Source organism: Phyllobacterium chamaecytisi (assembly GCF_020164455.1).
Classification (GTDB): domain Bacteria; phylum Pseudomonadota; class Alphaproteobacteria; order Rhizobiales; family Rhizobiaceae; genus Phyllobacterium; species Phyllobacterium chamaecytisi.
The window spans coordinates 1-230,686 of sequence record NZ_JAIQWW010000008.1 but is presented as its reverse complement, the minus strand read 5'-3'; the positions used below and the strand labels follow the sequence as shown (position 1 = coordinate 230,686).

Here is a 230,686-nt window from a genome sequence, read left to right as displayed (position 1 = left end):
ATATCAATACCTAATATAGTCATCCTGAAAGCCACGAAAGGAAATCACTATTGTCCGGCCGCGAAGGCAAGCGCATCCTTTCCAATGCAGCCGGGCCCATCACGTGGATTCCCCCGGGGCGCGCAATTTCCACCCTCCGAAACGGCCCTCCATCCTGCGCATCAGCCGTATCAATGCCTGCGCCAGGACGAAGTAGGTGAGCAGAACGACGAGCAGTACCGGAACCGGCTGGTAGGTGCTGACGATGACCGAATGGGCCTGCTCCGTCAGGTCCGCCAGCCCAATCAGCGATACCACCGATGTGCCTTTAAGAAGCATCACAAACTCGTTGCCCATCAACGGCAGCAAGGCGACCAGGGCCTGGGGAAGCACGACGTATTGCAGCCGCTGGAGACTGGTCATTCCCAACGCCACAGCGGCCTCGTGCTGGCTGGCGGGAATAGAAAGGACCGCAGCCCTGATATATTCCGAGGAATAGGCCGCATGCGTGAGGGCGCAGCCTATGACGGACGCTTGCCAGACACTCAGGCGCAAACCCAGAAACGGCGCGGCAAAATAGAGCCAGAACAAGGTGACATAAAGGGAAACACCTCGAAACAGTTCGACGAAGGCCGAAGCGGAGTAGCGAACGAGGCGCAATCGAGACAAGCGCGCAAGACCGATGACGATGCCCAAACTGAAGCCGAGCGCCAGGACAATCACAAACAATAGCAGTGTTTGCAAAAGCCCTTCCAGCAGCAGCGGGACCCACGCAAGCAGGTCACGCATGTGCGGAAACCGCGACCGGAACCTTGAGCCTTCCAGGCTGATGGAAAAACGCGAGGTGCAACACCCTACTCCTTGCAGATGTCGGCGAGCTTCACATCCGGCGATGGGATATCCGCTGCTGTGATCGCGTATTTTGCTAGGATCGCGTCATATTCCGGCGTGCCTTTAATAGACCGCAACGCATCATTGAATTGAGCAACGAGATCCTGATCATCCGGACGGAAACCAAAACCGAGATAGTTGATTGAAGGCTTGCCATCAAAGACCGGCAGCGTGAACGGCGCAGCTCGCTCCACTGACGTTCCGCCATCGGCCGCGACTGTTTCATTCGCCGCAAAGATGGTCGACGTCGTCAGATCCACCCGACCCGATTTCAATGCGAAGAAGACTTCGGGAAAATCCTGGAAACTAACGAGCTGGCTCTCGGGGATGCCCAGCCGTTCGAAATCCTTCCTCGAAGCCGATCCCTGCTGCGTTCCGATTTTGATGTCCGGATTTTTGAGAACGTCGTCATAGCTATGGATGTTTTTTGGATTTCCCTTGCGAACCGTGACGGCGTCGGCAATCTGAATATGCGGTTCGGCAAAGGCGATTTCGGCGCATCGCGACGGACGGATGAAAAGTCCTGCGGCGATTGCATCGAAATGCCCTGCCTTGAGGCCGGGGATCAACGCACTGAATTTCACGGCGACACCTTCGACCTTTGGCACACCGAGCTTGGCGAAAGCGGCACGCGCCAGTTCGTAATCAACACCGGCAAGACTGCCGTCGGGTTGCTTGAAGCTGTAAGGCTTCTCATTGGCAAACCCAACCTGCACGACGCCATCCCGCTTTATACGCTCTAAAGTCGTTTCCGCCGCAGCAGAGGAAACAGCCAGGCCCGACAAAAAAGCGGCGGCGACCGATGCCCACAGAATTCGTTTAAACATGCCCTACCCCAACCCCCGTCTACGTTAAGTTCACAGCTTCAATATAAAGGCCAAAACCGGATTGTTAACAATATTGTTTTCATTTATGCGGCTCGGCGGCGAATGTTTTGCCAGTGATGATCTTGCGGTTAGAAGCCGCTCCTGTCTCGGTTGGTTTGTCTGCCAGCAGGATTTGACACGGCCGCTTACGGACTATCGGCAAGGTTCAGTGAGCAAGACGCGAAGCGTTTATTGCGTGGGAGCGTCCTTTTCCGAACAGCGTCTCGCGAAACGTTGACCGGCGCTCCGCGATACGTCCCCGGTTGCGCAGTTCCGGAATGACCTGGTCGACGAATTCGAAAATCGTAGTGGGCGTGACGATGGAGTTTAGATTGAACCCGTCCAGACCGGTTTCATCTACGATCGATTCCAACCGGTCCGCGATGTCGATTGGGGTGCCGACCAGAATACCGCTTCCGAAACGCCCGACATCGTCAATGACCTCCCATACCCGGAAAGACCGGTCGGACTGGGTCGTATACTGTGCAGCGCGCGACTGGTTCGCTTCCGTCGGGGTGTAGGTCAGGATAGCATCCGGATCGAGGGCGGACAGATCGTAGCCGGACGAGCCGCAGTATTGCGCAAGCGCCGATTCCGGGGAGCGGTATCGTGCATAATCCTCGAATTGCTCGCGCGCTTCTGCTCGCGTGGGTGCAACGATGGCAGTCTGCTGGTGGAAGATCAGGATATCCTGCGGAGCACGACCAAAATCAACGGCGCGCCTGCGGATGGCGGCGACATTCTCCTTGACCGCGGCCAGTGTTCGGCCTTGCACAAAGACACATTCCGCGTGCCGGGCGGCAAAGTCGCGTCCGGCTTTCGAGCTTCCAGCCTGAAAGATCACAGGCGTACGCTGCGGTGATGGCTCACACACATGCGGACCGGCAACTTTAAAGACATCGCCCTGATGGTTGATGTCGTGAACCCGCGCGGGGTCGATATGGATGTTGTTTGCCACGTCGAACTTGACCGCGCCATCCTCCCAGCTCGCTTCCCACAGTTTATAGCAAACCGACAGAAACTCATCGGCGATGGCGTATCTGCGGTCGTGCGCGATCGGCTCGCTCAGCCCGAAATAGCGGGCGGCACTGGCAATATAAGACGTCACGACGTTGAGGCCGATGCGGCCGTTTGTCAGATGATCGAGGGTGGAGAGCCGCCGGGCAACATGGAAGGGATGTTCGTAGGTCGTCGAAATCGTGGTCACAAAACCGAGGCTTGTCGTGGCCTGAGCCATGGATGGAATGAGCAGTGATGGATCATTGGAGGGAAATTGCATGGCATGGCGGATCGTTGTCTCTGACGAGCCTTTGTAAACGTCAGACGCACCGAAGAAATCGCCGAGAAAAAGTGCGGTGAAACCTCCCTCTTCGATCTTGCGCGCGATTGTCACCCAGAAGTTGATATCATTGTACTCATGGTGCCGGCTGTCGGGGTGTCTCCACAGACCGTGAGTATCGCCTGTGCGATTGTTCATTTCAAACAGATTGAAGAAAATCGGTTTCTTGAGCATTTGGCCTTCAGCTATCTCTACGTTCGAGTTCCGGGTCTCTTGTTTAATCGCGGCGGTAGCGGCTGTGGGGACGCGGTATTTGGAGATTGTCGCGCAGCGTCACCCCTTCATACGTGTCGTGGTAAAGACCCCTGCGCTGGAGTTCCGGAACGACCAGATCGACAAAATCGTCAAGATCGCCCGGCAGATAAGAAAACCGCACATTGAAGCCATCGGCAGCGCCGTTTCTGAACCAATGTTCGAAATGGTCCGCGATGTCCGCCGGCGTTCCAACCACCGTGTTATAACCGGAGGCGAGCCATCGATAGAGATCGCGGATGCTCTTTCCGGTTTGTCTGGCATGAGCCACCAGCAGTTCCTGCCGTGTCTTGTCACCCTCCGTCGGGGGCACGTCTGGCAAAGGACCGTCGATCGAGTATTTCGACAGGTCCGCTCCCGCCGCGCCAGAAAGCATTGCGACACCGGCTACAGGATGAATAAGATCCTGCAACTGTGCGTACTTGTCCTCCGCTTCGCTCCGCGTCGGGGCGACGACCGGAGTCACTCCTGGCAGAATTGCCACATGGTCGGGGTCGCGACCGGCGGCCGACGTTCGCGCCCGGACATCGTCATAAAATGCAATCGCGCCCGCCAAGTCCGATTGTGCGGTAAAGATAACGTCAGCGAAACTGGCCGCTGCGTTTCGTCCCGCATCGGAGGACCCGGCTTGCACGATCACCGGATGTCCCTGGGGCGGGCGGGCGACGCCGAGCGGACCCCGTATATTGAACTGCGCGCTTTGATGATTGAGAACATGCATTTTTTCAGGAATAAAAAACTTGCCGCCTGCCTTGTCGAACAGAAAAGCGTCGTCATCCCAGCTATCCCATAAACCCTTGACGATCTCGACGAATTCCCTCGCCCGAACATAACGAAGCGAATGCAACGGATGTTCGCGTTTGCCGTAGTTGAAAGCCTCTGCAGAATTGGAAGAAGTCACCACGTTCCATCCCGCTCGGCCCTTGCTTAGGTAATCGAGCGACGCCAACTGACGCGCAACGCTGTATGGTTCATGATAGGTGGTGGTTACCGTGCCGACCAGGCCAATCCGGTTCGTTGCAACGGCCAAAGCCGAAAGCAGCGTTATCGGCTCGAAATCGACGACCCTTGCACTGTAGCTGAGCGTCTCATCATTGAGATTGACCGGAAAAGGAAGCGTATCGGCGATGAAGATCGCGTGAAACAGTCCTCGTTCAGCCGTCCTGGCGAAGGCAATCTGCGCGTCAATGTCAAGACTTGCTTCGGCGTTCGCCCGTGGATATCGCCAGCCTGCCGTGTGCTGGCCTGGAGTCTGAAGAAATGCACCGAGTATGAGCTTGTTTCGCCGTGCCATGCTGTTCTCGTGGATTGCGGAAATGTCGAAGGAAAGCGATGCCGGGACTAGCCCGGCATGCCTGCGAGATCAGCTCTTGCTGGTGCGCCAGTAGGCTGGCGTATCCCAGCTGGGGCCGGGCACAAACCCCTTCACATTTGCCCGCACCGGCACTTGTCCAAGCTGCTGGTAAATGACGATGAATGGCGAGTTGTCGCGCACCTCTTTCTGGAGATCGAGGTAGATTGTGGAACGCTTTGCGGCATTGGCCTCGGTCAGGCCCGACAACGTTTTTTTGGTCAGCTCCGGGACAAGCCAGTGATCGCGCCAGGCCGCGTTCTTGTTAATGGAGTTTTCGCTGTCGTCATCGTTGATCGTAAAGAATGACGCGCTGGCGTGGACGTCAAGGTAATCAGGCGACCATCCAAAGAACACGGCATCGTGCTGACGTCCACGAAACCTTGTCTGCAGCTGCGCGCGGTCGAGCGTGTTCAACTCCACGGTGACACCTGCCAAACCGAAGGTGGACTGCAGTGACTGGCTGACTTCTCTGTCGGGCGAGCGACTGGATACGTCGAGCTTGAGCTTGAAGCCGTCCTTATAGCCTGCTGCCTCGAGCAGCGCCTTTGCTTTCGCAATGTCAAGCGTGTAGGGCGTTTCGTCCAGGGAGCCGCCCGAGCCGCTTCCCCAAAAACTCTGATGAACAGTTGCCTGCCCCTTGAGGATGTTCTTGGTTATACCGTCATAGTCGATCGCCCACCGCAAGGCTTGCTGTACTTTGGCATCGCCCAGCGGCTCTACCCCCTGATTGAGCGCGATATAGTTCACGTCTGTCTTGGGTGTCGAGATGATCGTTATATCTGCGTTCGTCGAAAGCGCCTGTATTTGGTCAGCGCTAAGATTGCGGGCGATATCCACATCACCCTTCTCGAGCAAAAGACGCTGGGTTGCCGCTTCCGGAATATGGCGCAGGACGACATTCTTCAGCGGCACGCTTTCGCGCTTGAAATGCGGGTTAGCCGCAAGAACAACGGCCTCATTTGGGGTCCACCCGGCAAGCTGATACGGCCCGGAACCCGCTGTGTTTTTCTTTAGCCAGCCGTAACCCAGATCACCATCGCTCTGATGCTTCAGGACTTCCTGCTTGTCTACGACTGACGAAACCGTAGATGAAAGAACCTTCAGGAACAGGTCCGGGGCGTAAGGCTTGTCGAGCTTGAGGACGAGCGTTTTCTCGTCAAGCTGGCTAACGTGGTGATCTATGTTGTCCTTCGACCATCCGAACTGCGTCAGGTAGAAAACCGGAGTCTTGCCGAGGCGCAGCACACGTTGCAGCGAAAAGGCGGCATCTTCCGCGGTCAGGCTGCGTCCGGAAGAAAAATATAAACCGTCGCGTATCTTGAACGTAAATGTAAGACCGTCATCGGAAATCGTCCATGACTCAGCTGCTCCGCCTATTGGCTTTGTAAAGTCCGATGGATCGAACGTTATCAAACGCTCATAAACGTTATTGACCACCTCCCCCCCGGTTGCTTCATAAACTTCCGCAGGATCCAGCGTGATCAGATCACTGATATATTTTGCCACAACGAGAGTACCGGAAGGGGTCTGGGCAACTGCCTGGGACGCGCTCAAAGTGAGAGGCGCACCAACTATGCATAGAAATCCAAGTGCTGTGGATTTCAGGAAGTAACCTGCGCGGGCCATTAATGACGCTTTGGCGCGATATGAACTTGCTTGAAAATATGGATGCATTTTGAGTCTCCTGAGTTGCACTCGACGTAGCCTCGGGAGTCAAAACAAGCATCGTTCGTCCCGCCTATCCCCCGTTCCGCGCTTCAGTGAGAAGCATGGCAGGCCAAGCGTAGATTTTTGAGAGCAAGATTGATAACATTTTTGATCTCATTTTCCAGCTGACTGAGAAAGTTCATGCCAATTTCGGCAGCATTGTCACATCATTTTACAAGAGCCCCTCTTCCGCACGCGCTGAAGCCGCCGCATGCGATCGACGTGATCGGAAACGATCATGCTGGTGTACTCGTTGACCTAAAACGCGAGTAATCTTGCGTTCCGACGAGCGATGATTGGGCCTTTTGATAAAGCCGACTCGAGAGCACGTGCGGCAGAGCTGATGTTCTGAACCAATGCAGACCCCGCCTGCGTTGCTATTGTGCATCACAGATGCAGCATACCGCGCAACACCACGACACCTGAGCCAGAAAGTTCGGGGTCAGGGTCAAGTCGCACCTGCAGAAAACTTTTCCGCCCCATGCGGGTGCCCTGTTCGATCAACAGGTTGTTTCCGTTTGTCAGCAAACCGATCGATCCCAAATATGCGCACAAAGGCCCCGCCGCCGTTCCGGTTGCCGAGTCTTCCCAAAGTCCCATCGCGGGGTTGAAGAAGCGAGCGTAAGCGGTCGTCGGAGAGGCGGCATCAAATGCATAAAGATAGCACCCCTGCGCGCCTGCAAGACCGAGCACCTGGATCAGCTTTGCTGCCGAAGGTTCGGCGCGATCGACGCATTGCCGATCGCGCGCCCGGACCATGAGATGGGCAGCGCCAGTATCAGCGGCGCGTGGCGCTGGATCCGAGAAAAGGTCGGCAGTTTTCAACCCAAGTGCCTCCCCCAGAGCATCCAATGAGCTCAGCGGAGGTAACACCCTCAGGGGCGCTTGCTTCATCCGGCCATGGATGCGGCCCTCGCGCGCTTCGATCGTGATGGGCAATATTTCGTCGCCGATCTCCTGCCGGAATGTTTTCGGTGTCGTCAGCTCACCGAGCTGACCGTCGTATCCAAGCCATAACCAGGCGCCCAGAGCGTTGTGGCCGGCTCCGAAAACCTCTGCTCCACTGGCGGTGAATGACCTGAGCCTCCAGTCCGCACGGTCACTTTGCAAGACAAAGGTTGTTTCCGACTGATTGAATTCGCGCGCGATGCGGCGCAGAACGTCATCCTCGAGGTGGTCGGCTCCTTCGACCACGGCGAGAGGATTGCCGTTCAGCGGCGTGTCGGCAAAAACGTCGACCAGTCCTGCGGTGAGATTGACCATAATTTGTCCTTGTGAGATGAGTGGAAGTCGCTTGTGTCGCACAGGATATGCTGGTGACAGCGAGGTTTCAAAATCGCTTTTCTCATGTCTAAGATGAAATGGATTCATCATGACAGGATCAGACATGCCGCCCCTGACGGCTCTTCGCGCTTTCGAAGCCACCGCTCGCCTCAGCAGTTTCAAAGCGGCGGCGGCGGAACTGTTCGTCACGCCCACGGCCATTAGTCATCAGATCCGCCAGCTTGAAGAATATCTTGGAGTGCGCGTGCTCGATCGAACACCGCGCAGCGTAAGTCTCACATCCAAGGGCAAGGAGCTCTATGAGGCGACAGTGTCCGGCTTCGCCGACATCCGCCGATCAGTCGCCCGTCTTCGCGAAATCGATAACCGAAAAGCTTTGACGCTTTCCGCGACCACGGCTTTTCTTAGCCATTGGCTCGTTCCGCGCCTGGCCGAAATCCGCCATGTTCTGCCGGAACTCGATCTGCGCCTGCACGCTTCCGAAACGATCGTGAAATTGCAGCCGGGCGAGATTGACGTGGCGATACGTTATGGCAAGGGGCCATTCGCAGGTGTCGAAGCAACCTCTCTCAGGATCGACACATTCGCCCCGGTGTGCAGTCCTCGATTGAATATTGTTGATCTTGAAGACATCCGTCGGGTCGCGCTCATTCATGTCGATGGCCGCACCGCACCGCGGCCACTGCCGGACTGGCCGCGCTGGTGCGCGGGAGCTGGTATCAGTGGCGTGAACACCACCGCCGGTCTGCACTTTTCCAACGGCTTGCACGCCATGCAGGCGGCCATCGCCGGACAGGGTGTGGCGATTGTCAGTTTGGTACTGGCGGCGGACACCCTCGCCTCGGGCCTGCTGGTTCAGCCTTTCCACCACGTCCTGCCCGGCGACATCTACCATTTCGTCTGCGCGCCTGCCGTCAGCAGCCGCTCCGACGTCGAAGCGCTACGCCAATGGATGAGGATCGAGCTGGACGCCCCGCGTTCTTAGACCTCAACGCAACGTCAGTTTGGCAAACGTCGCCACCGGACTACTTTATGAATTCGCAGTGAACTCGATCGCAAAGAAGTTTTAGGCAACGGTCGAACATTGAAAGTATATTTCTGGTCACAATCCTGTTGGTCACGAATGATAGGCATCAGGCTTAATGGTGGTGATCGCAACAGGAACCGACCGTGCATATGAACGACCTCTCCGAGTATGACGATCTGGATGATGACGACGAAGCAGCGTGGTCTTGCCACTCGTGTCCCATCAAATATCTGAGCGTATTGGCCAGAGGAGTTGCGTTCGCGGTTTTGGTCGCCAAGATGCTTTAAGAACGGCGCTCTAAGCCCCGACGCCGGATAATCAACCACCGCAAAAGGGGACATATGCCCCCCGGTGACGACGTCACCGGGGGCATACTTTTCAGCTGACACCGTGCTGCTATACCGCCGGCGACAAGTTCCTTAAGTCGCTGCAGTGCAGTGGGGATGCCACGTGCCGCCCCATAGTCCTCGCCCGCGTCATTCTCGACCACTTCGAGGACGCCGTCGCCGCCGGCGAGCAGTCGGCACGGCAATGCCCTTGACTTTACTTCACCTGAGTTCAAGGTCGTTATGAATCGGTTCGTGTCCGCAAGAGCAGCGCTCGATTTCAACTGCGATTGACAGGATCACGTGCTTCGTGTGCCAGGGTTTCGCGATGCCCAAGAACTCAATGGGTCAGGGATTTGAGAACTCGCGTCGCCATGTTGCGAAGAATAGATACGCGGCAAGTGGCAAAATCCAGTTGAGCATCCAGAATCATCCTTCGCGTGGAATGCAAGCGTCCGGTCAGCCGATACTTCCGTCTTGCGCCCGATACCATGGCTACGGCTGATGAAGATCTGCAAAAAGCTCGGGTTCGCTTTCTGGCATTATCTTAGCGACGGGTTTGGAAGCCACATCGCTTCTTTCCGCCCCCATGTTACGCGATCCTCAAAGCTGGTGCGATCGCAGGCCTGTTGCCGCAGCCAACTGACCATCGCCTCATTTATGCCGCCCGCTAAGCAAGCTGAAAGTCCGGATCGTTCCAAGACGACCCGGTTGGTTCCGCTTTTTCCGCCATGTATGCTTCGATGGCGCTGATCGATCCCTGTATTCCACTGAGTGCAATAAGCGATTTGTCATTCTCTCCGCTCTTTAACATCGCAGTTATTGCGGTAGACCGTCTGACCTTAAGCCTGGCTAGCAGTTCGCTGTTGTCCATTTCTTTCCCTCCATTGGGTTTGTTCCCGCGGCAAGCGGGTCATTCTCAGGAGTTCCCATAAGCACTAAGCAAACGCGCCGGCAAGCTCACTAGCGTCGGCACATCGCCCATCTTCACAATCATTGAATTGAAGCTCGACAAAATAGCCTGGGTCGCCGACAGCAGTGTCTTGCCTTCCGCCTCATTGTGGCGCTGCAGGAGATCGGTACAGAATGACGCGCCCGGTTGGAATGATCTGGAAAAGATAGTCGAAATTCCGGAAGTTGCCGGTAAGCACACTCGCACCCAATTGCCGCGCCTGCAGGAAAACTAGCCCAGGCGAATGCTCCGGACTTCCAGGCCTTTCTTGCCCTGCCCGCATTCAACAACAACCTTCTGTCCCTCCACCAACAGGCTGAGCCCTGAGCCGGTCAGCGCTGTGGCATGGACGAAGACGTCTTTCTCACCGTTATCGGGAGCAATGAAGCCGAAGCCCTTCTCGGGATCGTACCACTTGACGGTGCCCGCGCTCTCCAGCTGGTCACCTGTCTCGGCAGTGGCCTCGCCCGCGCGGTGCGTATGTGCCGGCGTTTTAGCAATCGGTTGGCCGATTTCCAGGACTTGCACGACCTGATGGCCTCTTTGACTTTCTTCGACCGTGACCTTGAGACGCGTCCCCTCGGAAACACCGCGGCTTCCGGCTGCCTCCAACTGTCGGATGTGCAGATAGGCCTCCGTGCTATCCGACAGTTTGACGAAGCCAAAACCCTTGCTGGCGTTGAACCATATCACCTCCGCCTCGACAGGATCTGTGGTCATAGTCGGCGAACGCTGAAAGTAGCTTGGCTCGGACGTCCGTTCCAAAAAGGAAATGAGGTTATCGTCATGCCGATGCCGGCGTGGCTCGCGATGGTCTCGATATTTGCCCATGATCATCTCGATTGGCATGGAGGGCACACTGCGCTTCCGTGAGGATAATATCCTTATCGGACGACGCGGTCGTGTCAAACGCAAATATGGCCCATGTCTCGCTTTCGCAATGAGATCCCGACGTCGCGACAGGCTCAGAATATCGGCTGCACGTACATGGTTGCAACGACTTCCAAAAGCCTGACTCACCGGTTTACGAAACTTCTCGCAAATGGACGTTTCTATTTTAACTCCCGCTGAAAAGCATGACTCAACCGCGAACTTTAGGCCGAAAGGCGGACATACGGTCAGATTCGTGTACGCGCGCTATCTTTCACATGCGATAGATAGGGGCGCGGATCTATCCAGCAGATTATGTCCCTTCCAAGTCAATCGATAGCCCTCCAATGGTGGTGAATTATCCAGAAAACCTTCGCTAGGGAGAAGCCGAACGTGGGCAACAACGACTTTCTGATCGAATCCTTCAACAATGGTGTCTTATCCCAAGAGCAGTCTGCCAGCGGGAACAACCTCAAAAGCACCGCCGCTTTACAAGTTGCCATCATTCCGGCTTTTCTTTAGTGGCTGAAGGTGCGGCAAAACGTTTGGGGAATGAAACGATGTCGATTGACTGGATCCCAAGACTTCGAGGACACGCGGATCTTGTAAAACGGCTGGTGGAGGAGGTGCCTCAGGCTCTCGACCGACCTGGGCTAAGTCTCGATCACGCCAAACGTTTGCGCGCAGTCATTCAAAAAGGGCAGCGTGATTTTAACGAAGTTCTTGAGCTGATGAATGAACAGGATGTCGACGAGACATACCGCAATGCCGCAGACAACCTTGCAAAGATATGGTGCCATTTCGTTCATGCCGCTGCCGATAAAATTCAGATGCTGGAGGACGAGGTATCTGCCGAAACGGATCATGAGGATGAACAGACTGGAACCGCTGAACCTGGCCGGTCAGCGCGATAAAGCCGCGTTGCACCAGTTGCGAGCGCTGGCTCAAACGACCTCGATGCTATGATGGCCTCGACGTCCCGCCAATCCCTGTAGAACGGCGCTCGCCCGCTTTCTCCCCTCCTCGCGGACAGGGATATACGTTTCGTCTCACGTTCGATGTGCTCGATACGCTACGTCTTGTGTGATCAGGATATCGACCAAGGTAAACAGCCGTCGGGCAGTTCCCTGATCCATATCGACCTTGGATTTGAGGCGCTTTCTCAGCAATTCGGAGGCTTCGTCGTGGATGGCCCGGCGTCCCATATCGATAGCTTCAAGCCTCTCTGGGACCTTGCGCACCACGGCGTCGGAGTAGCTGTCGCAAACTAGTCTGTAATCCTTGAGCAGCCGTCGGAACGGAGTGAGCGACAAATGGTGACAAAGGATGGGCACGTCTTTCTCAGTGGTGACGGTCAAGACAAGGCGCCCATCCATCAATGTGAGGCCCAGGCGGTAGGGGCCACCGCCATGGCCAACTGGAACAAAGGTGTTGTTTTCTAGCAGGTCGAAAATCGCGACAGCCTGTTCGCGCTTTCGTTCTGAATCCCTCTGACTCCTGAAAGAGGCATCGAGCGAGACAGCGCAAAGCCGAAAGCTCGACAAGGACATGGTCGCGACTGTCATCTGACAACCCGTTTCGGTGCACAGGTTGCTCTAGCCGCTTCGCCGAACCGTCTTGTAATGCAGCGAGAAGTGGCTGCCGTCGAAACGGGTCCGACGACAGCCACGTTGCCTTGGGAGGCTAAACGGGTGGAAAATCTCTTTGAAATAGGCGCTGACCGACTGCACGAGCCGCTATCGCTTCCCGTTGCGTCGTAGCTAAGACTGTCGCCGTGATAACTGTTATCGCCGGCACGCCGCGCGATTCTTGCCATTTTCGTCCTGTTGAATCTGCACATATGAAACGCCAATTGCGGCTCCAAGGTTTTGCTGGGTCATGCCAACGAGTAACAGGACTCTCAAAGCCTCTCGCCGTTTTTCCTATTGACGTCTTCGGAGTTTGGTCTGCAAGCCAACTCGGCCCTTCTTCCGTTCGTGCTTTGGTGTCCAGTGAACCAACACCATTTAGTCCGCCTGTCGAACCAAATCCAAAAGGCGATCGCGATTATCATTACGAAGACAATCAAATATGGCCAAACTGATGTGAAATACGGCCCCTCGTCAAACTCTGGTCCGTCGTCATCTGGTCGCATATATCCGCTCTTGGCTTATAGTAACTCGGGGTATTCCTCCTGGTATGCGCTAATCGGCAATCAGCCGAAGCTATTCGATCGGCCACGTTGAACGTCCCAGTATAGGGGGCAGGCGATCGGGCCTGCTTGGGCTACAACGCACATTGACTTGGGTGGTGAGGAACTAAGGCATTGATAAGGGCGCGCGTTGCCGATTGGCAACAGATGATCCAATTGAGCTTTGTGCCGCTTTTCCGCCCCCCTTCTCCCCACGTTGACGATCTGCCGTCCCTCAGCCCCGCCTCAGCGGTTGCCTCATCCTCTGTCAGCATCGCCACTGCGACCTGCAAATGGAAGTGCCAGCCGTGTTTCTTGGACCATGTTACGTCGGGGACGGTCCAGTCGCCGACGACGGCAATCGTTTCGTTCCAGCTACGTGCGGCTTGAACAGCCGGGGGACGCCTGAAGGGAGGGATGTTACTACCGCCCCTATTCTGGTGCGTCAGGATGAAGACATAGCTTCGCAACGTCCTGGTCGACCCCGAGAAGGGATCGAAATCCCTCAGATATCCGAGGCGTGTCGGCGATCAAATATGGCGCTCCATGGCTGACCTTACCTATCTTGCCCCCTCCCCTGACGAACGCCGAGCCATTTCAGAAGATCACCGCGTATGCGCGCAAATCCCAGGCCGCCGTCAACGAGGGGACATCAAACGTCACACCATCATCGGCAACCGGCTGCGCACAGATGGCCCGGAAGGTTTTGGCAATGGCTTCCGCGTCGCAGCCTAATCCTTTCTGGTTTATTGTGGCAGATCAGGGATCGTGCTCTCTTAGTCAAGTTCATTTGGTTCTGAATGGTTCGACGTCATCCGCTATAGTTCTTGCAGATTCCAGGGGGAGGAATCATGCGACACAATCTCGACGCGCGCGAATATAAGCTGCTGTTGAATCCCAGCTGGTTCGCAGAGCCCAGAGCAAACACGTTCTGGCGCGACCGGATAATGCCCATTATCGAGTGCCGGCTGAAGAAGCGCGAGAATGGTGAGTCCCGCGCCGTGGGATCGTTTGGCACCCCGAAAGAGCGTATCATCCGCTTTTGGGATACGCCGAACTGCACTTTGACCGGCTCCGACTTCGCCTTGCGCACCCGAGCCCAAGCGAAATCCGGGGTACCTGAGATAACCCTTAAGCTACGAACGGAAGATTATTTCGTGGTCGCGTCGACGCCACTACCGGGCGCGGCCGGTCAAGGCGAGATAAAGTTCGAGGAGGACATTGCTCCGCTTGAGGTCATTCCATCCGTTCCGGGCACGCCGGTTGTGTTTCCGTCGAAGCATTCCATTCGCAGCCGCTTTTCGCTGTCGACCACGCTAGTTCATGCTTGGCAGGAAATGGACCGGACAACGGCGGTGTTACGGGCGCTTTTCCCAACCCTTGCCGAAAACCTCAAGGCGCCGAATACACTCGCAAGAGAGAGTTCATTGATCGGCGGTCCCGTCATTCATGAATATGTCAGCAAAGGCGCACAAGTCAGGCTCAGTGAGAATGTCACCGGGGATTTCACGCTGACGCTCTGGTACTTCGAGACGACTGATTTCCCGCCTGCTGTCGCAGAGATTTCATTTAAATGTGCAACCATCGCCGGCGGAATGCCTGGAAAGGCGGCCCGCAGGGCACTTGATCTGTTTATTGGCCTCCAAATCGATCTTGGTGATTATGTGAATACCGACCATGCAAGCAAGACGGCGATGGCGCTGCCGAGCGGCTGTGCTGGCCGCAGGTAGCGACAGCACCCCCTCGCCTTCTGAACATGTGCCGACAATCGTCGGATAGAAATATCTCGTAAGAATTGACACGGAGGATATCATGCCACTCGACAACTACGCTGTGCTCAAGGGCCGACCGATCAATAATCGTCTGGCATCCGGCGCAAGTCCGCATTACCAGGTCCTCGTGTCGGAAAATGGCACCCTGCACCGCATCGCGATCAATGTCCGTTCGCAGGATGGCAGCGAAGTCGAGTTCCTCGTCCGGTCGCGATTCGAGCATCCGATCACCGATCTCCTTGTGGAGTTGTCTGAGGGGCTGCACAAGACGCCGAGCCAGCCGGGAGGCGTCGCGCTGGATTTCATCCGCGGTAACCTGATGCAACCTTGGGAACTTGTGCCGTTGCCGCTCTCGGCAGTTGGTCCTGACAATGACCTCAATGAGAAGATCGATGCCTATGTCCAGCGTGCCATGTCAGACGAGGACGCGATGATCTACGCCTTCGGCGAGACGTGGGGACCGGAGCAAGACAAGGCCGACAAGTACTTCGGGTTCAAGCCCGGACGGGGCATTCACGATATTCATTTCAACCAGGGCAACCCTCCCGGAAGGTTTGCCTCGCAGAACGGGCCATGGCAGGATGGCGGACTGATCTTCGAGTTTCCCCGCGAGCAGCAATGGGTCGGCGTCTTCCTGAAATTTCAAACGCAGGCCTGGCACTCGGACGATGGAAACGGATCGCTCATCATTCCCCAGCAAGGCGATCACCCGGGCAGGCCGCATGCGCCAGTCGATCGCGACCGCATCCCCGATTTCGAGGTGCCAGACGGGTTGGTGCGCATCATCGCCGCCTATGTCAATGACGTGAAGACACCTGAACATGAAACGGTGACACTGCTGAATACTGCGGATGTATCCATTGACCTCACCGGGTGGCAGATCAAGGACAAGCAGAAGAATGCGATGGACCTTGGTGGATCGATTGCTGCCGGCGCGACCCAGGTTGTCGAGGTGAAAGCTCCGGTGGCACTTTCCAACAAGGGCGGGCTCATTACCTTGATCAATGCGCAGGGCATCAAGGTTCATGGGGTCTCTTACACGAAAGAACAGGCACGGCAGCCAGGTCGGACCATTCCGTTTCAGAGCTAGAGTCTGCGTTGCACAACCAAATCCGTGTTTGGCCGAAAGCAGCGGCAGATTTCAAAAAATAATGGAGAAGATAAAGAGTGGGAACGTTCAAATTGACAGTGGTCGCGTTGATCTCCATGTCCTGGGCAAACGGTGCCTTGGCCTGGGGACCTGACGGGCATTCCATCGTTGCCGAACTTGCCCAAAGGAGGTTGACGCCCAAGGCTCAGTCCTCGATTGCAGCGCTGCTGGGCTCCGGCGTTTCGCTCGCGTCGATTTCAAGTTGGGCTGATGACTACAAGTTTGTCTTCGGCGGCGAAAAGACACGCCGCTGGCACTTCGTCGACATCGACATTGCGCAAGACGGTGGGGGTACGCCGGCCAACTGCGAGAAGCAGGCTGAAGGTGATTGTATCACTGCCGCGCTCACTCGCGAGGTTAACGTCCTTACCGATGCTAGCGCCTCGATGAGCGCGCGCGAGAGCGCTCTGAAATTCGTTGTCCATCTCATCGGTGATATTCATCAGCCGCTTCATTGCGCCGAACGCAACAACGATGGCGGCGGCAACGGCTTGGCCGTCACCTTTCAGGGCAAGGGCCCCGACGGGAAACCGCTCAATGATGAGATCAGTTTCCACAAGCTCTGGGACGAAACCCTGATCGAGGCGCACACTTTCAGTTGGGGGGCGTACGCTGATGAACTGGAAACGTCCGTGATGCCCGGCCTGAGCCCTGACACGAGATTAGATCACATCAGTAACTGGACAGAGGAATGCCACAAGGCGGGTCAGCAAGCCTACGCCCTGCTCCCGACCCCGGTGGACGGTTCTTCGAGACTGGTTATTGATCAGACATACCAGCAGCGCGTGCAGCCGCTGCTAGACCGTGAGCTGACGCTCGCCGCGCTTCGCCTTGCGGCAGTGCTCAACCAGATCCTCGACCGATAGCGACGTGCGGGACATGGAATTTCATCCGCGCATTTCACTCGCCTGATTCATCCGTGCAGAAAATTAATGGGGGCTGTCGTGGCACATATCGATGAAACGCCGGAATCAACAAATCCGCTTGAACTTGCAACTGCCGCCAAGGAAGCGATCAAGCAGCAGAAAAATCTCGATAAGACCAAAGAGGGTCTGACAGCTGACGCAGCCGCTGCTGCGAAGATGTTGAGTAATGAGTCTCCTGAGCGTATTGCCGTCCGGTTTGATCGTATCAACCGCAAGGATCCGAACGCTATTGAGCGCCTGCTCGGTAAGCGTGACATCGTAAGCACCAACTTCTTCGAGCGCGGGCTCGAAGTGGCAAAAGCCGTATGTCGCATCAAGACCCTCGGCATGCCAGCAACCCCTCCAGACTATGCCACAGGATTTCTTGTAACATCGAGCTTGCTGGTGACGAACAACCATGTCCTGCCTGATCCTGAAACCGCAAGCCGCAGTCTCGCCGAATTCGGCTATGAACTGGACAGGAACTTTGTTGAACGCCGCGGCCGCATCTTCCCTTTCGCGCCGATCGAAGCCTTTTACACCAGCGCCGAACTCGACTTCACCGTCGTAGCGATCTCCCCTATGGCCCACGACGGAACACCGATTACCGATTTCGGCGTGCTTCCGCTGATCCCGATGAGCGGCAAAGGGCTCGCCGGTGAGCATGTCTCGATTATCCAGCATCCCGGTGGCGGTACCAAGCAAGTCGTTGTGCGGGAAAACCGCATCATCGTCCTTGATGAAAAGAAATTTCCGAACATCAATCCGGCGTTCATTCATTATACGGCCGATACCGAATTGGGATCTTCGGGCTCACCAATTTTTAACGATCAATGGGATCTCGTTGCCGTCCACCATCTCGCCGTTGTTGACCTCGACAGATACGGCAATCCCCTCAACCGAAATGACAAAATCTGGACCGAAGCGGACGGTGAGGATGCAAAGAAATGGATCGCTAACGAGGGCATTCGCATCAGCGCGATCTGGGCGCATTTGCAGCGCGCGGCCCCTTTCAATGCGGACGCGGCAAGGATTATGGCAATGCTTGCCCATGAACCGCGCGTCACGTATCAGCCCCATTCTGCCAGGATCGACGCAACCCCACAGAAGTGGGAGACTCTACCCAATGTGCCCGAGGCTCCGGCCTTCGAGAGCACCCGGTTTTCGGATCCGGCTTTTGCTGAATTCATGGGCTACAAACCGGATTTCCTGGGGCAGGATCTGGTCGTTCCCCTGCCGAAACCCAAACGCGAGTTCAGGGGAACGCTTGCCATCAACGAGGATACCGGCGCCAAGGTTTTTAACTACACGCATTTCAGTCTTGCCATGAACGTCGAGCGTCGTCTTGCGGCGTGGACCGCAGTCAACATCAACGGCAAAGAGCTAAAGTCTGCCGCGTCACCCAGTTGGCGGCGCGACAGCCGGTTGCCAGCAAACCAACAGACGTTGGCCGAAGTCTACGGAATTGTTCCCGGCAAAGGTATCCAGATCGATCGGGGTCATCTTGTGAGGCGACTTGATCCGGTCTGGGGGCCGCAGTCCGTAGCGGACAGGGCCGGGAGCGATACGTTTCATTATACCAATTCGGCACCGCAGGAGCATGTCTACAACAGCGAGGTTTGGGGCAATCTCGAAGATTTTGTATTGGCGCGCGCCGAAGAGCGCGATCACAAGGTCAGTGTCATGACCGGACCCATTCTTCGGCCAGATGACGATTTCTACGGTGAAGGCTTAATGGGTGGCCCCTGGCAGATACTCTGGTCCTTCTGGAAGATCGCTGTCTTCAAGCGGCCAGACGACAGCGCCTCGGTGACGGGTTTCGTTATTGAGCAATCGAGGAACATTGCCCCGTTGTTTGAGAGCACAAGATACAATCCTTACACCGTGGATGAAGCCCGCGTCTTCCAACGTCCGATATCACTCATCGAGGATTTGACGGGCCTGGATTTCGGCGATCTGAAAACGATGGACAGAATGGGAAGCGTAGAAACAACCGCGATGGCATCGGCAAGGCCCATTCGCGGTCCGGAAGATATAGCCTTCTGAAGGCCGGGAATAGCAACTGAAGGAAGGCGCAATTTTCAGCGCGTCGGATTTTTTTAAGTCGGGGAGAGCTAGGCATGCGGTTCAAATCAGAAAAGATTGGCGGCTATCAGATCTTCGCCGTGACCGGCACCAACACCGTCTCGTTTGCGATCGACTTCGACAGCGCCGACACAGCTCATCTTCTTGGCTTCGCCATTGAACGCATTGATCTGGAAGAGAACGAGCGCTATTTCCTTTATGGTTTCAAAGTGTTCGAAGAAATCGTTCCCATTCCAGATGAGACCACTTTGGTTACAACGTTCAACCACCCGGTGCAGAGCTTCGTTCACGACGATTTCACGGCCAAACCCGGCCGCGCCTATGAATACCTGTTCTATCCGCTGAAAGGTAAACCCAAGAATATCGATCGCACCGAACCGCCAATCCCGATCGCGGTTCGCACCGAACTCCTCTTCTCCAAGCTCGAACACGATGTGTTCTTCAACCGTGGAGTTGCCAGCAGCCAAGCCTACAAGCGGGAATTCGGCAACCGCCGACCCGACGATCTTGAAGAACCAAAGCGGCAACAAGCTCTCGATTGGTTAAGCCGCGATCTCGATGAGGCGCTCTTAAAATTCATCGGCCAGGCGAAACGCGGCGACACCCTGCTTTGTTGCTTCTACGAGTTCCGTTACGAGCCGGTCGCCGTGGCCCTGAAAAAGGCGATTGATGACCAAGTCAAGGTACGCATCATCATCGATGCAAAGAAGAACGAGATACGCGACAAGATCACCGGCGAGATAATCAAACAAAGCTTTCCGCGGACCGAAAACCTGGAACTCGTTCAGAGGCAAGGCTTTCCTGACGATGCAATTATCCTTCGGGAGGCCCAGCCTAGCAATATTCAACACAACAAGTTCATGGTCTGGCTGGAGGGCAATGGCGACGACGCAAAACCCAACGCCGTGTGGACGGGATCTACCAATCTTTCCATCGGCGGTATCCACGGGCAGACCAATGTCGGTCACTGGTTACGCAACCCCGACATTGCCACTGCCTTTCGTGACTACTGGCGACTTCTCGCTTATGATCCCGGGAGCAAAGGCAAGGATGACCCGGACAGTGCCAGGAAGACGGCCGAGCTGCGCCGAAGTGTGGGCGGGATTAATAAAACACCAGCTACGATCAGCGACATCCCCCTCGGCGTGACACCGGTCTTCAGTCCCCGCGCTGGCACGGGCATGCTGGAGCTGTACGCTCAATTGCTCGACAGCGCCGAACGTCTTGCCTGTATCACGCTTGCGTTCGGGATCAGCAAAGTTTTCAAGGAGCGCCTGGCTGACAACAGCGTAAGCAGCCATCTGGCATTCTTCTTGCTCGAAAAGGAAGACAGACCAAATTCAAGCAGCACGACACCCTTCGTGGCGCTCAATTCGCGTAACAATGTATATGAAGCTTGGGGCAGCTTTCTCCGCGAACCGCTGCATCGCTGGGCAAAGGAGACGTCTGCGGGCCGTCTCGGCTTGAACCAGCATGTGAGCTTCATTCACTCAAAGTTTCTGTTAAGAGATCCGCTCAGCGCCGATCCCATTGTAGTTACGGGCTCAGCTAATTTCAGTGAGCCCTCGACGACCAGTAATGATGAAAACATGTTGATCATCCGCGGTGACCTCCGGACGGCGGATATTTATTTCACCGAGTTCAACAGACTTTTCTTTCACTATTATTTTCGTTCGGTGCAGGAAGTGATGAGCCGCCATCCTGGTCGGGGGGATACGTCAAAGACGGGCTTCAGCGCATTCCTTACGCCCGATGATTCGTGGCTCAAGAAATACACTGTTGGCAGTCTGCGGAGGAAGCGGGTCGAGGTGTTTGCACACATGGCCGGATTCGAAAAAACTGAATAGCTCATCAGGCGAGGAAGAGGATTAAGTACAGCCTGAGTTTGAGGGTACTATGGCCATCAACGGGGCCGCAAACTCAGCGGGTATCAGATTGGGGAGGGAATTGGCATGGGGGATAAGAGCGAGCCGGAAGCCGGAGAAAGCAAAGGCGCAACTCAACAACCGGGCAGCAAACGAGGCGCATTCATGTCTTCTTTGATTGTGCCACTATTTGCACTTCTCGGCGTGCTCGCCACTGGCGTTCTGACGTTTACATCAACTGTTTTCAAAGACAATACGCCCCCTTCGGTCGGAATTCGCGTTTTCGTTGGCAACGGCGTTATCTTTTCGGCTGCAGGTGCACCAAATGGTATGAATGCACCTCCGGGGGTCACCGCTACTATTCCGGTAGGCGAGAAGCTTGTGTTCTTCGCCGATCAAACCTTCGATCCTGATGGGGTCAGTGAGAAGCTGGCGCTCAGATGGTCCGCAGTTTCAGATGCCGAGGCCGATCCCTGCGCCACAGGCGGCCCGACTTGCGCGGGTCGGCAGTGGGCGTGGAAAGCCCCGACGCAAGGGTTTTATCTCATACAACTTGCAGCAACAGATGATGCTGACTGCCCTTACTGGCGGAAACTGGTTTTTGGCGAGGCGGGCTGCAACAAGACGGCGATCGCCAGTGTGCTTCTACAGGCCTTGGCGCCTACCGCCCCGGAAATTTTTATACAGCCGCACCCGACGACACTCGTGTCCGGCGCAGCCATTAAGCTTGATGCCAGCCAGTCTGTTACCTTCGACAAACAGCTCCCCAACTTGGTTTGGACTGTTGATGGAGTGCGCGCGAGCGTTGACAAGACCTTGGATGTTACAGCTCCATTGGCCGGACTTGATAATCAGGTTTTGAATATCGCCCTCACAGCGACCGACAAGTTCGGACACTTCAAACAAGAGAAAATCCCCATCCGTATCACCCAACCGGAATTGGTGACGGCAACAGGAAGTGCTGCCCCAAAAGAACGTACCGAACTGCTATCGGCCGATCAGATTTGCCGGGGCGGCGAACTCTTCAAGCTCACAGCACCTATTACGGTCAAAAGCGGCCCGGTATCGTGCAGACTGCCTGCCAGAATAGTCACCAATGGGTTTGGTCTGGCCATCGAAGCAGCCGAAATCGAAAGTGCCAATACGCACATTGTCAGCTTTGACGAGGGTGGTGGCATCGCCCCGCCGGTTGCCAACGGAAGCAATGGCGCCGACGGTGACAATGGTCGTGGAGAAGGACAAAGCGGCGAAGGCGGCGCAACGGGAGGGGACGGAGCGACTGGAATGCCGGGTCGATCGGCCGGGGAAATCTCCTTGCAAGCGAAAGTTTTCCGCGGCCAGATGGTGGTTGACAATCTTGGGCAGAACGGCGGCCGGGGCGGTGATGGAGGCACTGGTGGCCGTGGCGGTGATGGATCCAAAGGCGCGTCCGCGGTCACGGGAATTTTCGACTGCCGCCGCGGTCCGGGGCGCGGCGGTGACGGAGGAAGCGGCGGTAAGGGCGGTAACGGAGGAAATGCCGGATCCGGCGGCATGGCGGGCACCGTCAGGCTGGAATTCGATCAGTCAGATCCAGCAGCAACCGTAGAGGTCAAATCGCTGGGGGGAAGTCAGGGAGCGCCAGGCCTTGGCGGGTCCGGAGGCAATGGTGGTCGGCCAGGGGCAGAAGGAAACACATCGGGATTCTGCGGTTCGGCGGGCCGTTCCGGTCAGCCTGGGGCAAATGGCTCGCCAGGGTCTTCAGGGGGGTCGGCCACAGCGGGCGCGGCAGCAACAATTCGAGGCAAGTTTGGACAATCCGAGGTTGATCAGGTCGGGGCAGTATCACTGTCGGCGAAATGAACTCCTACCGCCCTGCACCGTGCAGCAGGTTAGCGGATCATTGATGCAATTGTTTGGGGGAATAATATGTCAGAGCAGAAAAAGTTCAAGGATAACGATTGGACGACATTGCGCGCAGCATTCGTACGCGAAGAACTGCGTCGATATCGCATCGCGTCATATGCGCTCCTGAGTATTGCCACGCTAACGTTCAGTTTTCTCGTTCTTCTCGTCACTCGGGATTTTCGGGAGCCCACCTGGCAATTCATTGCGCTATTGGGTTTCGCCAGCGTTTGCGTCGCGCTGCCTCTCTTGAGCAAAGTCAATTTTTCCAAGGACGGGGGCAGCGTAGAGGTTTCCAACCCGATCGAACTCATCGACCAGATGGAAACGAGGGCCCAAGCCGCCCGGAGCGAAAGCTTCGAACAAACGCGAAAACAGATTGGCGCGCTGTCCGTACAGATTTCCGAACTCCTCGCCAAGTTGGAAAATGGCCCTGTTTCGCCAGGAGCACCGAGCGAGCCCGGCTCCAAAGACGCTCTAGAGAAAATTGAACCATCCATGCACGAGATCCGGGCATTGCTTCCGGCACCCACCATTGTCGATGACCCGCAAAAGGGGCGGTTTGGCGGGCAGGAATCCAATCCGTCCAGGGCACTCTCTGCCAAGGTTTCGCCGTCGGATTTGAATCCTCGTTGGCAAAAGGTGATTTTTACACTCAAGGCCACCGACAGAAGGCCCCTGAAAGGCGCTTATGCTTATTTTTTCCTTCACGACACATTCGAACCGAACGCTTATCGCGTTAAAATTCGCCCAGGGTCGTTTTCCGTGTCGTTCGAAGCAACCGCCGTGGGCGCATTCACGGTGGGCGTCATCGCAGACGACGGCGACACCAAGCTTGAACTGGATCTCGCCTCTGCAAATATCGATGCTCCGAAGGACTGGAAGGAGCGCTAATCAAGCCGTCACTGTAGATGCGGCCATCAAAACTGAATCGCAATTTTCTCATCAGAAACGAATGGCCGCTGTTGAGGCCCTTTCGCGGATGGTGTGTGCAGCCGGAGGGCCGATTTCTCAGGCGACGACACTTGGGCATATTCCTGCAAAACGGGCTGATCGCCGCTTGGAGCCGAGTGTGGTTCCATTCGCGGCAGCAGACGATCTGTCAGTGCTGCACTCTGGTCCAGCTTGAACGGAGGCTGCGCTTCGCGACAGCCTGTAGAGCGGTCAACTAACGCTCAACTGATCAGCCGACATTTTGCCAGTTCTTTTGTCCTGCACGATTTCGTAGCTGATCTTCTGTCCGTCGTTGAGTCCGCGCAATCCTGCGCGCTCAACTGCGGAGATATGTACGAACACATCTGCATCGCCGCTATCGGGCTGAATAAATCCGAAACCCTTTTGCGAATTGAACCATTTGACTGTTCCAGTAGCCATTTTAAAGTCCTTCTGTTGGAAATGACAGCGTATCGACGGTGCGAGACAGGATCAAGCCGTGGTTTTGCCGAGGGACGGGATGCCCCAACCGCCAAGCCTTCCAAAGATAAGCATGCTGACCGAAGACCTGACGTGAAGTGGTCAACGCGTATCTGAAACCGTGCGCCGCGGGTTGATGCAACTGATACCGACCGATTAAGTCGGATTACCTAGTTGATCGCACCATCCGACCCGATATGCTGGCAGTGCTGGCGGTCTTGCCGGTGGTCATTTCCCGGTTTCAGATACGCCTTTACGGGACAATGGCCCTTCTATCCCTCCCAAGAAGAGACCCGCTGAGGGTTTGAGGTCTGGCGGAAGCCCGCGCTTCTTTTCACACGCCAGACCTCTTTGGGTTGCAACGCGGTTGGGAACCAATGCCAATATTGCGCCCGACACTTTTTCGGTCGCCGGACCTGGGTTTAAACAAATGTGCTCAATTGCGGTCTATTGATGATCATCGCTTAATATTACGGTACTGAGCGACATGAGGTAGGGGAAAAATGCAACCTGATCCGCTAGATACGAGAGATTTGCTGATAATTACAGCTCTGGTCGCAGTTGCAATTCTTGTATTCAGCACAGCTGTATCCGCCATTAGCGAAGCCAAGCCCAAATTCGTTGCACCTCCGGCGGTTGCCCGCAGGTGAGTCATACTGCCAATGAAGTGCACGCCAGGCGGACAAATCTTTGCTTTTTTGATCCCGTTTGTCAGCCATACTCATGTTCGCCGTTCTGACTCCGGTGGTGCCCGCCATGGCCGCCTTTGCAGGTTTTTGCGGAATTATCTACCAAATACCACGAAATATCATCTAAGCTATTGATGGAATTCAACAAATTACTCGCTGAGAAGGCGATTAATCACATCTATTCAGGCATAATCTGGCATCTAATCGGATAGAATTGGCGCGCTGGATACGACCGCGCCTGAGCGTCTGAAGGTATTGCGAATGATCGCGACCATCGAAAGCATTGGCTCTTGGCATCGCACAGATGGAAGCAAGCTATCCGACCAAGAAGTCGAGCGCCTTCTGGCCAACCTTGAGATCAAGCGATTTCACAAATCGCGACGAGCAGGAGGTTGATTGCGCCGAGGCAATGGAAACCGTTGCCTGTTATTCGCGACCAGTTCAAGTATTTGACATCAGCAATTGTTGAAAAAACTAAAATTCGATTCGAATGATCCAGAGTTGCCATTTTCCCCGCTCACCGTTTCAAGGGTTCCATGAAAGCTGCAAAACCATTCATTATAGAAATCAAGTGCAACGGACGTCGCGCTGTTATTAAAGACAAGGCAACGCTCTGAGACGCAGAACAGCTGAAATTAGCGGCAGCCGAAGATACTGAGAACTTATTGAACGAGCCGTCTGCCCCCACACAATCAAAATGAGCTTGCCACAGCCCCACTATGGCGATCGTCCCCCGCCATGCATGCCCGAGCGACGTCGTCATCAAGGTCTTGTTGAGCACATGACCGAGCTGAGGCGTGCTCGCGGGGTCTATTTTTTTAAGGCAGCCTCGATCATTTCTTTAGCCTTTTTCACGCTCTCCCTTACGGCAAGGAACAATTTCGGAGAAAACTTCAATACAGATTTTGCCTTCTCGTGCGAAATTGCGGGGTTGCTTTTCTCGACGTCGGTTACCTTCTTCACATTGGCGATCATTTTTATTTCGGCGTTTGGCGGGGTGAATTCGACCATCTTGGACCCTCCCCCTTCCAGTTTTTCAACAAGTTCATCGAGGGTGTCGATAGAGTATAGTCTATCATCTCCAAGACGAACAAGCCTGGCTCCTTTCCACTCAAAGTCAAAAGCTTCACGAATCCATAAAACGTCGTCCGCGTCGATGTATTCGATATCGCCTGCCGGCATTCTAATAGCAATTAACATGAACTTTCCCTCCCGTTTGATACGGCGGCTTACCCTCTCGCCGGTTTTTCCATTCGAACTCTAGCTACGTACATTTAGTCAACCACTGCCGCCGCTAGTGAATGCGTCAGTATTCTTGGATCGGTCGACAACACCAGACTCATGAGGTTGTCGTTGGCTGTTGGGTTTGCGAGCGGTGTGTTGCGAGTTGCGGGTCTGGTAGGTCTGCTGTTTCACCCCGCGGATCCGTATCGACAAGCGGCCTTAGGCGCATATGCATTTTTGGACGCGGCGATCGTCCCAACGGTGCTGAATTGTCGAACGTTGCGTCCGGCATGGCGCGTGTCCGGTCAGCCATCTGACACGCGAGTTTCTCCAATTTGTTGGTAAATGTCTTATAGAAGCGCCGCGCGGCGGGAGACGCGTCATAACCGACGCCATTTGTGGGCCGGGCGATCAGGCCACTTAGCTTCGTCTCTCTGCGGAGGTCTGCTGCCTTATCGGAGGCGTCCCGCGACGTTACAAATCGGCGAGACAGGTCCTCGAACGCCGCCATGAAATTGCGGAACCTTATCCATCTATGACTGGTGAATACTCTCGGGTTATCCAGTTGACCGGTCTCTGGATCAGTCATTTCAAACGGATCAAACCTCGCGGCGATCAACATTCCCGCAGCCCTTCCGCGGAAATCGAGCTCCAAAATCGTCTGCGCGGGCATGTCGAGGTTTACCCCACCCTCATTCTCGCGAAGCGCGATGTTTACAACACGTTCCCGAACCCCAGGGGCAACAAGCATCTGATTGTCGCTCCAGCAACGCGACGTGTTGAAAAGAGTCTTGAAGAAGGCGACAAGGGGCATCCCGCGGGATTTCTCAAACGCGGTGAAGGGCGCGACGGGCATCTCGTCGCCCTTGTTCATTGTGACAAATCCCCACACGTCATCATGCGGCTTCGGGTCACCAGGGCTGACTTGAAGAGGATGGGCGGCCATGCGTTCCTGGGACTGCGATCGAGCAATGGGTTTCGCTTCCTCTTTGGCACTATGCGCCAGATCAGCTCCGCTCTGGTTTGCCTCTTCAGCGGAAAGAGCTCGAACCCTGGACGCTTCGGCGTCGAAATCAATCAAATTCAGACAAAAAGTGGGCCGTGATGGGATCGGGCTGTCAAAGAAATGGATTGGAAAGTTTGACGTCAATCCCCCGTCTGAGAACCATACCTTGCGCAACTTAAACTTGCCCTCGTTGTCCTTCGTGGCGAAGTCTGGGGTGTGTAACGGTACCGCGGACAGGAGAAATGGAAAGCTAAGCGACAAGCGTGCGCCAAAGACAACGGGCAGTTCGCCCGGCTTGGGCAATCGGATAAAATTGGGATGAAGCCTCGCAACCTCCTTTTCGTAGTCACCCTGGTGCTCCTCCATCCATCGCACGATCTCGCCTGGGAAAAAGTCTTTCAATATGGCGAGATCTGCATAAAGCGCCGATGGGCTCTCCAGAAAGGGAATCTGTGCGGTTCGGTTACGGCTGATGTCGCTGGCGATCATCGCGAGTTCGATCGACCGCGGGCTGGAGTCTCCAGCCGAGGTTGAAGGTGCACCCCCCGTGGGCAAAGGAGCGCGCCAAAGGTCACCAAACGTTAGCGGGCCATCCAATTTACCAGATGCGTCTTGTATGACGCGATGCATCCAAGGAGTCAGGCCATCAAAGGTTGCCCCAGCGCCGCCAAGTGCGGGGTTGGTGTTGCCGGTACACACGCCATAGTAGTTGCTTTGCCAAGCCACCAGCCAGTGTCTCACTAGCATGTAAGCTACGGTCAGCAGCCAGACTACGATCATTGCCAATCCCGAAATAGGAAGGGCGATGAAAAACGGCAGGACGGCATTCGCAAGTAGAAGTGCGCTGAGTAAGTAGAGACCTGCGAGGGCAACGATGATGAGTGGCAAGCAGAATTGCCAAGCGGTCAATGTTAGGCTCATAACATCGGCGAGTTTTTTCCATACATTCCCGTCGCCAACGATCGGGGTCGCCAAGGCCATGAGCGGCCTCGTTGATTTTTCCGGGGTGAATAAATGAAAGAGGCGCGAGTGATTTCCGGAGCGCTCAGCAAGGGTTTTAGAGATCTTGCCAATTTGCCTGAATGTTTCTTGTTCAGTCCTGCCGTTCCGCCGTCCAAACTCGGCCGCAGCAGTCACCGCTGCGGCTATTGCGCCGACAGACGTCCCACCGATGCTTCGAAAAGAATAACGCCGTGCAATCATCTCGACAGCACCGGGATAGATGATCCCGCTTGTCACACCTCCCGCCATCACGATGTCGCATTCTAGTCTTGCCGCCGAACCGGCGTTGACAGTTTCAGTACTTTCTCGATCTCTCTCAAACTGTCCAGGATCGTTCATAGCCCCTCCCCCCTTATCAGAACTGCAAGCCAATCGAATTACGCGTCAAAAGACGCGACCAATGTGTCTGCGTAATTCGTCCAAATCTGTCGTGCCGCCTTTAGCCGACTGCAACGCCATGACGGCCGTAGCCACGGCCCTCGGGCGCGACGTTGTACCGATGGCGCGAATGCGTTCATGATTGCCGCCCATCTAACGGGGGCAGTTCAGGAGTTTGTATGCGACGGTAGACCTGAGCAATTTCAACGACGGCGGCTCAGGTTCAAGTTCTTCCCCACAGTCCATAGTACAGCGGATAGAACAAAACAAAAATAATCCAATCAGGTTAGCTCCATGTTTGATTGACGCAGCTTGCCAAAGCCTTCCGCAGGTGAGAGCATCCGAACTTATGACAAAAGCTCTACCCGCGAGGCAACCGCGGGAATGCGGATTCATTGGGGGAATTCACATGGACTTGTCGAATGCCAGCCAGTTGGAACTCACCATCTCTTCAATCTTCAACGAGGAAGCCAGCAAGGTTTCTGCAGGTCTGGGACCTATTGCGCGAGACGCGGCACAGCCACTTATCGCACCTGGCCGGACATGGCCGAATGACGAACTAAGGAACGTCGATGTTGAGATGCTCCGAAAAGCAATCCGCAGCGTCGTCGAGGAACTCCAAAGCCCGTCGAGGCCGTCACAATCGGTAAATAGCTTTACCGTACAGGAGGCACTCCTGAAGTCGACATGTCACTATCTCTGGTTTTGCTAAGGAGATGGGAATATGCCCGACAAGGAAGGTCTGGTCACGGCCATCGAGTTCACCAAATTCGTTCTGACATTGGACGGTGCTCTTATCGCTTTTTTGACTGGCACGTCGTTTCTTGCGCAAATTGATCCTGGATGGGAGAGAACTGCCCTCATCGTCGCCCTCATATTGTTGGGGAGTAGTCTCGCCGCGGGTGTCCTTGTTTACATGCGTGGCGCGACAATGTTGAGCGATCAAAACTATGACCTTGCCGACCGCGGTCTTAAGATCCCGGGTATGATAAACGTTATTGGTTTTGCCTCTGGCGCTGTTGCTGTGGCTGTGCTTGCGATTGTAGCGCTTGTGTTCCAGCCCCCGGAGGCCGCCAAGAGCAATCCGCTGCCATTGGTGTGCATCATGTGCCGAATGTAGAAATGTACGAGGGATCGATGCTGGCCCAGGATTGGTTGAATCAAAGGAAACAAAGCCTTGAACTGATGGAGTGGCTCCTGGCTTTCCAGCCGAAGGAACTTCCGCCAGACCTGAAAGAACAACTGGTTCGTATCGGCATCAAATCACTCTCCCCGGCCGAAGCTTATTCTGCTCTCATGGGGATGGATTGGGCACTTAGCGAGTTTAAGACCCTGTTGCCGGCACTCGCCCCTGAAATCCAAGAATGCTTGAAATTGTCGGACCGGCTGGCCGTGGGGTCAGTTCATGATACGGAATTCAACGGGTTCGCTATAAACTTGAAGGATGATCAGGGTATCGCTATTGTTTTTTTCTCGGGGGCATTTTTTACACTCAACATGGCCGCGGGGTTGTTATGCCTTGCCGCTGAGCCTCAGTTTCAAACAAGAATATGTGACGCCGGCTCGCTCACCTTTGGCATTCCAAATTCGGAATCGATACGCCTGATGCGGGAGGCGCAGCTGCGATATTGGTGGGATTCGCTAAAACCTTCGCCGATCGAGTTTGTCTCCTGGAACCTGCCTCACTTTGTGAGAAGATATTGTGATCTTGGCGTAAGCGACACACCGGATGCGTTGCGCCCGTTCGAGCCACTGCCCCTGCCCGGGGATCCGAAGCGCTATGGACATCCTTTGGAGGCCTCCAGCTATCTGGCTGCTTACGGGAGACGGTTCCTGTTGTTGCACGAATGCGGGCATGTTGCACTTAATCATCTGACCGCAGATGAGAAACCGGTAAAACCGATAGCCGAACGGGAGTATGAGGCCGATCGGTGGGCCTTTGAAAACTTGATATACGCCCATAAGACCGAACAGGAAAAGGCCGTTTCCCTCTTGGGCGCTTGGATGGTCCTGACAACATTGAAATGGTTCGAAGAATATGCGCCTATTGAAGCAGGTAGCCATCCTCCTGCGGCAAGTCGGCTCGATCGATTGATCGTCTTCGTAGAGGATGAAGCCGACACAAGAGCGGAGTTTCGGGATGACGCCAGCAGATTGCTGCGTCAAACGGCCAAGCTCGCAGACGATATGCATCAGGCGTCGGAGCAGATGAGATCTGACCTGGCACAGATCGGCGACAGCCTTTGGTCTTGCATCGAGCTTTGCAGTCTGGAAGGCGATACCACGGCCTTTCGAGATCAGTTTCCAAGGTGGCTCCTCCAGGGTGTGCCTGACAAACTTTCAAGGGCATTTGCGAATGCCAGGAGGCGGGTCGCGGAGGAAACTGCCTCAGCCGCAGAGATAAATCCGCAACTGGCGCTTAAGCAAGAAATGCTCGATTGGGCTCTCCGGGCGGCCACGCATTCCAATTCACAGAGGCTGGCTGCATTTATCAGGGCAACAGACTACTACGCGGACCGAGCGACCTAGCGCGCAACGGCATCTGCAATACTAGGCGAATTTCTGGCATACCAACTAGGCGAACTACCGCCAGTTTTCAGGAAACCCACCCTTCCTGATGTTCGACTACCGAGAAGCTGGCAAACCTCAACGCCGAATCATATTTCCTTGGGCCACCCCGTCGGATTTGTAAAAGATTGATGATTGTTGTCGAGCATCAGAATGCGCGCGTCTGCGAAACGTAAACCTTTGTCGAGGTAGCTTTTTTGACAAGCAAAAGAACTCCAATCCCATTGATTTGGCTTCATCATGTTGATTGACAGCATCAACCACGCGATCGTCGTCCAACCCAAGATGATGTTGATGCTGTCAACTTGTCGACTGCCCGCGCCGAACCAGTCATTGATCTAACCGTCGGGGAGCAGTTGAGATGCCCCGTCAGGGGTCGTATTGACCCGGACTGCCAGGATTGGAAGCACTCTCATTCTACTGAGACGGATGAGGAAGGATATCGCAGCGATTAGCGCGTCCAGTGGGCTGTGCAATTGCTGGAGGCTCAGGATGGAGCCTTAACCCAAGATTGCTGCGCATTTCGCGCGGACTTTGATAGCGTCAACCTCCGAGTGCGGGCAAAGCAATTCCTGTTGACGCTATGCGTAGCCATCCGCTGTCATCGCTTTTTCGTCGATCTTACAGCGAGCACATTACGAATAGAAAAGCTGGAATGGATCCGCAACACCCCAGGTAACGTCGACAGGATCTCCTTATGAATGCGCTCGAATTCCCCGGCGTTTTCTACTTCCACCCGCAGCAGGTAATCAGATCCACCGGTCATCAGAAAACACTCCCTGATCTCAGGATGTTTGCGTACAGCCGCCTCGAACCGGTCGAGGTAATCCTCGGTCTGCCTTTCAAGGGTGATATTAATAATCACCGCGATCGTCGCATCCGTATTTGCAGTATCCACCAGCGCCATGTAGCCACGGATCACTCCGGCCTGTTCCATAATTTTGATGCGGCGCAAACAGGCGGATGGTGACAAGCCAACTTCGGACGCAAGCTTGGTATTGCTCATGCGCGCATCAAGGCGCAGCAGTCTGAGAATATTCCGATCGATTGTATCGAGGCCGGCCATGAGCGATTACTCCAAAATTTCGCGGTTTCTTCTAAGAAACATAGAATTTTGAAATTATCAATTACGAATTAATGGGAAATTCGATGATCATTTCAATATGCTCATAGAGGTCTAGAGTTAAGAGAAACCACAGATGCGAACCGCAAGACTGGAACATGCAAACTATTACGGGTCGGTTTTGGAAGGTTCTTCCGGCTATCTAACAATCGATCTTGGGGCGCTTGGCCGCAACTACGAAAAGCTCTCCTTCATGCTGACGCCCTCCCGTGCTGCGGCCGTTGTCAAGGCGGATGCTTACGGGCTCGGTGCCGAACGGGTCGCAAAGACTCTCTACGGCAAGGGGTGCCGGCATTTCTTCGTCGCCCAGTTCGTTGAGGCTGTCCGACTTCGCCCTGCCCTCGCCTGCGATGCCAAGATTTTCGTGCTTAACGGCTTACAACCGGGCAACGAGATCGCCTGTGCTGAAAGCGGCGTCATCCCGGTTCTCAATTCGCTGGAACAGTGGCGGCGATGGTCTGCCGCCGCCGCCAGCGTCAAGCGCACCCTCCCGGCGGTGCTGCAGTTCGACACCGGCATGTCCCGGCTCGGTTTTCCGCCGGAAGAAACGGTAGATCTGGCGTTGGCCGTCAAGGACAGCGGCAATGTCGAGATACAGTTCATCATGAGCCATCTCGCCTCGGCCGACGAATTGGACAGCGATCAGAACGGCGAGCAGCTTGCCGAGATGACCCGCATCGCCGATGCGTTCCCAGGCTTTGATATTTCCGTGGCCAATTCCGGCGGCATTTTCCTGGGCAGTGACTATCACCGTGTCCTCGCCCGTCCCGGTATCGCGCTCTATGGCGGCGCGCTGACGGCTGGAGAGCCGAACCCGATGGAGCTCGTCATCAGTCTCGATGTCGCAGTCGTCCAGACCCGCATCGTGCCGGCCGGCACCAAGGTCGGTTACGGCGGCGCGTACGTTACGCAGGGTGAAACGCGCCTGGCAACCATCGCCGCCGGCTATGCCGACGGCCTCCCGCGTAGCCTGAGCGACCGCGGCGCGGTCTACCATAATGGCGTACGCCTGCCGATCGTCGGTCGCGTGTCGATGGACAGCATGACTGTCGACATTTCCGCACTAGCCGCGGGCACGCTGACGATAGGCAGCCTCGTTGAAGTCCTTGGTCTGAATCAAACGCTTGAGGACCTCGCCCACGACGCCGGCACCATATCCTACGAAATCCTGACCGGTCTCGGTGACCGCTATCATCGGCAATATCGCTGACATCAGCTGCTGCATCATTGGGGAAAACATGAAAGTCATCGTTCTCGGAGCCGGCATCATCGGCGTGACCACTGCCTATCAGCTCGCCAAAGCCGACCATGAGGTCACTGTCATCGACCGGCAGCAGGGGCCGGCACTTGAGACGAGCTTTGCCAACGCCGGCCAAGTTTCCTTCGGCTATTGCTCGCCATGGGCGGCGCCCGGCATTCCCATGAAGGCGTTGAAATGGCTGTTCATGCAGCACGCCCCACTGATCCTGCGACCGAAGTTCGACCCCGCCATGTTATCGTGGCTGGTGAAGATGCTGGCGAATTGTACGTCCGAGCGCTATGCAATCAACAAGGGCCGCATGCTTCGCCTGGCAGATTATAGTCGAATTGCGTTAGCCGAGGTGCGCGCGGAAACCGGTATCGCCTATTACAAGGGCATGCAGGGCACGCTGCAGCTTTTTCGGACACAGCAACAACTCGATGCGTCGGCGAAAGACGTCAAGGCTTTGGCGGCCGACGGTATCCCTTACGAAGCTTTGGACCGCGATGGCTGCGTCCGTTCTGAGCCGGCGCTTGTTCATGTCCGCGACAAGATCGTTGGCGGTCTCTTAACGCCGAGGGACGAAACAGGCGACTGTTTCAAGTTCACCAATGCACTGGCCGCGTCAGCAGATCGCATGGGTGTCCGCTTCCTCTACAACACGGTCGTCAAACGGCTTGATGTCGAGGGAGGACGGCGCGTGCGCGGGGTTGCGACCGATCGCGAACGGATGATAAGCGCAGATGCGGTCGTGGTGGCATTCGGCAGCCATTCGCCACTCTTCTTGAAACCCTACGGCATCAAACTGCCGGTCTACCCGGTCAAGGGCTATTCATTGACAATCCCTATCACCGATGCGTCGCGGGCGCCGGAATCGACAGTGATGGACGAGACCTACAAGATCGCGATTACCCGGCTCGGAGACCGTATCCGCGTCGGCGGTATGGCGGAAATCTCCGGCTATACCAACGACCTCGGCCAGGCCCGCCGCCGCACGCTGGAACACTCCGTTACAGATCTCTTCCCCGGCGGCGACGTTTCCAGGGCGACCTTCTGGTCCGGCCTGCGACCGATGACCCCGGATGGAACGCCTGTCATCGGCCCGACGAAGATCGCCGGCCTCTTCCTCAATACTGGCCACGGCACGCTCGGCTGGACGATGAGCACCGGTTCGGCTCGCGTCGTCAGCGATCTTGTCGGCGGCCGTAAGACTGAGATCGACGCCACCGATCTGGCGATCCTCCGGTATGCCTAAAACAACAGTCGAAGAACTTCCATCAAGGATTAGAACATGCTGACAGAAATCAAGACGAATGGCGCACCCGCAGCGGTTGGCCCCTATTCCCAGGCGATCAAAGTCGGACAGCTGCTTTACGTATCGGGCCAGCTTCCTATCGACCCTGCCACTGGTGAGTTCAACTCCGATGATCCGGTAAAGCAAGCAGACCAATGCCTGCAAAATATTCGGGCGATCGCAGTTTGCGGCTGGCACCGACCTGTCCAAGACAATCAAGACCACGGTGCTCCTGACCGATCTCGGCCAGTTCGCAGATATCAATCGCGTCTACGCCGGATTTTTCGGCCATCCTTTTCCGGCTCGCGCGTGCTATGAGGTCAGCGCACTTCCCAAAGGTGCAAAGGTCGAGATCGAAGCAATAATCGGGGTGGAATAAACGGCAAGACCTCCGCTTGCCCAAAATTGTAGAGTGCTAGTATGTTGAAGATGCCGAACGCTCTGACACGACGTCTTAAAGATCCAGGAGTATTCGGCATGCTTGATCGCGTGTCGGCACTGGGCAATGTCGTCACCAAGCGCACCTTTCAGGTTTTCAATCCGTCGACCGGTGAGTTGCTCGCCGAACTGCCTGATATGGGCATCGAGGAAACGCAGGCGGCGATCGAGCGGGCTTATGTGGCGCAAGCCGGATGGGCGGCACTCACCGCGCGCGAGCGCTCCGACGCGCTCTGGCGCTGGCACCAACTGATTGTCACCCATACAGACGATCTCGCCGCCGTCCTGACGGCCGAAATGGGAAAGCCGTTTGCCGAGGCGAAGTCCGAAGTCTCGCACGCCGCCGCCTATCTGAAGTGGTATGCCGAGGAGGCAAACCGCATCTATGGCGAGACGATTTCAGCCCCCTCGACCGACCGACGCATGCTTGTGATCAAGCAGCCGATTGGCGTAGTCGGCGCGATCACGCCGTGGAATTTCCCGGCCTCCATGGTGGCGCGCAAGATTTCCCCGGCGCTCGCCGCCGGATGCACGATCGTGCTCAAGCCCGCCGAACAGACGCCGCTCGTGGCAGGCGCAATGTTCGCGCTCGCTCATCAGGCTGGTTTGCCTGAAGGCGTGGTCAATCTGATCTACGCATCGGAAGGTGACGCCGTTGGCCGAGAACTCTGTTCCAACCCAAAAGTCCGCAAGGTCAGTTTCACCGGCTCGACTGAGGTGGGGCGGCAGCTGATGCGGCAATGCTCGGACCAGATCAAGAAAGTCAGCCTCGAACTCGGCGGCAATGCGCCCTTTATCGTCTTTGACGACGCCGATGTCGATGCGGCCGTCGACGGTGCTATCCAAGCAAAGTTTCGCAATGCCGGGCAAACCTGCGTTTCAGCGAACCGGATCTATGTACAGGCTGGCGTGCACGACGAATTTGCGGACAAACTCACCGAGCGGGTGCGCACGCTTGTGGTCGGCGACGGATTCGATCCCGACGTTTCGATCGGCCCGCTGATTGATACGAGGGCCCTTACAAAGATCCAAGGTCATATTACTGATGCGCTGGAGAAAGGCGGTGTTATTCGCTGTGGCGGCCGACAGGTCGGCGGCGGAGGCACCTTTTTCCAGCCCACAGTTCTGACCGGAATAACCGGGAATATGCTGCTCGCCCAGGAAGAGACCTTCGGCCCGCTGGCACCGATCATCCGTTTCGAGGATCCCGAGCAGGTGGTGCGCCAAGCCAACGACACGATCTACGGCCTCGCCGCTTATTTCTATGCCTCCAGTCTCAAGCGTGTCTGGCGTGTGGCCGAAGCACTCGAATACGGCATGGTTGGTATCAATACCGGCCGCATGTCGTCGGAAGCGGCGCCCTTCGGCGGCATGAAACAATCCGGAATCGGTCGTGAAGGGTCCCGTCACGGCCTGGAGGACTACCTCGAGATGAAATATCTTTGCATGGGTGGCATGTAGTCGCCCAGCACGGGAACACGGACATGCAAAAAGATTGGTAAAGGACGCGAGGCGGCATTTTCCAAAGTCATGAAAGGACTCGCGCCGTTGATCTTCAGCGCGCAGGTGACATATAAAATTTTCGTTGGGTCGACATGGCCCAACCGGCACTTCAATCTCCACCAGATTGCATTTGGAGTTTCCATAGTTAAGGAGTGCGAGCGCTTGATAACGTTCGACGGCTGTGGCCACCGACCGCTGACGGAGGTTTCCCGGCCCCTCCCTCCCGCGCCAATCCCGTGAGCTAAAAACATAAAAAAACGGTGAGCTTTGCAGCTCACCGTTCTGTGAGAATGTGGACTGGAGATCGATCCCATCTTCACATTTTGGTACTGCAGTCCTTCTACAGCACCAAACTCAATTTGATTGTCGTTGTTTAGATGGGTGCGGGGGCATGCGCCCCCGGACCTTGCAGAATCGGGCCTAGAAATTACGCTGGAAGCGGATCATTCCACCGAATGCATCGTCGTTGCCGCCATTTGCTTCAGAGTTTACCTGACGAGCACCATCAAACTTGGTGTAGTTGATTTCTGGCGTGATCACGAAGCCAGGAACCAGTTCGTAACGTACGTGGCGTTTATCAACCAAAGACAGCAATATCGTTGTATCTCGTTGATTAATATGCGATTCTTCGACTGAATACCAAGGGAGAGCGCTATGACCCAATCGATACTTGATGTGCTTGCCAACATTCGGACAGTGGATGAAATGGTTGCTGCTTTCCGGGATGAAAGACGATGTCGCAGGTTGCTGGAAAGCATGGTGTGGCCGGACGGCAGAATTTGCCCGTCGTGTGGCTATCGACACTCGATAGCGATTGCCGGGCGCAGTACGAATAAACGGCGGGCTCGCCCAGGTCTTTATCAATGCTCGAGTGGGGAATGTCGTTTTCAGTTCACGGTGACAACGCACACGCCACTGCATTCGACCAAACTGCCTTTGCGTGTCTGGTTGCGGGCCATGTGGTTGTTGCTTCAGTCGGACAAGGGCATGTCGTCGGTACGGCTAGCTGAGACCCTCGGGGTCAGCCAGCCGACAGCCTGGCGGATGGGACATGCATTGCGCCTCATGGTGGCACGGGAGCATATGCTTGATGGCACCGTAGAGATCGACCATTTTTATCTCGGCGGACGTGCGAGAAAGGAGAAAGACGCTCCTCCTCCAGGTCGGGGCCGAAAGGGTCAGGTAAAGACAGAGAAAATGCCAGTTTTGGCGATGGTGCAGCGTCCGGCGGGCAGATCACCCGGTACTGCGGCTGGTGATGCAAGGGCCACAATTGTGACAGGTCTTTCATTGCGCGCGGCAGAACGCGTGATTGAAACGCAAGTTGGGTCCGACACCCATTTGATGAGCGATGAGGCAAAGGCCTTTATCGCGATCGGCGAAAGCTTTGCCGGACATGAGACCGTGAAACATGCCAGTGGCGAATATGCCCGTGGTAGTGTCCATGTCAATTCGACCGAGGGGTTCAACTCTCGTGTCCGACGGACCATTGCCGGTGTTTTCCATCACATCAGCCCGCAGCATGCTGATCTGTATTTCCATGAAATCGGCTTCCGCTGGGCCCAGCGCGTCGTAACCGGCAGCGTTGTTCGCAAGACCCGGCATGGCCGAGAAATGGTAAGAACTCTATGGTCGCGAGTCCCGCCGGCGCTGCAACTGCCGAATGTTTTTCGCGCTGCTACAGGACGTCAGATGCGCAGAAGTCCAGATGGCGGGATCATCCTTAAATCAACCGTAGCTGTCTTTGGTTGATAAAGGCGACGTACGTTAAGAGCGAAAGCGTAGGTGCCTTCGGATTCGTAAGCAGCCTGCGCGTTAATGGTTGCCTTGTCAGTAACCTTGGCTGACAAACCGCCCCAAGCAGCCCAATCACCTTCCCAAGCACCGAAGAAGTTACGGTTGTTCAGATTAACGACGGCTCTGCCGGTAACTGGACTAATCGTATAGCTGTCGTCGTAATCGGACTGATAGCCGCCCATGATGAAGGCGGAGATCGTATCGGAGAACTTCACATCCAAACGCAACTTCGCAGCAACGTCTTCAACGTTGGAGTCATAACCAACAACACCGGAGATCGCGCCCCAGCCCTGTTCGAACTTCGCACCAGCAATAACGTGTGGCATGTAGTCTTCGATGACATAGTTGCCACCGAGGGCGCTGTCGCCGTCCTGTCCCTGTTCAGCAGCGATGATCGCCGAGAAGCCATTGCCGCCCTTGAATGTGTAGCTGACCTGGTTGCTCGTGCCCGACTGGTAGTTGATCACGTCATCGTTGATGACGTTGCCAGCATAACCGGTCCATGAACCGAAGATTTCGTCGGCAACACCGATGCGGAAGCCGCCGAGTTCAATGAAGGCCTGCGGAAGCGAACCGCCGTTATCAATGCCGTTGGTGAACTGGAAACGGCCCTGGATGTAAGAGCGCAGAGTCCCGAGTTCGGTTTCCGAACGGGCGTCGAAACGGACTTCGGCGCGGGTACGCTTGTACCAGGTCTCATTGCCTTTGGCGCCAACGTTTCCGCCGCTATAAACGTTGTCGCCGCCCTTGGCATCATAACGGACATAGCCGCTGACCTTCAAGCAGGTCTCGGTCCCCGGAATGTAGAAGAAGCCTGCGCCGTAAGCGTCGCAAACCCTAACGTATTCGACGGGCTCTGGTTCAGCAACAACGACTGCGTCCGCAGCACGTGCGCCGGTAACTGCAACGATGGTCGCAGCGGAGCCAAGTAGAAGGCTCTTGATATCCATGAATTACTCCTTGTTTAAGTTTGCGTAGTCTGGGTGACGATAATGAGCAGTATTCAACTCCGCTTGGGCTACAGTACAAGCCGGTTTGGGTGGTGAAGAACTGACGCAATGACGAAGTTCCAGTGTTGCGGATTGGCAACAATTTTCCACGAGCTTCGGGAGAAACGGTTAGTCAGGGGTCTCACAGCGCGAACAAAGGGTCTTGTCTGTCGCCGGCGGCCGATAATTTGCTTTTTAATTCTCGCGACATTGTTCGGCATTGGAAGAGGTGGGGGATCGCCCGAAAATTGATACAGTTTTAAGACGGGTGAATCGGAGATGACTATGGATGAGGAAATAATGGCTGGTCGGAGCGCCTTGCGGAATTGAAGCAAACCGATGATCACGCGAGTCGACAACTACTACACGCTACGCGGGCATGCTGTCTGCACTTGGCAGACTATCGATCCGGTGCCGCTCCACAACCGCACCGATTCAAAATCCGCTGATGGGCTGTAGCTTCGAGCAAGCGGGAAAAGCAAAAATTCGTGGCGTCAACGACCGGTGGTCGGCCAGTAACGATGTTTGCCATCAGCCGTCCCGTGGCCAGCCCGATACCGAAGCCGTGGCCGAATAACCCGGTTGCGATATGAAAACCAGGAACGGCACCGATGGCGGAGATGGCCGGCACGGTGTCAGGCGTTACGTCGATATAGCCTGCCCAGCGCTGAGCGATTTCGGCTTTGTTGAAGACGGGGCAAGACTCCCTAAACCTTGTTGGACATGTCGAGCGACGGCTTAGGATCGAGGACGCGGTTGTATTCGAACGAACCCGCCTCATCCAGCGTCCAGCGCGTCGGGATCCGGATCTCGTCTAAAAACCGCCTACCCAAACGAAACGTCAGCGATCCCCATTCTATGCGCAGCGCCGGCAGGAACTTGGGTAGCGTATCTGAATGTTTTCGAAACGATGTCCACGATGTTTTCATGATCCGAGGCAATCCTTGCGCTTGCGAATGGCAAAGTCCTTGGACCGCAGATTCCGGCCCACCCCCGGGCGGCTTCGTGCGCAGAACCGTGTTCATGACCTTGAACTGCGGCAGATCGATGCCATTATTGCCACAAGAGGTTCGACCAGGCACCTCCGGCTAGAACGACTGCGTCACAGCTTATCCGGCCACGCTCCGTTGCGGCCCCGGACACCTTGCGCGCAGTTGTCTCGATACCGCGCGCGGCGCGTTGGGCCAAAAATCGCAGCACCTTTTTCTCCCGCCGCCTCGGCGATAGCGGGAGCGGCGGCCTTCTTCGGTTCGGCACGACCATCGGCGAGCGTGTGCGAGACGTCAGGTTTGGTCTCAGCTGCAAGATTGGTCAGATCAACCTTTGCGTAGATGGCAGAGCTATTGAAGCTTCAACGCCACAAAACGTCCGAGAGCGGGTGAAGATGGCATTAGCATTCGCAGCTCATTCTGCGATCGCAGTGCCATTGGCACAAAGGTGGGTTGGAAAACATCAGTTGCGCACCCCTGTTTATTCAAGTTGTACCAACCTTGCCGCCAGCCGCGAAAGGGCCTGGCTACTGAAGTCCGGTCTTATATTGCGATCACCAGATCGAATGCCTTTCATACGAACACTTGCGTTGGGTCTCCAAACCTGCCCGCCGGCTTGCGGTTTCGCCCTCTATGAGCAACTTGTAGTCTTGCCCTCGACATCGACGGCTTTAGACAGGCGCAGAATTTCCACAACAAGATGGAAAAAAATGCAGCAATACGTAGCTACATCTCTCAATTCAGCAGCCTGTCTGCATACCGAGTCGTTAGTCTTGGTTCATCAACAACCCGCAGAGGTGTAAGTCGGATTGCTGGGCTTTTATGGGTCTCGCTGACGGTCGTCTACTCGGTTTGCGCGAAGAAGATTATGAGCGGCAAACATTGTTTCGTGTTTTTTCAGCCTCCCAAGGCACTAGGCTGCCGGCAAAAGAAATTCGCCGGCAGCCACTTTCTGTTTGCAGTATCTGGATAGGCCAGAATGGAATCTGCGTGACATAACTGCCCCTGCCGCAAGTGCGAAAAGATAAACCATTTGATATGTTATATCATTATAATTCATAACGAGGCCCCACCGACAATACAGCGTCGCTATCCAAGCGGCCTAAGCTCGGAAGCTCGTGATTGGAGTAGAAGCGATGCCTTCATCTCATTTCCGCCTTTGCCATGTGTCTGTTGACAACTCTTTGAGCAGCCACAACGCGCATATTGAGCGCGAACGCGCAATCGCTATCTATGAGTTGCTCGAAAAGAACACCTTTGTTCCAGTCGGCCATGGTGGCGGCCCCTATCGTCTCAAGCTTTCGTTGGCGGAGGGGCGCCTGGCGTTTCATATAGCCACCGAGGCGGGAGCCGCCATCGTCTGCCATTATTTGTCACTCGCTCCCTTCCGAAGGCTGCTTAAGGACTACATGCTCACCTGCGAGAGCTTCTACGATGCCTTGCCGAACGCAAATTCAGCCAGGTTCGAAACGATCGATATGGGCCGCCGCGCCCTCCACAACGACGCCGCGGAACTGCTGCTCAAGCTGCTCGCACCCAAGGTCGCCGTCGACAACAACACTGCCCGGCGCCTGTTCACCCTGCTTTACGTACTGCTTATGCGAAGACCAACAGCGCTTTTCGCCTTCCAGGAAGCCTAATGGATGAGCAAGCTCGAAACGGTCATTTTCATTGATCGCGGCCAGGGGGGCATTGATGACCGCTGAAAAATTTGATTTCCGGAGAGTGCATTTTTTTTCGCCCGCTCAATCCGACCGTCCATGGATAGACCGGTATTGTGAGGAACATCGCCGTCAACTCTACGACCTAGATATCGTTCCGCACGCCGATGCGCCATTCCGCTTTGAGAGCATCATCCGCGCCTTGCCTAACGTTGCGATCGCCCACAGCACCTGTTCGCCCATGCGCACGGCGCATGCTGCCAAGGATGGCGATCTTTGCATGCTGATACCCCTCGAGGGTATCCTTTCACTGCAGGCGGACAACACAGAGTATGAACTTGCTGCCGGCATGGGTGCGATCGGAGAGTATGGCACCACGGCAACGATTAATGCCCCGGCTGGCATGCGGCTCTTGGGTCTACGCCTGAGTCGTCAATTGCTGCTGCCGCTCATTCAGCGCCATTCGGATTTACAAGGGATCGCCGTCGTACGTGACAGACAAGCGATGTGTCTGTTGCGTGGCTATATCGCAGCTCTCGATATAGAAGAAGCGATCGCAACGCCGGAGGCGCGCCAGGTGCTTGCCGTGCATATTCATGATCTCGTCGCGCTTGCCTGCGGCGAATCGCTTGATGCGCACGACCTCATAGAAAGACGCGGCAAACGCGCGGCACGATTCGCAGCGGTCAAAGCCGACATTGTCATCAACATCACCAATCGCGGCCTTAGCATCGAAGGCTTGGCGGCCCGCCACGGAATTACGCCTCGTTACATTGGTGCTTTGTTCGCAAGTGCCGGTATAACCTTCACTAGTTTTGTCCTCGAGCAGCGCCTGGCTTACGCTCACCGCCTTGTGGCGGACGCGCGTTTTCTCCATCGGAATATCAGCAGTATCGCCTTTGAATCCGGGTTCGGGGACCTGTCATACTTCAATCACGCCTTTCGCCGGCGCTACGGCGCCACACCGTCTGATGTGCGCAGAATGCCACTGAATGAAAGTTGACTGGGCGGAATCGTCGTCGAGAACAACCCCACTGCAGGTTAAGGGATCGGAAGAGGAAATGAAGGTAACGAAATATGTAAGATCACTAAGCCTCCCCAATATTGCGGCGAGAAAAGTGACCTACAACCCTGGTCCATCTAATTCCCTCCACCCAGTTCGCGCAGATCATCGATTCGATGCTGCGACGTGTCCTTGGGATCACGACATCGGACCGTCTTTTCGGTGTTCCAATCTTAAACTATCGGCTCGCGTTGAAGGTCGCCTCTCTAAAGAACGTCCGATCTGAGGGGCGGCGGCTCAAGAAAGTGCCCATGCGTTAAGTTACGGATAATTCCATGCATCACAATGATAAGTCGGCAATTTTCAAATCGACATTTGCAGCAATCCAGGCGGCCTCCACAGTCGTCGAGGCAATTGAGGTCTTTCGAACCAATTATGGCATTGACTTCATAATTTACCCTCTCTGTCAGACGCCTGGCGATGCTGTAGACACACCATTCGTCAGAACCACCTACCCCGATAGACTTCAGGAAGGCCTTAACCGAATGTTGCCTTTTCATTGGCGAGAAGTTGAAGTGTCCGAGGCGGCATATGAGTTTTGCGCCGACGTGAACCGACATGGTCTGGGCGATAACTTCTACTCCCTCCCGATTAACGCAAAATCTCGACGCGCGCTCCTTTCGCTCAATTCAAGCAAACGGGACCGCGAATGGAGCACGATCGTGTCCAGCCTGAGAAGCGAGTGGACCGAGCTTGCCTTTTTCATTCATGAAAAGGCGACGTTCGAGCTTCACGGCGGTCGCGGCGCAATACAGCTTCTCGGCGGCCGCGAAGTCGAGTGCCCTCCTTGGAGCGTCCTTGGCAAAGCCATTAAGGATATCGGTATTGTTCTTGAACTTTCAGATCATACGGTCCGCTCGTATCTGAAGTCGGCCGGTTCAAGCTCAGCCGCAATAGCGCAAGCGGCGCATCTGCGACTTATTCCCTATGGCAGCACCGCGGGCTGACGAAACGAAGAAACGAGTAAACCAGATGCCCAACGCGGCCACAGAAGATATGGCGCTTTTTGCCCCCCTGAAGAATCCTACCTTCCGTTCCATTTTCTTCGCGTCGCAGCTATCGAGCCTAGGGTGGTTAATGCAGACCGTGGCGCTCAGCTGGCTGATGGTCACGATCTCCACGTCGGACACGATGGTTGCCCTGGTTCAGGCAGCGTCGACCTTGCCCGCGTTCTTTCTGGCGATCTTCGTTGGGGCAATTGCCGATAACTACAACCGGCGCATGGTCATGATTATTGGTCGAAGCCTCATGATGGCGGCCTCCGCGATACTGACGATCCTCATGGCGCTTGGCATCACTAATCCGTGGTTAATCCTCGCTTTCAGCTTTTTGGATGGTTGCGGTATCGCCCTCAGCGACCCATCCTGGCGTGCGTCCCTTGGCGATATGCTGGAGCGTCGCCATCTCCCGGCCGCGGTCACACTTCTCAATGTCGGATTCAACACGGTCCGCAGTATCGGCCCAGCCCTTGGTGGTATTATCGTCGCCGCTTTCGGGCCTCTGGTTACATTCGCGCTCACGACCTTTGGATTTGTGGCCCCTCTCACTGCTTTATGGCGAAATAATTGGAAGGTGCAACAATCAACCCTTCCCCGCGAAGCGCTGATGACAGCCATCTATGACGGCCTACGCTTCACGGCCATATCCTCGGAGATCAAATCGACGATCATGCGCGGGACTTTGTTCGGGCTCGCGAGCGCCTCCATTTTGGCGCTTCTCCCCCTCGTTGCGCGTGACGAGTTGAAGGTCGGTCCGGTCGGCTACGGCATCTTGATGGCGGGCTTCGGCGCCGGCGCACTTTTGGCGGGGCTCGCCAATCCGCACCTCCGGCGAACCTTCAGCCAGGAACGCATGCTCGTCATTGCAAGCGTTGGATGTGCTGCATGTGCGTTCTCACTTGCCCTTGCCTCTTCCCTTGCCGTCGCGGCACTCTCACTCTCTATTGGTGGCGCCGGCTGGGTCACCGCTTGGTCGGGACTGGGCGTCAATGTGCAGCTTGCAAGCCCGCGGTGGGTGGTTGGTCGGACCATCTCTGTCTATAACGCCTTTACGTATGGCGGTATCGCTGGCGGCAGCTGGCTATGGGGCGTGGTAGCGGAAAACTATTCGCTGACGGTAGCATTGGCGGGCTCCGCGGGAGCGACGCTTCTGGTTGCCGCGCTGGGCCTGAAACTACCGATCAGCAATCGGTCTGACTCGGAACTTGAGCCCTCAGGCAGCTTTAGCGCACCCGATGTTTCCCTCGATCTGAAGCCGAGAAGCGGACCTATCCTCGTTACGACAGAATATTCGATACCGGAGGAAAATGCCGATGTCTTTCTCGACATTATGCGAGACCGCCGCCTCATTCAAACGCGGGTTGGCGCCCGGCAATGGACACTCACACGCGATGTTCAGGCGCCGTCACGGTGGCTGGAAATCTACCGCACCCCGACATGGACGGACTACCAACGCCTTCATCATCGCCTGACTGCAGCTGATAAGCAGCTGGACCAGGAGCTCGAGAAACTGAGCAATCAAAGAACGCCCCCGCGAAAGTTGATCTTGGTCGAGCGCCCGGCTGGAACTGCCCGCAGGTCTTCTACACCGGTGCCGTATGTTTCGCAGAAGTAGGGCGCAGGAGCTGTGCGGTTTTCTTCCGCTGAGAGCGGACATACATTCGCTGAAATTGGCTTTTTCCCCGAGGATCAGCGCCACCGAAATTGATGTTGCGTTGCCCCGAAAAAGAGAGGGCGCGAAGTGTAAGCCTTGGCGAAGCTTCGCAGGTCTAAAGTGCGCTGCAAGATGCCTGCAACGCTCGCGTATCGGAGTTCGCAAACTGCCGCCGTTTTTCGCGCGAAGAGGCATGCAAACAACGCTGCGGTCTCCTGCCATGTAGCCACAATTATTCATTTCGCAAGTCCTGTACGCGCCGCGATGCCAAATGAAAATGTCGCAGGCGTGGCGGGGTCGATTGTGCCGCCTGCGTCGTTGATCGAAGCTGGCGCGAGCTGGCGGCTGTGGCGGTACGGTTAGGTATTGCCGTGCCGTCGGCAGTTAAGTGGTCGCATCGTATCGTTTCGCGCCGGGCACGATGGGCGGCCATCGCAAGCGTGTCCGGGCGCCGTGCCGGGTGCTCATCGTGGAACGATCGACGAGAAACCACATCTATCATTGCACAGATTAAAGGGAGTTCCCCGCACGGGGGCAAGGAACACGCAATACCTGTGGCAATTCCTGCGGCGCGAGGATCTGTGGTCTAAAAACCTGTTCGCCCTTGAGTCAGGGCGGGCCCGCCCTTCACTCGATCGTTGTTTCGGTTTAGGCGAGCCAGCCCGCTAGCTGACGGTCGTTTTTGAAGCAGATTTTATAGCCGACGGCGGCGATCAAGGCGGTTGGAGTCACGGGACCCTTACCCTCGATCATTCTAAGCCGCAGGCACTGCTCGCTGGTGAGGCGGATCTCGCGTGTCCGCCGGTCATAGATCGCAGAGTGATCGTCGAGTTCGGCCATTTATTCCTGCAATGCCTCATGAGTAACCGGACTATTCGGTGAAACCCTCAGGTGATTCCCGATGACGTCGGCAACTGTCCGTCGACGGGAATGCAAGAGGTTTCGGCAACGAAGTTCAACCGTGCGATCAAGTGAAATCGTGTGTCATAAGTTGTGGGCTTTTGCACGCCGCGGACCTTTAGGGAGATGCGTGGATCAGGTCCAAATCGGCCTGGTCCGTTCAAGGCTCCCGACGCTGTCGGAAGATCGCGTCTCAAGCTACTGCCACCGCCACATCGAGATAATTCTTCTTCTTCGTCATCAACATTGATGCCACCATCAGAATTCGAAGGTTTAGCTCGTGCCAGCTATGATCGCCTCAGCGTATTATCCGCATTTGAACGGTTTGCTTGCCCGATCCACTCACATATTCTGATAGACCGGTCCTTCGCCGCCCTGTGGTGGCACCCAGTTAATGTTCTGATTGGGGTCCTTGATATCGCATGTCTTGCAGTGGACGCAGTTCTGCGCGTTGATCACGAACTTCGGCCCGGTTGCCTCCTCGACCCACTCATAGACACCGGCCGGGCAGTAACGTGCCGACGGTCCCGCGTAGATTTCGAGTTCAGAGCTTTTCTGCAGGTCCATATCTTTGACAATCAGGTGAACCGGCTCGTTTTCCTCATGATTGGTGTTCGACAGAAATACCGAGGACAGGCGGTCGAAGGTCAGGACACCATCGGGCTTTGGATAGGCGATTGGAGCGTATTTGCTCGCAGGTTCGAGTGAGGCCGCATCGGACTTGCCATGTTTCCACGTGCCGAAGGGCGACCAGCCGCCAAAGACCGTGTTGAGCCACATATCGAGGCCGCCAAGCATGACCCCACCGATTGTGCCTAGCTTCGACCACATAGGCTTGACGTTACGCACACGCTTCAAATCCTTGCCGATCTCACTTGAGCGCCAGGCATTCTCGTAGGCAATGAGCTCGTCATTGGCACGCCCGGCGGCGATCGCTTCCGCCACATGTTCGGCGGCCAGCATGCCGGAGAGCATGGCATTGTGCGAACCCTTGATACGCGGCACATTGACGAAGCCGGCCGAGCAGCCGAGCAGCGCGCCTCCGGGGAAGGACAGCTTCGGTACCGACTGCCAACCGCCTTCAGTGATCGCGCGCGCACCATAGCCGAGGCGCTTGCCGCCCTCGAAGGCGCCACGAATGGACGGATGGGTCTTGAAGCGCTGGAACTCCTCGAATGGCGCAAGGTAAGGATTCTTGTAGTTGAGGTGCATGACGAAGCCGACAGCGACCGTGTTGTCCTCGAGGTGGTAGAGGAATGACCCTCCGCCCGTCTTCATGTCCAGCGGCCAGCCGAACGAATGCTGCACGAGGCCCAGCTTGTGCTTTGCCGGATCGATCTGCCACAATTCCTTCAATCCGATACCGAATTTCGCCGGCTCCTTACCTTCATCGAGCTTGAATTTGTCGATCAATTGCTTGGCGAGCGAACCACGCGCGCCTTCCGCGATCAGGATATACTTTCCAAGCAGCGCCATGCCCCGCGTGTAGGCTGATCCGGGACTGCCATCCTTCTCGATACCCATGTCACCGGTGGCAACGCCGATAACAGCGCCGTTGTCGTCGTAAAGCACTTCGGAGCCGGCAAAGCCCGGGTAGATTTCTACGCCCAGCTCTTCTGCCTTGGTGCCGAGCCAGCGGCAGACATTGCCGAGCGAGACGATGAAATTGCCATGATTGTTCATCAAGGGCGGCATGGCGAAATTCGGGAGACGCACCGAGCCGGAATGTCCGAGAACCAGAAAATGATCGGCCGTAACTGGCGTCTTGAAGGGATGTCCTTCCTCGTCGCGCCAGCCGGGCAGGAGCTTGTCGACGCCGATCGGGTCGACCACGGCGCCCGAAAGGATGTGCGCACCGACTTCGCCGCCCTTTTCCAGGACCACAACCGAACATTCCGGATTGATCTGCTTGAGCTTGATCGCAGCAGATAGACCAGCCGGCCCTCCTCCAACTATGACGACATCAAACTCCATGCTCTCGCGCTCTGGAAGTTCTGGTGTCTCGCTCTCTTTTTGATACACTTGGTGTCTCTTCTTCTAGCGTGGCGTGCGGTTCCTGCAGAGTCGCGTAAAGTAGCGCCAGGTGCAGTCATGATTTTTACCCGCGATTAATGCAAACCACCTTGGGTTGAGTCATCTCCTCATAGGCGAAACGGACCCCTTCCCTTCCCATGCTGCCGTATTTGAAGCCTCCGAAGGGCATGGCATCAAACCGGTAATCAGAGGAATCGTTGATCATCACGCCGCCGGCATCGATCTTGCCTGCCGCCTCAAGCGCATAAGCCAGATTGTTAGTAAAAATGCCCGCATGTAGGCTGTATTCGGGATCATTGGCCATCACGATCGCCTCGTCGAGCGTATCGAACGGGGCGAGCATGACCACAGGTGCAAACGCCTCCTCGTGCCAGAGACGGCAGGTGGGTGGCGTTCCCTCGAGCACCGTCGGATGATACAGAGATCCTTCACGACGATGTCCGCACAATATCCTTGCACCAGCCACGATGGCTTCATTGACCGCCGCTTCGGTTCCCTCCGCCGCCTGTTTCGAGATCATTGGACCGACGTGGGTATCTTCGCGAGACGGATCCCCGGCCTTCAGCTTCTTGGTCGCGTCGACAAAGGCATCGCGAAAACGATCGTAGAGCTCGGCTTGCACTAGGATGCGCTGGGCGCCTATGCAATTCTGGCCAGCAGCCCAATAGGCGCCAGAAACGCAACCATCTACCGCTTTGTCAAAATCGCAGTCGTTCATTACGATGACTGGAGCGTTGCCGCCGAGCTCCATTGCGAGCTTCTTGAGCCCGGCTGACCGGCTGATTGCCTCTCCCGTCGCAAATCCGCCGGTGAAAGACACCATCCGAACGTCGCTTGCAGACACCAGAGCCGTGACTAGCTCCCTTCCACCATGCACGATCGTAATAATCTCCGGAGGTAGGCCGGCCTCCAGAAATACATCCACAAGATTGATCGCCGAAAAGGGTGTCAGCTTCGAAGGCTTCAGCAACACAGCATTGCCACCAGCAATCGCGGGGCCGAGCTTGTGGGCCACAAGGTTCAGGGGATCGTTGTAAGGTGTGATTGCGGTGATAATGCCAAGCGGTTCGCGCGTGAACCAACCCTGACGCATTTCCGATCCCGCAAAGGAATCGAAGGGCACGACCTCACCAGCGTTGCGCTTTGATTCCTCTGCCGACAGCTTCAGCGTGTTGATGCAGCGAAGCACCTCCTTTCGGGCCTGCACTATTGTCTTCCCCGCTTCGAACACGATCATCCTTGCAAATGCATCGTGGCGGCTTTCGATAATCTGAGCTGCCGTTTCGAGTATACTTGAACGACGGTGTCTTGGAAGATTGCGCGATAGCACGGCGCCGCGACGGCCGCGTGCGATAAGTTCGTTGATCTGGGCTGCGTCGGTCACATCGACTGAGCCAACGAGAGACCCGTCATATGGACTAAACACGGACATGGCGTCCGGCCCCTTGTCGACGTGGAGTTTGGCAGCGGTCATTCAGAAGCTTCCTCTTAGTTCGTTTCTGCGCCGTCAGGTGTGCAGCGGCTACGTGTTGTTCAAGAAAGGCGCCCCTCTTAGGCGCGCCTCCTTCCTTCGGTTCGGCCCCGCTTGTCGTTATGGAAAGCAAAGAGAACATTTGGGTGCGGCCGGGGTCCAGTTGACCGCTGAGCACTCAGGCTTTATGGCCATCGCGCACAAGTTCATCGATGACGGAGCGAACCGCACTTTCGGCGATGGATACAATTTCATCAACTTCGGCCTTCGTCGTGACAAGCGGGGGAGCAAAGCCGAGAATGTCGCCATGCGGCATTGCCCGGGCAATCAGTCCACGATCGCGCGCAGCCTTCGAGACACGGGCTCCTACCTTGAGCGACGGATCGAAACGCTTCTTGCTATCGCGGTCACCAACGAACTCGATTGCACCCATCAGCCCGACGCCGCGCACCTCGCCAACGATTGGCAGTTGCGCGAACTTCTCCTTAAGTTGCGTCTGGAAATAGGCACCGACCTCGCGGGCATTTCCCGGCAAGTTCTCCTTCTCGACGATATCGAGGACGGCATTTGCCGCGGCGGCGCCAATCGGATGGCCGGAATAGGTGTAGCCGTGGGAAAATGCTCCGACCCGGTCAGCACCTTCCGCCATAACCTCAAAGACCTTCTGGCCGATGATGGCGGCCGACAGCGGGAAGTATGCCGAGGTAAGGCCTTTCGCGACCGTGATCAGATCCGGTTCGATACCGTAACGCTCAGATCCGAACATCGAGCCTGTGCGGCCGAAGCCGGTGATCACTTCGTCGGCGATCAGCAGAACGTCATGCTTCCTGAGCACCGCCTGGATCGCTTCCCAATAGCCTTCCGGCGGAGGGGTGATGCCGCCCGTGCCAAGAACCGGCTCGGCAATGAAAGCGCCGACATTGTCCGGACCAAGGCGCTCGATCAACTGCTCAAGTTCAGTCGCGCGGCGTGATGAAAATTCATGTTCAGTTTCACCTGGATTAGCGCCCCAGTAATGATGGGGAACGCCGGTATGAACAATCTGCGATAACGGCAGGTCCATATGGTCGTGATAGAAGCTCATCCCCGTCATGGAGCCTGAGACGACGCTGCAGCCGTGGTAGCCACGCTCGCGCGAGATGATCTTCTTCTTGTTCGGCTTGCCTCGCAAATTGTTGTAGTACCAGACGAGCTTGGCCTGGGTCTCATTGGCGTCCGAACCGGACATGCCGTAGAAGACCTTGCTCATCTTGCCTGGCGCCATTTTCACGAGGCGATCAGAAAGGATGGCGAGCTCATCCGTCGTATGAGCGGCGTACGAGTGGTAGTAGGCCAGACGGTGAGCCTGGCGCGAGATCGCATCGGCGACTTCAGTGCGGCCATAACCAACATTCACGCAATAAAGGCCGGCGAAGCCGTCGATCAGCTGATTGCCGTGGGCATCCTGAATGCGGATCCCCTTCCCTGTCTCAACGATCGTCGGCTCACCAAGTTTGCCGCTTGCGAAATCCTTCAGTTGCGTGAACGGATGCAGGACAGATGCTCTGTCCTTTTCGCTAATCTCTTCAATCTTGATAGTCATCAACGTCACCTCTTAAGCGGCATATTCCTAAACGGACATGTTTAGGCTCCATAATATTCGGACAAAGTTGCTTGCCCCCTTCGCCAGGATGGCTTCCACCCGTCGAAGGAAATCGGTACCAAGTGGGCTCATGACGCGCCCGACCAAAGGGTTATCCGGCCACTCGCGACACTGCGCAACTCGGCGGCTTGGTCTCTTTAAGTGCGGATGGGGCACCACCTTCATGTGCGGCTCGCGTCTCCTTAGTCAAGGGATAGACTAGGACCGACGAGCGATCCGTTTTGAGCTGAATACGCACCCGATAGGCTTTTATCCTTCAATCATTCGCGTTTTGCGCAGGACTTCCTCAAAGACGATTTTGTAGATTTTCAGATCAAATTCCCGTGCAAAAGCCATTTCAAGCTGAATTGGATAGCTCTGGTTTGAAGGCACCAAGATAATTTCACAAAAGGCCAGTCTGCGCGTAACGCGGCAGAGTTGGACACGGTTTGGCTGACCTGTGAACTGGCTTGCGGGCGCGCTCTTGACCCCACACGCGGTTTTGTCGAGGCTAATCTGGTTTCTCATTCCGGCCCATACGCGAAAGGCGCCTTCTCGCAAACCTTGGTGGTGACCGATATTGCCAGGGGTTAGACGGAATGCGCGGCCGCTCCTGGTCCGCGAGCAAACGGTGTTGATTGCGGCGCTGACTGAGCTGCGCAAGTTGCTGCCATTTCCGCTCCTCGGGTTTGACACGGACAACGACTTCATAGCGTTCAAGAATATTGTTTGGACAATAAGATTGAATTTATCCGTTGTCGGCCATATCGCAAGAATCATCAGGCCTTCGTTGAACAGAAGAACGGGGCGAGATCGTCGGATACCGTCCAGGATTATGCGGCGACCTACGCCCGGAGAAGCAGTGCAATGCGTTCGTCAAATACGCCATGGAGAATGCGCTGCCCGTATCCGTCGCCGATCTCCGCCTCTGGCGCGCCGCGAGGTCGGCGCCTGCAGCGCCGACCCAAGATAATCGTCAGCTTTTTCGGCACGCAGGCCAGTTTCGTGAAGATCATTAGAGCTCGAAAATCTTACGGGGTACCTTCGTCAGTACCTCGACGCCTGACTCGGCCACCCGAAAAGTCTCACTGAGCACGTAGCCGAAATCCTCGTCGATCCAGTTTCCCAGCATCAGATGGAAGGTCATGTTGGGCCTGAGCACCGTCACGTCCCCTTCCTTGAGGCTAGTCACCGCTTCGTTCCAGTCAATGCCGATGCCATAGCCGCACCTGGAGTCTTTCTGGAAACCATGCCTCTCAAGCGTACGATTGAACGCCTCGGCCACGTCGCTACAAGTTGCTCCTGGCCGAACCTTCTCCAAGGCAGCCTCCAGACCAGCCACCTCGGCTTCATGTAGTCGACTCAGCCGGTCAGAGGGCTTCCCAATTGTAAAGGTGCGCATGAGCCCAGCCGTGTAGGTATGACGCACCCCGCCCAGTTCCAGGTTGATTTGCGAACCTTGCCTGAACGTATCATCGCTCCAATTAATGTGACACGTACCCGTACGTGGTGACGAGCACATATAGATATTAGCAATCCCGGTGCCGTGCTTGCCATTCGCGCCTTGCGCAAGGGTTTTAATGATCTCAGCAATCGCGTCCGACTCGTGCACGCCCGGACGGATGACCTCCGACGCACGGACTATACCTGCGTCGGCAATAGCGGCCGCCTCCCGCATGAGGGCGACTTCATAGTCGGACTTGACGGTTCGAATCCAGGTCACGACATGGGTGCAATCAACGATGCTTGCCTGCGGTATCCGCGTTCGGAACTTCTCTGCTGATCGCGCAGGCAATTGACCCAACTCGAGTCCTATGCCGTCATTGACGAGGTCGGCTTCAAGTAGAAAATCGATGACAGCGTCGTATCCGTCCTTCTCTGTGTTGCCGATCAGCGCTTCCGGATATCCAATAATGCTACTCCGCTCCAGAAAGGTTAGGTGAAAACCTGCCGGCGCATCCTGGCGCCGCAGGATAAGCGTCGGCTCCTCGTTCTTTATCGATACAACGAGTCCCTGTGGAACATAGGCCGACCTCGCGGTGTAGCCAGTAAGATAGTTGATGTTGCGGTCGAAGGTCACCACAAGCGCTTCGACGTTCCGCTGCCGCATTTCTGATTTCACCGCGTCAAGTCTGCGCAGGTACTCTGTCCGCGGAAATACCTGTGGGCCCTTAGGAATAGTCATCGTCTTAGCTCCATTGCTGCTATATTAGCGAAGTAAAAAACCGAGCCTCCTGGTAGGCTCGACTGCTTAAGGTCTCGGGCAGGCTCTCCAGTAAGACCGCACTTAAATTTGAGCAGTCCATGAAAAGGAACGATTTCTATGATATCGGCGCCGAGTCCAGCCAAGGCATCGAGCGAGCAGGCGTAGACCTCCAATACATGGTCGGCCACACCACCGCGCTCAGCTGCCGGCTTGCGGCCCAGACGAAGACCGCACGCCCCGCCTGAGCGTCGGCATCGGATCGGCCGGCAGCGCACCGCGCGCGACAGTCTCTCGGCAGCGATGTCTTGCCCAAGAACGGCTGCAGAAAGTAGAGATGGATCGCAAGCGGAGCGACTGAGGTCGTTCATCTGAGCCCAACTCCTTGGCAGATTTCTGTTTCAGCTCTAAGGCGGTAGGAATCTAGCCGTAAGGCGGGCAGCCATCCCCACCCGTTGCGTATGCTCTCGACCCATGCACCGTCGATTCTGCCTGTCACCATTTCGTCGCCAAATGCCTTCGCCTGCGCAATGAAGTCGCCTTCGGCGCCCTACCGCAAAGATTAGATCAGGTCATGTCGCCCGGCCCGTAATCATGGATCGCCTTTATCTCCAAGTACTCATGGAAGGCGTAGTCGCCGCATTCACGGCCGTTGCCGCTCTTTTTGTAGCCGCCAAATGGGGCATTCGCGTCATAGCCGCCGTTGATCGAAACATAGCCCGCCCGGATCTGGCGGGCAATCTTGCGCGCCATCTCGAGATCTGCGCCGTTCACGAAACCGGCGAGCCCGTACTCCGTGTCATTGCCGATCTTGATCGCTTGGTCGAGACTCTCGTAACCCAAGATCGAGAGCACTGGACCGAAGATTTCCTCACGAGCAATAGTCATATCGTTTGCGACGTTTCCAAAAACGGTCGGCTTGACGTAGTAGCCCTTCTCCAAGCCTTGGGGGCGGCCTGTACCGCCGCAGACCAGCGTCGCACCCTCATAGATCCCCTTTTGAATTAGGCTTTGAATCTTGTTCCACTGGAGCCCTGAGACAACCGGCCCGAGCATGGTGTTGCCATTGGGGTCACCCACCGTGATCTGCTCGGCGGCCTCCCTTGCGACAGCTATCGCCTCGGCCATCCTCTTGTGCGGGACGAGCATACGGGTGGGTGCGCTGCAGGTCTGTCCTGAGTTGCTCATCACATACCGAACGCCGCGCGCCACGCTTTCGACGAATTTATCGTCGTCAAGGATGATGTTGGGGCTCTTGCCCCCGAGTTCTTGGTGGACCCGCTTGACGCTGGGGGCGGAGTTCTTCGCCACCTCAATGCCAGCGCGAGTTGAGCCAGTGAAGGAAATCATGTCTATATCCGGATGGACTGAGAGCGCCACGCCCACGTTGGGACCATCGCCGTGCACCAAGTTGAACACACCTGCCGGCACCCCAGCAGCATGCATGATCTCCGCAAAGATGTGCCCTGAAAATGGCGACACTTCCGACGGTTTCAGCACCATTGTGCATCCGGTTGCGATAGCCGGCGCCACCTTGCAGGCGATCTGGTTGAGCGGCCAATTCCAGGGGGTAATGAAGCCGCAAACACCGATCGGCTCCTTCATGACAATCGTCTGCCCACGGTCTTCCTCAAACTTGAAGTCCTTAAGGATCTCGGCAGCACTTGCGAGAAGTGCCAAGCCAGACGGCACCTGGGCGCTCAAGGCGAAAGACGCAGGCGCGCCCATCTCTTCGGTCACAGCAGTGGCGAGGTCGCCGAACCGCTTCTCGTATTCGGCGACGATCCGCTGCAGGACGTCGATGCGGTCCTCACGGCTGGTCAGCGACCAACTCTCGAACGCCTTCTTCGCAGCCTCAACCGCCTTGTCAACGTCGGCGGCGGAGCCAAGTGAAATGTGGCCGCAAACTTCTTCAGTCGCCGGGTTGATGACATCGAGCGTCTTTACCTCGACTGGGTCGACCCATTGACCGTCGATATAGAATTTCAAGTACTCACGCATGGATATCCTCCTCGCCTTGATTCCTGCCCACCGGCACCGCACTCCGACCGCTGAACGGCCCTTTGAGGGACCGCGCGGCAATCTCGTCGCTGCGTCTTGTCGTTAGGTCTGTGCACATGCGCCTCCCGCAGAGGCACATTCGATAATCTACAGGCGGAGCTGATGGGCATGGCTTGTCTCTCGGCTTCACCCCAGCAGCGCCCCACCCTTTTCTGCCGTATGCGCAGCCGATATCCTGTATTTCTTCAGCAGGAAAGCCACCACCTCCTCGACGAACACGTCTTGAATGCCGACCATCCCGTCCCATGTAGAAACCCCAGCCAGAGCGATCGGTGGCGCCGCTCACCGTTCATCTGTACGACCTAGCGCCATAGCCTCGTTGCCGTTGCCTCAAGTTAGGCCACGGGCGTGTTCCTTCGGGTCATCTCAGATTCCTTTTCTTCAAACCTACACCCCAGTAGAAGCAACTGCAGATATAACCGGCGTTCGACGCACGAGGTCTGCAAAGACGGGCCCGAACCCGCAGGAACACTGCACGATAATGCACATCTATCCGGATTTCGACGCTGCGGCACGGAAGACGCAGTTGGGCGACCGCGTGGAAAGCTGCTCCGCCTCAAAAGTGCCGATGTGCTCCAATTTTCCTGTCCCGCCATGAGTAGCCCACGTTAAATGCGAGCGACAAAGGGCACAATATAGACCGCTTTGCGAACCGGTCTGTCGCTCAAGTGAAAGTTTTAACTGGGAGGCTCCTTCCCGCATGCAGAGCTCGAAGGCAATCGTGCAGGTCCTTGTCGGCTAGAGTGAATCGGTCGTTCAGGCGAAGGTAATCCGTCTAGGTCGGCGTGTGGAAAGTCTCGGTCCAAGACTCTTGAAGGGTTCCCTCAACAGTACAATGGGGGGCCGCCTGGCCGCCAAGCCCATGCGCAGCAACACCCGCTTCAAGCCGCCCGACTCCAGACGCTTTGCCTCGAGCCCTCAAGGTCGTCACTGCCGCCAGGGAGGTTTCGCATCCAGCCAGTCAGGTATCAGTTTGCTGCTCGTCAGTGCTTGGGCAACGGAGGTCCCTGATGCTATTCAGCAATCTATCCTTCAGCTTAGAAAGCTTCATGACAGCACTATATCATCACTTCAACCAAATATGGTCCCGATGTTCTAAGCCCCCGTGCCACCTCGACATTGAACTGTTCCATGGTTGTCACCTTTGCGCCCGGCACGCCCATAGCCCTTGCCAATCCTACGAAATCTATGTCAGGACGACTGAGATCGAGCATATCCAGAGCCTTGCGCCCGACGTTTTGCGCACCAACGTTGGCCAGTTCTTGTCGCAGGCAGGCGTAGGCCTTGTTATTGAAGAGCACCGTCGTGATATTGAGTCCTTCGCGAGCCTGAGTCCATAGTGACTGGATCGAGTACATCGCGCTACCATCTGCCTGAAGGTTGAGTACCGGTCGGGTGGGACACGCGATGGCGGCCCCCGTCGCCATTGGCATTCCAAGCCCGATCGACCCGCCCATATTCTGGAGCCAAGTGTGAGGTTGGGAGTTCCACGTTGCCGCGAAGAAGCCGGCCCCTGTCGAGAGCGCTTCCTCGACGACAATCGCGTTTTCCGGAATCAGCGCACCCAGTGACTGCGATAGCGCCGCATCACAGATAGCTCCCCCGGCCAAGGACGGCGGCGCTAGTTGAGCTGCTTGAGTCGGTACAGAGAGAGCTCCTAACTCGTCCGCGAGCCTCTCGAGCGCATCCAATATGTCGTCTTCAGTGCGCGCAAGCGTCAGCAGTTCAGTGCCCTCTGATGCCAGAAGGCTCGGCTTGTTGGGATAGGCGAAGAAGGCTACTGGCACGCGGGTACCTACGAGAATAATGTGCTCCAGACCCGCAAGAGTGGCGCGGGCCTGGTCGATCGCATAGGGAAGGCGCTCGATAGGCACACGGCCGGCACCGCGATCAAGCCGGCCTACAAAAGTCTGTGCCATGATTTTCGCTCCGGTCTTGGCACCGATGCGCCCCGCCAACTCTAGACCGCGCTCTCGCAACGCCAGCCCCCCAAGCAGCAGCATTGTCGGCTTTCCAGAACTTAGCGCCCGAACAGCGTCGCTGACGCACTTTTGAGAGACTTGCTTTCGTTCTAGTGGCTCCGAAATCAAAGCTGGACCTTCGGCCTCACTCCAAGCTGTGTCGGCCGGAAGAATTAGAGTTGCCACCTGCCCCGGCGGAGTTCCTGCTGCCGCGATTGCCGCCACACCATCGGCCGCAACGCTTTTTGCATTCCCCGAAGTGCGGACCCAGGCAGAGAATGGCTTCGCCGCGCCTGCAATATCGGAAGTAAGCGGTGCATCAAAGTTGCGATGATAGGTTGCGTGATCTCCGACAATGTTAATCATTGGTGAAAACGCCTTGCCGGCATTGTGCATGTTGGCGAGACCGTTGGCCAAACCGGGCCCGAGATGCAAGAGAGTGGCGGCCGGCTTGTCGGCCATGCGGGCATAACCGTCGGCAGCGCCAGTCGCTATTCCTTCGAAAAGAACCAACACACAGCGCATGCCTTCCGTGTGGTCTAGTGCCGCGACGAAGTGCATCTCGGACGTCCCAGGATTTGCAAAGCACGTGTCCACTCCGCCAGCGACCAGTGTTCGAACTAGGCTTTCCGCGCCGTTCATTGATTAGACCCCTTGTTATTGCTCACCACCGTTGAAGTACATCAGCAAGTCGCCAGGGCTTTAGTTATCCGGGATCCTGCGCGCACTTGTGGCCGACGGCTATGGAAAAGTTATTGAGTCAGTCATGATAGTCTAGCTCAGCTGCGCTAGACTCTCATGACGATGCTACCAACCTTCTACGCCGCATTCTTCCAACGTTCGTGCATTGAAAGCGGCAAGTCTGCGCAAGAGCCGGGATGGCGAAGTTTTCCTGCGATCACGTGTGGCTGCTCTTGCAGTCATCTCGAACCGGTGCGCAGTACCGGCACGCATTGAGCCCCTCGGACTCGATAATCAACATCTTTAGACGCCTAGTCTAGTGAGGTCATCATCTTAAGATCTAGGCGCATAGTTGCCTTATGATCGTTGTGGTTGGCTGAGGGCAAAAATTTCTTTACTTCCATACTTAAGGAAGAGGCGCGCGGCAACCCGATTGACACGTACGGTACGTTCTCGTGCAAGCCAACACTCTCCCGGCCCGGATCGAGATTCTAACAAGAACTCCCAGGAGATTGGCGATTGCTTCTAGGAACTGACATTTTCGCTGAGATAAGTAATAGCGGCTTCCGTCCCCCCTTTGCCATGGGGGATTTGCAGAGCTTTGAGAGCAGTCTCAACCACGCCCAGTGTGCCAAGAATCATCGGCGCATTAACGTGGCCCATATGAGCGATCCGGAATGCTTTGCCCTGAAGTTTATTAATGCCGATGCCGAGTATCACGCCGCACTTCTCGCTACTGTAACGCTGCAATTTCGTCGGGTCATATTCATCGCCAACTAACACGGTCGTAACCACATTGGATCGCTCACAGGCATCATCAATGTTGAAGCCGAGCGCCTTACCCTCGCTCCATACCGTCACCGCGCGCCTTACGGCCTCGGCGAGAAGCTGATGCCGACGGAAAACGTTTAACAACCCCTCCGCAAGGAGGAGATCGAATGCTTGCCTCAATGCAAAGAGAAGGTGTATTGGCGGTGTCCCAGCATATCTGCAGTAATGTTCAACACCGTCTCGCTCGGTCCAGTCCCAGTAAGGGGCTCGCATGTTGGACGTCTTATGTACGGCACGCGCGCCTTCGCCGACAGCAACGAAGGCAAGCCCTGGTGGCGTCATCAGACCTTTTTGAGAACCCGACAGCGCTACATCAACGCCCCATTTATCCATCTCGAATGGCATGCAGCCAAGCGAAGCCACGGCATCAACTAGGAACAGCGAGGGATGTTGAGCGGCGCGGATCGCTTGGCCAATCGCCTTGATGTCGTTCACCACACCCGATGCGGTATCAACTTGTACGACGAGAACAGCCTTGATCGCGTGGTTCTTGTCAGCGCGCAAGTGGGCCTCAACTTCGCTGGCGCGAACGGCGCGGGACCAATCCCCTTTCAGTACTTCAACCTCGGCGCCCATGGCGCGTGCGGCATTGCCCCACCCGAGCGCAAAGCTGCCACTCTCTAAAACAAGTACTTTATCGCCGCGCGACAGCACGTTCGACAGTACCGCTTCCCAGGCGCCATGACCGTTGGCGATGTAGATGTAGGATCTGCCCGTGGTCGCGAACAACATCGATAGATCGCGCAAAAGTCCATCAGTAAGGTCAATCATTTCCTTTGAATAAATATCGAGGGCCGGCCGATGCATAGCCCTTAGCACCTCGTCGGGTATCGTTGTAGGTCCTGGGATGGCTAGAAACTCCCGGCCAGAGCGAACGGTCATGGTAAGTACGATCTCCTTAGCTGAATGTCTTCTTTTAATTGAAAAACTCATCAAACCCGCATAAGAGGCGGAACGTGCAGAAATTGTGCGTTTCCCCCTTGTTTTGTGGATTTATATGCGCCGGGGCGTTCTGAGCACCGATCCAAGCTAATGCGTTGCCCGGTATCGTCCTACGTTTCCGCTAACGTCGCTAGAAAGAAATATCTTGAGTAGGTCCTTCGTCGCGGAACGCTGGGGTTCTGGCCCATTAATCTCGGGATAACTACGTTCTTTATCCCGCCCGCCAAGCAAGCCAACGCTCCTGGATGTAATCGGCGTTGGTCTTGCCGTCTCGGCGTTTTGCCACGAGTGAGGTATAGTCCTCGATGATGGTCTTGGAAGCGTTCTCGGGATTTACACTGAGCAGCGACCCTAAATCGGCCGGCAGGCGTTTGAGCTGATTTATGTTCGGTCCAGGATAGCCGGTACCCTGCGTCCACCCGGCGGCAATCTGCGCTCGATTCAAGAAGGCGATCAGCTTCTGCGCGTTCGCTGTATTGGGGCCACCGTTCAAAATCGCTGCGTAGGTGGGGCTCAGGTAGGCACCGTCCCAAGTAAATTTAATCGGCATGTCTCTGCGGACCGCAGCGACCGCACGTCCGTCAAAAATGCTGGTCACTACACATTCTTGGTTGAGCAGAAGTTGAAGAGCTTCTCCTCCGGCCGTCCACCATTTGACAATGTGCGGCTTGATTTCATCGAGCTTGTTGAACGCACGATCGAGTTTTTCATCGGTGAGCGGCCAAATATCCTTAGGTGCTACACCGTCAGCGATGAGCGCAAACAGGATGTTAAACTTGCCAGGGGATGCGGAGAGCCCCCGCGGACCTGGATATTTCTTGATGTCCCAGAAATCCACCCAGTTCTTCGGGCCGCCTTCAGGAAAAGCTCGCTGGTCGTAAGCGAGGACTTGGGCGTCCAGTTCCACTACGACCGCGTCTTTGAGACGCGAGTGCGGGGGTGTCCCGTCGAGGGACTCTTGCTCCCAGAGGCTGTAATCGATCGGCACGAACATTCCGGTTTCGTGCATTTCTGGATAGTGCATTGGCGCCACATAGGCGATGTCCCAATCGATGCGGCCAGCCCGACGCATCGCCTTAACCTGAGGTTCAGCGAAATCGGCTGTCACATCAACGACGTTTATTCCCGTTGCGTTGGTAAAAGGCTCGTAGACAAATCGCCTAACTCCGTCGGTAAAAGCACCGCCCCAACTGAAAGCTACGACCTCGCCAGTGCCCGCAAGCCTCTCCTGCGCCCACGCATAAGTGGCTTTAGTGACCATGGGAACGGTCAATGCCGCTGCTGCTAATTGCAATAACGATCGGCGACTGACCCTCAAGGACGAATGGTTTGGGAAATCCCGCTTGTTCATGACATTACTCCTCCCGCAAAGTTAGTTTGTTCTCAGACTAAAACTCCCGCCAGGAATATAGTCCCCAAGCCGTGCACAAAAACCGCAGGCGCACCCTAATTAAGTTAGAATTACTGCAAGATTCAGACGGTTTGGGCTCGAAAGATTGGCAGGCCCTAATGTCGGTTGTTGCAAGACGCCCTAAGGCCTTTACAACCTTCGACCAGCCTGGGAGCCGGGAAATGATGCGCTCGCTGTCGAGAATTCTGATGCCAGGACTGATCCGCCTTGGCTTCACGGCAAAGAAGCTGTCAAGTTCTCTAGTTTCAAAATCTATGCGAGTCGTAACACAATGATTTGAGCCCGCTTACAATTAGACAGTTTCCCATTGCCATGGACCTGGCCATCGTGACGGCTGCTCGCGCTAACTGCTGTTGGTAATCGGATGATTACTAATGCGCACCAGGGGCGGCCAGCTGTAAACGCGAGCTCGCTGCTCGCCGAATACACCGGCCTACCCGCACTTAGCATCATCCCGGCGGAGATCAGATGGCACCAATATCATCATAACAGTTGCTCACACCATGCTGTAACGTCTCAATGGTAGTTTCGGCTCAGAATCGCGTCAAACGGCCGTGCGCGTGATTTAAATCTGAATCCCCGACGAGAAAGCCGAATTTCTGCACGGACCATTGGTCGATGGCGAAAATACCCGCCGTAAGCTGGGATAAGTTTTGGATAAATGATTTTCTGTTGCAGTGCGGTGTGGTCCGCACGGGGTAGCCGAATGTTTTTGAAGGGAGGCGGAGGGCGGTTGGATTTCAGTCGCTGATTCCGTTAGCGAACATAATATGCCTGCAGTGCCCGGGCTTTCACGCCGCGCCATCGCCATCATCTTCTGCGTCTCTATGGCCACAGCGATAGGAAACACTGGGTTACAGTCAGTGCTTCCCTCAATTGGCCGCTCCATTGGCATCGCTGACGCGATGGTTGCTGCCATCTTCTCACTCTCTTCCCTCCTGTGGGCTGTGTCTTCGCCGTTCTGGGCTCGTCAATCGGATCGGCTGGGTCGTAAGCCGCTCATGATTGTGGGCCTCGCAGGATTTGCCGTTTCGATGGTGCTGTGTGGACTTGTCGTAAGCGCCGGTCTCGCCCAACTGGAGACGCCTGTCGTCATCTTCGGACTTTTCTTAGTCTGCCGTGCGATCTTTGGCCTCTTTGGCGCTGCCAGTGGCCCAGCTATCCAAGCTTATATCGCCGAGCGCACTTCTGCCGCTGAACGTACACGTTGGATATCGAACGTCGCTGGGGCATCCAGCCTCGGCACAATAATCGGTCCGGTGATCGCGCCGTTCTTCATCATCGGCATTTTTGGGTTCGCAGGACCGCTCTACGCTTTTGCCCTGATCGCGGCGGCGATGCTGTTCATCGTCGCGCGCTTTTTAGAGGAGGCGCCGACCTCGTCGCTGAAGCCACTGTTCCTGATTGAAAAGGAGGCGCATACGCCACTGTGGCGCAGCACCAATCTCGCGCCTTTCATAGCTTATGGCTTCCTGCTCTCAGTTTGCCAAAATGCACAGGCACAAACCTTGGGTTTCCTGATCATTGACAAGGCACACAAGGCCCTGCCTATGCTCGACCCTCCTGCCCTCCTGCGCATCGCCCAAAGCCATATTGGCATCGCTATGGTCAGCGGCGCGATTGCCAGCCTGCTTGCACTCTGGGTCTTCATCCCACTATTTCGCATGACGCCCAAGTGCCTTTTGCGATGGGGCGCGGGGCTAGCAGCGCTTGGCAACGTCTTGGTTGCCTTCTCGCCAGACTATCTCACGGCAACCGCCGGATACGCGCTTTCGTGTCTAGGGTTCTCCTTCGCCAAGCCTGGTTTCGTTGCCGGTGCCTCCGTCTCGGTTTCGATGAAACAGCAGGCCAGCGCCGCAGGCGCTATCGGCGCGATCAATGGCGCAAACGTCCTCCTCGCGCCCTTCGCGGTGAGTTTCTACGGGATCTTCGCTCCCGGTCCGTTTCTCTTGGCGTCGGTCGTGCTTGTCGGCTTGCTCGCTTATACCTTTCTAAATCCATCCCTGCGCCATGCCGGCAGTGCCGTCCGAGATCACAACGATACTTCCGAATAGACGTCTGAGTTTGTAGACCCATGCGGGGGCCTATCCAAGAAACTAGGCCGTCTTTAACTCGGATTCCTGCATCGAATTCCGTATGGTGGGTATGTTGTCGGCAACAACACGGGTCCACTAAGATGATGGCCCCATCCACGACAGACTATAGGTGTTCCCGTGCCTCCAACGTTGAAACCGCCGCTTGAGGGGCGCCCGGCAACCTAATCAAACTCCTCTTGCATCGCGGTCTCGGCATGTTGCCTCGCGCCAAAGCTTGGAGTTTTGTCGTTCCATCTGGCCGCCGCCGGCCGGCGGGGAGGTAGGAAGCGACATCTTATTGCAGACATTCTGCAATAAAAGGTCATTTTCACGGACTTTCTGCGCCGGCATACCGCGATACTGGCCGTAAGAAACATCCCGCCTGCGATCCTCGTTGCCTGTGTCACCTCGTGGGCCGCGAGCGACGCAACCATTCTGAGGAACTGGAAAACCATGGCTGTCGAAAGCGCAGTGCTTACCATCGTCATCAACGACCCTGCCGCCGAAGACTATGCCCGACTGTTAGGAGAGCGTTTCCCGCAGGTTCGCGCCATTGCCGCACCGGATCCCGAGAGGTTGGAGCGGCACATCGCCGACGCGGACGTGCTGCTTGGGTTTCGCTTCCCTGTCGACGTGTTCGACCAGGCGAAGAAGCTGCGTTGGTTCCAATGCAGCGGTGCCGGCGTGGATGCCTTACTCCCGATCCGCGACAGGGCGGATCACATCACGGTGACCAACGCACGCGGCCTCCATGGCGATATCATCACCGACTTCGTCATGGCGGGCGTGACGATGCTGCACTGGGATTTTCCCCAGTTTCTGCGCGATCAGGCGGAGCGGAAATGGAATGCGCGCGATGTGGCTCCATTGGCTGACAGAACGCTTGGCATTGTCGGGCTGGGCTCCATTGGCACAACCATCGCCCGGCGCGCGAAGAGCGCGGGGATGACGGTCATCGGCTCGAAGCGCGACATATCCGTTCCGGTCGACGGCGTCGACAGGCTGTTCGCCTTCGATGCGCTTGACGATCTGCTGCCTCTCTGCGATTTCGTAGTGCTCGCGCTGCCGGCGACGGCAGAGACTGTAGGGCTCATAGGGGCAACCGAGATCGCGCGCATGCGGCGCGATGCCTTTCTGATCAACATTGCCCGGGGCAACGTCGTCGTGGAGGCCGATCTGATCAAAGCCTTGCAGGCAGGCGCAATTGCCGGTGCATTGCTGGATGTGTTTGAGCGAGAACCGCTGCCGCAAGACAGCCCATTGTGGGGCATGTCAAACGTGATTTTGACGCCGCACGCGGCGGGAAATGCCACAAACTATAGGCAGTGGCTATTCTCACTCTTCGTCGAGAATATCGAGCGATTCCTGAATGGGCAGGCGCTCAAGAATCTGGTGGATCTGCGACGCGGCTATTGACCGCGGCAACGCACGAAATACCTCGTGCATCGGGTATTCAGCCTCTTCGCCGCCAAAGATACAAACGTTGTCTTCCGCGGATCCGCGCTTCCAAATGCGTAAGCACTCGCGGGATCTGACACAAGCCGAAGTAGCCGTGTCATCCGCTAAGGCGCTTTCGGCGTGTCATGTCCCGGAACACAGGGCCTTTATTTTACCGATGGCCTGTAAGACGCTGAACAGATATCGCAGCCTCGCACTTCCCTATTCAGATGCAGAATCTCGGCGATATGACGGCCTCTTTTAGCGACATTCAGCTCTGGGCGCTGATAATATCATGCAGCGGTTCGACAATTCAGCCCAAGGTCGACTTTTTCCATTACACGCTCGAGGCGAGGATACCAATGTGTAACAACGTTTCCCAGGAATGGGGCATTCGCTGCGATCTGGCTGCGGCCTATCGCCTGATCGCCAATTTCGGTATGGACGATCTGATCTCCACTCATCTATCGGCGCGCCTGCCTGGAAAGGAGCATCGTTTCCTCCTCAATCCGTACGGCATGATGTTCGACGAGATCACGGCCTCCAGCCTCGTCGTTGTCGACATCGAGGGGCATACCATTGTGGACGGAGAAAAGTCTAAGATAAATAACGCAGGCTTCACGATCCATTCCGCCGTGCACATGAGTCGTGAAGACGCCCAATGCGTAATGCACACGCACACTCTGGCTGGAATGGCAGTGGCTGCGCAGGAACAGGGGCTGCTGCCGTTGAATCAAAAGTCGATGTGCTTCTACGGTGGCGTCGCCTATCACGGCTATGAAGGCATCGCGCTCGATCTCGACGAGCGCGAACGGATAGTGGGGGATCTCGGCGATAAGGATGTGATGATTTTGAAGCACCACGGCTTGCTCACGGTGGGGCGCACCGTCGCTGAAGCGTTCCTCAATATGTACCTCTTGGAGCAATCCTGTCGCATTCAGCTCGCGGCTACGCAAGGCGGGCAAAAGATCAGCCTACCGTCGCGCGGTGTCGCCGCTCATACGGCGGCGCAGTTCAACTATCATGGGTACAACAGAAGTCCGCTCCCATGGGAAGCGCTCAAACGCCGCCTCGATCGCATTAGCCCGGACTACGCGACGTGATAGTTTGCCAGTCCGCCCAGCGGCTGAGGCAACAACTCATTCTCAGGGAGCAGTACAGGCGAGGCAATGCCTGATCGTCGCCCTATAGACCAAGGAGCGCAAATCGCTTGAGAGTGGTTGTCAGGTATTGTTCTCGGCCCAGGTCAACAGCGCAAACAGCAGATGGGCGGTGTGCCTTTGCAGCTGGCCAAGATGGCGCGTGATCACCCGAAACGGGCGCTCCACCCTGGCTCGAATGTTTGCCTTGCGATGGTCTGCCTTCTGTTGTGCACCCGCGTTAGGAAATCTGCGTCTGGTTCGTAGTTCGCCCGGCCAAACAATCATCAGCCGCTCAAACATCGCGTCGTCGCGGCCATCGACCTCCCGTGCCCCCCGCAGTCCGGTTCTCAACACCAGCATGCCAGCCGCAAGCGTGAATCATGGGTTCGGCCTCATGGGCCGAGGTTCGACTGCTGACGCGGGCCCTGTGCAACTGTATTCTCCGCGGACTTTAGGATCCGTTGCATAGATCCAGTGGATCGCGGTGAAATCACCGTGTGAGGTAAGACCCACCGCACCGGTCGCGCTCAGTTCGCACAGCTTCGCCGATTGATGCGCCCGCTCGTCGCGCCTTCTATCACGGCGACAGCCGACGGCATCGGCAACGCCGAAGCACCTTCCAAAGGGCAAATTCGCGCCCGTAGCAGCGGGATCTGATCCTCCGCCGGGACGGCAAGATCACACATCCCTCGAGCCAAAGTATAGCGAGCACAGGATTTGATGGCGACGTCCAGCACCGCCATCGCCGTCGCCAGTCAGATGGCGCACATCGACCAGTGTCGCCGACGGGACTGACATCCCAGTCGGGCCTCCGCGATTTCCCCTGGCCGCTGCGTCGCAGTGGTCGACGAAAAATTTAAATCGATGGCGGTGGATTGCCGGTGCGCCGGTCTGCCCCTACGACGAGCGGAACCCGTGCCTCGGCTACAAGCGCTCGCTTACAGCGGATATTGCAGCAGCCCTTCGGCGCGTAGCGCCTGGTCGACAGCCGGCCGAGCGCGCAGGCGCTGCATGTAATTGCCGAGCACGGGCCAGGGCGAGAGATCGATCCCGCCCGGTCGCGCCCAGTTCAGGGTCGTGAAGAGATAGGCGTCGGCGATCGTGAAGTGATCGCCGAGGATAAAGTCGTGCTGCTCGAGGCGATTGGCGGTCCACAAGAAGCTCTGGCCAACCCTGGTTCTGGCCTTGGCGTTCTCTTCGTCGCCGCCGCCATGGAAGATCGGCCAATAGGCCTTGTGAATCTCGGTCGCGATGAAGTTCAGCATCTCGACCATCCTGAACCTGGCCAGCGGATCGCTGTTCAAGGACTCGCCAGCGCGGCCGCGGTGAGCAATGTACTGCAAGATGGCGGCCACCTCCGTGAGGCGCTGGCCGTCTTCGAGTTCAAGCACCGGCACCAGGCCCTTTTTGTTGACGCTCTCCAGGTCGGCGCCGCCGTCGAGCTTACGGGTCCGCATGTCGAAACGCACCAAACTGAAAGGCAAATCGAATTCCCGCAGGGCGATGTGTGTCGCGAGCGAGCAGGTTCCCTTGGCGTAGTAGAGCTTCATGCAATTTCCTCTATGGATACCCAATCACACCCTTCTATCTATCGAGAATAGGTATCTTGCGATGTCGAGTTGCGGACTCATAGGCGTACGCGTACGCTAGCAGTTCAGCCTCACTCCACATGCGACCCACGAAAATCAAGCCGAACGGTGAGCCCGAAGCGTAACAACCCGCAGGAACGGTAACCGCCGGTAGGCCGGCGATATTGATTTCATCGACCGTTGTCGCACGAATGGGCTCCTTCCCGTGCAGCGGCGGCAGCTCCTGAAACATCTGGGGAAAAACACAGGCATCGAGGTCATAGCGCGCGAATACCTCATCGAATATCATGAGGTACTGCTCCTTGACAGCAATGAACTCGCTGATGTTCGGCGGTTGTGACGGGTTTGCCAGAATCGCCGCGAACTGTGGCAAATTGGGTAGGTAGTTCAGTAAGCCCGCCCGACCGAATAGGTTTTCGCTGTCAATCGCCTTCGCAAACTCTGCGAATGTGGTTAGTGTGGCCCCAGGCCCCAGCCGCTCGAGATATTTGTGAAGGTCATAAGGAGCGGATTCCAAGCCACGCCCGTCCCAATCTGTAAACGGAGGAGTCGGCCTTCGGAGGTCAGCAAAACCCGAGGCAGCGAAGGGATCTTCGACCAGAACCGCTCCGAGCCCTTCAATCTCGCCTAATGCTCTGTCGTAGAGTCGCCGCGCCTCCATCGAAAGAGACTGATTGCGCCATCCGCTCCCGTAAAGAGCAAGCCGTTTGCCCTTAAGCGCATTCGCGCTCAGCTTTGACGAGTAGTCTCCCTTTGGCTTCTTGCCGACACCTGCGAGGGTCTTCGGATCCTCTGAAGTGTAGCCAGCAAGGACATCCAGGCAGATGGCCGCGTCACGCACACATCGCGCGAGGGGACCGACGACGTCGCGATTTCCCGATGCGGGCAGAACTCCCGCGTTGGGGACCAGTCCGATAGTGTGCAGTTCCTTATAGTCCCCGATTGTGTAAAAGCCACGTCCAACCGACTTCGGACTAAGTGGAGCAAGGTCCGTCTTTGCCGTGCTGCGAAGCTCGACCATCCCGCTTCCAACGAATTTCTGCCACTTACCTACCGCGTCACCCTCATAGCTCACTAGTTGCTTGATAGCCGCGCCCGGCCCATCCGCACGTGGAATAACCTTGAGATTGTAAAGGGGTAGTGCGGAGAGCAGATCCGTCTCCCCAGCAATCCGATCGAATGTCGTAGAGATGCGCATGAGAAGCGCCCCTTCCTTGACCACTTCACACACGCGCACGTTTTCATAGTCTTGAAAGTTGATCGTCGCGAACTCTTTTGCGCAGCCCCGCCGCTCGCGCCCGCCGCAAATGGCTGCAACATTGTCAAGATACAAATGCGAATTGTAGAGGACCGGCTCATTATTGTGGGTGCAACGAAGCAAGATTCCCGCTTCGTTGAAAGGTCCATATGACGAGAGGCTGACTTTAAAGGAGGCAATCAGGGGCACCGCCATCCGGATCGGCCACCAGTGGTTCCGGAAGATGGGTCTGCGCTACAGCTGGGTCTACTGTGATTTCAACTTTCTGCGATTAAATCCCCCGGTAGAACACTGGGATTTCTGCATAGGTCGAGCGATGAGCGGGTAGAACTTCCCCCTCGCCAAATGCAAGTGGCTTGTAGGCACCGAGAATTCGCGTCATTCCATTCCCTCCCTCGTTTGTCGTAGCGTTCGCGATGTATACGCGCATTTACGATGGCTACGTTAGGATGGAAAGGTCACCGAGTTACTGCGTTGTGCACCCCCAGCGTAAGGAAATCTGCGTCTGGTCCGTAGTTCACGCCGCCAAACAAACAGTAGCCGCTCAAAGGTCGCATCAGCTGGCGACCTGCCGCTGGATTGCTCACGGCGACACGGCGCTATTCCTCGGGCCCCCGGTGCGGGCATGACGCATCTTGCTGTGAGTCTGGGCCGCGAGGCGATCCGACAGAACTACAACGAGCAGTTCGTCGCGGCGGCCACGCTGGCGGCGATGCTGGCCCACAACGATGGCTCGCTCGACAAACAGTTGACGATCTTGTCCCGGCCGAACTTGCTCATCATCGACGAGTTGGGCAATCTGCCTTTCGAGGGGGTCAAATCTCCGTTTCGCCCAAGGGGTCATTTGCTCGCTTCGCTTGACAGATCTGACTGACAATCTCGGTCCCAACGTTCCGGTCACGGTGGTCTCCGCCAGCTTATCGGAAGTGCGAGACGACCCGCTCAGCTAACTAGAGGGGCGGAGGCAGCGAACCGCGACCTGGCCAACTGGATGGTGCCCGGACAAGTCCGGCGCGCCCAAGCTGGCGGCCGCCCGCTCGCTGCCGCTCACTGAGCAGGCGGTGGTAGACGTAGTAATCACCGACCTAGGCATCTTCCGCCTCGACCGGACACGCAAAGTGGTACCGCAGGTCCACGTGTGTAAAGCGCGGCGGGGACCGAGTCTTCATTCGGAAGCTTTCAGTTCAGCTCGGCTGCCCGAAGGCGCAATGCAAGAGGCGGCGAGAACGATGCAATCCATTCGGACGTGAACAGCCATCGTCGCCATCGACTCTCTTCCCTTTCTCTCTTTCTCAAATCGTCATTCGAGGAGAACGAGGAGGACGGATGCCCTCGCCCCCGTTCCTTGTTACTGCGCCAGCCAGGCGTTGAAGCGCTGTCTCAGCTCATCGCCCTTCTCTGCCCAGAAGGGTATGTCGACCTCCAGAGCAAGCGCCAGATGATCATGCGAGTTCGCAAAGTGGGGCAGGATCGCTGGATCGACAAGCTGCATGGCATCTTTGTTGGCCGGCCCATAGGGGAAATAGTGTGTTAAGTTGGCCTGAGCCGCAGGCGAAGCTGCGAACGCGATAAACTTGTAGGCATCGCCCCGCCGTGGGGAGCCTTTAGGAATCACCCAGTAGCTCCAGCCCGCCACTGCGGCGTCCCACACGATTTCGAAATGCTTACCGGAGTTCTTGACAGCATCGTAGATACGCCCGTTGAAGGCTGCGGTCATGATGACCTGGCCGTCAGCCAGCAACTGCGCTGGTTGGGCGCCAGCGGACCACCAGACGATGTCCTTCTTGATCGTGTCAAGCTTCTTGAAGGCTCGATCGACGCCCCCCGGCTCGCTGAGGACCTTATAAACGTCCTTGATCGGCACGCCGTCGGCGATCAGTGCCCATTCGATATTGCCTACGGGGCTCTTCCACAATCCCCGTTTGCCGGCGAATTTCTTCGTGTCGAACAGATCGGCGATGGCCTTCGGGCCATTCGGCAGCTTATCCTTGTCATAGGCGAGGATCGTTGCATTGGTTTGCGTCGGCACCCCGCATTCCTGCCCGTCGGTACCCATGAACTTCGCCCGATCGAGGCCCAACTTCTTCCAGTCGATTGTCTCGATGAGGCCCTCCTCGCACATTTGAAAGACCATCGACCCGTAAGGTTCGACCACGTCCCAGTTCACCGTCCTCGTTTCGACCATGGCACGAATCTTTGCCATCTCGAAGCTCCACTCATCCTCGGTGAGTTTGATCCCGGTCGCCTTGACAAACGGCTCGAAAATCGCCTTGCGCTGCGCCTCCTGATAGGCCCCACCAGAACTGGTGACCGTCAGCTGATCGCCCGCAAAGGCGGTTTCCGCTGTCGCCAGCATACCGGCCAGACCGATCACCGCTAAGGCTCCAGCGTTCATTGAAGTCATCCTCATCGACTGCTTCCTCCCTTGTTATGCGATCCCCAGGATAGGGACGGCATGGCCAAAAAGCCCAACTACCGCAGCGGCGCACCGGGCCATCGTCATGACACATCGAGCGCCCGACAATCCTCAGTCTTCCAGCCGATGGTGATCGCGGTGCCCGGATCGAGCTGCACCACGCCTTCCGAATTCGGCAGCTTGATCACAAAGTCGTCATGGCCGCAGACCGACACCCGAATGCGCACGTGGTCGCCCAGATAGATGAGGGGTATGAGATTGACTAATGAAAATTTCCCATGTCGGACTCCGCGACTTTGTCGTCAGAGACTTGTTATCGTTGTCAAAAAATACCGGGTTCTGGAGACGAATTTCACCGATTTCGATTGACCGGTTGCCAGATTCCTGCATCAACGCGGCAGACGGCGACGACTAATACGCGAGGCGCGCCCGTCGGCTGACGTGATCGACAGCCAGTCGTCAAGACGACCGAAAGCGGCGGCTTTGATGCGGCAAGTCGATCAAGGGCGCCAGCGCCACATCGTCATCGCTACATAGGGCATCTCGTCGGACTGCGCGTTTACACCGCCGACATTCAGGACCGCGGTGGTGAGGTGGAGGTGCTGACCTCAATCCGGGCGTTCTATCCGCGGCTGCCCTCTTTGCCGATGACGGCTATGCGGGAGACAAGCTGCGCGACACCCTCGCGGCACTTTGGCATCGGACCATCGAGATCATCAAGCCTCCCGACGGTGCCAAAGGCTTTACGGTGCTCAGGCGTCGCTGGATTTTGCAAGTTTTCTACGCAATAGGCAAAAAGGGACGTGCTCACTCGCAAGGCTGGTGGCCAGCACCAGCGGATATCGAGCTCGTGTTCGTGACGCATGCCAGTCAACAGCAACAGCACAAGCGTCATTATCTCAGGGCGCAGAGCCTCGACGTGTGACAGCGCATGTGAGCGGGGCGAACGTCCGTGCTAAGCAGGAACGTACGGCTTCGCGTCATCGACAACAATCATGCCTAAACCGCTGCCCGTCAGGTCAGGATGACGCCGGCGTTACTGTCACGAATGCGCTCATTCACTCGCCGTAGAGATCGACATTGTGTGTACCGACGCCGGTGTTGGGATCGCGGACCATGCTTGGCCGCCTCGATACCTGCTTAGGCAATTGCCTTCGGGAGCGCCGGAATAGACGGGTGATTCGTCTTGGATACGTCACCCGCACCGCACATGTGATAGAAACATCAATGCTCATCTTGTTCCATTGTATAGTGATCCCGTTGTTTGTGTGCCGGCGTAGGCAATTGTCGAGAGCTGGTCTTCCGTGCTTACGCTTCAGGTTTAATGCGGCGTGCCTTAAGGATACGAAGGATGTTCTCGTCTCGCCATTCTTCAAGTTTTTCCATCGAGACGCTTGCGCGAATTTCTGCACGGTCGCGCGCAGGTCTTCCTGCGCCTCGCGCGTGCCCTTCCAACCGAACAGCTTGAAGCAGTGTTCGATACCACCCAGGCCGCCACCAAGATTGTAGTATTGGCTTAGGCCCATGAAAGCCATTCGAACGCCGAAGCCGTTAACGATGACTTCATCGACGTCTTGGTAAGTGCAGTAACCCTCCTCGACTAGGCGGCGTGCTTCGTCGACGTAGGCTTTCTGAAGGCGGTTTCCGATGTAACCGTTAATTTCTTTTTTCAGCATAACTGGCTTTTTCCCAACAGCGATGAGGAACTCCCTTGCCCACTGTACCGCTCCGTCCGACTTGCCGGGAATAGCGAGAAGCTCGACCAGCGGAATGAGGTAAGTGGGAGCGAACGGATGTGCTACGATTACCCGCTCCGGAAATTGGCAGTTGGACGCTAGGTCGGATGGAATAAACTGAGACGAAGATGTCGCCAGGACAACATCCGCCGATGTCTTTGCATCAAGCTCGGCGAATAGGGCAGACTTGAGTGCTTTATCCTCGATGATGCTCTCCTGGACATAGCTCACACCGTCGAGCGCCTCTTCGATTGTCTCGCAGATCACGAGCCTATCGATGCTAGCGCTCTGGGCGAGATCGAGCTGTGCCAGGCGGGGCCAGATTGCTTCGATATTTGCTCGAAGCCGCACTCTCTGTTGCGGCGCCGGGTCGAATGCTCGCACGTTGAGCCCTTGCGACAGGAAATAGGCCGTCCAGCCACCTCCGATCGTGCCGGTGCCGATGCAGGCGACGGACTCAATTGAGCGTGGATCGTGAACAGGGATGTAACCAGACACTTCAGGTTCCTTCCAGTTTGGCTTGCGCTTTACAACGACGGCGAGCGCGCTTTCTCGCACATGCTCGGAGTTTGTGATCTTTTCGAAGCCGGGATGCTGTTGGGGTCCTTACGCAAGTATCAACAGCAAGCGCCTGCACGTTGCCCGCGTCGGGTACTTCCACCTTGCAGATCGTGCCATTCCTGGCCAGGACGGTGCCCTGCAGCCTATTGTTCTCGCCGATGAACTGAGCAACGAAAGCGTTCTGCGGTCGCTCGTATAGCTCGGCGGGCGCGGCGAGTTGCTGAATGGCCCCGTCGTTGAACACCGCAATGCGATCCGACATGGTCAGCCCTTCGCTCTGATCGTGCGTCACATAGACCACGGTGACACCAAGTTCCTGATGGATATGCTTGATCTCAAGCTGCATCTGCTTGTCCAGCGCGCCGAGCGGCTCATCCATGAGCACGAGCTTAGGATCGAAGACAAGGGCGCGGGCAAGCGCGACGCGTTGCTGCTGACGGCCTTGAGGCCGGTGCTCTGTCACAGTGGCTGCATGCCGGCCTTGTGTGGGCCGAGTTCGCGGTCGTTCTGCTGGATGCGCGCAGCATCCCCCAGCTGCTCATGGCCTGCAAGCAGCTGCAGGCCATGATGCGGGTTGTCAGCCTTCGTGGGCCGTTGCTTGGCGTCAGGCTGAAGATCGGCGAGGCTATGCTGCGCGCCAGAGACGCGCTGCAAACGGAGTTTGCCAGGTTGCATCCCGCCCTGCTGACATGGCGCGAGGTGACTAGGTCTGTCGACGACTAATGAGCGTGCCGGGAGTTTGGCATGCGCGCATTTGCGCGATCACTTCGTCGGTGCTGATGCCCTTTCTTGCTGCCGCACGTTCCAGTTGACCGCGCGACATCCTGGTGTGTGATGAACCTCAAAGTCAAACCCTCTCCAGTGAAATGCCTCCCACCACACAGAAATCCACTGCAGCTGAATCGGTTTGTGGAAGAGGCACGGCGTGCTTGCCCACGCAGCGGGATCGGCAATGACATCGGCGACGCAATCGAGAGCCCAGCACTTCGTGCCGAAGTGTCGTTGCAGGAACGGTACTCCGCCGATTGGTCGTCTATATGTGCGTTGGAACGGCAATTTTTGCCCCGACCTTCTGCACATTGGGCGTTTCCCCAGCACTGATCCCTGTGATGATGGGTATGTATAGCCCAGTCCACTCGCTCGACACCGATCGTGGCAAGATGCTGTGTAACAGCGGCGGTCCCTGTGTCGATTGGTAGGCATTCCGTCCACTTTCAGCCCAAAGATTTTCGGATCGCTGAATCAAAGACATTTCATTTTCTTCTTAAGGACAAAATCATGTTTTCCCGTCCACTCGGTCCGTGTTTCAGAGAACCTTTCGTGGCCGATCTGTGTGAGGCCGTTGTCCGTCATCTCACACCGGGTCGCGGTCAGAATCTTTAGGCGACTTGCGCGCGGCTCCGGTCCCGTATGTCAAACGCTCTTGGCTCGAAATACCTATACATGCGGTCAACAGAAACGGCTGGCCATATCCCGCTCCTGGGCCGTTTTGCTGAAATGAGATAGGTTGGCGGAGTCATTTTCTCCCTTGACGATGGGCATTGCGATATTGCCTCGCATGGTGCTGGCCTCGCGGCGCGCAAGACGCTCGATTTGGTGTGTCTTTTGCCCGTCGAAGACGTCCTCGACGTTGTTCGCTCCGTGTTCTTGCAGAAGCACGACCCAGGCTGTGGTGCGTGCCAACGCCGAGATCCAGAACGGCACCACGACCATGATCATCAAGAGATTGCTGGTCTGGGGCGGCAAGGTCGCCAGGAGATAGGCAACCGGGAAGCCCAGCAGCAAGGTCGCGGCGGTCACGCCGATGCTGATCCCCAGCGTGCGCAGAAATACGTCGCGAAAGACCGAGTACTGTGGTGGCGAGGCAACGATCTGGCTGTCGGGACCATACTGGTAATCGACCGAACGCAGCAGGTAATAGGCTGTATAAGCTGAGCGGCCGCGGTTGAGCAGGCTCCAGACGTCGTGCTGACCCCAGAGGGGATTGATTTCTATCAGCGCCGCCTTGTAGGGGCCGGCGGAAGCGTGCTCGTCTTGGATGCACCACTTAAGCGACCATGACACCATCACCCGGTCGGCTATCAACCATCATGTTGTCATTGGCCCTTTTGGAAGAAGCGAAGTGCGTTACCGCGCATGATCCGCTCGATGAGGGCGGGGATTTCCTCGTGGGCGATCCAGCCTTGACCGACCAGTTCCGAGAGCGCCTGTGCGATGCCACGGCGAGCAACGCAGGCGTGGCCATAGATCGGCTCCACCGCGACGTAGTCGCCGCCGAAGGTGAAGATCTTGTCGGCGGGAACCGCCAGCAAAAAATCCTTCAGAAAACGGATGCTCGCCGCGGGGTTGAGAACCCATGCCCAGCACATATCGATCCACGCGTTCGGATAGTGTTTGGCCAGCGCGATAAATTCCTGCTCGTAAGGATACCCGATGTGCATCAGGACGAAACGGGTATCAGGAAAATCCAACAATAGGCGACACAGATCGGCGGCGTTGTTGCGAGTGTGGGCGAGTTGCAACATTCCATGACCGCCCACAATACCAGTGTGCAGTTTAACAGGCAGATCGCACTCGGTAGCTTTGCCGACACAGTAGCGGAAAAGAAAATCCTGCATCGACTTGAGATCCTCGGAACCTAGGTCGTGGCGCATCTTGCCGATGTGGTGCAGAAATAGCCTCGCCGCGTGTGCCTTGGCGACCGGTGCGAAATCAAGCGAACGCGAATAGGCAATTTGACATTTCACCGCCACGGCCTTCGGACCGTACGTAGCGAAATAGAAGTCGATGATCTCCAGCCAATCATCCAGCGTTGTCGGTTGTTTGCCTGTTTCAGCATGCACGCGGGCGATGTCCGCAGCGCTGCACCGGGAAAATTCGAGGATGCTTAAATCCTGCGCCAGTAGCGCTGGCTGCTCGGTCTCCATGAAGATGCGCTGCAGAGAATTGACTTGGCAGTTCTCGATGTTCGCACGACGCAAAATGGCAGCGTAAAAGCCGGGCTGAATGGTCTCGCGGTATTTTTCGGCGATGCGAGGCACACTCTCGGCAGTCAGGTCGTCCTCACCATAGAGGCCGCGAAGCGTATGGCGCACGGCCTGAGCATAGCCGGTGTGGCGGATGCGATCCCAGTAAGGTGCGACCAGCTGGTATTTAACCACGCTCGAAAGATCCGGCCCAAGGAAGCTTTGCAGCTCGGTTTTCGGCATTCCCGCAACCGCCAAATCGTTGGCAACGTAGTCCCTGACTGCATAGGTCCAGTCGTCGCAAGGCAGCCACCGACCGATTACGCCGGACACGCGCTGGCTTTCCTCGATCAGATGCTCGTGGGTGTCCACGAACGGCGTCTGCTGAACCCATTGTGTGATCTGTGGGTCGGACTTCATCATTTTCCCCTTTTTACCTCGGTCGTCACTGCGAAATGGGTGGAACGGCCGAGACGTGGTCAGTCGGCTCCGATTTGGCAAATGAACAACATACGACAAATAAAGCCAGTCTACGATCGGCGCTCTTGTCTCGAAAGTCGCCCCCAGGATCCCCAGAGGCTCTCTTCTTGCTCGATGGCCGTTTCAAGTAGGCAAATACTCGTGACTCCAACTCTCGCTTATGTTGCCCGCGGCGATTAGCGCGTCTATGTCCGCTTCGGTATATTGAAAGGACCGCAGAAGTCGCCGGGTTGACGCGCCGTATTTCTCGGCGGGGGATAATGCATAGACCTTCCCGGCCTCCGAGCGAATGGCGTAGGGATCGAGCTGAGTTACGGTATGTCCACTCGGATGATCACGATATATTGAGAAGGAATAGCTGCCCCGGTCGGTCCCTGGCGTACCGTCCGCAGGCCTGGAATTTGCGGAACGTATCGCATCTATGTTCTCGCAGATTGCTGCGCCGATATCGGCTGCAGTCAATCTCGACAACCAATCCTCAGCGCTTGCCTTCTCCATAGCCGTAGAAAGGAAGGTGGCTCGGTCCTCGGCTGGCACGTCACCAAGTCCTTCAAGCCCCTCGACTTGCGCAAGGCGAGGCAAGTCGCTCTCAACGGCGTTGAGCATGAGGGTGCGGCCGGAAGCCGTTCTGTAAAGGCGGGCCAAGGCGTTGTAGCCCTTGGCATCTGGCCCGGCGGGTTCATCGAAGGGGTCGCGTCCTGCATAGTCGTAGCAGAAGGGAACTTGCAGAAGACCGGAAAGCGCCGACAGCGACGTCCGCGGCCGCCCCACGTGACCGGTTCTTCCTTTCTGGTACAACGCGGCGGCAATACCAAGAGCCGCGCTGTACGCGCCTAAAGCGTCGATTGTACCGTAGTGTGCATGCTCCTCGGGTGACTCCGGGGAACCGCCAAATCTGAGCATAATGCCAGTCGCCGCTTGAGCAATGTCGTCATAGCCGGGATCATCGCTACGTGGGCCACCGCGCACACCGCTGAAGCAATCGACTTGGCAGAAGATCACGTCCGGATTGAGCGCTTTCAGACCCTCCAGATGGAGCCCCTTACGCTTGACCTCCTGGTCAGTCGCATTCCAGACGATAACATCAACTGACTTCACCAACCGTTCGAAGACCTTCCGGCCGCCTGGCGAGGCAATATCCACTAACGCCGAGTGCTTGCCGCACATATTGACCATTCCCATGGACACTGTCCAGGAGCAGTTGTATAGGGGGAGGGCCGGGTCGATCTTGATTACCTCCGCACCGAAACGGGCGAGATAATATGCCGTATGCGGACCAGCGATCACATTGGACAGGTCGAGAACCCGTACGCCATCGAGCCATCCAGACGACGCCCGTGCAGGACGCGCCGGCGGCCGCCTAACAGGAATCGCCGAAAGTGCCGCGATCGCCTCATCGAAGGCGACCCATTTACGAGGCGCCGGGTTCAACATCATTTCACCAGTTTCCTCCAACCAAGCCATAGGTCCCGGCTGAGTCATTCGTCCAAACACCGGGTCGTCGACCTCCACCACGACGCCCGCAGCGGTAGCATGTTCGTTGCTCATCCATTCCTTCAAGGAGCGCTGCGGCGAACCCGCGATCCGGCTTTCTCTGAAGATGCGCTCCCACTCCTCTGAGGTTCGGGTCAAGAAAACAGCTTTCATTCGCGTGGTAATCTCATCATGCCAATACTTTGGCAAGGGGAGAGCAAGATAGTGATCCATTTGCTCTACAAGCCCTTCGGACACGAGCTCATCGTATAGTCCGAGAGCCTGCAAGCAGCGCTTGATATGAACTTTGTGGCCGGCGCATGCGATGGAGAACATGCGTCCATCTTTACACATATAACCCGAATTCCGATAAAAAGGGTCGTGAAGGTCTTGTACAGACTGGTAAGAGAGATTCAGCGGCAAGTTTGCCTCGCGCCTTTGGGCGATCTCGCGACTACGATGACCAGTGTAGCGAGGCGGAAAGTTCTCAACTAAGCACGCGTTGTATGCGAGGGCCTCCATGACCGCGCATACAAGAGGCGCCTCAATGTGGTCGCCGATCCCGCTGCGCTCCCGTGCTTGAAGCGCCAGTACCGCTGCCGATGCAGCAAGCATCGTGCCATAGGCAGATGCCAGAGGCAGCGGCGAGAAGTAGGGAATGACACCCATCAAGACGCGGTCAAGCCCCATGTCGGTGAACACACCTGAGGATGCCGCGATGACCGCCTCGAAGGCGCGCCACTCGCGACGAAGTTGATCGTTCGAGGCAAAGCCTGGAATAGATACTGTGATGAGCTCCGGCCGGACCTTGCGCAGCGCCGTGAAGTCGATTCCGAGGCGGCTAAGCACACCCGGTCGGAAATTTTCCACCACGATGTCCGCTTCCGCGACTAGGGCTTGCGCTTGCGAAAGGCCCTCCTCAGTCTTCAAGTCGATCTCGACAATCAATTTGTTCCGATTGAGCGTTGCATTGGCCGGGCTGTCCCAGAGGGGTCCGGAGGGTGGGTCGATATGCACGACTATGGCGCCAAGATCGGCGAGGACCATCGCCACCGCCGGACCAGCGATATACTGACCAAAATCGACAACTTTGACGCCTGAAAGAGGAAGGGAAGGACGTTTCATGCCTGTCTCCTGGTCGCTTTGGCCGAGAGCGTTGCTGTCGAGCCGGTAATGTACTTGATTTATCTGCGGGTCGGATTTCGTCATTTTCCCCTGCCTCTTGATTGGTGGGAAGCTGCCGGGACGGGCCGGACGTTCTCCGTCGATTGTGCTGCATGAACAACATGCGAAGGAACCGTCAGGTATCGCGGATCCCGCGTAACCGCTGCGAGCGTCGGCGCAGCAGTTCGACCAGCGCCAGCATGGCGACGTGGAGTTCGTCGATCTCCGGGAACTGAGACGAGGGCTTCACAAACAGGTCCCTGCGATACACCGTCGATTAAAATCTCGGCGGTCATGAGCCTTCGCCGCGGATCGACTTGAGACGGCGCAGTCGCCTCAAGCATGATATCGCCTTGCTCCCCCGGCTGAAGCGTGATGGTTCCCGCCTCACCATGGGACGCCCAACCGAATGCCGGTAGGAGGCGAGCGCTGTAGACAGCGGTGCGCTCCAAGTTATTGCGAATCCTAACCGTGTATGTGACCTCGCAGTTCGGGCGGGCTTCTGAAAGATATGGCAGCATTCGCGCCCAGAATAGATCGATGAAATAGTTTGCGGGCTCGCCTACGATATCACGGAAGGCTGCTTCCTTCCGTTCGATGTAGTCTGTGTACTCGGCGATCCTCGAGTAATCCATAGTGATCAGCTCTCCGTGTCCGGGGCATACGAGATCAGGCTTCGTCGCGCGTATCACATCCGCGCAGGCGCGATGCATCTCCAACTGGAAACTGTTGCGCATGACCGTAGACTGGACGGCGATCTCGCGCTCAATCCCTCTGGCTTCAGGATTGAAGAGAAACAAGTTGTCTCCCCCGAAGACGATCCGCTTGCCGTCGATATGACCTAAGACAATCGCATGGTATTCGGTTTGGCCTGGTGCGTGATGAATCTCGAAGTCAAAGCCTCTCCAGTGAAACGCCTCCCCATCACACAGAATCCGCTGCACCTGAATGGGTTTGTGGAAGCAGCACGGCGTGCTTGCCCACGCAGCGGGATCGGCAATGACATCAGCAACGCAATCGAGAGCCCAGCACTGCGTGCCGTAATGTCGTTGCAGGAACGGTATCCCACAGACATGGTCGTCATGAATGTGCGTTGGAAGGACGAGTTCGATGTGCCGCACTCCATAATCGTCGCGAAGTTGATCGATATGATGCTGAACGAAGCGCACTGCGTGCACACTATCGTGATTGGACCCTGCATGGAGATGGCCCACGGAGGCCATACCGTAGTCAATTAGCATCGCGTGGCCGCTTCCACTAAGCACAATGTAGAAATTGGAGCAGGTATAAGGTCCGGCCCACAGTAGATGTTCCGAAATTGACTGCAGCCTGCTTTCGCGGATAGTCTGCACGTCGTTGAAATCGCTGCCCCGGCCCGACGTATAAAGCCTGCCTATACTCGCGAGTGTCTCGAGCCTTGTTTCAAGCTTTCCTATATCCGCCTTAACCTCCCAGATCGGCAGTCCATGCGATGGATAGGCGGTCTCGACGTCCTCCTTTTTTAAGGCGAGGATTGATTGCATTGTAAATTCAATGCCAAGAAGGTCGCCGTAGTTATACTCCAGTGCATGAAGTTGATAGAGCTTTCCACCCGCTGTCATCAGATCGCCTGTAAACGCGATCTTCTTGCCATCCACCTCTACGATTAGGCTGACCATGCCGTATGTATGACCCTTTGCCGGCAGGACGCGGAACTCGTACTCCTTCCATACAAAGGTGCCGTAGTCCTCGAGAACGGCATCGACCGGAAGATTTTCCGCTAATGAGAAAAATGTATTGCTGTCGTTATAGTTGTCATAGATACGCCGAGCCTGCCAATAGGCCTCGACATTGTCGAAGAGGTGGCGTTCGTATTCCGGCACGGCAATTTTTGCCCCGACCTTTTGCACATTGGGTGTTCCCCAGCACTGATCCCTGTGATGATGGGTATGTAGAACCCAGTCGACTCGCTCGACACCGATCGTAGCAAGATGCTGTATAACAGCGCCGGATCCTGCGTCGATTAGTAGGCACTCCGTGCCACTCTTCAGAACGTAAACGTTACAAGCATCCTGAAATTCCCAAAGATTTTCGGAGCGCTGGATCAAAGACATTTCATTTCCTTCTCAATGACAAGACGATCTTGTCCCCACCCGTGTGGTCCGTGCTTCGGAAAACCTTTCGTGGCCGATCTGTTTGAGGCCGTCAGGCGTCATCTCACCTCGGGTCGCGGCTCTCAGAATCTTCAGGCGACCTGCGTGTGGGCGCCCGTCCCGTATGTCAAACACTCTTGGCGCGGCATAGCAACCCATGCGGGGCAATAGAAGCGGGTGGCCATATCTTGCTCCTGTGCCGCTTCGCTGAATTGAGATGGGTTTGGCAGAGTCATTGTCTTTTCCGCCCCTTGGAGAAGGGCGTCCCTATACCGCCTCCCATAGTGCCGGCCCCGATGAGCGCCGGACGCTCGACTTGGTGTGGCTTTGCCGTCGGAGACGCCTTCGACATTGTTCGCAACGCGCTCGGCGGAGAAGGCATAGCACTTCGCCTTAGACTGGTCGCTGGCGACGAATTGGACAAAAGGGTTGACGACATTGAACAAAGGAGCTCCGAGAGGGCGTAGGACGTCTCGCAACATGTGCGAGGGCAAGGTCAGGTATCGCGGATCCCGCGTAAACGTTCCGAGCGTCGGCGCAGTAGTTCGACCACCGCCAGCACCACGACGGAGAACAGAGTCAGTACTGTGGCGCCGGCGATAATAGTCGGATTGATCTGTTCGCGGATGCCGGAAAACATGACCCTTGGCAAAGTGCGCTGCTCGGCGCTGGCGATGAAAAGGGCTACGATCACCTCATCGAAGGAGGTGAGGAAGGCGAAGAGCGAACCCGCAATCATACCCGGTAAAATAAGCGGTAGGATGACCTTGAAGAAGACTGTGATCGGCGGCGCGCCGAGGCCGGCGGCGGCGCGGGTGAGCGAGTGGTCGAAACCCGCGAGGGTCGCGGTCACGGCGATGACGACAAAAGGGGTGGCCAGTGTAGTATGCGCCACGATCAGTCCGGTATAGCTGTTGAGCAGCCCGATATCGGCATAGAAGAAATATACTGCCACTGCGGTGATGATGCCCGGGACGATCATGGGCGATATCAGCAGGCCCATCACCGCCGTGCGCCATGGGAAAGTGGGGCGACTGAGCCCGAGCGCGGCTAACGTGCCGAGCGCGGTTGACAGTAGCGTTGCAGACACTGCGACGAGGATCGAGTTGTACAGCGCGCCCTGCCAACGGTCTGTTAGGAAGAACTCTTCATACCAGCGCAGCGACCACCCTGACATAGGATAGGTGAAGAAGGGTACAGAATTGAAGGATAGCGGGATGATCGCAAGGATTGGTGCAATCAGATATAGCAACACCACCCCACAGAACAGCCGGTGCAGATAGTACCAGCCCTTTTCAACTGGAGAGGCATACATGTGACGGGCCATTGTTTCACCCCATCTTGAGCTGGTCGACGCCGACCAGTCTATTATAGATATAGTATAGGAGCAGCGTAGCCGTGAGCAGAATGGCGCCTAGGGCCGAGGCCATGCCCCAATTGAGATCCTCGTTCGTGTAGTGGGCGACGAAGTAGCTGACCATCTGGTCGTTCGCCCCTCCGACGAGCGCGGGGGTCAAGTAGTAGCCCAGGCAAAGAATGAAGCTCAGAAGACAGCCGGCGGCGACCCCCGGCAGGGTTTGCGGGAAGTAGACCTTCCAGAAGGCGTAGAATGGGCCGGCGCCGAGCGAGCGGGCAGCGCGGACATAGTTGGGCGAGATCGTCTTCATCACGCTATAGATCGGCAGCAGCGTGAAGGGCAGCTGAATATGCGTCATGGCCAGCACGGTGCCGACCCGGTTGTAGACGAGTTCAGCGGGCTGCGATATCACATGCAGTGCCATCAAAACGTCGTTGACAACTCCGTGTTCTTGCAGAAGCACGACCCAGGCTGTGGTGCGTGCCAACGCCGAGATCCAGAACGGCACCACGACCATGATCATCAAGAGATTGCTGGTCTGGGGCGGCAAGGTCGCCAGGAGATAGGCAACCGGGAAGCCCAGCAGCAAGGTCGCGGCGGTCACGCCGATGCTGATCCCCAGCGTGCGCAGAAATACGTCGCGAAAGACCGAGTACTGTGGTGGCGAGGCAACGATCTGGCTGTCGGGACCATACTGGTAATCGACCGAACGCAGCAGGTAATAGGCTGTATAAGCTGAGCGGCCGCGGTTGAGCAGGCTCCAGACGTCGTGCTGACCCCAGAGGGGATTGATTTCTATCAGCGCCGCCTTGTAGGGGCCGGCGGAAAGCGTGCTCAACTTGCGCGCGCTCGACGTGACCTGGCTGCCGGCGCCGGCCAGTTCATAATTAACCCGCTTGGCGATCACGCCCGTGGTCTTGTGGGCCCAGGCCTGCTTGAGATCCTCGGCGAGAGCGGCATAGGCGCGCTCGTCGGGCAGATCCTTGCCGTCCCAAGCGCTTAAGGCTGCGGTGGTTCGCGGCATGAGCGTCAACAGCGTATCGTCATGGATCGCGCTGAACATCATGCGGCCGATTGGAAAGACAAAGGTGATCAGGACGAACAGCACAAGCGGCAGAACGAGGACGAAAGCCTTGAACTTATGCCGGCGCTCGACCCGCTGCAGCTTCATACGTAAAGACATCCCGTTTGAACTGCGCGCGCTTTGGACCGCTATAATCGCCATCATACCTCTCTCACTCTCTCTGATCTCCGTTCAAAGCGGCGGGGAGAACGGAAAGTCCCCTCGCCGTTGTTTGTTCTTACTGCGCGAGCCAGGCGGTGAAGCGCTGAGCCAATTCATCGCCCTTCTCAATTTTGAAAAGGTAGTCGGGTTGAAGCGCAATGGCGTCTCGCTCCGGCGTGTTTGGAAGATCAGTCAGCACCGCCGGATCAAGAAGCGGCATCGCATCCTGGTTGCCCGGCCCAAAGGGGAAGTAGCGCGTAAGGTCGGCCTGCGGTTCGGGTGAGCCGCCGAAGGCTAGGAACTTGTAGGCGTCCTTCTTGATCGTGTCGAGTTTCGTGAAGGCGCGATCGACGCCCTCCGGCGTGCCCAGAACCTTATATACCTCCTTGGTCGGCACGCCGTCAGCGATCAGTGCCCATTCGAGGTTGGGAGAGTAACTCTTCCACAGGCCGCGCTTGCCGAGGAATTTCTTCGTGTCGAACAGATCGGCGATGGCCTTCGGGCCGTTCGGCAGCTTGTCCTTGTCATAGTATACAATTGTAGGGTTGGTTTGAAACGGTACCCCGCAGTCGAATTTGCCGGCTTCACCGAACTTGGCTCGGTCGAGGCCCAACCTCTTCCAGTCGATCACCTCGAGAAGGCCCTCGGCACACATCATCCATGCACCCGACCCGCTGGCGTCGACCACGTCCCAGCTGACGGACTTTGATTCGACCATGGCACGGATCTTGGCGATCTCACCGCTCCACTCATCCTCGGTGAGTTTGATCCCGGTCGCCTTTGTGAAGGGCTCAAAAAAGACCTTGCCCAGGGCCTTCTCATAGGCTCCACCCCAGGAGACGACCGTCAGTTGGTCGCCCGCAAAGGCGGTTTCCGCTGTCGCCAGCATACCGGCCAGACCGATCACCGCTAATGCTCCAGCGTTCATTGAAGTCATCCTCATCCACTGCTTCCTCCCTTGTTATGCGACCCCCAGGATAGGGACGGCATGGCCAAAAAGCCCAACTACCGCAGCAGCGCACCGGGCCATCGTCATGACGCATCGAGCGCCCGACAATCCTCAGTCTTCCAGCCGATGGTGATCGCGGTGCCCGGATCGAGCTGCACCACGCCTTCCGAATTCGGCAGCTTGATCACAAAGTCGTCATGGCCGCAGACCGACACCCGAATGCGCACGTGGTCGCCCAGATAGATGACCTCCGCAACCTGCGCCTTGAAGATATTGGGCAGAGAGCCCGGTGGGGGGTTCAGTTTCACCCGCTCCGGCCGCAACGACAGCACGGTCGGTCGTCCGACCACCTCGACATTGACAGCAAGCGCCTGCACGTTGCCCGCGTTGGGTACTTCCACCTTGCAGGTCGTGCCATTCCTGGCCAGGACGGTGCCCTGCAGCCTATTGTTCTCGCCGATGAACTGAGCAACGAAAGCGTTCTGCGGTCGCTCGTATAGCTCGGCGGGCGCGGCGAGTTGCTGAATGGCCCCGTCGTTGAACACCGCAATGCGATCCGACATGGTCAGCGCTTCGCTCTGATCGTGCGTCACATAGACCACGGTGACACCAAGTTCCTGATGGATATGCTTGATCTCAAGCTGCATCTGCTCGCGCAGCTGCTTGTCCAGCGCGCCGAGCGGCTCATCCATGAGCACGAGCTTAGGATCGAAGACAAGGGCACGGGCAACCGCGACGCGTTGCTGCTGACCGCCGGAAAGCTGGGCGGGGCGGCGCTTGCCATGAGCGCCGAGCCGGACCATGTCGAGCGCCCGCTTGACCCTGGCCTCGATCTCGGCCTTGCCGAGCTTCCGGACCTTCAGCGGAAAGGCGAGGTTCTCCTCCACCGTCATATGCGGAAACAGCGCGTAGTTCTGGAACACCATGCCAATGTCGCGTTTGTGCGGAGGCATGTTGTCAATTGAGCGCCCCTCCAGAAGGATGGAACCTTGTGTCGGCGCCTCAAAGCCGGCGAGCATCATGAGAGTGGTCGTCTTGCCGGAGCCAGAGGGGCCCAGCATGGTCAAGAACTCACCCCGAGCGATGTCCAAGTTGAGATTCTTAACAACCAGCGCATTGCCGTCGTAGGTCTTCTGGATATTGGCGAACTTCACAACGGTGTTGTTACTGTCTGGCATCGGCCCCTTTCCGTCCGATTTTGAGCTGTCCCACCGCACTCGATTGCAGCCTTTATGGGATCTCACTTTTTCGAACTTCGCTTTAGATTGCAGGACAGACCTGCATGAGTGTCTGAGGTCAGCCAGCGGCCAACTTCCCCGCGTTGACTCCGCGAAATAAAATCGTCGAAGATCTTTATTGTTGCCGAAGAAAGTACCGAGTTCTGGAGAAGAATTTCACCGATATGGCGATCTTAAGCGCAACAATCCTGCACTAAATTAGCAGAATGCGAAAATTACGCGCTTACAAGCACGTTGGTGGCGGCCGGCATAACCCGGCACGATACAGTATTCCGTCGCTGGTTGCAGTGAGATACCGGAATGATGCCTGCCAATCGAGCAATCTCTGATACGCTCGCATTCGGCTCAAGGCAGGCCGCGACTAGCCGTTAGTTGTCCTGCCGAGACCAGCGCCGACGGCGTTGGACCGACGTGATCACCTCAATCTGCTGCTTCGTCATGGGGCTATCTCTAGTGCTACCATAGGACTTGCCGTCTTCAGCCTGCCTCCGCAAGGCGGCTCTCACCGTGGGGATATGATCCATGCCCAGCACATGTCGATCCACGCGTTCGCGTAGTGTGTGACCAGGGTGATAAATTCCTGCCCGTATGCATCAGCACGAATCTCGTCTCGGGAGAACCCTGCAGGAGAAGGCAGTGATAGGAAGCGTTGTCGCGAACCCAGCAAGTGGTATCAAGCCGGTACTTCCGAGATAGCCGGTGCGCAGCTTGACTGGCAGCCCGGACTCACCCGCATTTCCGACACAGTAATGAAACAAATAATCCTGCAGTGCCTGGAGGTCCTTGGTACCCAGGTCATACCGGACCCTTCCGACGCGTTGCCGCAACGCGTGCGTCTTTGCGACCGGCGCAAAATCAAGCGGGCGCGAATAGGCGATCTGGCATTTCACCGCTACGGCTCTGGGACCATATGTGGCGAAACAGAAGTCGAAAAATACTTACAACTCCAGCTCTCGCTTATGTTGCCGCGGCGATCAGCGCGTTTATCCTCGTTTCGGTATATTCAAAGCTCTGCAGAAGTCGCCCTCTGTCCGGCCGCCTATCGATACGTTCGCTTCATCGGCTGCTAAGGATCTAAAACCTTTGTTAACTATTATCGATCGAATCCCTCAGACTCTCCGTTCCACGCGGCGAGAAGAACGAACCCTTCTCGCCGTTGTTGTACCTACTTCGCGAGCCAAGCTGTGAAGCGTTGGCGCAGCTCATCGTCCTTGTCAACCCAGAACGAATAATCGGTATGCAGCGCAATTGCGGTACGCTCCGCCGTATTTGGAAGATCTGGCAACAGTGCCGGATCAACAAGCGCCATCGCATCTTGGTTGAGGGGGCCGTAAGGGATATGGCGCGTTAGGCTCGCCTGATTCGCTGGTGAGCCGGCGAAGGTGAGAAACTTGTAAGCCTCCTCCAGATGCGCACTACCTTTGGGAATGGTAAACCAACCTGTGCCCGCCTGCGCGGCATCCCACATTATCTCGAAATGTCGACCGGACTCTTTCGCGGCACTATAGATCCGCCCATGATAGGCCGCGGTCATGACGACCTGTCCGTCGGCCAACAGCTGTGGCGCCTGGGCCCCGGCTGTCCACCAGATGATGTCCTTTTTGATCGTGTCGAGTTTCTTGAAGGCGCGATCGACACCTTCAGGCGTGTTCAGGACTTTATAGACATCGGCAATCGGCACGCCGTCAGCGATCAGCGACCATTCTAGAGTGGGGTAGGGACTCTTCCACAGTCCGCGCTTGCCTGGAAACTTCTTTAAGTCGAAAAGGTCAGCGATGGTCTTCGGCCCGTTCGGCAACTTGTCCTTGTCATAAGCGACGATCGTGGAGTTAGTTTGGATTGGCACCCCACAGTCAAATTTGCCGGCATTGCCGAACTTGGCGCGGTCAAGCCCAAGCCTCGTCCAATCGATGGTCTCGAGGAGGCCCTGTGTACACATTATCCAGCCAATCGATCCGGGAGCATCAAGCACATCCCAGCTCACAGTATTGGAATCGACCATAGCACGGAGCTTTGCTACCTCCCCATTGTATTCGTCTTCGGTGATTTTGACGCCGGTCGCCTCCGTAAAGGGCTCGAAGAAGGCCTTGCGCAAGGCCGTTTGATAGGCGCCGCCCCAAGAAACGATCGTCAGCTGGTCGCTTGCCAAAGCGTGTTTCGTTGCCGGAAGGTTCGCCACTGCCAAGCCGATTATGGCCAAAGCACCAGCTTTTATCAGTATTCTATTCATAGAATGCTCCTTTCTTAGTTATGCGCCTAGGATGGGGAACGGTAGCTAAGCAGTTGCCCCGAGATCGATGGGTAGGCACACACCATTGATCGCGGAAGCGCCAGGGCTCGCAAGAAAACCGATGGTTGCTGCAACCTCGCGAACGTCGACGAAACGATCACCTGGCTGCCACGCGCGCATTTGCGCGATGACTTCGTCGGTGCTGATGCCTTTTCTTGCTGCCGCACCTTCCAGTTGACCGCGCAACATTCCGGTGTCCATCCAGCCCGGAGCGACGGCGTTGACAGTCAGACCATGCGCAGCGCCCTCACGCGCTGCAACACGCACCAGCCCCAGAACACCGTGCTTCGCAGCTGTGTACGCAGCTTTTTGGACTGCGGCCGTGAAGCTCGAGACGGATGCCGTGACCACGACGCGGCCGCCGGGCGATTTCGTCAGTTCCCGCCATGCCGCCTTAAGAGCAAAGAAGGGGCCGTCCAGGGCCACAGATCGAACACGTTCCCATTCGGCGTCCGGAAACTCATGGAGCGGGGCGACGAATTGGCATCCAGCATTCAACACCAGTATATCAAGGCGTCCGGCCGTCTCAATGACTTGGGACACCATGCGTCGATTCCCTTCCGCAGTGGAGAGGTCCGCGTGAAAGATGGCATCCCCGGCAATATCCACACCATACACGTCCGCCCCACGTTCACGCAGCTCGGTCACGATAGCCTTTCCAAGCCCCCCGGTGGCGCCAGTCACCAGCGCAACTCGCCCCTCAAGCGACCAGCCACCTACGTGGGGCTGCTGCTCGTGGCGCTCGGCACTTTTCCGAAATTCGGGGCCCGACGTTTTAGTCATGATCGTTCCATTCCCTTTCTGCGATGAGGACCATTTAGCGATGACGAAGCATGAGCACTTATTCGCACGCCCGTGTGCGCGACATGCGGATGCTTGCGCCCGCCTGCTCCGGACGGGGTAGCTTCGCATGCAGCCGCGCAAGTTCTAGCATTCGCTCGCGCAGAGGCCCCTGCACCGGTGCACTGCGTCTGCTTTTAGCGTCCACGTGAATCAGCATCTGCTCGCCCATCGCAGCTGGCTTGTCGCAACCCTCGCGCTTGATTACGTGGAAGAGGTGCAATCTCTTGTCGTCGGCGCCGAGAACCTGCGTAAATATCTCGACGCGGTCGCCGGCGTGAAGTTCATCCATATGCGATAGGTGCGTCTCGACCGTGTAATAAGTCCCCCTGTTTTCCGGGTCCGTGCCACTCTCGCGGATGTAGCGCCCTACGGTGCTGGTGGCGTCACTGCAGAGCTGAAGATAAGTGCTCTCAGCGGCGTGTCCGTTACCGTCTATCCAATTAGACGGGATTTCTCGCAACGTCCGCAACGGGCCAGAATCCTGAGCGGGCAGGTGAGCGCGAGCGCGGAGCCCCTGCTCCCATCGCGCGAGCGTCTCGCCCGGTCCGTAGCCCTGGGAGCGCAGCCCGTGCAGCAATGCCACGAGAAGGTCATCTCGTTTATGTTCGGTGGATACGGGCAAGGGGTCGGCCGTCGCCAGCGCGTCTGCCTGCGTAGCCACTTTGTCCAGGAAGGTTGAGTCAATTTCGGGCTTATCGGTGAGCCTCGACCACGGCCACTTGAATGCCCATTGCTCGATGCTCTGGCGCATGCCGGCTCCACCATTGGCCATGCGATAGGATCCGATGGCCGCTCGGCGCAATGCCCAGGAGTAGCGAACGGCATCATCGATCTCTTCCAGCGTTGCCAAATCGTCGTGCACCAGCCACAACGCCTCGCGCGACACCGCGTCCTGCAACCGGTTCGCTATAAACCCGTCCACCTCTTTACGCACCACAAGAGGATGCATCCCGATTGCCCGGTAAATCGCCGCCGCTCGCTCCAACGCCTCTGGCACCGTTTGTTCCCCAGCGCACAATTCAACAAGCGGAAGCAGATACACAGGTTGAAAGGGGTGCGCGACGAGCAGACATTCTGGTCGTTCCATCTTTGCCTGCAGCAATGACGGTCGAAAACCGGAGGTTGAGGAACATATCAGGGTCCCGGGCGCTGCCGCGCGACTGGCGTCCGCGAGCAAGGACTGCTTTAGCTCCAGGCGTTCTGGCGCGGACTCCTGCACCAGATCCACGCTTTGGACGGCATCCGCCACTGAATCTGCTATCGTTAACGACCCTTCCGGAGGAAGGGGGACCAGTGTTAGTTGGCCATATGCCCGTCGGGCGTTCGTCAGCACGTTTTGCACATGCTCGACCGCGTTCGGGGCCGGATCGTATAGTCGCACGTCGATTCCATTTAGAATGAAACGCGCCGCCCACCCGCCGCCGATCACACCGCCCCCGAGAAGCCCGACTTCGCGTGGCCGCTTCTCGGTAAACTTCGATTTATCAAGCATCGCCTTTCAACTCCTCAGGCATGAACTTTTAATTTGAGCGTCTCGCGCACCTCATTCGGCCCAAGCACACGGACCCCGAGCCGATCGAGGATCTCGACTGCCCGCTGTACGAGTTCGGCATTGGTTGCCAGCCGCCCGCGGGAGAGGTAAAGGTTGTCCTCCAGTCCGACCCGCACGTTTGCGCCGATCATTGGCGCCAACGCCGCGTACGGAAGCTGCATCGACCCAACCGAGAAGGTGGAATAAACAGCATCCGGCGGGAGCTGATGCACCAGCGTCGTCAGCGTGGTCAAATCCGCCGGTGCACCATAGCCGACGCCCATGCACAACTGGATCAACGGCACATCGTCAATTAGTCCCTCTTTGACGAGATCTTTCACCATCTTCAGATGGCCGGTATCGAATACTTCAAGCTCAGGCTTCACTCCGAGCTCTTGCAAACGTGCCGCCATCGCGCGTAGGGTCCCAATGGTGTTGATCATGGCACCCTCACTCGTGCCCCTAGCGCTCATCGAGCCGCAATCCAGCGTGCAGATCTCCGGACGCAACTCTTCAATGTGCACAAGCCGCTCGAGGGCGCCAAGCATGTCCGTCTCCGCTGAAAGCGGCAGCGGAGAGTTCGAGCTGCCCAAAACAATGTAGCAACCCTCTCCCGTAGTGAGGTTGATCACCGGATTCGCATCGGATTCCCGTATGCGCTGCACAGTCTCCCTGTACAGCCCAAGATCCAGTACGCCCTGGCCGGTCTTGAGATCACGCACGTGAAGGTGCACCACCGCCGCCCCGGCCCGCGCCGCCTCGATCGCCGAGTCAGCGATCTCCCGTGGGGTGACTGGCACATTCTTTTGCTTCGGCGCGCCGCCGCCTCCTGTCACCGCACAGGTGATGAACACTTCAGAAATCATCCCAACTGCTCCTTGCTCAAAATCTGACCCGGTTCAATCCGGGCCATAAGTATCTTTTCAAGTAAATGTAATGGGCTCACTCGGCTGTATTTAAGCGATCTCGCCAGTCGTAGAGCAGTAATTCTGCGGCTAAGCAGCAGGAAGCGAAGCTTTCCAGTTATCCTGTTAAGACAACCGCGACTCGCCTGGCTTTTGTCACGTGACCCAACGTAAGCCGTTCCCGTTGCCGCATTGACGGAAACCAAGTCATGTGGCGTTTGCGTCCGCCAAGGCGGTGCTCAAGTTGATTGAACTTCAAGAGAAGTTAATCTCTCTGGGAGAGAGGCTCGCTGAAAGTGGTACGGTTTAAGCGTTAGCATTTCTGTTGCGTTGGGCTTGAAAGGAGTACCGAATCGCGCGGAAGGGTTATACGGAAGGCAGATCTTGGGGTGTTGCGGGAGGCGGAGATTCGGCTTTCGCACGGCAACAAGGCCGCGGCAATCTGCCGAGCGTTTGGGATACCAGAGCAGATCTACTACCGTTGGCGTTGTGCTATGGCAGCCTGAAGGTGACGGAGGCGGCTTAACCTCCGATGCTTGTCTTATGGTTTTCCCGTATTGATCGAGCAAGATGACGATACCGCCACCGCATCGCGAGCTCGCTGATAGCGGGACGGGTCGTACCTATGGAGACCGATGCGCGTCAAGCTAGAGTCAGTCCGCCGCCTCTCTTTTCCTCGTGGCCTGAACGGGTACGCGGGCCTTATGGCCCGGATGACAAGCCAAGGACGCGGAAAAGATGCATCATTCTCTACAACAAATCGCCGGTATCGACGTTGCTAGATCAGCTCAAAGTTTGTCTCGCGGTCTCCTCGGAACAGTCGCATCGCATGCTTGCGATGAAAGCCCGTGAGCGCCACGAACTCTTCAAACTCCTCGCCTTCTCGGCCCGCCCGCCCGCCTGACTCATAGCGCCAACTGAACGCCGCCACCAATTCGCTTACGTTCCTCATCACAGCTCCCGAGGTTCATTCGTCGGGAGCAATTTAGATGAGGCAACAACTCATTCTCAGGGAGCAGTACAGGCGAGGCAATGCGCGTCTCACCTTGTCGCGCTGCAACAGGCCCTGCAAGGACCACTCCTCCGCTCTCAACCGGCAGAAGATCGTGCACTCTCCTGTGTTGCAGCGCGAGCTCGAACGGCGACTGCGCCAGATTGCCCACCACTTGGCTGCGGTAGACGCCCGGCTTCAGAGCCGGTGTCAAGGGATGCGGATCTCGTCCCACGCCTTGCGATCCTCGTAAGCATTCCGGCATTGCTCAAGCCACTGCCGCGAGCCTGCTCTAGAGATGCTTGAACGCCGCGGCCTCGATCAGAGCCAACTGGTTAGCCTCGCCGGCCTGGCTCCGGTCGCGCGCGACAGCGGGGCCTTCCGCGGGTGTCGCACGATCCGGGGCGGCCGCGCCCTTCCGCGTCAGGCGCTGTACATGCCCGCCCCAGTAGCGGCTCACTTCAACCGTTCTCAAAACCAAATAACCAGGCCCTGCTCGCGGCGGGAAAACCAGCCCTGACGGCCCATCATGCCATCATCATGGCCGATGCGTTCTTGCGAGATCAGCGAAAATGGTCCTCAAAACCCCCTTGATCAATACGGATGCTCTGGTTTTTTGGATTCCGGCGCAGCATTTCTGCAGTCCACCCGGGAATATTGCTCGAAAACTAGCCCCCGCTTACGATATTAGTTTTTGGACGCGGAATTTGGCTGGCCGCTCAGGCATAGACCGCAAAGCCTACGGCGCAAGAAGAAGATAGAAGGCACAAAAATGTACCGCTTGCGGCTGAACATATCACAAAATGACTATGCGCCTCGCCCCATATTCAAAAAGCGCCTCCACCGCCCGATGATCTTCCTTGATTACGTCGTTGTGGAAGGATCGGAGTTTTGAAGAAAGTGTTGAGAAACCTGCTTAATCAACTTGCTCTCGAACCCATTGGCGAAGACGCGTACCGCGGACAAAGTCAGGACTTAGGATGGGGCCGGGTGTACGGTGGGCAAATACTCGGCCAAGCCATAGTCGCTGCAACGAATACAGTCACTGACCGCGCCATCCATTCGCTCCATGCTCATTTCCTAAGAGCCGGCGATACCGAGGCCCCTATCGACTACCGGGTTGAGCGCGTGCGCGACGGCACTAGCTTCAGCACGCGCCGCGTGGTGGCATTGCAGTTCGACAAACCAATCTTCATGCTGGCTGCGTCGTTCCAGGTCCGTGAACAGGGGTTCGAGCATCAATGTCAAATGCCTCGGGTCCCTGGACCAGAAAACCTGCACTCCGAGATCGAAACGACTCGCTCTATGAAAGACAGGACCTCAAAGCAATCCCACGAAAACTTGCCTTACGACCGCCCCATCGAATATCGCCGGGTCGAGCCTCTGGTCGGCATGAACCCACCGAAACAGCCACCAGTTACACACACTTGGATCAAGACCGTCGCGGAAATGCCCGACGATCCGACAATCCACAAGTGCCTCCTAGCTTACGCTTCAGACTGGGGGATGGTCGACACCAGCCTCCAGCCACATGGAGTAAATACTAATTCGAAGAGCTTGCAGGAGTCGAGCCTCGACCACGCCATGTGGTTTCATCGCGATTTCCGGATAGACGAATGGCTCCTCTACGCCACGGACAGCCCTAGCGCCTCCCATGCTCGCGGTTTCACCCGCGGCAACTTCTTCACCCGCGACGGCCTCCTCGTTGCCTCGGTGGCTCAGGAGGTGCTGATCCGGTGGCGTGAGTAATTACGAGACCTCGACCCTTTAGCCTTTGGTGATACATAGGGCGGCTGGACATGAGGGAGCGGTCTCATAGCACCCCGTCAGATTGGACAGGAAGTCTTGGCGCGACGCAAACCGGTCATAGTCATCACTTCGATAAAGACGACTGTTAAATGTTGCGGGAATAGCTTGAGCGCTTTTTCGGGCCGAAAGTGTCGCATCTGTTCTGTTTGACGCAGTATTCAGGCGTTATGAGAGTAAATTTCGAAGAATCTCTGTCAGGGAGTGCTCATAAAGTCTCTCGCCTATTCGCACGTTGATCGACCTCCGTCCGGCACGCGTGCGGCCCAGTTAGCTTGTCGAGTCGGCAACAAACGGGTCCCGTAGGTCACGACGATTTGTCTGAATTGGAGCGATGTTAGCGATGCAACGGTCAACCCTTCCTCTCTCCGGCGTCAAGGTCGTCGATTTTGGTCAGTACATTGCCGGCCCGGCAGTGGCTATGATTCTTGGCGATCTGGGCGCCACTGTCGTACATGTCGACCCGCCGTCCGGCCCCATTCTGGGACAGCCCAGCCAATGCGACCCTCAATCGAAACAAGTTGATCGTGCAAATCGACCTGAAGACAGAGACCGGCCTTGCGCAGGCACTGGCCCTCATCGCTGAAGCAGACATCGTCGTAGAGAACTTCCGGCCGGGCGTACTCGCGCGTCTAGGTATCGACTTTCCGACCCTGCGCGAGGAACGACCGGAGCTGATCACCGTGTCCGTTCCAGGCTTTGCTTCCAACGATCACCTGCGTCGTGAATGGCGCGCATTCGAGTCAGTTATCGCGGCGGCTTCAGGCCAATTCACCGATATGGGAGTGAACCGCGTTCTGATGGGTAAGAACCCATTTTTTTCGCCGCTGCCATTGGCGTCCGCCTATGGCACGTTGTATGCGGCATCGGCCGCCGCCTTGGCGCTCCAGGTGCGGGAGCGGAGCGGCATTGGTGATCAGATTGAGGTGCCTCTAGCTTGCGCAGTGATGGAGGGCCTTGCGTACAACTCATGCCAGATTGAGGATCTTCCGATCCGCTACAAATCGGCGCGCGACATCGAGATCGTCCGCCGGCGCGAAGCGAGTTTGCCGATGGACCGGCCGTGCACAAACTCACCGACCCGTTTTACCGCAACTATGAGTGCAAAGACGGACGCGGGTTCTTTGTAGTATGCACGGGCCACAAGCTTCATACGAAGCGCGTGTTGCAATTACTTGGGCTATACGACCAACTGGTGGCTGAGGGACTCTTGGAAGGCAACGCTTGGCTGCCCATGAGCGCATGGCCTTCGAAGCAGCGACTCGGTGCTTGGCCGGAAGGTTGGCGCGAAAAGATCGTCGAGCGGATGCAAGCAGTGTTCCTGACCCGCACTGCCAAGGAGTGGGAACGCATCTTCGGCGAATGGCGAGTCGCCGGCGCTGCTCAGTGGCTGCAGGAGTGGCTCAAGGATGACCACACCAGAAGTGCGGGCCTCGTAATCGAGGTTGACGATCGGGTGTATGGGCGGATGATCCAGCCCGGAGCTTTTGCTTGGCTGGAGGAGAGCGCGAGGCAATGCTTGCGCCCACCCCGCGGAAATCGGTTTCCTTCGACGATGCGCTCACCACGCTCTCAGCCACACCTTTCGCGGAGTGGGTTTCATTACCGCCCAAAACCTCGGGCGGATGGCTCGACGGAATACGAATTCTCGACCTTTCGAATGTCCTAGCTGGCCCGCATTCGACATCATATCTCGCCCGTTTCGGTGCGGAGGTCATCAAACTCGACCCGGTAAAGCCCACTTTATGGCCCATGGATGGTCACCTCGGGCATGATCTGTCCGCGCGGCAAGCAATCGACCCTCGTGGATATCACCACGCCTGATGGTCGTGACATTTTAGACAGGCTCGTGAAGTCCGTTGATGTGGTGGTCTGGAATGGGACCGATCGGCAAGTTCACAACATGGGGCTTGATCCGAATGGCCTGAAAGTGCTGAACCCCCATGCGATCTTCTGCAAGCTCGATTGCTTCGGGGGTATCCGTCGCGGCCCCCTCACCGATCAGCTAGGCTACGATGACCTCGTCCAGGTTACGAGCGGCATCATGTTACGGTTCGGCGGTTCCATGGAAACACCCGAGGAGCATGCGCATGTCGGCACCATTGACCTGCTTGGCGGGTGCGCGGCAGCGCTGGGCATCGCCGCTGCGTTGTACCAGAAGGCGAGAACCGGCCGTGCGGGAAGACCCCGGACTTCGCTGTCCGCAGTCTCCGGCCTCTTGCAGGTCCCGTTATGGTACGACTATGAAGGGCGAGGTCCGTTCGACGAGCCTGCGGGACCAAGCGCGAAGGGCTATGGCGCTCTGACGCATCTCTATAAGGCGGCCTGCGGCCGGACCTTGATGCTCAGCGCAGAAGAGCGCGATCTGCCTCGCCTTGTCGGAGTCGCGGGACTTGATGGGCTTGGTGATGTGCCGAGAGACGACCGGACCTCCTTTCTCGCCACCACTTTTCGAAAGGCTTCCGCCGAGGAATGGTTGTCGAGGCTCCACGCGTCCGATATCGGTGCCGCAATCTGCGACACGCTCGAATCGGTACGATCGGCAAATACGAGACTTGCGGATGGTGCTCCGGGAATCGAACAGAGCAGCTACTCCTTTTCGACCGTGTTCAACCATCCTAGTGGCGTGACCCACGTTGATCAATATGCCGTACGCCCAGCGGTCGGAAACGTCTACACACTTCCTCCCTCCGAAAAATTCGGCGCGTCAACACGGGAGGTCCTAGGCAGCTTGGGTTACACCGAGGCCGACATAGATGCATTGATCGTCGCGGGTGCAATAAGCGAAAGCTGGAGTCCCGAGTTTTTGCCGAGCTGACCAGAAAGATAACGGGAGCGAAACAAACCTGGGGTAAAGATTCCGTCTGATCATGAACGCTTTTACGGCAGGACCGGGAGAGCGCACGCTGACAGCAGCTGAGCGGACGATTTGTCTCGCTACGCAGCAGCCCTCTTGCTGCAGCGGCTGATGAACTTCTACCAGACACCGTTCACGAACAAAAGCCTGCGGACGGTGCAAATAGCGTGAAAGCCTGGCATAAGGAGGCGGCTATTGAGATCATCGATGACGATCTCCCCGGTGCTAACATCCGCCAAATCGTTGGGTAACATTCTTTGACGAGTCAACAGGGGGCAGTTTTTCATTTCGCCCGACACCGCGCACAAATTATAGCAAAATGGCGACGTTTGCGCAGGATTCCAACCTTAGTATCTTGCGTTTTGGCAAAATTGATCGCCGGGCGTGACTAAACTCGAAACCACAATCTGCAAACGGTTGAAGCTGCGCTATCGCCCCTGCTCAGATCATTTCATCCATCAACGCCGTGCGATGTAAAAGACTGGAGTGCCTTTTTGGTAACCTCACATAATCTGCGCGGCGCGTTAATGATGATCGGCGGCACGGCTGCATTTGCTGGAGTTGACGCCTTTACGAAATTGGTTATCGGCCCAATTAACTTGGGACAGGTAATGATCGTCCGCGGCGTCTTTGCGACGCTCTTGATTATGTTTCTCGCGTGGCGCCTCGGTACGTTGAGTCAATTGCGTCGTGTGCTGAGTCCTCACGTAATGCTGCGGGTGGCGGCTGAAGCAGTATCCACTACTTTGTATTTGTTTGCTCTTATCCATCTGCCGCTTGCCCATGCCTGGGCCATAATGCTGGCAACGCCATTGATCGCCACTATTCCGGCCACGATTTTTCTCGACGAGCCCGTTGGTCTGGGTCGGTGGACTGCGGTCGTCGTGGGATTCCTGGGTGTTCTCATCATTACTAGACCGGGCATCGAAGGGTTCAGTTCCGCCTCCCTTTTTGTATTGGCTGCTGCCTGTTTGGCTACTGTCCGTGACCTTGCCACCAAACAGATCGAACAAGAGGTACCGTCTCTGCTCGTGGCGTTGCTCACCGCTTTTGCTGTCACTCTCATAGGTGTCGTTTTGGTGGGACTGCTGGGGGGGGTGGTCTGCGATGACCGTCGGCAGCGTAGGATCGCTTGCCGTCGCCGCGGTGCTCCTGGTCTTTGCTTATCACTGTATCATCGACGCCTTCCGATATGGCGATATCTCATTTATCGCCCCTTTCCGTTATACGGCTATGCTATGGGCCATTGCACTTGGTTACCTTTTATTCGGCGATACGCCAGATCTAGGCACGTTGTTTGGCACTGGAATTGTGATTGCTACGGGCGCAGTATACGCTTCATCGTGAACGGAAGTCCGCCAAGAGGGAGGCGTCTTTAATTCGCTCTTCTACCAGCGGCAATAAAATGGACAGCTGTAAAACCTGAGTATAGTCCCGCTGCAGTACTTCGCGATGCTGACACGGCAGGGCGCCAAACGTCAGTACGAGGACCGCACCGTCCGCCATAGAACGACACGCTGACTCACATGGTCAAGTGTCCCCGGCCAGCAGTTCGCAGCTCGCCCGACATTCTCGCTCGAGGGGAACCCCAAGATCGTAGGATGGTAGACCCTGATCCTCTTGCATCATAGTAAAGGACAAAAGGTGACAATCCAAAAGATATCGGCCGCGTGTTCTGGCGGCCCTGTCGGGGCCCTGGCTGCTCTATTAACCTGCTGATTGTCGCAGCGGAGAACATAAGGCGGTCTGCAGTACTTTAGAGAAACGACGCGATTTGCAGCGAAGAATGACGACAATCGGCGCTAAAGGCAATTAAACAGTTATCTGGACATTCGAGCCGGGGGTATTCTGACTCATGGTATGGCAAAATGACAGAATTTCAGCAGGCTTGATAACTAGGACAGAAGCTTCATAGCGGCCTTTCCACCTCAATCTTGGTCGCGAATGCAAATCGTCCAACTTGGCTAGGCATGGGCGCAAGGAGAATCCACAATTGCCTATTGATTATGATCGGCTCATGGCCCTGAAGACTGTTGGCCAGAGACACAGCTATGGAGATCGCGATGTCATCCTCTATGCCCTTGCCATTGGCATGGGCGCCGATCCAACGAACGAGAAAGAACTCGCCTTTGTCAATGAGGCCGCAGCCCAGTCGCGGCCTCTCCAAGTTGTGCCAACGTTTGCCTCCGTGGCTGCTGGATTCGCTGAACCGGGAAAGCTCGATCTCGACTCGATTGCTTTTGATGGCGAGCGGGACATAACTTTTCACAACCCGTTTCCTGCCGCCGCTGATATTGTTTCTGACTCTTCGGTGGTCGGCGTCTACGACAAAGGTCGAGACAAGGGCGCAGTCATCCGCTTTCAGAGCGAGCTGAAAAACAGCGGCGGCGAACCGCTGGCCACGCTGATTACTTCTTTCTTTGCTGCAGATGACGGTGGTTTTGGCGGGCCGAATAACCAGCCCAAGCCACATCAAATGCCGCCCCGCATGCCCGATACCGTCCTCGAAATCAGCACGCGCGCCGATCAAGGCCTGATCTATCGGCTGTGTGGTGATCGCCACCCGCTGCATTCAGATCCGGAGTACGCGAAGAGCTTGGGATTTGCGAGGCCGATCCTCCACGGCATGTGCACTTATGGAATTACCTGCCGAGGTATTTTGCAGACATACGCCGGTTACGATCCGAGTTCCTTCCTGCGGCATGCGGCGCGGTTTTCCGCACCGGTGTACCCCGGAGACGTCATAACGCTGGAGATGTGGAAGGATGGCAACGAGATCTCCTTCGAAGCCAAGGTGAAGGCCCGCGACGTCACAGTGGTCAAGAACGGCTTGACGGTGCTCCGCTGATGTCCGCAGCGACTCCGATATTCGCGGCAACACAATCAAATCGATGCAGGTGTCAGCGTACCATGAAGGAAGCAACGTGGACGAGGTTGTGCGTTGTCCGGCCACCGCTTCGAGATACCGTCAATGTCCCTGAAAAGCCGGCTTACGCTTCTCGGAGAACGCGCGCACGCCCTCTTTGTGGTCGTTGGTGAGTTCCGTTCTAACCAGATTCTCGGCTTCATAGTCCATCGACTCCAAAAACCCGGATGTGACGGCCTGGTCAAGATTATTCTTCATGCAGCCAAACGCGAACGTGGGGCCGGCGGCAAGCGATGCTGCAAGCAAGAAAGCCGTTTCTTGCAATTCAGAATCTGGCACCACGCGGTTGACGAGCCCCAGCACCTCTGCCCGACCGGCATCAACGCGTTCGGCCAGAAACATCAATTCCCGCGCTCGCGAGAATCCGACGAGGCGCGTCAGCAGCCAGGCTATGCCGCAATCTCCTGACAAGGCGACGCGTGCATATGCCGTTGTCAGAAAAGCCGATTGTGCCGCTATTCGGATGTCGCACGCAAGCGCGAGAGCTAGGCCAGCGCCTGCTGCGGGACCTGGAATGGCGGCTACCGTTGGCTTTCTGAGCCCGACCAACGCACCCCAGACCGCCCCCTGTTTGTCGCAAAGATCTGATACGCGCTGTTGGAAAGTTGCATCAGTTGCATTCTGGTCCATGCCCTTTACATCGCCGCCAGCGCAGAAAGCAATTCCAGCGCCGGTGAGCAGCATGGAGCGTATGTCCGGATCTTCATTGACGCGGCCGATCAACTCACCCAGCGCCTTGCTCATGCGCCCAGAAAGGGCATTGCGGGCCGCGGGGCGATTGAGCGTGACCACTGCAACGCCGTCGCAGCGTTCCGCGAGCAGCTCATCGGTCCCAGTATCGATCTTCTCTCTTTGCCGCGCCGTCATTTTGCATAACTCCAGTATCGTTGCGGGGAACATACATGGAATGCGCGAACACCCTCCCCGGCACTATTTTACAAGGCATTTTAGCCTGAACCGGCAACTCTTTATCGAACGAATGCAGGCCATGGCTTTGGACGAACCGGCTGCCCACGCAGCCTCCAGTCAACCGGATAGGGCACAAAAAACATAATTCCCCTGTCGCCCTCATACTTCAGGGGTGTCCCTTTTGGCAGCCAGACGACGTCACCAAGCTTCGCCTCGATGGCATAGTCATACTTTTCGCCGGTTCGGATGCGCATAACTCCACCCATGGCGATCGAGATCTGATCGTATTCCGTCGTCCAATCAACCGAGCTTCCATTAAATGTCGCCATGGTGGCGCCAAGCGTCTTGCTGATTTCTGGAGTTACGAGGCTGCAGGTGGAGGCGTAACCTCCGGAATATATCTGCATCTGCGCATATATCATGTCAGTGCTTCTAAAATGATATATGTCATTCAATGGCGTGAAGCCCTCGCCGGACTCAGTCCGCGTCTGCCAATCGACAGGACTGCGCGCGTAGAAGACTTTTGCTTTGTCTCCTTCGTACTTTAGTATGGTACCCTTGGTAAGCCAGATAACGTCGCCGAATTTCGCTTCAATCACCCGGTTATAAGATTCTCCAGTAAGTATCCGCAAGGTGCCATCGAGCACCACTGCGGTTTCGTCATAATTCGTTTTGCGCTCAATCGAACAGCCGTCATATATGGCAACCCCAGCATTCATGGTGGTGCTGAGTGCCGGACCTACGACTTCGCAATTCGACGCGTAACCTCCGGCATCTGAATGCACCTGAGTGAAAAACATATCCTCAGCTTTTACGAAAAGTGCTTTTGACACTCGTTTCTCCTATATTTGATGCCGGTCACAGCAGGGGCATGTTACTCAGCGCTGGACTTTTTTCGACAAGCCGCACAGAGACGGCCGCTGTCGACAACATTAAACTGGTTTGGAAGTCTTTTTCCTGATGAGACAGTCGACCGCAGTCAGTCCCGTACCGGAAGCGGAAAGGATGATCGGATTTACGTCGATTTCGGCAACCTCCCCGGCAAGGTCGGAGCACAAGCGGCCAAAGTTGACGATACAATCCGCAAGGCCCTTCAAATCCAGTTCACCTCCCCCGCGGGCGCCTTGCAGGACACTCGCTGCCCGCAACTTTTTGATCTCGCCGAGCACGTCATTCGCGTCAAAGGGCGGCAGGATGATGCGGACATCCTTGAGCGATTCAACCCAGATGCCGCCAAGGCCAAAAGCGATAACCGGGCCAAATTGAGGGTCGAAATTAGCGCCGACTATCACTTCCACACCCGGGTCCACCATTTGTTGCACCAGAACACCGCCAATTTCGGCCCGTGGGTGATGTGACTTTACGGACGCTACGATCGTCTCGAATGTCACCGCAGCTTCGTCGGGAGTGGGGATGTTGAGCACAACACCGCCCACATCCGTCTTATGCACGATTTCTGTGGCTTCGATCTTCATCGCCACTGGAAGGGTGAGAGCCTCTGCGAAGCGCGCCGCCTCACCGGCGCTCGTAGCCAGCGCTTCGCGGGTGACAGGGATATCATAGAGCGCCAGCAAACGCTTGCCCTCGCGCTCGGTCAGGAGTTCGCCCTTCGCCTCCTTGATGATGGTCATAGCATCCTGGAAACGATCGCTGCGAAGCCCGTATTGTTCGGACAATTTTCGGTCGGGCTTCCGGCTGCGTAAGAATTCCGAATAGTTAATCAGTGAAGTCAAGCCTTTGAAGCCGGTTTCCATCCCTTGCAGAAAGGGCATACCGTCGATGTCGGCCCTTGGCTCAACAAGCACACTTTTTGGGTCAAGCGAGGCATGAAAGTGACCGCCCGCAAGACTGAGCACGGAAAAAACAACATCCGGGGCGCTGGCGCCCGCACGCGTTAGTGCCTTGCCGACAGCCGACCGCATGTCGAGGGATGAGGGAAATCCGCGCGCCCACACAACGACATCGTAGGCACCGCATGTCGCTAGAGCGTCGAGGGACTCATCGATTATACGCGTGTCATAATCGCCTTGGGCGGTGAGATCGAGTGGGTTGCTCAAACTGCCAAATTCGGGAAAGACTTTCTTCAGCCTTGCCTTCACGTCCGCGGGCAACGGTGGGAAATTGATGCCATTGGAGGCAGCATAGTCAGACAGTAGACTGACCGCGCTGCCGGAGAAGGATGCCACCGCTATGCGTCGGCCCCTCGGTCGCTTCATAGATGACAAGGCGGCGGTGGTTTCGATGAGATCATCGATCGTATCGACCCGAATGACTCCCAGTTTCTTAAGTGCGGCATCGATAGCGACATCGGACCCAACCATCGCTCCAGTGTGCGCCAGAGCCGCGCTGCGCGCAGCCTCTGAACGACCAACTTTGATCATGACAATGGGCTTGCCTTTGTCGGCCGCTCGTTCGCATGCCCTGATAAAAGCCAAGGGACGCTTGATCTGCTCGCAGTAGCAAGTGATGACTCGCGTCTCATCGTCGTCGACGAAGTAGTCGATAAAATCCGCCAAATCGACGCAGGCTTCGTTGCCGATGGTCGCCACGCGACCGATACCCATCCCGCGGGACAATAGAGGAACAATCAAGCTGTATACAAGGGTCCCGCTCTGCAGTATCGCGCTGATGCCGCCGGCTTTCATGTTGTGGAAGTCCAAAGGTACCGCCATGAGCCGATTGGCCGCATTCATTAGACCGAAACAGTTCGGGCCGACGACCGGGATACCTGTACGCTGAGCCCATTTGACAAGCCAACGCTGCTTCTCTTCGCCTTCTCCGGCCTGCTCGGCGAAACCACTTGAGATAATCTGGATCGCGCGCACACCGGCTTTTTCGCAGTCTTCGAGAACTTGCGGGATGGCTTTGCTAGGAACGACAATTATGGCGAGGTCAACCGGATGGGGTATGCTGGACAGACTCGCGAAGCAAGGTACTCCACCAATCTCCTCGTAACGCGGGTTTACCGCAACGACCTTCCCCTGGAAGTCCCATTTGACGATGTTCGCTAGAAGCTCTGTGGCGAAACCGCCTTTTTGGGATGCTCCCACGATCGCAATGGATTCAGGACGGAAAAGCCAGTTGAGCCTCTCCGATCCCCCAGGCGCAATGATGTTCTGGCTGGCGGGATTGTGTGTTGCCCGCAGCAAATCCCCAGATAGCATTCTTATGGACCTTTCATTCTTGCGCCCAATTCCGTCAGCCGCTTCAGTTTGCTTGTTCGATTGCTTCCTCCCCGAACAGCCCACCAAGCGCGGCCAGCCGGGAGAGATGATAGTCAACGTCGCCGAACAACGTATCGATCATGGTAATGTGCTTGAAGTAATGCCCTATCGCATATTCCATTGTCATGCCAATTCCACCGTGTAGCTGGATGGCCTGCCGGCCGAGCGTCTTTACGGATTGACCGATCTGGGCCTTGGCTGCCGAAATTGCCCGCTCACGGATGCGTGAATCGTCTTCGCCGGCCATCATGGTGGCGTACAAGGTTATGGAACGGGACTGCTCCAGTTCGATGAACATGTCGGCCGCGCGGTGCTGCAGTACCTGGAAGGTCCCGATGGGCGTGCCGAACTGTTTGCGCATTTTCAGATAGTCAAGTGTAGTCGCCAGCATCTCAGCCAAGCAACCAACTGCCTCTGCGCACAAGGCTGCGCTAGCCTCGTCCGCGACGCGCGAAATTATGGGAAATGCCCCTGCCGCATCGCCAATGACGCCAGCTGCGTTTACGCGGACATTCTCAAGGGTGATGTCGGCCGCGCGCAAGGCGTCTTGTGTCGGATAGCCACGGCGCCTGAGGCCCGGCGCATTGCCGTCCACCAGGAAGAGGCCTATTCCATCCTTGTCCCGCGGATCTCCGGCAGTTCGTGCCGACACTATGATCTTGTCAGCCGCCTCACCGTGCAGGACGAGGCTTTTGGTGCCATTCAGCACCCACCCGCCGGCGTCCTCCCTGGCAAGTGTTTCGACGTCAAAAAGATCGTAGCGCGACTGCGGTTCGGCATAGGCAAATGCAAGCTTGACGTTCCCTTCCGTGATAGCTGGAATGAATTTAGCCTTTTGCGCGTCGCTCGCGCCATAACGCAGGACGCCGCCTGCCAGCACCACGGTCGCAAAATAGGGCTCGAGGATCAGAGCCTTGCCGAAAGATTCCATGACAATCATTGTCTCTACCGCACCGCCGCCGAAACCACCCTCAGTTTCGGAAAACGGCAGTCCAAGAATCCCAACTTCTGCATAGCGTTGCCACATTGATTCACTAAATCCATGCTTGTCACCCAAGTACTTACGGCGGTCAGCGAAGCTATAGTTATCACCGAGCAGTCGCTCGATGCCGTCTTTGAAGAGACGCTGCTCTTCGGAAAGATTAAGATCCATTTAAACGCATCTCCTCAAAGTGGGCCTCGACGGACCCTTTCACCGGTGGACCTAGCTCGACCCGTATCATGCACTCTTTGATGAAAGTCCCAGGACCACCTTGGCGATGATGTTCTTTTGAATCTCGTCAGAACCGCTATAAATTGGCACCTTTCGGCCGTTAAAATAGGCAGGCGCGATAGGACCGGCCCATTCCGGGCCAATTGAAGGCTCTTGGTGTTTAAAATCTTCTTCTGATTGATAAGGCAGCGCGAAAGGACCAACTACATCCATCAAAAGCTCGGCTGTCGCCTGCTGTATTTCCGAGCCCTTAATTTTGAGGATCGAGCTAGCAGGGTCTTGTGCGTCTTTCTGGAGTTTGGAGGAGTTGGCAACCACGCGAAGCTGTGTCATCTCGAGTGCCTTCAACTGCACCTCAACAGCTGCAACTTTTTTCCGAAAATCCGGTCGGTTAATGAGCAAATCTCCGCTAACTTTGGTGTGCGAAGCGAGTTCTTTTATCCGCCTTATCCGCTCCTTCGAAAGGCCGACACAGGCGATGGTAACTCGCCCGTTGCCCAAGACAAATTTGGCGTACTCCCAACCGCGATTCTCTTCGCCGACTCGATTCTCGAGAGGAACGCGTACGTCATCAAAGAATACTTCACAGACTTCATGGTATCCATCAAAGAGCTGGATTGGTCGCACCGTTACGCCGGGCGTTTTCAAGTTGATCAGTAGGAAGGATATCCCCTGCTGCTTCTTTCCGTCAGGATTCGTCCTGACCAAACAGAATATCCAATCCGAGTATTGCGCCAACGTTGTCCAAATCTTTTGCCCATTCACAACATAATGATTTCCGTCACGGACCGCACGCGTCTTAAGCGAGGCAAGATCCGATCCGGCATCCGGCTCGGAAAACCCCTCGCACCACCAGTCGTCAACATTGATAATGCGAGGTAGGAAATATTCCTTCTGCGTTTCAGTGCCGAATGTGTAGATGACCGGACCAACCAGGTTGATGCCGCTTCCAGCTGGCTCGGGCGCGGGCGTTTGGCTAACTTCCTCTGAAAAAATGTGCTGTTTCACCGGGCTCCAGTCAGTACCACCATATTCAACGGGCCAATGTGGCACCGCCCAGCCCTTCTGCGCTAGGATTCGCGTCCAACGCACCTTGTCATCTTTGCTTGGATGCCGTCCCGCAATCAGTTTATCGCGGATATCCGTTGGTAGGGCGGAGCGGCAAAACGCCCTCACCTCATCGCGAAACGCAAGCTCGTCATCCGTGAAATTCAGATCCATCGTACTTTCCTAAGATCGCATAAATTGCTCGTGTCCTGCGGCACAGTATATACCCGAGCTTCCCTTGGAAAAACTCTCGAATGCGCCCGCTCGGCGCCGTATTCCTGCATGAAAGGGCGACGACATCGCAGATTGAAGTCTTGTTAGAGCCAATAGATAGGGCAGCGATAGCAAAGAGTGCGGGACTAAGGCCGAGTGGTTCAATCTCTCGGAAACCAGCAGTTACAAGAGATCCGGTTCGTGCACATGCCAAGACAGATCGAAGGAGCTTGCTTAGGATAACACAGGTTTTAACCGACTTTCCACTATCCCACGGTACGCGCCAGAAAGGGTTACCCGGGTCGCTAGATCGAGAGATAGGTTGGTCAGTAGAATCCTATGAATGGCCTACGTATCAGCCCTGCAATAAGAAACACGATCGTTGAGATGAAATCGAAAACGGGAACGCCCGTAGCGCGCTGAATAGCAGCCGCATAAGGAGGCAGTTCTCAGTATTCCAGAAGCATTTTAACAGTATCAGGGCGACGGACAACAAGAGCTACCGCGACGTTGACGATCTCGCTTTCAACGACCCTCATGTCGAAGTCGCCGCTTGCCGATACAAATGCGGCGGCGAAGTAAGGGCTATTTTCGAAGCGGCTATGCGATGCGTTTGGAACTGAGATCCCATCCAGCCGCTTTCAGCAGATCCGGAGTCAAAGATCACGCACCGCCGTAATAATACCGATCGCTCTGTCGCGCGGAAGCTTTTGCACTAACATAGTGCCGAGAAGAAGTGGGGAAAGGAGCATCGGCGGATTGAGAGCGGCTCGAATGGCTATTTGATATCAGATCATAAATCCGTAGTTCGCTGTAATCAACCGCCCGCCTTCGGTCTCGAGTTCATTCGCGGCCTCAGCCACGATCGCCGTGGGAATATCAAATCGGATGAGCTTATTGAAGGAACGTTCTGGGACAGTTTTATAGCGAACCTGAATCGCGATTTTCCCATGGTTACCGACGAATTCCGAGCCTCGACCTTAATGGTCGCGCGTTCAGCATCGACGAAGCGCATCCGCGTCACCTAAACCCGGCGACCGTCCAGTGCCGCGTACTGTGAATCGCGTGTGTCGATGGTGCCGCTCGGCTCGGTGATAAAAGATTCATGACCAATCATGCCCAAGATATGGGCGGGGTTGCGCAGCGCCTTTGTGCGACCATTCTGATATCGACGCTTGAGATACGCTTGTCTTGCACGCTTCGCATCAATGCCAGCTCTGCGGAGAACGGTGAGAATTCGATGCAATTGGAACGCAGCGTGGTCCGATAGCATACTGACCGCGCTGCCCGAGAACGAGGCAACCGCTATAAGCCGGCCGACCGGATGCTTGATCGATGACAGCGCCGCGGTAGTCAGCCTCGCTCATAGCCGAAGCTTCTCCAGGGTCGTTCGCCAGCGTCTAGACATCGGTCGCGGTCGGCGATCCGTCTGATCAACATAGACATGAACGAAGCGCCCCTGTGCGACCGCCCTTTCCTCATCGTTGCGGAAGAGCCCGACCGAATAGGTGACGGACGATGTTCCGATCCGTTCGATGCCGATTCCGACCCAACGCGTCCGTAAAGACGACTTCGGCGAAACAGCTGCAGGCCGTCTCGACAACCAGCCCGACGGTCTCGCCATAGCGAAGATCCAGCAGCGCCATATCGATCAGCCAGCCGTTCACAGCCGTGTCGAACAGCGCGTAATGAATTACGTTGTTGACGTGTCCATAGATGTCATTGTCGGCCCAGCGGGTCTGCAACCGGGGAAAGACACGGAAATGGTTGCGCTGGAGCGGCTCAAGACGCGCCATGGCTACCATGCCGCCCGATAGATTGCCAAAACGTCGGCTTCTTCCATGACCCGCGGATTATTCACGAGCAGGCGCGTCTGCTTCATGGCGTCGCGAGCCATCTGCTCGAGCGCTTTCTCCGGCACCTCGACGTCGCGTAGGCGGGTTGGCAGGCCGACGACCCTCGAGAGGCCCGCTAGCCGTTCTATGAAGGCCTGACAGGTGGCCTGGGAATTGCCTTCATGCCCGAGATCTGGGAAGGCATGCGGGGCTAGTGCCGCATAGAGCGCAGCCGAACCGTTAACCGTCTCCGCCGCATTGAAGCAAGCACGTGCGGCAAAACGAGTGCGTTCGACAGCCCATGGGGGACATGGAACGTACCCCCGATTGGATACGCCAGCGCATGGACGGCAGCGACCGGCGAGTTGGCGAACGCCATCCCCGCAAGCGTCGACCCGAGCAGCATCGCCACGCGCGCTTCGATGCCGCCGGGTTCGGCGATCACGCGCTCGATATGGCCGCCGATAAGCCGCAGTGCCTCTACAGCCAGCATACGAGACACGGGATTATTGTTGGCGCTCTTGGACGCATATGCCTCGATGGCATGCACCATAGCGTCGATGCCGGTCGCCGCAGTCGTTCGCGCCGGCAGGCTCAGCGTCAGCTCGGCGTCAAGCAAAGCGATGTCCGGCAGCAGAATTGGAGAAGACACGCCGCGCTTTTCATCACCTGCCACCGTGATAACGGAGACCGGTGTTACCTCGGATCCGGTCCCCGCTGTCGTCGGGACAAGAACGAGCGGCAGACGCGGTCCCTTGGCTTTGCCGACCCCCCACGTTTCATCGAGGTCCTCACCCGACCCTGTCAGCAGCGCGATGAGTTTAGCGACATCGAGCGACGATCCGCCGCCGAATCCGACTACGCCGGTGACGCCATTCTGTCGCGCCATATCATGTGCGGCCATCAATGTAGCTAACCTCGGGTCGGCCTCGACCCCGTCGAAGACGAGCACCTCCGCTCCGGCTTTCACGAGCGATTGAATAGCCTTGCGCTCTAGCTCGAGCGCGCAGATGCCGCGGTTGGTAACGAACAGAATTCGCCGACCGAGCAACGAGCCGGCTAGGCGTCCAATCTCGGCCGAAGCGCCCGGCAGGACCGTTAGACGGGGTGTGGTATTGAAAGCAAACGGGTTCATGGCGCCCCTCACTTCAAGAGATTTGCACAAGTTCGCCTCTTACTTACCTCGCAGAGTCGTTTTTACGCGGGCCTGACACTGAGCGTGACATCATTAGGAACTGGCCGCGCTATTCTCAAGGGGTACGAAAGCCTGTCAGCTAACCACTTCAGTCGCGATTCCACCGAATCAGCTCGTGGTCCTCTAGTGAATGAACGCGCGTATATGTGAATTGTCGATCTCCACCTAACTCAAGCTGCTGCCCCTTTCGCCCTTAACGCATTGATCTCATCGTCCCTAAATCCGAAGTGCGCCAGGACCTCGTCTGTATGCTCCCCAAGCATCGGCGCGCGCGTCGTTGGCCTGTCGCCCACCCCCATTTCGATAGCTTTACCCATGCTTCGGTATGCGACGCTACTGCATTCAGAATCATCTCGCCGATAGCTATTGCACATTTGTTGAGGGTGTTTTGTTCGATTACCGTTTCTTCTCGGCATTAAATCTGCGCCAAACGGAAGCGCAAGGCAGCGTTACCCGACAAAGCGCCACGTGGGCGCCGCGGCCATAGTGTCACGGTCGAGACTGACCCAACTCGGACACGCGCAAGTCTGTCTGCACCGCGAGCAACAGCAGCGCGCTAGTCGCACCGACCGAGCCATGTGGTTCGATCTCTGGTTGGGTCAGGAAATGCAGCTAGCGCGCGCCACTTTGGCGAGTTCAATTCGTCTGCAATCCTTTCGAGCGCATAAAGTACGTCTTCCTCGTCGTCGGCGGGCGTCACTACCTCCGTGTCTTCAGGAGTTAGCAGACTTGGCTGTTTGGATAGGCGAAGAAGGCGACAGGGGGTGGCTACCTACCGGAACAACATGCTAAATTGTCCAACCGGTTGCCGACGGAGCTTGACGCCCCGATGCGACGGGCGCTGCGCCAAGAATGGGAACTCGAAGATGCTGACGAGGCTGACAAGCTGATCCGCAACCAACTCGACGGGGACGGCCGGCGTGCCGCCAGCATACTAGAAGGGCTGGAGATCTCCTCATTGTCGTCCGCCTGAAGCTGCTCATGCAGCGTCATCGGGCTTGATCCAGCTTCGCCGAAAACATGACGGGCCAGATCCGCCGCGCCACCCGCAAATTGAAACGCTGGCGCAACTGCAAGATGGCGCTGCGGTGGGTCGCCGCGGGCATGATGGCAGTCGCCAAGCGCTTCCGTAAGCTCAAAGCTCACAAGCGGCTGCCGATCCTTCGAGCGGCACTGATAGCCCATCGGAACCGTCTGGCCCCTTCATCCAGGTCGCGTAACTTGAAAAAGACAGCGTCGCTAAGGGAAATTCAATAAAGCTTGGGACATACCCGTCCGAACCTACCGCCTACGCACAAATTTCGGCGAAAACATCAAAGCGTCGCAGGATTACTTCGTCGCCAACCCCCTTTAGGCGGCAACGGTCGCTTGCGTGAACTAAGCTTCGAAATCTAGAACAGCAAATGAGCTGACGCTGGGGGCTTTGAATACTACGGCACAGGCCATTTAAAGTCTCCGGCTGGGCTCGCCATTGGGATCGGGTGCTTTTTGACTTCTTCACACAATGTGCGTGGCGCTTTGACGCTGATAGGCGGCACCGCAGCATTCACCTGCGTTGATGCGCTGACGAAGTCGGTAATCGGCCCAATCAATTTGGGGCAAGCTATGGTTGTCCGTGGCGTCGTAGCGACAATAATTATTTTCCTTGTCGCGTGGAAATTTGGCGCGTTGAGGCATTTCCGGAGTGCGTTAGGCCCGCATGTAGCTATTAGAGTGACCGCAGAGGTAGCTTCCACTACTTTTTATCTGTTTGCTCTTGTCCAACTCCCACTTGCAAATGCCTGGGCCATAATGCTGGCAACGCCACTGATCGCCACTATCACGGCCGCGATTTTTCTCGACGAGCCTATTGGTCCGCGTCGGTGGACTGCGGCCGTCGTGGGATTCTTGAGTATTCTCATCATCACTAGACCGGGTATCGCAGGATTCAGTTCCGCCTCCCTTTTTGTGTTGGCTGCTGCCTGTTTGGCCGCTATCCGTGACCTTGCTACCAAACAGATCGAACAAGAGGTACCTTCTCTACTCGTGGCGTTGCTAACCGCTTTTGCTGTCACTCTTGTTGGTTTCGTTTTGGTGGGTCCGCTGGGGGGTTGGTCTGCGATGACCGTCGGTAACATAGGATCGCTTACAGTCGCCGCAGTGCTCCTGGTCTTGGCGTATCATTGTATCATCGACGCCTTCCGACATGGCGATATCTCATTTATCGCTCCATTCCGCTATACGGCTATGCTATGGGCCATTGTACTTGGCTATCTTATATTCGGAGATATACCAGATCTAAGCACGCTATTTGGCTCTGGAATTGTGATCGCTACGGGCGCGTACACGCTTCATCGTGAACGGAAGTCCGCCAAGAGAGAGACGTCTTTAGTCCGCTCTTCTACCAGCTGTAATTAAATGGATAGCTGCAAAACCTGGCTGCGGTGTCGGCCGCGTGTTCTTGGGGCTCTGTCTGGGCACTGGCTGCTCTATTAACCTGCTGATTGACGCAGCGCGGAGAACATGCGGTGGCCTGCAGTTCTTTAGAGGAATGATGCGATTTGCGGCGAAGAATGACGACCATCGGCGCTTAAGACATTTAGACAGATACACTGACATTCGGAGCAGTGAGGTCGTTCAGACTCATCGGCATGGAGAACCATCTTCGAGAGACTGAGCACCCATCCGAATGCATGGACACGAGAGCCGCGAGACCGAAGGCGACTGCCGCGAACAAGAAGTCTAGAGGCTCGTTGAATATATATCGCTAGACCAGGGCTCACCCATCAAAGGGATAGCAATCGTCTTGGCGAGCCCATCCAGTTAGGGCGAATATAGAGGATTACATGGTCAATCGAATGCAATTCTATATCAGCGGTGATTGGATCGATCCCGTGCGCACAAAAGCCATCTCTGACGAGATGGGCGCACCGCTGCTGATGGCGGAACAGATACACGCGAAGGCAGGTCTCGATCATCTGATTGCCACGCTTAGCGTGCTCAAGCTATACTCTTCGAGGAGCGGATCGGCAGCGCCGTTGTAATTCGCGAGCCAATCGGCGTAGTAGGCATGATCACACCTGGAATTGGCCGATGAACCAAATAGCTTGCAAAATAGCGCCAGCGCTCGCCGCTGGATGTACCATGATCCTGACGAAGATTATTGGAAGTTAAGTCAGTTGCGGGGTTCATTGAGGAACTGCCATAGCGGCCTTCAAACCGTCGATCTTTGGTTGTGAATGTCAATCGTCCAACTTGGCTAGGCATGGGCACAAGGAGAATCCACAAATGCCTATTGATTATGATCGGCTCATGGCCCTGAAGACTGTTGGCCAGAGACACAGCTATGGAGATCGCGATGTCATCCTCTATGCCCTTGCCATTGGCATGGGCGCCGATCCAACGAACGAGAAGGAACTCGCCTTTGTCAATGAGGCCGCAGCCCAGTCACGGCCCCTCAAAGTTGTGCCGACGTTTGCCTCCGTGGCTGCTGGATTCGCTGAACCGGGAAAGCTCAACCTCGACTCGATTGCTTTTGATGGCGAGCGGGACATAACATTTCACAACACGTTTCCAGCCGCCGCTGATATTATCGCTGACTCTTCGGTGGTCGGCGTATACGACAAAGGTCGAGACAAGGGAGCAGTCATCCGCTTTCAGAGTGTGCTGAAAAACAGCGGCGGCGAACCGCTGGCTACGCTGATTACTTCTTATTTTGCTGCAGGTGACGGTGGCTTTGGCGGGCCCAATAACCAGCCCAAGCCACATCAGATACCTACCCGCAAGCCCGACAGGATCATCGAAGTCAGCACGCGCCCCGACCAGGGCCTGATCTATCGACTATGCGGTGACCGCCATCCGCTGCACTCTGATCCGGAATATGCAAAGAGCATGGGATTTGCGCGGCCAATCCTCCACGGCATGTGCACTTACGGAATTACCTGCAGGGCTATTTTACAGACATACGCCGATTACGATCCGAGTTCCTTCCTGCGGCATGCGGCGCGGTTTTCCGCCCCGGTCTACCCCGGAGACGTCATAACGCTGGAGATGTGGAAGGATGGCAACGCGATCTCCTTCGAAGCCAAGGTGAAGGCCCGCGATGTCACAGTGGTCAAGAACGGCTTGACGGTGCTCCGCTGATGTCCGAGGCACCTCGCATGCAGGTTAGCGGTGAGTCGCGGCCAAGAGCTCTTCGCCAGTTCCGACAGTTGTGCCAGTTACTGGGCACCGATCGCCACAAACCTCCTTATGCCGCTCGCGGCATAAGGAGCCAAACTGAACGGCCTTGAACCCGAGGTCTGGCTCTCCGACGTGCTCGAGCGGATCGTCTCCGGCAAGGTGACCGCCAACCGGCTGGAGATGCTGCTTCCCTGAAACTGGAGGGCAGAGCGCGAGGGGCGCCGAACAAGGACGGCTTGCCGCATAACGGATCAGAATAACAATCACGGTTCCGCCGCGCTGCCAAAGCTCCAAGACATGGCATTCGAGGCATTCCTGTTAAGCGACGCCCATTTCCACCTATCTACACTATGACAGGGCTGGAGGGTCACCTGACTGCCCTCATTATCGGACCGAAGTTCATCGACCTTGTTCCAGTGGATCCCACTCTTCACTGGTCACGAAGCATTGAATGCGCCCATGGAAACCACCGAACATCAGGCCGTGCAGACCATTGTTGCGGAGTACAAGCGCATGTCAAGCACACTCGCCGAGCGGCCGAAGACACACCGTCCCAAGTTCAAGGACATGGGCGATAAAACATATGATCGTTGCGATTGGTCGAGCGGCTTCCTGATGGGTACCGATTTTGCCGAAAAGCAATGGCGGCCCCTCACTCGCGGCCATGCCGTCACCGCGACATTATCGCGCCAATTCGAGCGCTAAGTTACGCCAACAAACCCATTCCCGACGCTGACGTCGTTGCCGTCGCTGAAGCCATCGTCAAAATCCGAAGCTACTTCATGCCGCGACGTGCGGAGGCAAAATACTAACCAGTCCTGAGCCACCCACGTCCCCAAGTGAAGTCAACGCGATAAAGTGTGGTCCGTTCGTCGCGCTCACGAATAAGCGTTAGGAGATTGCTCGACAAGTGCCTTCCGCCAAGAGCCGATTACCGGTCTAACCGGTTAGTCTTGACATCGGCAGGAGAGACCGGCTATCCGGTCAATCCTATCAGCCTGACGGATCGGCACCGCATGCCGCGGGCGGCATTTGACACCATCCTCGCGGCGCGCACCATTAACTAGGGACGCAGGCCGGCAACGCGGCTATTGCGAGATCTCTGCACGGCTGACGTTTGGGTTTGGCCTTCTCCCCTGCGAGGCTGTAGCGAAATCCCGACCCTCGCACTGGTCGTCGCCACGAAAGCGGGGATCCAAAATGAACAGAATCACCTGGGTTCCCCGCTTTCGCGCGGAAGAGCGGATCAAATAACCCCGCCTCAACGGCTCGCCGGAACACTCTGGCCTACCCCAGCATTTTCCGGCCGCCGTCGACATGGATGATCGAGCCGTTGATCGCCCGGCGCGCTCAGAGCAGAGGAAGGCGCAGGCGAAGGCGACCTCGTCTGGCCTGGTCGGGCGGCGGATGGGTATGGTTGCGGCAAATCGCTCGGCGGCGCCCGGCTCGCTGAATTCCGGGTGGATGGTCAGGTCGCGCACGGTCTCATTATAGCCGGGATTGATGTCGTTCGCCGTGACGCCGTACTCTCCGAGGCCCTCGGCGAGCGACTTGGTGAGCGTCCGCAAGCCACCCTTCGCAGTCGAGTGTGGAACGCGCGTCCAGCCGCCGGTGTAGCCGTCGGTACCGTTTATGTGGATGATCCGGCCGAAACCCGCGTCGCGCATCGCCGGCGCAAAAGCCTTGGCCAGATACCAGGAAGCTGTCAGCTGCTGGTTGAGATGGCGATGCCCCTCATCGGTGGTTTCGAAGAAATCCTTGTGCAGCCGGCGCGCGGCGTTGCTGACGTAGATGTCGAGCCGGCCGAAGCGCGCCTCGACCTCGCGCTGGATCGCCTCGATTGTGGCCTTCTCGTCGGCGGCGCCCATCACGACCAGCGCCTGCGCAGCTAACGCCTGCGCCTCGGCGCATACGCGTTCGGCCTCTTCACGGTTTGAGCGCGCGTTGATCACCACATTGGCGCCGCGCCCGGCGAACTCCAAGATGATGGCCCGGCCGATGTTCCGGCCTGATCCGGTGACTAGGATCGTGCGATCCGAGAAATCAAACTCTGTCACATCCTCCAATCGCTTCGATTGCGGCAGGCGTGAGCCCGACCCGATATTCGTGAACCTTGTTTTCCTTCGGAACGCCGATCCTCATGTGTGCCTCCACGCTTGTGATCCTGCAGGACCTTATCTTCGCGGGCAGAGCGATTTTTCCCATGTCGAGCGTCACGGCGCAGGATTTCTGCGGATTCTTCCGATGGAAGGGCGTTATTGAGATTTCTTCCACAACGATCCTATCCGACGCTGAGGTCTTGGGGGGACGTGCGCCTGGTTCGGTCGCACAGCAATCCAGCGGGGAGCCGCGCCCGTCCTTCTCGGAGAGCCTGGCCCATCATGTCGCCCGAAACCACTGCCTCATCCGACAGGACGAGCCCGATACTGAGCGACGTTGCCGGTATTCTGATGGCGCTGAGGCCCGGCGTGACTGGCTGACCCTGTAGCGGAAGCCCTCCTTCGTCGCGCCGGCCCGGTTTGCGGCTTAGTCATCGTAGAAAAAATGCACAGTATCCACGCGCGAGAAGGACGTCCTTGACCATGATTGTGGCCGTTCCTAAAACTTGTTCTGTTCAATCATCCGGACCTCCCCGGATTGGACGCCTCGCGCATAGAGAGATTTCTTGCGCAATGATCTCGCGGGCGACGTGTCAAATACGGTTCACCAGCTTTTGACTTTGGAGTTCCCGCACGCCTACCAATCCGCCCTCATAGCCGTAGCGGCCAACACCGATCCCTCCATTCAGCGCGTCCGATTGCCTTGCATATGATTGATACTCACGGCTCCAGCGCGGAGCCCATCGATCATGAATGCCTCGGTCCTGGACGAACGAGTAAAGACATATCCGCAGTTCGAAGCTCGTCGAGTGGCCAGCGTAATCGCCTCATCGATCGAAGGGCTTGATTGTGAGAATCGGCCCGAACAGTTCCTGACTCAGAACAAGTGCATCTGCCGACACGTCGGTAAGGATCGTCGGTGGCCAGAAGGAACCTTCGCGCGAACCGCCACCCACCCTCCGCAGTATGGCAACGCACACGACGGCATCTTCGGTCAGGTAAACCATGGCATCCGGCTGGCGCGGGTTTGCCAGAGGCCCCCATTTGCGCGGTTGGGTCATCCGCCGGGCCAACGCGCAGGTCGCGAGCGGCAGCCACCATGCGCGCGACAACATCTGCGTAGATCGACTGCTTGAGCAGGATTTGGCTCGGCGCATTGCAACTCTGCCGAGCGCACTCGAATTTATGATTGAAGATTTCTGGAAATGGCACGGTCCATATCCGCATGGCGAAGAGCCCGACTAACGAGTGACCGCCCAGTTCGAACACGCCGCGCTGCAAGTGCTTGCCGCGAGCCGGGCGAGATGTTTTCAGACCGCGGTCGAACCGGTGAAGGACACCAGCTCGATTTCCGGTGAGGCAAGCAGCGCCTCGGAAATCGGCGCCGGATCGCCGAAAAGCAGATTGACAACGCCGACGGGCACAACCGCCTCGACGATTTGTACTGCCGAACTCGGGGCTTCCTCGGAACCCTTGAGAATGGTGGGGCAGCCAACGGCAAGAGCCGCAGCGATTTCTACGGGCATTCAGAATTGCTGGATGGTTCCGAGGCGTGGAGCCGGCAACGACACCGAGCGACGTCGGCAGTAGACTCAGCCTGTCATCCAGTACCACCGGCTCGCAAAGGCGAGCCGCATTGCTGCCATGCCACCTGAGAGTTTCCAGAAAGCGGCGGTGTTCGCCTTCGGCCTTTGGGCAGAAACTTGCCCGGCTCGCTCGAAAGGCAGCGGCAATCTCCTTCGTTCTCGGCTCGAGGATCGCCGCAGCGTCGAAAAAAGCGCGACGCGACGCGGACGTGTCCTTCCAAAAGTCACGCGCAGCCCAGGCTGAAGTTATCGCGTGAGCAAAGTCGTCGGCGAAGAAATTCGCAACCCGACCGATCTCACACAGTATCGCCGGGACGGCGCGGCTGCGGGTCGAGGCCAAGCTGCGCGAACAGGACGCCGCAAGGTCCACGTCTTGCCCAGGGCGCCGATCGAGTCGCCAAGGAGGGGGCGATGCGCCGGCAGCAGCTCAAGTGGCTATCGGCGTGGCTGACCAACTCGCCCGAATAACCTCACCCGCAAAGAGCTGCTGATGAAGCTCGGCGCCGCGCGCGCGCCCAGGCTCCGGCCGGCTGGGCGGCTCGTGACCGTCAGCGTCCACGCCAGCGAGGCAAGCTTCACTTACCGTCTCGATCGCAAGAAGCTGCACCAACCCCCCGGGAATTCCTCGCTGGACACCCGCAAATCGCTCCAATCGGCGAAGATCGGCTAAAGCCGCGAGACTGCGCACCGATTCCTCTCTGTCGTGAGACAGGCAGTTAAAATGGCTCTCGAGATGGTACAGTCTCAGCCAAACCAATTGGAGAACAATGTCAACCTCATTCAATCGGCCGCCGGACGAGCTTTTAACCGTCTAGTCCAATCCTGCAAATGGCCTGCGTATCAGTCCGGCGACCACAAATTCAACCATCGAGGTAAAGTCGAAAACCGGAATGCCGATCGCCTGCTGGACTGCGGCTGCATAAGGAGGTAGCTCCGAGCATTCAAGTAGCAACATACCGATGTCAGGTCGGTCATTGAGGAGACTCACTGCTGCATCGACGGTTTCTCTCTCCACGACGTTTTCATCGAGGTCCCCGCTGGCAGTGAGAAATGCCGCAGCGAAGCACGGAGAGTTTTCAAGGCCAGCTATCACAACACGTTCGGAGTTGGCAGGCAGCCCAGCATCCTCCAATACGTCCGCAGTCAACGAACAGGCGTTTGCGGTAATGATTCCGAGCGCTTTATCGCGCGGAAGCAGTCGTTCCAGAAGCGGACAGAGAAGAAGTGGGGAAAGTAAAACGGGCACGCTAACAGCAGCTCGGATAGCGCATTGATATCGGATCATGAACCCGCAGTTCGCCGTAATGATTTGGGCGCCTTCGTGCATGAGCTCTTCGGCTGCCCGAGCAACGCTCGGCGCGTAGAGTTCAAAATCGGGCGCCATCAATCTGTTGAAGGAAAGGCCTGGGACTATTTTATAGCGGACAGGTACGCTCCAAGTGCTGGAGTTACCAACGCTCCCGGGGATATAGGGACGATCAAACTCATCACTCCTTCCGGTACGATCGAGCAGTAGGATGCCTACAGGTGCGCCGTAGAATGCCTGAAGCGAGCGCGAGGCAAAGCGGAACCTACTTCTGGCGACCTTTGGCTCGTTCATCATGACCCTCCTCTACGGACTGGCATACCGGTGAGTTCCGGCGGCTCTCGAGTCAGCGACGAAAACCTCAACCCTACGCAGGGCCGCTGTAAGGCCGAAGATCACGATCACTCCTCCTAAACTGCAACAATGTGATCCAGGTTCAAGTGCACGGATCAAATATCGTTTCGAAATGAGGGGTATTGGTGTCGAGGTGCCCACAACAGTCATTCCATTTGTGGTCGAGAGTTTGGGCCGCCGGTGCTATCCGCGATACGCTCTTGCACTGCCGAGGCCGCAGGTGGCGTATGAAAATGCAACTGTCGACCGCGCTTGTATTTAAGCACCCTTCTCTCGGACGCAATCAGGGGCGCGGGCCGTGGTACCGACAAGCGAATACCCCCGGGTTGGACGTTCAGCATCACGCCTGCGCTTTTCGTCCAGTTGAGCTGCCACTCCATGCTTAGACCTACTTTGTCAGTACTGTTGCGTCTTGGGGGTGCCATGTTGCGATACATGCGTCGCCCACGGCTGGCAGCGTTTTGGGCTGGGTGATGTTCAGCACTTTGGAGGTGAGGTGTAGGCCGGCTTCAGTGCGAAGCTCGAAGATCGTGGCGTCTCCAACGAATGTCGTGCCCGTGATGTGGCCCTTGATCCCGGCCGAGACCTCTCGGGTTGCCGTCTCGATATGCAGGTTCTCCGGTCGAACGCAAAGCGTTGCATCGCCGTCGCCTTTGGGACATTGCGCAGCGGACAAGTTTTCGCCTGCAGGACCGACAATGCTGCCCGAACTGAGCTTGACAGGAACGAGGTTGACCTCGCCGACAAAACCCGCCACGAACAAATCCTCCGGCCTGCGATAGATATCCTGGGGCGCTGAGACTTGCCGGATTTGCCCTTCATGCATCACCGCAACTCGATCAGACATGGCAAGCGCTTCATCCTGATCGTGCGTGACGTAGATCATCGTCTTGGCGACCTCCTTGTGGAGCGTCTTGATCTCGTTCCTGAGATGCTCGCGCAACTTCCTGTCCAGCGCCCCGAGGGGCTCGTCAAGCAGAAGAACAGGCGGATCGAAAACCAGGGCCCGCGCAATTGCGACTCTTTGCTGCTGACCGCCGGACATCTGATGTGGGTAGCGTGAGGCCAAGGCACCGAGGTGCACCTGATCGAGTATGCGTCGAACGCGGGTTTCGATCTCGGCCTTGGCCATACCTCTCATTCGAAGCGGGTAGGCAACGTTCTCCGCGGTGGTCATGTGCGGGAAGAGAGCGTAGTTCTGAAAAATGACGCCGAGTTCACGGCGATGCGGCGGCAGGTAGGTAATGTCCTTGCCGTCCACCAGTACCTTACCGCTGCTCGGCATCTCGAAGCCGGCGATCATCATCAGCGTCGTTGTCTTGCCCGATCCACTGGGACCGAGCAAGGAGATGAACTCGCCCGGGGCCACGGACAGAGAGACTTGGTCAACGGCGGTAAACGCCCCATAGCGCTTCTGGAGGTTTTGCAGGGCAATACCGCCAGTTTCAGAAGCGATGGTGCTGGATCGGGACTGGGTTCTCATTAACATTGCAACTCCTAAGACAAATCTGACTGAGGTTCTGTTTGGCACGCAGGCCATCAGCTATGCTTTTTTCGCCTCAGCAGTTCTCCAACGACAACAATAATCAACGCCAGCGTCATCTGCAGCGTGGCTACTGCTGCAATGGTGGGACTGATGTCCTGCCGGATCCCTTCCCACATGCGCATCGGCAACGTCGTGATCCTACCAATACCGAGGAACAGCACGTAGACGACGTCATCGAACGAACTCAGGAATGCAAAGAAGCTGGCGACGACAAGAGCCGGCATGACGAGTGGCGCGATGATCGTGCGGAAGGTTGCCCAAGGCCCGGCGCCAAGGCTGCGGGCTGCACGCTCATAGGCCGGATTGAGATTGCGCACATTGGCAACAACGATGACCACCACATAGGGAATGGCGTGGACCGTGTGCCCCAGTGCCAATCCAAGCTCGGTGCCCTGCAGCCCCCACCATGCCAGCAGGAAATAGGTCGCGACCGCCACGATGATGGTCGGCATGATGATCGGCGAAAGCACGAGTGCAACCATTGCTCCGCGGCCGGGTATGGCGCCACGCGCCAGGCCAAAGGCAAGCATGCTGCCGAGCACGGTTGCCATCCCCGCCGCCAACAGAGCAATGCGAATGCTGGTGAACGTTGCGCGTATCCACAGCGCATCGGACAGATAGTTTTCGTAGTTGCGCAAAGAATAGCCAGGCAAGGGGAAGACGAAGTAGGACGAATCGCTGAACGACAAATAGGCGACGATCAGAACCGGCAGGAGCAGCAGCGTTGCGAGGACGCCTGCCAGGATCGGCACACTTCGACCGCCCAACGACGGAAGCCAACGGTCAAGCTTGTTTACGGCGGAGCCGATACGCATCAGGTACTGGGTACCAAGCTGGCGATTGGAAGCTGTTCCCGAGTTCGCCTCGCCGCTCGAAAATCCCAGGAGTTGTTCAATCGGAAAGAAGCGTGAACCCATCCACAATATGGCTAAGACCGCCACCAGAAGCACCACGGAGAGAGCGGAGGCGAAGTTCCAGTTCAGTTGCTCCGTGACCTGGGAACTGATCTCCATGGTGATCGTGATGTCCGACACCCCGCCCATCAATGCAGGGGTGATATAGAAGCCGAGACAATAGATGAAGACGAGCAGAATCCCCGCAATCAAGCCGGGCAGGCTGAGCGGCAGGAATACCGTCAGGAAGGCGGCGAGAGGGCTTGCACCGTTCGCCCGCGCGGCACGCAAAAGCTTCTTGTCGATGCCGGACATGACCGTGAACATCGGCAGGATCATGAGCGGCATCACAATGTGGGTCATGCCGATGATAACGCCGGCGCGGTTGTAAAGGAGGGCAAGAGGTTGCGAGGTCAAGCCAAGCTGGAGCAGGATCTCATTGACGACACCATTGCGCCCGAGCAGAACGACCCAGGCGAAGGTCCGGGCGAGAACGCTTGTGAAGTACGGCAGCACGACCGCAATCAGCAAGAAGGTACGCAACCCGGCCCCACCTGTGGTCAGGGCATAGGCAATGGGATATCCGAGGACGAAAGCAAGAGCCGTTACCGCAAGGCTGATCTCCAGCGTGTTGCGCAACACGATAAAGTAGGCAGGACTGTCGCCGATGCGCAGGTAATTTGCCAACGACCAGTCCGGCACGCCAAAGGAGAGCAGAAGCAGCCCCGCCAGCGGAACGATAAAGAGAACTACAAGAAAGATCGTCCCAGGCAACAGCAGCCAGGCCCATCGTGTGGGCCTGACCGATGACGAAGCCTGCACGACCGCCGAATGATCGACCGCAGAAGAGATTACTGTGCCCGCCATGCCAGCCAGCGCTCCTGTATGTGATCCGCGTTGGTCTTGCCGTCAGGACGTTTCGCCCCAAGCCAGGTATCATCTTGGACGACGACCTGCGATGCATTTTCTGGTGTGATGCTGAGCAGCGGGACAAGATCCCCCGGCAAATGCTGCAGCTGATTAACGTTTGGGCCGGTTAGGTTTGTGGCTAGTGTAAAGCCTGCAGCGTTCTGCGCCCGATTCAAAAATGCGACCAGCTTTTGTGCATTTTCATTATTGGGCCCACCTTTCAACACCGTCCAATAGACATAAACCAGATTCGCGCCACTCCACACCATCCGAATGGGGGCACCTTGACGAATTGCCGATATGGCTCGTCCGTCATAACAACTCGTCATCACGAACTCGCCGTTGAGCAATGCTTGGACAGGTTCACCTCCGGCTTTCCACCATTTCGTAATGTGCGGCCTGATCTCGTCGAGCTTCTTCAGCGCTCTGTCGACTTTATCATCAGTTAGCGGCCATCGATCTGCGTTCGGCATACCGTCGGCCGCAAGCGCCAGAACCATATGCCGGGCGACCGAACTCAGTCCGCGCGGACCGGGAAACTCATCGGCGTTCCAGAAATCGGCCCAATTCTTCGGGCCTCCCTTGGGAAGGGCGCGCTCATCGTAGGCGAGCAGCGTTGTCGAGCCGAATGCGACCACGGCGTCTTGACGACGAGCAACGTCCGGCACACCCTTGAGGGCTTCGTCGTCCCACAGGCGGTAGTCGATCGGCATGAACATGCCAGCGTCGTGCATGGCGGGATAGTTCTGTCCGTCAATCAACGCAAGGTCCCAATCGATGCGCCCTGCGCTGGTCATCGCCCGCACCTGCGGCTCTGCAATGTCGGCGACAACATCGATGACATTGATGCCCGTCGCTTTGGTGAAAGGGTCGTAAACGCGTTCGCGTATGCCCTTGCTATACGACCCACCGTAGCTAAAGACCACCACTTCGCCGCTGCCGGCGAGCTTCTCCTGTGCCCACACGCTGGTCGCTTTGGCGATGAGCGGCATGCTTAGAAGGACCGCGGATGATTGAAGAAGTGAGCGTCGGCTAAGCCCATGTATTAAACGGCCGCACGGATCATCTTTTTTCACGATTTCCTCCCCTTTTTAGTCGTTAGCATTTTTTCTTGGTTAGCCACTATAGGCCGTATTGACGCTCCAAAATCCTAATATCGACCTCCAAACCAAAAAAAAACTGCGAGAGACTGGCGCATTACGACGAATTGGAGCTTCAGCCCACCTACTGAGGGTTTGCGGTTCCCATCACCGCGTTGCTTCAACTTGGAGGCGATAAAAGCGGGCTGCAGTAGCGAAAAAGAGCTGATGTTTTTCAGTTTCCGAATACGGCTCGGCCAAGCGCTTGAAGGCGTTCCACACAGTTGCGTAGCTGCATGTCAACGCATCCACCGGAAAATTACTTTCAAACATCGCTCGTGAGGGCGCGAACGCCTCGATGCACACCTCGATATAAGGTCGCCATTCTTCCGCAAGCTGAGCCGAGGATGCGCATGGCTCCGCCATAAATGAGGGAAAGGCTGGGTAGGGCATACCGAGCCCGCCTAGTTTGACGTAAACGTTTTGACATCTGGCCAATGCTTCGATGTTGGCACGCCAGATCGGAAAGCGGTCCATACGTCGGTCGGCATAGGCACCGATCCCCAAGGGTGTGCCGGCGTGATCAAGGCAAATCAGCGTGTTCGGGAAAGCGCGCGCGAGATCGATTAGATCCGGAAGTTGCGGTTCGAGAAGCCAGGCGTCGAAGGTAAGATTGAGCGGAGCAAGGCGTCCAAATCCTTCACGGAATTGAGCGTCGCGATAGAGCCCCTGCCGCCTTTGCCAGGAAGGTTCCAAGATACTTGGATCCGCATCATAGGCCGCGCTTTGCCGAATGCCGCGAAATCGTCCGGCGCCAGCCGCCACATGGGCCTCAAGCACCGCCGCAGCCCGAGATCCGAGTGTAAGATCGGCATGGCCGACGATTCCAGCGCAGGGCTGTCGATTACCATAGGTGCCGCTGGCTCCCATAGCGCTAACGCCGTTGACGAATTCCGTTTCCCCGACGGGTACCATTTCGCTTGTACCAAATTTCCGGTACATCGATCCGCATTCCAGATGAACCGTAGCGCGAACGTCGTGCCCACTATCCAAATCATCCAGCAATTCGTCGGCAAGATAGCGCGGCGTGCGACGCAAGACATTTTCGTAAGAATACTGCGATACCGGCACACGCAACGCGCGTCTTCGCGAATCCCACAAGTGATGGTGCGGATCGATAATCGGTCTACCGGGATCGAGGATAATTTCGCTGCCAGGAACGTTCATGCTCTCTCCGAATTACTAACTGTGAATGAACACCTTGGCGCACCGCGGCCGCTTTATCCCGGGAGCGCCATTGCCGAGAGCTGCGTCCAATCCCAGAACGAACGGGCTTGCCTGCGTGGCAGGCAACGATCTCGTGTCACCTTCATGGCGCTGATGTACTTAGACAGCAGCCGTCAACCCACATCGTTCGCGAACGACTATGTCACAAGCGCCCAATGGCTTGCCAACTTTTTGTTGTCGCAAAGCCCTCTCATCGCCAGTAGTTGCCAACGCCGTCTCAGCAATTCAGCAGATCAAGAATGTATCGAACAGCCAGTTCGGTGGCTGGAACGACGAGGTCATCGGAAACTCCGAATGTCGGCGTATGCAAATGCGACTGATTCTCTGAGGTACAACTCCCGATCCAGAAATAAATCGAAGGTACGCACGCAGCATAAAAACCGAAGTCGTCGCTTCCTGCGGTCTCCTTCCTACCATCAAAGAAAGCGTCGCGGCCAGCCGCGTCGTGGACGAGTTGCCGGAAGCGTCTCACCATTTCGGCCTCGTTGACAACGGGCGGCTCTCCTTTGCGAATGTCGCATTCTGCGTGTCCACGGTGTATTGTAGCGACGCCTTCGGCCACTTCCCGCACGCGTTGGCAGAGAAGTTCCCGACGCTCCGGGCTGCGGGTTCTGATCGTTCCCTGCATCTCGACGGAGGGGCAGATGATGTTGGTGGCTTCGCCACCGCGGATGGTCCCGATCGTGACAACCGCGCCATCGTCGACCGGCATTTCGCGCGACACCACCTTCTGCACCTCGTTGATGAACGCAGCGGCGATAGTGATCGCGTCCACGCCCTTATGGGGTGAAGCACCATGCGCCATCTTGCCGGCAATTGTCAGCTTGAATTGATCCGCAGATTTGCCTACGGCGCCTTCGCGTGCTCCAAACATGCCTGCCGGAATCTCGGGAGTGATATGGAAACCGACGGCGTGATCGAAGCCATCCAGCAACTTCTCGTTTTGTACCGTTCGCCCACCAAGCGGCTCCGATTCTTCGGCTGGCTGGAAGAACACGCGCACCTTGCCGGCGAAGATGTCCCGCAGTCTGTGGAACGCGAGTGCAGTGCCGAGTGCGATCGAGGCATGCACGTCGTGCCCACACGCATGCATGACTCCGTTAATCTGCGACCTGTAGGGCAAATCCTCGCGTGCCTCATTGATTGGCAATGCATCAATGTCGCCCCGCACTGCGATTGACCGCTTCGCGCCGGAGGCGTTGCCTTCGATGTCGACATAGAGGCCTGTGTCGTGGAAAATAGTGAGTTTGTTGAGGCCGAACTCTTGGAGGATGTTGCGGATCCGCTCCTGCGTCTTCCATTCTGCGTTGGAAAGCTCAGGTTCGCGATGCATCGCATGCCGCAAGTCGATCACAGCAGTCGCCTCGGCATCTGAAAGAACGCTGTTGCTCGGTATGTTCATTCCAGTAATTCCTTATTCGCACGTATGACAATGAGTGAGCTTATCTTGCCTTGAGGAGGAGTGTCGCAAACGATTGCTCGGATTCCTCCTAAAATGACTTGGGAACGCTATTTTGGCGCAGGAATCCACCGTTAGAATGCTTTCAACTAAAGCTGCCAATCGCAGATCGGCTCCGAGTCCCTCTTTGTGGGAGAGCCCAGATTGTCGGCAAGCGTCGGTCGCTGAACCCATTGCCCAGGTCGTTCCGCCCCGGAAGGCAGTTGGTTGGCCTAGCGCCTAGTTAAGGGTGCGTGGCGGTATGCACGGCCCAAATCGACTTTTGCGGGCAAGAACAAGGAAGCGACGAGCTTCCTAGGAAGGCCAAAAGCCGACATTCAGCGCGGGTGCTCCATTGCGCGCAGAAAATACCCAACCGGTAGTGGTAGTTCGCTGCCTGTGAGCGTCGCCCCTGCTGTTATTATGCCGGAAAGGACTTGGTGAGGGCGCCTTTGCGCAATTCGCTGCTCAGGCCGCATAAGAATTACTTTCCGCGACGGCCGCCCTAACAACGAACAACTTGGGATTTCAACAGATGACTACAGTGCTGATCACGGGGGCAAATCGAGGGCTCGGGCTTGCTCTAGCTCGGCAGTATGCGGCGAATGGGGCGGAGGTCATTGCCTGCTGCCGTGATCCGGAAAGGGCGGAGGAACTAAAGAATCTCGTTGTCTCCGCCGCCAATCAGGTACGCACTGTGCAACTCGAAGTGAGCGACGAAGGGTCGATTGCATCGCTTAAGCGTGCGCTGGGCGATCAACCGATCGACATCGTCATCAACAATGCGGGGATCAATGGCACACCTCAGGACCAAACGCCCGAGCGCATCGACCCCGAGAGTTGGCTCACCACATTGCGGGTCAATGCACTTGCGCCAATGCTCATAGCCCAGGCGCTCCGAGGCAATCTGTTGCGCGGACGGGAGAAAAAGCTGGTGGCGATCACCAGCGATTTCGGATCCGTCAGCATCGATTGGCCCATTACCACCAATGCTCGCGAGAGATATGCATACCGGGCATCGAAGGCCGCCCTCAACAGCGGCATGCGTGCTCTTTCACGGGACTGGGCGGAGGACGGCATTCTTGTCGGATTGCTCAACCCCGGCTTTGTCCGAACCGACATGACCGGCCCACGAGGGGCTGCCTCCGCTGCCTCAATCTCCGCGGAAGATAGTGCCCGCGGCTTGATCTCCAGGATAGGGGACCTCACACCGGCGACCAGCGGTTCCTTCCAAGACTACCAAGGTAAGACAATTCCCTGGTGACCAGTACCGGCCATTCCATGGCGGGTGGCTTATGGGTGACGCTGCGTGGCAATACCTTCGAAAAGTAAATACCGTCAGTACGCTCCAAAACGTAACTAAGTGCAGCTCGGACGTCCCGGACAGTATCTGCTCCGCCAAGCGATCAGCGTCCGAGCCAAGCTCTTTATATGGGCCGGGGCATTCGGTTGGGTCAAGAACGCGACCGAAATAGGGTACCTTTATGATGGCCGTTGAAACCCGAACGAGGGAGTTGTGCGTATTCGACCTCTAGTGCATTGATTCCAACGCTTGGCGCCCACGTTTGACGGCTGATCTCCTCCGGGTCAGCTTTCCAGACGAACGGCCGTGGTTGCTAATTGTGCTTCTTGATGAAGCGGTTGATTGCTGTCTGGTGGTCGACAACGGAGTGAAAGACGCGGTGCTTCAAACGTCGGCGCGTCAGTTTTGCGAAGAAGCTCTCGACGGGGTTCAGCCTAGAGCATCATGTCGGTACGAAGTGGAACGTCGATCGCGGATGCTTTGCCAGCCAGGCACGGACCTTCGGCTGCTGCTTTTGCGTAGTTGTCGAGAGTGACGTGGACGGCCTTATCCTGCGGCAGTTCCGCCTCAATCACTTTGAGCAAACGGATGAACTCCTGATCCCGGTGACGCTGCATGTTGCGGCCGATCACCAAACCTTCGAGAACCTTTTTGTGGGCAGCAAACAGGGTGGTGGTGCCATGGAGCTTGTAATCATCGGTCATCGTGCCGCCCTGGCCCTTCTTTAACGGGCGGCCAGGCTGCGTCCGTTCGAGCGCCTGGATTGGCTCTTTTCCTCGACGAAAAGGACAATGGCATGGCGATGCGACATTCATCCAGTTGTATCAGGGCCGTTGTAGGCGGTGGCCTCGCGAATGTCCTGCTTGCTCAACTCGAACCCCGGGCTGAGGCTTGGCTGGAACACCGCGGGCGATTGCGAGCCGCCTACAGCAAGAAGGAGCGACGGCATACTAGGCTGAGCGGGCGGCGATCACGTCGGGAGGGCACCGTTCGGCCCGTACTACGGGAACTATGCTGCAGCCAAGTCTTGTGCAAAACTGTCAGTCTTGTCCCCGGATCGGCCGGTCTGCGGCTGTTCGACGCTGCACGATTCTGATTTGGCGCAGGATAAATGCAAGAACGCAAATAACTTAACGGCATGCTGCCTTCGGTTATTATATTGTAGTTCTATGAAACAAAACGCTCAGCCATTTCTTGGTATCCTCGATCTTGAATGTGGATTAGTAACGGGTGCGACGCGTCCGCCTCCACGGCCGGGCTCCATTCTGAACCCGGCGTCCTACAACATGCCAGTGGTTTTGGAAACTGTTTCGGGTGCATGGGCGGAAATTGTCATTCGGGGCGATCCAGCGCTTGAAGTCCATTATGTGGCCGCTGCCAAACGTCTCGCCCAGCGGGGCGCTGCTGTGATAACCGCGAATTGTGGTTTTTCTATTCGGCACCAAGCAGCAGTGTCTGCATCTGTCAAGGTTCCTGTTTTAACCTCGAGTCTACTCCTCCTCCCACTTTTGCTCCGGCAATTGCCCGTGCAGGCCAAGATAGCAGTACTAACCGCAGATTCCACACAATTGACCGCGGATCTGCTTGGCATTGATGACCCGGCAGACCGAGAGCGGATCGTGATCGGGGGCGTCGAAGGTGGCGAGATGTGGCGAAACGAAATGAAGCGCCCGCCCCAACAGACTGACGTATCTGTCATTGAGGCCGAAGTGCTCGATTGTTTTGAAAAACTTCGCGTTCGAAATTCGGAAATCGGAGCCATCTTGCTCGAATGCACTGCTTTCCCTTTGGTTGCGTCAGAAGTCCGGCAAATTACCAAGTTGCCTGTCTATGACATCACGACCCTTTGCCGCATGATGATCGCTTCTGTCTCCGAATAACGAGATGTATCACCAGCTTTTGTAACCCGCATCTGGGCGAAATAATTCGCTTTCGGCGTCAGCAAAAAATTGCCTGCAGGTCCACGATGAAGCACCATGTTGAATTGCGTCTCGTTTTTTTCAAATCGGACTGGCTGTTATTGCGCGCCCTTGAAATCGGAACGATAAGCCATCGCATCCACTTGCATTGCGCAACCAGCAGTTCGGGATTTTCGCCGCGATCGTCGACAAAGCGCGCGATGGATTGCTGGCACCGCAGTGAAGAAACCATCGGCGCGTCGCAAGCTGAGCACTCATGGCGATCGGGTCCGCGGGCGCCTAGTTGGAAAAAGGCAATCTGGCCGGAACTGTGTGTCGGCTTGTGCGGCGTTGTTGTGCGCCCCTCCACGCCTTGGCCGTCTTCTCCTTCGGATCAAGCTCGGTCGTCGAAAGAAGCTTGTAGGCACGAGAACATCAGCGCGGAGAGAGACCTTGATGTATACCAGACTGGCCAAGCGCTGTGGCTGGGTCACCCAAAGGGCCAGCGCTTTCATGCGTATTGTATTCGTGGAAGACGCAGACCTTCATTACTGTCCTCAGATCGCATAGGCAGTCACCAACCGAACGCGGGCTGCTTCAAGTCGCCCCTCGCCCGATTTCAGTCCTGTTGAGAACGCTTATCAAAACTCAAAGCGCTACTGTGTCAGCGAGCGCGGTTAAGCGCATTCAACGCGCCATATCGCTGGTGGGCTCGCGGACAATCTCTTCTCCTCGCAAATGAAAGTGCTATTTCAGTAGAGCCTATTGAATGCCCACGCTCCAGGTCGGGATTCATCTTCAAACACGGAAGGCTAACATTGCCGCACAGGCATCAGCCCACTGGGGGCTCGTCGTGGGACGCACCCTAACGAGGCATGATCTGTACACACAAGCCTCAGTCTTTGTTTGCAAGGCGCAGCGAGATACGCGGCCGGACAGCGCTGGCGGGCCCTACCAACCCTCGTCCTCGGTGGTGGCCATGACCGGAACCACAAAACCACTTTTGATTCGATCCATCACAACAAGGGTCTTGAAGTCCTTGATATTAGGTTTTGGTAAAAGAATCGGCGAGTGAACTCCTCGTAGTCGTCTATGCTCTGCGCGTTTATGACCAAGTGAAGTCCGCTTCACCGGCGACATAATACCCACTCATGATCTCGGGTTCGGCACCTATGACCTGTTTGAAGCGGTAATCATTGATATCGGACGGCCACCGCTTTGGGCGACACAATGGACAACAGCAACGAGTACGCCTGCGGTACGAAGCCGCTGCTTTTTTAGATATTGGCTCCCGAGTAAAAGGAAAGAAGCGCTCTGCGATGCACTTGCACTTCAGCAACCATCTACCTCTGCTCGGCTCGCTTGCTTTTGTGGAAGTCAACATTGTCAAGGACGAGGACATCGCCGGGCTATAGTGTTGGCTCGAGTTGCGAACCATCTGACAGGCTCGGCTGAAAGGCTGGAGTAGCATCAACGAGGACGGGCGATGCTGACAAAGTACCTTGGTACCGCCGCTCGGCGGCACAAGATGCGTAAGGGCGATCGGCCAAATGCGACGGCCGACGCGGAGAGTACGGCGGCCATCAGATTTTTACTCGTGCCGCAAAGAAAGTGAAGGCAGAGCGGTGCAAACACCTAGCAGCGCAGGGTCCTCTCCCATTTATTCCGTTAGACGCAGATTTCCGCTACATGGCCATTCACAATAGCAAAAATCGGCGTCAAGGAGCGTTATCTTCCATCGCATATGAAATTGATGCAAGTGCTGGTGGCGCGCAGTCATCGCTCGTTGCGAAGTGGAGAGGTTTTGATGGGAAATACGAGTCAGACAGATAATAAAACCGGCGCAAGCTGGCTCGCAAAATCGCTGGCAGCGCGTGGCATTGATCACGTATTTTTTATTGATGCCATACTGCGTCGTTCCCTGGTCGAAATGGAACATGAAGGCATCCGCCGCGTCCTAGTCCACAGTGAAAAGGCGGCGGCTTATATGGCAGACGGATACGCGAGAATTCGGGGGCGACCGGGCATCTGTTTCGCGCAATCGGTGGGAGCAGCAAATTTGGCTGCAGGAATCCAAGATGCCTTTCTTGCACAGGCCCCCGTAATCGCTTTCACCGGTCGCAAAGCGCTGAATTATCAGCATCGCAATTCCTACCAAGAAGTTTCGCATCCGCCGCTTTTCGAAGCAGTCACCAAGACCAGCTTGGATGTTAACGATGCCCCGGAACTGCCACGGCTCTTGGCTCATGCTTGGCGAACCTCACTCACTGGAACGCCGGGTCCGGTTCATATAGACGTTGCCGGCCACACGGGCGAAATCCTTGAGAAAGGAGAAGTTTCCGCAGAAATTGCCGCAGGTATTCCGGAGCGGCGATTGCCAATGCATCGTCCGCTGGCCGAAGAAGCGGAAATCGTTGCCGCACTGGAGCGACTTAAAGGTTCTGCGCGCCTCGCAATCGTAGCGGGTACCGGGGCAATGCAATCTGGCGCAGGCTCCGAAATTCTGCGCATCGCCGAGCTTTTTAAAGCGCCGGTGGCAACATCGTTGGGTGCGCGAGGGATCATTCCAACCCGTCACCCGCTCTCAATTGGAACGGTGGGCAACTATTCGGCGCCGCCCGCAAACCGGGTAGTGGCGGAGGCAGATGTGGTTTTCTACGTCGGGTGTCGCACGGGCGACCAAGTGACCCTCGACTGGCGCGTGCCAGGATTGAAGACGCGTGTTGTGCAGCTAGACTCGGACCCCGCCGAAATCGGACGCAGCTATCCCGACACGGTGGGAATATGCGGCGACCCGAAGCGCACCTTGGGGCGCCTAGTGGACTTGGCCGTCGCTGCGGGCGAACCGCGAGACGGAAGCTATGCAAAGCGGGCAACTGAGCAAGTTGCCAAATGGCGTGAAGAGTTCAATATCCGCGCCGCAGGATCCGGCGGTGCTGTCCCAGTGGAAGCAATCTGTGCGGCGATTACCGATACGCTTCCCGAAACAGGCGTTGTCGTTGCGGATACTGGTTTTGCGTCTATCTGGACATGCACAGGGATCGAACTCAACGGCACCGGACAGACCTATCTTCGGGCCGCGGGCTCCTTGGGCTGGGCCTTCCCGGCCGCCCTTGGTGCCCAGTGTGCAGACCCTAATCGTCGCGTCGTTTGCTTTACTGGCGACGGAGGACTTTACTATCATCTTCCAGAGCTTGAGACGGCGAAGCGCTACAATATCCCTCTTGTGCTGATTGTGAACAACAACAGCGGTTTCGGGCAAAGTATCCAGAACATCCGCACCATTCAGGGCGACACTCCGGGAACGCCGGAAGAACTGGGGCTCTTCGGACCGTTGGATTTCGCTGAACTCGCCAGCCAGTTCGGGGTCGAGGGCCACAGGATCGAACGCTCGGAAGACCTCCGGCCTGCGCTGAACGCGGCCTTTCGGGGTACGAGTCCGGTCGTGCTGGATGTGGTGACGGATATCGAGCCACGTGCACCCGTCGCCTGGAAGCCGTGAATAATAGAGGATAGCGATTCAAATGCGACACGCGATGATGGTCAATTACGCCCTCGAGGGCAAATGTGCCCTTGTGACGGGGGGGGCCTCTGGTATCGGACTTGCTACTGTAGAGCGGTTGGCTCGATCTGGGTGCAAGGTGGTGCTAAACCATTTGCCGGGTGATCCGCTGGGACCGGATCATGCGGAACGGCTACGCCGTGAGGGCTGTCATGTGGAGTCCCTTGCACACTCGATCGGCGACCAACAGGAAGCCGCACTCGCAGACCAGGCTGCTGGCGCGCTTGGCGGGTTAGATTTGCTTGTCAACAATGCCGGAACGCCCGGAGGACGTCGGGCACTGAACCCCGCCGATCTCGATGCTGTCAGCGACGCCATGTGGGAGTCGGTGCTTAATATCAATCTCGTAGGCCTGTTCCGACTTACCAGGGCGATGGCGCCTTATCTTCGTCAAAGTGGGGGTGCGGTGGTCAACCTTGCATCGGTGTCAGCACTATCCTCACGTGGATCAAGTATGGCGTACGCCGCAAGTAAAGCGGGCGTTATAACGTTGACCCGCCACATGGCGGTTTCGTTAGCCCCCGAAGTCCGGGTGAACGCAGTCGCCCCTGGTGCTGTAGACAGTTCGTGGCAGATCGAATGGACCGAAGAACAGCGCAAATCTTCAATCGACCGCACACCTTTAAGACGTCGTTGCACGCCCGAGGAAATTGCAGAGACAATCGTGTATCTGGGCTTTGGAGCGCCCATGATCACCGGCCAGACGATAATTATAGACGGAGGCCTGATCCTTTAGATTCTCCGCAGGCTAATTTGCCGGAAACCGCCCAACAAAATCTGCGCTGCTCTCCAGCGCGGAGTTGCTTAGCAGCTTCACTTAGCGAGTGCATGTGGGTGCGAAAATGATGCACGCAATAATGAAAGATCAATGATGCCTAATACCCTTCCCCTTCAGCGAGATCGGAACCTAATCGGTGGTGCGTGGGTGGAGGCGGATTCCGGTGCAACGATCGAAGTCACGAACCCGGCTACCGGCGAGATTATCGGCACCGTTCCAAACTGCGGCGCCTTGGAGACCCGCCGCGCGATAGCGGCGGCGCACGTGGCCTTCGAAACTTGGCGTCATACAACCGCCGCTGAGCGCGCGGGCAAGTTGCGCAAGCTTGCCGCCGCCATCGAAAAGAGCAAGGAAGACCTCGCCATTCTCTTAACCACCGAGCAGGGAAAATCGCTGTCGGAAGCTCGCGGTGAGATTGGCATGAGCGCAGCCTATGTGCAGTGGTTCGCCGAAGAGGCGCGGCGGGTGTACGGCGATACCATACCGTCACCTTGGGTCGATCGGCGTATTCTGGTCACAAAGGAGCCGATCGGTGTGGTTGCGGCCATCACCCCTTGGAATTTTCCGTCGAGCATGCTCTCCCGCAAGGTAGGCGCAGCACTTGCGGCAGGGTGCACGGTTGTGGCCAAGCCCGCCAGCCAGACACCCTACTCGGCTATTGCCTGGGGTCTTTTGGCCGAGGAGGCCGGCATTCCTTCGGGCGTCATCAACATCGTCACTGGGTCGGCCACTCAGATTGGCAGCGAAATGAGCTCCAATCGAACCGTTAGAAAGGTGACATTCACGGGTTCCACCGGGATCGGCAAGCTGCTGATGGCTCAAGCGGCAAGCACGATGAAGCGTGTTTCCATGGAGCTTGGCGGCAACGCTCCTTTTCTGGTCTTCGACGACGCTGATCTCGACCGTGCGGTGGAAGACGCCGTTGCCTCGAAATATCGCAACTCCGGCCAGACATGCGTGTGTGCAAATCGCTTCTACGTTCAAACCGGTGTATACGACGCATTCGCCGCCAAGTTCGCGCGTGCTGTGCGCGACCTCAAAGTCGGCAACGGCCTTGCGGAGGGCGTCACCCAAGGTCCGCTGATCGATGATAACGCGGTTGCGAAAGTCGAGGAGCATATCGCCGACGCCCTCGAAAACGGCGGACGCCTCATGGCTGGCGGCAAGCGCCACGCTCTCGGCTTAACCTTCTTCGAGCCCACTATTATGACCGAGGTTACATCCAAAATGAAGGTCGCGAGGGAGGAGACTTTCGGCCCACTGGCGCCGCTTTTTCGCTTCGAGACGGAGGAGCAGGCGATCGCAATTGCAAACGACACCGAGTTTGGCCTGGCGGCTTACGCCTATACCAAGGACGTCGGCCGCGCGTTCCGGATCTTGGAGGGGCTTCAGTACGGTCAAGTGGGTATCAACGCGGGTGTAATAACTACGGAGGTTGCGCCCTTCGGGGGTGTTAAGCAGTCTGGCCTAGGCCGCGAGGGGTCAAAATACGGACTTGAGGACTATTTGAACATCAAATATGGCTGCATTGGAGTGTGATCCGTCGTGCCGTCATTTGCAAATATCGCGACTTGCCTAACGCAAAACTGGGCTATTGTTGACTTACTGTGCACGTGCGCCGAGCGTGAGCATTTGCTAAACTTAGAGATCTCCCTCATCGTGTGAACGCGTGAAACTTCGCGCCTTCCATCCCCGCTTCGTCTTTTATCCGTCATCGTAATTGATGGTTATGATGATGTAGCGGGTAGCTTCAACTGTGGCTACAACAGCCCGCAAGGAGCCGGCGCAGGGACATTTGAAAATGTGGCGTACAATTCTTGATAATTAGCCATCTCTGAGTGCGAGGTGGAAGAAATAGCACTGTCGGTATCATATAGTTACATCTTCCATAAACTATCAGCCCGAAACTTGTAACGGCAGCACTTAAGAACGTCCCAAAATGGTGACAGATTCCTTTTCTTTGTCTGAAACTTGCAGTTTGACATGCCCCGTGGAGCGCATGCTGCGGAATTTAGAATACCGTCGGAGTGTTCGACAAGATGGATAGAAATACGCGATGACCCGGCGTGCTGTGTCCGCTAGCGACGTGTCAAGCGCTTCGCTAGTGGCTCTTCTGGCCAATTCAAAATCGGGAACCGTCATTTGGAATCCTTCGAAAATAACATCGCCAATTCAATCTTTGGTTGAAAGAAACGACACGGTGCCACGATCATAGGTCTAAAGCACATTTCGGTTAGGTGCGCCTTCGTGATCAGCGTACTCCCCGGGCGTGTGCGGCTTGGAGAAAACTGGCCAGCGTTAGTCCGAAGCAATGATCGATGATTGGGTAAGGGGCTCCCTTAGACCCTGACTCAGACAAATTGGACCACCATCCTTAGGCGTCCTCTAACTCGTCGACTTCAATCGGAATCGCGAACCCGCTTTTGACGCGGTCCATTATAACCATAGTCTTAAAGCACTTAATATCGGGGTTCTCGAGGAAGAAGCGCCGTGTGAAGTCCTCATAGTCGTCCATACTCTTAGAGGTAATTACCAGGACAAAGTCCGTTTCTCCGGTAACGTAGTAGCCGGTCATGATCTCGGGTGTCGTTCGAATCGACCGCTTGAAGCGGTCGATAATCTGCGCACACTCGCGCTCCAATGTTACGGAAACGAGCGTGGTGATCGGGCGACCTACAGCCTTAGGTGATACAATCGAGACGTCGCCCACAATTACGCGGCCTGCGCGCAGTCGCTTCAAGCGTCGCTGCACAGCGGTTGGAGAGAGGTGCGCAATTTCACTCAGTTGATCCGATGTCAGCCGATTATCTAGTTGTAGCGCGGCCAGTATGCGGCCATCAATGCGGTCGATATGCAAGACAAATTCCTCCCAGTTGACCAAAGAAGATCTCCATACGCAGGCGAGTTGCTTAGCCCTGCCAGCGCAACCGACATCACAAGCGAAATATCGACCTTGTTACGGAGCCGGCGCCCGTCACAAAGATTCCTGCCTCTAAAGGCACGTTCCATCGAATTGCTTCGTGGTGATTGGCACCAAGTATAAGCGCCGAATTACTGCGTCGCAAAGCTGTTTTGTGCGCATGTTGACATTTGTTCAAAATGTGGAAGATATTGTGCGGATGGTAACCAAAACGGATTTCATTGCTTCCCTTGCGAAGGGCCTTAAGGTCATAGAGGCCTTTCGCGACGAATTTCCTCAGCTCACGATCTCGGATGCTGCAGAGAAAACGGGGCTTGATCGTGCCACGACCAGGCGCTGTCTTCTAACAATTCACCAGCTTGGCTACGCTGACTTCGATGGAAAGTTCTTCACGCTTACACCTCGGATCTTGCGCCTCGGAACAGGGGCATTAGCCGCAATGCCCTTTGTGCGGCTAATGCAGCCTTGGCTTGACCAGCTTTCCCTCCAAATTGATCAACCCGTCTCTGTCTGCGTCCTGGATGAGACCGAGATAGTGTATGTTGCACATACCGCGCCGCGTCGGGTCATGTCGGTCGGAATGATGCCCGGCTCCCGGCTTCCTGCACACTGCACCGCGATGGGGCGGGTATTGCTCTCGGCACTACCAGACGCCGAAGCTCGGGCGAAGCTTGACGCGTCTGACCTAAGCCCTCGCACGCAACAAAGCCTGACGGATGCCGGGCAAATCATGGATTGCATCGCCAAGATTCGAATAGATGGTTATTCGTACGTTGATCAGGAACTCGAGATCGGACTGCGAGCAATTGCTGTGCCGGTTTACAACGCCCGTGGGCGGATCGTCGCCGCACTCAGCACCGGCGTTGCCGCTTTCTTAGCTACGCCGGAAGAACTCGTCACGCGGTATCTTCCTGCTCTGTTGAAGACTCAAGAAGGCGTCCGGCGTATCCTGAGATAGCGGTACGCGGGGATCGGGGAACAACCAGCTCTGTTGAAGTTGGGTGACGCCATTGACAGGCTTTTTTGACCAATAGTGCTCACCCCCATGGGCGCACGGGTGTGGAGTGCACCCCTAGAATGAGACAGTAAAATATCGGACAGTTCTCCTCATTCATGGGAACTGTTGATGAATAGTACGAAGAAGATTTTCACTGAGCAATTCGCTGCCCTTGTGCACATGCAGGCTGGCGAGAAAGCCAGTCAGTTGGCGCGAAAGTTGGGCGTGCATCGCCAGCGCCTTTTACCCGTGCGAGATCGGCTTCGCCTGTTTGAAGTGCTGAAGCCAGAGCGGCGCGGGCAACCGTCAAAGAAAGCAAGTTGACCTCCTGGCCTCGGCCAAACACAAGAACAGACAGCGCGCTAAGTCTAACGCACTGGCAAAGGCTCGCCGGCGTATCGTTGAACTCGAGCGGAAGGTGGGGCAACAAGAGCTGGAGCTCGATTTTTTTCAACAAGCCTTGCGGCGCGTTAAGGAAATTCGCCAGAGGAGCGACCAACCTGGCGGGACAGGATCTACACGGTCATCCGAAATGACGGCATCCTCGTCGCAAGGCGCATTAGGAATTGAACAGATGTGTCGGCTGGTGGGGTCAGTCGCACCGGCTACTATCCGCACTGGCAACGATCTGCCTTATGCCAGGAGGAGACTAGCTTGCGGGAGGCCATTCAGCAGCTGGCCTGCCGCACCGGCGCTATGCTTATCGCCGTATCGGTGCCTTGTTTGGCCGCGATGGCTGGCAGGCCAACCACAAGCGGTGCTACGTATTATGCGGAGGATAATCTTCTGTATCTGCGTACCCGGCCGTTTGTGCCAACGACAACCGATTCCAGACATGGACATTCAGGCAAGCATGAGCCGTGTCGGCAATCCTTATGATCCCAAGTATCCAGCCACTCTTGCGAAGCATCCAGCAGGAGATCGTAGAGAACCCGCTAAACGCAACTCGCCGGACTGTGTATGGATCGGAACGCCGTTCCTCTGTTGACTCGCTGATGGCCTAAGATTGCGTCTGCTCCTCCCCCGACATCTATTGTCCCGCTGAAATCAAGCGTAATAGCCGTCGCCAGGTCGTTCGCAACCATGCCGATCTGGAATCCTTAACACTTCAAATCAGCATGGATGCGATCGAGGACGCTAAAGAACCGCATGCCTTCACTTAGTTATAACTTAGTGTCGGCATGATCAGCCTTCGGTTGCCTTATTACACAATTCATCAGGGACGGGATCTGTTTCAGACGATCGTTAGGACCTTGATAAGCGACCTAAGGGGGGCGCTTTTTAGTGAAAAACTCCATTGGCAGAATGCCCGCTTCCTGGCAGTGCGCGGGGATCAAGGGTTATCGAACCGTGATAGTTGAGGTTCGCCTCTGTAAGGTTTATCCCATGCAGCTTTCCGGCGACTATTTTTCGCATTATTTCAAACACTTTTTGTTTTTTATAGACCCCTATCACCATGCATTCGGGAGTTAGTTGAATCGAATAAGATCCGCAAGCGCCGCTATACACCCCAGACAACCGCCCCGCCTGTCAGGCCGGCACCGGCTGCCGTCAACAGCAGCTTTTCTCCCGAGACAAATGGCCTGGCCTGGTGGGCAAGCGACAGCGAAAGCGGAATGGTTGCAGCGGAAGAATTCCCGTATTCAGCGATCGTGCGAACGATCCTGTGGGGCCGGATACCAACATTTTCGCCAACAATTTCGAAGATACGAGAATTGGCCTGATGCGGGATAAACCTCGTCACGTCTGAAGGCTGAAGCTCAGCGCTTGCCAGCGCCCGTCTCGCGCAAGTGGTCATCATTTGCACGGCCTGTGCAAATATTTCCCTGCCGTCGCGCATGGTCATCAGGCATTCCTCTACGGCCATGCCCTCCGCAAATGGTAGTTTGGAGCCGCCCCCCGGAATAGAAATCAGATCATAGCGGCTTCCGTCAGATACAAGTTCTATACCGAGAACGCCCGCTTCTTGATCCCCCGATGGGACCAGAACCACAGCGCCGGCCGCGTCGGCAAAGAGCACGGCGCTGGCACGTTCCGTCGGGTTGATGCGCCGGCTGAGGATATTGGCTGCCACCACGAGTACAGGCTTGCCTTGGGTTCTAACGAAGCTGTCCGCGAGGGTTAGTGCATAGATAAACCCTGCGCAGGCGCCGGCAAGATCGATCGCACCGGAATTGGCCAGGCCGAGATGATGCGCTAACAACGGTGCTGAGGGCGGCAGCAGATGGTCCGGGGTTGACGTGGCCAGGATCGTCAATGCAATGTCGTCGGGATTTACGTTTGCATCGTAAAGGGCAACGCACCCAGCCCTTGCTGCAAGATCGGTAAGCAGTTCTCCTTCCACCACCCAGCGCCGCTCCCGGATGCCGGTCCGGCGCTCGATCCAGCCGGGTTCGAGTCCGAGCTGGTTTTCGATCTCGGCATTTTCAACACGGCGCCCTGGAGCGTAATGGCCAAACCCGGCGATACGGCTTGTCTTGACCGGGCTCAAAGGTCGCCGCCTTGCGCAATCATGTCCGCTGCTTTATCAATGGCATCGTAGATCCGGTCGAGATCGTTGGCCATTACGCAATAGGGCGTCATCAGGTAGATCACATTGCCAAGTGGCCTAATCAGGAGATTTCTTTCCTTGAAGAATGCCCGGAGCTTCGGCCCTGCATTGGAAAGATAACCCGTAGCCGGGACATTGACGTCAAGCGCAACGATCGTCCCGGCCTGACGCACGTTGCCGAAACGGGCGTCCGCCTTGAACCGCTCTAGCCTTGCGCCATGCATGGCGACGAGCGACTGGATGCGTGTCGCAACCGGCTCCGTCTTCCAGACGTCAAGGTTGGCCAGCGCTGCTGCACAGGCGATCGGATTGGCGGTGTAGGAACTCGAATGGAAGAAGGTCCGGCTTCGATCGGTGGAGAGGTGCGCATCGAATATTTCCGCCGAACACAAGGTTGCCGCCAGAGGCAGGGAGCCGCCGGTCAAACCTTTGGATGTGCACAGGATATCCGGTGCGATGTTCGCCTGTTCGCAGGCAAAGAGAGTGCCCGTGCGGCCCCACCCGGTCATCACTTCGTCGGCGATCATCAAGCTGCCATGCTTGGTCGCGATCGCCCTCAGTTCGGCCAGAAGCGACGCTGGGTACATAAGCATGCCCCCTGCTCCGAGCACTAGTGGTTCGATCAGCAGCGCTGCGACCTGTCCGCCCTGGCAAAATGCCTCGAAGGCGTCGAGCGTGTCCTGTTCTCGGCCCGGAGCTGGAAACGGCAGCCTATCCACATCGAAAAGCATGGGTTCATAGGCCATATTGAACACACCCCGTTCGCCGGCTGACATCGTCCCGATGGTGTCGCCGTGGTAGCCATACTCCATCACGACAATGCGGAAGCGTGGCGTGCCCCGATTGTGGAAGAAGCCGAAGGCCATTTTCAACGCCACCTCGACACAGGTCGAGCCGCTGTCGGAATAGAACACGTGTCCGAGACTGGCAGGGGCGACGGCAATCAGGCTTGTCGCCAGTTCTTCCGCAGGCTCGTGAGTGTATTCGGCAAAGATAATCTGGTCATAGATCTCACTCGCCTTACAGATCGCATCCGTGATCAACGGGTGCCGATGGCCGTGCGTGATCACCCACCAGGAAGAGATGGCATCAAGGATAGCGTGACCTTGCTCATCGAAGAGATAGGCGCCGTCTGTCCTGACAATACGCTTCATTGTCGGTTCGAGTGCGTGCTGGGTAAATGGATGCCAAACAGCGGAGCGGGTCACCAGATCCCTTTCTGAAAACAGGAAATATCGAAATGGACACGAAAGGCCTGGCGCAAGGTGTCGGGCGTCAGCGGGTCGATCCGCGGCAAGCGGCCGAGGCAGTTCACATTGCCCAGATTCGCGACGATCTGTTGCGTGTCGGCCTGTTCGTCGCCGATGAAGACTAGGCCAAAAACCGGAATGGAGCGGTGGCGCAAGGCTTCGAGTGAAAGCAACGTATGATTGATCGTTCCAAGTCCAGTGCGGGCGCAGATGACGACCGGCATCTGCCAGCGGGCAAAGACATCGGCGAACACTTCATCTTCGGTCAAAGGGACCAGCACGCCGCCCGCCCCTTCGATGACAAGCGGTGACTCCGTCGACGGAGGCGACAGTGCTTCCGGGTCAATCCGGACCTTATCGATTCTTGCAGCAAAATGCGGCGCGGCCGGCGTCTTCAACCGCCACGCCTCAGGGACGATCCGTTCAGGCGGTATCCGTCCGAGACGCTGGACAGCCTCGCTATCAGTTTCTCCTTCAAGGCCAGATTGGACGGGCTTCCAGTAAGCAGCACCAAGCGCATCGGCCAACGCTGCCGAGAACACGGTCTTGCCGATGTTGGTGTCAGTACCGGTCACCACAAAACGGAGTGTCATGCTGTCTTACCTTCTTGATATATGTAGCAAAGCGCGAAAGCCTCCTCAGAAGATGCGGCTGCCAAGTGGTCGAGCATTTGCAAAATCGCAGCCCGATCGACGTTGAGGGTGATGGCAATCCGCAACCGGGCCGTCCCTTCGGGTACCGTCGGCGGGCGGATCGCCCGCAGATCGAAGCCCTCGGCGCGCATGCGTGCGGCGATACGCCTTGCGCGAGCGTTATCGCCGACCATTACCGGCAGTATCTGCGAGCCGCTGCCTTCGAGCCCAAGCACCCCAGACAGTTGCGCATTGGCAAAAGTCCAGAGTTGTTCGAACTGCGCGCGGCGTTGCGGCTCATCCGCCAGTATTTTCAGGGACTCGCGAACCGCCGCCGCCATTACGGGCGAAGGTGCCGTGGAGTAAATGAAGGCGCGCGCTCGGTTTACGAGGTAATCGCAAACGACGCTATTCGCACCGACAAGCGCGCCCGCAACACCCAAGGCCTTCCCGCATGTATGGAGGAGGACGACATTGTGCCGGCCCTCCATCCCGGCAGCAAGACCACGGCCATTTGGTCCGAAGACACCAGTCGCATGCGCTTCGTCGATGATCAGAAAGCCATCGTGGCGATTTGCCAACTCGAGAAGTTCCTCCAGCGGGGCGCAGTCCCCGTCCATCGAATAAAGGCTCTCGACAGCAATCCATGGATGGCCCATGCCACCTGCATTCCGCCAGTGGCGGATTGCGTCGTCGAAATGCTGAACGTCGTTGTGGCGGACGGGAACAGCCTCTGCCCGGCTCGCCGCGATACCCTCATGGGTGCTGGCATGGATGAGAGCGTCATGGACAATAAGATCGCCGCGTTGCGGCAGGGTCGAGAACAGCGCGACGTTGGCGGCATAACCACTGGAGAAATAGAGCGCCCTCTCCGTCCCGAAGAAGGCGGCAGCCTCAGCTTCGAGCGCCTGATGTTCCGGATGATTGCCCCGCAGCAGACGGGACCCGCCGGAGCCGACGGCAACACCGCGCTCGAGGGCGTCGGCAATGGCGGAGCGGATGCGCGGTGAGTTGGCAAGACCAAGATAGTCGTTCGACGTGAAATCGATGCCATTCTGCGGCACCAGTTCACGCCGCCGCCCCTTCCTCTCCAGCCCGCTCAGCGTCATCGCATAGCGGGCAAGTCGCTCGGGCATCATTCCGCTGCATCCAGCGTCATCGGCTTCAGACCGAGACGGCGAAACAGCCCGGCATCATCGTCTTCGCCGGGATTTTCGGCGGTAAGCAGCGTATCACCGACAAAGATGGAATTAGCACCGGCAAAGAAGCACAGCGCCTGCATCTCGTCGCTCATTGCCGTGCGACCCGCCGAAAGACGCACATGGGTTTGCGGCATCAGGATGCGGGCCAGCGCGATAGCGCGGACAAAGTTGATAGGATCAACCGGTGCAGCATCGGCAAGCTTCGATCCGGGAATCGGGATCAGCATATTGATCGGCACGCTCTCCGGCGGAACCGGGAGATTGGCGAGCGTCACCAGCATGGCAATATGGTCATCGCTCGTCTCACCCATGCCAAGGATGCCACCCGCGCAGACCTTGATCCCTGCCTCGCGCACATTGGCGAGCGTCTCCAGACGATCCGCGAAAGTACGGGTGGTGATGATTTCCCGGTAGAAGCGTTCCGACGTGTCGATGTTGTGATTGTAGTAGTCGAGGCCGGCGTCGGCTAGCCGGCTCGCCTGATGCGGCGAGAGCATGCCAAGCGTCATGCAAGTCTCCATGCCAAGCGCCCGGACGCCCTCGACCATGGCGACTATACTGTCCATGTCGCGGTCTTTGGGGCTGCGCCAAGCTGCACCCATGCAGTAGCGCGTCGCTCCGCCCTCCTTGGCTTTTCGCGCTTCAGTGACGACCTTCTCGACCTCCATCAGTCTGGAGGCCTTGAGACCGGTGGGATAATGCGCCGACTGGCTGCAATAGCCGCAATCTTCCGCACATCCACCCGTCTTGATCGACAAAAGCCTACTTAATTGCACGGCGTTGGGGTCGAACTGCGCCCTGTGCACGGTGTGCGCCCGAAACAGCAAGTCATTAAATGGCAAATTATAGATTTTTTTGGCTTCAGAAAAATGCCATATTGCGCCGATCGAGGCAGTTGAATCGACGGATTTCAGCACTGGCGCTTCTGACATACGGGAACTTTCTCTATGATTATAGATAGAATCAATAATTATCTATATCTTTAGCGAGTGTGCTCGGAAACGCAACCGCGTTCAATGCGGTTCAGAAAATCAGAATAATCAAGGCAGGAGTGATTTATACGAATCCGAGCCGCTCTTGGCGTCACCACACGAAAGTGATGTATCTGTCCGACTTTAAGAACTTAGGGTGATCATGCTGAAAAGAATGGATGTTTCGCGCCGTAACGCTGTCTGTCGGGGTCCAGATATAATCGCCAGTGAGAATGACGTGCCGTCCCCGATCGGGGTGATGTGCTTGTTGACGCCAGGCAACGTCGCAATGCCTTCCCGGTTAAGTTCGGCGAAAGCCGGTTTGAGAAAATGATGGCGCTATCAGCAGGTTCAGTCCTGACGCCCACTGGAGCAGGAAGATGGACCCTCGAGCCTGCACCCTGTTTCCAGAGGTATTTCGGAGGCCGACGACCAAACCTCGATTTCTCCTCTTTCCGGTGGAGAAATCGTGAGCACGACTCTCGTAGCTTAAAGCCAAAGATGATGGTTGCGACGATGCTTGCAAAGAAGAAGGTATGGGCGCATCGATCGTAGCGCGACGTGCTATACTGCTTATCCTTCCGTTCCAGCAAAGAGAGACTTTGTGTCGTTGGCGATAGAGCGTCTTGTCGAAGGTGCCTTCATTCTCAGGATGACTTCAAACCTCACAAGGTGTGCCATATGAACGAGGCAGGGCGAACCTGCTGAGCCTTCGCCCCCTGTTATCAAACTTACCCGAGCAGGTCTTTCGTCTGGTTCGTCATGTTCTGGAGTGCCGCCTCCGGCGTGGTGCGCTGGAAGATCACACCACGCATTTCTTCAGACATCATCTGAACGATTTTGACGGTGTTGTCGCTCGGAAACGAAAATTGGTCACCCGTGACTGCCAGGCGCCCGACGATGTCTCGATGAAGAGGATTGATTTTCAGATACTCGTCGAGGAACGCTGCGTCTTTGAGTGCCACCAAGTTGATTGGCATGTAGCCCGAGTTTATCGCCAGGATCATCTGGGCCTTCTGGCTGGCGGCGAATTTCATGAACTCCCACACGACCTGCTGTTTGATTGGATCCTTGGTGAACATGAAGAAACCGTGACCTGCCCCAGCCATACGTCCCTGGGGGTTGGCGACGGGGATCTGGGCGACCGCGAGTTTGAAACGTCCATTGGCTGCCTTTGCGGTTGAGGTCGTTCCGCTTGCGGACTGGATATGCATCGCCGTAGCCCCGGCCTTGAACGCTTGGCGCGCCTGTTCCGTCGACATATCCGTCCTGACGGTCTCGCCGAAACGCGCAAGAGTGGTGATCGCCTGAAGCCCCTCCTCTCCATTGAAGGCGATCGATGTCCTCGCCGGGTTCATCATTTGCCCACCATACGATGCCAGCAGGGTCTGGAACATCCAGGCATTGCTTGCGGTATATTCAATGAAGCCGCCGTTTAAGTTATCGTCCAGAGCCTTGACCTTCAGCCCGATCTCATGGATTTCTTCCCACGAAGCTGGCGGTTGTTGCTTGGAATAGCCGACTCTACGCAGGAGGTCCATGTTGCAGTATATGACCGGAATTGTCGTGCCATAAGGAACGCAGCAGACGTCGCCATTGACCTTTATCGCCTCGCTGATAGCCTTTGAGAGCCCCAGGGGTTCAAGGCTTGCCAGATCGTTGCCGAAAAACTGATTGAGAGGCTGTGCGATCTTCCTGTTGGCAAGAATGGCTGCATAAGTGACGACTTGCCAGGATGCATCGGGTAGTGAATTTACGAGGGAAGCTCGAATTGTGTTGTTGAGAAGCGGATCCCAGTTGTCGCCATCGGCTACGAACTTGATGGACATGGATGGGTTGTCAATTTCAAATTGCCCGCTCAACTCAGAAAGTAGAGCCTGGTAGGTTGGCATGGCGTGAGAAATCACGACCATTGTTTTTTGAGCCGCTCTAATAATACCCGGCGCCGCAAGTATAGCCGTCGAGGAAATCCCGGCGACCAAAATTTTTCTGCGAGTGATCATCATTTTTGTGCCCTCTTAGATTTCAGATTGCTTTGAAAGAGTGGAACTTGGCTTTTGCATAATGCTTGTGTGATTCGACGTATGATTACGTAAGACCGAGAGCGGCGTTGCTTACGCGTTGACTGGTACCGCAAGTTTGAAGAGGCCATCCCCGATCTGCGTTGCCACCTCCACTCGACCGCAAAGTACAAACCCGGATTCGGTGAAATAGACGGGGATCGGCTTGGACCAGGGTACTTCGATCGAATGCAGAAGCCCGGCTAATTGATCTTTCGAGACACTGTCACCGACTCGAACCCGCGGTTCGAACAGACCGCCCGCTGGCGAGAAAACGGTTGAACTGACCGGCAGTCGACGCAGGAAGGCAACGTCTGAAGCAGCCTCTGGGGGGCGTCACAGAGGACACCAACGCGGTGCAGTAGGCGCATGAGGCCTTTGTGTGCCTCATCGAGCGTCGGTACGTCCACGGTCCCGCCACCGATCTCGGCTGAGATATTCATGACCCCGGCACGGTCGCATGCCCCGAGAAGGCTCGAAGAGGAGTAGTCCTCCTCGTCAACGAAAAACGCTACTGGAAGCCCTAGCGCCTTGGTGAGTTCGATAACGCGGCTACGCCTGTCGCCGCTAACGGCCCCGGAAATCATTGCCGAGGAGAAATAATTGACGTGTCGACCACCGCCGTGAATGTCTACAACGAGTTCCGCTCGCGACATCAGCACCGTCTCGATGAAGTGCGCGACGCACTCGGTTGCTGTGCCTTTTTCTTTGCCGGGAAACACGGTGTTGAGGTTTCCGTTGTCAGCCGGAGAAAACCGCTGGCCCACCCTGACTGCCTCTGCATTCGCTGCAGGAAGTACGATCAACTGTCCACAAAGACTTTCGACCTCGACCGTGTCGAGCAATCGTCTTGCTAGGAACTGCCCCTCATATTCATCTCCATGGCAGCCACCTATAACCACGACGCAGGGGCCGTCCCCGTTGCGGATGGAACTGATGGGTATCATGGAGCATCCGAACGGCGATAGCTCAGTGGTCCTCTTTACGTTGAGATAGCCATCGTGGCGGCCATCCACATCCAGGTCAATGTTCAATCTAAAAGTGGAATTCATGGGTTCTAACAAGTCCTTGAGAAAAAGAGTGAAGGCTCAAACCGCGAAATCAGCGACGATTTTCTCGTTAAACCGTCGCAAGTTCATTTCGAGGCTCACTTCACCGCGCCACCGGTCAGCCCTTCGACGAACCAGCGCTGGGCGGAAAGGAAGGCGATGATGAGTGGGAGGACGACGATGGTGGATGCGGCCATGAGCGGCCCGTAATCGTTGCCGGCCTCTTCGTTCTTGAAGGCCATGATGCCGAGTGGCGGCGGCATCAGCGACTGGTCGCGAACGGCGATCAGCGGCCAGAACAGGCTGTTCCAGTGGCCGACGACCGAGAAGATGCCAAAGGCGATGATCGCCGGCAGCGCCATTGGCACCATGATCTTCCAGACGATGGAAAGTTCCGATAGCCCGTCGAGCCGGGCGGCATGGATGACGTCGTCGGGGATGGTCTTGAAGAACTGGCGGAACAGGAAGATGCCAAAGGGCGAGACGACATAGGGGACGATCAGCGCCGCATAGGTGTTGAGAATGCCGATCTGATAACCGAGGATGAACAGCGGCAAAGCCAGGACCTCATGCGGCAGGAGCAGCGCGATCAGCACCATGGCGAAGAGCAGGTTCTTGCCGGGGAAGTCGAGCTTGGCGAGTGCATAGGCTGCCGGGGCGCAGATGAGGATCTGCAGGATAACGATCGAGGCGCAAACAAAGACACCGTTGAGCATATATTGCGGCAGCGGCGCCTCGGTCAGCGCCTTGGTGTAGTTCTCGATCCCGTAGAACTCATGCGGCCAGAAGGAAAAGGAGGCGCGAAAAATCTCGCCCGGCGGCTTGATCGACAGCGAGACCATCCAGACAAAGGGAATGAGGATCAGCGCGCCTGTGATCAGAAGGGCGGCATGGCGCATCACCGCCGACGAAGATGAGAGGCCCTGGGGGCTGTGCGTGCTCATTGGTAGTGAACCCTTTTGTCCAGGACGCGGGCCTGGATCAGCGTCAACGCCACGACGATGCAGAGAAAGACGACAGCGACGGCGGCGCCATACCCGGTGCGCAGGTACTGGAAGCTCTCGCGGTAAAGCGTAAAGAGCAGCATTTCGGAGGCGTGGCCGGGTCCGCCCTGCGTCAGGACCTGTACAGTATCGAAGGTCTCGAAGGCTCGAAGCGCCACGACGATGAAGACGAACATCGAGACCGGGCCGAGCATCGGCAACGTGACGGTTCTAAGCCGGTCGAACCACAGGTCGGCACCGTCGATGTCGGCGGCATCATAAAGGTCCTGGGGGATCGACTTCAGCCCGGCGAGGAACAGCACCATGGCGTAGCCGAGGTTTTGCCAGATGCCGATGACGGCCAGGACCGGCAGCACCGTCCCTTCGTCGCGCAGCCAATTGGCCGTTGGCAGGCCAAGGCTCGCCAATGTCTGGTTGACAAGGCCGATGGTCGGATGCAAGAGCGGCTCCCAGGCAATCGCCATGGCCGTCAGCGTTGCCATGAAGGGGAGGAAGTGGATGGCGCGGTAGAAGGCGCGGCACGACTTGCCGCTCTCGATCAAAAGCGCAATCACAAGCCCCAGGCTGATCGTGCCGGGCACGACGATGGCGACATAGACAATCGTGTTGACGAGCGAGGCGCGAAAGCCCTCATCGGCAAAAACCTCTTTGAAGTTGCCAAGGCCGACAAAGGCGAGGTCACTGGCGCCGAACTGCCAGTCGGTCAGCGCAATGGCGAAGACGGCAAAGACCGGCAGGAAGAACAGGGTGACGAGCAGGATGAGCGCCGGTCCGGCCAGCGACCATGCGGTAATGGTTTCGGCAAGCCGTTGGCGGCGCAGCGCCTTGCGGCCTCCGGCACTGTCGGTCGAAGAGGCGGCCGGCTCTGGTGCGGTCGAGGTGGCCAGGCTCATTGCGCGAGCTCCCTCATCCGCAATACGGTTCCATTACGATGGTTATGCGGACGAAGCCGTTTGCCGTCGGCGGCAAACAGCAAGAGCCGCTCCGGCTTGACGCCGAGATGCAGGGTCTGGCCTGTGAGGATCTGCGGTGCGCGTTCGGCCAGCAGCCGCGCGATGAGCGGATGCTCGGTTCCCGGAACATCGAGATGCACGAAAAGGTCAGAGCCCATATGCTCGACCAAGCGCACCGCGCCGGTCAGGATATTCGCGCCGCCGGCATCGACGAGATGGAAGGCTTCCGGACGGATGCCGAGCGTCAAGGCCGTGCCGTGCGCGACATTCGCGGCAACGGCAAAGCTGGTGCCGGCCGCATCGGCGAGGCCACCGTCGCGCAGCCTTGCCTCCAGCATGTTGATCTTCGGCGAGCCGATGAATTCGGCGACGCGCCGGTCGTCGGGATCAGCATAGATCTCCTGCGGCGGGGCGACCTGCAAGAGTTCGCCGTCGAGCATGACCGCCACCCGGTCCGACATGGTCATCGCCTCGGACTCGTCGTGGGTGACATAGACGAAGGTGACGCCGAGCCGGTTGTGCAGTTCCTTGATCTCGGCGCGCATCTGCACCCGAAGCATGGCGTCGAGATTGGAGAGCGGCTCGTCCATCAAAAAGACGGCCGGCTGGCGGACCATGGCGCGGCCGACGGCGACACGCTGACGCTGGCCGCCCGACAGCTGGCCGGGCTTTCGGGCGAGCAGATGACCGATGCCGAGCGCCTTGGCGGTGCGGGTGACGTCCCGTTCGATCTCGGCGGTCGTCGCAGTCGTTCCCGGCATGAACCGGCCGGCGAGCGGCAACCGCTGCCAGGAAGACAGCCGGCGCATGCGCAAGGGCAAGGCCATGTTGTCCTGCACCGTCATATGCGGGTAAAGCGCATAGGACTGGAACACCATCGCTACATCGCGCCGCTTCGGCCGCACGCCGTCCACAACCCGCTCGCCGATCGCCACCGACCCGCCGGTCTGTAGCTCAAGGCCGGCCAATATCCGCAAAAGCGTCGACTTCCCGCAGCCCGACGCCCCCAGCAGGGTCAGGAATTCACCGTCGGCGATTGACAACGACACGTCGCGCAGGACGGGCGTCGCGCCAAAGGACTTCGAAATCTGTTTTATAAATATCTTGTTCATTTCTGTGATCCTTGGGAACGCTGAACCGCCTCGTCTGATCACGCCTAGTAGGCAAGACAGCAGCCGACGCTGCTTTGGTGACGATCAAAGGCTCGTTTTTCGGACTGATTTAATCGAACGAGACGGGAAACTGATCTCGCTCGGAGAGTTTCGTAAGAACGTCGCGAAGCGTGGCTTTCACCTCTGAAAACTCTTCCTTGGGGAGGAAATACGACTCGATCATTTTACGATCCAGCGTCCAGATCGAGTCCTCCGGGAGCGGATCTGTGCCGTAACGTGGAACGATGTTCCAGTGCACGTGGGCAAAAGAATTACCAAAAAATGCGACATTCATTTTCTTGGCGCCGAATGCGAGTTGCACCGCCTCTGAGCAGCAGCGCGTCAACATCGCCCGCGGCTTCATAGTCGACTACCCGATCCTGCTGCTGGACGAGCCGACTGCATCACTTGACGCCGTAAACCGGGCGACCGTCATCGATCTGATCAATGAGGCCAAGGCGCGCGGCTCCGCGGTCGTGGGTATTTTCCACGACGAGGAAGTCCGCAATGCTGTTGCCGACAGGCTGTTTGAGGTCGGAAATGCCTCGACGAGCGACGCGCTGCCTCAGTGGGCGGAGCGGAAGGTCGCGGTCTGATGCCGGAACCGTTCACATCCCGCTATGCAATCTACTACACCCCGGCACCGGAACATCCGTTGACGGTCGCAGCAAGGACGTGGCTTGGGCGCGACGCATTCGCGCCCGGTACGGGCGCCTCTGATGCCGAAGAGGCCGCTTTCATATCCGAGCCTCGGCGCTATGGGTTCCATGCAACCATCAAGGCGCCGTTTCGGCTGAAGGAAGGAACCTCCGTCGAAGCGCTTGAGCGGTCTCTGCGCGGCTTTGCCGCAAAGACGCCAGGCTGCCCGATCGGCCCCATGCGGATCGACCTGTTGGGCGGCTTCTTCGCTCTCGTTCCGGTCCACCCTTGGCCAACGCTGCGGGGCCTCGCGTCGCGCGTCGTTGAGGAGTTCGATCAGTTCCGGGCACCGATAGATGGACACGACCTCAAGCGGCGCATGAGCTGTCATCTCGACGACGTCGAGATGACCAATCTCGTCAGTTGGGGTTACCCTTATGTCTCCGACCGGTTCCGCTTTCATATGACCTTGACCAACTGCATCCCGGAAAAACAGCGCGCGGAAGTGCGGGCCCGCCTGGAGGAGATCTTCGAGCCGTATCTGTCCGAAGACTATTCGATTGATGCCCTGTCGCTGTTCGTGCAGGAACACCGCAATGCCGATTTCGTTGTTCGCTCGCAGTTCGCGCTAAAGGCCGGAGCCACTGTCAGGGCGGCGGTGTGATGCCCGTGGAATCGCCTGGCCGTCTTATTCTTCTCGTCGGCCCCAGCGGCGCGGGGAAAGACACCCTCCTCGACTATGCGCGCGACCAGCTTCGGGCGGATCCGCGCATTCATTTCGTGCGCCGCATTGTCAGCCGGCCGGCCGGTGCTGGCGAGGACCACGAAGCTGTCGATCAGGAAAATTTCAAACAGCGAGTTCTCGATGGCCACTTCGCCTTGCACTGGCAGGCGCATGACCTTTCCTATGGCATCCCCTCACAAATCAACGTGTGGCTGGAACGCGGCGATGTCGTGGTGGCCAATGGCTCCCGCGCCATTCTGTCGGAAGCGCGGCGACGATACTCGCAACTGCTCGTGGTCAACGTCACCGCGCCAATGGAGGTATTGGCGAAGCGCTTGGTCGAACGGGGACGCGAAAATCAGGAAAGCATCCGGCGGCGCTTGATCCGGGGCGACCAACATCCGGTCGAAGGTATTGATATTGTGCAAATCGACAACTCCGGTCTGCCGGAGATTGCCGCAGATTTCTTCCTTGCCGTGCTCACCGCGCAAGTTGGCGAGACCCTGCGAGGAGCCGTCCGAGACGAAGGCGCACCATATTGAGTTTCGCCATGTGCGCTATTTCCTGGTCGCAGCCGAGCCCAGAACCAGCTGGGTATCCGCCGCGAGCGCGTTTCTCGTACAACACGTACCTAATATTGTGATACGCATCCCAATGATGCGCTTGTGTAACCTTCACAAGCTGCATGGCCATTACTGACCGACAACAATCTTGCGCTCCTTACCGACATCCTGGCAAACGGCATCAACTCTCGTTCTCACCAGAATGGCGGACGTTTCACCGGTATATAATATATCAGCTTCCTTCGCACGACTGGCATATTCGCAAGAAAGGTTCCCGGTCGCGCACTCTTGTCAACGCCCAGAGGCAATTGCCTCTGGCAAGCTTGTGGGGCGATCAAACAACGTCATCCTCCGACGGCCAGTATTTTCCGGCGGGCGGCCACGCCGAGGCGATCGGCGATCTCAACGCCCGCTATGATCCGACCCAGGAGCCAAATTCTATCACTTCATATCCGACCGGTACGGCGCTTTCTACATCATTGCTATGAATGCCAATGCGAGCGAGACCATCTACGTTTTTGATGGACTTCTCTACCATGGCAGCAATCTTGCCATCGAAACCCACCCTGTCGACCGGGCGGGCCTCCGGCATGAGCTTCATTCTCTGCATCTCGTCGGTTTCCTAAAGGACTGGTCGTCGGCCAGGTCCGGCCCCAAAATCAGATACGAATAAAGCCTCGCTTCAGGTGCCGCAGCACACTGTTCTTAATATGAAAAGCCGCGTCCAAATCTTGGGCGCGGCTTCTCCCGAGCAAACGAAAATCAGCTGTTCGGCAGTCCGGGAGGGTTGGTTGCAGCCTTGTCAATTGCCTCGGAACCGAGATTCCAGCGGTCGAGAACCTGCTTATATTTCCCGTTGGCGATGAGTTCATTGAGCGCTTCGGTAATGCCGTCGGCGGCACCGCTTCCCTTCCGCGTTGTCACGGCAACCTCCGCCGTGATCGGCCAGCCGCCGCTCACCGTGCCGACGAGCCTGGTCCTGCCATTGATCTTCGCTTTGTAGGCCTGGGTCGCATTTACGCTGAAAACTGCATCGGCACGTCCAGATTCAATAGCGAGGTATTTGACCGCCTCGTCATCGTAATATTGCACCTCGATCGGCTTCAAGCCATTGCCGACATTCTGCTTGTCCCAGGCAAGCAGGATTTTCTCTTGGTTTGTGCCCGGATCCGTGATCACTTTTAGACCGGCGATATCCTTTGGCTCCTTGATCGACTTGATGGGGCCATCGGCTTTGACGTAGAAGCCGAGCTCGTCCTTGCGATAGGTTGAGAAATCGAATTTCTCCTTGCGCTGCTCGGTGACCGTCACATTGGAAATGACGGCATCGAACTTCCCGGATTGCAAGCCAAGCGGCCAATCGGCCCAGGCGACTGGAACGAGAACAAGTTCGCGCCCGAGGCTATCTGCGACCAGTTGTGCGAGATCGACATCATATCCAACCACCGTCGTCGCATCTGTTGCATAGGTGCTGAGTGGAGGATTCCCCGGGTTCAGACCAATGGTGAGCTTGCCATCGCTGATAAACTTGAAGTCTTTCGAAACGGCCTCGATCGCCTTTTCGCTTTTCTCCGCCCGGACACGATCCTTTTGCTGAGGACTTAGGTCGAAATCATCGCTTGCCGTGTATCCCAGCCCCGCAGTGGCGGCAATTAAACCGCCGGCGATTGCCGATATCAGTGCTATTCTCTTTGTCATGCTTGGCCCCTTTTCAAAAGTATTGGGTGTTGGGTTGACGTCTGGTGGTCGTTTCCAGCCAAGTTCCGGCGCAATAGGTTCGACGAAGCCGGAAAGAATCTGTAGGTATTCGTGCGGCTGGAATTCGTATGGGAGCTCAAGGCGCAGCTCCCTTGCTCAGAGAACTTTGGCCAGAAACTCGGCAGTCCGGGTGTTTGCGGGACGGTTCAGGATCTGATCGGGTGAGCCTGTTTCAATGATCTTCCCGGCATCCATGAAGATGACAGTGTCGGCAACTTCGCGGGCAAAACCGATTTCATGTGTCACTATGATCAGTGTCGTGCCGGAGCGCGCGAGCTCCTTGATGACATCCAGAACCTCGCCGACGAGCTCGGGATCGAGTGCCGATGTCGGCTCGTCAAACAACAGTACTTTGGGACGAAGCGCGAGCGCTCGTGCAATGGCAACACGCTGTTGCTGGCCGCCGGAAAGCTGCCGGGGATAGGTGTTGATCTTGTCGCCGAGGCCGACACGGGCAAGCAGGTCGCGTGCAAGGTTGATGGCTTCAGGACGGCTCAGCCGCTTCAGCGAAACCGGCGCTTCTATGATATTCTCAAGCACAGTCAGATGAGGAAAGAGATTGAAACTCTGGAACACCATCCCGACTTCGGCGCGGCGCTTCAGGATGTCTTTCTCCTTCAGCTCATAAAGTGTCCTGCCACTCTTGCGGTATCCGACCAGCTCACCGTCGACAGTGATAAAACCATCATCCACCCGCTCAAGATGGTTGATCGTACGCAGGAGGGTGGATTTGCCCGAGCCTGATGGACCGAGAATTGCCGTGACACTTCCGGCTTTGATATCGAGACGGATATTGTCCAGAACCTTCAATTGTCCAAAGCTTTTTGACACGCCGTGGATTTTCACCGATCCCGGTGCGCGCCATTGCCCGAATGTCTCCCTTTGCGTGCCGGTCTTCGGTAGTGGCGGAAGCTGGCCGTGCGAATTGACCAGAGACGGAGGCGCGATTTGCGGCCGCGCCAGGATCGGTGCACCGAACAGACGGCGCAGCGTAGGGCCAAACAGCGAGACCGGCGCATTGCGCAGCGCGCCTTTGGCAAAATATCGCTCGATATAATATTGCCCGACGGAAAGGACCGTCATGATGATCAGGTACCAGACGGTCGCGACCATGAGCAACGGCACAACTTCAAGGTTACGGCGATAGATCACTTGCACCGTATAGAAGAGTTCCGGCAGGGCGAGCACGTAGACCATGGACGTGCCCTTGGCCAGACTGATGATCTCGTTGAACCCTGTCGGCAAGATGGTGCGCATCGCCTGAGGAAGGACGATCCGGAAGGCCTGCCGCCTGCGTGGGAGACCGAGAGCCGCCGCTGCCTCGAGTTGACCCGGGTCGACCGACAGGATCCCACCCCGGATGATTTCCGAAGAGAAGGCGGCCTGGTTAAGGCTGAGTCCTATCAGGGCTGCCGCAAAGGGGCTCAAGATCGATATCGTCGGATATTCGGCGAAGAGAATATCCGTGTAGGGAACACCGATCCGGACGGTCGCGTAAAGGTAGCCGAGGTTATTGAGTATTAATAGCAGGACGATGAGTGGGATGGAGCGAAGCAGCCAGATATAGGCCCAGGAAAGCCCGCCCAGCAGTGGCGATTTCGAAACCCGGGCCAGAGCCAGAGCCGTGCCAAGCGCGAAGCCAAGCACCGTCGCCAAGGCGGTCAGAAGAAGGGTTCGGGCGAGGCCAGCCAAGACGGGCGCAGCAAAAAACCACTCGGCAAAAACGCCCCAGCCCCACTTCGGGTTAGTGAGTATAGACTGCAAGGTGACGAAAGCGACGAATGCTGCAAAAAGTGTTCCGAAGAAACGCGCAGGGTACTTTGCCTTGACAATCCTGTAGTGCGTGTAATCCTCACTTCCGCTGGAAGATTGCGGCAGAGAATGAGCATCGGAATAATCTGTCGCAATCGCCATGTTGTTGGATCCTCTTCGCAATACGTGTCATCGAGCTATCCCGGATTGGCCTGATACTTTCCGGGTATAATTTTACTCGACTGATTTAGTAGTGTTTAGAAGAAACAGTCAAAGATAGATGCTGCGTATCATGGGGTTTATCGGAAGCATTGTTGCAAAAATTGCTGCTTCTTGAGTATTAAATCCCATGGCGTGTTTGGCGTCAGGATTGCGGTATTTTGCTCCATTCAAGCCGCATGTGTTGAAAGCTTACCGGCTTCTCCGGCCTGCGATGACGTTTGGGCTGCAAGGTTACTGATGTCTTTTTCGAAGGCCAGATGGCCATAGACTTCCGGATCAACATCGACGTCAAAGAGCGCGGTATACCCCGAACGCAGATAGAGCTGGGTCGCCTCCGGCTGCCTGAATCCGGTGGTCAGATAAATGCGCGAATATCCTTGGCGTGCTGCCTGCGCCTCCAGCTCATAGACAACCTTCCGTGCGAGTCCCTGCTGGCGCAAATCAGCATGGGTCCAGATGCGCTTCAGTTCGGCTGTTCGCTCATCATAGCGCTTGAACGCGCCGCCGCCGATGGTCAATCCGTCACGCAACAGCAGGAGGAATGAACCGTGTGGCGGCGCAAAATATTCGGCTGGATAACGGCTCAGTTCATTGCGTGCCGGTTCGCCGAAGTAGTTGCCGTAACGGCTTTCGTATTCTTCAACCAACGCCTCGATAAGGGGGCGTGCCCTTTCGTCATGGGGAATGGTGTAGACGAAAACATCAGTCATGATTGTCTCGTTTCCTTTCACAATTCAGGATGGATTCTTGGCAAGATATTCTTCTGCCAGCTTGACCCAGTAGCGGGACGCCGGGGCGATGATCTCGTCATTGAAGTCATAACGCGGGCTGTGCAGTGGCGCGCTGTCGCCATTGCCTATGAAGAGGTAGCTGCCAGGCAACTCTTCCAGCATGAAGGCGAAATCCTCGCTTGCGGAAATCGGCCGGAAATTGCTCTCAACTCTCTCTTCGCCAAAGTGGGTGACGGCGACCTGACGTGCGAATTCCGTCTCGTCAGAGTGGTTGACAAGCACCGGATAGCCTCTCGGATAGTCGATTTCGGCGGTCGCTCCATAGCTCTCAGCCTGTGCCTTGGACAGGTTCGTGATGCGGTGTTTGATCTTTTCACGCACTTCTTCGCGAAAGGTCCGGACCGTCAGCTCGAGTTCGACACTATTGGGAATGACGTTCGGCGCGATGCCCGCATGGATTGTACCGACAGTAATCACCGCCGCGTCCAAAGGGTCGATGTTGCGTGCGACGATGCTCTGCAACGCCATGATCAGGGAAGCGCTGGCGACAACCGGATCGACCGTTTCCTGCGGACGCGCTCCGTGACCGCCCTTCCCCACGATACGGATCGTCACCTTGTCAACCGATGCCATGGCGGGACCTGCAATGAAACCGAATTGCCCCGTTGCTACGCCCGGCCAGTTGTGCAGGCCAAACACGGCGTCGCAGGGGAAACGCTCAAACAGGCCATCCCGTATCATGCGGAGAGCACCAGCGCCTCCCTCTTCCGCCGGCTGGAAGATGAGGTTGAGAGTGCCGGTGAAATCTCGCGTGTCGGCGAGATAGCGGGCGCTGTTCAAAAGGATGGTTGTATGGCCGTCATGACCGCAGGCGTGCATCTGGCCCGGGGTGCTGCTGGCATAGGAAAGGCCGGTCGTTTCAGTGATCGGCAGTGCATCCATATCCGCGCGAATGCCAAGGCGTTTTGAACCGTCACCGTTGCGCAACGTACCAACCACGCCAGTACCGCCAATCCCAGTGGCAACGTCATATCCCCAGGAGCTGAGCTTGTCGGCGACGATCTGGCTGGTGCGATGTTCATCGTAGCCGAGCTCAGGGTGGACATGAAGGTCGCGTCGAAGTGCGATCGCCTCGTCGAGAAATCGATAAAGGCCCGCCGCCACCTTGTCCGGATGATGCGTCATCGCTAGACAGTCACCTGTTCTGCAAGTGAATTGATGCCCAATGCGCTCTTTCCGGCATAGCGGCTTTCCCGGAACGGAAGTCCGAGATTTTCGCGCAAGGTCGCTCCCGGCAGGACAGAACGGTGGTAGCCGCGGCTTTCGAGAATGGGCAGCACGTCACGCACGAACTCGTCGAGCCCTGCCGCGAGAATCTGGAAACCGAGGATGAAGCCATCCGCAGCGTCATTGTCGATCCAGCGGATCAGTTCCTCGGCGATCTTTTCCGGCGTGCCGGTGAAGGAATTGCGGGGTGTCGTGACCTCAAGCGCCACCTCACGCAAGGTCTGCCCCTTCGCCTTCGCGTCACGTTTTATGCGATCGGTGGTGGAGCGGAAATTGTTCTTGCCTATGTCGCCGAGTTCCGGAAACGGCGCGTCGAGCGGATAGGCACTGAAATCATGATGATCGAAGAAACGCCCCAGATAAGCCAGCGCCTCGTCGATTGTAACCAGATCGCGGATTTCGCGGTATTTCGCATCGGCGTCTTCTTCCGTTGCGCCAACGATAGGCGAGATGCCCGGGAAAATCAGGACTTCATCGGGGTTGCGGCCATGCGCGTTCACGCTTTCCTTGATGCGGCGGTAGAAGATCTGTGCGTCCTCAATCGGCACAAGATTGGTGAAGACCACATCGGCGTGCTTGCCGGCCAGATCAATGCCATCATCCGAGGATCCAGCCTGGAAAACCACCGGCTGGCCCTGCGGCGAGCGGCCAATGTTGAGCGGTCCTTCTGAATTGAAGAACCGGCCATGGTGGTTCAGCTTGTGCAGTTTGGACTTGTCGAAGAATTGACCGGTGGCGCGGTCGCGAATAAAGGCATCGTCGTCCCATGAGTCCCAAAGGCCCTTGACCACGTCAAGATGCTCTTCCGCAATCTCGTAGCGAAGGGCATGGTCGGGATGATCGCGACCGTAGTTCTTGCCTGATCCTTCGAGCGGAGATGTCACGGCATTCCACCCGGCGCGTCCGTTGCTGATCTTGTCGATCGATCCGAACTGCCGTGCGACAGTGAACGGATCGCTGTAGGAAGTAGACAACGTGCCGACCAGGCCGAGTTTCGATGTCGTGGCGGCGAGCGCCGACAGGATCGCGATGGGTTCGAAACGGTTGAGAAAATGTGGAATGGACTTTTCATTTATATAGAGCCCATCCGCAATGAAGGCGAAGGCAATGCCGGCAGCTTCAGCCTTTTTGGCCTGTTCGACATAGAAGTTGAAGTTGACGCTCGCATCCGGCGGCGAGCTCGGATGCTTCCATGAGTTCATATGGCCGCCGGGGCCTTGCAGCATCACCCCGAACCGAACAGATTTTTTACTCATCTGATTTCTCCAAGTTACGCGGCGACCGCATATTGGGCCTGCGCCAGAAGTTCGATCGACGCGAGACGTCGCGCCGCATCGTTGATAGGTGTGTCGATGATGAATTCACTGATGCCGTAGCGCTCGTGCAGGTGTTCAAGGTCAGCGATGACCTTGCGTGCAGAACCGCGAATGACGTTGGGAATTTTCTTCTCAATGCGGTAATCGCGCGTTCCGGACTGCCGGGCATATTCCTTGGCCTGCTCGACACTGCCAACCGTCACGCTCTGCCCACCATTCACATGAACCTTGAAATGCTCAAGATCGCCCGCAAGCCGTTCTGCCTCAGCGTCCGTTTCCGCGGCCACCACACCGACAGCAAGAATTGGTCTGCCGTCAGGCGCTTTCTGCCTGTAGGCATCCAATGTCTGCCTCAAGACGTCTTCGTCCCCGTTGAGATGGCTGGCGAACACGAAGGACCATCCCTGCGCTGCGGCAAGTTCACCACTGTCGACACTCGCTCCAAGCAGGAAACGCTGGGCCGAAACAGCAGGCACCGGGGTAGCCTTCACGCCTGCTAGCGGATGAACCGATGACAGGGTATCGTCGAGAAATGCACTGAGCTGGGCGAGCTGGGCGCCAAAATCCAGCTTTTCAGGGCGGGCGAGCAGTCCTTGCAGCGCACGGGTCGAAAATGGCAAGCCGCCAGGTGCCTTCCCGACACCGAGATCAATCCGGTCAGGGGCAAGAGCTGCCAGGACATTGAAATTTTCCGCGACTTTGTAGGGGCTATAGTGTTGCAGCATCACCCCGCCGGAACCAATACGGATGCGTGATGTATTTGCCGCCAGAAAAGCGATCAACACCTCAGGTGACGAACTCGCAACGCCTGATGTATCGTGGTGCTCGGCAACCCAGAACCGGTGAAAACCCCATTTCTCGGCCCGTTTGGCGAGTGCCACCGTGCGTTTTAACGCAACACTCGCTGTTTCGCCGTCAAAAATCGGGCTCTTGTCGAGCAGACTGAGTGCATAACCCATTTTGAGAAATCGCCTCCGTAAGGGTGAAAGCGCTCAATCGCGATGGGATGAACGCCTCGTGTCAGAGGCACCCAGATTTTCCCGTATTGGGCTCATCGTCAAAGAAAGCCGTGCTAAAATTCTGACCAACCTCAGAAATAAATCACCCAAATTCAGGCCGCGAAAAACTTCACCCTGGAATGACGAAAGAAAACTTCTGAGTTTCTTTCCGTGCTGTGAACCACAGGAGCAGCGGACCACAGGCGTACATTTTATATAAATGCTCAGCCAACCCTGGAGTGGCGTTCCCTACCGAGACTAACGAGGCTCGGCAAGCCAAGATTGGCCCGAAAGCCCCATTGAATTGCAGGCCGCAGAATTGTTTGCGACAAGGCCCGAAAATTTGCAACGGAACCCGCTCTGGTCGTTTTGCCCATTTTCAACGTGCAGGACGTTCACAAGCGCGGCATTTATGTAGTGCTCGAAAACGGACAATATGCTTGGCGAGATTAATAATGCCTTCGAAAGGGTTCGCAGCAGTATGTTCTGAAAGAGGCAGGTTTTTATTGTCTACAGGTTAGCGTTTCCCTTGAATTAGGACCAGGAATCGGCGAAGTTTCATCCGTAATCATACACCTTGCACAACGGCCCTGATCTGCGGCCAATGTTTGCACAATCAGTTGGTCTGGAAAATACCGTGAGCAGCGATGCGTTAAAGCGTGCGGCGAATCATTCCGATTCGTTGGCGCACGTGAATGCAGCAGGCTGGGGTCGAGGTCTCTTCACCCTGGTGCGAATTACCCACATGACACTTCGTCATCCCTGGCAGACAACATTTGCCATCGGCGCCACCTTAATCGCCGCCAGCTTGCAACTGATGATCCCGCAGTTGCTCGGCCATGCCGTCGATCAGACGCAAACGGCCATGGCGGGCGGTGCAGCTGGCAAGATTGCCGAAACTGCGCTGCTGATGACGGCGCTCATCCTTTTGGCCGTCAGCATCCTGCGCGGCCTTTTCACAATGATACAGAACTATTACAGCGAGGCGGTCGGCCACCATATGGGCTATGAGCTGCGTCTTGCCTGCTACGAAAAGATCCAGCAGCTCAGCTTCAGCTTCCACGACAGCGTCCATTCCGGCGATCTCATCACCATCGGCATGCTCGACCTTGAGGGCGTTCGCATGTATTTCTCGACGGCTCTGGTGCGCACGATTCTGCTCACCATGCTGATTGGCCTCGGCGCTTATATGCTTTTGTCCACCGACCTGGTGCTAGGTCTGGTGGCCCTAAGCTTCGTGCCCTTTGTCGCCTGGCGGTCTTCAGTGACGCAGTTGCGGCTGCGCGCCACCTGGCTGGAACTGCAAGAACGGCTTTCTGTGCTGACCCGGGTGATGGAGGAAAATCTCAGCGGTATCCGCGTCGTGCGTGCTTTCGCCTCTCAAACCTATGAGCTGTTGAAGTTCGATAAAGCCTCGCATAGCGCACTTGAACTCGCGCATAAACGTGTCGGCATTCGCGTAACCAACACCAGCGCGATGACGCTCTCCTTTTTCGCCGCCATGGGCCTGGTGCTCTGGGTCGGCGGCAGCAAGGTGATTGCTGGTGAAATTACAGTTGGTACGCTTACATCGTTCCTCACATTCATGACTATCTTGCAGATGCCGGTGCGCCAGCTCGGCCTTATGGTCAATTCCTATGCCCGCGCCTCTACCTGCGGAACGCGGCTTTTCGCCCTGCTTGATCTCGACATTGCCGTCAAGGATGCACCGGACGCCAAGGACCTAAAGATCTCCGAAGGCTTGCTGCGCTTTGAAGATGTGGGTTTCGCCTATCCGCAGGTGGCGGGCCGTCCGGTGCTGCAGCATCTGAGCTTCGAAGCCCGGCGCGGCGAGACCATCGGCATCGTCGGACCACCCGGGAGCGGTAAATCCACCATTGCCCACCTCATTCCGCGTTTTTATGATGTAACCAACGGCCGGATAACCATCGACGGTCAGGATATCCGCGACGCGACGCTGCGTTCGCTGCGCCAGGCCGTCGCTGTGGTGCAGCAGGACGCCTTCCTCTTCACCACGACGATCGAGAACAACATTGCCTATGGTGATCCTTGGGCAAAGGAGCCACGCATCGAACGTGCGAGCGAATCGGCGCAGCTGCACAATTATGTGCTGGGCCTGCCGATGGGTTACGACACCGTCGTTGGCGAGCGCGGCGTGTCGCTATCCGGCGGCCAACGGCAGCGGCTTTCGATCGCACGGACGCTCATGCTCAGGCCCGCTGTTATGGTGTTCGATGACTCCACCGCAGCGATCGACGCCGGCACCGAGCAGCGCATCCGTATAGCCATGCGCCGCTATGCCAAGGATCGCGTCACCATCGTCATCGCGCATCGCCTGAGTTCACTGATGCATGCCGACCAGATCCTTTTTGTCGAGGACGGTCAGATCGTTGAACGCGGCACCCACGAAAACCTGCTCGCGGCAGGTGGACGCTACAGAGCCCTCTACGATCTGCAGGTTCGGCCGGGTGACACCGTTCCTGTGGCGGTGAAGAAGGACGTACAGGCATGACCGAGGAGATTGAAACCGAACGCAATGACGTACGCGAAGATGGCCGTCGCCCTCCCCGCGCGGTCGTTGGATCGCACCGCATCGAAGAGGAAATGTTCGGCAAGGTATTCGATGGCAACATCGTCGGGCGTATCTGGACCTTCGTCAGACCCTACAAGGCGCAAATGCTCATCGCGGTCTTTGCGGTTCTGACATTCACGGCTACGCAATTGATGATCCCGCTGATCATTCGCTATGCCATCGATCACGGCATTGCGACCGATGGCGCCAATAATGCTGTGCTCCTCCACTCTATCATAGCCTTTGCGATTGCCATCCTCATCAATTTCGCTGCCAGCTACGTGCAGGAAACGATCGTCGGCCGCGTTGCAGAAGACGTGCTCTTCGACATCCGCCGTGCCATGTTCTCGCACCTGCAACGGGTCTCGCTGTCCTTCATGGACAAGACCGAAGTTGGCCGGCTGATGTCGCGGCTGCAGGGCGATGTGAATTCGATGCAGGAGTTCCTCGAGACATCCGTCTTGTCGGTCGGCGATATCACGCTGCTCTTCGGCATTGTCGGCGTGATGCTATATCTCGATTTCCGGCTGGGCCTTATGACCCTGGCCGTGCTTCCTGTGTTGTTCATCGTTCGCATTTATTGGCTCCCGCGGGCGCGTGTAGCGTTCGTGGCAGCGCACGAGACCAATTCGGTGACCAACGGCGCCTTGGCTGAAGCCATCCATGGCGTGCGCGCAGTGCAGAGCATGGACCGCCAAAGCATCAATTTCACACTTTATGATGACAAGGCCCATGCCAATTTGAAGGCGCATTTGACAGCGGCAAAATATGCACAGGTCATGGTGCCCATCGTCGATTCACTTACCGGCGTCGCCATGGCCCTCGTCATCGTCGTCGGCGGATCACGGGTGCTCAATCAAGAGCTGGACGTCGGCGTTATGGTCGCATTCCTCTTCTATATTCAGCGCTTCTTCGACCCGATCCGTTCGTTGACCTTGCAATATTCGGTTATGCAGCGTGCCATGGCCTCGGGTCAGCGCCTGACCGAAGTGCTGGATGTACCAGTCGATATCACGGATGCACCGAACGCAAGGAGCCTGACTGCTGACATGGACGGATCGGTGGAATTCCGCGATGTCGTTTTCGGCTATGATCCAAAACATCCTGTGCTTAAGAACATCAGCTTCAAGGTCAAGCCAGGCGAGACCGTAGCTCTGGTTGGGCCGACAGGGTCTGGGAAATCAAGCGCCATGGCACTGGTCCACCGTTTCTACGACACCCAGCACGGTCAGGTGCTGGTTGGCGGCCATGATGTGCGCGAACTCACGCAGGATTCCCTTGGCCAGCAGATCGCGATGGTCCTGCAGGAACCGTTCCTGTTCACCGGCTCCGTCTTCGAGAACATTCGCTATCACAAGAGCGAGGCGACTTTCGAGGATGTCGTCGAAGCGGCAAAGGCCGTCGGTGCACATGATTTCATTATGACGTTGAGCGAGGGCTACGATACCGAACTTGGTGAACGCGGCGGAAACCTCTCTCTCGGTCAGCGGCAGCTCATCAGCTTTGCCAGGGCGCTGGTAGCAGATGCAAAAATCCTCGTTCTCGATGAGGCCACGGCCAACATCGACAGCTATACCGAGATGCTGATCCAAAAGGCACTCGTCAAGCTGCTGGAAAACCGCACGGGGCTGGTCATCGCCCACCGTCTCGCGACCATCCGCGAGGCTGATCGTATTATCGTGCTGCAGAACGGGCAGTTGATCGAGATGGGAAACCACGACCAGCTGATGGCAAATGGCAAGCTTTACGCCAAGCTGTACAATCTCAATTATTCGTCATTCGACGATATACCGGATCAGGAATTGCAAGCGGCCACACCCGGCGAATCCCACACATAATTTGTGTATACGGTACTCGACGTTCAGCGCCAACTGTATCAGTGGAGTAAGGCGAAACCCGACGATCGGTGGCGGGACACTGTGGGGCTGGCCGACAGACTCGCGCAGGTTGCGTCATGCTTGGCATCGCGTGCCTCCAATAAGGGCGGTCGCACGGCTGGGGTCGACGGGATGATCGTGGGAGACATCCGGAAAAGGGGGAACAATGTTTTCTCGACAGACTTCAGTCTGAGTTGCGCTCTTGCGGATACCAAGCCCGGCTAGGCGCACAAGCTCATCCCCAGAGCCGGTAACCCTCGCCAATTCCAATCTCACAACAACCAAGCATCCAGGCCTTACCGATCAATAGAGCGCGGCGCCCAAACCTTTGATCGCGTCATGGATGAAATTCCTGTGAAGCCTTCAGACGATATAGTGGCCGTCGAGCGTCGCGTAATACAAGCTCCTCATTAAGACGATAGGTCGAATAGCAACTGGTGAGCTAACTTTGCCCGACTTGTCGCAAAAAACTTAGCAGAGCTTGTCAAAACTCATCAGCGCCATCGATCACGACTATCGAGCAAGAAGGGTTCGTGCCCGATCCAAGTCAGCCAACGTATCGACGCCCAACGGTTCGGTCTGAATAACCGCTGCATCGATCCGCATGCCAGCTTCGATGGCGCGGAGCTGCTCCAGGCTCTCCCGCTGTTCCAGTATGCCGCGTGGTAGGTGGACATACCGGGCAAGAGCCTCCCGCCGATAGGTATACATGCCAACATGGTGATAGTGTTTGCCGGTGCCCGCAGGAATTGCAGCACGGCTAAAGCACAGGGCTCGCCCGATTGTCTCACCCGGATGGATCGCCAGAGCTATCTTCACGACTTGGGGTGCGAGAAGTTCCAGAGGGTCCTCAATCTCTGTGGCAAGGGTCGCGATCGCACAATCTGCCTCTCGCGCCAAAGGCGTCAACGTAGGCCGCACCGTCGCATGCTCATTGCCAAAGCGAAAGAATTTACTTGCATTCCCGGAGGTGTCCACACACGGGAATTACCGAAACCCGCAGCCGGACTGGCCATCAACCGTCAGAAGCGCGTCAAATCATACCTTTAGCTTCAACCCATCCTGAATCGACGTATGTCGTGCCGCGGACATGCAGATGGCGCAAAAACTGCCTGTATCCGCGAGTTCCTGCTTCTCGGATGGTCTCCTTGAACGCGATTAGCTCAGCGGTTTGTGACGACGAGAATGCCTCGTCCAGCACACGCCCCTGCATCTCTTCGGGTCGAACAAGGCCGATCAACTCGAGAATTGTTGGTGCAACATCACAAATACCGGACGGCGTATCGGAAACCGCGTCGGATTTGAAAGCCTCGCCCGCCAGAATGCAGACGGCTTGCATTTCCTTTGGATGGAGCCCGCCATGAACGCCAAGCCCAATCGGCCCATCACTACTCCAGGTGCGACCGATAAGACCAAAAGGATCAATCTCGTCATCGGCCCTATAGGAAAACAGGATATCAGCCACGCGCGCGTGTTCCATGTTGACAAGGCTGCGCGCAAAGCTACCCGGTGCAATACCCTCTACTTCACTACGGCCGGTCGTGAAGATTGAACCACACCAGGGAGATTCGGTCATCGCCGCCACAACCCGACGGATGTTCTCCTCCGACGGATTGGCGAGATAGATCGCTCCCACCTGACCGGGGACAACCAACGCATCCACATCACGCGCAGGCGCCCATGCACTGCGAAAACCGGCGCTTTTCAGCACCTCGTGCACGTCCGCACGCTGATGGACACTGACGTGACCGTGATCCGAGACGGCGACGAGGTGCACTCCTTGTGCCCTTCCCTCGCTCTCGAACCAATCCAGCACTCGTCCAAACTCCCGGTCTGTCCAGGCGAGCGCCTGCAGTGTTCTTTCCTCCGCTGTGCCGCAATAATGAGAGGAAATGTCCGGTTCGCCAAACGAGAGGATCGCAACGTCGGGCGCGGTCTCCTTCCAGACGGCTTCAAGCAAAGCCGATGTCAAGAAGGTCTGAGCCTGCAAGTCGGGCGTGCCTTGCGGTGGCACGGGTGGCATCCGCCCAAAGCGGCGTTCGAAATCCTCCTGAAGCGTCTCCGGAGACCACACGGAAGGATAGTGCCCTGAAACGGTCAGATGGCCGAGTGCACGCGCCTTGTGATTGAACAGCCGCGTCGTGCCGGCGGAGTTGGAGGCCAGGACCGCAAGCGTCCGGCCATTGGCCGCAAGGACTTCTCCGAGCGATGTCGCACCGAACAACGTTCCCCCGCTCGCCTGATCCAGTTGTTCGATCAGCCTGTCATCTGACGTATCAGCGTAAAGCGATGGCAGGGTTGAGCGGTCGAGATAGGCATTGCCGACCATGCCGTGAAGCCCTGGCCAAGTCCCGGTCACAAGACTCGGCATCGCCGCCCTGGTTTCGCTCGGATAGACGGTTCGGTGCCGCGCGAGCGTCACGCCCTGGCGCTGCAGCTTGACGAGATTCGGTGTTGTGTCCGGACGGATAAGATCGGCGCGAAGGCCATCGAAGCTAACGAGCATAACGCGTCGGGAATCGGTCGAATGGGTCATAGATTTTTCTCACGAGATTGTCTTGTCGAGCCGGTCGCGCAACCAGTCGCCGACCAGCGAAATAGAAAGTGTCGTCATGGAGATGACTACCGCCGGCGCGACCAGGATCCAGGGCGCACGGGTCAGATAGTCGCGGCCGTAGCCGACCATATTGCCGAGCGAGGTAAGAGGCGGCTGCACGCCAAGGCCGAGGAAACTCAGACCGCTTTCCAGCAAGATGATGTCGGGGAAGGCCATCGTCATTGTCACGATGAGCGTTGAGGCGATATTCGGCAACACATGGCGCAAATAGAGGCGCCATGGACTGGCGCCGAGTTGACGCACCGCAGTGACATAACCCTGCGCACCGGCACTGATCGTCAACGCACGGGTAATACGGGCATAACGCTCCCATCCGTGCAGGCCAAGGAGGGCGACGAAGAGCGGCAGCGAATTGCCAAAAAACGCAAGCACTGCCAGCGCGAGGATGAGGAAGGGCATGCTCGCCTGGAAATCAACGCAGGCCAGAACAGCTTGCTCCACCCACCCGCGAAAATGCGCCGCAAGAAAACCAAGCGTGGTTCCGAGTACAGCCCCGATAAGCGTTGCGCCGAAAGCGATCAGAAGACTCATCCGGATCGAGATGACGAGACGTGCCAGGACATCGCGGCCGAGTTCATCAGAACCCAGCAGATGGGCGGGACTACCACCAAAGCCGATGGGCGGCTCCAACCGATGGCGAAGATCGAGTGCCGCAAAATCGTGGGCCGTGAGATAGTTTGCGAAGATACCGACGAGCAGCATCAGGCAAATCCAGGATAGTGCCAGCCTGACGGCCACGGGCATCGCCCAGTTCAAGCGTCGCTTGCTGCGCGCCTTTGGCGTCGTTCCCGTGCCAATGGAGAGATCAGACATTTCAAGCACCTCCGGACGCACGGCCAGTGCCACGCAGACGTGGGTCGAGCACTCCGTAGAGGAGATCGACGAGAACATTGGCAATGATCATTGCTGCTGCGACGAACAACAAAATGCACTGCACGACGGCAAGATCGCGGCTCATGACCGAGACCACAAGCAAGCTTCCGAGCCCGGGCCAGGAAAACACGCTTTCGACCAGCACAGTGCCGGCGATGAGATTGCCGATCATGAAACCGATGATGGTGAGGATCGGAATGGCCGCATTCGGCAAGGCGTGTCCACTGATGACACGCCGCCACGCAACACCCTTGGCGCTACCGGTGCGGATATAGGCTTCGCCCAGCACCTCCAGCATGGCGCTGCGGGTAAAGCGCGCGAGAACGGCGGCACCGCCGACGCCGAGTGTCACCACCGGCAGGATCATTTGCTGGATGCTACCGGCACCTCCTGAGGGCAGCCAGGGAAGCTCGACGGCAAACACCAGAACCAAGAGCAGGCCGAGCACGAAGGACGGCACTGTAAAGCCGGCGATTGCGCTGGTCATGACAGCTCGATCGACAAAGCTGTCGCGCTTCAGTGCAGCGAGAATACCCGCAGGAATACCGATTGCGATGTTGAGGATGAGGGCGGGCACCGTGAGAAGAAGCGTGATCGGGATACGCTCAGCCACGACGACGACGGCAGCACGCCCGTCGCGCATCGATTGACCGAGATCACCATGCACGATTGCGAGCAGATAGCGCAGGTACTGCACCCATAGGGGCTGATCGAGTCCCCAGCTCTGTCGGAAGGCTTCGACTACCGAGGCAGGCGTTTCCGGTGACAATAAGGCAAGCACCGGGTCGCCCGACACGCGCAGGACAACAAATGCGAAGGTGACCATGATCAGGATCGTCAACAACGCGCGCGCAAGGCGTATGAGGATGAAGTGGAGCATTATCTTACTTTCCGGGCGTCATCTTCGGCAAAGTGACAGGAGACATTTCTTGAACCACCGACATCGCGCAATTCCGGTGCCTGCTCGGCACAGAGCGGACGCGCCACAGGGCAGCGCGGATGGAAGGGGCAGCCGCTCGGTCTTGCCGCCGGGTCCGGCGGGTCACCCTGCAAGATTATGCGTTCGGAGCGCCTGACCGCTTGCGGAACTGCGGAGACCAGCGCGCGGGTATAGGGATGCAACGGTTCGTGGAGAACATCGTCGGGCAAGCCCTCTTCGACGATCTCGCCGAGATACATGACCGCGATGCGGTGACTGACCTGACGAACGACACGCAGATCATGGCTGATGAAGACCATCGCCAGGCCTCGTTTTTCCTGCAGCTCAGTCAGGAGGTTGACCACCTGCGCCTGGATCGAGACGTCCAAAGCCGAAACCGGCTCGTCGCAGACCAGAAGATCGGGATCGCTTGCCAGCGCGCGCGCCAGCACCGCGCGCTGGCGCTGACCGCCAGAGAGCTCGTGCGGATAACGTGCGGCATGATCGGCACGCAGTCTCACATCCGCCAAGAGTGCCTTGATACGATCGGGACGATCGCCCTTTTTCCCGATGGCGTGGATGTCAAGCGGCTCTCCAACCTGGGCGCCGATGGTCCAACGCCGGTCGAGTGCTGCGAGCGGATCCTGGAAGACCATCTGGATTCGCATCCTCAGCCGTCTCCAGGCCTGATCGGAGGCTTGCGGGAGCCGTTCACCGTCAAACGCGATCGAACCGGCATCGGCCTGCTCCAGGCCAACCAGAAGACGTCCGGTCGTGGATTTCCCGCAACCGGATTCGCCGACAAGTCCCAAGGTTTCGCCGCGCGCAAGACTTAACGAAACGTTCTTGACGGCCGTAACCAGTTGCGGTTTCCGAAACAGGCCGCGTTGCTTCGTGTAGCGGCGCGCCAGCCCGTCCGCCTTGATAATCGCGGCGGCGCTCATGCCAGAGCGACCTCGGGTCGCGCCGGCGTCGAGCCGTGGAGCAGGCATGCGGACCGATGCCGCAGTTGTTGCCCGCCGACGGGAAGTCTGACCTCAGTTGTTGAACAGATCAGCGCGCGTTGATGACAACGCGGTGCAAATGCGCAGCCGAACGCCAACTCACTCGGATGCGGGACGATCCCGGGGATGGTCGCAAGAGTCTTGCGCGGGCCATCGATGCGTGGAAGGGCGGCGAGAAGTCCGCTTGTGTAGGGATGCGAAGGACGTGAGAATAAAAGGTCGACCGGCGCTTCCTCGACAACCTGGCCGGCATAGAGGACAAGCGCGCGGTCACACACCTCGCCGATGACGCCGAGATCATGCGAGATCAGGACCAGCGCCATGCCGGTATCGCGCCGCACCTGCTGCAACAAGTCGAGGATCTGCGCTTGGATGGTCACGTCGAGAGCGGTCGTCGGCTCGTCGGCGATCAACACATCCGGCTGCCCGGCAAGCGCCATGGCGATCATGACACGCTGGTTCTGGCCGCCGGAAAGTTCATGCGGATAGGCTCCAAGGCGGCGGGCGGAGTCGGGAATGCCGACCTGATCGAACAGGTGCAGGGCCTCAAACCTGGCCGCCGCACCCTTGAGGCCGCGATGAAGCCTGAGCGCTTCGATCACCTGATCGCCGACCTTATGGACCGGGTTCAGCGCGCTCACGGGATCCTGGAAGACCATGGCGATGCGACCGCCGCGCACCTGTTCCAGGTGCCGCCTCGGGGCATGAAGCAGTTCTTCACCGTCAAGTCGAACGCTGCCGCTGATACTGGCGCGCTTCGGCAGAAGACCGAGCGCGGCCAGCCAGGTCACGGATTTCCCACAGCCACTTTCGCCGACCATGCCGACTGCCTCGCCACGGGCAATGGTCAGATCGATCCCGCGCAGAACCGGCGTCGCATCGAAAGCAACACGCAGATCAGAAATCTCGACGATCGGCGGGTTGGAGGGGTTAAAGGCGTGGAAAGTCATCGCTGCTCCTTCCGGTCGTTTAAGGCTTCATCCAGTTCCTGCGGCAGCAACACTGCAATTCCAGCATTGCGCAGCGCGGCCGCCGCCTCTTCAGGAGGTGGTTGGTCGGTCGCCAGGACATCGACCTTGTTCAGCGGCTGCATGACATGTGCATCGAGGCGCGCGAACTTGCCCGCATCAGCCACAAAGGCGAGCCGCCTGGAACGGTAGGCAAGAGCCGCGCCGATGGCGGTATGGCCTTCGGATGGTCCAAGGAAACCATGCTTGGGGTTGATTGCGCTCGCACCGCAGACGGAGAGGTCGAAGACGCGCGTTTCCAGACCGCGTAACATGTCGGGTCCGGTCAATGTCCGCGTCATGGCATTCATGACGCCGCCGAGAAGGGTAACGGCAAAGCGCTCGGTGGCGGAAAGAACGGTTGCGATATCGATCATGTTCGTGGTTACCGACATTGCAGGTCCGTTGCGGGCCAATTCGTCAGCGAGCAACGCCATGGTGGAACTGCCGCCGAGGAAGACATTCATACCCTCTTCGAACAACGGTAGCGCCGCTACGGCCGCGAGGGCCTTTGCCTCGCGGTCCACGGACAGCCTCTCCATGACCGGCCGCCGCGCCGTCAGGTCGACGGCTCCCGCCGGAGCCGCCCCGCCATGGATGCGCTTGAGCATTCCGGCGTCTTCCAAAGCCCGGATATCGCGGCGAATGGTCTCCTGCGAGACGCCAAAGCGGCTCGCAAGCTCACCGACCGCGAGGATTTCACCGCGGGAGATCATCGCCAGGATGCTCTGGTGACGGGCCGCTCCCAGTTTGGAAGCGCCCCGCTCGGTGAGCGATGTTATGCGATCGTCCGTCATCCGCCTTACGTCCTCGTCAGACCGGGGTTCGAAGGCCCGAAATTGAGCTCGAGAGTCTGCCCCGGCAGCCAGGGCAGATCCTTCCGCTTCGCATAGAATTGCCCTGAAACGTGCAGGACGATGCTCGGCGGATCCACGTCATGGATGATCTCGAGCATCCGGCGAATGATCGGTCGGCGCTGTTCCGGCTCAACGGTTTCCCTAAGCTTCGCGCCGAGCGCAAAATACTCCTGGTTTTCCCATACACCGGCCTGCGTCCAGGCGCCGTACGGCCCATACTCCCACCACGGGTGACCGAGATGATCGAGAAACAAGGCAGTGTTGGAACTGTCGAAGATTGCGTGAACCGGCTTCTGCTTAAGCTGCCCCGAATTCTCCATCATCTGGATCTTTACGTTCAGGCCAACCTCGCGCCACATCGCGATCATTGCCTGGGCGCCCGAGACCTGATTCGGATAATAGTTGTTGAGGAGGCGGTAGGTGATCTCTTCACCCTTATAGCCTGCTTCGTTGAGCAGCGCCTGAGCCTTTTCCGGATCGTAGGCAAAGGCTGGAAAATCCTCAATGTAGCCCGCACCGTAAGTCGGCAGCTGATAGCCGTTCGGAATTGGGAGCGCATTATCCCACAGGGTTTCGACCAGCAGCTTTCGGTCAATCGCGAGGCTCATTGCCCTGCGGATGCGAGGATCCTTCAGGATCGGATCGGTCTTGTCGAGCACAAGCGTGCGAATGTTCTGAACCGGGCCGCCCGTGATCTCAAGCTCAGCCCGCTTGCGGACATCGGCGAACTGGTCCGGCGGAATATCGGTGACGAGGTCGAGCTCACCGGCCAAAAGGCCGTTCACGCGGGCCGCAAGCTCGGGGATGATGCGGTATTCGATGCTTTCGAAGCTGGGGCGGCCACCCCAGTAAGCATCGTGGGGCGCCAGGACCACGTTGACATCGAGCTTTTGGCTGACGAAGCGATAGGGGCCGGTACCGACAGGCGCCGCCGTCCACTTCTCCCAGGAACCCGCCGCATCAAAGGCGCGCTTGGAGACAATTTCCGATCCCCAGGCCGCCAGACGCTGCTCGAGAAGGGCATCCGGACCCTTCGTACGCACGATCACCGTGTGCGCATCGACGATATCGATGCGATCAATGCCATCCAGCATGGCGAGTGCTTCCGTCGCGCCCTTGCGGCCAGGGCCGAGCAAGTGATCCTGCCCAAGGCTGAAGGCAACATCGTCCGCCGTCAACGGGCCACCGTCGTGAAAGACGACACCCTGACGTAGGAAGAATCGCAGGGACTGCGCATCGATGCGCTCCCAACGCTCCGCAAGGCCTGGCTTCAGTGCCATGCTGGCATTCTGCTCACGCGTGATCAGCGTATCGAAGAGCTGCGGCACGACACGCCGGATTGCGGTGTCAGTGGCAATCACGGGATCAAGCGTGCGCGGATATCCGGACATTCCGACACGCAAAGCCTTTCGGGCGGTTCCGGCCGCATGGGCTTGCGTGACTTTAAATCCTGTGCTCGCCGAGACAGTTGCAGCGAGTGCGCCGGCCAGAACGTTACGTCTTGTCAGTTCAAACTTGGTCATCGTCACCTCCAGTAGAGTTGGTGACCTTTTGGCAGCGCTCCATGACAACCGGATGACAGGTTTTGTGTGTTTGTGTGAATTGATGCCCACTTATGGCTGACTATGTGGGAATGGCGAGAACGATCTTCAGACCGTTGACAGTTTGCGCGACAAAGCTAAGCCTCAGACAAGCCTGGAAAAATTTGGCAGTCGAGAGGCACGCGGAGATTGGCGTTTTCGACAGTTGTTTGGCATCATGATGATGCCTCGGCGGCAATGACACTCACGCCGACGACGCCACCGAGCACGGGCGCCCCGCCAATATGTCGGCCGTCATTGGGCCGTCCGGCCATCGCCTCAGTCGTTGCTGTTGCGCGCCAATATGTCGAGAAGCTTGCTGGTATTGTCGATGGAGAACTGTACGCGTTCGCCTGGCCATACCGACTCCGAATAAGCGACGGGAACGCCTTTCAGATCAACGTCGGTCTTCTTGGTCACGACGACTGGCTGGGTTATGGACTGTGACAGCTGCCGGGCTTCTTCCCTCGTTGGCAGGCGGATGATGAGGTCGGTGCGCAGCCGAAGATAGTCCGGCACCCCATATTCGGCGAGAATATGGGTGACGCTTCGTCCGCTCCGCCGGGCCTCGTCGAAGCCAGGAAAGCGCTGCACGGGATAAAAGGCATGCGAATAGTTGATGGGCTCTTCATCGGCAAATCCCAGTCGGACGATATGGTAGACGGGTTCGCCAACCGGTAGCCTCAAAGCTTCCGCGATTGCGGCCGATACGGCAACAATCTCCTCGTGAATCGCCTGGCCAACCGGCTCTCTGCCCTGATCCAGAAGATTCTGAGAAAAACGGGTGCGATCGGAAAGCCGATAGTCGAGGCGCGCGTCCCGCACGAATGTGCCTCTGCCGCGCTCCACCTGGACCAGACCCCGGCGCTCAAGGCTTGCGACCGCGCGTCGCACGGTATGACGCCCAACCTCGAAACGCTGCATCAGATCGGTCTCTGTGGGAACTTGCGCTTTTGGCGGCATGCGGCCTGTCAAGATGTCCTCGGCGAGCGAACTTTCAACTTCTTGCCATTGTCCATGCCGCAGTTTTTTTTCCATATCCATCCGCCTGATTACCTCAAACATTCGAATGTCATAGCGATTTTCGGACGTTCTTTCAAGTACAGGAGCCCGACATTACCGCTGCGCCTACGGTCTTTAACCGAAAAATAGGGAGAGTGCGAATTTTTTCGGCTTGACACAAAGCTGTCATGTAAGCGAGGTAAACGACAAACATTCGAATGTCTTTCCAGCCTATCCGAATGCATCGCGGTTGGCTTCTCCGTGACGAATATGATCAACACGACGCCCGATCAGGTTCTTGTTTAGCCGGCGGCGTGCTGATTGGGGAGACGTTCACTGCTCTACTCCCTCCTTCGCGGGGGATGCCATTCCAACCGACGTCAACGACGGCGCCGACGACATACCTTGAAGAAGGACCCAGCAATGACTGACCTCTCGGCCGGTAATCCGGTCATCGGAAACTATCATCACGGCCAGGCGCTCGAGATTCTCGCCGCCAGCCGCCCGGCTCAAATCAAGGCCGTCGCCGAGCAGATCCTCGACGACATCGGCGACGTCGCCGTCATCAACAACCGGACGGGGCTTGCCATGCTGCCCTATCAGGACACGGTCCAAGGCACTGCGTTTCATCTCGGCGAAGTCCTCGTTGCCGAAGCGCACATACAAGTGCCAGGCCGCGGGGTGGAAGGTTACGGTGCGGTTGTCGGCCACGATCTCGAACATGCCATGGCGATGGCGGTGATCGATGCCGCGATCGCCGCAGGCCATCCAGCGAAGCCGATCCTCGAGTTTCTTCAGACGGAGCAGCGCCACCACGCGGACTGCGACCGGGAACGGCTGAGGAAGGTCGAGGCGACCCGCGTGCAGATGGAGACATTCTAATGACACTTTCTCTTCTTCCGACAGCGGATGACAGTCGGACCAATGCCACCTTCGAGGAGATGATGTGGGCGCTCAGCCGCCCCGGTATCGTCCGCACGCTGCCCGCCGGCGGACTGGCAGCAATGGCCGAAAGCCTGATCGATCGTGAATGCTCATTCCATGTCGAAGACGATGTCGAATTTGAACACGCCTTGAAGCGGAGTGGCGCGCGTGCCGTTTCGCTCAGTGAAGCCGAATATGTGTTCACCGTGATAGACACGGAAGAAAAGGTCTCCAGGCACGCAGTCTTGCGCACCGGCACGCTCGCCTATCCGGACGAAGCAGCCACATTATTCGCACCGGCCCGCTTCGGCTTCGGGCAGGGACTGCGCCTGACCGGCCCCGGCATCAAAGACAGCCTGACGATCGCCGTTGACGGCATCGATCCCTCGTTCTGGCAGATGCGCGAGAGGGCGATCCGCTACCCGCTTGGCTTTGACGTCTATCTTGTCGATGGCGACGATGTCATCGGCCTTCCCCGTTCCACCAAAATCGAGGTGCTCTGATGGCCTATGTGGCAACCCGTGGCGGAGAACACGCTATCGAACAGGCGGAGCGGCTGTTCCGCAGCGATCTCGGAACCATTACCAGGGACAGAGTCGAGACTGTTCGTGACAATTTTCCCTATCTTGTCGACCGCCTCATGGGCGAAGCCTCGCTCTACGAACCGGATTTGGCGGCACTTGCGCTCGCCCAGGCGGGCGGCGACCTTTATGAAGCAGTCCTGCTCTTGCGTGCCTACCGCACGACACAGCCGCGCATCGCCATCGCCGAGCCCGTCACGCAGCCGGACCTCTTCACGGTTCGTCGCGTCTCAGCGGCCTTCAAGGACATTCCGGGTGGCCAGATCCTTGGGCCGACCCTGGACTATTCGCACCGCTTGCTGCAGGTCCACGTGTTGATGGGAGAAGATTACACGCCCGAGCCGGTCATCCCGGCCGCTGAACCTGCACCCGCAACGCAACCCTCCTTGACGGACTGGCAAAAGGCGCAAGGGCTGATCGCTGATCACCCGGTCGAAACAGTCTCGCCAGAAAAAATCCCTGATCTGACGCGTGAACCTTTGCTATTCCCAGCACCCCGAGCCCATAAGCTGCAAAGCTTGGCGAGAGCCGATACCGGCGGCACGCTGGCGCTTGGTTATTCAACCATGCGCGGTTATGGCGATGTCCACCCAACGGTCAATGAGTTGCGTCTTGGCGAAGCTCCGGTACGGCTGCGCCACCCGCGCGGCACAGTCTTCAGCGCTGGCCGCGTGCGTGTTAGCCAGGCCGAGATCATCTCCAAGTCGAAGAGCCTGGAGCTTGGCTTCTCGGCCACCTTCGGCTGGAACGAGGTCAAGGTCATTGCCGCGGCGGCCCTCGATCTCGCCTCTACCCGGCCTGATGCTCATCCCGCCTCCACCGAGGAATTCGTGCTCTACCACACCGAGCCGGTCGAAAGCTCAGGCTTCTGCATTCATTTCAAGCTACCGCATTACGTCACGTTCCAATCGGCTCTCGACGCAATCCGTGACGCCAAGGCGAACGGTAACGCTGCAACCGCTGCGACCGGCGCAAAGAAACTGCCAACCAAAGAACAGGAGGTGGCGCTGTGAAGCTCCAAGAACTGACCAAGCCGTGGGCTGCTTTCAACTATGGCTTCCTCGATGAATCCGCCAAGCGCGAACTGCGCCGGCGCATTTTGAAAGCCATCGCCATTCCAGGTTGTCAGGTACCCTATGCGAGCCGCGAGGTGCCGATGGCGCGCGGTTGGGGGACCGGCGGTCTGCAGGTGACACTGACGCTTTTGAAACCGGCTTCGGTCGTCAAGGTGATCGACCAGGGTGCGGACGATTCCGTCAATGCCAGCAGCATTCGCAAGTTCTTCGGTCGCGTCGGGGGCGTAGTCGAAACCGAGGACACGGGCAAAGCCACGATCGTCCAGTCGCGCCATCGCATTCCGGAGGAAAAGCTCCGGGAGGATCAGGTGCTCGTGCTGCAGGTGCCAAATCCGGAGCCGCTACGCCCCGTGCAGCCGGACATATCGATTGCACGCGACATGCATGGCGACGCCGACTACGGCCAGCTCTGGCTCGTCCTCTACGAACAGCTCGTCAAGTCCGGGCGCATTATGCAGGGCGCAGAGTATCCCAGTCTCGTCAACGGCCGCTATGTGATCACGCCCTCGCCCATCCCGCGCTGGGATGTGCCGAAGCTCAATCAGGCGGACCACCTCACCATCCTGTCCGCCGGACGCGAGAAACGGCTCTACGCCGTCCCCCCCTACACAAAAGTCGAACCGCTTGTTTTCGATGATGTGCCCTATCGCGTCGAGGATCACCACGACAAGACCTGCTACCGCAGCAATGTCACTGGCTACTTCGTGAATGAGCTGCCGCAGGAAGACGGCTCCTCGGCCTATGAACTCTCCGACAGCCATTTCGGCATCAAGCACATCCGCAAGGCGGAAGGCGAGCCGGTCGAGATCGGCGACACCTGGTACAAGAACGGAAGGATGACTGATGACCGCGCTTAATGTGGATACTCCGGCGGTTCCTAAACGCCAGCCGCCGCGGCTCATGCTGGCCGAGCCGATCATGACCATGCGCGGAATTTCGAAGAGCTTCGGCGACGTCAAGGCGCTCGGTGGCGTCGATGTCACGGTCTATCCCGGCGAGGTGCTTGGGATCGTCGGCGAGTCCGGTTCCGGCAAGTCGACCTTGCTCAGGATGATGAACCTGGAAGACACGCCGGATACGGGGTCCTATAACCTTGTGCTGCCAGGTCACCAAGATCGCAACCTCTTTGACCTCGACCGCTTCGAGCGGCGCATGCTGCGCGCCCATCATATCGGAATCGTCTACCAGAACCCGCATCTCGGTCTGTTGATGAACCACACGAGCAGCGGCAATGTCGCCGAACGCCTGCTGATTGCCGGAAATCGTAACTTCGCCGAGCTGCGCGAACGGGCACGCCAGTCCCTCGCAGCGTCGGAGTTTCCGACCGAACGGATGGATGCCACGCCGTGCGAACTGTCCGGTGGCATGCAGCAGCGCGTCCAACTCGCCAAGGCCATTGCACTGGAGCCCGCTGTGCTACTGCTCGACGAACCGACCACCGGCCTCGACGTCAGCGTTCAGGCGCTTGTGCTCGATACGCTGAAGCGGCTGCAGCGCGACCGGGCAATCACGATGGTGCTGGTGTCGCACGATCTCGGCGTCATCCGCACCATGGCCGACCGGGTCATGGTAATGCGCCGCGGCTTGGTGGTCGAACAAGGTCTGGCCGACCAGATCTTCCAGGATCCGCAACACGCCTACACCCAGCAGCTCGTTCACGCCGAGCTTTGAGGGAAGACATCGATATGAACATCCAGGTTTCTACTCCCAAGACATCGGCGCTTGTGCTCCGTGTCGACGGCCTCTCGAAGCAATTCGAGATGCATCACCTCAAGCGTACGCTCTTCGCATTCGAAAACATCCAGTTCGAACTTGGCGAAGGTGAATTCATCCTGCTGAAAGGCGAAAATGGCGCCGGCAAGTCGACGCTGCTGCGTACGCTCTATCGCTCTTACCTGCCGCGCGCCGGTCACGTGTTTTATCACACCCGCGAAGGCATCATCGATCTTGCCTCGGCGGCCGATGTCGATATTGCCATGTTGCGTCGCCGGGAAATCGGCTTCGTCACCCAATTCCTCAATGCCCGGCCACGTGTCGCGGCCGAAGAGGTCGTCGCCGAACCGCTCAGGCAGGCAGGTACCCCGCATGCGCAAGCCCTTGTCGAGGCACGCCGCTGGCTGGATGCCTTCGGTGTGAAGAAGCAGCTTTGGGCCGCTTATCCGTCAACCTTCTCCGGGGGTGAGCAGCAGAAGGTCAACCTCGCCCGCGCGCTCATCCTGCCGCAGCGCCTGTTGCTGCTCGACGAGCCGACCGCGTCGCTTGACCGCGACGCTCGCAGAGCACTGGTCGACCGGCTAACCGAACTCAAGGCAGCCGGCGTCGCAATGATTGGCGTGTTCCACCACCCGGAAGACGTGGCCGACCTCATCGACCGCGAAATCCACCTGAAGGCCATCAGGGTCGAGGACGGCGAGCGCTGAAGCGCGCGAACCTCTCGCCTGAACAAGGAAGCTGGTTGCCGACGGTCGGGACAAGGTCGGTGACAGCTTCGTGCATCCAGCAACGGAACAAGATCATGTGGTTGAATAATTTTGAGATCGTCCTTGAAGATCGCGTTATCGAGCAAGGCGCATTGAGGATCGAAGGCGGGGTCATCGCCGAAATCAAGGAAAGGCCGGTTGCCGACGCGGCCGTCGAAGGCAATGGTAGACTTCTACTGCCCGGCTTCGTCGATATGCACGGCGATATGATAGAGAAGGAAGTCGAGCCACGCGTCAACGTGCGCATGCCGCTCGCGCTCGGGATCTACGATCTCGACCGAAAACTCGCCTCCTGCGGTGTGACGACTGCCTTCGCGGCGCTGTCGTTTCAGCCGGAGATCTATGGAAATATTCGCTCTATCGAACACACGTGCGCGATGATTGGTGCGCTTACTGGCATGCGAGATGAGCTTCTCGTCGATCACCATGTCCATGCGCGAATTGAAGTCACGTTTCCATCTGCATTGCCCACAGTGGAACGGCTGCTGAACGCCGGTGCGGTCGGACTGATTTCTTTGATGGACCACACACCTGGCCAAGGTCAGTATCGCGACATCGAAAAACATGTTGCCCACGTGGCGAAACAGCATGGGATCATTGAAAGCGCGGCGGCAGAGCTCGTCAGGAAGCGTATGTCTGACAACGCCGCCGGCGGCGACAGTATGCATGTGGTGACGGATCTCGCAAACCTGGCAAGAACGCGCGCGGTACCGCTGGCATCCCACGATGATGACACGCTCGAAAAGGTGGCACTGATGCATGGTCTTGGCGCGGCGATCAGCGAATTCCCGATTACGTTCGAGGTCGCCGCCGAAGCGAGGAGGCAGGGATTGGCGACGGCCATGGGGGCGCCTAACGCGCTGCGCGGCGTCTCCTACTCAGGCAACCTGTCGGCCCGCGAAGCCTATGAACACGGCGTCCTCGATATCCTCGCCAGCGATTACCATCCCTCCGCTATTCTTCCGGCCCTGTTGGCGCTCAGCGACATCGGCAGCGGCGGGCTTCCCGCCTCCGTGGCCTTGGCAACGGCCAATCCAGCTAAGGCGCTTGGTTTTGCCGACCGCGGCCGCATCGCCGAAGGTTTACGTGCCGATCTGGTCGTTGCCGAGCGGGGCAGCATGCCGCGCCTACGCGCAACAATCCGCGGCGGCCGCAAGATCTGGTCCGACGGCAGCGTCAGGGGGCTATAGTGCCTGGCGCTCCCTCCCCTCGCTATGCGATCTACTATACGCCAGGCCGGAACCACCCGCTGACGAAGGCTGCCTTTGAATGGCTCGGGCGCGACGCATTTGATAAGAGCACCAACCCGAGCGCGCTTAAGGCATATACAGAACCAGTGTCCGAGCCCTACCGCTACGGCTTCCATGCGACGTTGAAGGCCCCCTTCCGGTTGGCAAGCGATTGCTCGCTCGTGGCATTGGAAGACGCTCTGCGAACTTTCGCAGCCGTCTGCCCCTCATGCCCGATCGGCCCGCTGCGGATCGGTCTGATCGATGGCTTCTTTGCTCTTGTTCCAGCTTTTCCGTCGCCGGCCCTGCGTGGCTTCGCCTCGCGCGTTGTCCAGGAGTTCGATCGCTTCAGGGCTCCGATGAACGAGGCTGAACTTCAGCGGCGCATGGATCGGTCCCTGGACGAGATCGAGATCAACAACCTCGTGTGTTGGGGTTACCCATACGTCCTTGATCGCTTCAGGTTTCATCTGACCCTGAGCGATCGCCTGTCTGCGGCGCTTCAGCCCAAAACACGAGAGCGTCTTACCGCGATCTTTAAAACCCATCTCGATGAGGACTACAGGTTGAACACCCTGTCACTTTTCGTCCAGGACAACCCGACATCCGTGTTTTATGTGCGATTGACCTTCCCACTCAGAGGACCACAATTGTCCGTCCAGCGGGTTCATGGGAAAGCCTTATGAGCCCGATCGCTGGAAAGCTGGTATTGGTTGTCGGTGCGAGCGGCGCGGGCAAAGACACTCTGATTGATTACGCTCGAATGCGCCTCAGAGATGATCCCGGCGTTCACTTTGTTCGCCGTATCATCAACCGCCCGGTGACAACAGGCGAATTCCACGAGGCCGTTCAAGACGACGAATTCGAAAGGCGTGTCGTCCGGGGAGGGTTTGCTCTCCACTGGCAAGCCCATGGTCACCGCTACGGCATATCATCAGAAATTGACATATGGCTGGAACGCGGCGATGTCGTTGTCGCCAACGTCTCGCGCGCCATGCTGGAAGTGGCCCGTCAACGCTATCCAGACCTACTCGTCCTAAGCATCACAGTTCCACCCGCAATTCGCGCTCAAAGGCTTGCGGCACGGGGCCGCGAGACGAAAGATGCGATTATACTGCGCCTTCTGAGAAACAGTCAAGTTTCGGTCAATGGCGAAAGGGCTTTGCAGATCGACAATTCCAGGGCGCCTCAAATTGGCGGCGAACATTTGGTGCAAGCCATCTGCGATTTCGATCGAGCATAGGGTCCGTGGCTTCTGACCGCACGGCGCCAAGCCTACATTGTTGTTGGGCGTGCAATAAATTGCCTACCGCCGCAGATAGGCGATTTTGCAGAGGTCGTTCCTAGGAGCATCTCGTGAGAGCCGCTTCTTCAGGGCTACGGTCCATCGGTAACGGTCGCACGGCTCCCTTTGAACCCCTGAGTTATAACCTCCGACATAAGCTGTCGACCGTTGTGACATCCTTCGTTCCAGCGACGAAAGAGATAATTCTGGAAGGGCCCGGCTCTCCATTCGGCAGTCGCCCCGTTTCGATCGGGTGGGTGTCATCCAACAGAAACAGGAAAACGTCATGGTCGCTGGCGTAAAGCCTGGTCGTGTCCTTGGTGACGTCGACGATTGTGCGTCATGGTTGCCCACCGCTTGCCGACATTGTCGCCGCGACTGATGTATTTCACACCAACCGTGGCTTCTATGCCGTGCAAGGCGATATTGGCGAGCAGTGGGCCGATAACGCCACCTTGCTGCGTACCGATGTCGGCGTGGTGGAATACCCTGAGAAAGTAACCGGCCCCAGCAGCGACTGCGTGTCGATACGACTAATCAGCGTGTCGGCGGCAAACATCGGGGATGTCTGTCAGATGAGAACTCGAAATCACTTCAGCTATGCGGCTGTGCGGTTTCTTGCGGTACATCGGTACTGTGGTGATTGCTGAAACGAAGTCGTTTGAGGTGGTACCGGTCAGCTCTTTGCGATAGAAACCGAGGCTGACAAAACAGGTTAGAATTTGCGCAATATCCGATGACAGATCAAACCGACGACTCGAGACACCAAATAACATTCAGCTCTACGCGACATCAGAAGATCCTCAACATTTTGTCGGGAAGCGCGGGCGTCCGGATAGGTGAGCTCGTCGAGAAGATGATCGCTTCGCGGTTTGTCTGGCTGCCATCAATGATAACACGATCAGGGCGGCCATGGTGCACCCATATTCTCGTCTGATAATCCCGACAAATTGCCACAAGTAATATAGTCCGCCATCTTGTGATTGGAAAAACGGGCCATCGAGGCATGTCTACTGCCTACGAAGTCTCGAAAAACGTCAAGGAACGGCATTCGGCGGTGTCCCGGATTGGCTGGCATCTAGTTGCGACATGGCATAACTCCACTAATGAAAATATCGTTTTGATAGAGGCAGGGCTCGCAAATGGTCGCGCAAATTTATTCCATTATGCTCTTCGCCTGTCCGAGTGTCGTACCGCCACACCAGTCATGTGCAGCCTATGGCGGAGGAAAAAAGACGGCTGAAAACAGCCCCACTGTCGCCTAAGTTCGATTGAACACGAGCGACGTCGACTAACTCTCCGCCGTGCCGCTCTCGATATAGGTAGCGTTTCCGACCTGAACACGCCGAAGAACCTGCCGGAATCCGCCGAGCGTAGCCTCGGAGGCTTCGGTCCGGACGTAAGGAATCGCCTGCGATGCATTTTCAAGCACCTCATGTAAGACGCGGCCCGTCATTGTGTTTGGCTCGGCGATCCCGAGAAGGTGAAGAATGGTCGGAGCAAAATCGCAGATTCCCGAGGGGACCGTGGAGACAGAACCCGGCGCGGCGACTGCCGAGCCGGCGATAATGCCAAGGGCGGTGAGCTCCTTGGGATGCAATCCGCCATGGACGCCGAGTCCGATGCGGCGGTCGTTATCATAGAACGTTCTGCCGATGAGCCCAAACGGGTCGACACCATCATCGGCTCGAAATGAGAAGGAGATGTCTGGTGCACGCGCATGATCAGCAAAGACCAGATGACTGCCCAGGCTTCCCGGGGCGATGCCCTCCTTCTCGTTCTTTGCGCGCGTGAAGACCGGCCCGCACCAGGGCTCGCTCATGATCCTCGCCACGAATCGGGCGATCTGTCTGTCGCTTGGATCGGCGAGATAGAGCGCGCCGACCTGTCCCGGTACGACCACCACATCGACATCCGAAGCAGGTACGATGCCAGGCCGGAAACCGGCTTCGCGCAGACTGTCGATCACCGAACCACGTGAATGGCCCGTGATGTGACCATGGTCAGAGATCGCAATGATTTGCACGTCTTCTGCGCGCCCTTCCGCTTCCCACCAGTCAAGTACGCGTCCAAACTCGCTGTCACAACGGGCGATGATACCGCGCGTCGCGGCGGCTCCAGTTCCATGAAAATGAGAGGTGGTGTCGGGTTCGCCATAGGAAAGAACCGTGACGTCCGGCCGGTATTTTGGCCAAATCAGGTCGAGAAAGACCGAGGTAATCCACTCCTGCCCGGCGTTGTCAGGCTCGCCATTGGGCGGTTCCGGCGGCAGTTGGCCCACGAGCGCTTCAGCGTCCGCCAACACGTCATTGGGGGTGCAGGCCTCGCGAAAATGTCCCGAGAGACGAACATGGCCGAAATTCTCTGCCTTGTGATGGAAGAAGCGTGTCGTGCCGGGTGTGTTCGTGGCCAATACGGCCATGCTGCGTCCTTCTGCAGCGAGGATCTCGCCAAGTGTTGGCGCTGACATCAGTCGTCCACCGCTCTCGAGGTCGAGTTTGCGCAAAAGCACGGCATCAGATGTATCGATGCAGCGCGACGGCGTAACGGAGCGGTCAACATACTGGTTTCCCACCATGCCATGGCGCCTGGTGGTGGCGCCAGTGACAAGGCTTGGGAAGGCCGAACGGGTTTCGCTGGGATAGATTGTCCGATGCTCCGACAGCGTGACGCCCAAGGACTGCAAGCGGTAGAGGTTCGGCGTGAGATCGGGAGAGACGAGGTCTGGGCGGAGGCCGTCGAAGCTGATGATGAGAAATCGCATGATATCTAACTTTTGTTGCTGAGATTGGGGGCGTAGGAAATGGGTCAGTCGCAAATCAACAGTTCACGCGACAATGTCCATCAAGCGTCAGCTGATTGGTGGCCGACAGTAAACAGATCTCCAACATGAATGCACCAGCCCACTAGCCTCTATCTGGCGGCTTCCCTTGCCGACGGATCGAAGCGATCTCTCAGTCCATCTCCTATGAGTGACGCTGAAAGTGCCGTTAGGCAGATAACCGTTCCCGGAAACACAGCCACCCACCACGCGCTGAGCATGTACTCTCGGCCCAACCCGATCATATTGCCTAAACTCGCCACAGGAGGTTGAAAGCCAAGGCCGAGAAAGCTGAGGGAGCTCTCCAGAAGCATAATTTCGGCAAAAGTTATCGTCATATTCACAAAAAAAATTCCAAGTGCATTAGGCAAAATATGCCGCACAAAGAGCGGTACCCCCGACACACCATATGTCTGAGCTGCAACAACAAAGCCGCGCTCTAACAACGACATTGAAAGACTCCGGGACAGCCGGGCGTAGCGTTCCCAGCCATAGGACCCAATTATAATCATCAGAAGAACGACATTATTTCCAAGAAACGCGATAACCGAGAGAGCGACGATCATATATGGTAGCGCTGCTTGTGCGTCGACGAGCATTGTAACGGTCTCATCAACCAACCCTCGCATATATGCCGCTAAGAAACCTATCAGAGCTCCAATGACGGCTCCCAACGGCACCCCTATAACTGCCACTAGCAGGCTTATACGGGTCGCATATATCAAACGACTCAATACATCACGACCAAGATCATCAGTACCAAGGAAATGCGACCAAGTTCCGCCAGCGAATGCTGGGGGCGCAAGCCGGTGCGTCAAGTCGATCGAGGTCGGTCTATAGGGCGCGAACTCGACTCCGAATAGCAGAATAAACACACACACTGCTAACCACAGAGTTGATAGCGTGATTGCAGTGTCCCATCGTGCCACGGAACGTCCAAATGCGCGTACTCTGAGCGACAGTATGGGGTTATCAATTCGGGCCATGCGAGTTTGCCTTGTCATCGTTTTGCCATACCCCAGGAGTTATCGTTGAGCTGTTCTTATGCGCGGGTCGGCGACCCGATATAGAAAGTCAACCGTAAGGTTTGTTGTCACCATTGTTGCCGCCGATAAAATAACAATGGCCTGAACGACAGGGATATCCCGGCTGGAGACGGACGACACGAAAAGACTACCGAGCCCAGGCCATGCAAATACGGTCTCGGTAACGATAGCTCCCACTATTGTCGTTCCGATCATTAGCCCTATAACCGTTAGAAGCGCTATACCTGCATTGGGCAATAAATAATGAACAATGATGCGGGAGCGGGGCGTACCCCTAGCGCGGGCGGCGAGTATATAAGGTTGTTGCATTATTTCGGCCACAGCAGAACGTGTGAATCTGGCAAGCAATGCAGCATTGCCAATACCAAGCGTCATCGCTGGCAGAATCAAGTTACGCCATGTATCGGAGCCAGAACTGGGCAACCATCTGAGCGCAACCGAAAATAACAACATTAGAAGCACCCCAAAAAAGAAGCTCGGGACACTGTAAACCAGCGTTGCGAGAGTCATTGCATACTTGTCGATCGGTCCACTGCGATCGAGGGCTGCCATTAGGCCAAGTGGGATACCGATGAAAATTGCGAGAACGATGCCCGACAGGCCGAGTTCGAGGGTCGCAGGCAAGCGATCAATGATGATTGCGGCGACAGGCTTAGAGTTTATATACGAGCTTCCAAAATCAGCTGAAAGCAAGTTTCGAAGATACAATACGTACTGCTCTGCCAATGGCGCGTTGAGACCATAACGCTCTGCGTATGCCGCAACCATTTCGGGCGGCGCATCGGGCGAAAGAAGTATTCTCGCCGGATTGCCAGAAAGCCGGAGCGCAAAGAAAACGAGGGTAGAGAGAAGGAGTAGCGTAAAAACCGCGCGAAAAACCTTCCTGAGGATATAGCTGAAAAGTTTAGATCTCATCATAACCATTCCTGGCACGATCGATATTTCGTTCCGATGACAAAAAACCCGGAACGGCGTTCAGCAAAGCTGCCGCATAGGTTGATTTTGGCCTCGAGAACAAATCATTTGTAAGGCCAGTTTCTACAATCCCGCCTCGCTCCATAATAGCACTTCTCTTGCAGACATACGGAACAATCCGAAGGTCATGGGTGATGAAAAGCAGCGCGACGCCCATCTGTCTGTTGAGATCTCGCAGCAGATTTAGAATCTGGGCCTGTACCGAAACGTCCAGGGCGGACACTGGCTCATCACATACGATCAATGCCGGCTTGAGGGATATCGCTCTAGCTATAACTACTCGTTGCGCTTGCCCGCCACTTACTTCAATAGCATAACGTTGACCGACACCAGCGGGCAATCCGACAGCGTTCATTGCTTCCGCCGCGATTTCTCGCGCAGCAGTCCAGCCGACCCCGAGAAGTGATACGGCTGGTTCGGCAATCTGGTCGAGAATACGCATGCGGGGGTTCAGCGCGTCCAATGGATTCTGGAATATCACTTGTATGGATTGAAGCAGATCCGCTCGCCTCCTCCTCTTAATGCGCGTCACGTCCTCGCCTTTAATAAGAATGGACCCGCGTTCCGGCTTCAGCAGGCCCAATATTAGACGTCCTATGGTCGACTTGCCACTGCCACTCTCTCCTATAAGCGCGAGTGTCTCTCCCGATCGAAGGCTCAGATTGATCCCAGTGATGGTGCCTGCTGCGGCACCATCTTCTGAAATCGATCGACTGCCTTGCGATTGATAGGAAAAGCATACGTCTCTCAGTTCAAGCAGCGGTTCGCCTGTGCAATTGCGCTCGGGATTTGCGCCATTGATGTTTTCCATTGACTGTTACCTCGCTGCGTGATGGCATCGGGCCAAATGATTGGGATCGATTGTGATCCAAGGGGGTGCGATAGCATGGCATGTCTCATCGGCCCGACTACATCTGTCCGCAAAGCGGCAAAATGCTGGCCCTTCACCAGGGGGCGGTACCTTGCCGGGAATGCTCCGCAATTGACCATGCTCTCCGCCAACTCGAGGTAACGATGCGATGAGGGCGGCCGTATACGGATGTCTTGGGTTCTCGAAGAGATCGCGCGGCGTACCGGACTCCACCATTTGGCCACCATACATCACGATCACTCTGTCTGCTCTCTGGCTAACCAGCCCGAGGTCATGTGTTACGAATAGGATGGCCAAGCCCGCTTCCTCTCTGACTTTGGCGAGCAAATCCATAATTTGCGCCTGCGTCGTCGTGTCAAGAGACGAAGTGGGTTCGTCAGCCAAGAGCAGACTCGGATTGCCAGCAAGAGCTAATGCGATGCCAACTCTTTGATTCATACCTCCAGATAACTGATGAGGGTATAAAGTCATCGCCCTTTCTGGTTCGCGGAGTCCTACCTGGCGGAGCAACTCAACGGCGCGAGCGTAAGCAAGCGCGCCTCGGATCGACCTTCTCAAACTAAGCACTTCTTTGAGGTGAAATCCGATGGTGCGCACTGGGTTCAGCGTTCCGACTGGATCCTGGAAAACCATCGCCGTTTGAGCGGAGACGCGTCCTTGCGGGATTTCAGCCCCGCCGAGGAATAACTCGCCCGTCCGTTGCATGTAACCAGGAAGGAGCCCCATTATCGCCCGACAAGTAACACTCTTGCCGCTGCCGCTTTCGCCGACTAATGCGACCATCTCGGCTCGTTTGATATCAAACGAAAGCGATTGCACGATCGGCACGCTACGCCCGTTCTTGCCCAGTAGCACAGTCAAATTTCTGACCGACAGGCTTCCCGCAGTCACCGCCTTTTGCGCGCAGTGTGCAGGACTGTCTTTGCTACTCTGGCTCTCGGTCGAATCCAACTTGACGCCAGATTCGCATATTCCAGTACTTGCTGACATGACGTTTGACTAACGACGCACAGAGACTTGGCCGGGCCGGAAGCTCATATTCGCCACCGGATATGGCTTCCATTCGATATCCTCCCTTGCTCCATATAAAGCGGCCATCGTATGGAGCAAAATTGCCGGCGGGTCGTCTTGATCAAAAATATCAAACATCCGCGCAAGCGCGCGCTTGCGTTCATTGTTGTCCAAACTCGATTCTAATACCTTCCCCAGCTCATTGAACTCCTTATTTGACCACGCTTTCTCTTCTGCTTGGTAACTGCTCGCGTCTCCATAGCAGCGCCAAATTGTTGAAAGTGGATCTGGGAAAACCATCGGACACGAATCATTGTTCATACCGGTATTTGGCTGCTGATATACTTGGTCCCAGTTCTCTTTTATTTCGATATCGACGTTTATCCCAACCTGGTTCCACATTTCAACGAGCACTTGAGCCGTCGACAGCTCATTGGTATAATAACCACTCAGCATTCTATATGGGATGCGCTCTCCTTTGTAGGTTGAGGCAGCGAGTAATCGACGAGCTTGTTCGGGATCATACAGGGGCTTCGCACGCCCTTGGTCGTAAAGATCGCCAAAATACCTGAATTGCTCTCCGTTGGGAATGCTTGCTTTACCGCCCCAGAGGCCATTTACAAGTGCGTCCCGATCTATCGCCAATGACATTGCGCGCCTCAGATTTACGTCCTTGAGGATCGGATTATGCTCGATGTCAAAGTTCACATTGCGCAGCACCGCCGCATCACCACCAAGGACTTTGAACCCCTTGCTCGCTGATACGGTTTCTATCTGATCGGGAGTAAGATCGGTAATGATGTCGAAATCGCTGGCGAGAAGGCCTGCGATGCGAGCGGACAGTTCGGGCACCAAAATGAATTTGACCCCTGCGACCGTCGGCTTACCGCCCCAATATTCATCGTGTGCTTCAAGGCTGATGTAGTTTCGCTCCCTTACTTCAGCGACACGAAATGGCCCGGTGCCGATGGGCTTTAGCGCCCACTTGTCGAAGGAGCCGGCCGCTTCGTAAGCTTTTTTCGAGATGATTTGGCCGCCCCATGATGCCAGCCGCTTCTCAAAAACAGGGTCTGGAGCACTTGTAGTGATCTTTACTGTGAGATCGTCGATTGCAGCAGCCGACTGAAGCAATGGGAGGAACCGATTTTTCATCTGGAGACCAGGCGCCGCGTCGCCAAGGAGCCTATCACGGCCGTATGAAAACGCCACATCATCCGCCGTCATTACGCTTCCATCGTGAAATTTGACCCCTGACCGGAGCTTAGCGATATAGGTAGTGTCGTCCGTTCGCTGAATGCTCTCTGCCAGAGCGGGCTTCACGCCAAAGTCTCCAAAATAGTCGAGGGTTAGAAGCGAGTCATAGATGCTTTCCTCTATGCGGTAGGCGACGTTCGCTGCCGACTGGGAATGCATAGGCTCGAGGATTGGACGGAAGTCCTGGACGGCAATTTTAAGAGTTACGCGCGACGTGTCATTCGGGAATGCGCCCCTTGGCATTACTGCCGTCATCAAAGTCGCACCCGTTGCCTTCAAAATCGTTCGCCTAGATAGTGTGTGCAGCATCTGTTACGCTCCTCCTTGCTCAATCCGACTAGATTGCCCAAAATGTGAACAGCTCAGTGTGTTCGGCTTTCTGATGAAACAACGAACCCTGAAACCTGCTCGTGCCTTACGTTCCCTTTGACCGATCAACGCGGTAATTGCGGCCAATCTGGACAGCGCATCCGCATTTCACAATCACATTTATTTATGGTTTGATACATGGTTCTGCGGTAACGTTCAAACGTACCAGCATGTTGGTATTATAAACTATGAGTTCCCCATGAGTTTTTCAGATGCCACCTGACGATAAATTTCCCCCACTCAATTCGATTCGTGTCTTTCTTACGATTTCACGGGAGGGTACCGTCACTAAAGGTGCGGCGGCGCTGGGGATAACCCAGAGCGGAGCGAGCCGCCACCTTGCCGTGCTTGAAGACTATTTGGGCGGGCGGCTGTTCACACGTCGTGGACGAGAAATTGAGCTGACAGAACTCGGAAGGCTCTTTGGTCAAGCGACTGCCGATGCATTGGATACGATTGATTTTACAAGTCGACGAATGCGTCAGAAGGGCGATGCGTTGAATGGGCTTGTCGTTAGAACGTCCCTTCCCACGTTCGCCTACAGCACGTTGATCCCTAACCTCCAGGATTTTTGCAAACGACACGATGCCTCGGTTGATATTGTAACTTCACTTGCTCCACCGAAGGCAAACGATGTTTTCGACGTTTTAATCACTAGGGACCTGGACCTACGAGGCGCGACTGAGCAATGGCTTTTGGTGGAGGAGAATATCATTTGCGTTGGCTCCAGAGCACTCGTCCAGAATAAGTCACTTATTGACCTTCTCACGCACGCGCCGGTTATCTCGGTTACCTCACGACCTGACATATTGCCGAGATGGTCGAACGCACTTGGGTTGCCGCTCAATAAGTTTGCCAAAGGACCTCGCTACGATCATCACTTCCTGGCGATCCCGGCCGCAGTTACTGGGCAAGGACTGCTTATCGTACCGGAAATCCTTGTTGCGGATCTCGTCACACAAGAGATTCTGGATGTCGTGCCGAATTCGCGAGCGAAAAGCGGGATGCAATACCATGCATACAGCCTTGATAGAGGCGCCAACTTTGAATTGGCACGCTCTTTCTGCCGGTGGATGATCCGAACTTGTCGGACGGCAACCATGGCAGCAAACACGTAATTGCTGCATCTGCCATATTACATCAAAAAAAATCATGATGATGCGGCATTGGCTCATACTAGCAGTACGAGTTTATTGACGATTTCGCATTCCGCGGAAATATGTCCAGCAAGAAATGCCAGAGTCGAAATGGATCCATATCTGTTCACAGTTTTTTTAAACTCCGCCCCCTGTAATTTCAGCGGGCGAATGAGCTTGCAAGAACTCTCAGGCATCCCATCTCTTCGGCGACTTTCTGGCGTCATTCAAGAACGATCTCTATCGATACCAAATTGGAGTTGAGAGAAAAATGAACAACTCAAACGGAATACATCAGGTGCCAGGAAGTTCCCTGGGCCGCTGCGTTGGCCTGAGTGGAGGTGGTTTTGCGACGGTGGTGGCAACACCCACTAGTAGAGAAGGGAGCATGGCCAAGCAGATTGAAACCTGCCTCCAAAATCTGTCATCGCGGCTAAAAGACGCCAACTCAACTCGTGACAGAATTAATTCTGTAACGGTTATCTTTCCAACATTGAGCCAAAGCAATTATTCGACGCGGAGTGGATTGAGGACGATCCCACCGCTTAGCCTAAGCGTGCTTTTATCGAGAGCAGGCTGGCGTCCGGTATTGAAATTGCTGTGGCGGCATTAACACGAGAATGGCTGTGGCGAAGACAAGATAGCTAGTTATATTGAGGAAATAACAATGTCCCGAAAGATATTTGTCAATGGCACCTTTTACGATGAGGTGAATGCCACGGTCTCCGTAATGGATCGTGGATTTCTATTTGGCGACGGAATATATGAGGTATGCGCCGTCGTCAACGGTCGTCCAGTTGATAGAGAACGCCACATACAACGATTATTACGCTCTGCACAGGAAATTGAACTGGACCTGATATACAGTTCCGGAGACTTGCACGAGTTGATAGATAGTGTGATTCAGGAGAATCAGCTTCAGGAGGGCATTGTATATATTCAGATTTCGCGTGGAACTGCCGAAAGGGACTTCGTATTTCCACAAGGTATAGTTCAAACGACGGTAGCGTTCTCTCAACGAAAGGTATTGTGTTCCGGCATTCGCCTTGAGCGGGGAATATCAGCAATGACGGTCGCTGACTTAAGATGGAAACGCCGGGACATTAAATCCACCTCCCTCGTGGCGCAGGTCTTGCCAAAGCTGGCAGCATCCCGTGCAGGTTGTGATGAGGCTATCCTTCATGACGATGGCCTCGTTACGGAAGGTGCGTCCACAACCGTTTTCATAGTGAATGGAGACGGGGCCCTCATTACGCGGCCGCTGAGCAATGAGGTTCTTCCGAGCATTACACGTCGAGCCATTCTCGATCTCTGTGACTGTGGCAACTTACCGGTGATTGAGCGGACGTTTACTGTTGGTGAACTGCTGGCCGCTTCGGAAGTGTTCTTGGTCGGCGCAACTTTTTTTGTTGTCCCGGTAACAAGGATTGATGGGACTGTTGTCGGCGACGGAAAAAGAGGAGAAGTTACTACGGCGCTGCAGAAACGATACATTGACTTGGCATGCGACCCGTGCGGCCCATTCGCGTGACGCTTTCATCACCAATGTTGTTTCTGTCAAGCCGAACTGGAGGTGGAAGAGCTCCTCAGAGATCCGCTGCATTCCTCATACAAATCTTCATTCGCCTCCCAAGCGTCGGCTAAAAGCTACAGTGGAGCAATGTCGATCTGAAATAGCAATTCGGTCCAAAATTTGGCGTCTGAAGCCTGCGTCGTTGCCGCATGCGAGCCCTGACCAGCTACACCTTGATTGATTTTGACCGGACTAGTCTGAGCGGGGATCCGAAGATCCATTTCATAAAAAGGTTCATCAACCAGCCTGTAACAACGGGTGAAATTCACGGGCCCGTAGACGACAGCGCGTTCGAGAAGCGCGTCAGCAAGGGATTGTTCGCCTTGCACTGGAATGCGCACGGCCACCGGTACGGCATCCCAAGAAGCGTCGATGACTTTCTTGAAGCTGTGAGACAGTAGTAGCGAATGGCTCAAGAACCATGCTCGTGTCGGTCAAGGAGCGATATCCCAATCTAATCGCAATAAATATACAGTGACTGACGATATACTGGCGTTACGGCTCGCCGCTTGAGGGCGAGAAGACGAGGTGGAAATCAAGCTACGTCTCAAAAGAAGCGAGCAGATCCGCTTTGATAGCCTAAGTTTATTCGAGATCGATAATTCGGGAGCCCTGGAGGTTGCAGGTGAGCTGTCAGTTGACGTCATCTCGCGAAGAACGTGAACTAGGTAATCGACAACCTCAATGCGCGCCATGCATCGGAACCGTCAGTCTTGGAGCATGGCGACCGCCGTCTGGCAGTCATGCCGGTAGCAGAGCAGCTATAATGTCTCAGCAAATCCGCCTATAAAGTGGCCGACTTGTAATACAGCGTGCTTTGTGGTCCGCCAGAAGTTCCGATTTTGGGGGGATCAAGCCTTTCCATCGTCATCGCCGTTACCGCCACCGGCCGGTACCATAACATGCGCTATAACGGCGTCCTTCCAAAGCCAGAGCTCCTCATGGGCAGACAGCGCCTCGGCTCTGGCTTCTACATATCGTGTTGCGACCTCAACGAAGACTCTGTCTCCGAATTTGGTGCGAAATGATGAAATTTGGTCAAGGTTGAAAAGCAAAGTGACGGCATCTCCGTCTTCGACGACGGCGATCCCAAATTCCGGCCGATCCGAATTGGCGGCGGGCGTTGGCCGCAAGGTGCCCACCTATCTCAGGAACCTTTTTTCGTCAGTCTTGACTTGGTCCATCTTCTGAAGCCGGAAGATCTCTTCCACGGGCAAGATGTCTTTGTGGACGTTCTGTACGCCGCCATCGGCGATGATCCGCCGGAAAGCATCCTGCATCGCTGTGGTCGCGGCGCGGATACCATAATTTCCGTAGATCGTCATTTTGATGTTGCCGAGCGCGCGGATGCGCGTGGCGTCGAGTTCCGGATAAGCGTTGGGAACGATGACCAGCGGAACGGGCCCGTTCCAAGCGCGCGAGAAGCTCTCGATTTCGGTCGGATCCTTTTGCTTGGAGTGAATCAGGATCATGTCCGCACCGGCCTCGGCATAGGCCATGCCGCGCTTCAGCGCCTCGTCTTCGCCGAGGCCTGCAATCAGGGCCTCGGTGCGGGCAATGACGAGGAAATCCGGATCGCTGCGGGTGGCGACCGCAGCTTCAACCTTGCCCTGGAATTCCTCGATCCGCAGTAATTCCTGACGGCCGTCGGCGGCAAGGCTGGTGACTTTGGGAAAAGTCTTGTCCTCGATTACCACGGCGGCCGTGCCCGCCTTTTCGTATTCGCGGATGGCATGGATGACGTTCAAGGCGTTGCCGTAGCCCGTGTCGATATCGGCAACGATCGGCAGCGAGGACTGAGCGGCGATCGCCCGCAGCATATCGAGATGCTGGGTCATCGTGATCAGGCTCATATCGGCAAGACCGTAAAGCGCCGAAAGCTCGAAGCCGGAGGCCCAGATGCCGTCAAAACCGGCTTCTTCGGCGAGAATTGCCGAAAGCGGGCTATGGGCGGCCATGATGTGGACGAGGCCGCGTTCGGCCATGCGATCACGCAGTTGCTTTGCTTTGCTCATAAATCTTCTCACTTTCGGATAGGGCTTCGCAGGCGGCAAGGATGCGGCCGCAGGCGTGCTGCAGCTCTTCGACCGACGCGGCGTAGGAAATGCGGATATAGGGCGACGCCATGAAGCCGCTGCCCGGCACAACGGCGACGCCGAAATGCTCCAGCAGATACATGGCAAAATCCATGTCGGTGTCGATCACCTTGCCCTTAGCGGTGATCTTGCCGATCACGCCGGCGCAATTGACGAAGACATAGAAGGCGCCGTCGGGGGTGCGGCATTTGAGTCCTTGAGCCTCGTTGATCTTCTCGACCACGAGATCGCGCCGCTTGCGAAATTCTGACAAAAAGTCGCCGAGATAGTCCTGATCGCCTGCAATCGCTTCGATCGCCGCATATTGCGAGATCGAGCTGGTGTGGGACGAGGTCTGCCCCTGGATCGTGTTCATCGCCTTGATCAGATCCTTCGGCCCGGCGCCATAGCCGAGGCGCCATCCGGTCATGGCGCTGGATTTGGAAACACCGTTGACGGTCAGCGTCCGATCGATGAGGTCCGGCGCGGCCTCGGCCATCGTGGCGAATGGCACGCCGTAAACGAGTTTCTCATAGATATCGTCAGCAAGCACGTGCACCTGACTGTAGCGACGAAGAACACCGGCGAGCGCAGCAAGCTCGGCCTTGGAATAGACCGCACCGGTCGGATTGTTCGGTGAATTCAGCATCAGCCACTTGGTGCGCGGCGTGATCGCCGCCTCCAGATCTTCCGCCTTCAGTTTGAAGCCGAAACGTTCGTGGCAGGCAACGAGAACCGGCTCGCCGCCGGCAAGCCGCACCATGTCGGGATAGGACACCCAGCAGGGTGTCGGGATGATGACCTCGTCGCCCGGATCGAGACTGGCGAAGAGCGCATTGAAGACCACCTGCTTGGCGCCGCAGCCGACGGTGATCGCGTCGATGTCGTAGTCGAGGCCGTTGTCGTCGAGCAGCTTCTGACGGATCGCCTCGCGCAACGGCTTGACGCCGGCGACCGGCGTGTAGCGTGTCCTGCCGTTGCGAATGGCGGCGATACCTGCATTGCGAACCGCTTCCGGGGTGTCAAAATCCGGTTCGCCCTGGCTGAGCGTAATGACATCGATGCCCTTTTCCTTCAGGGCAGCGGCGGCGGCTGTCATGGCCTTGGTTTGGGAGGGACGGACGGCTTGTAGTCTTTTGGCGATGAGTGACAATGCAACTCTCCTCGAAACACGGGTTTGAACCAAGACTAGCCAAGGTAATCGCAACTCGCCAATTGCGGCATCGCACAAAACGAGCCTAGCGATCGCATTTCCCGATGCAATCAGAAGCGCGACCTATTTCGCTGGGACGCCTTCCTCCGTCATTTTGCGGCAAAGCCGCGTCAACCATCGGCAGAAGGCGCGGGCGACATCCGGGTTGTCGCTGCGATCGATCGCATAGGCACGGTACTGCATGCCGCTTGGCGCGCGTGACCCGGCAAGCACTTCCAGCAGGCCCTGCCGGATCAGCTCCGCCACCACAATATGCGGCGTCACCAGCAGGCTCTGTCCGGTCGTTACCGCCGGCAGGGCGAGATAGTGATGATCGTAGCGCGCACCTGATAGGATGTCCGATGTTTTCAGCTCCATTCCGCGCAGCCAGGTCGGCAGAATATCGGGCCGCGAGGTTACGGCGATGACAGGCGTGGTCCGCAAAGCCGTCAGCCCCCGTCTGCGGACACAGTCTGGCGCGCCAACACAGACGAGTTGCTCGTCATAGACGTCCCAGCGGTCGGCGGGCTCGGACAACAACAGGTCTCGGGTCAACAGCACGTCGAAGCTGTCGGTCGAAGAGGGTGCCGATAGAGTGCTGATCACGTCGACCGTGACGCCGCTCATTTCTTTCGAAAATTCGCGTAAATTGGGGATGAGCACCGTATAGGCGAAAGTAGCCAAAGACGTGCGCACCACGAGGCGATTGGCGTCCTTCCTGTCGCTGCGACGCATCCGCTTTGCGGTGAAGAGGATCGTATCGAGCGGCTCGGCCACGGCATCGGCGAACAGTCGTCCGAAGTCGGTCAGTTGGCTCTGGCGGCCGCGCCGCTCGATCAGCTTCGCCCCGAAATACTCCTCCAGCACCGCAAGGTGGCGGCTGACGGAACTCTGGGTAATGCCGAGTGTCTTCGAAGCCCGCGTGACGCTGTTGTCTCGTGCGATCTGCACGAAGGCCCGCACCGCATTGAATGAAAGACCCTTTTCCTCTGCCAACCCTGTCTCCTGGTACGACTAGCGAACCACTAAGATTCGCATCCACGTTATCGCATTATTCGATGATTGTCATCTGTCCGTACCAGCGCCAGCGGCTTTGCTTCGGAGTTGAGAATCGCCTCGGGCAATCCCGATGAGGTGTGCCGGTATTCGACCCGGACTATCTGTTAGTCGGCGGAGACTAAGGCAGAGATGCGATTGCAGCGAGTTCTCCCGCTGCCCGACACATCGGACAGATTTACATCCCTGATAATGCGCTGGTTACCGGGTTAATTGACTTTCTTAGCCAACAGGTTTGGTGCAGTCCGGGTTCTATCCTCACGGGGCATTGCTCTGGAGCCGGCCAACATTGGAGTTCATATTATCAAGCCGTATCCGGAATAGCCAGTTCGATGCCGGTACGGCTTAGAAGCTCAGCAAACGGCGATACTGGAAACCGGTCTGTCGCAATCGTTAGGTCCTGACTGATTGGGTAGGTTTGCACTGCAGCTCGCTTACCGAATTTGCTGCTATCTGCCAAAATCACCAACTTGCCGGCTCGCCTTAGAACCAATCGCCGCAGATTGGCTTCGTCCTCATCAAAATCCATCCATCCGAGTTCCGCGTCGCATGCTCCGATGCCGACAAGCGCAAGATCAAAGGCAAAGCGGTCGATGTAGTTCACAGTATCCTGACCGCCCGTGGAGTTGTCGCTCTTTCGAAGAATCCCCGGGGCAAGGCGGATATGTATTTCGGGCGAACGAGACAAGTTCATCGCAATATCCAGCGAGTTCGTGGTGACTGTGAGGTTGGTTCGACCAATCAAGTGACGAGCGCAAGCCGACTGCGTCGAACCTGAGTCAATAAAAATCGACATTCCATCTTTAACCAGGTCGGCCGCGACCAAACCGAGGCGGGTCTTTGCGCGGACCTGGACACGCGCACGCTCGGCGAGGGGCGGTTCCTGATGGACATGAAAAGGGATTGCGCCTCCGTGGATTCGACGCAGGAGCCCCCGCCCCTCAAGTTCCGTCAGATCCCTCCTAACGGTCTCCGTGCTTACATCCAACGCACGTGCAATCGCTTCAACCCGCACACGGCCATTTGCCGCGAGCTGCCGCCGAATCTCATCTTGTCGGTAGTTTGTGGACATTGTGGCATTTTCTTAATTCATACCACGAAATCACACAATGGCCATTCCGCAGGTCCTCGGAGCGATTACGCGCAACGGCCACCCGCAGACCTGAGGCCGGCTTCCCTCAAGTGAGCGATGAATTGTCTCAAATGGGGATTGACATGCTGACTGAAATGTTGGAAATGTTGGAAATGTTGTTTTAAATCGTTAGTGGCCACTTCGGCTTAATCCCTCCCACGAATTGGAAGCCAATGTTCGACTACGGCATGTTTAAGTTTTCTTCGAAGGAGGAGGTGATCGAGAAGTCGATCGCCTACTGGAATCCCGGAAAGACCAAGTTCTGGAGGGATTCAGGCATCGATCTCGTCATCGACAAACGGGAAGGCTACGTCATCCATGATATGGACGGGAAGCGCTTGATCGATCTTCACATCAATGGCGGTACCTTCAATTTTGGCCATCGCAACACTGAACTGATTGATACGCTGAAGATCGCGCTCGACCATTTTGACATCGGCAATCATTGGTTCCCGTCTGTCGCTCGTACGGCGTTGGCGGAGGCGCTTGTGAAGGTCTGTCCGGGTTTTGACTATGCCTTCTTTACGCCAGGCGGTGCGGAAGCGATAGATGTGGCAATCAAATCGGCCCGTTATGCTACCCAACGACGCAAGATAATATCGATCATCAAAGGTTATCACGGTCATTCCGGTCTCTCGATGGCGACTGGGGATGCGCGCTTTTCAAAGATATTCCTGTCGGATCGGCCCGACGAGTTCATCCAAGTGCCATTCAACGATCTTGCAGCGATGGAACGCGCCCTGTCGTCGCGAGATATCGCAGCTGTGATTTTGGAGACGATTCCCGCCACCTACGGCTTTCCCATGCCGCATGACGGGTACAATCAGTCGGTTAAGGCGCTGTGCGAACAATATGGGGCACTCTACATCGCGGACGAAGTCCAGACCGGCCTGCTGCGCACCGGGGAGATGTGGGGTTGGCAGTCCTACGGCGTGCAGCCTGACATCTTTGTCAACGCAAAGGGGATCAGTGGTGGCATCTATCCATTCGCCATCACCATGCTCACCAAGCGAACTGGTGCTTGGATGGAAGAGGACGGCGCAGCACATATTTCAACATCGGGGGGTGCTGAGCCCGGCTGTTTCGTCGCTTTGAAGGTACTCGAAATTCTGAAGCGGCCCGAAGTCCGCGCGAATGTCCAATATCTCACCCGGTATTTCGGGGATGCTTTCCGAGACATGGTCCAAAGTGATGGCGACGTTATCGTGGGTCTGCGTCAAAAGGGAGTGGTCATGGGAGTGGAGTTCGCTCATCCTGAAGGCGCGGTTCACGCCTCACGCGCGCTCTACGAAAATGGTGTTTGGGCGATCTTCTCGTCTCTCGACAAGCGCGTTCTGCAATTCAAGCCCGGCGTGCTGATGTCATACGCCCTGGCAGAAGAGGTCGTGGATCGGTTTCGCGTCGCCCTTCCACGCATGCGCGAGCTCATCGCGCAGGCCCCCTCCGTGCGTTCCGCCGCTTAGGTGATCAATGGCTACCGAGACAGCAAAGCTGAATTTTACATCACATAGCGACACTCACGGCGCGATGCTCGATCGCGCCAGATGGGCCGCGACGACATTCGCCCGATACGACCGAGCGGCGACATTGAAGATCGCCAGAGCCGTGGCGCAAGCTGCGCACAGCCAGGCAGCGCGCTACGCTGAATGGGCGGTAAGGGAAACCGGCTTCGGAGTTGTCGGACACAAGCGCCTGAAGAACGAGTTGTGCTCCCTTGGAATATTCGAGACGCACAAGAACACGGATTGGACTGGCCCAACGATCGACCGTGATCGCAAATTGGTTCGTATCGGCCGACCTGCTGGCGTCATTCTCGCGCTGACACCATCGACAAATCCGGTCGCAACCGTGTTTTTCAAGACGATCCTTGCCCTTCTCACCCGCAACGCGATCATCATTTGCCCGCACCCTGCTGCAAAAGCGTGCTGTGCCGATGCAGCCGACCTGCTTGCGGCCGAAGCGGTGAAGGCGGGTGCCCCCGATGGAGTAATCCAGGTTGTGCGGGAGCCCTCAATTCCAGCTCTCGAAGGTCTGATGGGCGATGAACGCGTCGATCTCGTCGTCGCGACGGGTGGCCCCGCGGTCGTTCGTGCCGCATATCGCTCCGGCACCCCAGCGCTGGGTGTAGGACCGGGGAACGGACCGGTTTACGTGGACTCTAGCGCGGATCTTACGGCTGCGGCAGCGCGGATTGTTGAAAGCAAGTCGTTCGACAATTCTATCCTGTGCACCAACGAATCGGTGGTGCTCGCTGAGAACGCCATCGCCGATCAGCTTCTCAACACACTGCGGGCGGCTGGAGCGCATGTTTGCTCTCCCGGCGAGCGCGAGAGCCTGCGTGCCTTCCTTTGGAGCGACAAGGGTTTCAATGTCGGCGCCATCGGCAAGGATGCCGCGGTCATCGCCAGAGCCTGCGGCTTTACGATCGCTGGCGATGCCAAGATCCTGCTAGTGCCTATCGATCGACTTCTGCCCGAGGAGCATTTCACACGCGAGAAACTCTGTCCGGTTCTCGGGTTCGCGCCTGTGGGTGGAGTGGATGAAGCAATTCGTGCCGCTCGCTCGATGACCCGCAAATCTGGAGGTGGCCATTCGGCGGCGATCCACTCTCAGAATGAAACGACGATTATGACCTATGCCGCAGCGGTGTCCGCCCTTCGCACGGTTGTGAATGCGCCTTGCTCTCAGGGCGCCGCCGGTTTCGGTACCAATCTGGGCCCGACGATGACGATCGGGACAGGTTTCATGGGCGGCAGCGCGCTTGGCGAAAATCTCACGCCGGCTTCGCTCATGAACTGGAGCAGCATTGCGTACCCGACCGATGAGCGTGTGCCCTTCGGCAATTTTGAGGGTCTGACGCCGTGGCAGACGCCAAATTCAATAGTCTCAGTCCCGTCGCAGCTCGCAAGATCCGTGCCTGCACTCGACGAACTGGCGCTCCTGCGTGAACAGATCCGCTCTCTCGTCCGCGACGAGCTCAAATCAGCACTAGGTCGGACATAAACCATGGTAAAACTGCGCTCCTTTATATTCATCGATCAGTTGCAGCCGCAGACCATGTGTTTCATGGGCTCGTGGGTTCGCGGCTCCCTGCCGCGAACCAATATGGCTGCTCAAATCATTGAGGTAGCTCCCGGTCTCGACATCGAGGCTTTGACCGATGTGGCGCTGAAGGAAGCCGAGGTACAGGCCGGCATTCTCGTCGTGGAGCGCCAGTTCGGCTATTTGGAGATCCACTCGCGATCGACCGCCGCAGTGCGAGCGGCCGGCGCGGCAGTGCTCAGAGATATTCAGGTGTCGAGCGATCAAGCCATGAAACCAAAGGTTCTGGCGTCGCGCATCGTAACGCGCCTCGATCCGCTGCACGCATTCCTGATCAACCGAAACAAGGGCGGTTCCATGGCCCTTGCCGGCGAGACGCTGTTCGTCCTGGAGATGGAACCGGCGGCCTACGCAATTCTGGCCACCAACGAGGCCGAGAAAGCAGCCGACATCAAGGTTATCGATTTCCGCATGATCGGGGCCACCGGACGGGTGTATCTGTCTGGCACCGAGGCAAGTGTGCAGGCGGCGGCATCGGCCGCGCAAGCGGCCCTGGAGATCGCGTAATGGGCGCGATCGATCCCAATCTCCTTCGGCAACTTGTCAGCGAAGCTGTCCGCGAGGCACTCGCTGACCGGGGTTCCACGAGTCCGGAAGTGGTATCGATCGCGACCGACGCCGATCTACAGCGCTTGGTCAGCCGAGTCGTTACCTTGATGGAGAATCCCATTACAGCTGCGCAACTAAGCTCCGGAAAAATTGCGTTCAAACTGGATCTCGATCGCAGCGACGGCCCGGCTGCCCGATCCGAGCCGGCCGCCACGAACGAAACGTCACCGCTCTCCGGAATTGTCGGTGAGAAGATCATCAATGGCGCCGCTCACGGGAAACAGCTGGTGCTTGGCCCCGACGCCGTCGTCACGCCGATTGCTCGTGACCGTGCCCGCGAACGCGGCATATCCCTGATCCGGAGTCAAACATGTTGAAGGCAACGGTTGTCGGAAGCGTCTGGTCCACAAAGCGCCTCGATGAAATCCCCGCAGGCTCGATACTGGAGGTTGAAGTCGACGCCGGGGCTCGTCTGCTCGCATTCGACCCGCTTGGCTGCGGGGCGGGGGAACGCGTTATCATCGCCACCGGTTCGGTCGCCGCTGGGTGGTTCAAAGGAGCAAACCCACCGATCGATGCACTCATCATCGGCTCCATAGACGAAGAAACTGCATCCGAGATCTAACGTGACGTGTCGGTTGCCATGTCAACCGGCGGACGCCTTCACAACAATTCAAACCAAGCAAAGGACTGGAGAACAGCATGTCGAACGCAATTGGAATGATCGAAACAAAGGGATACGTCGCAGCCCTCGCCGCCGCGGACGCGATGGTGAAGGCCGCTAACGTTTCCATCGTGGGCCGCGAGGAAGTCGGCGACGGGCTTGTCGCCGTTATCATCAATGGTGACGTGGGCGCCGTGAAGGCCGCGACAGAAGCCGGGGCCGAGGTTGCAGGTCAGGTCGGGACGGTGGTTTCCGTTCACGTAATTCCACGCCCGCATGCGGACGTGACGAAGTTCTTCGCCACGCCCACGAAATAGACTGGGGTAAAGCCGTGAAAACGCCACGCACGACCACTGAGGCTACCCGACCTAGAAACGACGCTTCGAAGCCGCCGGCTCCCGTGCGAGGTGGCGACCTGCGCGTCTATCTCATGCTGGAGAATCTACAGCCGCAGTTCGCCGCGTATTTGGGTACTCCAACACGTGCTCGCGGCTATCCAGCCCTTGCCGGACAGCACTCCCTGATCCTAGAAGTCGCTCCTGGCCTTATGATTGAGCGCGTGATCGATCTCGCGCTTAAGCAGGATCCAGAGCTCGAGCCCGGGATTCTTTTCGTCGAACGCCAATTCGGAGTTCTCGAGATCCACGGCGATGACGGTGCAAGGTTGGAGCGGGCGGGACAGGCAATTCTCAGCGGCCTGGGACTCTTGGCCGAGCAACAACTGCGGCCGCGTGTTCTCTATACGGACAAAATCGAAAATATAGCGGACCAGCACGCGATTATTATCAATCGAAATCGACAGGCTTCAATGGCTCTGCCGGGTGAAACGTTGCTCGTCTTCGAAATGGTTCCGGCGCTCTTCGCGACGCTGGCGGCGAACGAGGCAGAAAAGGTCAGCCCCGGACTGACCCTCGTGGACGTTCAGATGATCGGAGCGGCGGGCCGAGTTTATATGTCGGGTAAACCCGATGATGTGGACCGAGCTCTACTGCATATCGAAACAGTATTATCTCATGTTAAAGGTCGCGACCACAGTTAACGGCACAATAGTAACTGACGTAGCTCAGTAGTCTTCTGAAAGCATGCGGGAAGCTCTCAGTTCGTGCTCAGCGAAAGGGAATATCATGTCTGAAGCTGGACTAGAATATACAGAGCAAGTTCTGGAGGATATGATTGAGAAAGTGCGTAACCTCATTCCTGGTTACGGATTTTCTTCCGACACGGAAGTGGTTCTCTTGAATATATCGGAGAACGCGACCTTTCAGATAGGCAGCGGAGACGGCCGCGCAATCCTGCGTGTGCATCGTCAGGGTTATCATACGTTCGACGAGATATCCTCTGAACTCTCATGGATGGACGACATCCGTAGGTCCGGAATTGTTGAAGTGCCGTCAACCGTCCCCGATGAGCGTGGCACCACAATTCAAACGCTCCTAGCCGGACGCGGCATTCCCGCCCGTCACGCTGTCATGTTCTCCTATTTGCCCGGCAAATCACCGTCGCCGGAGGAGAACCTCGCACACTGGTTTGAAGTATTAGGCGAGGTCACTGCCCGGCTGCACCGGCATTCAATGAACTGGATTCCTCCCAAGGGGTTCGTGCGTCATACCTGGGATGCTGACGCTATGCACGGTCAGCGAAATCTCTGGGGTGCATGGCAAAACGGCATTGGTCTTCATAATGACGGCAAAGCTACTGTCGGTTTGGCTGTCGATAAGGTTCACCGCGCTCTGCTAGACTATGGCCAAGGCGCCGACCGTTTCGGACTCGTACATGCCGATTTGCGGCTCGCAAATCTGTTGGTCGATGGCGATCGACTCAAGGTCATTGATTTCGATGATAGTGGCTTCACTTGGTATATGTATGATTTTGCTGCCGCCGTCTCTTTTATCGAACATCTTCCGAGCATCCCTGAACTGAGAGACGCCTGGATTGAGGGATACTCCAAAGCTGGTCACATCACGTCTCAGGATCGCGCGGCTATATCCACGCTGGTTCTCGCGCGGCGCATATTGCTGATGGCGTGGCTCGCCTCTCACCGTGAAATACCGCTCGCGAAGGAAATTGGCGTCACATTCACCGAGCAAACTGTCGCCCTGTCTGAACTGTATCTTCGCGATCGGTTCATGAGCGATTGAGCGAGCCTATCGAACGCGTTGGGATACTCAAAAATGTTGGACTTTGTCGGTTCGGTAGCGCTTCTTCTTTGGGGGCTTCGCATGGTGAAGACCGGCGTGGCCCGGGCGTTTGGAGCACAGCTTCGCCGCTGGATCGCGGCAGGCACTCGCAATCGAATACTGGCCTTTTGCGTCGGATTTGTCGCCACCATGGCCTTACAGAGCAGCACGGCCACAGCTTTGATGACGGCTGCGTTCGCCGGCAGTGGCCTCATGAATTCGGCGATGGCTCAGGCAATCATGCTCGGCGCTAATGTCGGCACCAGCTTGGTCTCCCGTATCCTCGCCTTCGACATTCACTGGCTGGCACCGCTACTGATCACGGCGGGCGTCATCTTGTTCACGATCAGCGAAGCCGAGCCGCGCAAGGCAATCGCACGCGCTGCCATCGGCCTCGGCCTGATGCTGTTGTCGTTACACCTGCTTGGCCAGGCAACGGAGCCCATGCGGCATTCACAGGTCCTGCTCGCCTTGATGGCATCCCTCGACGCCGTGCCGGTGGTTGCAGTTATCGTTGCAACCGTACTGGCGATTGCTTCATCATCCAGTCTCATGGTGGTCCTTCTTACCATGTCTCTGGCTGCCAATGGGACCGTTGGACCCGCTCTTAGCGTCGCTCTTGTGCTCGGCGCCAATCTCGGCGGCGCTGTGCCGCCGGTAATTGCCACCCTTGGGCACGGACCATTCGCGCGGCGCGTTACCGTCGGCAATTTCTTTGTCCGTGCTATGGGGAGTGGCATTGTGCTGCTCTTTGCCGAACAGGCGGCTTCCGGCCTCATGGCCATTGATAGTACGCCCGCTCAGCTTGTCGTGGACGCCCACATCGCCTTCAATCTGTTGCTCTCTGCGATCATGCTGCCGCTGCTCGGCCCCTTTTCATCCCTCATGCGTCGTATCTTGCCGGAAGGCTCAATACCCGATGACGGCCCTCGTCATCTCGACGCCGGCATCCTGGACAAGCCGACCATGGCGCTCGCGGCTGCGGCGCGGGAGACGCTGCGCATGGGTGATTGTGTAGCTTCTATGCTCGAAAGCAACCTGCAGGCCTTGCAAATGAACGATACAAAGCGGTGCGCCTCCATTGCCGCCATGGACGACGAAGTAGACAGGCTCAACAGTGCAGTGAAACTCTATCTTGCGAAGCTAAGCCGCACCGCCCTTGTCGACAAGGATGAGAGGCGCTCGGCTGAGATCGTCTCCTATGCCACCAATCTCGAGCACATCGGTGACATCATCGACAAGAGTTTGCGTGAACTGGTCGAGAAAAAGATCAAGCATCATCTAACGTTTTCGGACGAGGGCTTGGCCGAGATCGAGCAGTTTTATGGAGTGACGATTGAGAACCTGAGGATTGCGCAGAGCGTCCTCGTCTCTGGCGACGAGCAGCTTGCGCGCAAACTGGTCGAGGCAAAACTCGAAATCCGTCATCTCGAGGAGAGCTCTGCCGCCAACCACATGACCCGCTTGCGCTACGGCAAGATCGCGAGCATGCAGACGTCATCGCTTCACCTAGATATCCTGCGAGACCTCAAGCGCATCAACGCTCATATTGCGGCGATCGCGTATCCCATCCTCAAGCAAACCGGCGCGCTCAGGGACTCTCGCCTGGTTGAAAACAATGGCTGACGCTGAGGTTAGCAGCGGGCTACCACTGATCCTTCGGGTTGATGCTTGCGGGCCAATTCGATTGCGCCCGGTTGGTTCCCAACCGAACCTAACCAGGCACTTGCAGACGATCCAAAGATCCAGGTTTTTGTCAACATCCGTATTCCGTTGCAGCGGTGGGGTCGACCGAAAGAACTCGCGCCGGCAGCACTTTTTCTTGCCTCGCCCGCGGCAAGTTTGTAAACGCTCATTTCCCTGCACGTTGACGCCCGCGATTTCGACGGATCGCTTTCGTATACGGCATCTGGCCTGATCAGGCAGTGGCGGTTTTGGTGAAGTTGAAGGGCATCAGGTCTTCAATATCAGCGTCGACAGCGCGTTGAGGTAATACCGTCAGGGCGTGGCGCAACCATGCTAACGGCTCGACGCCACAGGCGCGGCAGGTCAGCATCAGGCTGTAGACAACGGCGCTGGCCTTGGCTCCGTCGACGGTATCGCTGAACAACCAAGATTTCCGGCCAGTTGCAAAGATTCTGATGTCGCGCTCCAGAAGGTTGTTGTCGATCGGCATCCTGCCATCTTCCGTGTAGCGCGTCAGATAATCCCACTGGTTCAGAGTGTAGGATACGGCGTCACCGAGCTTGCTGTCGGGCAAGACCTTTGGGGCGATTTCGTCGAGCCATTCCTTGAGAGCATTGAGGATGGGGACACTGTGTTGCTGGCGGAACCGGCGAATGCTGTCAGTCTGCATCTCTCCGTCTTCCGGCTTTTTGTCCCGCGCCTGCCTTTCAACCCGGTAGAGCTGTTCGAAGAACCGGAGAGCCTGCTCCGGCGGTCCGCCACCTTTCTTTCTCGCCTTGAGGGCATCAACAAAGCGCCGTCTGGAATGGGCCATGCATCCAAGATGGGTTGCCCCCACCAGCGTGCGCCAGGCGGTGTAGCCATCGCTCATCAGTATGCCGCGGTAATCACCGAGAAAGGCCTGCGGGTATATTTGACCGCGGCCCGGCTGATAATCGAGAAGCACGATCGGCTCGTCACTGTCCTCGCCACTCCGATAGGCCCACATATACGATGTGTCGGTGGCCTCTCTGTCCTTTTCCTTCAGCACCTGGACCGTCGTCTCGTCGCCGTGGATGAGGGATTGCGATCGAAGCCGCAGTTTCAGCGCGTCATAGATGCGATGCAGATGCTTCTCGCTCGACCCGATCACCCAGTGACCCAGAGCGCCTCTGCTGACAGGAACACCGGCACGTTCGAATGTTTGCGCTAAGCGGTAGAGCGGCGTGCCATCGACATATTTGTGAACAAGAGCAAAGGCCAGCGTCGAGGCCGTAGCGATGCTGCCCGGCAAGGGCTGCGTCGGCATCGGCGCGGTCACAACAGGCGTGTTGATCCCGGTGCGGTCGCAATGACGGCAAGCATATTTGAAGCGCACATTCTGTAAGACCTTCGCCTTCACCTCGATATGAAGTTGCTCCGTAATGGCCTCGCCCATGCGATGCATCTGGCCATAACAGCAAGGACAAGCCTTCTGATCGTCGGGAAGGTCATACTCGACGCGCTCGCGCGGCAGGTTTTCCGGCAGCGGTCTGCGGCCGCGCTTCTTTCCCGTCGTACTTTCGACGGATGGCAAACCTGTGTCCGGAAGGTCGACGACATCGTTCTCTTGGCTGTCGGCTTCATCCTCATCCGCAGCCTGTTCGGCTTCATTGAACATGCGATCAACGTGTTTTTCGCTACGAGGTGCAAATCGATGCAGTCGCGCAAGCGCCAGCTCTTCCTCGAGTTTGATGACGCGCTGCGAAAGCGCGTCCTTCTCGGCTTTCAGCACTGCGATTTCGGCAGCATTGGCCGCCAACTGCGCCATCAGCTCTGCAACGCTCGGTTCGCCGGTTCGATTCATCGTAGTTTTGAATCTGAACCGTCCCGCCGCGTCAACCGCAGAATTCGCCGCCGCTACCCAGCAACCTGATACTGCCGCACCGGGTGGCGGACCATCGCATCGATATCGATGCCGTCGAGTAGCCAGTGTAATTGCTCGGTCGTTAGCGTGACCACCGCCTCCTGACGGCGGGGCCACCGGAACTTGTCCTCGGTCAACCGCTTCAGGACCAGCACAAAGCCCGAGCGGTCGAAGAACAGGAGCTTCATCCGGTCACGACGGCGATTGCAGAAGGCAAAAACCGCAGGAGCAAACGGGTCCAACGCCATCGTCTCTTGGACCAGAACTGCAAGGCTGTTGATGCCGGCCCGAAAGTCGATCGGTTCACGATGCAGGTAGACCTTGATATCAGCGCCCAGTCTGAACATCACCCAACGCTCCAATTATGGCTGCCAACGCGTCCAAATCACCGCATTCCAGGGTCAGATGCACACCGTTCGGCAGTGACGCGCTCACCTTGGCTGGGGAGACCGAAGGGCCCAGCCTCTCGGATTTTGTAAGCAGCTCGTCAGGCCTATCCAACGCGCTGTTCTGTATTGGCAGGCTACGATCCGGGCTTACCTGAACTGGAATAAACGCCGACATCGACGATGGCGGCAGAGGACGGACCTCCTTCGCCTTCTTTATCCATTTCCGAAGGAGGTTGGCGTTGACCCCGTGTTCAAGCGCGAGGCGCGATACCGAGACGCCCGGTTCAAGGCACGCTGCCACAAGGCGGTCTCTTGAGCAGAGGTCATATCGACGTCGTCCGTCACGGCCCACAAGCCTCACACGCAGCTTTTGATCATCTTCTTCCATGATTTGGTGTCCACCTATTTTGGTGGACACCTCATGCATCAGAGCACTCAACGGCAAAAGGTGCAGGGAAATGCGCGGTTACGCAAGTTTTGTCAACGGCGTGACAATAACGGATCACGTGACAGAATTAGGTTCAAAAAATCGACCCCCATCGCGCTTTATCAGCGAGACCGAAGATTTAAAGTTTCTTGCATGCCCATCCGAAGAAAGTGACTGCCGCCGAGTTCTTCGAAGACTGCCACGTTGCCTTGGGAGGCTACGGGAGCTTCACCCGATTCACGCCTGAGGTGTCAGCGGCTGTCATTAACTGCCGCCGATGTCCTGCGGAGGAAGGTGGAGATCCTAACGCGCTGCTCGGTGCAGTGGGCGACACCTCCGAAGCGGTTGGAATACTCCGGCGCCTTTTTGAGACGGCTGTCGGCCCTGACGTCGCTCCGGACGAGAGTGACACGACTTCCGCTCGCACATCTGAGAAAGATTGTCTGTGGTAGGAGAAGCATGATGGAAACATGCAAGCTGGACTCTTCGGCCGCATGAGCTTTCGAGGCATCAACGGTTTACTGCCAAGCAAATCAATGAGGTCGGGCAAGCGATCAACTACTCAGTGATCGAACGAATCTTATACGGCAGGGGACTGCGGCTGTTATGATCAACAACCAGTTGACTCTTGATTGGGGGAACGGCACGGCTTGCGCAATGTGTTCGCTCGCAAATCCGGCAGGAAATGCCGATAGGATCAAACGCTGTGCGGTTGCCAAGGTCTAGGTCGTCCGCATAAACGAATTGATCCGCATATGATATCTGGCACCCAAGCGCCAGCGCGTAGTGCTGTCGGGAAGAGTGGAAACCACGCCCGCCCTTCGTTATCTGCGTTGCAAGACAGAGATAACGCACACCATCAGGCGTCTGTGCGAGTTGACGGATGATGCGCCCGGGAGCCTCGAATGCTTGGTGGGCATTCCAGAGCGGGCAGGCAGCACCAAAACGCGCGAACTGCAGCTTGGCGGCGCTATGCCGCTTGGTGATATTGCCGGCCCGGTCGATGCGTGCAAAAAAGATGGGGATGCCCTTTTGCCCCGGCCGCTGTAAGGTCGACAGTCTGTGGCAGACCTGCTCCAGACTTGCTCCGAAACGCACTGCCAGCAGGTCGAGATCGTGGCGAAGCTGCCGCGCCGTCTCCATGAATTGTCGATAGGGCAGAAGGAGTGCACCGGCGAAATAGTTGTGTAGCCCGATGCGACAGATCTCATAAGCCTCTTTGGTTCGAAATGCGGCGTTGCCCGCCACTCGGTCAACAAGCTGCCCGGCTGAAAGTTGTGCGATTTGCAGTGCGATCTGGAAATCGCGCGTCGCCGGAGGGAGATAAGGATTGAGCGTCAGTATACGCGTATCCTTATCGAAGCTCCGCATAAGATCGTCATCCTCGTTGGACCGGCTTATGCGCACGCCAAAGGTGTTTTCAAGATACTTGGACAAGGATGTGTAGGCATCTTGTTCGCCGATACCGATTTCCTGCGCCAGCTCTTCTGCCACCATATCAATTTCGTGGACGTAATTGTCGACGAAATGAAAGAAGTCACGCACCTCCTCATAAGGAGTATTTTCTGCGATGGATGAGGCTCGCCCCAACGTGTCGTCGATGCTCGCCAGTTGCTCTGAATTGTGGCGAAAGCCCTGATGAGCGGCTATTAGTGCATGGGCTATCCCAGGGGCATTATGCACGACGAGCTTCAACTCCTGTAAGTTGACCGTATAGGCCGCAAACAGGGGGTCGCTTAGCGCTTCCGACAGTGCCGACAGCAACCGGTCGCCCTCGCCTCCCGACAGATCGGAAAGATCAATCTTGAACTTGCCGGCGAGTGAAAGCAGCACCGCGGCAGATACGGGTCGCTGATTGTTTTCGATCTGGTTGAGATAGCTGATCGAGATGCCAAGGCGCTCGGCGAACTGGGCCTGAGTGGCATGAGTTGTCAGGCGCAAATCGCGCACCTTTTTGCCGATATAAAGCTTTCCTACCGCCATATGTGCAATTTTGCAAAACTCAAACTTCAATTTGGAAACTTTCACATGCACACATCTATCGATGTTTTGCAACGCATCTCGAATGGTATGGGAGACAAACAAGAAAGGTCCGAAAACAATGCGGGAAGTACTCGATCAACTTGAATTGCGCCGAAATGCAGCCCACCTGGGCGGCGGTGAAGCTCGCATTGCTAACCAACATGCGAAAGGCAAGCTCACGGCACGTGAGCGGCTCGACGTGCTACTCGACGAGGGCTCATTCGAAGAGTACGACATGTATGTCACCCATCGCGCCACCGATTTCGGCATGGCCGAGAACAGGGTGCCGGGCGATGGCGTGGTGACCGGCTGGGGCACGATCAACGGGCGTCTGACTTACGTCTTCAGCCAGGATTTCACGGTGCTCGGCGGCTCCCTGTCGGAAACGCATGCCCAGAAGATCTGCAAGATCATGGATATGGCCACCCGCAATGGAGCGCCAGTAATCGGTCTGAACGATTCCGGCGGGGCACGCATCCAGGAAGGTGTCGCCTCGCTCGCTGGTTACGCAGAGGTGTTCCGCCGCAATGCCGAGGTCTCCGGCGTGATTCCTCAGATCTCGGTCATCATGGGGCCCTGCGCGGGTGGCGCTGTCTATTCGCCCGCCATGACCGACTTCATCTTCATGGTCCGCGATAGCTCCTACATGTTCGTCACTGGCCCGGATGTTGTGAAGACCGTCACCAACGAGATCGTCTCAGCTGAGGATCTCGGCGGCGCCCGGACGCACACGACCAAATCCTCTGTCGCCGACGGTGCCTTCGACAATGATATCGAGGCGCTTTTGAAAATCCGCGACCTGTTTGACTTCCTGCCGCTCAATAATCGCGAGCAGCCGCCCGTCCGGCCCTTTTTTGACGACCCCGCACGGCTGGAACAGCGGCTCGATACGCTAATTCCCGATAGCGCCAACAAGCCCTATGACATGCGTGAACTCATCCTCGCCATTGCCGACGAGGGCGATTTCTACGAGATCTCGGAAGCCTTCGCGCGCAATATACTGACCGGCTTTATCCGCATCGAGGGCCAGACGGTGGGCGTTGTTGCCAATCAGCCGATCGTGCTTGCCGGTTGCCTCGACATCGATTCATCACGAAAAGCCGCCAAATTTGTCCGCTTTTGCGATGCCTTCAATATTCCTATCCTGACGCTCGTCGACGTTCCCGGCTTTCTTCCCGGCACGGCGCAGGAATATAACGGCATCATCAAGCATGGGGCCAAGCTGCTTTTCGCCTATTCACAGGCAACCGTGCCGATGGTGACGCTGATTACGAGAAAGGCTTATGGGGGTGCCTATGACGTCATGGCCTCCAAGCATATCGGCGCCGATGTCAACTATGCCTGGCCGACTGCCGAAATCGCCGTGATGGGCGCCAGGGGCGCCACCGAAATCCTCTATCGTTCCGAGCTCAAGCACCCTGAAAAAATTGCTGAACGCACGCGGGCGTATGAAGCACGCTTCGCCAACCCCTTCGTCGCGGCCGAGCGCGGATTCATCGACGAGGTGATCATGCCGCATTCCTCGCGCAAACGCATCGCCCGCGCCTTCGCCATGCTCCGCTCCAAAAAGCAGGAAAGCCATTGGCGAAAGCATGACACAATGCCGCTGTGACGGTTCCAATGTGCAGCACAGGGATCTATCGGGGCCGTACTTATGAGACGCCTGGGGTCCTCAGCTCGCTTATTTCTTCCCCAGCAAACCTGGTTTGGCGAGAGCGGAAGGACGACTTCGACTGGTGTCTTTGTGTGATCGATGTACCCCTCAGCCTCGACCGCGCTCGTCTAGAATGGAAGCATCTTGAGGCTTCAAAGACATACATCATTGAAGATTAGGCAAATATGATCACCAAAATCCTTATTGCTAACCGAGGCGAGATCGCCTGCCGCGTTATCCACACCGCCCGGAAAATGGGCATCGCCACTGTTGCCGTTTATTCCGAAGCCGACCGTGACGCCATGCATGTCAGAATGGCCGATGAGGCAGTGCACATCGGCCCGGCGCCATCGGCACAGTCTTATCTGGTGATCGACAGGATCCTGGATGCGCTTCGGCAAACGGGCGCGGATGCCGTCCATCCCGGCTATGGTTTTCTCTCGGAGAACCGCGGCTTTGCCGAGCGGTTGGAGAGGGAGGGCGTCACCTTCATCGGCCCACCCGTCGGCGCGATCGAGGCAATGGGCGACAAGATCACCTCGAAGAAGATCGCCGCCGAAGCCGGTGTCTCTACTGTGCCCGGCTATATGGGCCTGATCGCTGACGCTGACCAGGCAGTAAGAATTTCGGGCGATATCGGTTACCCCGTAATGATCAAGGCGTCCGCCGGCGGTGGGGGCAAGGGCATGCGGATTGCCTGGAGCGAGGCGGAAGCGCGCGAGGGTTTCCAGTCTTCGAGGAACGAGGCGATGAATTCCTTTGGCGACGACCGCATCTTCATTGAGAAATTTGTCGACCAGCCGCGTCATATCGAAATCCAGGTCCTTGGCGACAAGTTCGGCAACGTTGTCTATCTCGGCGAGCGCGAATGCTCGATACAGCGCCGGAACCAGAAGGTCGTGGAAGAGGCCCCCTCCTCCTTTCTGGACGAGGCGACGCGGCGCGCCATGGGCGAACAGGCGGTGCATCTTGCCAAGGCCGTTGGCTACTATTCCGCCGGCACGGTCGAGTTCATTGTCGATGGCAACCGCAATTTTTATTTCCTTGAGATGAATACGCGCCTGCAGGTCGAGCATCCGGTCACTGAACTCATCACCGGCATCGATCTGGTCGAGCAGATGATCCGTGTCGCGAACGGTGAGAGACTCGCGCTGAGCCAGGACGATGTTAAACTCGATGGCTGGGCGATCGAAAGCCGGCTTTACGCCGAAGATCCCTATCGCAGCTTCCTGCCATCCATCGGCCGGCTCACGCGCTACAGTCCACCGCAGGAGGGCCACCAGCCTGACGGCACCATCACCCGCAACGACACCGGCGTCGAGGAAGGCGGCGAGATCTCGATGTATTACGACCCGATGATTGCCAAGCTCTGCACGTGGGCGCCGACGCGCGGTGAAGCGATCGCGGCGATGGAAGACGCTCTCGACGACTTCGAGGTCGACGGTATCGGACACAATTTGCCGTTCCTGTCGGCGGTCATGGCGCACCCACGATTTCTGACAGGCAACATCACGACCGCTTTCATAGCCGAGGAATGGCCCCTTGGTTTTCATGGGGTCGAACCCGATAACGATCAGTCACGGCTGCTTGCGTCTGTGGCCACGTTTGCGCAACTCGCCGACGATAGCCGCAAGACCAAAATATCCGGTACGCTCGCCAATCACACACGTAAGCTTGGCACCGACTACGTGGTTGTGGCGGGCAAACACGATTGGCCAATCACCGCGATGTGTGAGGCGGACAGCATCGGCATTCGCTTTGAGGAAAGTGTTTCACATATTGTCGCATCAGATTGGACACCAGGGGCACCGCATGGCCGTTTCACAGTCAACGGCCATACCTTGGGGATCAAGATCGCCAAGGCTGAGTCCGGCTGGCGCTTGCGTTGGAAGGGCATCGACCAGATCCTGAAGGTAATGGCGCCGCGCATCTTCGAACTTTCTCATTTCATGCCTGCGAAAAAGGTGCGTGACACCTCAAAGCAGCTTCTGTGCCCCATGCCGGGTGTAATCACCCAGATCCTGGTCATTGAGGGCGAACAGGTCGAAGCGGGACAACCGCTTGCGACAGTCGAGGCAATGAAAATGGAAAACCTCCTCAAGGCCGAGAAGAGATCCATCGTCAAGTCTGTCAAGGCACAGATAGGTCACTCGCTTGCCGTCGACGAAGTGATCATGGAGTTCGAGTAATGCCCGACAAGACCATCAAGGACTGGCAGGTTCTCGCCAAAAGGGAACTCAAGGACTCCCCGGAAAAGCTCACCTGGAATACGCCGGAGGGCATTGCGGTGAAGCCGCTCTACACGGCCGATGATCTTGCCAGTGCAGGGCATCTGGGCTCCCTGCCCGGTTTCGAGCCCTTCGTGCGTGGGCCGCGCGCCACCATGTATGCCGGTCGCCCCTGGACGATCCGCCAATATGCCGGCTTCTCGACCGCGGAGGCTTCCAACGCCTTCTACCGCAAGGCGCTTGCCGCGGGCCAGCAGGGCGTTTCCGTCGCCTTCGACCTCGCCACCCATCGCGGCTACGACAGCGATCATCCGCGCGTCGTCGGCGACGTCGGCAAGGCGGGTGTTGCGATCGACAGCGTCGAGGACATGAAGATCCTGTTCGAAGGCGCCGCCATCGGCGATGATCCGCCGGAACGCATCCTGCATCGCTGTGGTCGCGGCGCGGATACCGTAATTGCCGTAGATGGCCATCTTGATGTTGCCGAGCGCGCGGATGCGCGTGGCGTCGAGTTCCGGATAAGCGTTGGGAACGATGACCAGCGGAACGGGCCCGTTCCAAGCGCGCGAGAAGCTCTCGATTTCGGTCGGATCCTTTTGCTTGGAGTGAATCAGGATCATGTCCGCACCGGCCTCGGCATAGGCCATGCCACGCTTCAGAGCTTCTTGTTGTCCCAGCCCTGCGATCAGGGCTTCCGTGCGCGCGATGACCAGAAAGTCAGGATCGCTGCGGGTGGAAGTCGCGGCTTCGATTTTGCCCTGGAACTCCTCGATGCGAAGTAATTCCTGACGACCATCGGCGGCAAGGCTGGTGACCTTCGGAAAGGTCTTGTCCTCGATCACGACGGCAGCTGTCCCTGCCCTTTCGTATTCGCGGATGGCATGAATCACATTCAAGGCGTTGCCATAACCCGTATCGATATCGGCGACGATCGGCAGAGAGGACTGACCGGCGATCGCCCTTAGCATGTCGAGATGCTGGGTCATCGTGATCAGGCTTGTGAAGAGGATCGTATCGAGCGGCTCGGCGACGGCATCGGCGAACAGGCGTCCGAAGTCCGTCAACCGGCTCTGACGGCCGCGCCGCTCGATCAGCTTCGCCCCGAAATACTCCTCCAGCACTGCAAGATGGCGGCTGACCGAGCTCTGGGTAATGCCGAGGGTCTTCGATGCCCGCGTGACGCTGTTGTCTCGTGCGACCTGTACAAACGCCCGCACCGCATTGAGTGAAAGATCCTTTTCGTAGGCCAAGCCTGTTTCTCCTCAACATGATTCGAACCATCCAGATACGCACCTTTGCTATCGCATTATTCGATGATTGTCATCGCTCCGTAACAAAAGCGGCGGATGGTCCCGACCGAACACCGGCGCACCTCATTGAAGTGCCCAGAGCGTCCTCAACATGCCAAGCTTTGTGCGGCAAAAACTCAGATGGGAATAGACAATATGCGTGATCTAACATTTACAAGGCGCAATATACTGGCCGCCGCTGCGGCAGGGGGTTTGATATCCGTGACCGGATTGCGTTTCGCCGCTGCGCAGGGAAACAATCGGCGTACGCTCAAGGTGGGCATGTCCGGTTTCCCGCCCGCCGTCGAGCCCGTTCTATATGCTCATACCGCGACAAGACGCATCGCACCGCAAATGTTCGACACTCTGATCGCTTTCGACCAAACACCCGACATGGCGTTGCGCCCAGCCCTGGCAGAACATTGGGAACGGGTGAACGGCAAGTCAGTTCGTCTTTTCCTGCGCAAGGGTGTAACGTTCCACGACGGCGGTCCGTTTACCGCCGAGGATGTCGCTTTCAGCTTTAGCCCCGAGCACCTGCTTGGCCCCGACATGGCAGGGAAGGCCACCGCCATGGAGACTCTGGACACGATCGACAAGGTCGACATCGTCGACAGCCACACCGTCATCGTTCATGCCAAGGGCGACGATGCATTGCTTGAGAAGCGGCTGGCGTCGTGGGGCGCCGAGATCGTCAGCAAACGTGCTTTCGTAGCGGCAGGTTCCTGGGACGCCTGGACGGCTGCGCCGATCGGAACGGGCCCGTATCGGATCGTCAGCCAATCTCTTGATGTCGAAGTCGTTCTGGCTGCGCACGATGGCTACTGGGGTGGGCTGCCGCCCTTGGAAGGGATTCATTTCAGGATCATCCCGGAACTGGCTTCACGGGTGAACGCGCTCATCGCACGCGAAGTGGACTTCATCACGGATCTCTCTCCCGACATGTTCTCGGAAATCGAGAAGCACCCCAAACTCGAAGTTTCCGGCGGCCCCGTTCAGAATATCCGCGCACTAAGTATCGATACGACCGGTCCGATCCTCGGCAAGGTAGGCGTCCGCCGCGCCCTCAGCCTCGCCCTCGATCGCAAGGCTATCGTCCAGGCACTCTGGCAGGACAGGCTGCTCATTCCCAACGGTTACCAACTCCCCAGCTTCGGCGATGCCTATATCGAGGACTTCCCTGGTCTCGCATACGACCCCGAGTTGGCGCGCAAGCTCCTCGCCGAAAGCGGCTACAAGGGCGAAACCGTCACCTACCGATTGCTCAACAACTATTATCCCAACCAGGTTGCCGGCGCGCAGATAATGGTCGAAATGTGGCGAGCGGTCGGCATCAATGTCGAAATCCAGATGATGGAGAATTGGGCCCAGATCGAAAAGAAGCCGATCAACGCAATTTACGACGATTCAAACACCGCTACCTTCCCGGACCCGCTCGGCCACGCTTGGCGCGTCTTCGGATCATCCGGGGCGAACGTCAAAGAGGGTATCTGGGGCAACGAAGAATATTTTGGACTTGGCAAAAAGCTCAAGGAAACAGCTGATCCACAGGCGCGCCGGTCCATCATCCGCCGGATGCTCGAGATCGTCGACCGGGAAGATCCGCCTTGCGTGATCCTGCACGGCTCCGGTCAGTTCTATGGCAAGCGCAAGGATATCGCCTGGGTCCCGGGGCAGACACTTGATCTGAACTTCGGTCCTTTCAACGCGGCCTATACACAGAACTGATGACCACCCGAGGAGGGACGGCGATGGCAGATCTCGTCGGTACCGCACCAGCATCCGCTTTCCCGGCGACTTCATCGTCGGGAGCGTTGCTTACGATCGAGGGCCTGACCGTCGATTTCAGCGGTGTTCGAGTTCTTAGGGGGATCGACCTCACGCTGTCACGGGGCGAGTCGCTCGGTATTGTGGGCGAGTCCGGTAGCGGCAAGTCCGTTACCTGGCTTGCCACGCTCGGGCTGCTGCCCCGCACAGCTAACGTGTCGGGCAGCGTCCAGCTAGACGGGCAAGAAATGCTTGGCGTAGCCGCGTCGCGGCTCGACCGGATCAGAGGCGGGCGCGTGGCAATGATCTTCCAGGATCCGTCCAGCGCGCTCAATCCTGTCATCCGGATTGGGAAACAGGTTGGCGAAGTTCTCGCACGACATCAGGGGGTGTCCGGCGCGAATATTCGAGCAGAAACGAAACGTCTTTTTGACCTCGTGGGCCTGCCGGATGCAGCACGTCGGTTCGACGCCTATCCCCATGAACTGTCTGGCGGGCAAAATCAGAGAGTCATGATCGCCATGGCGCTCGCCGGAAAACCGGACGTCCTGGTTGCCGACGAGCCGACAACCGCGCTCGACGCTACGATCCAGGCTCAGATACTCGACCTCCTGACCACTATCCGGCGGGAGACGGGCATGGCCCTCGTTCTCATTAGCCACGATCTCGGCGTCGTTTCCGAGACCTGCGAACGCATCATGGTCATGTATGGCGGCCGCGTCGTCGAGGCGGCGCCGTCAGACTCGATCTTTGCAAACCCGCAGCATCCCTATACGCAAGGTCTGCTTGCAGCACTACCGCCTTTCGACGGCGCGTTGCATCGGCTCATTCCCATCGAAGGACAGGTGCCGGAGCCGGCAAACATGCCCCCGGGATGCCCGTTTGCGCCCCGTTGTGCGCAACGTATGACGGTTTGTAAAGAAACCATCCCGCCACTCACGCAAACCGAAGCCGGCCATTTCTCCGCCTGCATTGCCGGAGCGGTCACGGAGGCTCGGCAATCCCTGAAAGTCCACAAAAGCGTGCTCGCATGACTGAAAATATTCTTGAACTGCACGGTATTTCCCGAACCTATTCGACGCGGCAGGGTCTCTTTGGAAGAAAGGTTCCTGTCCACGCGGTCGACGAAGTATCACTGTCGCTGCAACCGGGCCAGACGCTGGCGCTCGTCGGCGAATCCGGTTCGGGCAAATCAACCACGGGACGGATAGCGCTCGGCCTTGAACTGCCGAACAGCGGACATGTGCTGTTCCGCGGGGCGGAACTGCCGCCCGCCCACACATCGGCGTGGCGCCGAATGCGCACGCACATGCAGATGATCTACCAGGATCCGCTCGCCGTGCTGGACCGCCGGCTGTCCATCCTCGATCAGGTCCGCGAGCCACTCGATATTCATGACATCGGTTCCGCATCCGAGCGGAACAACAAAGCACTGGCTATGCTTGACGCGGTCGGCCTGAATGCGAATTATGCCTCAAGCCTGCCGCATCAGCTGTCAGGTGGGCAGCGTCAGCGTGCTGTTCTTGCCCGGGCGCTGATCATGCAACCGGCGTTGCTGGTCTGCGACGAGCCGGTATCGGCTCTCGACGTATCGATCCAGGCCCAGGTCGTGAACCTCCTCATGGACCTCCAAAAGGACCTGCGTCTCAGTCTTCTCTTTATCAGTCACGATTTGAAAGTGGTTCGCCAGGTCAGTCAGCGTATTGCTGTGATGTATCTCGGTCGCATCGTCGAATATGGCGAGACAAATCTTCTGCTTTCGAACCCCACCCACCCCTACACGAAGGCACTGGTCTCGGCAGTCCCTGTTGCAGGCCGGCGCACACGCGAGCGCATCATCCTCAAAGGCGAACCACCCAACCCCGCAGATCGTCCGACGGGCTGCGCGTTCCACCCTCGCTGTCCCGTCGTGCGGCCGGAGTGCGTTAGCGTCTCCCCCACATTCTCAACTCTGCCGGACGGACGCTCCGTCGCCTGCCATGCCGTCGATGCCGCCCAACCGACCAAGGAGGTTGGAATCTGATGCTTCGGTTCGCTGCTATCCGTATCCTCCGTGCCGTTCTGACAATCGCGCTGGTGGTCACATTTGCCTTCCTCGTGCTCAGGCTTTCCGGAGATCCAGCGCGCAGCATCATGGGGGACGACGCCTCGCCCGAGGCCATGGCCGCCTTTCGCCGGGAATGGGGTCTCGATCAGCCTCTCTGGGCGCAATATCTACATTACTTCGCAGCGATCCTTCATGGCGAACTCGGGCGCTCGATGCGTGGCGGCGGGCCCGCGCTAGACCTTGTCCTGGGACGCATCCCGGCAACGCTCATGCTGACCCTGCCTGCGCTTCTGATGAAGCTGGCCATCGGCATTCCAGCCGGTATCTATGCCGCTTTGCACCGGGACAGCGCCATCGACCGCGCCGTTATGGTCACGGCGGTCGCAGGCTATACCGTACCAAGCTTTGTTCTCGGCCTCGTCCTGGTTCAAGTTCTTGCAATCTGGTTTGCGTGGTTGCCGACCGGCGGGACGGGCAGCCTGCAGCATCTCATCCTCCCGATCATCACTCTCGGCGTTGGCGGCGCTGCCGTACTCGCCCGCTTCGTGCGAAGCGCGATGCTGGAGGTGCTGGGGCAGCCCTATATCCGCACTGCCAGCGCCAAGGGAATTCCCTGGGCTGCGGTGGTGCGTGGTCACGCCCTGCCGAACGCCGCAATTCCTACCGTTACCATTGTCGGCTTCATGGTTGGCAATCTGATCGCGGGTGCAGTCGTGGTCGAGAGCGTGTTCTCATGGCCGGGCCTTGGCAATCTGCTAGTGGTATCGGTGACTGCGCGCGACCTGGCGGTCGTGCAATGCATTCTCCTGCTGGTCGCCGTCGCAATGGTGCTTTCTAATCTCATCGTGGACTTTCTCTACGGCTTCCTCGACCCGCGCCTGGCCGAAGCCAACTCCACCGGAGGACACTGAGAATGATCATGATGGAAAAAGTGAGCGAAACGGCAGCTGGCACGCGGAAGAACACCAACCGCCGGATCCCATTCTTGGTTATCGCCAGCGTGCTCTGGATTGTTTTTGTCGTCGGTGTAGCGCTGCTCGCCGACCAGATCGCCCCGTATCAGTACACCGCTCTTGATCTACCCAACCGGCTGGCCTCGCCATTCCACCCGCAGCATCTGCTTGGAACGGACGAACTGGGACGCGATATCCTGTCGCGACTGATCGTCTCCGTTCGTATCTCGGTTCTGGTCGCTTTGGGGGCAACGCTGATCTCGGCTTGCTTCGGCACGACCATGGGCTTTGCTGCGGCTCACTTTCGCGGTCGCATCGAGCAGTTCATCCTCATGCTCGCCGACTTCCAGGCGGCCATGCCTTTCCTCATCCTTTCGCTCTCGGTGCTTGCGTTTTTCGGCAACGCTTTACCGTTGTTCATTGGACTGATGGGATTCTACGGCTGGGAGCGGTATGCCCGGATCTCTCGCGGGCTTGCGATCTCAGCCAGTGCGCAAGGCTACGCCGGCGCTGTCCGTCAATTGGGCGCGAGTCCGACGCGGGTATATCTGCGGCATATCCTGCCGAATATCTCATCGACGCTCATTGTTTCCATGACGCTGACCTTCCCGGAGATCATCCTCATGGAAAGCAGTTTGTCCTTTCTGGGCCTTGGCGTTCAGCCCCCGCTGACGAGCCTCGGCAATATGGTGGGCTATGGCCGGGAGTATATGACCCGTGCGCCCTGGATCATGTTTGCGCCTGCTGTGCTGATCGTCACGACGACGCTCGCGATCAGTTTGTTGGGCGACTGGCTGCGCGACCGGCTGGACAAGGGACTGCAGTGATGCGGGAACGCAGCGGAGGCTGCAGCCGTATCAGCGGCAAGAGGATCAAACAGATCGCAGGGTTTCACAAATGAGAATAATTGTTATCGGAGCGGCGGCAATCGGCTGCTCCGTTGCCTATCATTTGGCCAAAGAGGGTGCGAGCGCTACGGTCGTTGATCCCGAGGAGTTGCGGGGTGGAGCGACCCTAGCCAGTTTTGCCTGGCTGAATTGCCACGACAAAAGTCCCGTGGATTATTACCGTTTCGTGATGCGTGGAAACGCGGCTCATCGTGCACTCGGCGACGAGATCGGCCATGCGAACTGGTTAAGGCTCACCGGAGCTCTCGAATGGTGGCCGGCTAATACCGAAAAGGCAAAGGACCATGCCGCACGCCTCGATCGGCTGCGTTCATACGGCCACCCGATCGAGGTGTTGAGTGCCGACGAGGTGCTTGCCCTGGAGCCGGACGTTTCCCGATCCAGTCTGGAAGGCTGCGAAGTCGTTTATTATCCGACGGACGGCGCTGTCGATACCGCCGTGTACCGCCACGTGCTTATGCGCGAAGCCGAGCGCCGCGGGCGACCCTTGTCGAAGCCCGAGTCGCAGATCTCCTGGAACGGTCGGGTCGGGTCGCAGGTGTAAGGCTTGGTGACGGCCTCGAACTGGAAGCCGACTATGTCATCAATTGCGCCGGCCGCGCATGTAACGCCATTGGAATTCGCCTCGGATATTCCGTCCCGCTGGATTGGCGACCGGGAATGACTGTGACCACAGACGTGACCCGCAGCAATATCAGCAGGGTCATCAAGGCGCCGAAGATCTATATCAAGCCGGAGGGCGCGGGCCGTCTGCTTCTACATGCAAAGTCCGCTGATCAGATGCTCAATGATATCCACGCGCCGGATGCGGGGAAGGAAGGCGCTGAGGAAATCGCAAGATTGGTGGAAACCGTTCTTCCGACCGTGCGGGATGTCAGGATCGCGTCGGTGAGGATCACCGTCAGACCTTATCCTGCCGACGGAAAGCCCGTTTTTGGCTCCCTGCCGGGTGTTGCTGGCTACCATCTTGCGGTCATGCATTCCGGAATTTCGCTGAGCCCGCTGGACGGCCGCGCCGCAGTACAAGAAATCCTGCATGGCAAAACGTCGGCGGATTTCGAGGCCTACAGACCGACGCGGTTTTCCGCCTCGGCCGCGGCAGACGAGCTCTCGGCGGCGGTATGAGTGCTCTGGTATATTCGCGGCCTCGGCGCATTCAAGCTCGAAGACCAGTTTACTGTCGGCGCAATCAGTGGACGCTGGTTGGACATTGTCGCACGAACTGTTGATTTGCGACTGACGCATTCCTACGCAACCACCTCGGCAACAAGAGTTAACACAACATGCGATTTCTCATCATCAGCTTCGACGGCCTGCGCCCCGACCTCGTCTCTTCCGACTTGACGCCGAACCTCTGCCGCTTACAGTCCCTGGGCGCTACGCTGTCGGAGCATCGGACGATCTACCCCAGCGAAACCCGCTCGGCCTTCCCTAGTCTTGTTACCGGTGCCACGACAGGGCCCCATGGCATGGTGGGAAACCAGTACATCGACCGGTCTGTTAAACCGCCGCGCTACATCGATACGTCAGACGCCGTGCTCCTGCGCAAGCTCGACCTGGAAAGCGGTGCAAGACTGATGTCTGTGCCGACGCTTAGCCAGATCCTCGCTGCGACTGGGCTCAGCATGGCCGTGTTGGCCACCAACACACCTGGCACGACACGCTCGGAACTGACCTGCCACTGAACTTTCATCGAGGAGCGACCAGAGGCGCGGCGGTTTTTGATCTGATCCCGTAAAACTGGGCCATTTAGAGTTAAAATTTTTCCGTGCGGTTTTCCTGTCTTCGACCAATGCCCTTATCGGCTGGTATATTATGTTTTAAAGGATCGTGTTCGTCCGAAAGCTCGGAGCAGCAAGCCGAGAGATACGGCCGTTTTGTCGATTTCGGGCACGTCCTGAGAATAGTTACCCGTATAGAGCTTGAGAATGAGTTGATCGCGTGTCGACCCGATTGGCTCAAAATGAAGATGCAGATAGTCTTTCAGCTTGTCGCCAGGACGGCTTATGGCTCTTCTCCGCCGTGTAATTTGCCTGAGTTCCACCTGGAAAGCCTCAAACCCGTTGAGCGCAAGCGTGATCGCCTTTGATGCGAAGAGTGTCCCACCGGGGACCGCAACGACGGCTTTATCGAGCGCGAGACTGACCAGATTGCCGGAAACGCCATCGAGGCGCACAGTCTCTTCCACCTTGAACGCGTGGAACAGCCGGCGCGGCTTTTCGAAACAGATCAGGGAAGCAATGACGAGTACAACAATGTTTATGACTGACCAGCAGCCTGCAACGAGGGAAAACTGGCTACCCCTGTCAATCCATTCAGGCATGATGTTCAGCAAAAGACCGATAGCGGTAATGGCGAGCAGGGCAGCAATCCAGGCGAAGGTGTATTTGTCAAAACGGTTTTCCTCATTGCCGGTGCCCTTGGGGGTAACCTTGAAGGGTTTGCCGAAAGGCCGAATGAGGCTGGAAACGACAGTCGGCAGCATGCGAAAGGTTGCAAATGTGCCGATAGCGCTTGATACGACAGGCAAATAGCGCGTCGGCGTAATCCATATCATCAGCAGAAAATAGGCGGCGAGAACTGGTAGCTGATGCGACAGATATTCCGAAACGCTGGTGAAATACAAGGGAAGGGCGCCGATCCAGAGATAGACCACCGGCACAATCAATATGGTCAAGCGCACGGGATACTGAACAATCCAGGACATTGGCAGAAACATGATCCGCTGAAACAGCGACAATCCCGGACCACGCAAGGGACCATTGTGAAGATAGAGAGTCTGGATACCTCCCTGGCACCAACGCTCGCGCTGAATGAAATAGCCTGTCAAATTCTCTGCGGCGAGTCCCATCGACAGGCGTTCGTTAAGATAACGCGTCTTGTAGCCCTTGTTGAGCATGGAGAGTGTGCTCAGCAAATCCTCCGTAATCGATTCAGTTGGGAAGCCACCAATGGTGTCCAGCGCCTCACGTCGTGCAATTGAGCACGATCCGCAACAGAAGCTGACATCCCAGGCATCGCGGCTTGGCGCCATCTCATCGAAAAAGAGGCGTTGCTCGTCCGGCCAGATGTTCTCAAGGCCAAGATTAGATTGTACCGGATCGACATTGAAGAAGTGCTGTGGGGTTTGCACGATGCCAATGCCCGGATCGATAAATAGAGGCAATGTGCGCTGCAAAAAGTGACGGTAGGGGACGAAATCCGCATCGAATATTGCAACAAAATCACCTGAGCTGACCTTCAGGCCATTGTTCATGTTGCCGGCTTTGGCATGGGAGTTGTCAGGCCGTGTGATGTGAATAGCCCCCTTTTCCTCACAATAGACTTTCAGCCAGTCGCGGCGCATGTCGTCGAGGACGTAGACCCTCAGTTTGTCTTTGGGGTAGTCGAGGGCAAGCGCGCCAATGATCGTCCGTTCCAGGACGTCCAACGGTTCATTATACGTTGGAATGAAAACATCGACTGTCGGCAAATCCCGTTGATGTCCGCCAAAGAACGCTGGTGCAAGCGCGTCAGCTTCGGCGCTTCTATCCACGTACCGGCTCATCAATATGAGGAACAGGATAACTTCGGAAAAAGCCAGAACTTCAACGACAAAGACAAACCAGACCCAGTAAAAATTGCCGCCATCGTTCGGGTAGGGCAGAACGGTCTCCGTAAAGCGCCACCACAAGTAGCGGGCCGCCACGGCGAATACGAAAATACATGTGACTGTCCGGGTCCACGTATGGTGGCGCGACCAGTTGAAAGGGCCGAGCAGGAAAAAAGCAACCACGAGAATGGTTGGTGCAAGGACTACGAGATGCTGAACCATAGGCCTTCCAACCAGCGTGTCCATTTGACACTGCGTTTGGCAAAACGCACTTGGACGGAGCGCCCAACCTGGCAGAAATTAGCCGAGTCGGTGTTGAGAGCCGATGGAGCCAGGCCAACCCTGATGCGAGCATTGCGCTCTTTGGTTGCCGGCAAATTCGCCGCCAGAGCATTTTCCTCGACGACGGCTGCGCTACCGCGTACCGACAGGACCGTGCCCTTCAAGACATCGCCACGTCCAAGACGCCGTATTTGCGCCTCCCGTCCGGGAAAAATCTCATCGTAGTCGATTTCAGGAACGAGGATGTCGACAAACAGCTCACGGCAATCGAGGATTCGCATGAGTTCATTGTTGAGGATGACGTTGGAGCCGTTGATTACACTGCTGCGCCAGACAACGCCGTCAAAGGGAACAGGGACGATTGCGGTTTCGAGGCTCTCAACACGTTTTTCTTCCTCGACCATCTGTTTCTCAATCTGCGCAGCCCGGGTTTCGTTTTCCGCAATGCGCGTATCGATATCGCCGATGCGCACGATGACTTCATCTTGCTTCTGGCGTGAATACGGTACGTCGTTCTGGCCATCGCCCGCGACGAAAACGCCTTTCCGTAAGGCCTCCAGCTTCTGTTCGAGCTGCTCGACGCTCATGTTGCTAATCGTCACTTGTCCGGTTGCCGTGATTTCTGCCGCCCGGGCAAGTTCAACGATATTTTTAGAAACGATCCCCTGCGATCCTAGTTGGCGACGACGTTTGAGATCAGCTTGCGCTGCGACATTCTGGGCCTCTGAGGTTTCGACGCGCTTGCGCAGGATCGAAATATCCTGCTGGATACTCGCTATTGTCGCTTCTTTATAAATATCCAGGCGGGTGGACAAATCGTCGCGAAGCTGTGCCAACTCACTACGTTCGCGACGAAGCGCTGTGACCCGGTCGAGCGCGGTCTTGCGCTCGGCGCTCAGAGCGGCCAGGACCGCTCGGTTTACGCGCTCGTTATGAATTTGTAGAAGTGGCCTTCCTTCGACAAGCGGCGTACCGACCTTCGGCGTTGCCTGGGCGATCGTGCCGTCAATGGGCGCGTTAATGATGGCAAAACGGGCATTCACGGTTCCATCGAGGCTTGTATAACCGGTGAGGCCAGGCAACAGAACAACAAGCACCAGTCCGAGGAGCAATAGCCCAACGGCGACGCGCAGAAGACGGTGATTCCAGATCATATTCGATTCCCAGTGATCCCAGTTGCCAAAGCTGTTGCGACTAAAAAATTGTCGCTCTCGCTCACACTCTTGCGTAGAGTTGAGTCACACTGAAGTGGTAACCCGCGAACTGGGGATGAGTAGTTATCCCCGCCCCTCAGCATCTATCCATCTCGAAGTAGCGGCCAATAAAATCCATAGGATCCGAATTCAGCGCTTGGCAAATAAAGATCAATGTCGAGACCGCTATACGGTTCTCGCCATTTTCATACTTTTGAATCTGCACGTATGAAACGCCAATTGCGGTTCCGAGTCCTTGCTGGGTCATGCCAGCGAGTAACCGGAGCTCCCGAAGTCGTTGGCCGATTTCCCTATTGAGGTCTTCGGAATTTGGTCTGCAAGTCACTCGGCGGCCCTCCTTTGCATTCGCACTTTGCAGACGTTATCCCGTCTGTCGCCTTAGTGACTCGGGGTGCTCGTCCAGGTGCGCGCTAATCGGCACTCAGCCGAAGTTGTTCAACCCGCCACGTCTGTCCGTTCCTCTTTCGCACGACGTCGCAGGGTCAACATGACGATCCGATAGCGGGCAGCGATCGAGCCTGCTTGGGCTAGAACGCGCGTCGACTTGGGTGGTGAAGAACTCATTGATTAACGGGCGCGCATGTTGCCGATTAGCAACAGATGATTCAATTGAGCTCCCGGGATCGACCATGCCCCCAAGGTTTTATTCTATTCTGAGTTCTTCAGCGGTGTTTGGGTCGGTAGCGGCGGACTGCGGTGCGGAGCCATTTTCGGCAGCGCAGCACCGCATCACGTCGCGGGTTTGATGGTCTGGCGTCGCGGCTTTAAGAAGAGTGGGTTGCGCGCTGAGTTTTGAATTGGTTTGGCAGCCTGGTTTGTCTCAGCGCGCAGCGACGATAAAACTGACCTTCAAACCAGTTTCTATGTACCTGGGCCGGTTCAGCCGGTGGGAATCGAATTCTGCACCCTCACGATCCGGATCAATTGTAAGGATTTTCGGGACTCAAGTATTGTCGCCATTTTGAAAATTGGAATTCGGCCCAAGCCAAGAGATTAGCAAATCTTTTCTTCTTCGCCGCTCGCTGCCAACTTATCCTTTCGTTTCGGGTCGCGATCGGACGGGCGATTAATTCACAAGGATGATTTCGGTCACGTTCGGCTCGCTCAACTCCACCCACCTCGTACAAGATTGCTTCCTGAAGCTCCAAAGGATTGACGATGACCATCGCTGTTTCAGATAAAATCAAGGTTCTCTGGTTTCTGCCCACCCACGGCGACAGCCGATATCTCGGCACCTCGGAGGGAGGCAGAGCCGTTGACCTTCCCTATCTCAAACAGGTAGCGCAGGCCGCCGATACACTCGGCTACTATGGTGTGCTGTTGCCGACCGGCCGCAGCTGCGAGGACAGCTGGGTTGTCGCCTCGGCCCTGGTACCACTGACCGAGCGGTTGCGCTTCCTGGTTGCCGTGCGTCCCGGCCTGCAATCGCCGACACTGGCAGCGCGCATGACAGCAACGCTCGATCGCATTTCCGCGGGGCGATTACTGATCAATGTTGTCACCGGCGGCGACCCGGTGGAGAACAAGGGCGACGGCATCTTCCTCTCGCATGACGAACGCTATGAAGTAACGCGCGAGTTCCTGGATATCTACAAAGCTGTGCTCCGCGGCGAAACAGTGGAATTTACGGGAAAGCATTTCAAAATCGAGGATGGGCGGCTGCTCTTTCCTCCGCATCAGACGCCTCACCCACCGCTCTATTTTGGCGGTTCGTCGGAAGCC

183 protein-coding genes and 25 pseudogenes (1 of these 208 cut by a window edge) are annotated in these 230,686 nt (G+C 57.0%); 95 read left to right on the top strand and 113 right to left on the bottom strand.

Features of this window, described 5'->3' with window-relative positions; translation table 11 throughout:
• The 7 genes from ehuD to LB462_RS14800 form a co-directional block, all read right to left on the bottom strand.
• Positions 1 to 23 carry the 5' end (the start) of an ectoine/hydroxyectoine ABC transporter permease subunit EhuD gene (gene ehuD, locus LB462_RS14830; protein ID WP_224509116.1) on the bottom strand. Its footprint begins 688 nt before the window's first position, so 23 of the gene's 711 nt are visible here — the first part of the coding sequence; the start codon lies at positions 21 to 23; its stop codon lies off the left edge, out of view.
• Positions 24 to 99: 76 nt separating this feature from the next.
• Complete coding sequence (locus LB462_RS14825) at positions 100 to 768, bottom strand: amino acid ABC transporter permease (protein ID WP_224509113.1); 669 nt, start codon at positions 766 to 768, stop codon at positions 100 to 102.
• A gap of 65 nt (positions 769 to 833) precedes the next feature.
• Positions 834 to 1,697, bottom strand: a complete 864-nt coding sequence (gene ehuB, locus LB462_RS14820) for an ectoine/hydroxyectoine ABC transporter substrate-binding protein EhuB (protein ID WP_224509110.1) — start codon at positions 1,695 to 1,697, stop codon at positions 834 to 836.
• 205 nt (positions 1,698 to 1,902) lie between these two features.
• Positions 1,903 to 3,249, bottom strand: a complete 1,347-nt coding sequence (locus tag LB462_RS14815) for an LLM class flavin-dependent oxidoreductase (protein WP_224509107.1) — start codon at positions 3,247 to 3,249, stop codon at positions 1,903 to 1,905.
• A gap of 43 nt (positions 3,250 to 3,292) precedes the next feature.
• Positions 3,293 to 4,621: an LLM class flavin-dependent oxidoreductase gene (locus LB462_RS14810; RefSeq protein ID WP_224509104.1), complete on the bottom strand. Its 1,329-nt coding sequence runs from the start codon at positions 4,619 to 4,621 to the stop codon at positions 3,293 to 3,295.
• Between the two features lie 69 nt (positions 4,622 to 4,690).
• Positions 4,691 to 6,355 carry an ABC transporter substrate-binding protein gene (locus tag LB462_RS14805; RefSeq protein WP_224509101.1) on the bottom strand — a complete coding sequence of 555 codons (1,665 nt, stop codon included), beginning with the start codon at positions 6,353 to 6,355 and terminating at the stop codon, positions 4,691 to 4,693.
• Between the two features lie 420 nt (positions 6,356 to 6,775).
• A complete protein-coding gene (locus tag LB462_RS14800) occupies positions 6,776 to 7,651 on the bottom strand; it encodes a PhzF family phenazine biosynthesis protein (protein WP_224509098.1) in 876 nt (291 codons plus the stop codon).
• Positions 7,652 to 7,760: 109 nt separating this feature from the next.
• Between LB462_RS14800 and LB462_RS14795 the strand changes: the two genes are divergently transcribed.
• A complete protein-coding gene (locus tag LB462_RS14795) occupies positions 7,761 to 8,657 on the top strand; it encodes a LysR substrate-binding domain-containing protein (RefSeq protein ID WP_224509095.1) in 897 nt (298 codons plus the stop codon).
• Between the two features lie 1,551 nt (positions 8,658 to 10,208).
• Here the strand turns inward: LB462_RS14795 and LB462_RS31335 are convergent.
• The gene (locus LB462_RS31335) at positions 10,209 to 10,808 is read right to left on the bottom strand and encodes a cold-shock protein (RefSeq protein WP_304610447.1); all 600 of its coding nucleotides are present in this window, start codon (positions 10,806 to 10,808) and stop codon (positions 10,209 to 10,211) included.
• A 432-nt stretch (positions 10,809 to 11,240) separates the two neighbouring features.
• On the opposite strand from LB462_RS31335, the gene LB462_RS31210 reads away from it, so the two are divergent.
• Both LB462_RS31210 and LB462_RS14780 read left to right on the top strand, forming a co-directional pair.
• Entirely contained in the window at positions 11,241 to 11,369 is a 129-nt protein-coding gene (locus tag LB462_RS31210) for a hypothetical protein (RefSeq protein ID WP_255626589.1), read from the top strand.
• Positions 11,369 to 11,761: a hypothetical protein gene (locus LB462_RS14780; RefSeq protein WP_224509092.1), complete on the top strand. Its 393-nt coding sequence runs from the start codon at positions 11,369 to 11,371 to the stop codon at positions 11,759 to 11,761. Before LB462_RS31210 ends, LB462_RS14780 begins: the two co-directional genes overlap by 1 nt.
• Before the next feature lie 135 nt (positions 11,762 to 11,896).
• Here the strand turns inward: LB462_RS14780 and LB462_RS14775 are convergent, their stop codons facing one another.
• Entirely contained in the window at positions 11,897 to 12,412 is a 516-nt protein-coding gene (locus tag LB462_RS14775) for a UPF0262 family protein (RefSeq protein ID WP_224509090.1), read from the bottom strand.
• A 1,456-nt stretch (positions 12,413 to 13,868) separates the two neighbouring features.
• Between LB462_RS14775 and LB462_RS14770 the strand changes: the two genes are divergently transcribed.
• The 7 genes from LB462_RS14770 to LB462_RS14740 all read left to right on the top strand — a co-directional run bounded on the left by LB462_RS14770 (position 13,869) and on the right by LB462_RS14740 (position 23,572).
• Entirely contained in the window at positions 13,869 to 14,747 is an 879-nt protein-coding gene (locus LB462_RS14770) for a hypothetical protein (protein WP_224509088.1), read from the top strand.
• Positions 14,748 to 14,829: 82 nt separating this feature from the next.
• A complete protein-coding gene (locus LB462_RS14765; RefSeq protein ID WP_224509085.1) occupies positions 14,830 to 15,879 on the top strand; it encodes a DUF2278 family protein in 1,050 nt (349 codons plus the stop codon).
• A gap of 77 nt (positions 15,880 to 15,956) precedes the next feature.
• Complete coding sequence (locus tag LB462_RS14760; protein WP_224509083.1) at positions 15,957 to 16,805, top strand: S1/P1 nuclease; 849 nt, start codon at positions 15,957 to 15,959, stop codon at positions 16,803 to 16,805.
• 78 nt (positions 16,806 to 16,883) lie between these two features.
• Positions 16,884 to 18,890 carry a DNA/RNA non-specific endonuclease gene (locus LB462_RS14755; RefSeq protein ID WP_224509081.1) on the top strand — a complete coding sequence of 669 codons (2,007 nt, stop codon included), beginning with the start codon at positions 16,884 to 16,886 and terminating at the stop codon, positions 18,888 to 18,890.
• A gap of 74 nt (positions 18,891 to 18,964) precedes the next feature.
• Positions 18,965 to 20,776, top strand: a complete 1,812-nt coding sequence (locus LB462_RS14750) for a phospholipase D-like domain-containing protein (protein ID WP_224509079.1) — start codon at positions 18,965 to 18,967, stop codon at positions 20,774 to 20,776.
• Between the two features lie 183 nt (positions 20,777 to 20,959).
• Positions 20,960 to 22,636 carry a hypothetical protein gene (locus LB462_RS14745; protein ID WP_224509076.1) on the top strand — a complete coding sequence of 559 codons (1,677 nt, stop codon included), beginning with the start codon at positions 20,960 to 20,962 and terminating at the stop codon, positions 22,634 to 22,636.
• A gap of 66 nt (positions 22,637 to 22,702) precedes the next feature.
• On the top strand, positions 22,703 to 23,572 hold the full coding sequence (locus LB462_RS14740) for a pYEATS domain-containing protein (RefSeq protein WP_224509074.1): 870 nt from the start codon (positions 22,703 to 22,705) through the stop codon (positions 23,570 to 23,572).
• 270 nt (positions 23,573 to 23,842) lie between these two features.
• Here LB462_RS14740 and LB462_RS14735 read toward each other — a convergent pair whose 3' ends face one another.
• The 3 genes from LB462_RS14735 to LB462_RS14725 all read right to left on the bottom strand — a co-directional run bounded on the left by LB462_RS14735 (position 23,843) and on the right by LB462_RS14725 (position 28,351).
• Positions 23,843 to 24,052 carry a cold-shock protein gene (locus LB462_RS14735; protein WP_224509073.1) on the bottom strand — a complete coding sequence of 70 codons (210 nt, stop codon included), beginning with the start codon at positions 24,050 to 24,052 and terminating at the stop codon, positions 23,843 to 23,845.
• A 1,538-nt stretch (positions 24,053 to 25,590) separates the two neighbouring features.
• Positions 25,591 to 25,980, bottom strand: a complete 390-nt coding sequence (locus LB462_RS14730; protein ID WP_224509072.1) for a hypothetical protein — start codon at positions 25,978 to 25,980, stop codon at positions 25,591 to 25,593.
• 139 nt (positions 25,981 to 26,119) lie between these two features.
• Entirely contained in the window at positions 26,120 to 28,351 is a 2,232-nt protein-coding gene (locus LB462_RS14725) for a patatin-like phospholipase domain-containing protein (protein WP_224509071.1), read from the bottom strand.
• A 448-nt stretch (positions 28,352 to 28,799) separates the two neighbouring features.
• Here LB462_RS14725 and LB462_RS14720 point away from each other — a divergent pair, with 448 nt between their 5' ends.
• Genes LB462_RS14720 through LB462_RS14710 form a run of 3 tightly spaced genes read left to right on the top strand, consistent with a single transcriptional unit; the run spans position 28,800 to position 30,919 of the window.
• On the top strand, positions 28,800 to 29,102 hold the full coding sequence (locus LB462_RS14720; protein WP_224509070.1) for a hypothetical protein: 303 nt from the start codon (positions 28,800 to 28,802) through the stop codon (positions 29,100 to 29,102).
• A 12-nt stretch (positions 29,103 to 29,114) separates the two neighbouring features.
• Complete coding sequence (locus tag LB462_RS14715; protein ID WP_224509069.1) at positions 29,115 to 29,510, top strand: hypothetical protein; 396 nt, start codon at positions 29,115 to 29,117, stop codon at positions 29,508 to 29,510.
• A gap of 17 nt (positions 29,511 to 29,527) precedes the next feature.
• Positions 29,528 to 30,919 (top strand): phage exclusion protein Lit family protein, encoded by a 1,392-nt coding sequence (locus LB462_RS14710; RefSeq protein WP_224509068.1) that lies wholly within the window; start codon positions 29,528 to 29,530, stop codon positions 30,917 to 30,919.
• Positions 30,920 to 31,559: 640 nt separating this feature from the next.
• Here LB462_RS14710 and LB462_RS14705 read toward each other — a convergent pair.
• Entirely contained in the window at positions 31,560 to 32,024 is a 465-nt protein-coding gene (locus LB462_RS14705) for an Lrp/AsnC family transcriptional regulator (protein WP_224509067.1), read from the bottom strand.
• Positions 32,025 to 32,157: 133 nt separating this feature from the next.
• On the opposite strand from LB462_RS14705, the gene alr reads away from it, so the two are divergent.
• From alr to LB462_RS14685, 4 genes and pseudogenes are all read left to right on the top strand, one after another.
• Positions 32,158 to 33,291 (top strand): alanine racemase, encoded by a 1,134-nt coding sequence (gene alr, locus LB462_RS14700; protein ID WP_224509066.1) that lies wholly within the window; start codon positions 32,158 to 32,160, stop codon positions 33,289 to 33,291.
• 28 nt (positions 33,292 to 33,319) lie between these two features.
• Positions 33,320 to 34,576 (top strand): D-amino acid dehydrogenase, encoded by a 1,257-nt coding sequence (locus LB462_RS14695; RefSeq protein ID WP_224509065.1) that lies wholly within the window; start codon positions 33,320 to 33,322, stop codon positions 34,574 to 34,576.
• 36 nt (positions 34,577 to 34,612) lie between these two features.
• A pseudogene (locus LB462_RS14690) lies at positions 34,613 to 34,994 on the top strand (RidA family protein).
• 98 nt (positions 34,995 to 35,092) lie between these two features.
• Entirely contained in the window at positions 35,093 to 36,514 is a 1,422-nt protein-coding gene (locus LB462_RS14685; RefSeq protein WP_370637174.1) for an NAD-dependent succinate-semialdehyde dehydrogenase, read from the top strand.
• A 462-nt stretch (positions 36,515 to 36,976) separates the two neighbouring features.
• Here LB462_RS14685 and LB462_RS14680 read toward each other — a convergent pair whose 3' ends face one another.
• Positions 36,977 to 37,141: a hypothetical protein gene (locus LB462_RS14680; RefSeq protein ID WP_370637173.1), complete on the bottom strand. Its 165-nt coding sequence runs from the start codon at positions 37,139 to 37,141 to the stop codon at positions 36,977 to 36,979.
• Positions 37,142 to 37,210: 69 nt separating this feature from the next.
• On the opposite strand from LB462_RS14680, the gene LB462_RS14675 reads away from it, so the two are divergent.
• A complete protein-coding gene (locus LB462_RS14675) occupies positions 37,211 to 38,308 on the top strand; it encodes an IS1595 family transposase (protein WP_224509064.1) in 1,098 nt (365 codons plus the stop codon).
• Here the strand turns inward: LB462_RS14675 and LB462_RS14670 are convergent.
• The 3 genes and pseudogenes from LB462_RS14670 to LB462_RS31520 form a co-directional block, all read right to left on the bottom strand.
• Positions 38,245 to 39,303 carry a porin gene (locus LB462_RS14670; protein ID WP_224509063.1) on the bottom strand — a complete coding sequence of 353 codons (1,059 nt, stop codon included), beginning with the start codon at positions 39,301 to 39,303 and terminating at the stop codon, positions 38,245 to 38,247. The genes LB462_RS14675 and LB462_RS14670 overlap by 64 nt on opposite strands.
• Before the next feature lie 439 nt (positions 39,304 to 39,742).
• Positions 39,743 to 40,018, bottom strand: a pseudogene (locus LB462_RS31775) (FAD-dependent oxidoreductase); the annotation flags it as partial.
• Between the two features lie 31 nt (positions 40,019 to 40,049).
• A complete protein-coding gene (locus LB462_RS31520) occupies positions 40,050 to 40,271 on the bottom strand; it encodes a hypothetical protein (RefSeq protein ID WP_370637179.1) in 222 nt (73 codons plus the stop codon).
• Positions 40,272 to 41,467: 1,196 nt separating this feature from the next.
• Between LB462_RS31520 and LB462_RS14660 the strand changes: the two genes are divergently transcribed.
• From LB462_RS14660 to LB462_RS14645, 4 genes are all read left to right on the top strand, one after another.
• Entirely contained in the window at positions 41,468 to 41,971 is a 504-nt protein-coding gene (locus LB462_RS14660) for a UPF0262 family protein (RefSeq protein WP_224509062.1), read from the top strand.
• 55 nt (positions 41,972 to 42,026) lie between these two features.
• Positions 42,027 to 42,995, top strand: coding sequence for a helix-turn-helix transcriptional regulator (locus tag LB462_RS14655; protein ID WP_224509061.1), 969 nt, complete (start codon positions 42,027 to 42,029; stop codon positions 42,993 to 42,995).
• Between the two features lie 335 nt (positions 42,996 to 43,330).
• A complete protein-coding gene (locus tag LB462_RS31770; RefSeq protein WP_224509059.1) occupies positions 43,331 to 44,002 on the top strand; it encodes an autoinducer binding domain-containing protein in 672 nt (223 codons plus the stop codon).
• Between the two features lie 25 nt (positions 44,003 to 44,027).
• Complete coding sequence (locus tag LB462_RS14645) at positions 44,028 to 45,668, top strand: MFS transporter (protein ID WP_224509058.1); 1,641 nt, start codon at positions 44,028 to 44,030, stop codon at positions 45,666 to 45,668.
• A 687-nt stretch (positions 45,669 to 46,355) separates the two neighbouring features.
• On the opposite strand, the gene LB462_RS14640 is transcribed toward LB462_RS14645, so the two are convergent.
• The 4 genes from LB462_RS14640 to LB462_RS14625 all read right to left on the bottom strand — a co-directional run bounded on the left by LB462_RS14640 (position 46,356) and on the right by LB462_RS14625 (position 51,694).
• Complete coding sequence (locus LB462_RS14640) at positions 46,356 to 46,547, bottom strand: hypothetical protein (protein WP_224509056.1); 192 nt, start codon at positions 46,545 to 46,547, stop codon at positions 46,356 to 46,358.
• 402 nt (positions 46,548 to 46,949) lie between these two features.
• Complete coding sequence (locus tag LB462_RS14635; RefSeq protein ID WP_224509310.1) at positions 46,950 to 48,581, bottom strand: electron transfer flavoprotein-ubiquinone oxidoreductase; 1,632 nt, start codon at positions 48,579 to 48,581, stop codon at positions 46,950 to 46,952.
• Positions 48,582 to 48,705: 124 nt separating this feature from the next.
• A complete protein-coding gene (locus LB462_RS14630; RefSeq protein ID WP_224509054.1) occupies positions 48,706 to 50,115 on the bottom strand; it encodes an aldehyde dehydrogenase family protein in 1,410 nt (469 codons plus the stop codon).
• A gap of 175 nt (positions 50,116 to 50,290) precedes the next feature.
• Positions 50,291 to 51,694, bottom strand: coding sequence for an aspartate aminotransferase family protein (locus LB462_RS14625; protein ID WP_224509052.1), 1,404 nt, complete (start codon positions 51,692 to 51,694; stop codon positions 50,291 to 50,293).
• 525 nt (positions 51,695 to 52,219) lie between these two features.
• On the opposite strand from LB462_RS14625, the pseudogene LB462_RS14620 reads away from it, so the two are divergent.
• Positions 52,220 to 52,543, top strand: a pseudogene (locus tag LB462_RS14620) (transposase); the annotation flags it as partial.
• Positions 52,544 to 52,748: 205 nt separating this feature from the next.
• Here LB462_RS14620 and LB462_RS14615 read toward each other — a convergent pair.
• Positions 52,749 to 53,918 (bottom strand): M24 family metallopeptidase, encoded by a 1,170-nt coding sequence (locus LB462_RS14615; protein WP_224509051.1) that lies wholly within the window; start codon positions 53,916 to 53,918, stop codon positions 52,749 to 52,751.
• A gap of 119 nt (positions 53,919 to 54,037) precedes the next feature.
• On the opposite strand from LB462_RS14615, the gene LB462_RS14610 reads away from it, so the two are divergent.
• Positions 54,038 to 54,184: a hypothetical protein gene (locus LB462_RS14610; protein WP_224509048.1), complete on the top strand. Its 147-nt coding sequence runs from the start codon at positions 54,038 to 54,040 to the stop codon at positions 54,182 to 54,184.
• A 319-nt stretch (positions 54,185 to 54,503) separates the two neighbouring features.
• On the opposite strand, the gene LB462_RS14605 is transcribed toward LB462_RS14610, so the two are convergent.
• The 4 genes from LB462_RS14605 to LB462_RS14590 form a co-directional block, all read right to left on the bottom strand.
• Positions 54,504 to 55,937, bottom strand: coding sequence for an aldehyde dehydrogenase family protein (locus LB462_RS14605; RefSeq protein ID WP_224509046.1), 1,434 nt, complete (start codon positions 55,935 to 55,937; stop codon positions 54,504 to 54,506).
• 1,118 nt (positions 55,938 to 57,055) lie between these two features.
• Positions 57,056 to 58,600 carry an acetolactate synthase large subunit gene (locus LB462_RS14600; protein ID WP_224509044.1) on the bottom strand — a complete coding sequence of 515 codons (1,545 nt, stop codon included), beginning with the start codon at positions 58,598 to 58,600 and terminating at the stop codon, positions 57,056 to 57,058.
• A gap of 564 nt (positions 58,601 to 59,164) precedes the next feature.
• Entirely contained in the window at positions 59,165 to 60,352 is a 1,188-nt protein-coding gene (locus LB462_RS14595) for a pyridoxal-phosphate-dependent aminotransferase family protein (protein WP_224509305.1), read from the bottom strand.
• A gap of 271 nt (positions 60,353 to 60,623) precedes the next feature.
• On the bottom strand, positions 60,624 to 61,763 hold the full coding sequence (locus LB462_RS14590; RefSeq protein WP_224509042.1) for an ABC transporter substrate-binding protein: 1,140 nt from the start codon (positions 61,761 to 61,763) through the stop codon (positions 60,624 to 60,626).
• Positions 61,764 to 62,593: 830 nt separating this feature from the next.
• Between LB462_RS14590 and LB462_RS14585 the strand changes: the two genes are divergently transcribed.
• From LB462_RS14585 to LB462_RS14575, 3 genes are all read left to right on the top strand, one after another.
• A complete protein-coding gene (locus tag LB462_RS14585; protein WP_224509039.1) occupies positions 62,594 to 63,877 on the top strand; it encodes an MFS transporter in 1,284 nt (427 codons plus the stop codon).
• Between the two features lie 474 nt (positions 63,878 to 64,351).
• Positions 64,352 to 65,314 (top strand): D-2-hydroxyacid dehydrogenase, encoded by a 963-nt coding sequence (locus LB462_RS14580; protein WP_224509038.1) that lies wholly within the window; start codon positions 64,352 to 64,354, stop codon positions 65,312 to 65,314.
• Positions 65,315 to 65,697: 383 nt separating this feature from the next.
• Positions 65,698 to 66,438 carry a class II aldolase/adducin family protein gene (locus LB462_RS14575; RefSeq protein WP_224509288.1) on the top strand — a complete coding sequence of 247 codons (741 nt, stop codon included), beginning with the start codon at positions 65,698 to 65,700 and terminating at the stop codon, positions 66,436 to 66,438.
• Positions 66,439 to 66,558: 120 nt separating this feature from the next.
• Here LB462_RS14575 and LB462_RS14570 read toward each other — a convergent pair whose 3' ends face one another.
• The 3 genes from LB462_RS14570 to LB462_RS14560 form a co-directional block, all read right to left on the bottom strand.
• Positions 66,559 to 66,837, bottom strand: coding sequence for a hypothetical protein (locus tag LB462_RS14570; RefSeq protein ID WP_224509036.1), 279 nt, complete (start codon positions 66,835 to 66,837; stop codon positions 66,559 to 66,561).
• 578 nt (positions 66,838 to 67,415) lie between these two features.
• Positions 67,416 to 68,027, bottom strand: coding sequence for a glutathione binding-like protein (locus tag LB462_RS14565; RefSeq protein WP_224509034.1), 612 nt, complete (start codon positions 68,025 to 68,027; stop codon positions 67,416 to 67,418).
• 34 nt (positions 68,028 to 68,061) lie between these two features.
• A complete protein-coding gene (locus LB462_RS14560; RefSeq protein ID WP_224509032.1) occupies positions 68,062 to 69,519 on the bottom strand; it encodes an acetoacetate decarboxylase family protein in 1,458 nt (485 codons plus the stop codon).
• 362 nt (positions 69,520 to 69,881) lie between these two features.
• On the opposite strand from LB462_RS14560, the pseudogene LB462_RS14555 reads away from it, so the two are divergent.
• A pseudogene (locus LB462_RS14555) lies at positions 69,882 to 70,135 on the top strand (ATP-binding protein); the annotation flags it as partial.
• A 537-nt stretch (positions 70,136 to 70,672) separates the two neighbouring features.
• Here LB462_RS14555 and LB462_RS14550 read toward each other — a convergent pair.
• Both LB462_RS14550 and LB462_RS14545 read right to left on the bottom strand, forming a co-directional pair.
• Positions 70,673 to 71,719, bottom strand: coding sequence for an ABC transporter substrate-binding protein (locus tag LB462_RS14550; RefSeq protein WP_224509030.1), 1,047 nt, complete (start codon positions 71,717 to 71,719; stop codon positions 70,673 to 70,675).
• A 104-nt stretch (positions 71,720 to 71,823) separates the two neighbouring features.
• Positions 71,824 to 71,979, bottom strand: coding sequence for a TOBE domain-containing protein (locus LB462_RS14545; protein WP_224509285.1), 156 nt, complete (start codon positions 71,977 to 71,979; stop codon positions 71,824 to 71,826).
• Between the two features lie 178 nt (positions 71,980 to 72,157).
• Here LB462_RS14545 and LB462_RS14540 point away from each other — a divergent pair.
• Positions 72,158 to 72,527 (top strand): annotated as a pseudogene (locus tag LB462_RS14540) (transposase); the annotation flags it as partial.
• A gap of 271 nt (positions 72,528 to 72,798) precedes the next feature.
• Here LB462_RS14540 and LB462_RS31510 read toward each other — a convergent pair.
• Positions 72,799 to 73,974, bottom strand: coding sequence for a 3-hydroxyacyl-CoA dehydrogenase NAD-binding domain-containing protein (locus LB462_RS31510; protein WP_224509028.1), 1,176 nt, complete (start codon positions 73,972 to 73,974; stop codon positions 72,799 to 72,801).
• A gap of 118 nt (positions 73,975 to 74,092) precedes the next feature.
• Positions 74,093 to 74,479 (bottom strand): annotated as a pseudogene (locus tag LB462_RS14530) (ABC transporter ATP-binding protein); the annotation flags it as partial.
• On the opposite strand from LB462_RS14530, the pseudogene LB462_RS14525 reads away from it, so the two are divergent.
• Positions 74,476 to 74,813: pseudogene (locus tag LB462_RS14525) on the top strand (hypothetical protein); the annotation flags it as partial. The pseudogenes LB462_RS14530 and LB462_RS14525 sit on opposite strands and share 4 nt — an antisense overlap.
• Before the next feature lie 673 nt (positions 74,814 to 75,486).
• Here the strand turns inward: LB462_RS14525 and LB462_RS14520 are convergent.
• From LB462_RS14520 to LB462_RS14460, 13 genes are all read right to left on the bottom strand, one after another.
• Positions 75,487 to 76,122, bottom strand: a complete 636-nt coding sequence (locus LB462_RS14520; RefSeq protein ID WP_224509027.1) for an ABC transporter permease family protein — start codon at positions 76,120 to 76,122, stop codon at positions 75,487 to 75,489.
• Between the two features lie 11 nt (positions 76,123 to 76,133).
• A complete protein-coding gene (locus LB462_RS14515; protein ID WP_224509025.1) occupies positions 76,134 to 77,426 on the bottom strand; it encodes an amidohydrolase family protein in 1,293 nt (430 codons plus the stop codon).
• Between the two features lie 180 nt (positions 77,427 to 77,606).
• Entirely contained in the window at positions 77,607 to 80,081 is a 2,475-nt protein-coding gene (locus LB462_RS14510) for a CoA transferase (protein WP_224509023.1), read from the bottom strand.
• 80 nt (positions 80,082 to 80,161) lie between these two features.
• On the bottom strand, positions 80,162 to 82,213 hold the full coding sequence (locus LB462_RS14505; RefSeq protein WP_224509021.1) for an MBL fold metallo-hydrolase: 2,052 nt from the start codon (positions 82,211 to 82,213) through the stop codon (positions 80,162 to 80,164).
• A 535-nt stretch (positions 82,214 to 82,748) separates the two neighbouring features.
• Positions 82,749 to 83,579, bottom strand: coding sequence for an ABC transporter permease (locus LB462_RS14500; protein WP_224509019.1), 831 nt, complete (start codon positions 83,577 to 83,579; stop codon positions 82,749 to 82,751).
• A gap of 4 nt (positions 83,580 to 83,583) precedes the next feature.
• Positions 83,584 to 84,834, bottom strand: coding sequence for an ABC transporter permease (locus LB462_RS14495; RefSeq protein WP_224509282.1), 1,251 nt, complete (start codon positions 84,832 to 84,834; stop codon positions 83,584 to 83,586).
• Positions 84,835 to 84,910: 76 nt separating this feature from the next.
• Positions 84,911 to 85,762 carry an extracellular solute-binding protein gene (locus LB462_RS14490; RefSeq protein ID WP_224509017.1) on the bottom strand — a complete coding sequence of 284 codons (852 nt, stop codon included), beginning with the start codon at positions 85,760 to 85,762 and terminating at the stop codon, positions 84,911 to 84,913.
• 104 nt (positions 85,763 to 85,866) lie between these two features.
• Positions 85,867 to 86,961 (bottom strand): ABC transporter ATP-binding protein, encoded by a 1,095-nt coding sequence (locus LB462_RS14485; RefSeq protein ID WP_224509015.1) that lies wholly within the window; start codon positions 86,959 to 86,961, stop codon positions 85,867 to 85,869.
• Positions 86,962 to 88,186: 1,225 nt separating this feature from the next.
• Positions 88,187 to 89,251, bottom strand: a complete 1,065-nt coding sequence (locus LB462_RS14480; protein ID WP_224509014.1) for an ABC transporter substrate-binding protein — start codon at positions 89,249 to 89,251, stop codon at positions 88,187 to 88,189.
• Between the two features lie 45 nt (positions 89,252 to 89,296).
• Positions 89,297 to 90,094 (bottom strand): SDR family NAD(P)-dependent oxidoreductase, encoded by a 798-nt coding sequence (locus tag LB462_RS14475; RefSeq protein ID WP_224509012.1) that lies wholly within the window; start codon positions 90,092 to 90,094, stop codon positions 89,297 to 89,299.
• Positions 90,095 to 90,152: 58 nt separating this feature from the next.
• Positions 90,153 to 91,646: a 3-hydroxyacyl-CoA dehydrogenase NAD-binding domain-containing protein gene (locus tag LB462_RS14470; RefSeq protein WP_224509010.1), complete on the bottom strand. Its 1,494-nt coding sequence runs from the start codon at positions 91,644 to 91,646 to the stop codon at positions 90,153 to 90,155.
• Positions 91,647 to 91,660: 14 nt separating this feature from the next.
• A complete protein-coding gene (locus LB462_RS14465) occupies positions 91,661 to 92,551 on the bottom strand; it encodes a beta-keto acid cleavage family enzyme (protein ID WP_224509008.1) in 891 nt (296 codons plus the stop codon).
• Between the two features lie 817 nt (positions 92,552 to 93,368).
• On the bottom strand, positions 93,369 to 93,542 hold the full coding sequence (locus LB462_RS14460) for a hypothetical protein (protein ID WP_224509007.1): 174 nt from the start codon (positions 93,540 to 93,542) through the stop codon (positions 93,369 to 93,371).
• Between the two features lie 337 nt (positions 93,543 to 93,879).
• Here LB462_RS14460 and LB462_RS31505 point away from each other — a divergent pair, with 337 nt between their 5' ends.
• The 11 genes and pseudogenes from LB462_RS31505 to LB462_RS14430 all read left to right on the top strand — a co-directional run bounded on the left by LB462_RS31505 (position 93,880) and on the right by LB462_RS14430 (position 101,092).
• Complete coding sequence (locus LB462_RS31505; RefSeq protein WP_370637171.1) at positions 93,880 to 94,101, top strand: transposase; 222 nt, start codon at positions 93,880 to 93,882, stop codon at positions 94,099 to 94,101.
• A gap of 380 nt (positions 94,102 to 94,481) precedes the next feature.
• Positions 94,482 to 95,330: an acyl-CoA thioesterase gene (locus LB462_RS14450; RefSeq protein WP_444358707.1), complete on the top strand. Its 849-nt coding sequence runs from the start codon at positions 94,482 to 94,484 to the stop codon at positions 95,328 to 95,330.
• Between the two features lie 391 nt (positions 95,331 to 95,721).
• Positions 95,722 to 95,811: pseudogene (locus LB462_RS31500) on the top strand (hypothetical protein); the annotation flags it as partial.
• 4 nt (positions 95,812 to 95,815) lie between these two features.
• The gene (locus LB462_RS31495; protein ID WP_370637170.1) at positions 95,816 to 96,517 is read left to right on the top strand and encodes a CoA transferase; all 702 of its coding nucleotides are present in this window, start codon (positions 95,816 to 95,818) and stop codon (positions 96,515 to 96,517) included.
• Positions 96,451 to 96,858, top strand: a pseudogene (locus tag LB462_RS31490) (CoA transferase); the annotation flags it as partial. The gene LB462_RS31495 and the pseudogene LB462_RS31490, both read left to right, overlap by 67 nt.
• Before the next feature lie 44 nt (positions 96,859 to 96,902).
• Positions 96,903 to 97,211 (top strand): CoA transferase, encoded by a 309-nt coding sequence (locus LB462_RS31485; protein WP_370637169.1) that lies wholly within the window; start codon positions 96,903 to 96,905, stop codon positions 97,209 to 97,211.
• Complete coding sequence (locus LB462_RS31480; RefSeq protein WP_370637168.1) at positions 97,144 to 98,205, top strand: CoA transferase; 1,062 nt, start codon at positions 97,144 to 97,146, stop codon at positions 98,203 to 98,205. Before LB462_RS31485 ends, LB462_RS31480 begins: the two co-directional genes overlap by 68 nt.
• 111 nt (positions 98,206 to 98,316) lie before the next feature.
• Positions 98,317 to 98,415: a hypothetical protein gene (locus LB462_RS31845; RefSeq protein WP_505483629.1), complete on the top strand. Its 99-nt coding sequence runs from the start codon at positions 98,317 to 98,319 to the stop codon at positions 98,413 to 98,415.
• Positions 98,416 to 98,771: 356 nt separating this feature from the next.
• Positions 98,772 to 99,098: pseudogene (locus tag LB462_RS31475) on the top strand (DMT family transporter); the annotation flags it as partial.
• Positions 99,099 to 99,351: 253 nt separating this feature from the next.
• Positions 99,352 to 99,591, top strand: coding sequence for an EamA family transporter (locus tag LB462_RS14435; RefSeq protein ID WP_224509003.1), 240 nt, complete (start codon positions 99,352 to 99,354; stop codon positions 99,589 to 99,591).
• A gap of 670 nt (positions 99,592 to 100,261) precedes the next feature.
• On the top strand, positions 100,262 to 101,092 hold the full coding sequence (locus tag LB462_RS14430; protein WP_370637177.1) for a MaoC/PaaZ C-terminal domain-containing protein: 831 nt from the start codon (positions 100,262 to 100,264) through the stop codon (positions 101,090 to 101,092).
• 120 nt (positions 101,093 to 101,212) lie between these two features.
• Here LB462_RS14430 and LB462_RS14425 read toward each other — a convergent pair whose 3' ends face one another.
• The 5 genes from LB462_RS14425 to LB462_RS14405 all read right to left on the bottom strand — a co-directional run bounded on the left by LB462_RS14425 (position 101,213) and on the right by LB462_RS14405 (position 107,737).
• The gene (locus LB462_RS14425; protein ID WP_224508998.1) at positions 101,213 to 102,037 is read right to left on the bottom strand and encodes an enoyl-CoA hydratase-related protein; all 825 of its coding nucleotides are present in this window, start codon (positions 102,035 to 102,037) and stop codon (positions 101,213 to 101,215) included.
• A gap of 101 nt (positions 102,038 to 102,138) precedes the next feature.
• Complete coding sequence (locus LB462_RS14420; RefSeq protein WP_224508996.1) at positions 102,139 to 102,912, bottom strand: EutQ-related cupin domain-containing protein; 774 nt, start codon at positions 102,910 to 102,912, stop codon at positions 102,139 to 102,141.
• A gap of 99 nt (positions 102,913 to 103,011) precedes the next feature.
• Positions 103,012 to 105,243 (bottom strand): acetate--CoA ligase family protein, encoded by a 2,232-nt coding sequence (locus LB462_RS14415; protein ID WP_224508993.1) that lies wholly within the window; start codon positions 105,241 to 105,243, stop codon positions 103,012 to 103,014.
• Positions 105,244 to 105,286: 43 nt separating this feature from the next.
• Positions 105,287 to 106,456 (bottom strand): acyl-CoA dehydrogenase family protein, encoded by a 1,170-nt coding sequence (locus LB462_RS14410; RefSeq protein WP_224508991.1) that lies wholly within the window; start codon positions 106,454 to 106,456, stop codon positions 105,287 to 105,289.
• Between the two features lie 66 nt (positions 106,457 to 106,522).
• Positions 106,523 to 107,737 (bottom strand): acyl-CoA dehydrogenase family protein, encoded by a 1,215-nt coding sequence (locus LB462_RS14405; RefSeq protein WP_224508989.1) that lies wholly within the window; start codon positions 107,735 to 107,737, stop codon positions 106,523 to 106,525.
• A gap of 1,574 nt (positions 107,738 to 109,311) precedes the next feature.
• Between LB462_RS14405 and LB462_RS31470 the strand changes: the two genes are divergently transcribed.
• The gene (locus LB462_RS31470; protein ID WP_370637167.1) at positions 109,312 to 109,593 is read left to right on the top strand and encodes a hypothetical protein; all 282 of its coding nucleotides are present in this window, start codon (positions 109,312 to 109,314) and stop codon (positions 109,591 to 109,593) included.
• Here LB462_RS31470 and LB462_RS14395 read toward each other — a convergent pair.
• A pseudogene (locus LB462_RS14395) lies at positions 109,575 to 110,746 on the bottom strand (iron-containing alcohol dehydrogenase). The gene LB462_RS31470 and the pseudogene LB462_RS14395 overlap by 19 nt on opposite strands.
• Before the next feature lie 853 nt (positions 110,747 to 111,599).
• Here LB462_RS14395 and LB462_RS31765 point away from each other — a divergent pair.
• The 6 genes and pseudogenes from LB462_RS31765 to LB462_RS14365 all read left to right on the top strand — a co-directional run.
• Positions 111,600 to 112,063: pseudogene (locus tag LB462_RS31765) on the top strand (IS256 family transposase); the annotation flags it as partial.
• 231 nt (positions 112,064 to 112,294) lie between these two features.
• Complete coding sequence (locus tag LB462_RS14385) at positions 112,295 to 113,203, top strand: DMT family transporter (RefSeq protein ID WP_224508987.1); 909 nt, start codon at positions 112,295 to 112,297, stop codon at positions 113,201 to 113,203.
• A 428-nt stretch (positions 113,204 to 113,631) separates the two neighbouring features.
• Positions 113,632 to 113,938, top strand: a pseudogene (locus tag LB462_RS14380) (aldehyde dehydrogenase family protein); the annotation flags it as partial.
• A gap of 135 nt (positions 113,939 to 114,073) precedes the next feature.
• Positions 114,074 to 114,928 (top strand): MaoC family dehydratase, encoded by an 855-nt coding sequence (locus LB462_RS14375; protein WP_224508986.1) that lies wholly within the window; start codon positions 114,074 to 114,076, stop codon positions 114,926 to 114,928.
• A gap of 129 nt (positions 114,929 to 115,057) precedes the next feature.
• Positions 115,058 to 115,162: pseudogene (locus LB462_RS14370) on the top strand (transposase domain-containing protein); the annotation flags it as partial.
• Between the two features lie 102 nt (positions 115,163 to 115,264).
• Positions 115,265 to 115,779 (top strand): annotated as a pseudogene (locus LB462_RS14365) (UPF0149 family protein).
• A 276-nt stretch (positions 115,780 to 116,055) separates the two neighbouring features.
• Here LB462_RS14365 and LB462_RS14360 read toward each other — a convergent pair.
• The 5 genes and pseudogenes from LB462_RS14360 to LB462_RS31455 all read right to left on the bottom strand — a co-directional run.
• Entirely contained in the window at positions 116,056 to 117,024 is a 969-nt protein-coding gene (locus tag LB462_RS14360; RefSeq protein ID WP_224508984.1) for an SDR family NAD(P)-dependent oxidoreductase, read from the bottom strand.
• An 869-nt stretch (positions 117,025 to 117,893) separates the two neighbouring features.
• The gene (locus LB462_RS31190; RefSeq protein ID WP_255626586.1) at positions 117,894 to 118,181 is read right to left on the bottom strand and encodes an aldehyde dehydrogenase family protein; all 288 of its coding nucleotides are present in this window, start codon (positions 118,179 to 118,181) and stop codon (positions 117,894 to 117,896) included.
• A 1-nt stretch (position 118,182) separates the two neighbouring features.
• A pseudogene (locus LB462_RS31460) lies at positions 118,183 to 118,335 on the bottom strand (NAD-dependent succinate-semialdehyde dehydrogenase); the annotation flags it as partial.
• 41 nt (positions 118,336 to 118,376) lie between these two features.
• Positions 118,377 to 118,592 (bottom strand): aldehyde dehydrogenase family protein, encoded by a 216-nt coding sequence (locus tag LB462_RS31185; protein WP_255626585.1) that lies wholly within the window; start codon positions 118,590 to 118,592, stop codon positions 118,377 to 118,379.
• A 52-nt stretch (positions 118,593 to 118,644) separates the two neighbouring features.
• Positions 118,645 to 119,022, bottom strand: a pseudogene (locus LB462_RS31455) (aldehyde dehydrogenase family protein); the annotation flags it as partial.
• A 120-nt stretch (positions 119,023 to 119,142) separates the two neighbouring features.
• On the opposite strand from LB462_RS31455, the gene LB462_RS14345 reads away from it, so the two are divergent.
• Positions 119,143 to 119,322 carry a hypothetical protein gene (locus tag LB462_RS14345; protein ID WP_224508982.1) on the top strand — a complete coding sequence of 60 codons (180 nt, stop codon included), beginning with the start codon at positions 119,143 to 119,145 and terminating at the stop codon, positions 119,320 to 119,322.
• Positions 119,323 to 119,463: 141 nt separating this feature from the next.
• On the opposite strand, the gene LB462_RS14340 is transcribed toward LB462_RS14345, so the two are convergent.
• The 6 genes from LB462_RS14340 to LB462_RS14315 form a co-directional block, all read right to left on the bottom strand.
• Positions 119,464 to 120,255, bottom strand: a complete 792-nt coding sequence (locus LB462_RS14340) for an aspartate/glutamate racemase family protein (protein WP_224508980.1) — start codon at positions 120,253 to 120,255, stop codon at positions 119,464 to 119,466.
• A gap of 445 nt (positions 120,256 to 120,700) precedes the next feature.
• Positions 120,701 to 121,801: an ABC transporter ATP-binding protein gene (locus LB462_RS14335; protein ID WP_224508978.1), complete on the bottom strand. Its 1,101-nt coding sequence runs from the start codon at positions 121,799 to 121,801 to the stop codon at positions 120,701 to 120,703.
• Between the two features lie 50 nt (positions 121,802 to 121,851).
• Entirely contained in the window at positions 121,852 to 123,618 is a 1,767-nt protein-coding gene (locus LB462_RS14330) for an ABC transporter permease subunit (RefSeq protein ID WP_224508975.1), read from the bottom strand.
• Positions 123,603 to 124,736 carry an ABC transporter substrate-binding protein gene (locus LB462_RS14325; RefSeq protein ID WP_224508966.1) on the bottom strand — a complete coding sequence of 378 codons (1,134 nt, stop codon included), beginning with the start codon at positions 124,734 to 124,736 and terminating at the stop codon, positions 123,603 to 123,605. The genes LB462_RS14330 and LB462_RS14325 overlap by 16 nt, the downstream gene beginning before the upstream one ends.
• Positions 124,737 to 124,907: 171 nt before the next feature.
• The gene (locus LB462_RS14320) at positions 124,908 to 125,966 is read right to left on the bottom strand and encodes an amidohydrolase family protein (protein ID WP_224508964.1); all 1,059 of its coding nucleotides are present in this window, start codon (positions 125,964 to 125,966) and stop codon (positions 124,908 to 124,910) included.
• Between the two features lie 277 nt (positions 125,967 to 126,243).
• Positions 126,244 to 127,428 (bottom strand): M20 metallopeptidase family protein, encoded by a 1,185-nt coding sequence (locus tag LB462_RS14315; protein WP_224508961.1) that lies wholly within the window; start codon positions 127,426 to 127,428, stop codon positions 126,244 to 126,246.
• A gap of 571 nt (positions 127,429 to 127,999) precedes the next feature.
• Here LB462_RS14315 and LB462_RS14310 point away from each other — a divergent pair.
• Positions 128,000 to 128,728: an SDR family oxidoreductase gene (locus LB462_RS14310; RefSeq protein WP_224508959.1), complete on the top strand. Its 729-nt coding sequence runs from the start codon at positions 128,000 to 128,002 to the stop codon at positions 128,726 to 128,728.
• A gap of 267 nt (positions 128,729 to 128,995) precedes the next feature.
• Here the strand turns inward: LB462_RS14310 and LB462_RS14305 are convergent.
• Positions 128,996 to 129,566: pseudogene (locus LB462_RS14305) on the bottom strand (IS630 family transposase); the annotation flags it as partial.
• A gap of 370 nt (positions 129,567 to 129,936) precedes the next feature.
• Here LB462_RS14305 and LB462_RS14300 point away from each other — a divergent pair.
• The 4 genes from LB462_RS14300 to LB462_RS14285 all read left to right on the top strand — a co-directional run bounded on the left by LB462_RS14300 (position 129,937) and on the right by LB462_RS14285 (position 136,544).
• The gene (locus LB462_RS14300) at positions 129,937 to 130,647 is read left to right on the top strand and encodes an aspartate/glutamate racemase family protein (protein ID WP_224508957.1); all 711 of its coding nucleotides are present in this window, start codon (positions 129,937 to 129,939) and stop codon (positions 130,645 to 130,647) included.
• A gap of 1,825 nt (positions 130,648 to 132,472) precedes the next feature.
• Complete coding sequence (locus tag LB462_RS14295) at positions 132,473 to 134,167, top strand: thiamine pyrophosphate-binding protein (protein ID WP_224508955.1); 1,695 nt, start codon at positions 132,473 to 132,475, stop codon at positions 134,165 to 134,167.
• A 22-nt stretch (positions 134,168 to 134,189) separates the two neighbouring features.
• Entirely contained in the window at positions 134,190 to 134,963 is a 774-nt protein-coding gene (locus LB462_RS14290; protein ID WP_224508945.1) for an SDR family NAD(P)-dependent oxidoreductase, read from the top strand.
• 132 nt (positions 134,964 to 135,095) lie between these two features.
• A complete protein-coding gene (locus LB462_RS14285; protein ID WP_370637165.1) occupies positions 135,096 to 136,544 on the top strand; it encodes an NAD-dependent succinate-semialdehyde dehydrogenase in 1,449 nt (482 codons plus the stop codon).
• An 835-nt stretch (positions 136,545 to 137,379) separates the two neighbouring features.
• Here LB462_RS14285 and LB462_RS14280 read toward each other — a convergent pair.
• On the bottom strand, positions 137,380 to 137,862 hold the full coding sequence (locus LB462_RS14280) for an Lrp/AsnC family transcriptional regulator (RefSeq protein ID WP_224509276.1): 483 nt from the start codon (positions 137,860 to 137,862) through the stop codon (positions 137,380 to 137,382).
• Positions 137,863 to 138,124: 262 nt separating this feature from the next.
• Between LB462_RS14280 and LB462_RS14275 the strand changes: the two genes are divergently transcribed.
• Positions 138,125 to 138,883, top strand: coding sequence for an IclR family transcriptional regulator domain-containing protein (locus LB462_RS14275; RefSeq protein WP_224509274.1), 759 nt, complete (start codon positions 138,125 to 138,127; stop codon positions 138,881 to 138,883).
• Between the two features lie 168 nt (positions 138,884 to 139,051).
• On the top strand, positions 139,052 to 139,246 hold the full coding sequence (locus tag LB462_RS14270) for a hypothetical protein (RefSeq protein WP_224508943.1): 195 nt from the start codon (positions 139,052 to 139,054) through the stop codon (positions 139,244 to 139,246).
• Between the two features lie 965 nt (positions 139,247 to 140,211).
• Here the strand turns inward: LB462_RS14270 and LB462_RS14265 are convergent.
• From LB462_RS14265 to LB462_RS14210, 12 genes and pseudogenes are all read right to left on the bottom strand, one after another.
• Positions 140,212 to 140,338: pseudogene (locus LB462_RS14265) on the bottom strand (aspartate 1-decarboxylase); the annotation flags it as partial.
• An 85-nt stretch (positions 140,339 to 140,423) separates the two neighbouring features.
• Positions 140,424 to 141,413, bottom strand: coding sequence for a beta-ketoacyl-ACP synthase III (locus LB462_RS14260; RefSeq protein WP_224508941.1), 990 nt, complete (start codon positions 141,411 to 141,413; stop codon positions 140,424 to 140,426).
• Positions 141,410 to 142,681, bottom strand: a complete 1,272-nt coding sequence (locus LB462_RS14255) for an adenosylmethionine--8-amino-7-oxononanoate transaminase (protein WP_224508938.1) — start codon at positions 142,679 to 142,681, stop codon at positions 141,410 to 141,412. The genes LB462_RS14260 and LB462_RS14255 overlap by 4 nt, the downstream gene beginning before the upstream one ends.
• Positions 142,678 to 143,316, bottom strand: a complete 639-nt coding sequence (bioD, locus tag LB462_RS14250) for a dethiobiotin synthase (RefSeq protein WP_224508936.1) — start codon at positions 143,314 to 143,316, stop codon at positions 142,678 to 142,680. Before bioD ends, LB462_RS14255 begins: the two co-directional genes overlap by 4 nt.
• Entirely contained in the window at positions 143,313 to 144,494 is a 1,182-nt protein-coding gene (locus tag LB462_RS14245) for an 8-amino-7-oxononanoate synthase (RefSeq protein WP_224508934.1), read from the bottom strand. Before LB462_RS14245 ends, bioD begins: the two co-directional genes overlap by 4 nt.
• Positions 144,491 to 145,489 carry a biotin synthase BioB gene (gene bioB, locus LB462_RS14240; RefSeq protein ID WP_224508932.1) on the bottom strand — a complete coding sequence of 333 codons (999 nt, stop codon included), beginning with the start codon at positions 145,487 to 145,489 and terminating at the stop codon, positions 144,491 to 144,493. The genes LB462_RS14245 and bioB overlap by 4 nt, the downstream gene beginning before the upstream one ends.
• A 770-nt stretch (positions 145,490 to 146,259) precedes the next feature.
• Positions 146,260 to 147,357 (bottom strand): extracellular solute-binding protein, encoded by a 1,098-nt coding sequence (locus LB462_RS14235; RefSeq protein WP_224508930.1) that lies wholly within the window; start codon positions 147,355 to 147,357, stop codon positions 146,260 to 146,262.
• 434 nt (positions 147,358 to 147,791) lie between these two features.
• The gene (locus tag LB462_RS14230; RefSeq protein WP_224508928.1) at positions 147,792 to 148,535 is read right to left on the bottom strand and encodes a M14 family metallopeptidase; all 744 of its coding nucleotides are present in this window, start codon (positions 148,533 to 148,535) and stop codon (positions 147,792 to 147,794) included.
• Positions 148,536 to 148,735: 200 nt separating this feature from the next.
• Entirely contained in the window at positions 148,736 to 149,581 is an 846-nt protein-coding gene (locus LB462_RS14225) for a carbohydrate ABC transporter permease (RefSeq protein ID WP_224508926.1), read from the bottom strand.
• Positions 149,578 to 150,534, bottom strand: coding sequence for a carbohydrate ABC transporter permease (locus LB462_RS14220; RefSeq protein WP_224508924.1), 957 nt, complete (start codon positions 150,532 to 150,534; stop codon positions 149,578 to 149,580). Before LB462_RS14220 ends, LB462_RS14225 begins: the two co-directional genes overlap by 4 nt.
• A complete protein-coding gene (locus LB462_RS14215) occupies positions 150,531 to 151,706 on the bottom strand; it encodes an ABC transporter ATP-binding protein (RefSeq protein ID WP_224508922.1) in 1,176 nt (391 codons plus the stop codon). The genes LB462_RS14220 and LB462_RS14215 overlap by 4 nt, the downstream gene beginning before the upstream one ends.
• Before the next feature lie 109 nt (positions 151,707 to 151,815).
• Positions 151,816 to 152,040: an HIT family protein gene (locus LB462_RS14210; protein WP_224509333.1), complete on the bottom strand. Its 225-nt coding sequence runs from the start codon at positions 152,038 to 152,040 to the stop codon at positions 151,816 to 151,818.
• 4 nt (positions 152,041 to 152,044) lie between these two features.
• On the opposite strand from LB462_RS14210, the pseudogene LB462_RS14205 reads away from it, so the two are divergent.
• From LB462_RS14205 to LB462_RS31760, 5 genes and pseudogenes are all read left to right on the top strand, one after another.
• Positions 152,045 to 152,341 (top strand): annotated as a pseudogene (locus LB462_RS14205) (phosphonate C-P lyase system protein PhnL); the annotation flags it as partial.
• The gene (locus tag LB462_RS14200) at positions 152,341 to 153,048 is read left to right on the top strand and encodes a DUF1045 domain-containing protein (protein ID WP_224508920.1); all 708 of its coding nucleotides are present in this window, start codon (positions 152,341 to 152,343) and stop codon (positions 153,046 to 153,048) included. The pseudogene LB462_RS14205 and the gene LB462_RS14200, both read left to right, overlap by 1 nt.
• A complete protein-coding gene (gene phnN, locus LB462_RS14195; protein WP_224508918.1) occupies positions 153,048 to 153,650 on the top strand; it encodes a phosphonate metabolism protein/1,5-bisphosphokinase (PRPP-forming) PhnN in 603 nt (200 codons plus the stop codon). The genes LB462_RS14200 and phnN (LB462_RS14195) overlap by 1 nt, the downstream gene beginning before the upstream one ends.
• A gap of 143 nt (positions 153,651 to 153,793) precedes the next feature.
• A complete protein-coding gene (locus LB462_RS14190) occupies positions 153,794 to 154,159 on the top strand; it encodes a Tn3 family transposase (protein ID WP_255626584.1) in 366 nt (121 codons plus the stop codon).
• Positions 154,120 to 154,344: a Tn3 family transposase gene (locus LB462_RS31760; protein WP_444358703.1), complete on the top strand. Its 225-nt coding sequence runs from the start codon at positions 154,120 to 154,122 to the stop codon at positions 154,342 to 154,344. The genes LB462_RS14190 and LB462_RS31760 overlap by 40 nt, the downstream gene beginning before the upstream one ends.
• Positions 154,345 to 154,433: 89 nt before the next feature.
• Here the strand turns inward: LB462_RS31760 and LB462_RS14185 are convergent, their stop codons facing one another.
• From LB462_RS14185 to LB462_RS14155, 6 genes are all read right to left on the bottom strand, one after another.
• On the bottom strand, positions 154,434 to 155,369 hold the full coding sequence (locus tag LB462_RS14185) for an ABC transporter substrate-binding protein (RefSeq protein WP_224508916.1): 936 nt from the start codon (positions 155,367 to 155,369) through the stop codon (positions 154,434 to 154,436).
• Positions 155,370 to 155,525: 156 nt separating this feature from the next.
• The gene (locus LB462_RS31330) at positions 155,526 to 157,343 is read right to left on the bottom strand and encodes an amino acid ABC transporter permease/ATP-binding protein (protein WP_304610446.1); all 1,818 of its coding nucleotides are present in this window, start codon (positions 157,341 to 157,343) and stop codon (positions 155,526 to 155,528) included.
• Positions 157,344 to 157,570: 227 nt separating this feature from the next.
• Positions 157,571 to 158,113 (bottom strand): GNAT family N-acetyltransferase, encoded by a 543-nt coding sequence (locus tag LB462_RS14170; RefSeq protein WP_224508914.1) that lies wholly within the window; start codon positions 158,111 to 158,113, stop codon positions 157,571 to 157,573.
• 24 nt (positions 158,114 to 158,137) lie between these two features.
• Complete coding sequence (locus LB462_RS14165; protein WP_224508912.1) at positions 158,138 to 159,319, bottom strand: M20 aminoacylase family protein; 1,182 nt, start codon at positions 159,317 to 159,319, stop codon at positions 158,138 to 158,140.
• Positions 159,320 to 159,321: 2 nt separating this feature from the next.
• Positions 159,322 to 160,677, bottom strand: coding sequence for an LLM class flavin-dependent oxidoreductase (locus tag LB462_RS14160; RefSeq protein ID WP_224508910.1), 1,356 nt, complete (start codon positions 160,675 to 160,677; stop codon positions 159,322 to 159,324).
• Positions 160,678 to 160,691: 14 nt separating this feature from the next.
• Complete coding sequence (locus tag LB462_RS14155; RefSeq protein WP_224508907.1) at positions 160,692 to 161,696, bottom strand: LLM class flavin-dependent oxidoreductase; 1,005 nt, start codon at positions 161,694 to 161,696, stop codon at positions 160,692 to 160,694.
• A gap of 676 nt (positions 161,697 to 162,372) precedes the next feature.
• Between LB462_RS14155 and LB462_RS14150 the strand changes: the two genes are divergently transcribed.
• Both LB462_RS14150 and LB462_RS14145 read left to right on the top strand, forming a co-directional pair.
• A complete protein-coding gene (locus LB462_RS14150; protein WP_370637162.1) occupies positions 162,373 to 164,247 on the top strand; it encodes an ABC transporter ATP-binding protein in 1,875 nt (624 codons plus the stop codon).
• On the top strand, positions 164,244 to 166,145 hold the full coding sequence (locus LB462_RS14145) for an ABC transporter ATP-binding protein (RefSeq protein ID WP_224508904.1): 1,902 nt from the start codon (positions 164,244 to 164,246) through the stop codon (positions 166,143 to 166,145). Before LB462_RS14150 ends, LB462_RS14145 begins: the two co-directional genes overlap by 4 nt.
• Before the next feature lie 552 nt (positions 166,146 to 166,697).
• Here the strand turns inward: LB462_RS14145 and LB462_RS14140 are convergent.
• The 9 genes from LB462_RS14140 to phnF form a co-directional block, all read right to left on the bottom strand.
• Positions 166,698 to 167,105, bottom strand: a complete 408-nt coding sequence (locus LB462_RS14140; protein WP_370637160.1) for a cytidylyltransferase domain-containing protein — start codon at positions 167,103 to 167,105, stop codon at positions 166,698 to 166,700.
• A 112-nt stretch (positions 167,106 to 167,217) separates the two neighbouring features.
• Positions 167,218 to 168,720 carry an alkaline phosphatase family protein gene (locus tag LB462_RS14135; RefSeq protein WP_224508902.1) on the bottom strand — a complete coding sequence of 501 codons (1,503 nt, stop codon included), beginning with the start codon at positions 168,718 to 168,720 and terminating at the stop codon, positions 167,218 to 167,220.
• Between the two features lie 9 nt (positions 168,721 to 168,729).
• Complete coding sequence (locus LB462_RS14130) at positions 168,730 to 169,614, bottom strand: ABC transporter permease (RefSeq protein WP_224508900.1); 885 nt, start codon at positions 169,612 to 169,614, stop codon at positions 168,730 to 168,732.
• 1 nt (position 169,615) lies between these two features.
• Positions 169,616 to 170,554 carry an ABC transporter permease gene (locus LB462_RS14125; RefSeq protein WP_224508898.1) on the bottom strand — a complete coding sequence of 313 codons (939 nt, stop codon included), beginning with the start codon at positions 170,552 to 170,554 and terminating at the stop codon, positions 169,616 to 169,618.
• Positions 170,554 to 171,537 (bottom strand): ABC transporter ATP-binding protein, encoded by a 984-nt coding sequence (locus tag LB462_RS14120; protein ID WP_224508897.1) that lies wholly within the window; start codon positions 171,535 to 171,537, stop codon positions 170,554 to 170,556. The genes LB462_RS14125 and LB462_RS14120 overlap by 1 nt, the downstream gene beginning before the upstream one ends.
• Positions 171,534 to 172,547 carry an ABC transporter ATP-binding protein gene (locus LB462_RS14115; RefSeq protein WP_224508895.1) on the bottom strand — a complete coding sequence of 338 codons (1,014 nt, stop codon included), beginning with the start codon at positions 172,545 to 172,547 and terminating at the stop codon, positions 171,534 to 171,536. The genes LB462_RS14120 and LB462_RS14115 overlap by 4 nt, the downstream gene beginning before the upstream one ends.
• Entirely contained in the window at positions 172,544 to 173,401 is an 858-nt protein-coding gene (locus tag LB462_RS14110; RefSeq protein ID WP_224508893.1) for a DeoR/GlpR family DNA-binding transcription regulator, read from the bottom strand. The genes LB462_RS14115 and LB462_RS14110 overlap by 4 nt, the downstream gene beginning before the upstream one ends.
• A gap of 5 nt (positions 173,402 to 173,406) precedes the next feature.
• Positions 173,407 to 174,984: an ABC transporter substrate-binding protein gene (locus tag LB462_RS14105; RefSeq protein WP_224508891.1), complete on the bottom strand. Its 1,578-nt coding sequence runs from the start codon at positions 174,982 to 174,984 to the stop codon at positions 173,407 to 173,409.
• Between the two features lie 336 nt (positions 174,985 to 175,320).
• Positions 175,321 to 176,079 carry a phosphonate metabolism transcriptional regulator PhnF gene (phnF, locus tag LB462_RS14100; RefSeq protein ID WP_224508890.1) on the bottom strand — a complete coding sequence of 253 codons (759 nt, stop codon included), beginning with the start codon at positions 176,077 to 176,079 and terminating at the stop codon, positions 175,321 to 175,323.
• A 387-nt stretch (positions 176,080 to 176,466) separates the two neighbouring features.
• Between phnF and LB462_RS14095 the strand changes: the two genes are divergently transcribed.
• The 9 genes from LB462_RS14095 to phnN (LB462_RS14055) all read left to right on the top strand — a co-directional run bounded on the left by LB462_RS14095 (position 176,467) and on the right by phnN (LB462_RS14055) (position 183,576).
• Positions 176,467 to 176,925: a phosphonate C-P lyase system protein PhnG gene (locus LB462_RS14095; protein ID WP_224508888.1), complete on the top strand. Its 459-nt coding sequence runs from the start codon at positions 176,467 to 176,469 to the stop codon at positions 176,923 to 176,925.
• Positions 176,925 to 177,470, top strand: coding sequence for a phosphonate C-P lyase system protein PhnH (gene phnH, locus LB462_RS14090; RefSeq protein WP_224508886.1), 546 nt, complete (start codon positions 176,925 to 176,927; stop codon positions 177,468 to 177,470). The genes LB462_RS14095 and phnH overlap by 1 nt, the downstream gene beginning before the upstream one ends.
• Positions 177,470 to 178,561, top strand: a complete 1,092-nt coding sequence (locus LB462_RS14085) for a carbon-phosphorus lyase complex subunit PhnI (RefSeq protein ID WP_224508884.1) — start codon at positions 177,470 to 177,472, stop codon at positions 178,559 to 178,561. The genes phnH and LB462_RS14085 overlap by 1 nt, the downstream gene beginning before the upstream one ends.
• Entirely contained in the window at positions 178,558 to 179,481 is a 924-nt protein-coding gene (locus tag LB462_RS14080) for an alpha-D-ribose 1-methylphosphonate 5-phosphate C-P-lyase PhnJ (RefSeq protein ID WP_224508882.1), read from the top strand. Before LB462_RS14085 ends, LB462_RS14080 begins: the two co-directional genes overlap by 4 nt.
• On the top strand, positions 179,468 to 180,295 hold the full coding sequence (locus LB462_RS14075) for an ATP-binding cassette domain-containing protein (RefSeq protein ID WP_224508880.1): 828 nt from the start codon (positions 179,468 to 179,470) through the stop codon (positions 180,293 to 180,295). Before LB462_RS14080 ends, LB462_RS14075 begins: the two co-directional genes overlap by 14 nt.
• Before the next feature lie 14 nt (positions 180,296 to 180,309).
• The gene (locus tag LB462_RS14070; RefSeq protein WP_224508878.1) at positions 180,310 to 181,044 is read left to right on the top strand and encodes a phosphonate C-P lyase system protein PhnL; all 735 of its coding nucleotides are present in this window, start codon (positions 180,310 to 180,312) and stop codon (positions 181,042 to 181,044) included.
• A 74-nt stretch (positions 181,045 to 181,118) separates the two neighbouring features.
• The gene (locus tag LB462_RS14065) at positions 181,119 to 182,294 is read left to right on the top strand and encodes an alpha-D-ribose 1-methylphosphonate 5-triphosphate diphosphatase (RefSeq protein WP_370637175.1); all 1,176 of its coding nucleotides are present in this window, start codon (positions 181,119 to 181,121) and stop codon (positions 182,292 to 182,294) included.
• Complete coding sequence (locus LB462_RS14060) at positions 182,294 to 183,019, top strand: DUF1045 domain-containing protein (RefSeq protein WP_224508873.1); 726 nt, start codon at positions 182,294 to 182,296, stop codon at positions 183,017 to 183,019. Before LB462_RS14065 ends, LB462_RS14060 begins: the two co-directional genes overlap by 1 nt.
• Positions 183,016 to 183,576 (top strand): phosphonate metabolism protein/1,5-bisphosphokinase (PRPP-forming) PhnN, encoded by a 561-nt coding sequence (gene phnN, locus LB462_RS14055; protein ID WP_224508871.1) that lies wholly within the window; start codon positions 183,016 to 183,018, stop codon positions 183,574 to 183,576. Before LB462_RS14060 ends, phnN (LB462_RS14055) begins: the two co-directional genes overlap by 4 nt.
• Before the next feature lie 259 nt (positions 183,577 to 183,835).
• Here the strand turns inward: phnN (LB462_RS14055) and LB462_RS14050 are convergent.
• From LB462_RS14050 to LB462_RS14020, 7 genes and pseudogenes are all read right to left on the bottom strand, one after another.
• Positions 183,836 to 183,974 (bottom strand): annotated as a pseudogene (locus tag LB462_RS14050) (DUF932 domain-containing protein); the annotation flags it as partial.
• Positions 183,975 to 184,909: 935 nt separating this feature from the next.
• The gene (locus LB462_RS14045) at positions 184,910 to 186,382 is read right to left on the bottom strand and encodes an alkaline phosphatase family protein (protein ID WP_224508869.1); all 1,473 of its coding nucleotides are present in this window, start codon (positions 186,380 to 186,382) and stop codon (positions 184,910 to 184,912) included.
• 149 nt (positions 186,383 to 186,531) lie between these two features.
• Entirely contained in the window at positions 186,532 to 187,425 is an 894-nt protein-coding gene (locus tag LB462_RS14040; protein WP_224508867.1) for an ABC transporter permease, read from the bottom strand.
• A 39-nt stretch (positions 187,426 to 187,464) separates the two neighbouring features.
• The gene (locus LB462_RS14035; RefSeq protein ID WP_224508865.1) at positions 187,465 to 188,403 is read right to left on the bottom strand and encodes an ABC transporter permease; all 939 of its coding nucleotides are present in this window, start codon (positions 188,401 to 188,403) and stop codon (positions 187,465 to 187,467) included.
• Positions 188,390 to 189,271 carry an ABC transporter ATP-binding protein gene (locus tag LB462_RS14030; RefSeq protein ID WP_224508863.1) on the bottom strand — a complete coding sequence of 294 codons (882 nt, stop codon included), beginning with the start codon at positions 189,269 to 189,271 and terminating at the stop codon, positions 188,390 to 188,392. The genes LB462_RS14035 and LB462_RS14030 overlap by 14 nt, the downstream gene beginning before the upstream one ends.
• A 6-nt stretch (positions 189,272 to 189,277) precedes the next feature.
• Entirely contained in the window at positions 189,278 to 190,282 is a 1,005-nt protein-coding gene (locus LB462_RS14025; RefSeq protein ID WP_224508861.1) for an ABC transporter ATP-binding protein, read from the bottom strand.
• 48 nt (positions 190,283 to 190,330) lie between these two features.
• Entirely contained in the window at positions 190,331 to 191,905 is a 1,575-nt protein-coding gene (locus LB462_RS14020; protein ID WP_224508859.1) for an ABC transporter substrate-binding protein, read from the bottom strand.
• Positions 191,906 to 192,177: 272 nt separating this feature from the next.
• Here LB462_RS14020 and LB462_RS14015 point away from each other — a divergent pair, with 272 nt between their 5' ends.
• Together LB462_RS14015 and LB462_RS14010 are read left to right on the top strand one after the other, a co-directional pair.
• On the top strand, positions 192,178 to 193,083 hold the full coding sequence (locus tag LB462_RS14015) for a LysR family transcriptional regulator (RefSeq protein WP_224508857.1): 906 nt from the start codon (positions 192,178 to 192,180) through the stop codon (positions 193,081 to 193,083).
• 685 nt (positions 193,084 to 193,768) lie between these two features.
• Complete coding sequence (locus LB462_RS14010) at positions 193,769 to 194,632, top strand: D-amino-acid transaminase (protein WP_224508854.1); 864 nt, start codon at positions 193,769 to 193,771, stop codon at positions 194,630 to 194,632.
• 116 nt (positions 194,633 to 194,748) lie between these two features.
• On the opposite strand, the gene LB462_RS14005 is transcribed toward LB462_RS14010, so the two are convergent.
• The 6 genes from LB462_RS14005 to LB462_RS13980 all read right to left on the bottom strand — a co-directional run bounded on the left by LB462_RS14005 (position 194,749) and on the right by LB462_RS13980 (position 200,069).
• Positions 194,749 to 195,090 (bottom strand): hypothetical protein, encoded by a 342-nt coding sequence (locus LB462_RS14005; protein WP_224508852.1) that lies wholly within the window; start codon positions 195,088 to 195,090, stop codon positions 194,749 to 194,751.
• Positions 195,091 to 195,525: 435 nt separating this feature from the next.
• Entirely contained in the window at positions 195,526 to 195,807 is a 282-nt protein-coding gene (locus LB462_RS14000) for a hypothetical protein (protein WP_224508850.1), read from the bottom strand.
• A gap of 9 nt (positions 195,808 to 195,816) precedes the next feature.
• Positions 195,817 to 196,689, bottom strand: coding sequence for an isocitrate lyase/phosphoenolpyruvate mutase family protein (locus LB462_RS13995; protein ID WP_224508848.1), 873 nt, complete (start codon positions 196,687 to 196,689; stop codon positions 195,817 to 195,819).
• On the bottom strand, positions 196,664 to 197,902 hold the full coding sequence (locus tag LB462_RS13990) for a pyridoxal phosphate-dependent aminotransferase (RefSeq protein WP_224508839.1): 1,239 nt from the start codon (positions 197,900 to 197,902) through the stop codon (positions 196,664 to 196,666). Before LB462_RS13990 ends, LB462_RS13995 begins: the two co-directional genes overlap by 26 nt.
• A 123-nt stretch (positions 197,903 to 198,025) precedes the next feature.
• Positions 198,026 to 198,937: a LysR family transcriptional regulator gene (locus LB462_RS13985; RefSeq protein ID WP_224508836.1), complete on the bottom strand. Its 912-nt coding sequence runs from the start codon at positions 198,935 to 198,937 to the stop codon at positions 198,026 to 198,028.
• 364 nt (positions 198,938 to 199,301) lie between these two features.
• Positions 199,302 to 200,069, bottom strand: a complete 768-nt coding sequence (locus LB462_RS13980) for a DeoR/GlpR family DNA-binding transcription regulator (RefSeq protein ID WP_224508834.1) — start codon at positions 200,067 to 200,069, stop codon at positions 199,302 to 199,304.
• 248 nt (positions 200,070 to 200,317) lie between these two features.
• Between LB462_RS13980 and LB462_RS13975 the strand changes: the two genes are divergently transcribed.
• The 10 genes and pseudogenes from LB462_RS13975 to LB462_RS13930 form a co-directional block, all read left to right on the top strand.
• Entirely contained in the window at positions 200,318 to 201,592 is a 1,275-nt protein-coding gene (locus tag LB462_RS13975) for a class-III pyridoxal-phosphate-dependent aminotransferase (protein ID WP_224508832.1), read from the top strand.
• A gap of 7 nt (positions 201,593 to 201,599) precedes the next feature.
• A complete protein-coding gene (locus LB462_RS13970) occupies positions 201,600 to 203,132 on the top strand; it encodes an aldehyde dehydrogenase family protein (RefSeq protein ID WP_224508830.1) in 1,533 nt (510 codons plus the stop codon).
• Positions 203,133 to 203,135: 3 nt separating this feature from the next.
• Positions 203,136 to 203,738 carry a BMC domain-containing protein gene (locus LB462_RS13965; protein ID WP_224508829.1) on the top strand — a complete coding sequence of 201 codons (603 nt, stop codon included), beginning with the start codon at positions 203,136 to 203,138 and terminating at the stop codon, positions 203,736 to 203,738.
• On the top strand, positions 203,738 to 204,157 hold the full coding sequence (locus tag LB462_RS13960; protein ID WP_224508828.1) for a hypothetical protein: 420 nt from the start codon (positions 203,738 to 203,740) through the stop codon (positions 204,155 to 204,157). Before LB462_RS13965 ends, LB462_RS13960 begins: the two co-directional genes overlap by 1 nt.
• On the top strand, positions 204,151 to 204,405 hold the full coding sequence (locus LB462_RS13955) for a EutN/CcmL family microcompartment protein (RefSeq protein ID WP_224508827.1): 255 nt from the start codon (positions 204,151 to 204,153) through the stop codon (positions 204,403 to 204,405). The genes LB462_RS13960 and LB462_RS13955 overlap by 7 nt, the downstream gene beginning before the upstream one ends.
• A 77-nt stretch (positions 204,406 to 204,482) precedes the next feature.
• A complete protein-coding gene (locus LB462_RS13950; RefSeq protein WP_208760191.1) occupies positions 204,483 to 204,761 on the top strand; it encodes a BMC domain-containing protein in 279 nt (92 codons plus the stop codon).
• Between the two features lie 14 nt (positions 204,762 to 204,775).
• On the top strand, positions 204,776 to 205,483 hold the full coding sequence (locus LB462_RS13945; RefSeq protein ID WP_505483628.1) for a hypothetical protein: 708 nt from the start codon (positions 204,776 to 204,778) through the stop codon (positions 205,481 to 205,483).
• 85 nt (positions 205,484 to 205,568) lie between these two features.
• Positions 205,569 to 206,582: a phosphotransferase enzyme family protein gene (locus tag LB462_RS13940; RefSeq protein ID WP_224508825.1), complete on the top strand. Its 1,014-nt coding sequence runs from the start codon at positions 205,569 to 205,571 to the stop codon at positions 206,580 to 206,582.
• Between the two features lie 33 nt (positions 206,583 to 206,615).
• Positions 206,616 to 208,247 carry a Na/Pi cotransporter family protein gene (locus LB462_RS13935; protein WP_224508824.1) on the top strand — a complete coding sequence of 544 codons (1,632 nt, stop codon included), beginning with the start codon at positions 206,616 to 206,618 and terminating at the stop codon, positions 208,245 to 208,247.
• Positions 208,248 to 208,292: 45 nt separating this feature from the next.
• Positions 208,293 to 208,469: pseudogene (locus LB462_RS13930) on the top strand (SDR family oxidoreductase); the annotation flags it as partial.
• Positions 208,470 to 208,539: 70 nt separating this feature from the next.
• On the opposite strand, the gene tnpC reads toward LB462_RS13930, so the two are convergent.
• From tnpC to LB462_RS13910, 4 genes are all read right to left on the bottom strand, one after another.
• On the bottom strand, positions 208,540 to 210,132 hold the full coding sequence (tnpC, locus tag LB462_RS13925) for an IS66 family transposase (RefSeq protein ID WP_224508823.1): 1,593 nt from the start codon (positions 210,130 to 210,132) through the stop codon (positions 208,540 to 208,542).
• Between the two features lie 53 nt (positions 210,133 to 210,185).
• Positions 210,186 to 210,539 carry an IS66 family insertion sequence element accessory protein TnpB gene (gene tnpB, locus LB462_RS13920; RefSeq protein ID WP_224508822.1) on the bottom strand — a complete coding sequence of 118 codons (354 nt, stop codon included), beginning with the start codon at positions 210,537 to 210,539 and terminating at the stop codon, positions 210,186 to 210,188.
• The gene (gene tnpA, locus LB462_RS13915; RefSeq protein WP_224508821.1) at positions 210,520 to 210,969 is read right to left on the bottom strand and encodes an IS66-like element accessory protein TnpA; all 450 of its coding nucleotides are present in this window, start codon (positions 210,967 to 210,969) and stop codon (positions 210,520 to 210,522) included. Before tnpA ends, tnpB begins: the two co-directional genes overlap by 20 nt.
• 597 nt (positions 210,970 to 211,566) lie before the next feature.
• Entirely contained in the window at positions 211,567 to 212,991 is a 1,425-nt protein-coding gene (locus LB462_RS13910) for a helix-turn-helix domain-containing protein (RefSeq protein WP_224508820.1), read from the bottom strand.
• Positions 212,992 to 213,109: 118 nt separating this feature from the next.
• Between LB462_RS13910 and LB462_RS13905 the strand changes: the two genes are divergently transcribed.
• The 3 genes and pseudogenes from LB462_RS13905 to LB462_RS13895 all read left to right on the top strand — a co-directional run.
• Positions 213,110 to 214,642 carry an acyl-CoA carboxylase subunit beta gene (locus tag LB462_RS13905; RefSeq protein WP_224508812.1) on the top strand — a complete coding sequence of 511 codons (1,533 nt, stop codon included), beginning with the start codon at positions 213,110 to 213,112 and terminating at the stop codon, positions 214,640 to 214,642.
• A gap of 227 nt (positions 214,643 to 214,869) precedes the next feature.
• Positions 214,870 to 216,873, top strand: coding sequence for an acetyl-CoA carboxylase biotin carboxylase subunit (locus LB462_RS13900; protein ID WP_224508810.1), 2,004 nt, complete (start codon positions 214,870 to 214,872; stop codon positions 216,871 to 216,873).
• Positions 216,873 to 217,301, top strand: a pseudogene (locus LB462_RS13895) (methylmalonyl-CoA mutase family protein); the annotation flags it as partial. The gene LB462_RS13900 and the pseudogene LB462_RS13895, both read left to right, overlap by 1 nt.
• Here the strand turns inward: LB462_RS13895 and LB462_RS13890 are convergent.
• Positions 217,281 to 218,162, bottom strand: a pseudogene (locus LB462_RS13890) (isocitrate lyase/phosphoenolpyruvate mutase family protein); the annotation flags it as partial. The pseudogenes LB462_RS13895 and LB462_RS13890 sit on opposite strands and share 21 nt — an antisense overlap.
• 195 nt (positions 218,163 to 218,357) lie before the next feature.
• Here LB462_RS13890 and LB462_RS13885 point away from each other — a divergent pair.
• The 7 genes and pseudogenes from LB462_RS13885 (at position 218,358) to LB462_RS13855 (ending at position 225,561) form a co-directional block, all read left to right on the top strand.
• Positions 218,358 to 219,929 (top strand): ABC transporter substrate-binding protein, encoded by a 1,572-nt coding sequence (locus tag LB462_RS13885; protein ID WP_224508808.1) that lies wholly within the window; start codon positions 218,358 to 218,360, stop codon positions 219,927 to 219,929.
• Positions 219,930 to 219,952: 23 nt separating this feature from the next.
• Positions 219,953 to 221,002 (top strand): ABC transporter ATP-binding protein, encoded by a 1,050-nt coding sequence (locus tag LB462_RS13880; RefSeq protein WP_224508806.1) that lies wholly within the window; start codon positions 219,953 to 219,955, stop codon positions 221,000 to 221,002.
• Positions 220,999 to 221,991 carry an ABC transporter ATP-binding protein gene (locus LB462_RS13875; protein ID WP_224508805.1) on the top strand — a complete coding sequence of 331 codons (993 nt, stop codon included), beginning with the start codon at positions 220,999 to 221,001 and terminating at the stop codon, positions 221,989 to 221,991. Before LB462_RS13880 ends, LB462_RS13875 begins: the two co-directional genes overlap by 4 nt.
• Positions 221,991 to 222,926, top strand: coding sequence for an ABC transporter permease (locus tag LB462_RS13870; protein ID WP_224508803.1), 936 nt, complete (start codon positions 221,991 to 221,993; stop codon positions 222,924 to 222,926). Before LB462_RS13875 ends, LB462_RS13870 begins: the two co-directional genes overlap by 1 nt.
• Positions 222,927 to 222,934: 8 nt before the next feature.
• Positions 222,935 to 223,795 (top strand): ABC transporter permease, encoded by an 861-nt coding sequence (locus LB462_RS13865; protein ID WP_224509252.1) that lies wholly within the window; start codon positions 222,935 to 222,937, stop codon positions 223,793 to 223,795.
• Between the two features lie 70 nt (positions 223,796 to 223,865).
• Positions 223,866 to 225,001, top strand: a pseudogene (locus tag LB462_RS31450) (NAD(P)/FAD-dependent oxidoreductase).
• A gap of 158 nt (positions 225,002 to 225,159) precedes the next feature.
• The gene (locus LB462_RS13855) at positions 225,160 to 225,561 is read left to right on the top strand and encodes an alkaline phosphatase family protein (RefSeq protein ID WP_224508801.1); all 402 of its coding nucleotides are present in this window, start codon (positions 225,160 to 225,162) and stop codon (positions 225,559 to 225,561) included.
• A gap of 128 nt (positions 225,562 to 225,689) precedes the next feature.
• Here the strand turns inward: LB462_RS13855 and LB462_RS13850 are convergent, their stop codons facing one another.
• The 3 genes from LB462_RS13850 to LB462_RS31445 form a co-directional block, all read right to left on the bottom strand.
• On the bottom strand, positions 225,690 to 227,690 hold the full coding sequence (locus LB462_RS13850) for a glycosyltransferase (protein ID WP_224508799.1): 2,001 nt from the start codon (positions 227,688 to 227,690) through the stop codon (positions 225,690 to 225,692).
• Positions 227,672 to 228,904 carry an HlyD family secretion protein gene (locus LB462_RS13845; RefSeq protein WP_224508797.1) on the bottom strand — a complete coding sequence of 411 codons (1,233 nt, stop codon included), beginning with the start codon at positions 228,902 to 228,904 and terminating at the stop codon, positions 227,672 to 227,674. The genes LB462_RS13850 and LB462_RS13845 overlap by 19 nt, the downstream gene beginning before the upstream one ends.
• Positions 228,905 to 229,040: 136 nt before the next feature.
• Positions 229,041 to 229,289: a helix-turn-helix domain-containing protein gene (locus tag LB462_RS31445; RefSeq protein WP_224508794.1), complete on the bottom strand. Its 249-nt coding sequence runs from the start codon at positions 229,287 to 229,289 to the stop codon at positions 229,041 to 229,043.
• A gap of 833 nt (positions 229,290 to 230,122) precedes the next feature.
• Here LB462_RS31445 and LB462_RS13835 point away from each other — a divergent pair.
• Positions 230,123 to 230,686: LLM class flavin-dependent oxidoreductase (locus tag LB462_RS13835; RefSeq protein WP_224508792.1), on the top strand; the 564-nt coding region annotated here is incomplete at its 3' end.

Bases quoted from the DNA above. Each gene is read 5' to 3' on its own strand.
- LB462_RS14460 (WP_224509007.1), bottom strand. From the start codon at position 93,542: ATGAGGAACGTAAGCGAATTGGTGGCGGCGTTCAGTTGGCGCTATGAG.
- LB462_RS14230 (WP_224508928.1), bottom strand. From the start codon at position 148,535: ATGATACCCATCAGTTCCATCCGCAACGGGGACGGCCCCTGCGTCGTG.
- LB462_RS14640 (WP_224509056.1), bottom strand. From the start codon at position 46,547: ATGGCCGAACTCGACGATCACTCTGCGATCTATGACCGGCGGACACGC.
- LB462_RS13965 (WP_224508829.1), top strand. From the start codon at position 203,136: ATGGTAAAACTGCGCTCCTTTATATTCATCGATCAGTTGCAGCCGCAG.
- bioD (WP_224508936.1), bottom strand. From the start codon at position 143,316: ATGACACTCCGTTTTGTGGTGACCGGTACTGACACCAACATCGGCAAG.
- LB462_RS14565 (WP_224509034.1), bottom strand. From the start codon at position 68,027: ATGAAGCTCTACTACGCCAAGGGAACCTGCTCGCTCGCGACACACATC.
- LB462_RS14745 (WP_224509076.1), top strand. From the start codon at position 20,960: ATGTCTTCTTTGATTGTGCCACTATTTGCACTTCTCGGCGTGCTCGCC.
- LB462_RS14235 (WP_224508930.1), bottom strand. From the start codon at position 147,357: ATGTCCATCAAGTTCGTAGCCGATGGCGACAACTGGGATCCGCTTCTC.
- LB462_RS14605 (WP_224509046.1), bottom strand. From the start codon at position 55,937: ATGCGTGAGTACTTGAAATTCTATATCGACGGTCAATGGGTCGACCCA.
- LB462_RS14490 (WP_224509017.1), bottom strand. From the start codon at position 85,762: ATGAACGCTGGAGCATTAGCGGTGATCGGTCTGGCCGGTATGCTGGCG.
- LB462_RS14170 (WP_224508914.1), bottom strand. From the start codon at position 158,113: ATGACTGATGTTTTCGTCTACACCATTCCCCATGACGAAAGGGCACGC.
- phnN (WP_224508871.1), top strand. From the start codon at position 183,016: ATGAGCCCGATCGCTGGAAAGCTGGTATTGGTTGTCGGTGCGAGCGGC.
- LB462_RS14105 (WP_224508891.1), bottom strand. From the start codon at position 174,984: ATGACCAAGTTTGAACTGACAAGACGTAACGTTCTGGCCGGCGCACTC.
- LB462_RS14045 (WP_224508869.1), bottom strand. From the start codon at position 186,382: ATGCGATTTCTCATCATCAGCTTCGACGGCCTCCGCCCAGACCTCGTC.
- tnpA (WP_224508821.1), bottom strand. From the start codon at position 210,969: ATGGAAGAAGATGATCAAAAGCTGCGTGTGAGGCTTGTGGGCCGTGAC.
- LB462_RS14085 (WP_224508884.1), top strand. From the start codon at position 177,470: ATGGCCTATGTGGCAACCCGTGGCGGAGAACACGCTATCGAACAGGCG.
- LB462_RS13865 (WP_224509252.1), top strand. From the start codon at position 222,935: ATGATGGAAAAAGTGAGCGAAACGGCAGCTGGCACGCGGAAGAACACC.
- LB462_RS14275 (WP_224509274.1), top strand. From the start codon at position 138,125: ATGGTAACCAAAACGGATTTCATTGCTTCCCTTGCGAAGGGCCTTAAG.
- phnH (WP_224508886.1), top strand. From the start codon at position 176,925: ATGACACTTTCTCTTCTTCCGACAGCGGATGACAGTCGGACCAATGCC.
- LB462_RS14335 (WP_224508978.1), bottom strand. From the start codon at position 121,801: ATGTTAATGAGAACCCAGTCCCGATCCAGCACCATCGCTTCTGAAACT.
- LB462_RS14825 (WP_224509113.1), bottom strand. From the start codon at position 768: ATGCGTGACCTGCTTGCGTGGGTCCCGCTGCTGCTGGAAGGGCTTTTG.
- LB462_RS14165 (WP_224508912.1), bottom strand. From the start codon at position 159,319: ATGACGCATCATCCGGACAAGGTGGCGGCGGGCCTTTATCGATTTCTC.
- LB462_RS14675 (WP_224509064.1), top strand. From the start codon at position 37,211: ATGACCCAATCGATACTTGATGTGCTTGCCAACATTCGGACAGTGGAT.
- LB462_RS14500 (WP_224509019.1), bottom strand. From the start codon at position 83,579: ATGGCCCGTCACATGTATGCCTCTCCAGTTGAAAAGGGCTGGTACTAT.
- phnF (WP_224508890.1), bottom strand. From the start codon at position 176,079: ATGGAAAAAAAACTGCGGCATGGACAATGGCAAGAAGTTGAAAGTTCG.
- LB462_RS14570 (WP_224509036.1), bottom strand. From the start codon at position 66,837: ATGCTGGTGTTGAGAACCGGACTGCGGGGGGCACGGGAGGTCGATGGC.
- LB462_RS31480 (WP_370637168.1), top strand. From the start codon at position 97,144: ATGGTCACCTCGGGCATGATCTGTCCGCGCGGCAAGCAATCGACCCTC.
- LB462_RS14515 (WP_224509025.1), bottom strand. From the start codon at position 77,426: ATGATGAAGTCCGACCCACAGATCACACAATGGGTTCAGCAGACGCCG.
- LB462_RS14510 (WP_224509023.1), bottom strand. From the start codon at position 80,081: ATGAAACGTCCTTCCCTTCCTCTTTCAGGCGTCAAAGTTGTCGATTTT.
- LB462_RS31335 (WP_304610447.1), bottom strand. From the start codon at position 10,808: ATGGGCAAATATCGAGACCATCGCGAGCCACGCCGGCATCGGCATGAC.
- LB462_RS31770 (WP_224509059.1), top strand. From the start codon at position 43,331: ATGCATCACAATGATAAGTCGGCAATTTTCAAATCGACATTTGCAGCA.
- LB462_RS14580 (WP_224509038.1), top strand. From the start codon at position 64,352: ATGGCTGTCGAAAGCGCAGTGCTTACCATCGTCATCAACGACCCTGCC.
- LB462_RS14715 (WP_224509069.1), top strand. From the start codon at position 29,115: ATGCCCGACAAGGAAGGTCTGGTCACGGCCATCGAGTTCACCAAATTC.
- ehuB (WP_224509110.1), bottom strand. From the start codon at position 1,697: ATGTTTAAACGAATTCTGTGGGCATCGGTCGCCGCCGCTTTTTTGTCG.
- LB462_RS14200 (WP_224508920.1), top strand. From the start codon at position 152,341: ATGCCGGAACCGTTCACATCCCGCTATGCAATCTACTACACCCCGGCA.
- LB462_RS13970 (WP_224508830.1), top strand. From the start codon at position 201,600: ATGGCTACCGAGACAGCAAAGCTGAATTTTACATCACATAGCGACACT.
- LB462_RS14095 (WP_224508888.1), top strand. From the start codon at position 176,467: ATGACTGACCTCTCGGCCGGTAATCCGGTCATCGGAAACTATCATCAC.
- LB462_RS14135 (WP_224508902.1), bottom strand. From the start codon at position 168,720: ATGACCCATTCGACCGATTCCCGACGCGTTATGCTCGTTAGCTTCGAT.
- LB462_RS13850 (WP_224508799.1), bottom strand. From the start codon at position 227,690: ATGGTTCAGCATCTCGTAGTCCTTGCACCAACCATTCTCGTGGTTGCT.
- LB462_RS14190 (WP_255626584.1), top strand. From the start codon at position 153,794: ATGGCCATTACTGACCGACAACAATCTTGCGCTCCTTACCGACATCCT.
- LB462_RS14805 (WP_224509101.1), bottom strand. From the start codon at position 6,355: ATGCATCCATATTTTCAAGCAAGTTCATATCGCGCCAAAGCGTCATTA.
- LB462_RS14550 (WP_224509030.1), bottom strand. From the start codon at position 71,719: ATGAACGCTGGAGCCTTAGCGGTGATCGGTCTGGCCGGTATGCTGGCG.
- LB462_RS31330 (WP_304610446.1), bottom strand. From the start codon at position 157,343: ATGGCGATTGCGACAGATTATTCCGATGCTCATTCTCTGCCGCAATCT.
- LB462_RS13940 (WP_224508825.1), top strand. From the start codon at position 205,569: ATGTCTGAAGCTGGACTAGAATATACAGAGCAAGTTCTGGAGGATATG.
- LB462_RS14630 (WP_224509054.1), bottom strand. From the start codon at position 50,115: ATGACCGCTGCCAAACTCCACGTCGACAAGGGGCCGGACGCCATGTCC.
- LB462_RS14310 (WP_224508959.1), top strand. From the start codon at position 128,000: ATGACTACAGTGCTGATCACGGGGGCAAATCGAGGGCTCGGGCTTGCT.
- LB462_RS14290 (WP_224508945.1), top strand. From the start codon at position 134,190: ATGCGACACGCGATGATGGTCAATTACGCCCTCGAGGGCAAATGTGCC.
- LB462_RS14225 (WP_224508926.1), bottom strand. From the start codon at position 149,581: ATGAGCACGCACAGCCCCCAGGGCCTCTCATCTTCGTCGGCGGTGATG.
- LB462_RS14610 (WP_224509048.1), top strand. From the start codon at position 54,038: ATGAAAAGGAACGATTTCTATGATATCGGCGCCGAGTCCAGCCAAGGC.
- LB462_RS14495 (WP_224509282.1), bottom strand. From the start codon at position 84,834: ATGGCGATTATAGCGGTCCAAAGCGCGCGCAGTTCAAACGGGATGTCT.
- LB462_RS14595 (WP_224509305.1), bottom strand. From the start codon at position 60,352: ATGACCGTTCGCTCTGGCCGGGAGTTTCTAGCCATCCCAGGACCTACA.
- LB462_RS13870 (WP_224508803.1), top strand. From the start codon at position 221,991: ATGCTTCGGTTCGCTGCTATCCGTATCCTCCGTGCCGTTCTGACAATC.
- LB462_RS14110 (WP_224508893.1), bottom strand. From the start codon at position 173,401: ATGACGGACGATCGCATAACATCGCTCACCGAGCGGGGCGCTTCCAAA.
- LB462_RS14590 (WP_224509042.1), bottom strand. From the start codon at position 61,763: ATGAACAAGCGGGATTTCCCAAACCATTCGTCCTTGAGGGTCAGTCGC.
- LB462_RS14600 (WP_224509044.1), bottom strand. From the start codon at position 58,600: ATGAACGGCGCGGAAAGCCTAGTTCGAACACTGGTCGCTGGCGGAGTG.
- LB462_RS31185 (WP_255626585.1), bottom strand. From the start codon at position 118,592: ATGCCCGTAGAAATCGCTGCGGCTCTTGCCGTTGGCTGCCCCACCATT.
- tnpC (WP_224508823.1), bottom strand. From the start codon at position 210,132: ATGAATCGAACCGGCGAACCGAGCGTTGCAGAGCTGATGGCGCAGTTG.
- LB462_RS14295 (WP_224508955.1), top strand. From the start codon at position 132,473: ATGGGAAATACGAGTCAGACAGATAATAAAACCGGCGCAAGCTGGCTC.
- LB462_RS14160 (WP_224508910.1), bottom strand. From the start codon at position 160,677: ATGAGTAAAAAATCTGTTCGGTTCGGGGTGATGCTGCAAGGCCCCGGC.
- LB462_RS14210 (WP_224509333.1), bottom strand. From the start codon at position 152,040: ATGAATGTCGCATTTTTTGGTAATTCTTTTGCCCACGTGCACTGGAAC.
- LB462_RS14245 (WP_224508934.1), bottom strand. From the start codon at position 144,494: ATGATGCCCGAGCGACTTGCCCGCTATGCGATGACGCTGAGCGGGCTG.
- LB462_RS14670 (WP_224509063.1), bottom strand. From the start codon at position 39,303: ATGGATATCAAGAGCCTTCTACTTGGCTCCGCTGCGACCATCGTTGCA.
- LB462_RS14120 (WP_224508897.1), bottom strand. From the start codon at position 171,537: ATGAGCGCCGCCGCGATTATCAAGGCGGACGGGCTGGCGCGCCGCTAC.
- LB462_RS13980 (WP_224508834.1), bottom strand. From the start codon at position 200,069: ATGTCCACAAACTACCGACAAGATGAGATTCGGCGGCAGCTCGCGGCA.
- LB462_RS14655 (WP_224509061.1), top strand. From the start codon at position 42,027: ATGACCGCTGAAAAATTTGATTTCCGGAGAGTGCATTTTTTTTCGCCC.
- LB462_RS14315 (WP_224508961.1), bottom strand. From the start codon at position 127,428: ATGAACATACCGAGCAACAGCGTTCTTTCAGATGCCGAGGCGACTGCT.
- LB462_RS13885 (WP_224508808.1), top strand. From the start codon at position 218,358: ATGCGTGATCTAACATTTACAAGGCGCAATATACTGGCCGCCGCTGCG.
- LB462_RS14750 (WP_224509079.1), top strand. From the start codon at position 18,965: ATGCGGTTCAAATCAGAAAAGATTGGCGGCTATCAGATCTTCGCCGTG.
- LB462_RS14705 (WP_224509067.1), bottom strand. From the start codon at position 32,024: ATGGCCGGCCTCGATACAATCGATCGGAATATTCTCAGACTGCTGCGC.
- LB462_RS14430 (WP_370637177.1), top strand. From the start codon at position 100,262: ATGGCCCTGAAGACTGTTGGCCAGAGACACAGCTATGGAGATCGCGAT.
- LB462_RS14505 (WP_224509021.1), bottom strand. From the start codon at position 82,213: ATGTCTTTGATCCAGCGCTCCGAAAATCTTTGGGAATTTCAGGATGCT.
- LB462_RS14435 (WP_224509003.1), top strand. From the start codon at position 99,352: ATGACCGTCGGCAGCGTAGGATCGCTTGCCGTCGCCGCGGTGCTCCTG.
- LB462_RS14320 (WP_224508964.1), bottom strand. From the start codon at position 125,966: ATGAACGTTCCTGGCAGCGAAATTATCCTCGATCCCGGTAGACCGATT.
- LB462_RS13905 (WP_224508812.1), top strand. From the start codon at position 213,110: ATGCGGGAAGTACTCGATCAACTTGAATTGCGCCGAAATGCAGCCCAC.
- LB462_RS14660 (WP_224509062.1), top strand. From the start codon at position 41,468: ATGCCTTCATCTCATTTCCGCCTTTGCCATGTGTCTGTTGACAACTCT.
- LB462_RS14330 (WP_224508975.1), bottom strand. From the start codon at position 123,618: ATGGCGGGCACAGTAATCTCTTCTGCGGTCGATCATTCGGCGGTCGTG.
- LB462_RS14480 (WP_224509014.1), bottom strand. From the start codon at position 89,251: ATGAATAGAATACTGATAAAAGCTGGTGCTTTGGCCATAATCGGCTTG.
- LB462_RS14485 (WP_224509015.1), bottom strand. From the start codon at position 86,961: ATGCCAGACAGTAACAACACCGTTGTGAAGTTCGCCAATATCCAGAAG.
- LB462_RS14815 (WP_224509107.1), bottom strand. From the start codon at position 3,249: ATGCTCAAGAAACCGATTTTCTTCAATCTGTTTGAAATGAACAATCGC.
- LB462_RS31190 (WP_255626586.1), bottom strand. From the start codon at position 118,181: ATGTTGTCGCGCGCATGGTGGCTGCCGCTCGCGACCTGCGCGTTGGCC.
- LB462_RS14560 (WP_224509032.1), bottom strand. From the start codon at position 69,519: ATGGCGGTGCCCCTGATTGCCTCCTTTAAAGTCAGCCTCTCGTCATAT.
- LB462_RS14130 (WP_224508900.1), bottom strand. From the start codon at position 169,614: ATGTCTGATCTCTCCATTGGCACGGGAACGACGCCAAAGGCGCGCAGC.
- LB462_RS14695 (WP_224509065.1), top strand. From the start codon at position 33,320: ATGAAAGTCATCGTTCTCGGAGCCGGCATCATCGGCGTGACCACTGCC.
- LB462_RS14730 (WP_224509072.1), bottom strand. From the start codon at position 25,980: ATGTTAATTGCTATTAGAATGCCGGCAGGCGATATCGAATACATCGAC.
- LB462_RS13995 (WP_224508848.1), bottom strand. From the start codon at position 196,689: ATGAGCAAAGCAAAGCAACTGCGTGATCGCATGGCCGAACGCGGCCTC.
- LB462_RS13875 (WP_224508805.1), top strand. From the start codon at position 220,999: ATGACTGAAAATATTCTTGAACTGCACGGTATTTCCCGAACCTATTCG.
- LB462_RS14375 (WP_224508986.1), top strand. From the start codon at position 114,074: ATGCCTATTGATTATGATCGGCTCATGGCCCTGAAGACTGTTGGCCAG.
- LB462_RS14635 (WP_224509310.1), bottom strand. From the start codon at position 48,581: ATGGAGTTTGATGTCGTCATAGTTGGAGGAGGGCCGGCTGGTCTATCT.
- LB462_RS14585 (WP_224509039.1), top strand. From the start codon at position 62,594: ATGCCTGCAGTGCCCGGGCTTTCACGCCGCGCCATCGCCATCATCTTC.
- LB462_RS14425 (WP_224508998.1), bottom strand. From the start codon at position 102,037: ATGACGGCGCGGCAAAGAGAGAAGATCGATACTGGGACCGATGAGCTG.
- LB462_RS14075 (WP_224508880.1), top strand. From the start codon at position 179,468: ATGACCGCGCTTAATGTGGATACTCCGGCGGTTCCTAAACGCCAGCCG.
- LB462_RS14800 (WP_224509098.1), bottom strand. From the start codon at position 7,651: ATGGTCAATCTCACCGCAGGACTGGTCGACGTTTTTGCCGACACGCCG.
- LB462_RS13935 (WP_224508824.1), top strand. From the start codon at position 206,616: ATGTTGGACTTTGTCGGTTCGGTAGCGCTTCTTCTTTGGGGGCTTCGC.
- LB462_RS14185 (WP_224508916.1), bottom strand. From the start codon at position 155,369: ATGACAAAGAGAATAGCACTGATATCGGCAATCGCCGGCGGTTTAATT.
- LB462_RS14465 (WP_224509008.1), bottom strand. From the start codon at position 92,551: ATGATTTCTGAAGTGTTCATCACCTGTGCGGTGACAGGAGGCGGCGGC.
- LB462_RS14405 (WP_224508989.1), bottom strand. From the start codon at position 107,737: ATGGATCTGAATTTCACGGATGACGAGCTTGCGTTTCGCGATGAGGTG.
- LB462_RS14725 (WP_224509071.1), bottom strand. From the start codon at position 28,351: ATGAACGATCCTGGACAGTTTGAGAGAGATCGAGAAAGTACTGAAACT.
- LB462_RS14575 (WP_224509288.1), top strand. From the start codon at position 65,698: ATGTGTAACAACGTTTCCCAGGAATGGGGCATTCGCTGCGATCTGGCT.
- LB462_RS13975 (WP_224508832.1), top strand. From the start codon at position 200,318: ATGTTTAAGTTTTCTTCGAAGGAGGAGGTGATCGAGAAGTCGATCGCC.
- LB462_RS14810 (WP_224509104.1), bottom strand. From the start codon at position 4,621: ATGGCACGGCGAAACAAGCTCATACTCGGTGCATTTCTTCAGACTCCA.
- LB462_RS14720 (WP_224509070.1), top strand. From the start codon at position 28,800: ATGGACTTGTCGAATGCCAGCCAGTTGGAACTCACCATCTCTTCAATC.
- LB462_RS13960 (WP_224508828.1), top strand. From the start codon at position 203,738: ATGGGCGCGATCGATCCCAATCTCCTTCGGCAACTTGTCAGCGAAGCT.
- LB462_RS14115 (WP_224508895.1), bottom strand. From the start codon at position 172,547: ATGACTTTCCACGCCTTTAACCCCTCCAACCCGCCGATCGTCGAGATT.
- LB462_RS14070 (WP_224508878.1), top strand. From the start codon at position 180,310: ATGAACATCCAGGTTTCTACTCCCAAGACATCGGCGCTTGTGCTCCGT.
- tnpB (WP_224508822.1), bottom strand. From the start codon at position 210,539: ATGTTCAGACTGGGCGCTGATATCAAGGTCTACCTGCATCGTGAACCG.
- LB462_RS14270 (WP_224508943.1), top strand. From the start codon at position 139,052: ATGAATAGTACGAAGAAGATTTTCACTGAGCAATTCGCTGCCCTTGTG.
- LB462_RS14010 (WP_224508854.1), top strand. From the start codon at position 193,769: ATGTCCCGAAAGATATTTGTCAATGGCACCTTTTACGATGAGGTGAAT.
- LB462_RS13845 (WP_224508797.1), bottom strand. From the start codon at position 228,904: ATGATCTGGAATCACCGTCTTCTGCGCGTCGCCGTTGGGCTATTGCTC.
- LB462_RS14340 (WP_224508980.1), bottom strand. From the start codon at position 120,255: ATGATGAACGAGCCAAAGGTCGCCAGAAGTAGGTTCCGCTTTGCCTCG.
- LB462_RS14035 (WP_224508865.1), bottom strand. From the start codon at position 188,403: ATGATGAGATCTAAACTTTTCAGCTATATCCTCAGGAAGGTTTTTCGC.
- LB462_RS14145 (WP_224508904.1), top strand. From the start codon at position 164,244: ATGACCGAGGAGATTGAAACCGAACGCAATGACGTACGCGAAGATGGC.
- LB462_RS13955 (WP_224508827.1), top strand. From the start codon at position 204,151: ATGTTGAAGGCAACGGTTGTCGGAAGCGTCTGGTCCACAAAGCGCCTC.
- LB462_RS13855 (WP_224508801.1), top strand. From the start codon at position 225,160: ATGCGATTTCTCATCATCAGCTTCGACGGCCTGCGCCCCGACCTCGTC.
- LB462_RS14625 (WP_224509052.1), bottom strand. From the start codon at position 51,694: ATGACTATCAAGATTGAAGAGATTAGCGAAAAGGACAGAGCATCTGTC.
- LB462_RS13900 (WP_224508810.1), top strand. From the start codon at position 214,870: ATGATCACCAAAATCCTTATTGCTAACCGAGGCGAGATCGCCTGCCGC.
- LB462_RS14215 (WP_224508922.1), bottom strand. From the start codon at position 151,706: ATGAACAAGATATTTATAAAACAGATTTCGAAGTCCTTTGGCGCGACG.
- LB462_RS14125 (WP_224508898.1), bottom strand. From the start codon at position 170,554: ATGCTCCACTTCATCCTCATACGCCTTGCGCGCGCGTTGTTGACGATC.
- LB462_RS14300 (WP_224508957.1), top strand. From the start codon at position 129,937: ATGAAACAAAACGCTCAGCCATTTCTTGGTATCCTCGATCTTGAATGT.
- phnN (WP_224508918.1), top strand. From the start codon at position 153,048: ATGCCCGTGGAATCGCCTGGCCGTCTTATTCTTCTCGTCGGCCCCAGC.
- LB462_RS14685 (WP_370637174.1), top strand. From the start codon at position 35,093: ATGCTTGATCGCGTGTCGGCACTGGGCAATGTCGTCACCAAGCGCACC.
- LB462_RS31485 (WP_370637169.1), top strand. From the start codon at position 96,903: ATGCTTGCGCCCACCCCGCGGAAATCGGTTTCCTTCGACGATGCGCTC.
- LB462_RS31470 (WP_370637167.1), top strand. From the start codon at position 109,312: ATGCCGATTCCGACCCAACGCGTCCGTAAAGACGACTTCGGCGAAACA.
- LB462_RS14615 (WP_224509051.1), bottom strand. From the start codon at position 53,918: ATGACTATTCCTAAGGGCCCACAGGTATTTCCGCGGACAGAGTACCTG.
- LB462_RS14710 (WP_224509068.1), top strand. From the start codon at position 29,528: ATGCTGGCCCAGGATTGGTTGAATCAAAGGAAACAAAGCCTTGAACTG.
- LB462_RS14155 (WP_224508907.1), bottom strand. From the start codon at position 161,696: ATGGGTTATGCACTCAGTCTGCTCGACAAGAGCCCGATTTTTGACGGC.
- LB462_RS14040 (WP_224508867.1), bottom strand. From the start codon at position 187,425: ATGGCCCGAATTGATAACCCCATACTGTCGCTCAGAGTACGCGCATTT.
- LB462_RS14795 (WP_224509095.1), top strand. From the start codon at position 7,761: ATGACAGGATCAGACATGCCGCCCCTGACGGCTCTTCGCGCTTTCGAA.
- LB462_RS31520 (WP_370637179.1), bottom strand. From the start codon at position 40,271: ATGAAAACATCGTGGACATCGTTTCGAAAACATTCAGATACGCTACCC.
- LB462_RS14645 (WP_224509058.1), top strand. From the start codon at position 44,028: ATGCCCAACGCGGCCACAGAAGATATGGCGCTTTTTGCCCCCCTGAAG.
- bioB (WP_224508932.1), bottom strand. From the start codon at position 145,489: ATGTCAGAAGCGCCAGTGCTGAAATCCGTCGATTCAACTGCCTCGATC.
- LB462_RS14775 (WP_224509090.1), bottom strand. From the start codon at position 12,412: ATGACAGTCGCGACCATGTCCTTGTCGAGCTTTCGGCTTTGCGCTGTC.
- LB462_RS14285 (WP_370637165.1), top strand. From the start codon at position 135,096: ATGATGCCTAATACCCTTCCCCTTCAGCGAGATCGGAACCTAATCGGT.
- LB462_RS14770 (WP_224509088.1), top strand. From the start codon at position 13,869: ATGCGACACAATCTCGACGCGCGCGAATATAAGCTGCTGTTGAATCCC.
- LB462_RS14740 (WP_224509074.1), top strand. From the start codon at position 22,703: ATGTCAGAGCAGAAAAAGTTCAAGGATAACGATTGGACGACATTGCGC.
- LB462_RS14345 (WP_224508982.1), top strand. From the start codon at position 119,143: ATGAAGCTCGGCGCCGCGCGCGCGCCCAGGCTCCGGCCGGCTGGGCGG.
- LB462_RS14735 (WP_224509073.1), bottom strand. From the start codon at position 24,052: ATGGCTACTGGAACAGTCAAATGGTTCAATTCGCAAAAGGGTTTCGGA.
- LB462_RS14415 (WP_224508993.1), bottom strand. From the start codon at position 105,243: ATGCTATCTGGGGATTTGCTGCGGGCAACACACAATCCCGCCAGCCAG.
- LB462_RS31505 (WP_370637171.1), top strand. From the start codon at position 93,880: ATGCTTGAACGCCGCGGCCTCGATCAGAGCCAACTGGTTAGCCTCGCC.
- LB462_RS14470 (WP_224509010.1), bottom strand. From the start codon at position 91,646: ATGCTTGATAAATCGAAGTTTACCGAGAAGCGGCCACGCGAAGTCGGG.
- LB462_RS14030 (WP_224508863.1), bottom strand. From the start codon at position 189,271: ATGGAAAACATCAATGGCGCAAATCCCGAGCGCAATTGCACAGGCGAA.
- LB462_RS13950 (WP_208760191.1), top strand. From the start codon at position 204,483: ATGTCGAACGCAATTGGAATGATCGAAACAAAGGGATACGTCGCAGCC.
- LB462_RS13910 (WP_224508820.1), bottom strand. From the start codon at position 212,991: ATGGCGGTAGGAAAGCTTTATATCGGCAAAAAGGTGCGCGATTTGCGC.
- LB462_RS14410 (WP_224508991.1), bottom strand. From the start codon at position 106,456: ATGGATCTTAATCTTTCCGAAGAGCAGCGTCTCTTCAAAGACGGCATC.
- LB462_RS14020 (WP_224508859.1), bottom strand. From the start codon at position 191,905: ATGCTGCACACACTATCTAGGCGAACGATTTTGAAGGCAACGGGTGCG.
- LB462_RS14765 (WP_224509085.1), top strand. From the start codon at position 14,830: ATGCCACTCGACAACTACGCTGTGCTCAAGGGCCGACCGATCAATAAT.
- LB462_RS14015 (WP_224508857.1), top strand. From the start codon at position 192,178: ATGCCACCTGACGATAAATTTCCCCCACTCAATTCGATTCGTGTCTTT.
- alr (WP_224509066.1), top strand. From the start codon at position 32,158: ATGCGAACCGCAAGACTGGAACATGCAAACTATTACGGGTCGGTTTTG.
- LB462_RS14475 (WP_224509012.1), bottom strand. From the start codon at position 90,094: ATGACTAAAACGTCGGGCCCCGAATTTCGGAAAAGTGCCGAGCGCCAC.
- LB462_RS13880 (WP_224508806.1), top strand. From the start codon at position 219,953: ATGGCAGATCTCGTCGGTACCGCACCAGCATCCGCTTTCCCGGCGACT.
- LB462_RS14220 (WP_224508924.1), bottom strand. From the start codon at position 150,534: ATGAGCCTGGCCACCTCGACCGCACCAGAGCCGGCCGCCTCTTCGACC.